233 protein-coding genes and 1 riboswitch (2 of these 234 only partly in view) are annotated in these 230,686 nt (G+C 45.9%); of the genes, 36 read left to right on the forward strand and 197 right to left on the reverse strand.

What is annotated here, in order from left to right:
* The 74 genes from dapG to smc all read right to left on the reverse strand — a co-directional run.
* Positions 1 to 544: the beginning of an aspartate kinase gene (gene dapG / locus AAV35_RS06925; protein ID WP_008587806.1), read on the reverse strand. It extends 677 nt beyond the left edge of the window; the window shows 544 of its 1,221 coding nt (coding positions 1–544); its start codon is at positions 542 to 544; its stop codon lies off the left edge, out of view.
* A 25-nt stretch (positions 545 to 569) separates the two neighbouring features.
* Positions 570 to 1,616 carry an aspartate-semialdehyde dehydrogenase gene (gene asd, locus AAV35_RS06930; protein ID WP_008587808.1) on the reverse strand — a complete coding sequence of 349 codons (1,047 nt, stop codon included), beginning with the start codon at positions 1,614 to 1,616 and terminating at the stop codon, positions 570 to 572.
* Positions 1,617 to 2,029: 413 nt separating this feature from the next.
* A complete protein-coding gene (gene pnp, locus AAV35_RS06935; protein WP_008587810.1) occupies positions 2,030 to 4,162 on the reverse strand; it encodes a polyribonucleotide nucleotidyltransferase in 2,133 nt (710 codons plus the stop codon).
* 112 nt (positions 4,163 to 4,274) lie between these two features.
* Positions 4,275 to 4,544, reverse strand: a complete 270-nt coding sequence (gene rpsO, locus AAV35_RS06940; RefSeq protein ID WP_008587812.1) for a 30S ribosomal protein S15 — start codon at positions 4,542 to 4,544, stop codon at positions 4,275 to 4,277.
* Between the two features lie 124 nt (positions 4,545 to 4,668).
* Positions 4,669 to 5,439, reverse strand: a complete 771-nt coding sequence (locus tag AAV35_RS06945; RefSeq protein ID WP_008587815.1) for an FAD synthetase family protein — start codon at positions 5,437 to 5,439, stop codon at positions 4,669 to 4,671.
* Positions 5,440 to 5,461: 22 nt separating this feature from the next.
* The gene (gene truB, locus AAV35_RS06950) at positions 5,462 to 6,337 is read right to left on the reverse strand and encodes a tRNA pseudouridine(55) synthase TruB (protein WP_008587817.1); all 876 of its coding nucleotides are present in this window, start codon (positions 6,335 to 6,337) and stop codon (positions 5,462 to 5,464) included.
* Between the two features lie 53 nt (positions 6,338 to 6,390).
* Positions 6,391 to 6,744 (reverse strand): 30S ribosome-binding factor RbfA, encoded by a 354-nt coding sequence (gene rbfA, locus AAV35_RS06955; protein ID WP_008587819.1) that lies wholly within the window; start codon positions 6,742 to 6,744, stop codon positions 6,391 to 6,393.
* Between the two features lie 18 nt (positions 6,745 to 6,762).
* The gene (locus AAV35_RS06960) at positions 6,763 to 7,041 is read right to left on the reverse strand and encodes a DUF503 domain-containing protein (protein WP_008587821.1); all 279 of its coding nucleotides are present in this window, start codon (positions 7,039 to 7,041) and stop codon (positions 6,763 to 6,765) included.
* Complete coding sequence (gene infB, locus AAV35_RS06965) at positions 7,038 to 9,095, reverse strand: translation initiation factor IF-2 (protein WP_008587823.1); 2,058 nt, start codon at positions 9,093 to 9,095, stop codon at positions 7,038 to 7,040. The genes AAV35_RS06960 and infB overlap by 4 nt, the downstream gene beginning before the upstream one ends.
* Positions 9,096 to 9,099: 4 nt before the next feature.
* Positions 9,100 to 9,417, reverse strand: a complete 318-nt coding sequence (locus tag AAV35_RS06970; protein WP_008587825.1) for a YlxQ family RNA-binding protein — start codon at positions 9,415 to 9,417, stop codon at positions 9,100 to 9,102.
* A complete protein-coding gene (gene rnpM / locus AAV35_RS06975; protein WP_008587827.1) occupies positions 9,410 to 9,685 on the reverse strand; it encodes an RNase P modulator RnpM in 276 nt (91 codons plus the stop codon). Before rnpM ends, AAV35_RS06970 begins: the two co-directional genes overlap by 8 nt.
* 21 nt (positions 9,686 to 9,706) lie before the next feature.
* Entirely contained in the window at positions 9,707 to 10,813 is a 1,107-nt protein-coding gene (gene nusA, locus AAV35_RS06980; RefSeq protein ID WP_040609073.1) for a transcription termination factor NusA, read from the reverse strand.
* A gap of 17 nt (positions 10,814 to 10,830) precedes the next feature.
* Positions 10,831 to 11,304, reverse strand: a complete 474-nt coding sequence (gene rimP / locus AAV35_RS06985; protein WP_008587831.1) for a ribosome maturation factor RimP — start codon at positions 11,302 to 11,304, stop codon at positions 10,831 to 10,833.
* A 200-nt stretch (positions 11,305 to 11,504) separates the two neighbouring features.
* Positions 11,505 to 15,794 (reverse strand): PolC-type DNA polymerase III, encoded by a 4,290-nt coding sequence (locus AAV35_RS06990; RefSeq protein WP_040609105.1) that lies wholly within the window; start codon positions 15,792 to 15,794, stop codon positions 11,505 to 11,507.
* 57 nt (positions 15,795 to 15,851) lie between these two features.
* Positions 15,852 to 17,552 (reverse strand): proline--tRNA ligase, encoded by a 1,701-nt coding sequence (locus AAV35_RS06995; protein ID WP_008587835.1) that lies wholly within the window; start codon positions 17,550 to 17,552, stop codon positions 15,852 to 15,854.
* Between the two features lie 90 nt (positions 17,553 to 17,642).
* The gene (gene rseP, locus AAV35_RS07000; protein ID WP_008587836.1) at positions 17,643 to 18,899 is read right to left on the reverse strand and encodes an RIP metalloprotease RseP; all 1,257 of its coding nucleotides are present in this window, start codon (positions 18,897 to 18,899) and stop codon (positions 17,643 to 17,645) included.
* 15 nt (positions 18,900 to 18,914) lie between these two features.
* A complete protein-coding gene (dxr, locus tag AAV35_RS07005) occupies positions 18,915 to 20,060 on the reverse strand; it encodes a 1-deoxy-D-xylulose-5-phosphate reductoisomerase (RefSeq protein ID WP_008587838.1) in 1,146 nt (381 codons plus the stop codon).
* Between the two features lie 14 nt (positions 20,061 to 20,074).
* Entirely contained in the window at positions 20,075 to 20,866 is a 792-nt protein-coding gene (locus AAV35_RS07010) for a phosphatidate cytidylyltransferase (protein WP_008587839.1), read from the reverse strand.
* Positions 20,867 to 20,877: 11 nt separating this feature from the next.
* Complete coding sequence (locus tag AAV35_RS07015; protein ID WP_008587841.1) at positions 20,878 to 21,645, reverse strand: undecaprenyl pyrophosphate synthase; 768 nt, start codon at positions 21,643 to 21,645, stop codon at positions 20,878 to 20,880.
* A 133-nt stretch (positions 21,646 to 21,778) separates the two neighbouring features.
* Positions 21,779 to 22,336, reverse strand: coding sequence for a ribosome recycling factor (frr, locus tag AAV35_RS07020; RefSeq protein WP_008587843.1), 558 nt, complete (start codon positions 22,334 to 22,336; stop codon positions 21,779 to 21,781).
* 1 nt (position 22,337) lies between these two features.
* A complete protein-coding gene (pyrH, locus tag AAV35_RS07025) occupies positions 22,338 to 23,060 on the reverse strand; it encodes a UMP kinase (RefSeq protein WP_008587846.1) in 723 nt (240 codons plus the stop codon).
* An 83-nt stretch (positions 23,061 to 23,143) separates the two neighbouring features.
* A complete protein-coding gene (gene tsf, locus AAV35_RS07030) occupies positions 23,144 to 24,028 on the reverse strand; it encodes a translation elongation factor Ts (RefSeq protein ID WP_008587848.1) in 885 nt (294 codons plus the stop codon).
* Between the two features lie 95 nt (positions 24,029 to 24,123).
* Complete coding sequence (gene rpsB, locus AAV35_RS07035; RefSeq protein WP_008587850.1) at positions 24,124 to 24,879, reverse strand: 30S ribosomal protein S2; 756 nt, start codon at positions 24,877 to 24,879, stop codon at positions 24,124 to 24,126.
* A gap of 160 nt (positions 24,880 to 25,039) precedes the next feature.
* Positions 25,040 to 25,486 (reverse strand): hypothetical protein, encoded by a 447-nt coding sequence (locus AAV35_RS07040; protein WP_008587852.1) that lies wholly within the window; start codon positions 25,484 to 25,486, stop codon positions 25,040 to 25,042.
* Positions 25,487 to 25,559: 73 nt separating this feature from the next.
* Positions 25,560 to 26,333, reverse strand: coding sequence for a FliA/WhiG family RNA polymerase sigma factor (locus AAV35_RS07045; RefSeq protein WP_008587854.1), 774 nt, complete (start codon positions 26,331 to 26,333; stop codon positions 25,560 to 25,562).
* A gap of 31 nt (positions 26,334 to 26,364) precedes the next feature.
* On the reverse strand, positions 26,365 to 27,084 hold the full coding sequence (locus AAV35_RS07050; RefSeq protein WP_008587856.1) for a P-loop NTPase family protein: 720 nt from the start codon (positions 27,082 to 27,084) through the stop codon (positions 26,365 to 26,367).
* Positions 27,077 to 28,132 carry a flagellar biosynthesis protein FlhF gene (locus AAV35_RS07055; protein ID WP_008587859.1) on the reverse strand — a complete coding sequence of 352 codons (1,056 nt, stop codon included), beginning with the start codon at positions 28,130 to 28,132 and terminating at the stop codon, positions 27,077 to 27,079. Before AAV35_RS07055 ends, AAV35_RS07050 begins: the two co-directional genes overlap by 8 nt.
* Entirely contained in the window at positions 28,129 to 30,159 is a 2,031-nt protein-coding gene (gene flhA / locus AAV35_RS07060; protein ID WP_008587861.1) for a flagellar biosynthesis protein FlhA, read from the reverse strand. The genes AAV35_RS07055 and flhA overlap by 4 nt, the downstream gene beginning before the upstream one ends.
* 21 nt (positions 30,160 to 30,180) lie before the next feature.
* Positions 30,181 to 31,263 carry a flagellar biosynthesis protein FlhB gene (gene flhB / locus AAV35_RS07065; RefSeq protein WP_008587863.1) on the reverse strand — a complete coding sequence of 361 codons (1,083 nt, stop codon included), beginning with the start codon at positions 31,261 to 31,263 and terminating at the stop codon, positions 30,181 to 30,183.
* A gap of 4 nt (positions 31,264 to 31,267) precedes the next feature.
* Positions 31,268 to 32,047 carry a flagellar biosynthetic protein FliR gene (gene fliR, locus AAV35_RS07070; RefSeq protein WP_040609076.1) on the reverse strand — a complete coding sequence of 260 codons (780 nt, stop codon included), beginning with the start codon at positions 32,045 to 32,047 and terminating at the stop codon, positions 31,268 to 31,270.
* A gap of 4 nt (positions 32,048 to 32,051) precedes the next feature.
* Complete coding sequence (fliQ, locus tag AAV35_RS07075; protein ID WP_008587867.1) at positions 32,052 to 32,321, reverse strand: flagellar biosynthesis protein FliQ; 270 nt, start codon at positions 32,319 to 32,321, stop codon at positions 32,052 to 32,054.
* A 10-nt stretch (positions 32,322 to 32,331) separates the two neighbouring features.
* On the reverse strand, positions 32,332 to 32,997 hold the full coding sequence (gene fliP, locus AAV35_RS07080; RefSeq protein WP_008587869.1) for a flagellar type III secretion system pore protein FliP: 666 nt from the start codon (positions 32,995 to 32,997) through the stop codon (positions 32,332 to 32,334).
* Positions 32,990 to 33,565 carry a flagellar biosynthetic protein FliO gene (locus AAV35_RS07085; RefSeq protein ID WP_008587871.1) on the reverse strand — a complete coding sequence of 192 codons (576 nt, stop codon included), beginning with the start codon at positions 33,563 to 33,565 and terminating at the stop codon, positions 32,990 to 32,992. Before AAV35_RS07085 ends, fliP begins: the two co-directional genes overlap by 8 nt.
* Before the next feature lie 5 nt (positions 33,566 to 33,570).
* Positions 33,571 to 33,933, reverse strand: coding sequence for a response regulator (locus AAV35_RS07090; RefSeq protein ID WP_008587872.1), 363 nt, complete (start codon positions 33,931 to 33,933; stop codon positions 33,571 to 33,573).
* A gap of 21 nt (positions 33,934 to 33,954) precedes the next feature.
* On the reverse strand, positions 33,955 to 35,121 hold the full coding sequence (gene fliY / locus AAV35_RS07095; RefSeq protein WP_008587874.1) for a flagellar motor switch phosphatase FliY: 1,167 nt from the start codon (positions 35,119 to 35,121) through the stop codon (positions 33,955 to 33,957).
* The gene (fliM, locus tag AAV35_RS07100; RefSeq protein ID WP_008587876.1) at positions 35,111 to 36,115 is read right to left on the reverse strand and encodes a flagellar motor switch protein FliM; all 1,005 of its coding nucleotides are present in this window, start codon (positions 36,113 to 36,115) and stop codon (positions 35,111 to 35,113) included. Before fliM ends, fliY begins: the two co-directional genes overlap by 11 nt.
* 27 nt (positions 36,116 to 36,142) lie before the next feature.
* The gene (fliL, locus tag AAV35_RS07105; protein WP_008587879.1) at positions 36,143 to 36,559 is read right to left on the reverse strand and encodes a flagellar basal body-associated protein FliL; all 417 of its coding nucleotides are present in this window, start codon (positions 36,557 to 36,559) and stop codon (positions 36,143 to 36,145) included.
* Positions 36,559 to 36,771, reverse strand: a complete 213-nt coding sequence (locus AAV35_RS07110) for a flagellar FlbD family protein (protein WP_008587881.1) — start codon at positions 36,769 to 36,771, stop codon at positions 36,559 to 36,561. The genes fliL and AAV35_RS07110 overlap by 1 nt, the downstream gene beginning before the upstream one ends.
* 50 nt (positions 36,772 to 36,821) lie before the next feature.
* Complete coding sequence (flgG, locus tag AAV35_RS07115) at positions 36,822 to 37,727, reverse strand: flagellar basal body rod protein FlgG (RefSeq protein ID WP_040609078.1); 906 nt, start codon at positions 37,725 to 37,727, stop codon at positions 36,822 to 36,824.
* Between the two features lie 78 nt (positions 37,728 to 37,805).
* Complete coding sequence (locus AAV35_RS07120; RefSeq protein WP_008587885.1) at positions 37,806 to 38,165, reverse strand: TIGR02530 family flagellar biosynthesis protein; 360 nt, start codon at positions 38,163 to 38,165, stop codon at positions 37,806 to 37,808.
* The gene (flgD, locus tag AAV35_RS07125; protein WP_008587887.1) at positions 38,155 to 38,625 is read right to left on the reverse strand and encodes a flagellar hook assembly protein FlgD; all 471 of its coding nucleotides are present in this window, start codon (positions 38,623 to 38,625) and stop codon (positions 38,155 to 38,157) included. Before flgD ends, AAV35_RS07120 begins: the two co-directional genes overlap by 11 nt.
* Positions 38,626 to 40,041 carry a flagellar hook-length control protein FliK gene (locus tag AAV35_RS07130; protein WP_156874361.1) on the reverse strand — a complete coding sequence of 472 codons (1,416 nt, stop codon included), beginning with the start codon at positions 40,039 to 40,041 and terminating at the stop codon, positions 38,626 to 38,628. It abuts the gene before it with no gap.
* A gap of 17 nt (positions 40,042 to 40,058) precedes the next feature.
* Positions 40,059 to 40,634 carry a MotE family protein gene (locus tag AAV35_RS07135; RefSeq protein ID WP_008587891.1) on the reverse strand — a complete coding sequence of 192 codons (576 nt, stop codon included), beginning with the start codon at positions 40,632 to 40,634 and terminating at the stop codon, positions 40,059 to 40,061.
* Positions 40,635 to 40,638: 4 nt separating this feature from the next.
* Positions 40,639 to 41,085 carry a flagellar export protein FliJ gene (gene fliJ / locus AAV35_RS07140; protein WP_008587892.1) on the reverse strand — a complete coding sequence of 149 codons (447 nt, stop codon included), beginning with the start codon at positions 41,083 to 41,085 and terminating at the stop codon, positions 40,639 to 40,641.
* Positions 41,086 to 41,139: 54 nt separating this feature from the next.
* On the reverse strand, positions 41,140 to 42,456 hold the full coding sequence (gene fliI, locus AAV35_RS07145; RefSeq protein WP_008587894.1) for a flagellar protein export ATPase FliI: 1,317 nt from the start codon (positions 42,454 to 42,456) through the stop codon (positions 41,140 to 41,142).
* Position 42,457: 1 nt separating this feature from the next.
* Positions 42,458 to 43,186: a flagellar assembly protein FliH gene (fliH, locus tag AAV35_RS07150; RefSeq protein ID WP_008587897.1), complete on the reverse strand. Its 729-nt coding sequence runs from the start codon at positions 43,184 to 43,186 to the stop codon at positions 42,458 to 42,460.
* The gene (gene fliG, locus AAV35_RS07155; protein WP_008587899.1) at positions 43,179 to 44,186 is read right to left on the reverse strand and encodes a flagellar motor switch protein FliG; all 1,008 of its coding nucleotides are present in this window, start codon (positions 44,184 to 44,186) and stop codon (positions 43,179 to 43,181) included. Before fliG ends, fliH begins: the two co-directional genes overlap by 8 nt.
* A 12-nt stretch (positions 44,187 to 44,198) precedes the next feature.
* Positions 44,199 to 45,794, reverse strand: a complete 1,596-nt coding sequence (fliF, locus tag AAV35_RS07160) for a flagellar basal-body MS-ring/collar protein FliF (protein ID WP_008587901.1) — start codon at positions 45,792 to 45,794, stop codon at positions 44,199 to 44,201.
* 49 nt (positions 45,795 to 45,843) lie between these two features.
* Entirely contained in the window at positions 45,844 to 46,137 is a 294-nt protein-coding gene (gene fliE / locus AAV35_RS07165) for a flagellar hook-basal body complex protein FliE (RefSeq protein ID WP_008587903.1), read from the reverse strand.
* Positions 46,138 to 46,148: 11 nt separating this feature from the next.
* Complete coding sequence (flgC, locus tag AAV35_RS07170; RefSeq protein ID WP_008587905.1) at positions 46,149 to 46,604, reverse strand: flagellar basal body rod protein FlgC; 456 nt, start codon at positions 46,602 to 46,604, stop codon at positions 46,149 to 46,151.
* Positions 46,604 to 46,990, reverse strand: a complete 387-nt coding sequence (flgB, locus tag AAV35_RS07175; RefSeq protein WP_008587908.1) for a flagellar basal body rod protein FlgB — start codon at positions 46,988 to 46,990, stop codon at positions 46,604 to 46,606. The genes flgC and flgB overlap by 1 nt, the downstream gene beginning before the upstream one ends.
* A gap of 362 nt (positions 46,991 to 47,352) precedes the next feature.
* Positions 47,353 to 48,132, reverse strand: coding sequence for a GTP-sensing pleiotropic transcriptional regulator CodY (gene codY / locus AAV35_RS07180; RefSeq protein ID WP_008587910.1), 780 nt, complete (start codon positions 48,130 to 48,132; stop codon positions 47,353 to 47,355).
* 16 nt (positions 48,133 to 48,148) lie between these two features.
* Positions 48,149 to 49,543: an ATP-dependent protease ATPase subunit HslU gene (gene hslU / locus AAV35_RS07185; RefSeq protein ID WP_008587912.1), complete on the reverse strand. Its 1,395-nt coding sequence runs from the start codon at positions 49,541 to 49,543 to the stop codon at positions 48,149 to 48,151.
* A gap of 13 nt (positions 49,544 to 49,556) precedes the next feature.
* Positions 49,557 to 50,102, reverse strand: coding sequence for an ATP-dependent protease subunit HslV (hslV, locus tag AAV35_RS07190; RefSeq protein ID WP_008587914.1), 546 nt, complete (start codon positions 50,100 to 50,102; stop codon positions 49,557 to 49,559).
* 11 nt (positions 50,103 to 50,113) lie between these two features.
* A complete protein-coding gene (xerC, locus tag AAV35_RS07195) occupies positions 50,114 to 51,022 on the reverse strand; it encodes a tyrosine recombinase XerC (protein ID WP_008587917.1) in 909 nt (302 codons plus the stop codon).
* Positions 51,023 to 51,346: 324 nt separating this feature from the next.
* Positions 51,347 to 53,431 (reverse strand): type I DNA topoisomerase, encoded by a 2,085-nt coding sequence (topA, locus tag AAV35_RS07200; protein ID WP_008587919.1) that lies wholly within the window; start codon positions 53,429 to 53,431, stop codon positions 51,347 to 51,349.
* Between the two features lie 97 nt (positions 53,432 to 53,528).
* Positions 53,529 to 54,389, reverse strand: a complete 861-nt coding sequence (gene dprA, locus AAV35_RS07205; protein ID WP_008587920.1) for a DNA-processing protein DprA — start codon at positions 54,387 to 54,389, stop codon at positions 53,529 to 53,531.
* 84 nt (positions 54,390 to 54,473) lie between these two features.
* Positions 54,474 to 55,376 carry a succinate--CoA ligase subunit alpha gene (gene sucD, locus AAV35_RS07210; RefSeq protein ID WP_008587922.1) on the reverse strand — a complete coding sequence of 301 codons (903 nt, stop codon included), beginning with the start codon at positions 55,374 to 55,376 and terminating at the stop codon, positions 54,474 to 54,476.
* A gap of 15 nt (positions 55,377 to 55,391) precedes the next feature.
* Positions 55,392 to 56,552, reverse strand: a complete 1,161-nt coding sequence (gene sucC, locus AAV35_RS07215; protein WP_008587924.1) for an ADP-forming succinate--CoA ligase subunit beta — start codon at positions 56,550 to 56,552, stop codon at positions 55,392 to 55,394.
* 241 nt (positions 56,553 to 56,793) lie between these two features.
* Positions 56,794 to 57,084 (reverse strand): EscU/YscU/HrcU family type III secretion system export apparatus switch protein, encoded by a 291-nt coding sequence (locus AAV35_RS07220; RefSeq protein WP_008587926.1) that lies wholly within the window; start codon positions 57,082 to 57,084, stop codon positions 56,794 to 56,796.
* Complete coding sequence (locus AAV35_RS07225; protein ID WP_008587927.1) at positions 57,081 to 59,039, reverse strand: hypothetical protein; 1,959 nt, start codon at positions 59,037 to 59,039, stop codon at positions 57,081 to 57,083. Before AAV35_RS07225 ends, AAV35_RS07220 begins: the two co-directional genes overlap by 4 nt.
* Positions 59,040 to 59,054: 15 nt before the next feature.
* Positions 59,055 to 59,813 (reverse strand): ribonuclease HII, encoded by a 759-nt coding sequence (locus AAV35_RS07230; RefSeq protein ID WP_008587929.1) that lies wholly within the window; start codon positions 59,811 to 59,813, stop codon positions 59,055 to 59,057.
* A 106-nt stretch (positions 59,814 to 59,919) separates the two neighbouring features.
* The gene (ylqF, locus tag AAV35_RS07235) at positions 59,920 to 60,759 is read right to left on the reverse strand and encodes a ribosome biogenesis GTPase YlqF (RefSeq protein ID WP_008587931.1); all 840 of its coding nucleotides are present in this window, start codon (positions 60,757 to 60,759) and stop codon (positions 59,920 to 59,922) included.
* A 13-nt stretch (positions 60,760 to 60,772) separates the two neighbouring features.
* The gene (gene lepB / locus AAV35_RS07240; protein WP_008587932.1) at positions 60,773 to 61,321 is read right to left on the reverse strand and encodes a signal peptidase I; all 549 of its coding nucleotides are present in this window, start codon (positions 61,319 to 61,321) and stop codon (positions 60,773 to 60,775) included.
* A 151-nt stretch (positions 61,322 to 61,472) separates the two neighbouring features.
* Complete coding sequence (gene rplS, locus AAV35_RS07245; protein ID WP_008587934.1) at positions 61,473 to 61,817, reverse strand: 50S ribosomal protein L19; 345 nt, start codon at positions 61,815 to 61,817, stop codon at positions 61,473 to 61,475.
* A gap of 129 nt (positions 61,818 to 61,946) precedes the next feature.
* Positions 61,947 to 62,672 (reverse strand): tRNA (guanosine(37)-N1)-methyltransferase TrmD, encoded by a 726-nt coding sequence (trmD, locus tag AAV35_RS07250; RefSeq protein ID WP_008587937.1) that lies wholly within the window; start codon positions 62,670 to 62,672, stop codon positions 61,947 to 61,949.
* Positions 62,672 to 63,190, reverse strand: coding sequence for a ribosome maturation factor RimM (rimM, locus tag AAV35_RS07255; protein ID WP_008587939.1), 519 nt, complete (start codon positions 63,188 to 63,190; stop codon positions 62,672 to 62,674). Before rimM ends, trmD begins: the two co-directional genes overlap by 1 nt.
* Positions 63,191 to 63,580 carry a YlqD family protein gene (locus AAV35_RS07260; RefSeq protein WP_065757368.1) on the reverse strand — a complete coding sequence of 130 codons (390 nt, stop codon included), beginning with the start codon at positions 63,578 to 63,580 and terminating at the stop codon, positions 63,191 to 63,193.
* 58 nt (positions 63,581 to 63,638) lie between these two features.
* Positions 63,639 to 63,866: a KH domain-containing protein gene (locus tag AAV35_RS07265; protein WP_008587942.1), complete on the reverse strand. Its 228-nt coding sequence runs from the start codon at positions 63,864 to 63,866 to the stop codon at positions 63,639 to 63,641.
* A gap of 15 nt (positions 63,867 to 63,881) precedes the next feature.
* A complete protein-coding gene (gene rpsP, locus AAV35_RS07270) occupies positions 63,882 to 64,154 on the reverse strand; it encodes a 30S ribosomal protein S16 (RefSeq protein ID WP_008587945.1) in 273 nt (90 codons plus the stop codon).
* An 84-nt stretch (positions 64,155 to 64,238) separates the two neighbouring features.
* Positions 64,239 to 65,579: a signal recognition particle protein gene (gene ffh / locus AAV35_RS07275; protein WP_008587947.1), complete on the reverse strand. Its 1,341-nt coding sequence runs from the start codon at positions 65,577 to 65,579 to the stop codon at positions 64,239 to 64,241.
* Between the two features lie 13 nt (positions 65,580 to 65,592).
* Positions 65,593 to 65,913, reverse strand: a complete 321-nt coding sequence (locus AAV35_RS07280) for a putative DNA-binding protein (RefSeq protein ID WP_008587949.1) — start codon at positions 65,911 to 65,913, stop codon at positions 65,593 to 65,595.
* A 75-nt stretch (positions 65,914 to 65,988) separates the two neighbouring features.
* Complete coding sequence (gene ftsY / locus AAV35_RS07285) at positions 65,989 to 67,386, reverse strand: signal recognition particle-docking protein FtsY (RefSeq protein ID WP_008587951.1); 1,398 nt, start codon at positions 67,384 to 67,386, stop codon at positions 65,989 to 65,991.
* Between the two features lie 15 nt (positions 67,387 to 67,401).
* Positions 67,402 to 70,962, reverse strand: a complete 3,561-nt coding sequence (gene smc / locus AAV35_RS07290) for a chromosome segregation protein SMC (RefSeq protein WP_008587953.1) — start codon at positions 70,960 to 70,962, stop codon at positions 67,402 to 67,404.
* Positions 70,963 to 71,108: 146 nt separating this feature from the next.
* Here smc and AAV35_RS07295 point away from each other — a divergent pair, with 146 nt between their 5' ends.
* Positions 71,109 to 71,336, forward strand: a complete 228-nt coding sequence (locus AAV35_RS07295; RefSeq protein ID WP_008587955.1) for a DUF1128 domain-containing protein — start codon at positions 71,109 to 71,111, stop codon at positions 71,334 to 71,336.
* Positions 71,337 to 71,506: 170 nt separating this feature from the next.
* Here AAV35_RS07295 and rnc read toward each other — a convergent pair whose 3' ends face one another.
* The 9 genes from rnc to sdaAB all read right to left on the reverse strand — a co-directional run bounded on the left by rnc (position 71,507) and on the right by sdaAB (position 79,537).
* Positions 71,507 to 72,190 carry a ribonuclease III gene (rnc, locus tag AAV35_RS07300; protein ID WP_008587957.1) on the reverse strand — a complete coding sequence of 228 codons (684 nt, stop codon included), beginning with the start codon at positions 72,188 to 72,190 and terminating at the stop codon, positions 71,507 to 71,509.
* Between the two features lie 83 nt (positions 72,191 to 72,273).
* Entirely contained in the window at positions 72,274 to 72,507 is a 234-nt protein-coding gene (gene acpP / locus AAV35_RS07305; RefSeq protein WP_008587958.1) for an acyl carrier protein, read from the reverse strand.
* A 100-nt stretch (positions 72,508 to 72,607) separates the two neighbouring features.
* Positions 72,608 to 73,348 carry a 3-oxoacyl-[acyl-carrier-protein] reductase gene (fabG, locus tag AAV35_RS07310; protein WP_008587960.1) on the reverse strand — a complete coding sequence of 247 codons (741 nt, stop codon included), beginning with the start codon at positions 73,346 to 73,348 and terminating at the stop codon, positions 72,608 to 72,610.
* Complete coding sequence (gene fabD / locus AAV35_RS07315; protein ID WP_008587961.1) at positions 73,345 to 74,280, reverse strand: ACP S-malonyltransferase; 936 nt, start codon at positions 74,278 to 74,280, stop codon at positions 73,345 to 73,347. Before fabD ends, fabG begins: the two co-directional genes overlap by 4 nt.
* Positions 74,277 to 75,275: a phosphate acyltransferase PlsX gene (gene plsX, locus AAV35_RS07320; RefSeq protein WP_008587964.1), complete on the reverse strand. Its 999-nt coding sequence runs from the start codon at positions 75,273 to 75,275 to the stop codon at positions 74,277 to 74,279. Before plsX ends, fabD begins: the two co-directional genes overlap by 4 nt.
* A 15-nt stretch (positions 75,276 to 75,290) precedes the next feature.
* Positions 75,291 to 75,851, reverse strand: coding sequence for a transcription factor FapR (gene fapR, locus AAV35_RS07325; RefSeq protein WP_008587967.1), 561 nt, complete (start codon positions 75,849 to 75,851; stop codon positions 75,291 to 75,293).
* 82 nt (positions 75,852 to 75,933) lie between these two features.
* Complete coding sequence (gene recG / locus AAV35_RS07330; protein ID WP_008587969.1) at positions 75,934 to 77,970, reverse strand: ATP-dependent DNA helicase RecG; 2,037 nt, start codon at positions 77,968 to 77,970, stop codon at positions 75,934 to 75,936.
* Between the two features lie 21 nt (positions 77,971 to 77,991).
* Positions 77,992 to 78,861 carry an L-serine ammonia-lyase, iron-sulfur-dependent, subunit alpha gene (gene sdaAA / locus AAV35_RS07335; protein ID WP_008587971.1) on the reverse strand — a complete coding sequence of 290 codons (870 nt, stop codon included), beginning with the start codon at positions 78,859 to 78,861 and terminating at the stop codon, positions 77,992 to 77,994.
* 13 nt (positions 78,862 to 78,874) lie between these two features.
* Entirely contained in the window at positions 78,875 to 79,537 is a 663-nt protein-coding gene (sdaAB, locus tag AAV35_RS07340; RefSeq protein ID WP_008587974.1) for an L-serine ammonia-lyase, iron-sulfur-dependent subunit beta, read from the reverse strand.
* Positions 79,538 to 79,751: 214 nt separating this feature from the next.
* Here sdaAB and AAV35_RS07345 point away from each other — a divergent pair, with 214 nt between their 5' ends.
* Positions 79,752 to 81,026, forward strand: a complete 1,275-nt coding sequence (locus AAV35_RS07345) for an NCS2 family permease (RefSeq protein ID WP_008587975.1) — start codon at positions 79,752 to 79,754, stop codon at positions 81,024 to 81,026.
* 67 nt (positions 81,027 to 81,093) lie between these two features.
* Here the strand turns inward: AAV35_RS07345 and AAV35_RS07350 are convergent, their stop codons facing one another.
* Positions 81,094 to 82,749, reverse strand: a complete 1,656-nt coding sequence (locus tag AAV35_RS07350) for a DAK2 domain-containing protein (protein ID WP_008587977.1) — start codon at positions 82,747 to 82,749, stop codon at positions 81,094 to 81,096.
* A 36-nt stretch (positions 82,750 to 82,785) separates the two neighbouring features.
* Positions 82,786 to 83,151, reverse strand: a complete 366-nt coding sequence (locus AAV35_RS07355) for an Asp23/Gls24 family envelope stress response protein (protein WP_008587979.1) — start codon at positions 83,149 to 83,151, stop codon at positions 82,786 to 82,788.
* Between the two features lie 187 nt (positions 83,152 to 83,338).
* On the opposite strand from AAV35_RS07355, the gene rpmB reads away from it, so the two are divergent.
* Positions 83,339 to 83,527, forward strand: coding sequence for a 50S ribosomal protein L28 (rpmB, locus tag AAV35_RS07360; RefSeq protein WP_008587981.1), 189 nt, complete (start codon positions 83,339 to 83,341; stop codon positions 83,525 to 83,527).
* A gap of 223 nt (positions 83,528 to 83,750) precedes the next feature.
* Here the strand turns inward: rpmB and AAV35_RS07370 are convergent, their stop codons facing one another.
* The 13 genes from AAV35_RS07370 to remA form a co-directional block, all read right to left on the reverse strand.
* The gene (locus tag AAV35_RS07370; protein WP_065757349.1) at positions 83,751 to 85,106 is read right to left on the reverse strand and encodes an IS1182 family transposase; all 1,356 of its coding nucleotides are present in this window, start codon (positions 85,104 to 85,106) and stop codon (positions 83,751 to 83,753) included.
* Between the two features lie 131 nt (positions 85,107 to 85,237).
* Positions 85,238 to 85,897 carry a thiamine diphosphokinase gene (locus AAV35_RS07375; protein WP_008589821.1) on the reverse strand — a complete coding sequence of 220 codons (660 nt, stop codon included), beginning with the start codon at positions 85,895 to 85,897 and terminating at the stop codon, positions 85,238 to 85,240.
* A 12-nt stretch (positions 85,898 to 85,909) separates the two neighbouring features.
* Positions 85,910 to 86,560: a ribulose-phosphate 3-epimerase gene (rpe, locus tag AAV35_RS07380; RefSeq protein WP_008589819.1), complete on the reverse strand. Its 651-nt coding sequence runs from the start codon at positions 86,558 to 86,560 to the stop codon at positions 85,910 to 85,912.
* A gap of 3 nt (positions 86,561 to 86,563) precedes the next feature.
* The gene (gene rsgA / locus AAV35_RS07385) at positions 86,564 to 87,430 is read right to left on the reverse strand and encodes a ribosome small subunit-dependent GTPase A (RefSeq protein WP_008589818.1); all 867 of its coding nucleotides are present in this window, start codon (positions 87,428 to 87,430) and stop codon (positions 86,564 to 86,566) included.
* A gap of 12 nt (positions 87,431 to 87,442) precedes the next feature.
* The gene (gene pknB, locus AAV35_RS07390) at positions 87,443 to 89,350 is read right to left on the reverse strand and encodes a Stk1 family PASTA domain-containing Ser/Thr kinase (RefSeq protein ID WP_008589816.1); all 1,908 of its coding nucleotides are present in this window, start codon (positions 89,348 to 89,350) and stop codon (positions 87,443 to 87,445) included.
* On the reverse strand, positions 89,350 to 90,111 hold the full coding sequence (locus AAV35_RS07395; protein ID WP_008589814.1) for a Stp1/IreP family PP2C-type Ser/Thr phosphatase: 762 nt from the start codon (positions 90,109 to 90,111) through the stop codon (positions 89,350 to 89,352). The genes pknB and AAV35_RS07395 overlap by 1 nt, the downstream gene beginning before the upstream one ends.
* A gap of 9 nt (positions 90,112 to 90,120) precedes the next feature.
* Positions 90,121 to 91,464: a 16S rRNA (cytosine(967)-C(5))-methyltransferase RsmB gene (gene rsmB / locus AAV35_RS07400; protein ID WP_040609328.1), complete on the reverse strand. Its 1,344-nt coding sequence runs from the start codon at positions 91,462 to 91,464 to the stop codon at positions 90,121 to 90,123.
* Positions 91,457 to 92,404, reverse strand: coding sequence for a methionyl-tRNA formyltransferase (fmt, locus tag AAV35_RS07405; RefSeq protein WP_008589810.1), 948 nt, complete (start codon positions 92,402 to 92,404; stop codon positions 91,457 to 91,459). Before fmt ends, rsmB begins: the two co-directional genes overlap by 8 nt.
* A 16-nt stretch (positions 92,405 to 92,420) precedes the next feature.
* Positions 92,421 to 94,826, reverse strand: coding sequence for a primosomal protein N' (gene priA / locus AAV35_RS07410; protein ID WP_008589809.1), 2,406 nt, complete (start codon positions 94,824 to 94,826; stop codon positions 92,421 to 92,423).
* On the reverse strand, positions 94,823 to 96,019 hold the full coding sequence (gene coaBC / locus AAV35_RS07415) for a bifunctional phosphopantothenoylcysteine decarboxylase/phosphopantothenate--cysteine ligase CoaBC (RefSeq protein WP_008589807.1): 1,197 nt from the start codon (positions 96,017 to 96,019) through the stop codon (positions 94,823 to 94,825). The genes priA and coaBC overlap by 4 nt, the downstream gene beginning before the upstream one ends.
* A 77-nt stretch (positions 96,020 to 96,096) precedes the next feature.
* The gene (rpoZ, locus tag AAV35_RS07420) at positions 96,097 to 96,324 is read right to left on the reverse strand and encodes a DNA-directed RNA polymerase subunit omega (protein WP_008589805.1); all 228 of its coding nucleotides are present in this window, start codon (positions 96,322 to 96,324) and stop codon (positions 96,097 to 96,099) included.
* Positions 96,321 to 96,941, reverse strand: a complete 621-nt coding sequence (gene gmk, locus AAV35_RS07425) for a guanylate kinase (RefSeq protein ID WP_008589803.1) — start codon at positions 96,939 to 96,941, stop codon at positions 96,321 to 96,323. The genes rpoZ and gmk overlap by 4 nt, the downstream gene beginning before the upstream one ends.
* 13 nt (positions 96,942 to 96,954) lie before the next feature.
* Entirely contained in the window at positions 96,955 to 97,218 is a 264-nt protein-coding gene (remA, locus tag AAV35_RS07430; RefSeq protein WP_008589801.1) for an extracellular matrix/biofilm regulator RemA, read from the reverse strand.
* Positions 97,219 to 97,434: 216 nt separating this feature from the next.
* Here remA and AAV35_RS07435 point away from each other — a divergent pair, with 216 nt between their 5' ends.
* Positions 97,435 to 99,174, forward strand: coding sequence for an Rqc2 family fibronectin-binding protein (locus AAV35_RS07435; protein ID WP_008589800.1), 1,740 nt, complete (start codon positions 97,435 to 97,437; stop codon positions 99,172 to 99,174).
* Positions 99,175 to 99,283: 109 nt separating this feature from the next.
* Here the strand turns inward: AAV35_RS07435 and pyrE are convergent, their stop codons facing one another.
* The 30 genes from pyrE to AAV35_RS07585 all read right to left on the reverse strand — a co-directional run bounded on the left by pyrE (position 99,284) and on the right by AAV35_RS07585 (position 131,087).
* Positions 99,284 to 99,892 (reverse strand): orotate phosphoribosyltransferase, encoded by a 609-nt coding sequence (gene pyrE / locus AAV35_RS07440; RefSeq protein WP_008589797.1) that lies wholly within the window; start codon positions 99,890 to 99,892, stop codon positions 99,284 to 99,286.
* Between the two features lies 1 nt (position 99,893).
* The gene (gene pyrF, locus AAV35_RS07445) at positions 99,894 to 100,580 is read right to left on the reverse strand and encodes an orotidine-5'-phosphate decarboxylase (protein WP_008589794.1); all 687 of its coding nucleotides are present in this window, start codon (positions 100,578 to 100,580) and stop codon (positions 99,894 to 99,896) included.
* On the reverse strand, positions 100,577 to 101,479 hold the full coding sequence (locus AAV35_RS07450; RefSeq protein ID WP_008589792.1) for a dihydroorotate dehydrogenase: 903 nt from the start codon (positions 101,477 to 101,479) through the stop codon (positions 100,577 to 100,579). Before AAV35_RS07450 ends, pyrF begins: the two co-directional genes overlap by 4 nt.
* Positions 101,476 to 102,192 (reverse strand): dihydroorotate dehydrogenase electron transfer subunit, encoded by a 717-nt coding sequence (locus AAV35_RS07455; protein ID WP_040609327.1) that lies wholly within the window; start codon positions 102,190 to 102,192, stop codon positions 101,476 to 101,478. The genes AAV35_RS07450 and AAV35_RS07455 overlap by 4 nt, the downstream gene beginning before the upstream one ends.
* A gap of 1 nt (position 102,193) precedes the next feature.
* Complete coding sequence (carB, locus tag AAV35_RS07460; protein WP_008589789.1) at positions 102,194 to 105,397, reverse strand: carbamoyl-phosphate synthase large subunit; 3,204 nt, start codon at positions 105,395 to 105,397, stop codon at positions 102,194 to 102,196.
* Complete coding sequence (gene carA / locus AAV35_RS07465; protein WP_008589788.1) at positions 105,384 to 106,472, reverse strand: glutamine-hydrolyzing carbamoyl-phosphate synthase small subunit; 1,089 nt, start codon at positions 106,470 to 106,472, stop codon at positions 105,384 to 105,386. Before carA ends, carB begins: the two co-directional genes overlap by 14 nt.
* Positions 106,472 to 107,746 carry a dihydroorotase gene (locus AAV35_RS07470; RefSeq protein WP_008589786.1) on the reverse strand — a complete coding sequence of 425 codons (1,275 nt, stop codon included), beginning with the start codon at positions 107,744 to 107,746 and terminating at the stop codon, positions 106,472 to 106,474. Before AAV35_RS07470 ends, carA begins: the two co-directional genes overlap by 1 nt.
* A complete protein-coding gene (locus AAV35_RS07475) occupies positions 107,694 to 108,614 on the reverse strand; it encodes an aspartate carbamoyltransferase catalytic subunit (protein WP_008589785.1) in 921 nt (306 codons plus the stop codon). Before AAV35_RS07475 ends, AAV35_RS07470 begins: the two co-directional genes overlap by 53 nt.
* Positions 108,615 to 108,624: 10 nt before the next feature.
* Positions 108,625 to 109,986 carry a uracil-xanthine permease family protein gene (locus tag AAV35_RS07480; protein WP_008589783.1) on the reverse strand — a complete coding sequence of 454 codons (1,362 nt, stop codon included), beginning with the start codon at positions 109,984 to 109,986 and terminating at the stop codon, positions 108,625 to 108,627.
* 141 nt (positions 109,987 to 110,127) lie between these two features.
* Positions 110,128 to 110,670 (reverse strand): bifunctional pyr operon transcriptional regulator/uracil phosphoribosyltransferase PyrR, encoded by a 543-nt coding sequence (gene pyrR, locus AAV35_RS07485; protein WP_008589781.1) that lies wholly within the window; start codon positions 110,668 to 110,670, stop codon positions 110,128 to 110,130.
* 143 nt (positions 110,671 to 110,813) lie between these two features.
* Positions 110,814 to 111,722, reverse strand: coding sequence for an RluA family pseudouridine synthase (locus AAV35_RS07490; RefSeq protein WP_008589779.1), 909 nt, complete (start codon positions 111,720 to 111,722; stop codon positions 110,814 to 110,816).
* Between the two features lie 17 nt (positions 111,723 to 111,739).
* Complete coding sequence (gene lspA / locus AAV35_RS07495; protein WP_008589776.1) at positions 111,740 to 112,192, reverse strand: signal peptidase II; 453 nt, start codon at positions 112,190 to 112,192, stop codon at positions 111,740 to 111,742.
* A 114-nt stretch (positions 112,193 to 112,306) separates the two neighbouring features.
* The gene (locus AAV35_RS07500) at positions 112,307 to 113,074 is read right to left on the reverse strand and encodes a YlmH family RNA-binding protein (RefSeq protein WP_008589774.1); all 768 of its coding nucleotides are present in this window, start codon (positions 113,072 to 113,074) and stop codon (positions 112,307 to 112,309) included.
* 95 nt (positions 113,075 to 113,169) lie between these two features.
* Positions 113,170 to 113,439 (reverse strand): YggT family protein, encoded by a 270-nt coding sequence (locus AAV35_RS07505; protein ID WP_008589772.1) that lies wholly within the window; start codon positions 113,437 to 113,439, stop codon positions 113,170 to 113,172.
* 6 nt (positions 113,440 to 113,445) lie between these two features.
* Positions 113,446 to 113,886 carry a cell division protein SepF gene (locus AAV35_RS07510; RefSeq protein WP_008589770.1) on the reverse strand — a complete coding sequence of 147 codons (441 nt, stop codon included), beginning with the start codon at positions 113,884 to 113,886 and terminating at the stop codon, positions 113,446 to 113,448.
* 2 nt (positions 113,887 to 113,888) lie between these two features.
* On the reverse strand, positions 113,889 to 114,578 hold the full coding sequence (locus AAV35_RS07515) for a YggS family pyridoxal phosphate-dependent enzyme (protein WP_008589768.1): 690 nt from the start codon (positions 114,576 to 114,578) through the stop codon (positions 113,889 to 113,891).
* A 14-nt stretch (positions 114,579 to 114,592) separates the two neighbouring features.
* Positions 114,593 to 115,387 (reverse strand): peptidoglycan editing factor PgeF, encoded by a 795-nt coding sequence (gene pgeF / locus AAV35_RS07520; RefSeq protein ID WP_008589765.1) that lies wholly within the window; start codon positions 115,385 to 115,387, stop codon positions 114,593 to 114,595.
* A gap of 284 nt (positions 115,388 to 115,671) precedes the next feature.
* Positions 115,672 to 116,817 carry a cell division protein FtsZ gene (gene ftsZ, locus AAV35_RS07525; RefSeq protein WP_008589762.1) on the reverse strand — a complete coding sequence of 382 codons (1,146 nt, stop codon included), beginning with the start codon at positions 116,815 to 116,817 and terminating at the stop codon, positions 115,672 to 115,674.
* A gap of 39 nt (positions 116,818 to 116,856) precedes the next feature.
* Positions 116,857 to 118,164, reverse strand: a complete 1,308-nt coding sequence (ftsA, locus tag AAV35_RS07530) for a cell division protein FtsA (RefSeq protein WP_008589760.1) — start codon at positions 118,162 to 118,164, stop codon at positions 116,857 to 116,859.
* A 198-nt stretch (positions 118,165 to 118,362) separates the two neighbouring features.
* Positions 118,363 to 119,196, reverse strand: coding sequence for a cell division protein FtsQ/DivIB (locus tag AAV35_RS07535; protein ID WP_008589758.1), 834 nt, complete (start codon positions 119,194 to 119,196; stop codon positions 118,363 to 118,365).
* A 259-nt stretch (positions 119,197 to 119,455) separates the two neighbouring features.
* On the reverse strand, positions 119,456 to 120,796 hold the full coding sequence (gene murD, locus AAV35_RS07540) for a UDP-N-acetylmuramoyl-L-alanine--D-glutamate ligase (protein WP_008589757.1): 1,341 nt from the start codon (positions 120,794 to 120,796) through the stop codon (positions 119,456 to 119,458).
* Complete coding sequence (gene mraY, locus AAV35_RS07545) at positions 120,793 to 121,779, reverse strand: phospho-N-acetylmuramoyl-pentapeptide-transferase (protein ID WP_008589755.1); 987 nt, start codon at positions 121,777 to 121,779, stop codon at positions 120,793 to 120,795. Before mraY ends, murD begins: the two co-directional genes overlap by 4 nt.
* Positions 121,780 to 121,815: 36 nt before the next feature.
* On the reverse strand, positions 121,816 to 123,165 hold the full coding sequence (locus AAV35_RS07550; protein ID WP_008589753.1) for a UDP-N-acetylmuramoyl-tripeptide--D-alanyl-D-alanine ligase: 1,350 nt from the start codon (positions 123,163 to 123,165) through the stop codon (positions 121,816 to 121,818).
* A gap of 1 nt (position 123,166) precedes the next feature.
* Positions 123,167 to 124,630, reverse strand: coding sequence for a UDP-N-acetylmuramoyl-L-alanyl-D-glutamate--2,6-diaminopimelate ligase (locus tag AAV35_RS07555; protein ID WP_008589749.1), 1,464 nt, complete (start codon positions 124,628 to 124,630; stop codon positions 123,167 to 123,169).
* Positions 124,631 to 124,775: 145 nt separating this feature from the next.
* The gene (locus tag AAV35_RS07560; protein ID WP_008589747.1) at positions 124,776 to 126,917 is read right to left on the reverse strand and encodes a penicillin-binding protein; all 2,142 of its coding nucleotides are present in this window, start codon (positions 126,915 to 126,917) and stop codon (positions 124,776 to 124,778) included.
* Positions 126,918 to 126,936: 19 nt separating this feature from the next.
* The gene (ftsL, locus tag AAV35_RS07565; RefSeq protein WP_008589745.1) at positions 126,937 to 127,305 is read right to left on the reverse strand and encodes a cell division protein FtsL; all 369 of its coding nucleotides are present in this window, start codon (positions 127,303 to 127,305) and stop codon (positions 126,937 to 126,939) included.
* The gene (gene rsmH / locus AAV35_RS07570) at positions 127,302 to 128,279 is read right to left on the reverse strand and encodes a 16S rRNA (cytosine(1402)-N(4))-methyltransferase RsmH (protein ID WP_008589743.1); all 978 of its coding nucleotides are present in this window, start codon (positions 128,277 to 128,279) and stop codon (positions 127,302 to 127,304) included. The genes ftsL and rsmH overlap by 4 nt, the downstream gene beginning before the upstream one ends.
* Positions 128,280 to 128,300: 21 nt before the next feature.
* Positions 128,301 to 128,732 carry a division/cell wall cluster transcriptional repressor MraZ gene (gene mraZ, locus AAV35_RS07575; protein ID WP_008589742.1) on the reverse strand — a complete coding sequence of 144 codons (432 nt, stop codon included), beginning with the start codon at positions 128,730 to 128,732 and terminating at the stop codon, positions 128,301 to 128,303.
* 218 nt (positions 128,733 to 128,950) lie between these two features.
* Positions 128,951 to 130,570 carry a bacillithiol biosynthesis cysteine-adding enzyme BshC gene (gene bshC / locus AAV35_RS07580; RefSeq protein WP_008589740.1) on the reverse strand — a complete coding sequence of 540 codons (1,620 nt, stop codon included), beginning with the start codon at positions 130,568 to 130,570 and terminating at the stop codon, positions 128,951 to 128,953.
* A 133-nt stretch (positions 130,571 to 130,703) separates the two neighbouring features.
* On the reverse strand, positions 130,704 to 131,087 hold the full coding sequence (locus AAV35_RS07585) for a DUF3397 family protein (RefSeq protein ID WP_008589738.1): 384 nt from the start codon (positions 131,085 to 131,087) through the stop codon (positions 130,704 to 130,706).
* A gap of 147 nt (positions 131,088 to 131,234) precedes the next feature.
* On the opposite strand from AAV35_RS07585, the gene AAV35_RS07590 reads away from it, so the two are divergent.
* Positions 131,235 to 131,723: an N-acetyltransferase gene (locus AAV35_RS07590; protein ID WP_008589736.1), complete on the forward strand. Its 489-nt coding sequence runs from the start codon at positions 131,235 to 131,237 to the stop codon at positions 131,721 to 131,723.
* A 60-nt stretch (positions 131,724 to 131,783) separates the two neighbouring features.
* On the opposite strand, the gene AAV35_RS07595 is transcribed toward AAV35_RS07590, so the two are convergent.
* The 3 genes from AAV35_RS07595 to AAV35_RS07605 all read right to left on the reverse strand — a co-directional run bounded on the left by AAV35_RS07595 (position 131,784) and on the right by AAV35_RS07605 (position 133,392).
* Entirely contained in the window at positions 131,784 to 132,527 is a 744-nt protein-coding gene (locus AAV35_RS07595; RefSeq protein WP_008589735.1) for an enoyl-CoA hydratase/isomerase family protein, read from the reverse strand.
* 126 nt (positions 132,528 to 132,653) lie between these two features.
* Positions 132,654 to 132,827 carry a 50S ribosomal protein L32 gene (rpmF, locus tag AAV35_RS07600; protein WP_008589733.1) on the reverse strand — a complete coding sequence of 58 codons (174 nt, stop codon included), beginning with the start codon at positions 132,825 to 132,827 and terminating at the stop codon, positions 132,654 to 132,656.
* Positions 132,828 to 132,876: 49 nt separating this feature from the next.
* Entirely contained in the window at positions 132,877 to 133,392 is a 516-nt protein-coding gene (locus AAV35_RS07605) for a YceD family protein (protein ID WP_008589731.1), read from the reverse strand.
* 143 nt (positions 133,393 to 133,535) lie between these two features.
* On the opposite strand from AAV35_RS07605, the gene AAV35_RS07610 reads away from it, so the two are divergent.
* Complete coding sequence (locus AAV35_RS07610) at positions 133,536 to 134,735, forward strand: nucleotidyltransferase (RefSeq protein ID WP_008589729.1); 1,200 nt, start codon at positions 133,536 to 133,538, stop codon at positions 134,733 to 134,735.
* Positions 134,736 to 134,855: 120 nt separating this feature from the next.
* On the opposite strand, the gene AAV35_RS07615 is transcribed toward AAV35_RS07610, so the two are convergent.
* The 3 genes from AAV35_RS07615 to rsmD form a co-directional block, all read right to left on the reverse strand.
* Positions 134,856 to 135,872, reverse strand: coding sequence for a SepM family pheromone-processing serine protease (locus tag AAV35_RS07615; protein WP_008589727.1), 1,017 nt, complete (start codon positions 135,870 to 135,872; stop codon positions 134,856 to 134,858).
* A 201-nt stretch (positions 135,873 to 136,073) separates the two neighbouring features.
* The gene (coaD, locus tag AAV35_RS07620) at positions 136,074 to 136,556 is read right to left on the reverse strand and encodes a pantetheine-phosphate adenylyltransferase (protein WP_008589725.1); all 483 of its coding nucleotides are present in this window, start codon (positions 136,554 to 136,556) and stop codon (positions 136,074 to 136,076) included.
* A gap of 1 nt (position 136,557) precedes the next feature.
* The gene (rsmD, locus tag AAV35_RS07625) at positions 136,558 to 137,115 is read right to left on the reverse strand and encodes a 16S rRNA (guanine(966)-N(2))-methyltransferase RsmD (RefSeq protein WP_008589724.1); all 558 of its coding nucleotides are present in this window, start codon (positions 137,113 to 137,115) and stop codon (positions 136,558 to 136,560) included.
* 214 nt (positions 137,116 to 137,329) lie between these two features.
* Between rsmD and AAV35_RS07630 the strand changes: the two genes are divergently transcribed.
* A complete protein-coding gene (locus AAV35_RS07630) occupies positions 137,330 to 137,713 on the forward strand; it encodes a DUF7147 family protein (protein WP_008589722.1) in 384 nt (127 codons plus the stop codon).
* 80 nt (positions 137,714 to 137,793) lie between these two features.
* Here AAV35_RS07630 and AAV35_RS07635 read toward each other — a convergent pair whose 3' ends face one another.
* Both AAV35_RS07635 and AAV35_RS07640 read right to left on the reverse strand, forming a co-directional pair.
* A complete protein-coding gene (locus tag AAV35_RS07635) occupies positions 137,794 to 138,069 on the reverse strand; it encodes a YlbG family protein (protein ID WP_008589720.1) in 276 nt (91 codons plus the stop codon).
* Positions 138,070 to 138,085: 16 nt separating this feature from the next.
* The gene (locus AAV35_RS07640) at positions 138,086 to 138,520 is read right to left on the reverse strand and encodes a YlbF/YmcA family competence regulator (RefSeq protein ID WP_008589718.1); all 435 of its coding nucleotides are present in this window, start codon (positions 138,518 to 138,520) and stop codon (positions 138,086 to 138,088) included.
* A 183-nt stretch (positions 138,521 to 138,703) separates the two neighbouring features.
* Here AAV35_RS07640 and AAV35_RS07645 point away from each other — a divergent pair, with 183 nt between their 5' ends.
* Together AAV35_RS07645 and ytvI are read left to right on the forward strand one after the other, a co-directional pair.
* Positions 138,704 to 139,075, forward strand: a complete 372-nt coding sequence (locus AAV35_RS07645; RefSeq protein WP_008589716.1) for a YugN family protein — start codon at positions 138,704 to 138,706, stop codon at positions 139,073 to 139,075.
* An 82-nt stretch (positions 139,076 to 139,157) separates the two neighbouring features.
* Positions 139,158 to 140,216 (forward strand): sporulation integral membrane protein YtvI, encoded by a 1,059-nt coding sequence (gene ytvI / locus AAV35_RS07650; protein WP_008589714.1) that lies wholly within the window; start codon positions 139,158 to 139,160, stop codon positions 140,214 to 140,216.
* A gap of 157 nt (positions 140,217 to 140,373) precedes the next feature.
* Here the strand turns inward: ytvI and AAV35_RS07655 are convergent, their stop codons facing one another.
* The 10 genes from AAV35_RS07655 to AAV35_RS07700 all read right to left on the reverse strand — a co-directional run bounded on the left by AAV35_RS07655 (position 140,374) and on the right by AAV35_RS07700 (position 152,188).
* Positions 140,374 to 140,829, reverse strand: a complete 456-nt coding sequence (locus AAV35_RS07655) for a DUF420 domain-containing protein (RefSeq protein ID WP_008589712.1) — start codon at positions 140,827 to 140,829, stop codon at positions 140,374 to 140,376.
* Between the two features lie 2 nt (positions 140,830 to 140,831).
* A complete protein-coding gene (gene ctaG, locus AAV35_RS07660) occupies positions 140,832 to 141,749 on the reverse strand; it encodes a cytochrome c oxidase assembly factor CtaG (RefSeq protein ID WP_008589710.1) in 918 nt (305 codons plus the stop codon).
* A 254-nt stretch (positions 141,750 to 142,003) separates the two neighbouring features.
* Positions 142,004 to 142,330, reverse strand: coding sequence for a cytochrome c oxidase subunit IVB (gene ctaF, locus AAV35_RS07665; RefSeq protein WP_008589709.1), 327 nt, complete (start codon positions 142,328 to 142,330; stop codon positions 142,004 to 142,006).
* A 3-nt stretch (positions 142,331 to 142,333) separates the two neighbouring features.
* Entirely contained in the window at positions 142,334 to 142,957 is a 624-nt protein-coding gene (locus AAV35_RS07670; protein WP_008589707.1) for a cytochrome (ubi)quinol oxidase subunit III, read from the reverse strand.
* Positions 142,954 to 144,777 (reverse strand): cytochrome c oxidase subunit I, encoded by a 1,824-nt coding sequence (ctaD, locus tag AAV35_RS07675; protein WP_143023809.1) that lies wholly within the window; start codon positions 144,775 to 144,777, stop codon positions 142,954 to 142,956. Before ctaD ends, AAV35_RS07670 begins: the two co-directional genes overlap by 4 nt.
* 62 nt (positions 144,778 to 144,839) lie before the next feature.
* Positions 144,840 to 145,907 carry a cytochrome c oxidase subunit II gene (gene coxB / locus AAV35_RS07680; RefSeq protein WP_008589703.1) on the reverse strand — a complete coding sequence of 356 codons (1,068 nt, stop codon included), beginning with the start codon at positions 145,905 to 145,907 and terminating at the stop codon, positions 144,840 to 144,842.
* A 67-nt stretch (positions 145,908 to 145,974) separates the two neighbouring features.
* Entirely contained in the window at positions 145,975 to 146,916 is a 942-nt protein-coding gene (cyoE, locus tag AAV35_RS07685) for a heme o synthase (protein ID WP_008589701.1), read from the reverse strand.
* A gap of 271 nt (positions 146,917 to 147,187) precedes the next feature.
* Positions 147,188 to 150,631 (reverse strand): pyruvate carboxylase, encoded by a 3,444-nt coding sequence (pyc, locus tag AAV35_RS07690; protein WP_008589699.1) that lies wholly within the window; start codon positions 150,629 to 150,631, stop codon positions 147,188 to 147,190.
* Positions 150,619 to 151,809 carry a putative lipid II flippase FtsW gene (ftsW, locus tag AAV35_RS07695; protein ID WP_008589697.1) on the reverse strand — a complete coding sequence of 397 codons (1,191 nt, stop codon included), beginning with the start codon at positions 151,807 to 151,809 and terminating at the stop codon, positions 150,619 to 150,621. The genes pyc and ftsW overlap by 13 nt, the downstream gene beginning before the upstream one ends.
* Before the next feature lie 97 nt (positions 151,810 to 151,906).
* Positions 151,907 to 152,188: an Fpa/YlaN family protein gene (locus AAV35_RS07700; protein WP_008589694.1), complete on the reverse strand. Its 282-nt coding sequence runs from the start codon at positions 152,186 to 152,188 to the stop codon at positions 151,907 to 151,909.
* 199 nt (positions 152,189 to 152,387) lie between these two features.
* Here AAV35_RS07700 and AAV35_RS07705 point away from each other — a divergent pair, with 199 nt between their 5' ends.
* A complete protein-coding gene (locus tag AAV35_RS07705; RefSeq protein ID WP_008589692.1) occupies positions 152,388 to 152,882 on the forward strand; it encodes a hypothetical protein in 495 nt (164 codons plus the stop codon).
* A gap of 83 nt (positions 152,883 to 152,965) precedes the next feature.
* Here AAV35_RS07705 and AAV35_RS07710 read toward each other — a convergent pair whose 3' ends face one another.
* Positions 152,966 to 153,256: a hypothetical protein gene (locus AAV35_RS07710; RefSeq protein ID WP_008589690.1), complete on the reverse strand. Its 291-nt coding sequence runs from the start codon at positions 153,254 to 153,256 to the stop codon at positions 152,966 to 152,968.
* 132 nt (positions 153,257 to 153,388) lie between these two features.
* Here AAV35_RS07710 and AAV35_RS07715 point away from each other — a divergent pair, with 132 nt between their 5' ends.
* A complete protein-coding gene (locus AAV35_RS07715; protein ID WP_008589688.1) occupies positions 153,389 to 153,592 on the forward strand; it encodes a YlaI family protein in 204 nt (67 codons plus the stop codon).
* Positions 153,593 to 153,633: 41 nt separating this feature from the next.
* On the opposite strand, the gene AAV35_RS07720 is transcribed toward AAV35_RS07715, so the two are convergent.
* The gene (locus AAV35_RS07720; protein ID WP_008589685.1) at positions 153,634 to 154,002 is read right to left on the reverse strand and encodes a YlaH-like family protein; all 369 of its coding nucleotides are present in this window, start codon (positions 154,000 to 154,002) and stop codon (positions 153,634 to 153,636) included.
* 115 nt (positions 154,003 to 154,117) lie between these two features.
* On the opposite strand from AAV35_RS07720, the gene AAV35_RS14355 reads away from it, so the two are divergent.
* Positions 154,118 to 154,276, forward strand: a complete 159-nt coding sequence (locus AAV35_RS14355; RefSeq protein ID WP_158221308.1) for a hypothetical protein — start codon at positions 154,118 to 154,120, stop codon at positions 154,274 to 154,276.
* 131 nt (positions 154,277 to 154,407) lie between these two features.
* Here the strand turns inward: AAV35_RS14355 and AAV35_RS07725 are convergent, their stop codons facing one another.
* Positions 154,408 to 155,208: an inositol monophosphatase family protein gene (locus AAV35_RS07725; RefSeq protein WP_008589683.1), complete on the reverse strand. Its 801-nt coding sequence runs from the start codon at positions 155,206 to 155,208 to the stop codon at positions 154,408 to 154,410.
* 222 nt (positions 155,209 to 155,430) lie between these two features.
* On the opposite strand from AAV35_RS07725, the gene AAV35_RS07730 reads away from it, so the two are divergent.
* On the forward strand, positions 155,431 to 156,054 hold the full coding sequence (locus AAV35_RS07730; protein WP_008589681.1) for a YktB family protein: 624 nt from the start codon (positions 155,431 to 155,433) through the stop codon (positions 156,052 to 156,054).
* 29 nt (positions 156,055 to 156,083) lie between these two features.
* Here the strand turns inward: AAV35_RS07730 and AAV35_RS07735 are convergent, their stop codons facing one another.
* The 4 genes from AAV35_RS07735 to AAV35_RS07750 all read right to left on the reverse strand — a co-directional run bounded on the left by AAV35_RS07735 (position 156,084) and on the right by AAV35_RS07750 (position 158,623).
* Entirely contained in the window at positions 156,084 to 156,353 is a 270-nt protein-coding gene (locus AAV35_RS07735; RefSeq protein WP_008589679.1) for a UPF0223 family protein, read from the reverse strand.
* 6 nt (positions 156,354 to 156,359) lie between these two features.
* Entirely contained in the window at positions 156,360 to 157,316 is a 957-nt protein-coding gene (locus AAV35_RS07740; protein WP_008589677.1) for an NAD(P)H-dependent flavin oxidoreductase, read from the reverse strand.
* Between the two features lie 109 nt (positions 157,317 to 157,425).
* The gene (locus AAV35_RS07745; protein ID WP_073991988.1) at positions 157,426 to 157,530 is read right to left on the reverse strand and encodes a GapA-binding peptide SR1P; all 105 of its coding nucleotides are present in this window, start codon (positions 157,528 to 157,530) and stop codon (positions 157,426 to 157,428) included.
* A gap of 244 nt (positions 157,531 to 157,774) precedes the next feature.
* Positions 157,775 to 158,623 (reverse strand): polysaccharide deacetylase family protein, encoded by an 849-nt coding sequence (locus AAV35_RS07750; protein ID WP_008589675.1) that lies wholly within the window; start codon positions 158,621 to 158,623, stop codon positions 157,775 to 157,777.
* A 140-nt stretch (positions 158,624 to 158,763) separates the two neighbouring features.
* Here AAV35_RS07750 and AAV35_RS07755 point away from each other — a divergent pair, with 140 nt between their 5' ends.
* The 3 genes from AAV35_RS07755 to AAV35_RS07765 all read left to right on the forward strand — a co-directional run bounded on the left by AAV35_RS07755 (position 158,764) and on the right by AAV35_RS07765 (position 161,964).
* Positions 158,764 to 159,828, forward strand: coding sequence for an FUSC family protein (locus AAV35_RS07755; RefSeq protein ID WP_008589671.1), 1,065 nt, complete (start codon positions 158,764 to 158,766; stop codon positions 159,826 to 159,828).
* Between the two features lie 23 nt (positions 159,829 to 159,851).
* The gene (locus tag AAV35_RS07760) at positions 159,852 to 161,384 is read left to right on the forward strand and encodes a glycine betaine uptake BCCT transporter (protein WP_008589669.1); all 1,533 of its coding nucleotides are present in this window, start codon (positions 159,852 to 159,854) and stop codon (positions 161,382 to 161,384) included.
* 223 nt (positions 161,385 to 161,607) lie between these two features.
* Complete coding sequence (locus AAV35_RS07765; RefSeq protein ID WP_008589667.1) at positions 161,608 to 161,964, forward strand: hypothetical protein; 357 nt, start codon at positions 161,608 to 161,610, stop codon at positions 161,962 to 161,964.
* Positions 161,965 to 162,079: 115 nt separating this feature from the next.
* Here AAV35_RS07765 and lpdA read toward each other — a convergent pair whose 3' ends face one another.
* From lpdA to AAV35_RS07790, 5 genes are all read right to left on the reverse strand, one after another.
* Complete coding sequence (gene lpdA, locus AAV35_RS07770; RefSeq protein WP_008589665.1) at positions 162,080 to 163,486, reverse strand: dihydrolipoyl dehydrogenase; 1,407 nt, start codon at positions 163,484 to 163,486, stop codon at positions 162,080 to 162,082.
* 3 nt (positions 163,487 to 163,489) lie between these two features.
* Positions 163,490 to 164,797, reverse strand: coding sequence for a dihydrolipoamide acetyltransferase family protein (locus AAV35_RS07775; RefSeq protein WP_008589664.1), 1,308 nt, complete (start codon positions 164,795 to 164,797; stop codon positions 163,490 to 163,492).
* A gap of 25 nt (positions 164,798 to 164,822) precedes the next feature.
* Complete coding sequence (locus tag AAV35_RS07780; RefSeq protein WP_008589662.1) at positions 164,823 to 165,800, reverse strand: alpha-ketoacid dehydrogenase subunit beta; 978 nt, start codon at positions 165,798 to 165,800, stop codon at positions 164,823 to 164,825.
* 3 nt (positions 165,801 to 165,803) lie between these two features.
* Positions 165,804 to 166,886 (reverse strand): pyruvate dehydrogenase (acetyl-transferring) E1 component subunit alpha, encoded by a 1,083-nt coding sequence (gene pdhA, locus AAV35_RS07785; protein WP_008589659.1) that lies wholly within the window; start codon positions 166,884 to 166,886, stop codon positions 165,804 to 165,806.
* A 415-nt stretch (positions 166,887 to 167,301) separates the two neighbouring features.
* Positions 167,302 to 167,970, reverse strand: coding sequence for a YkyA family protein (locus AAV35_RS07790; protein ID WP_008589657.1), 669 nt, complete (start codon positions 167,968 to 167,970; stop codon positions 167,302 to 167,304).
* A gap of 128 nt (positions 167,971 to 168,098) precedes the next feature.
* Here AAV35_RS07790 and def point away from each other — a divergent pair, with 128 nt between their 5' ends.
* Complete coding sequence (gene def / locus AAV35_RS07795) at positions 168,099 to 168,650, forward strand: peptide deformylase (protein ID WP_008589656.1); 552 nt, start codon at positions 168,099 to 168,101, stop codon at positions 168,648 to 168,650.
* Positions 168,651 to 168,709: 59 nt separating this feature from the next.
* On the opposite strand, the gene AAV35_RS07800 is transcribed toward def, so the two are convergent.
* Positions 168,710 to 169,483 (reverse strand): Cof-type HAD-IIB family hydrolase, encoded by a 774-nt coding sequence (locus tag AAV35_RS07800; protein ID WP_008589652.1) that lies wholly within the window; start codon positions 169,481 to 169,483, stop codon positions 168,710 to 168,712.
* Positions 169,484 to 169,864: 381 nt separating this feature from the next.
* On the opposite strand from AAV35_RS07800, the gene AAV35_RS07805 reads away from it, so the two are divergent.
* Both AAV35_RS07805 and rnjA read left to right on the forward strand, forming a co-directional pair.
* The gene (locus AAV35_RS07805) at positions 169,865 to 170,074 is read left to right on the forward strand and encodes a DNA-dependent RNA polymerase subunit epsilon (protein WP_008589650.1); all 210 of its coding nucleotides are present in this window, start codon (positions 169,865 to 169,867) and stop codon (positions 170,072 to 170,074) included.
* A 2-nt stretch (positions 170,075 to 170,076) separates the two neighbouring features.
* Positions 170,077 to 171,744, forward strand: coding sequence for a ribonuclease J1 (gene rnjA / locus AAV35_RS07810; protein WP_008589648.1), 1,668 nt, complete (start codon positions 170,077 to 170,079; stop codon positions 171,742 to 171,744).
* Positions 171,745 to 171,837: 93 nt separating this feature from the next.
* Here the strand turns inward: rnjA and AAV35_RS07815 are convergent, their stop codons facing one another.
* The 5 genes from AAV35_RS07815 to AAV35_RS07835 form a co-directional block, all read right to left on the reverse strand.
* Entirely contained in the window at positions 171,838 to 172,506 is a 669-nt protein-coding gene (locus AAV35_RS07815) for a potassium channel family protein (protein WP_008589645.1), read from the reverse strand.
* A 65-nt stretch (positions 172,507 to 172,571) separates the two neighbouring features.
* The gene (locus AAV35_RS07820) at positions 172,572 to 173,585 is read right to left on the reverse strand and encodes a cytochrome d ubiquinol oxidase subunit II (protein WP_008589644.1); all 1,014 of its coding nucleotides are present in this window, start codon (positions 173,583 to 173,585) and stop codon (positions 172,572 to 172,574) included.
* The gene (locus AAV35_RS07825; RefSeq protein WP_008589642.1) at positions 173,585 to 174,937 is read right to left on the reverse strand and encodes a cytochrome ubiquinol oxidase subunit I; all 1,353 of its coding nucleotides are present in this window, start codon (positions 174,935 to 174,937) and stop codon (positions 173,585 to 173,587) included. The genes AAV35_RS07820 and AAV35_RS07825 overlap by 1 nt, the downstream gene beginning before the upstream one ends.
* A 278-nt stretch (positions 174,938 to 175,215) precedes the next feature.
* Entirely contained in the window at positions 175,216 to 177,027 is a 1,812-nt protein-coding gene (locus AAV35_RS07830) for an ABC transporter ATP-binding protein (protein ID WP_008589640.1), read from the reverse strand.
* 15 nt (positions 177,028 to 177,042) lie between these two features.
* Positions 177,043 to 178,794: an ABC transporter ATP-binding protein gene (locus AAV35_RS07835; RefSeq protein ID WP_008589638.1), complete on the reverse strand. Its 1,752-nt coding sequence runs from the start codon at positions 178,792 to 178,794 to the stop codon at positions 177,043 to 177,045.
* 165 nt (positions 178,795 to 178,959) lie between these two features.
* On the opposite strand from AAV35_RS07835, the gene AAV35_RS07840 reads away from it, so the two are divergent.
* On the forward strand, positions 178,960 to 179,826 hold the full coding sequence (locus tag AAV35_RS07840; RefSeq protein WP_008589635.1) for a mechanosensitive ion channel family protein: 867 nt from the start codon (positions 178,960 to 178,962) through the stop codon (positions 179,824 to 179,826).
* Positions 179,827 to 180,035: 209 nt separating this feature from the next.
* On the opposite strand, the gene AAV35_RS07845 is transcribed toward AAV35_RS07840, so the two are convergent.
* The 3 genes from AAV35_RS07845 to cbpB all read right to left on the reverse strand — a co-directional run bounded on the left by AAV35_RS07845 (position 180,036) and on the right by cbpB (position 182,447).
* The gene (locus AAV35_RS07845) at positions 180,036 to 181,142 is read right to left on the reverse strand and encodes an N-acetyldiaminopimelate deacetylase (protein WP_008589632.1); all 1,107 of its coding nucleotides are present in this window, start codon (positions 181,140 to 181,142) and stop codon (positions 180,036 to 180,038) included.
* A gap of 59 nt (positions 181,143 to 181,201) precedes the next feature.
* Positions 181,202 to 181,918 (reverse strand): 2,3,4,5-tetrahydropyridine-2,6-dicarboxylate N-acetyltransferase, encoded by a 717-nt coding sequence (gene dapD, locus AAV35_RS07850; RefSeq protein ID WP_008589630.1) that lies wholly within the window; start codon positions 181,916 to 181,918, stop codon positions 181,202 to 181,204.
* Positions 181,919 to 182,000: 82 nt separating this feature from the next.
* Entirely contained in the window at positions 182,001 to 182,447 is a 447-nt protein-coding gene (cbpB, locus tag AAV35_RS07855) for a cyclic-di-AMP-binding protein CbpB (RefSeq protein ID WP_008589628.1), read from the reverse strand.
* Between the two features lie 190 nt (positions 182,448 to 182,637).
* On the opposite strand from cbpB, the gene trhA reads away from it, so the two are divergent.
* Entirely contained in the window at positions 182,638 to 183,273 is a 636-nt protein-coding gene (gene trhA / locus AAV35_RS07860) for a PAQR family membrane homeostasis protein TrhA (protein WP_008589626.1), read from the forward strand.
* A gap of 98 nt (positions 183,274 to 183,371) precedes the next feature.
* On the opposite strand, the gene fadH is transcribed toward trhA, so the two are convergent.
* Positions 183,372 to 184,133 (reverse strand): 2,4-dienoyl-CoA reductase, encoded by a 762-nt coding sequence (gene fadH, locus AAV35_RS07865; RefSeq protein ID WP_008589623.1) that lies wholly within the window; start codon positions 184,131 to 184,133, stop codon positions 183,372 to 183,374.
* A 140-nt stretch (positions 184,134 to 184,273) separates the two neighbouring features.
* Between fadH and AAV35_RS07870 the strand changes: the two genes are divergently transcribed.
* The 8 genes from AAV35_RS07870 (at position 184,274) to AAV35_RS07905 (ending at position 191,552) form a co-directional block, all read left to right on the forward strand.
* A complete protein-coding gene (locus tag AAV35_RS07870; RefSeq protein WP_008589622.1) occupies positions 184,274 to 184,852 on the forward strand; it encodes an SCO family protein in 579 nt (192 codons plus the stop codon).
* 64 nt (positions 184,853 to 184,916) lie between these two features.
* Complete coding sequence (locus AAV35_RS07875; protein WP_008589620.1) at positions 184,917 to 185,369, forward strand: YkyB family protein; 453 nt, start codon at positions 184,917 to 184,919, stop codon at positions 185,367 to 185,369.
* A 234-nt stretch (positions 185,370 to 185,603) separates the two neighbouring features.
* The gene (locus AAV35_RS07880) at positions 185,604 to 186,755 is read left to right on the forward strand and encodes an aminotransferase class I/II-fold pyridoxal phosphate-dependent enzyme (RefSeq protein WP_008589618.1); all 1,152 of its coding nucleotides are present in this window, start codon (positions 185,604 to 185,606) and stop codon (positions 186,753 to 186,755) included.
* Positions 186,756 to 186,820: 65 nt separating this feature from the next.
* Positions 186,821 to 187,342, forward strand: coding sequence for a signal peptidase I (gene lepB / locus AAV35_RS07885; protein ID WP_008589616.1), 522 nt, complete (start codon positions 186,821 to 186,823; stop codon positions 187,340 to 187,342).
* A 243-nt stretch (positions 187,343 to 187,585) separates the two neighbouring features.
* Positions 187,586 to 188,332 (forward strand): carotenoid biosynthesis protein, encoded by a 747-nt coding sequence (locus AAV35_RS07890; RefSeq protein ID WP_008589614.1) that lies wholly within the window; start codon positions 187,586 to 187,588, stop codon positions 188,330 to 188,332.
* A complete protein-coding gene (locus AAV35_RS07895) occupies positions 188,316 to 188,954 on the forward strand; it encodes a lysophospholipid acyltransferase family protein (RefSeq protein WP_008589613.1) in 639 nt (212 codons plus the stop codon). The genes AAV35_RS07890 and AAV35_RS07895 overlap by 17 nt, the downstream gene beginning before the upstream one ends.
* Positions 188,955 to 189,045: 91 nt before the next feature.
* Complete coding sequence (locus AAV35_RS07900) at positions 189,046 to 190,134, forward strand: glycosyltransferase family 2 protein (protein WP_008589611.1); 1,089 nt, start codon at positions 189,046 to 189,048, stop codon at positions 190,132 to 190,134.
* Positions 190,131 to 191,552 (forward strand): phytoene desaturase family protein, encoded by a 1,422-nt coding sequence (locus tag AAV35_RS07905; RefSeq protein WP_052034748.1) that lies wholly within the window; start codon positions 190,131 to 190,133, stop codon positions 191,550 to 191,552. Before AAV35_RS07900 ends, AAV35_RS07905 begins: the two co-directional genes overlap by 4 nt.
* A gap of 18 nt (positions 191,553 to 191,570) precedes the next feature.
* Here AAV35_RS07905 and AAV35_RS07910 read toward each other — a convergent pair whose 3' ends face one another.
* From AAV35_RS07910 to corA, 16 genes are all read right to left on the reverse strand, one after another.
* Positions 191,571 to 192,404, reverse strand: coding sequence for a phytoene/squalene synthase family protein (locus AAV35_RS07910; protein ID WP_040609322.1), 834 nt, complete (start codon positions 192,402 to 192,404; stop codon positions 191,571 to 191,573).
* A gap of 10 nt (positions 192,405 to 192,414) precedes the next feature.
* Positions 192,415 to 193,872 (reverse strand): phytoene desaturase family protein, encoded by a 1,458-nt coding sequence (locus tag AAV35_RS07915; RefSeq protein ID WP_008589607.1) that lies wholly within the window; start codon positions 193,870 to 193,872, stop codon positions 192,415 to 192,417.
* Positions 193,869 to 195,338, reverse strand: coding sequence for a phytoene desaturase family protein (locus AAV35_RS07920; RefSeq protein ID WP_008589605.1), 1,470 nt, complete (start codon positions 195,336 to 195,338; stop codon positions 193,869 to 193,871). Before AAV35_RS07920 ends, AAV35_RS07915 begins: the two co-directional genes overlap by 4 nt.
* 227 nt (positions 195,339 to 195,565) lie before the next feature.
* Positions 195,566 to 196,918 carry a TrkH family potassium uptake protein gene (locus AAV35_RS07925; protein WP_008589604.1) on the reverse strand — a complete coding sequence of 451 codons (1,353 nt, stop codon included), beginning with the start codon at positions 196,916 to 196,918 and terminating at the stop codon, positions 195,566 to 195,568.
* A 66-nt stretch (positions 196,919 to 196,984) separates the two neighbouring features.
* A complete protein-coding gene (locus AAV35_RS07930; protein WP_008589599.1) occupies positions 196,985 to 197,410 on the reverse strand; it encodes a YwpF family protein in 426 nt (141 codons plus the stop codon).
* 176 nt (positions 197,411 to 197,586) lie between these two features.
* Positions 197,587 to 199,035 (reverse strand): aldehyde dehydrogenase family protein, encoded by a 1,449-nt coding sequence (locus AAV35_RS07935; protein WP_008589596.1) that lies wholly within the window; start codon positions 199,033 to 199,035, stop codon positions 197,587 to 197,589.
* 12 nt (positions 199,036 to 199,047) lie between these two features.
* A complete protein-coding gene (locus AAV35_RS07940) occupies positions 199,048 to 200,100 on the reverse strand; it encodes a homoserine dehydrogenase (RefSeq protein ID WP_008589595.1) in 1,053 nt (350 codons plus the stop codon).
* Between the two features lies 1 nt (position 200,101).
* The gene (locus AAV35_RS07945) at positions 200,102 to 201,259 is read right to left on the reverse strand and encodes a M20 metallopeptidase family protein (RefSeq protein WP_008589593.1); all 1,158 of its coding nucleotides are present in this window, start codon (positions 201,257 to 201,259) and stop codon (positions 200,102 to 200,104) included.
* An 11-nt stretch (positions 201,260 to 201,270) separates the two neighbouring features.
* Entirely contained in the window at positions 201,271 to 202,470 is a 1,200-nt protein-coding gene (locus AAV35_RS07950; protein ID WP_008589591.1) for a cystathionine gamma-synthase family protein, read from the reverse strand.
* Positions 202,471 to 202,475: 5 nt separating this feature from the next.
* On the reverse strand, positions 202,476 to 203,423 hold the full coding sequence (locus AAV35_RS07955) for a cyclodeaminase (protein WP_040609295.1): 948 nt from the start codon (positions 203,421 to 203,423) through the stop codon (positions 202,476 to 202,478).
* 14 nt (positions 203,424 to 203,437) lie between these two features.
* On the reverse strand, positions 203,438 to 204,646 hold the full coding sequence (locus AAV35_RS07960) for a M24 family metallopeptidase (RefSeq protein WP_008589588.1): 1,209 nt from the start codon (positions 204,644 to 204,646) through the stop codon (positions 203,438 to 203,440).
* Between the two features lie 219 nt (positions 204,647 to 204,865).
* Positions 204,866 to 206,524 (reverse strand): PucR family transcriptional regulator, encoded by a 1,659-nt coding sequence (locus AAV35_RS07965; RefSeq protein WP_237757026.1) that lies wholly within the window; start codon positions 206,522 to 206,524, stop codon positions 204,866 to 204,868.
* Positions 206,525 to 206,553: 29 nt separating this feature from the next.
* Positions 206,554 to 207,489: a pyridoxal-phosphate dependent enzyme gene (locus tag AAV35_RS07970; protein WP_008589584.1), complete on the reverse strand. Its 936-nt coding sequence runs from the start codon at positions 207,487 to 207,489 to the stop codon at positions 206,554 to 206,556.
* A gap of 139 nt (positions 207,490 to 207,628) precedes the next feature.
* The gene (locus AAV35_RS07975) at positions 207,629 to 208,156 is read right to left on the reverse strand and encodes an HD domain-containing protein (protein WP_008589582.1); all 528 of its coding nucleotides are present in this window, start codon (positions 208,154 to 208,156) and stop codon (positions 207,629 to 207,631) included.
* A 70-nt stretch (positions 208,157 to 208,226) separates the two neighbouring features.
* Positions 208,227 to 208,391, reverse strand: coding sequence for a hypothetical protein (locus AAV35_RS14360; protein WP_156330868.1), 165 nt, complete (start codon positions 208,389 to 208,391; stop codon positions 208,227 to 208,229).
* Positions 208,392 to 208,412: 21 nt separating this feature from the next.
* The gene (gene corA, locus AAV35_RS07980) at positions 208,413 to 209,354 is read right to left on the reverse strand and encodes a magnesium/cobalt transporter CorA (RefSeq protein ID WP_040609292.1); all 942 of its coding nucleotides are present in this window, start codon (positions 209,352 to 209,354) and stop codon (positions 208,413 to 208,415) included.
* A gap of 97 nt (positions 209,355 to 209,451) precedes the next feature.
* On the opposite strand from corA, the gene AAV35_RS07985 reads away from it, so the two are divergent.
* Complete coding sequence (locus tag AAV35_RS07985; RefSeq protein WP_008589578.1) at positions 209,452 to 210,039, forward strand: GNAT family N-acetyltransferase; 588 nt, start codon at positions 209,452 to 209,454, stop codon at positions 210,037 to 210,039.
* Between the two features lie 51 nt (positions 210,040 to 210,090).
* Here the strand turns inward: AAV35_RS07985 and AAV35_RS07990 are convergent, their stop codons facing one another.
* The gene (locus AAV35_RS07990) at positions 210,091 to 211,017 is read right to left on the reverse strand and encodes a manganese-dependent inorganic pyrophosphatase (protein WP_008589576.1); all 927 of its coding nucleotides are present in this window, start codon (positions 211,015 to 211,017) and stop codon (positions 210,091 to 210,093) included.
* Between the two features lie 144 nt (positions 211,018 to 211,161).
* Here AAV35_RS07990 and AAV35_RS07995 point away from each other — a divergent pair, with 144 nt between their 5' ends.
* From AAV35_RS07995 to AAV35_RS08005, 3 genes are all read left to right on the forward strand, one after another.
* Positions 211,162 to 211,425 (forward strand): hypothetical protein, encoded by a 264-nt coding sequence (locus AAV35_RS07995; protein ID WP_008589575.1) that lies wholly within the window; start codon positions 211,162 to 211,164, stop codon positions 211,423 to 211,425.
* A 128-nt stretch (positions 211,426 to 211,553) separates the two neighbouring features.
* On the forward strand, positions 211,554 to 212,291 hold the full coding sequence (gene nfsA / locus AAV35_RS08000; protein WP_008589572.1) for an oxygen-insensitive NADPH nitroreductase: 738 nt from the start codon (positions 211,554 to 211,556) through the stop codon (positions 212,289 to 212,291).
* An 11-nt stretch (positions 212,292 to 212,302) separates the two neighbouring features.
* A complete protein-coding gene (locus tag AAV35_RS08005; protein WP_008589570.1) occupies positions 212,303 to 213,007 on the forward strand; it encodes an NAD-dependent protein deacylase in 705 nt (234 codons plus the stop codon).
* 72 nt (positions 213,008 to 213,079) lie between these two features.
* Here the strand turns inward: AAV35_RS08005 and AAV35_RS08010 are convergent, their stop codons facing one another.
* Positions 213,080 to 215,425: a penicillin acylase family protein gene (locus AAV35_RS08010; RefSeq protein WP_008589568.1), complete on the reverse strand. Its 2,346-nt coding sequence runs from the start codon at positions 215,423 to 215,425 to the stop codon at positions 213,080 to 213,082.
* 112 nt (positions 215,426 to 215,537) lie between these two features.
* On the opposite strand from AAV35_RS08010, the gene AAV35_RS08015 reads away from it, so the two are divergent.
* On the forward strand, positions 215,538 to 216,014 hold the full coding sequence (locus AAV35_RS08015; protein ID WP_008589566.1) for a DUF456 domain-containing protein: 477 nt from the start codon (positions 215,538 to 215,540) through the stop codon (positions 216,012 to 216,014).
* Positions 216,015 to 216,071: 57 nt separating this feature from the next.
* On the opposite strand, the gene thiT is transcribed toward AAV35_RS08015, so the two are convergent.
* The 3 genes from thiT to AAV35_RS08030 form a co-directional block, all read right to left on the reverse strand.
* A complete protein-coding gene (gene thiT / locus AAV35_RS08020) occupies positions 216,072 to 216,638 on the reverse strand; it encodes an energy-coupled thiamine transporter ThiT (RefSeq protein WP_008589564.1) in 567 nt (188 codons plus the stop codon).
* Between the two features lie 86 nt (positions 216,639 to 216,724).
* A riboswitch (TPP riboswitch) is annotated at positions 216,725 to 216,824 on the reverse strand.
* Between the two features lie 55 nt (positions 216,825 to 216,879).
* Positions 216,880 to 217,626 (reverse strand): alpha/beta hydrolase, encoded by a 747-nt coding sequence (locus AAV35_RS08025; protein WP_008589562.1) that lies wholly within the window; start codon positions 217,624 to 217,626, stop codon positions 216,880 to 216,882.
* Positions 217,627 to 217,738: 112 nt separating this feature from the next.
* On the reverse strand, positions 217,739 to 217,981 hold the full coding sequence (locus AAV35_RS08030) for a hypothetical protein (RefSeq protein WP_008589560.1): 243 nt from the start codon (positions 217,979 to 217,981) through the stop codon (positions 217,739 to 217,741).
* Positions 217,982 to 218,222: 241 nt separating this feature from the next.
* On the opposite strand from AAV35_RS08030, the gene AAV35_RS08035 reads away from it, so the two are divergent.
* The gene (locus tag AAV35_RS08035; RefSeq protein ID WP_008589558.1) at positions 218,223 to 220,376 is read left to right on the forward strand and encodes a malate synthase G; all 2,154 of its coding nucleotides are present in this window, start codon (positions 218,223 to 218,225) and stop codon (positions 220,374 to 220,376) included.
* Positions 220,377 to 220,600: 224 nt separating this feature from the next.
* Positions 220,601 to 221,884 (forward strand): isocitrate lyase, encoded by a 1,284-nt coding sequence (aceA, locus tag AAV35_RS08040; protein WP_008589556.1) that lies wholly within the window; start codon positions 220,601 to 220,603, stop codon positions 221,882 to 221,884.
* Between the two features lie 86 nt (positions 221,885 to 221,970).
* On the opposite strand, the gene AAV35_RS08045 is transcribed toward aceA, so the two are convergent.
* From AAV35_RS08045 to AAV35_RS08080, 8 genes are all read right to left on the reverse strand, one after another.
* Positions 221,971 to 222,372 carry a secondary thiamine-phosphate synthase enzyme YjbQ gene (locus AAV35_RS08045; protein WP_008589553.1) on the reverse strand — a complete coding sequence of 134 codons (402 nt, stop codon included), beginning with the start codon at positions 222,370 to 222,372 and terminating at the stop codon, positions 221,971 to 221,973.
* A gap of 2 nt (positions 222,373 to 222,374) precedes the next feature.
* Entirely contained in the window at positions 222,375 to 223,340 is a 966-nt protein-coding gene (gene dapF / locus AAV35_RS08050; protein WP_008589551.1) for a diaminopimelate epimerase, read from the reverse strand.
* A gap of 39 nt (positions 223,341 to 223,379) precedes the next feature.
* On the reverse strand, positions 223,380 to 225,401 hold the full coding sequence (locus AAV35_RS08055) for an iron ABC transporter permease (protein WP_008589549.1): 2,022 nt from the start codon (positions 225,399 to 225,401) through the stop codon (positions 223,380 to 223,382).
* Between the two features lie 63 nt (positions 225,402 to 225,464).
* Positions 225,465 to 226,490 carry an ABC transporter substrate-binding protein gene (locus tag AAV35_RS08060; protein ID WP_008589548.1) on the reverse strand — a complete coding sequence of 342 codons (1,026 nt, stop codon included), beginning with the start codon at positions 226,488 to 226,490 and terminating at the stop codon, positions 225,465 to 225,467.
* 241 nt (positions 226,491 to 226,731) lie between these two features.
* Positions 226,732 to 227,316: a 3-isopropylmalate dehydratase small subunit gene (gene leuD, locus AAV35_RS08065; protein WP_008589546.1), complete on the reverse strand. Its 585-nt coding sequence runs from the start codon at positions 227,314 to 227,316 to the stop codon at positions 226,732 to 226,734.
* A complete protein-coding gene (gene leuC / locus AAV35_RS08070; RefSeq protein ID WP_008589544.1) occupies positions 227,316 to 228,734 on the reverse strand; it encodes a 3-isopropylmalate dehydratase large subunit in 1,419 nt (472 codons plus the stop codon). The genes leuD and leuC overlap by 1 nt, the downstream gene beginning before the upstream one ends.
* A gap of 18 nt (positions 228,735 to 228,752) precedes the next feature.
* Positions 228,753 to 229,859: a 3-isopropylmalate dehydrogenase gene (leuB, locus tag AAV35_RS08075; protein ID WP_008589542.1), complete on the reverse strand. Its 1,107-nt coding sequence runs from the start codon at positions 229,857 to 229,859 to the stop codon at positions 228,753 to 228,755.
* Positions 229,860 to 229,877: 18 nt separating this feature from the next.
* On the reverse strand, positions 229,878 to 230,686 hold the 3' portion of the coding sequence (locus AAV35_RS08080) for a 2-isopropylmalate synthase (RefSeq protein WP_008589540.1). 733 nt of this gene lie beyond the right edge of the window; only the last 809 of its 1,542 coding nucleotides appear in the window; its start codon lies off the right edge, out of view; the stop codon is at positions 229,878 to 229,880.

Consider the following 230,686-nt stretch of genomic DNA (forward strand, 5'->3'; position numbering starts at 1 on the left):
CTTCGACGTCCGTAAAGATATCCACGTATTCTGCATTTAAAGCTGCACCGAGTGCGGCAGCAGTCGTATCACTGCCTCCGCGTCCGAACGTCGTGACATCCCCCTCTTCGGTTTTCCCCTGAAAGCCTGCCACTACTACTACATCTAAATCTTTGAGTTCCTGCAATATTCTGTCCGGTTTCATATCGACTATTTTAGCTTTGGTGAAATCACTGTTAGTGAAGAACCCTGCCTGAGCTCCGGTCAGAGCTGTCGATGAAACACCGGCCTTCGATAATTCATCCGAAAACACGACGGATGATATCACTTCTCCGCAGGACATGAGCAGATCCTGTTCCCTCGAAGACAAAGTTGTATTCGGATGATCCACGAGACTTAACAGAGTATCTGTCGCATAAGGTTCACCTTTTCTCCCCATCGCGGAAACCGCTACTACTACTTTGTATCCTTCTTTCACTGCTTTCTCAATGTGGGACATGGCCCGGGCACGGCTTTCTTCGTCCCGGACCGATGTTCCTCCAAATTTCTGAACTACGATATCCATTCCTTACACCTCTATAGTCATTGGATTACAACCAGTTATTTGTCACGACTCTTTCTGCTATCTGTATGGAGTTCCAGGCCGCGCCTTTGAGTAGATTATCCGAGACGACCCACATGTGAAAACCGTAATCGACATCCGGGTCTTTACGTATCCTTCCGACAAATACATCTTTTTTGCCGGCTGCCGACAGCGGCGTAGGATAATCCTGCTCGGACGGATTGTCCTGAAGTGTCAGACCTTCTCCATTACTGATGACTTTTCTGAAATCACTTACGCTTACTGCTTCTTTATCGATTTCGACATATACACTCTCCGCATGGGAAACCGCAAACGGTAGGCGTACACACGTCGCTGAAACGGGAAGTTTGTCCATATGCATAATCTTCTTCGTTTCGTTGATCATTTTCTTTTCTTCGAAGGTATAGCCGTCTTCTTCGAATACGTCGATTTGCGGCAGAGCGTTAAAAGCTATCGGAAAATGTTTTTCGTCTCCTTTGACAGGAAGTATATTTGTTTCGTACTCTTTCCCGTCGAGCATCGCTCTCGACTGTTCATTCATCTCATCAACCGCATCGTTTCCGGCTCCGGAAACTGCCTGATAAGTAGATACAAGGACCCGTTTCAGTCCATACTTGTCATCAATCGGCTTAAGAGCAGCGACCATTTGAATTGTGGAACAGTTAGGATTCGCTATTATCCCTTTGTTTTCTTTAATATCTTCTTCATTCACTTCCGGTACTACGAGAGGGACTTCCGGGTCCATCCTGTACGCGCTTGTATTATCAATAACAAGAGCACCGCGTTTCACCGCTTCCGGCGCAAGTTTTTTGGAAATCGATCCTCCTGCGGAGAACAATGCGATATCTACATTTTCAAAGCTTTCCGGTTTTGCTTCTTCCACTGTATATTCTTCACCTTTGAAAGAAATTTTTGAACCTGCAGAACGGCTTGAAGACAACAGCTTCAGTTCTTTAACAGGAAAGTCTCTATCTTCCAGTGTTTCGATCATTTTCTGTCCGACCGCTCCGGTAGCACCGAGAACGGCTACATTAACTTTTTTCTGCTCGCTCATAATTATCTTCCTTTCCCTGTAATTGATTTTGAAAATTAATTACAGTCTCACTATTTTGTTATTTTATCACATTCCCTGCTTTCCGTCATAAGGAACAATACTCATTATACCCGGAACAGCAGTGCCGGTCAGCCCTGAAGAAAGTATGGTGACTGCGCGCGAACTGCCGGTAAACCACACATGTAAACTCACACTACCCAATCGTAACCTAATACTTCGCCGGAATGCTAATACAATAGATGAGCCGATTCGGTAACTAACCTTCTCAATGGAGAACTAAGTATATCCTGGAGGCATATTCTCCGATTTCCTCCCGAAAGTTCTGAACTGCTTCGAAAACATGGGAAAAAGCCCGATTGTGCTATAGATTTTTAATTAAAAAAAGGAACTGGAATTATCCAGTTCGCTTTTCTTTACTCCGTCTGCTGTCCTTCTTCACTCTGCTCTTTTTCTTTCTGTTCCACAAGGATCGCTTTTCTGGAAAGGTTTATCCGTCCCTGTCTGTCGATCTCTTTCACTTTTACTGTCAGCGTATCCCCTACATTGGCTACGTCTTCAGTTTTTTTAATGTGTTCTTCCGCCAGCTCGGAGATGTGTACGAGGCCTTCTTTGCCTTTGAACAGTTCCACGAAGGCTCCGAATTTCTCCACCCGTTTCACTGTACCATCATATACTTCTCCCACTTCTACGTCACGAACGATATCTTCGATCACTTTTTTGGCGTTTTCATTCATTTCACTGTTTTGAGAGGAAATGAAAACAGTTCCATCCTGCTCAATATCGATTTTCACTCCTGTTTCTTCGATGATTTTATTGATCTGTTTACCGCTCGGACCAATGACATCACGAATTTTATCAGGGTTGATCGACATTTTCATAATTTTAGGAGCGTAGGAGGACAGTTCACTGCGTGTGGAAGGCATTACTTCAAGCATGTGACCGAGTATGTCCATTCTTCCTTTTTTCGCCTGTTCCAGCGCCTCTTTCAAAATATCTCTTGAAAGACCTTCAATCTTAATGTCCATCTGCAGGGCAGTGACACCCTTTTCGGTACCGGCTACTTTAAAATCCATATCTCCGAGAAAGTCTTCCATTCCCTGAATATCTGTCAGAATCGTATAATCGTCCCCTGATTTCACAAGGCCCATGGCGATACCGGCTACGGGTGCTTTGATCGGCACACCGGCATCCATCATTGCAAGAGTACTGGCACATATACTGGCCTGGGAAGTGGAACCGTTGGATTCAAGCACTTCGGAAACGAGCCGTATAGTGTACGGAAATTCCTCTTCGGATGGAATGACCACTTCAAGCGCTCTTTCCCCCAAAGCTCCGTGGCCGATTTCACGACGGCCCGGACCGCGTATCGGTCCTGTTTCACCGACGGAGAAGTTCGGAAAATTGTAATGGTGCATGAAGCGTTTTGATTCTTCCAGGTCCAGGCCATCCAGAATCTGGACTTCACCCAGTGCCCCAAGTGTACATACGCTGAGCGCCTGGGTCTGACCACGGGTGAACATCCCCGACCCGTGTGTACGTGGCAGCACATCCACTCTTGAGGTAAGAGGTCGGATTTCACGCGGACTTCTGCCGTCAGGTCTTATTTTCTCTTTTGTAATCAGCCTGCGTACCTCGGCTTTTACAATATCGTCAAGGATGGACTTGATCTGACTAATCTCTTCTTCTTCCAATTCCTCTTCGGCGACTTTATCCAGGTAGTCGTTCTTAGCCTTATCGATCGCTTCTTCCCGCGCTTTTTTATCATTAATCTGGATAGCTTCGACTATGGAAGCCGTAGCTTCCCTTTCCGTCTTCTGTTGAAGCTGTTCATCATTTGAAAGAAGTTGCACTTCCATTTTTTCTTTTCCGGCAGCTTTAATGATCTCTTCCTGAAATTCCACCAGGCGTTTAATCTCTTCATGCCCGAACATTATCGCTTCAAGCATATCCGCTTCCGGAACTTCAAGTGCTCCTGCCTCTACCATGTTGACAGCGTCTTTCGTTCCGGCCACTGTTAAATCGATGTCACTCGCTTTCTGCTGTTCGACGGTCGGGTTGATGACGAATTTTCCGTCCACCCGTCCGACGATAACCCCGGCGATCGGTCCCGCGAACGGGAGATCGGAGACACTGAGTGCAATAGAAGAACCTATCATCGCTGCGATTTCGGAGGAACAGTCCTGATCTACACTCATCACAGTGTTGATAACCTGGATATCGTTCCGGAATCCGTCCGGGAACAGCGGTCTGATCGGGCGATCAATCAAACGAGCAGTCAAAACCGCTTTGTCGCTCGGACGCCCTTCGCGCTTAATGAAACCGCCCGGTATTTTCCCTACGGCATATAGACGTTCTTCATAGTTAATAGTCAACGGGAAAAACGGAAGGTCTTTCGGCTCTTTGGAACCGGTCGCTGTGGAAAGAACCGATGTATCACCATAGCTGATCATCGCTGCTCCATTCGCCTGCTTTGCCATTTCACCTATTTCCACCGACAGCTTCTGACCGCCGATATCAATAGAAAACACTTGTTTATTATCTGTCATAGAAGATTGTACTCCTCTCTAATTTGCAATACCGATCAGTGTCACTAAACTTATACTTATAAATATGTAAACATACAGAAAAAGCGGGATCCCTCCCGCTTTTACCTGTACGTTAGCGACGCAGACCAAGACTTTGGATCAACTCACGGTAACGTTTAATATCATTATTACGTAGATAGCTCAACAGATTACGACGTCTACCGACCATTTTCAACAGTCCGCGACGGGAATGATGATCATGTTTATGATAACGCAAATGGTTGTTCAGTGTAGTGATTTGCTCTGTTAAAACTGCGATTTGAACTTCCGAAGACCCTGTATCATTTTCGTGAGTCTTGTACTGTTCGATAATTTCGTTTTTACGTTCCTTAGTTAAAGCCATTACAGCTCCACCTCCTAAAATTAATTCATTCCCTTGCCCCAAGCGATCGTCGGTGAGTCGAAGCGCCTAGCGAAGGTTCAATTTAAATCATACAAAACTGAAAGAAAAAATGCAACCTTTTGGGTCATTTTCGCAATTCTTTAAGAAAACGGACAGGCACATCCCCATTGCTCTTGTTACGTCCGTCTTTCCATTCAATTCTGCTTCCTTTCACCATTACCTTCCCTCTCTCACCATCAACCTCTGCTTCATATTCTCCGTCTTCGGGATGATGATAATAGAGGGGTATCTCCAGTTCCCCTGCCCCGGCCGGCTTTGCGTATATTACGTAGCTGCGACCGAGAAGTTCATTGGCCGCAATCACCTCTCCTTCGTCCAGCAGTTTTCTTATCCGGGTGGAACTGACCTTTTCGCTATCTTCCTGGAATTCCTCGACGGTGGAAGATATAAATCGGCCATCAGCCAGCTGATCGATGATTTTCATATTACCTTTTCCTTTATGCCCGAATGAAAAATCGAATCCTGCTACTACATGAGCGATACATAGTCCTGCAAAATACTCATCCACAAACGTTTGCGGACTCAAAGATGCCAGTTCCTTCGTAAATGGTACAATGAACAGGTAATCGGCTCCCAATTCTTCTATTAGCTTTTCTTTCACCGGCAAAGGGGTTAAGTATTGGGCATTTTCCACTCCCTTCAATACTACTGAAGGGTGAGGATCGAAAGTCATCACTCCCCACTTCCTGCCTTCTTTCTCTGCTATTCCTTTCGCTTTCATCATTACTTTACGGTGACCTGTATGCACACCATCGAAAAAACCGACAGCTGTTACGCTGGTCTCCACCTGTTCTTTCACACTACTGGTACGGTTATCCAATCGAAACACTTTCATACTTTCTCACCTGCTTCATTTATTACTGTTTAAGTACGCGGATCGGCTTTATCAGGCCCGGTTTATCAGGGTGGTCATGATACAGAGCAAGCAGCTCTCCCTTATGAACAGCGACGTGAATTTCTCCTGCACTCCAGTTGGCCGGGCGATCAAATCTCTGACCATTTCGGATAAGAGATGCCTCTTCTTCCGTGACCTCCCACTCAGGCAAATGAGGGACGGCTTTCTTCATCGGAAGCAGCCCATTGTTCAGTTTATCTCTGTCCAGATCTTCGAGTCTTACACAGTCGATTTCGGTAAAATCCCCGGTACCGGTCCTCGTTAATTCCTTCATGTGTGCAGGCAGCCCGAGAGCTTTTCCTATATCCACGCAAAGCGTTCTTATGTAAGTTCCCTTGGAGCAGACCACTTTCACTCTGAACGATTCCCTGCTCACTCTCTCCATCCAATGCAGTTCGTGAATCGTCACCTGCCGTTCAGGTCTTTCCACTTCCATACCTTCCCTCGCATATTCGTACAATCGCCTGCCATTTATTTTAACCGCCGAATACATGGGGGGCACCTGCGTAATGTCTCCCTGAAAATCCTTCAGAACCTTCTGTATATAGTGATCGGAAATATCGGGTACTTCAGCCGTGTCGATCACTTCTCCCCAGGCATCTTCTGTCTCCGTAGCCGTGCCGAGAGAAATAACTGCCTCGTAAGTTTTTTCTGTATCAGTAAGAAAAGGAACGAGCTTAGTCGCTTTGCCGATACACAGCGGTAATACCCCTTCGACTTCAGGGTCCAGCGTACCGGTGTGACCGATTTTTTTCGTTCCGGCTACTTTTCTTACCTTCACTACACAGTCATGGGAAGTTAACCCTTTGGGTTTCCATAATGGAAAAATACCATCCATATTCCTGTTCCCCTCCAATTATAAATGTAACCCCGGTTTTTGAGAACCCGGGGTTACGTGTTATTCGTGTCGTTCAGATTGTTCAACAGGGACTCGATGCGGTTTCCGCGTTCTACTGCTTCGTCAATTTCGAAAGTAATTTCCGGTGTTTTCCTCAAACGGATTCTCTTTCCAATTTCAGAGCGTATGAACCCTCTGGCTTTGCCCAGTCCTGCAAGCGTATCCTGAAGTTCAGGTTCACCACCGAGCACGGTAATGTATACAGTTGCCTGCTGCAGGTCTCCGGTTACTTCCGCATCTGTCACAGTCACAAAACCTATACGCGGGTCTTTTATCTTTTTACTGATAATGTCCCCGAGTTCTTTTTTGATCTGCTCTGCTACACGATTCGCTCTCATTTCACTCATCTTTCTTCACCCGCTTTCCTAAAGACGTTCCAGAAAGGTATCCATTCGTTCAAATCCCGGAAAAGAATCAATAAAGTGTAACACTTTCTGAATGGTCTGTTCCGCTTTTTTATAATCGTACGAGATGGTGACAACTCCAATTTTGGTCCGTTGCCAGAGATTCTGGTGATCGATTTCGCTCACAGAGACGTTAAATTCGTTTTGAATCCTGGATTGCACACGGCGCAGAACCGCTCTTTTTTCTTTGAGCGATTGGGCACCGTGTATCATTCCATCAATCTCTGCACTTACAATCACGTTCGTTCTACTTCTTCCATGACGAATGGTTCAATGATATCTCCGACTTTTATATCGTTGAAGTTTTTGACGGTTATACCACATTCATAACCCTGCACTACTTCTTTAGCATCATCTTTGTACCGTTTCAGCTGGTCAATTTCACCTTCGAAGATTACGACACCGTCACGGATGACGCGTACGCCAGCGTTCCGGTTGATTTTACCGTCCGTAACATAAGAACCTGCGATGGTACCGATTTTTGAAACTTTAAAGATTTCGCGGACTTCCACCTGACCGATTATTTTTTCTTCGAATTCAGGATCGAGCATTCCCTTCATAGCGGCCTCAATTTCTTCAATAGCTTTGTAAATTACATTATGGAGTCTGATTTCAACGTTTTCGCCTTCGGCAGCCTTCCTTGCGTTACCGTCCGGTCGAACGTTGAATCCGATAATAACTCCGCTGGAGGCGGCAGCGAGGGAAACATCAGACTCTGTGATGGCTCCTACTCCGGTATGGATGATGTTAACTTTCACATCCTCAACTTCAATCTTTTCAAGAGAACCGGCCAGAGCTTCGACCGATCCCTGAACATCGGCTTTAAGGATAAGATTGATCTCTTTCAACTCACCTTGCTGGATCTGTTCAAAAAGATCGTCGAGACTGACTTTCTGGGTTGATCGTCTTTCTTCTTCAATTTTTTGCTGTTTACGTGCCTCACCGATAGACTTGGCTCTCTTTTCATCTTCAAAGACGAGGAAACGATCTCCTGCATGAGGTACGTCATTAAGTCCCGTCACTTCCACTGGTGTAGAAGGAGCAGCTTCTTTCACCCGGCGGCCGATATCGTTGACCATGGCACGCACGCGGCCGTAAGTGTTACCTACAACTACGGAATCTCCGACGTTGAGAGTTCCATTCTGTACAAGAAGTGTTGCGACAGGTCCTCTCCCTTTATCAAGTTCGGCTTCGATGACCGTTCCGAACGCAGGCCGCGCGGGATTGGCTTTAAGTTCTTCCATTTCGGAAACTAATGTAATCATTTCCAGAAGCTCATCAATTCCTTCTCCTGCAAGAGCGGACATCTTCACAAAAATCGTGTCCCCGCCGTAATCCTCGGCAACCAGTTCGAACTGCATTAGTTCCTGCATGATACGATCAGGATTCGCACCTTCCACATCCATTTTGTTAACGGCAACGATGATCGGTACTTCAGCTGCTTTAGCATGTGAAATTGCTTCTCTCGTCTGCGGCATTACGCCGTCATCAGCTGCAACGACAAGAATCGCTATGTCCGTTACCTGCGCACCACGGGAACGCATACTTGTAAATGCCGCGTGTCCAGGCGTATCTAGAAATGTAACTTTTTTATCGTTTTCTTCGATCTGGTACGCTCCGATATGCTGCGTAATTCCCCCTGCTTCTCCTGCAGTGACCTTCGTATTACGGATCGAATCAAGGAGAGTAGTCTTCCCGTGATCAACGTGACCCATTATGGTTACAACGGCAGGACGTTCTTCAAGGTCTTCCGGGTTATCTTCGAAGGTGAGGTTTTCGATATCGGTTTCGTCCACCGCTTCTTTTTCTTCGACCTCCACACCGAACTCGTCACCGATCAGTTCAATCGTATCGCTGTCGAGAGTCTGGTTCTTATTGGCCATAACTCCCATAAGGAGAAGTTTCTTCAATATTTCGGAAGAATCCTTGTTCAGCTTCTCCGCAAGTTCGCTCACCGTAAGTGTGCCTTCGTAAAATACTTTTGAAGGGGTCTCGTTTTTACTTTTTGGTTTTCTCTCCTGCTGTTTGTGAGCTTCCTGCTTATTTTTCGCTTTTTTATTATTGCTTTTCTTTTTCTTAGGCTTTTTCTCTGTGCTTTTCTGTTTATTCTCAGCAGGCTTTTCTTCCTGACCGGAAGAAGGGTTGAACGTTTTATCCAGTTGCTGCTGCGTTTCTTCCGTTATGGCAACCATGTGGTTCGTAACGTCCATCCCCATTTCATTAAGTGTTTCGATCACTTTTTTATTTTCTACATTGTTCTTTTTGGCGTATTCGTAAATTCTCATTTTACTCATACTTTCACCCCCGATTAATTTCCTCGAGTAACGACTGCATTTTTTTGGCGAAACCTTTCTCCGTAACTGCGATCGCAACTCGTCCCGATTTCCCTATTGCCTGCGAGATCGTCTGACGATCGTCCACTTCGAAAATCGGGATTTGATAATAGCTGCATTTGTCATTCAGCTTTTTCTTTGTCTGTTTCCCGGTATCTGCGGCAACTAATACTAGTTTCGCACGTTTCGACTGGATGTCTTTTACGATGGATTCTTCCCCCACCGTTATTTTACCGGCTCTCATTGCCAGTCCGAGAAAATCCAGATAGGTACCTTTACTCAATTTCGGTCACTTGTGTTCTTAACTGTTCGAACACCTCGGAATCGATGCCCGTGTTCAAATGCCTTGCGAGCATTCCCTGTTCTTCTGCGGTATTGATTACAGACAGATCTTTAGAAATGTAGGCACCTCTGCCATTCTTTTTACCGGTCGGGTCTACAAAGACCTCTCCCTCTTTATTGCGAACTACGCGAATCAACTGCTGTTTCGGCTTCATTTCCTGGGTTACTACACACTTTCGTAAAGGTGTCTTCTTTTTTTGTTTAGGCATGAATATTCCCCTTTCTCCTTATCACTCTTCCAAAGGATCAGGATTATCCGCCGCCTCTTCCTCCAGGTCGCTGTCATCATCAAGAAGGCCGTTTTCGAGAGCTTCCGATTCACTTTTAATGTCAATCTTCCACCCGGTTAATTTAGCCGCCAGTCTGGCGTTCTGACCTCTTTTACCTATAGCAAGCGAGAGCTGATAATCCGGCACGATCACCGTCGTTGCCTGTTCCTCTTCATTGACGATGACTTTACGTACTTTGGAAGGACTGAGTGCATTAGTGACATATACAACCGGATCTTCCGACCACTGTACAATGTCTATTTTTTCGCCTTTAAGCTCATCCACTATAGTCTGTACGCGCTGACCGCCCTGACCGACACAGGAGCCGACCGGATCGATTTCCGGATCTTCCGCATATACGGAAATTTTAGAGCGGTCTCCGGCTTCACGTGCCACAGACGTCACTTCTACTGTCCCGTCGTATATTTCCGGCACTTCCATTTCAAAGAGACGCTTCAGTAAATTCGGATGCGTTCTCGAAACATAAACGTGTGGACCCTTATTATTGTTTTCCACTTTTGTAACATAAACTTTAAGACGTTCATGGACGTTGTACGTTTCTTTCGGCATCTGTTCTCCCTCGGGAAGCCGGGCTTCCACTTTACCGAGATTTACGTAGACGAACCGGTTGTCTTTCCTTTGGATAATACCGTTCATAATATCTTCTTCGCGATCGACATACTCTCCGTAAATAATTCCGCGTTCCGCTTCCCTGACTCGCTGGGTCACTACCTGTTTGGCAGCCTGAGCGGCTATTCTTCCGAAATCTGCGGGAGTCACTTCCACTTCCACAACATCTTCGGCTTCATAGTTAGGGTTGATTTCCTTTGCTTCTTCAGTGGAAATTTCCTGCTGGTTATCTTCCACTTCATCCACTACTGTTTTTTGAGCAAAAACTTTCATAGCGCCTTCTTCTTCATTTATACTTACGCGAACGTTTGTAGCGGCATTAAAATTCTTTTTATATGCTGAAATCAAAGCAGCTTCCAACGCCTCGAGCAGAAAATCCTTATCGATGCCTTTTTCTTTTTCCAAATAATTCATGGCATCAAACAATTGCTGACTCACCTGAATCCACCCCTTTATTAATTAAACGTAACTGCCAGTCGTGCTTTGGCTATCTTATTAAACGGCACTTCCAGCGTCTTTCTTCTCGTTTTTATTCTTATTTCAATCTCAGCAACTTCATCATGGAAACTTCTGAGTGTTCCTTCAAATTCTTTTTCCCCTTCTACGGGCTCATAAAGCTTCATGTAGACGTATTCTCCGACATACTTCTCGAAATCCTCTTTCTTCTTAAGCGGTCTTTCTGCACCAGGAGAAGAAACATCGAGGAAGTAAGGGGAATCAACAGGGTCTTCTTCATCAAGTTTTTCACTCAACTTCTCGGAGACGATCCCGCATTCTTCAATATCAATACCATTTTCTTTATCAATAAAAACGCGTAGAAACCAGTTCTTTCCTTCTTTTTCAAATACTACATCGACTAATTCTGCATTAAGATCCTGTAAGATCGGCATGACTAATTGTTCTGTTACTTTAATTACGTCCTGACTCAACCACACGACCTCCTTACGCTATATTTTCTTTTTCTCATGAGAAACCGCTATGATCATTATCATAGCGGCAGCAATAAGCAGGGAGAAGCTCATAAAAAATAGAAACAAAAGAGTGGGCGTATCCCCACTCTTTTCCCTGCTTGCTATCACGTTTCCAACCATAATTAATATATCATAATTGGCTCCGGTACGCAACTTGCCTAGAACAGAGAGAGCTGGTTCTCATCAGGCATGTCTGATAAGCATCCATGATCGTCCAAATACTCAAGTACCGTTTTGGAGATACGGCTCCTTTCCCTCAAATCCTGTTTCGATAAAAATTCACCGTCTTCTCTGGCTTTCACAATATTGATCGCCGCGTTTGTTCCAAGACCGTCGACCGCATTAAACGGAGGAACGAGGGTGTTCCCGTCGACGATGAATTCCGAAGCGGTGGAGCGGTAGAGATCCACACTCCCGAAGTTGTAACCACGTTCACACATCTCAAGTGAAATTTCGAGAACTGTCATAAGGTTCTTTTCTTTAGGAGTCGCATCCAGCCCTTTCTGCTGAATGTCTTCTATACGGCTCCGGATAGCTCCGGAACCTTTAACCATTGTATCCAGTTCAAAATCACTCGCTCTCACTGTGAAATAAGCAGCGTAGAAATAAACGGGATAATGCACTTTGAAGTATGCGATACGAACTGCCATCAATACGTAGGCAGCAGCGTGTGCTTTCGGGAACATGTACTTGATCTTCTTACAGGACTCGATATACCAGTCCGGCACGCCGTGCTTCTTCATTTCCTGGATCCATTCATCTTCAAGACCCCGACCCTTACGTACGAACTCCATAATCTTGAACGCAAGACCCGGTTCAAGACCTTTGTGCATAAGATAGACCATTATATCATCACGGCAGCCGATCACTTCCGGAAGTGTGCATATGCCGTCGCTGATCAGCTGTTCAGCGTTCCCGAGCCAAACATCAGTGCCATGGGAAAGTCCTGAGATGATAACAAGTTCCGCAAATGTTTTCGGTTTTGTATCTTCAAGCATCTGACGTACGAATTTCGTTCCGAACTCCGGCACGCCAAGAGTCCCCGTTTTACAGTTGATCTGCTCGGAAGTGACACCTAAAACATCAGGACCGCTGAAAATTTTCATCACTTCTTCATCATCCACCGGTATATCGTTCGGGTCGATGCCTGATAGATCCTGAAGCATACGTATAACGGTCGGATCATCGTGACCGAGGATATCGAGTTTCAACAGGTTATCGTGAATAGAGTGAAAGTCGAAATGAGTGGTACGCCAATTAGAATCGGTATCATCCGCCGGGAACTGGATTGGTGAAAAATCATAAATATCCTTGTCATCAGGAACCACTATTATACCTCCGGGGTGCTGTCCGGTAGTTCTCTTCACACCTGTACATCCCTGAACGAGTCTGTCGACTTCGGCATTTTTATACTGCAACTGATGATCCGACGCGTACCCCTTCACAAATCCGTAAGCCGTTTTTTCAGCTACCGTGCCGATAGTACCGGCCCGGTATACTTTCTCCTCCCCGAACAGTTCTTTCGTGTAATCGTGAGCTCTCGGCTGATACTCCCCGGAAAAGTTCAGATCAATGTCGGGAACTTTATCGCCTTTAAAACCGAGGAACGTTTCGAAAGGTATGTCCTGACCGTCTTTGACGTATGGAGTTCCGCATTCGGGACAGGCTTTGTCCTCAAGGTCAAAACCACTGCCGACACTGCCGTCCGAGAAGAATTCATGGTGTCTGCAGGACGGACAGACGTAATGGGGAGGGAGCGGATTGACCTCCGTAATATCTGTCATGGTAGCCACGAATGACGAACCGACAGACCCCCTCGACCCTACGAGGTAACCGTCGCTGAGTGATTTAGTCACCAGCTTTTGAGAGATAAGGTAAATTACGGCAAATCCGTTTCCGATAATACTTTCGAGTTCCCTTTCCAGTCGGTTTACGACAAGTTCGGGCAGCTCATCTCCGTAAATACTTCGAGCCTTATTGTAGGACATATCCCGGATTTCCTGATCTGCCCCTTCAATATTAGGTGTGTACAAATCTTCTTTCACAGGGTGGACTTCTTCCATGAGCCCCGCTATTTTGTTCGTATTGGTAACGACAACTTCTTTCGCTTTCTCTTCACCCAGAAAAGAAAATTCTTCAAGCATTTCATTCGTCGTTCTGAAATGCACCTCAGGAAGCGTCTGCCTGCTCAGTGGGTTCCCGCTTTGGGAAGAGATGAGAACCTGTCTGTAAATTTTATCGCGCTCATTAATATAATGGGTATTTCCGGTAGCCGCTACGGGTTTATTCAGTTTTTCACCGAGGGCGGTAAGCTTTTTCAGAATGTCGTACACCTGAGCTTCCGTCTGAAGAATATCTTTTTCTATGAGATGGGCGTAATTACCCACCGGCTGAATTTCTATGTAATCATAAAATTCAGCCACCTTCTCGGCCTCCTCTTCGGATTTCTGCATCATCGTTTCAAAAAGTTCGCCTTTGTCGCATCCGGAACCTACAATAAGGCCTTCCCGGTGCATAGTAAGCCGGGAACGGGGGATGCGGGGGACTCTGTAAAAATAATCGATATGCGATTCCGATATGAGACGGTAAAGATTCTTCAGTCCGGTATCATTTTTAGCAAGTATGATGCAGTGGCTCGGTCTCGAACGCTGATAAGCTTTCCCTTCCCCCATATAGTCGTTTAAATTTTTGTGGTTATATATTTCTTTTTCGTCCATCGTCTTTTTAACCAGCTTCCACAACAGGTATCCTGTTGCTTCCGCATCATAAATAGCCCGGTGATGCTGGGTGAGTTCAATATCAAACTTTTTGCACAACGTATTCAGCCGATGGTTCTTAAGATCCGGGAGCAGGAATCTGGCCAGCTCGAGCGTGTCGATGACCGGGTTCTGAGATTTACTGATCCCCACCGATTCGTATCCCGTATTCAAAAATCCCATATCGAAACTTGCATTGTGAGCAACGAGAATATCTTCTCCGGCCCACTCTTTGAAATCATTAAGTACTTTTTCAATTTCAGGAGCATCGTTTACCATATCGTCGGTAATCCCGGTCAGTTCCACAGTGGTCTCCGACAATGGCTGATGCGGGTTGGCGAATGATTCGAACCGATCCACAATCTCGCCTTCCTCGATTTTCACAGCAGCAAGTTCAATGATTTTATCGTAAACGGCTGAAAGCCCCGTAGTTTCCACGTCGAACACCACATATACCGAATCCTTCAACGGACGGTCCCTGGGCTCATAAGCAATGGGGATCCCGTCATTAACGAGATTCGCTTCCAGCCCATAAATGACCTGGATATCGTTCTTCTCCCCGGCAGCGTGCGCTTCAGGAAAAGCCTGGACTACGGCGTGATCCGTAATGGCAACCGCTTCATGACCCCAGTCTGCCGCCTGCTTAATGAGTGCGGAAGGAGAAACAGGGGCGTCCATTTGACTCATCGTCGTGTGAGCGTGCAGTTCCACCCTTTTTTCTCCTTCAGGGGCTGTATCTTCACGTTCCTTCACTTTGATCTGAATGATGTCGTTCGCCATCATAGTAAGTTCGTTTGTAAAGTTGTCAGTCTGGATCCCCCCGCGCATTTTCACCCACATTCCGGCTTTCACCTGTTTGAAGATTACAGCCTGGTCGTCTCCGCGGGAAAACATTTTCACAGAAAATGAATCGGTGTAATCTGTCACTTTCAGAAGAAGAAGATGACGGCCAGACCGCAATTCTTTTACTTCAGCGTCAAAAATATATCCCTGAAGCACAATACGGCGCTCCTCTTCTTCAATGGAAGACATCGGTACGGCCTCTTCCTGTATTTTATAACCGATTTCCACCGGACCTTTGGGACCCTCCGACTCTTTGACTTTCTCTTTCTCCTCTTTTTCTTTAACAGCTTTCTGGACGAGCAGCTGATCTTCCTGCTTTCGCTCTTCTTTAAATTTCGTTACCGCTTCTCCCTGCTCTTCGAGACGAACGCTGATCTGACACGAAGGGAGGCCTGCCTCTTTACAGTACTCCTGAAACGCTTCCTGAAGTTTCTTCTTCATCGCTTCCCCTTCTGCTTCATTTCTGCATGTTAACATAATTCTGTTACCGTTGATTTCCGGTTTTTGTTCGCATACATAGTCTTTATAAGCAGGAGAAAGCTTCGTCATTTTATTCGTGAATAATTTCCAGTAGTCAAGGATGGTCTCCTCATCGAAAGAGGCTTCCACCTGTGTTTCCCAGCTTACATGAGCCAGTGAACTGAACGTCGATTGAAGAGTTGAAGTGAATAAATCATATACTGTCGCAGGCAACGGGGTCGGAAAGTGAAAGTGGAAATGCCAGCGCTTTTCTTTTCTGTAGACAGAAAGTTTCACCAGTTCACTATCCCTGAAATAACTCCGTATATCCTCCGGCAGCTGCAGCTGTTCGATCAGGTAATGCATTTTCTCCTGATTATTGACGCTCAAATTTTCTTCCTCCCTCACGGCAACAATACCCCTGCCTGATGAGCAGGGGTATTCATTTTATGCCAGCAGATTTTTAATTTCATCCATAAGCGAGGAACGGGCAATTTCCGTTTTGCTTTCCTCATTTCTCATTTTCACTTCCACGATTTCTTCACCTGCCCGTTTCCCTACAATAATTCTCAGGGGAATACCGATAAGGTCACTGTCTGCAAATTTTACTCCGGCTCTTTCCGGACGATCATCGTACAGTACCTCGATCCCCTCATCAAGAAGATCTGCGTAAATATTGTCGGCAAGCACGCGCTGTTCTTCTTTTTTAGGATTGAGGGACAGGATATGAACCAGGTATGGAGCTGCCTGTTTCGGCCATACGATGCCTTTGTCGTCGTGGAATTGTTCCACCATGGCAGCCAGCGTTCTGGATACGCCGATTCCGTAGGAACCCATCACCATCGTCCGGGACTTTCCGCTGTTATCCAGGAAAGTGGCGCCCATGTTCTCGGCGTAAAAGGAGCCCAACTTGAACACATGACCGACTTCAATACCGCGGGCGAACTTGATTACCCCTTCCCCGTCAGGAGAGGGATCACCTTCCTCGACAAAACGCATATCAGCATACTCATCCGGCACGAAATCTTTCCCGGGAGTTACATTTTTATAATGGTACCCTTCTTCATTCGCACCACAACTAACGTTTACAAGAGGTTCCACTGCATAATCCGCAACCACTTTCACTTCTTTCGGAGCACCGACGGGACCGAGGGAACCGAAACCTGTTCCCATAAGCCGGACCGTATCTTCTTCCGTAGCCAAATCTACCACTTTCGCATCCATGAAGTTTTTCACTTTAACGTCATTTACTTCATGATCCCCCCGGGTGACTACGAGAACATACTCGTCATCCACTTTAAACATAATGGACTTCAATCCCCGCTCCAGTTCATGACCGAGATAATCAGCTACTTCCTGCATCGTTTTCCTGTCAGGTGTAGAAACCTTTTCCATTTCTCCGGTAGTTTCCGCAGATTTTTCATACTCATTCGTTACCGGAGCCATTTCTACGTTAGCGGCGTATTTGGAAGTATCCGAATAGGCTATAACGTCCTCTCCCACTTCAGAAAGAACCATAAATTCGTGAGTCTCTTTTCCGCCCATGGCCCCCGAATCGGCTATTACTGCCCGGTAGTTCAATCCAAGCCGTTCGAAAATACGGCAGTAGGCATCATACATGTTCTGATAACTCTGATCCAGGCTCTCAAAGGACTCATTGAATGAATAGGCATCTTTCATTAAAAATTCACGACCGCGTAACAGTCCGAATCTTGGTCGCTTTTCATCCCTGAATTTATTCTGAATCTGATACAAAGTCATCGGAAGTTTTTTGTAAGTGCCCACCTCATTACGTAAGATGCTTGTCATCGCTTCTTCATGAGTTGCACCAAGGGCAAATTCCCGGTCATGACGATCTTTCATTCTCATCAATTCAGATCCGTACGTATACCATCTCCCGCTTTCCTGCCAAAGTTCGGCGGGCTGTAAAGCGGAAAGCAGCATTTCCTGGGCCCCTGCGCGATCCATTTCTTGCCTTATGACAGTCTCTATTTTCGTCAACACGCGTTTACCTAAGGGTAAAAGCGTATAAATGCCCGAGGCCAGCTGCCTTATGTAACCTGCTCTTACCAGAAGCTGGTGACTTGCTATGTCAGCTTCAGCCGGATTTTCTTTTAACGTGGGAACTAGCATTTTACTCTGTCTCATTCCTGACACCTCTCCTCTTTTTAAAAAGGGAAAAGGCGCGAACGCCCTTTTCCCGCTTCTTTTATGTGATTACTGCCTAATATCCGATACTTACAGAAACAGGCGCTGAATATCGTTCCACGTCACCACAATCATAAGCAGAAGCAGTAAAGCGAAACCGAAAAATGTGATTGCTCCTTCTTTCTGAGGGTCCACCGGTTTACCGCGGATCAGTTCCACGCCGACGAACAACAGCCGCCCTCCGTCGAGCGCCGGGATAGGCATAAGGTTTACAATCCCGAGGTTTACACTCAATACAGCTGTCCACATAACGAAATTCGTAAGCCCGGTCTGCACAACCCGGTCTGTAGCATCATAGATTCCGACTGGACCGGACAGCATATCTATAGAGAACTGGCCAGTAATCAGTTTCCCGAGGTTCGTCAGTATGAGCGTGGACCATTCGTACGTCTGCGTAAATCCGAAGGTCGCTTTCTTCGCAATAGAATCTTCGAAGGCTCTCGTCACTCCAACCTGACCAATTTCTCTTTCCTGAGCTTTTACGGATCTCGGGGTCACTTCTACCTCTTCTGTTGTACCGTTCCTCGTAAGCGTAACGGCCATCGTTTCTTCCGGATGTTCCTGTACAATTTTTGTGAAATCTTCCCAGGACTCCACCTGCTGCCCTTCGGCCTGGATAACTTCATCCCCGGCCCGGAAACCTGCTTCACTTGCAGGAGAATTGTCCTGTATCTCCCCGAAACGTGCTTCATCTGATGGGATACCCTGGACGAATCCCAGTATCGTAAATAAAATAAGTGCAAGCACAAAATTCATCATGGGTCCGGCGAAAAGCTGCATAGCTCTTTTTCTTTTCGGTTTCGAAGCGAACTGCCGATCATACGGGGCAATCTGGGTTTCTTTTTCGTCCATTACGAACATCGCTTCCGGATGTACATTAAATGACAGTTTCTCTTCTTCCCCGGGTTCATACCCATTTATGGTAAGAGTGTGATCGAGGTCTGCGTGCTCCACTTCGACAATGCGGGCATCGGGATGCCTCGATTTATTGTTTACAACTATTTTATTGACGAGACCGGATTCATCGAACTCGAGACCGATGTGGTGTCCCGGCTTAAGATCTATGATTTCCGGGTCCTCCCCGGCGACTCTTACATATCCCCCGGCAGGTATAAGCCGAATCGTATACAGCGTTTCATTTTTGGTAAACGAAAACACTTTTGGCCCGAACCCGATAGCAAATTCACGAGCAAGCATACCTGCACGCTTTGCAAAGATCAAATGCCCCCACTCATGCACAAACACCAGGAGACCGAACATGAGTATAAACGCAATAACCGTCGTCACATGAAGCACCTTCCTTTATTTAACGTAACGTTCCACACGTTTTCTCGTTTCTTTATCAATCTCTATTATATCTGATAATGAAGGTTCAGAAACAGAATTATGCTCTGTAAGCGCCCGTTCGACAAAAGCTTCTATATCCAGAAAAGAGATCTGTTCATTCAGAAACATAGCCACTGCCTGTTCATTGGCAGCGTTCAATACTGCCGGCATGGACCCTCCCTGCCGGCCGGCCTGAAAGGCGAATTTCAGGCAGCGGAACCGTTCCATGTCCATCTTCTGGAAATGAAGTTCAGCTAAATCCTCAAGTTCCAGTGATTCGCTGCCACTGAGAGGAATTCTCTCCGGATAACTGAGGGCGTACTGGATAGGCACTTTCATATCCGGAGACCCCAGTTGGGCCATGACGCTGCGATCCTGAAACTCCACGAGCGAGTGGATGACGCTTTCTCTGTGAAGCAGGACGTGTATCTTGTCATACGGCATATTGAAAAGCCAGTGGGCTTCAATTACTTCCAGCCCTTTATTCATCATCGAAGCGGAATCCACGGTAATTTTAGCTCCCATGTTCCAGTTCGGGTGATTCAGAGCATCTTTTACATTGACCCCCTGAAGTTCTTCCCTCGTTTTATCGCGGAAACTGCCTCCCGAAGCGGTTATAATCAGTCTGCGTACATCTTCATTTCTTTCCCCATTCAGCGCCTGAAAAATTGCCGAATGTTCACTGTCCACCGGAAGGAGAGGAGTATCATACTTTCTTGATTCTGCCATAACGAGATGGCCGGCTGTAACGAGCGTCTCTTTATTCGCGATAGCTATCCGTTTCCTTGACCGAATAGCTTCAAGGGTAGCCGGAAGGCCGATACTTCCCATCACCGCATTGACGAACACATCGGCACCGGGATCTTTCGCAACCGCAACCATGCCTTCTGAACCGACCATGATGTTTTTGTGGGTAGTAGCTTCGAACACCTTCTGCCGTGTTTCTTCGTCCGCGGTCACCACCGCTTCGGGTTCGAACTCCCTTATCATAGGAATCGCTTTACCGGCATTCGTTCCAAAAGCTAAAGCGAAAACGGAAAACTTATCTTTGTGCTGCCGGATCACTTCCAGTGTCTGTTCTCCTATTGACCCGGTGGCTCCTAAAAGTGCAATATTTTTCATAACAACGCTCCTAATTATGGTATAAAGTTAATCAGATGCAAAACCGGAAGCATAAAGATGAGGCTGTCGAAACGATCCAGCACTCCTCCGTGGCCCGGCAGAATATTCCCCGAATCTTTGACTAAGTAATGACGTTTGAAAGCTGATTCCACCAGGTCGCCGATCTGACCGGCTACAGAAATGAGAATCGTTACGGCGATAAGTACAAACATGGATGAATGGAGTGGATGGAAGATCTGAAAAATGACTGCAGTGATGCAGGCAAGTGCTACTCCTCCAAGAGCGCCCTCCACCGTTTTTTTCGGACTGATCTTGGGCCATAACTTCCTTTTTCCGAACATACGTCCGAATACGTATGCCCCGGTATCAGTAGCCCAAACGACAAACAGGGCATAAAATACGTAATCAAGTCCTCCCTCGATTCTCGTCTCGATCAGGTAATAAAATCCCATTCCGACATAGACGGCGGAAATAAGAAGAAACCCTGCATCATCGAATGTAAATTTATTATTTACAAGGACGGTGTAACTCAAAAGAAGCAGGACCGTCACCAGCGATAGCTCAGCCTTCGTTACAAAAGAGCTCAGTTCATAGGAGTTTATTTCCGGTAACATAAGTGCCCACATAAATAGCAGTATAATGAGCGAAGATACGGAATACCTTGCAATTTTCTTCATTCTCATAAGTTCGAATATAGCTATGCTTGCCAGTAAATATACAAACAAAGTAAATAAAGTTCCGCCAAGCAGAACGATAGGTATAAATATCAAACCTGCAATAATCGCTGTTACAGTACGCTGTTTCATTTAATCACACCTTACACGCCGCCGTACCGACGCTTTCGATTTTGATAATTGATAATGGCTTCGTTCAACGTATATTCTGTGAACGAAGGCCAGTAAACCTCCGTGAACCAGAACTCCGCATAAGCCAGCTGCCACAGCAGAAAATTACTTAACCGCTGTTCCCCGCTCGTCCGGATGAGCAGATCGGGCTCACAGAGATGGGAGGTGTATAGATAGGAGTTGAACGTTTCTTCAGTGATGCTGTCGGCCGCAAGTTCCCCTTCCTCCACTTTGGACGCAAGCATCCGCGTCACTTCCACGATTTCATTTCTGCTCCCGTAATTCAACGCGAAGTTAAGCACCATGCCTGAATTGTTTTCCGTGCGATGAATAGCTTCATCGACAGCTTTTTGAGTATGTTTCGGAAGAAGATCTTTTGTGCCGATCGTCTGGACCCGTATGTTATTTTCAACCAGTTCCGGAAGATACGTCTGTAAAAAATCGACCGGAAGTTTCATAAGAAAATCGACTTCTTTTTTCGGCCGCTTCCAGTTCTCCGTGGAAAATGCATAAAGGGTCAATACTTCGACGCCAAGATCCGAAGCATGCCGAACCACTTTCTTAACAACGTCCATACCTTCTTTATGACCGGCAATTCTCGGCAACCCTTTATCCTTTGCCCAGCGGCCATTTCCATCCATTATAATTGCTATATGTTTTGGTATATTTGTCGTATCGATTTCTGTTTCTGCTTCCGGCTTCGGATCTCTCCGATTTATAAATGGAAGATTTAGTGGCATGGATACCATCCTTTTCTTAATTCACTATATGTAATTCGGATAAGCGCTATCCCTTCCTAACAAAACTACCACATATGATAGCAAAACAAAAGCCGTACTGCCAAACAAATACAGCACGGCTTCCCCTTTAATTTTATACTTCCAGCATCTCTTCTTCTTTCTGTTTCGACAGGTCATCTATTTCTTTTACGTACTCATCTGTAAGTTTCTGTACGTCATCCTGATAAGAACGGAGGTCATCTTCCGTAAGTTCCCCGTCTTTCTCATTCTTCTTAAGAGCGTCGTTCGTTTCACGACGGATGTTTCTGATCTGCACTTTTGCTTCTTCTGTATATTTCTTGACGAGTTTTGTCAGGTCTTTACGTCTCTCCTGCGTAAGTGCAGGGATATTGATACGGACCACGTTACCATCACTCGAAGGGGACAGGCCGAGGTCGGCTTTCTGAATAGCTTTTTCCACTTCCGAAATAGCTGATTTATCGTAAGGTGTGATCACAAGGAGTCTCGGCTCCGGAGCTGAAACCTGGGCCAGCTGCTGAAGCGGAGTGGAAGCTCCGTAGTAATCGACATATACCGGGTCGAGAATCGACGGGTTTGCACGTCCCGCCCGCACGGTAGCCAATTGTTTCGAAAAAGCCTGGGTAGCTTTTTTCATCTGTTCCTTCGTTTCTTTGATAAGTTTGTCAGACATGTTATTTCCCCCTCACTAACGTTCCAATATCCTCACCGAGGACTGCTTTTTTAATATTTCCTTCTTCCATAATCGAGAATACCAGTAAATCGATATCGTTGTCCATACATAATGATGAAGCAGTAGAATCCATCACTCCAAGACCTTCATTCAATACTTCCATGTAAGAAAGACGATCATACTTACGTGCATCGTCATTCAGTTTCGGATCGGATGTATATACCCCGTCGACGTTATTTTTAGCCATAAGGATAACGTCCGCTTCCACTTCGGCAGCGCGGAGAGCAGCTGTTGTATCTGTGGAGAAATAAGGGTTACCGGTTCCGGCTGCGAAAATCACTACCCGTTTTTTCTCCAGATGGCGCATGGCCTTCCTGCGAATATAAGGTTCTGCCACCTGGCGCATTTCGATGGATGTCTGTACACGTGTAGGAATACCGATGTTCTCAAGACTGTCCTGGAGAGCAAGGGAATTCATAACCGTTGCCAGCATCCCCATGTAGTCGGCGTTTGCACGGTCCATGCCCATCTGGCTTCCTACTTTCCCGCGCCAGATATTACCGCCTCCCACAACTACTGCAACTTCCACTCCCAGTTCAGCCACATCTTTGATCTGCTGTGCGACCGACTGGATGATACTCGGTTCTATTCCAAATCCTTCTTCCCCACTTAATGCTTCCCCACTTAATTTCAGCACGATTCTGTTATATCGGGTTTTATTCATAATAACCTCCATGGCAGTATTCAACTAAAGTTTCACTTTTAAAATAGGGAACACAGCGTGTCCCCTATTTTAAGTGAATGTTATTATTTTTTAACCTGACTCATCACTTCGTCAGCGAAGTTCTCTTCACGTTTTTCCATACCTTCACCAACGCCGAAACGTGTGAATTCGTTGATTTTTCCACCCTTGGATTCCACGAACTGTTTCACTTTCTGATCCGGGTCTTTAACGAAGTCCTGTTCAAGCAGGCAGATTTCCTGTAGAAACTTGTTCAGGCGGCCTTCCACCATTTTCTCAACGATATTTTCAGGCTTTCCTTCATTCAGCGCCTGAGTTTTCAATGTTTCACGCTCTGTATTAAGTTCTTCTTCAGGTACCTGCTCACGGGAAGTGTAGCGGGGATTAACGGCTGCGATATGCATAGCTACATCTTTTGCAGCAGCTTCATCCGTAGAACCTTCAAGTACTGTCAAAGCACCGATGGAACCGCCCATGTGAAGATAAGAACCGAAAGCGTCGTTATCTGTTTTTTCTTTCACGACGAAACGGCGAAGAGAGATTTTCTCACCAATCTTCGCGATGACATCAGTGATGTAATCGCCGACCTTCTGTCCTTCGCCGTGAAGCGGCTGTTCCAGTGCAGTTTCTACATCGGAAGGGTTCTCGGAAAGAATGTGGTTCCCAAGTTCCTGAAGGAGGTGCTGGAACTGCTCATTCTTAACTACGAAGTCTGTTTCGCAGTTCACTTCGATCATAGCTGCTGTATTTCCGGAAGTAACGATATGAGCGGAACCTTCCGCTGCAATTCTGTCAGCTTTCTTGGCTGCTTTCGAAATTCCTTTTTCGCGAAGCCAGTTCTGAGCTTCTTCCATATCACCATTTGTTTCTGTAAGAGCTTTTTTACAATCCATCATTCCTGCACCTGTAATTTCGCGCAGTTCTTTAACCATTTTTGCATTAATAGCCATGTAATTTTCCTCCTTGGGATTAAGTTTGGACGAAGCGCCCTCCTCTGTAAAAAAGGTGATAAAAGGTTTCCCTCTTATCACCCCCTGAAACCTGCCTACTCTTCTACAGTTTCCGTCTCTTCTTCTGTCTCGCCGGATTCTTCTTCACCGGCTGCTTCAGCTTCCTCTTCACCTTGTTTAGCTTCAAGGATGGCGTCAGCCATTTTTCCTGTAAGAAGTTTAACGGCACGAATAGCATCGTCGTTTGCAGGAATTACATAATCAATTTCATCCGGATCACAGTTGGTATCCACCATACCGACGATCGGAATATCCAATTTATGAGCTTCCGCAATCGCGATACGCTCTTTACGAGGGTCGATTACGAAAAGTGCATCCGGCAGGCTCTCCATATTACGGATACCGCCGAGGAATCTTTCGAGTTTTTCTCTTTCTTTATTCAGTTCCATAACTTCTTTCTTAGGAAGAACATCGAAGGTTCCGTCTTCTTCCATACGCTCGATTTCTTTCAAACGACCGATACGTTTACGGATTGTTTTAAAGTTAGTTAGTGTACCACCCAACCAGCGCTGGTTGATGTAATACATACCGGCACGGTTCGCTTCTTCACGAACTGTGTCCTGTGCCTGTTTTTTAGTACCTACAAATAGTACTGTACCGCCGTCTGCAGCAAGATCACGTACATAGTTGAACGCTTCATCGACTTTCTTTACAGTTTTCTGAAGGTCAATGATGTAAATACCATTACGCTCCGTGAAAATGTACTTCTTCATTTTAGGGTTCCAGCGACGTGTCTGGTGACCGAAATGAACTCCTGCTTCGAGCAGCTGCTTCATTGAAATAGCTGACATAATAAAATCCTCCTGTTTGGTTTATTTAGTATCCTCCATCCCCTTCCTTTTTCATTGCAAACTCCCTGTCTAATAGGAAGCAACCTACAACGAAATCCGGAGACGTGTGTATTGACACCGGAGGTTACTATACCATACATGAGAAAAATTAGCAACCTCCTTATTGCTGTCTTCGAATCAATTTCATCATCATCTCCACTTCTGTTTTTCCCGTACCCAGCAGTTTTGCCATTTCCTCCAGGCTTTTCCCCTCTTCTGCCATCTTTTTCACTTTCAGTTCTTCCGAAAATTCCACTTTTTCTCTGCTTTCAGTAACCGGCGGTTGAAACTCTATAGGGTCTTCCGACTTCGTCCGCCTGTTTCCGGACACTTCTTCTTTCTTTTCGGTGAGAGAATCTGACCTTCGGGAGACGGTATTCTGTTCAAATTTCCTGTTCTCCTCTCTGATTTCCTCCAGGTAGGATTGGAAGGTTCCTTCTATTTCTCTTGCTATCTGCTTTTGTTTCTGCATTTCCTCCCTGGAAGGGTCTTTCATAAACAACAGGAACATCCCGATAAGGATGATCCCGTCCACGATAAAATTGATTATCAGCAAGTACATCGTCATTTCGTTTTCACCAACTTAATTCTCTGCTTCATAAGCCTGTGCAACTTCAGTCCGCCCCCCGGCAATTCACAGATCAATTCCGATACTTCCCGAGCGCTTCGCGCAGTTTGAATATTGCACGTCCATGAATCTGGGATATTCTCGAAGTAGTTAGATTCATCACTTCTCCTATCTCGGTGAGGGAGAGTTCCTCTTCATAAAACAGACTCAACACCAGTCGTTCCTTTTCATTGAGCATTTTAATCTCTTCAGTAAGCTCCCGGATATTTTCACCTTTGACTGCCTGTTCATCCGGAGAATTTTCCAAATCCTCAGGAACCAGATATCCTGCCCCCTCTTTGTAATCGCCGCCGTCGTCATGTGGTTTTTCTTCCACAGAGAGTACATTTGAGAAATAGACGTCCCTTGTCGTTTCTTCTACTTCTTCGGGTCTCATATTTAAAACTTCGGCAATTTCCTCCGGTGCCGGTTGTCTGCCGAAATTCTGTTCCAGCTGCTCCGCGGTCTTTTCGATCTTTTTTGCCTTATCCCTGACTGTACGGGGAAGCCAATCTTCTTTTCTGAGTCCGTCAATAATACTGCCCTTGATTCTGAAGGAAGCATACGTGACGAATTTCAAATTACGGGACAGTTCGAACTTCTTCAGTGCGTCGTAAAGCCCGAAATATGCTAAACTCCTTATTTCTTCCCTGCTTACACTTTGAGGCAGGTGCTGGGATACACGCTGGACCTGATAATTGATGAGATACTCATATTGAGCTACCAGTTCATTGGCAGCATTTTTATCGTTATGTTCGATCCACCTGTGCCACAATTTCTTTTCTTCGGGAGAAATTGGATTAGACATAGTAGCCCTCCTTTAGTACTGATGGTTCTTTTCAGATTTCTGCCATTAATTTTTTCAGCCTGATCAGAAACGAATCCCCGGTTCTCCTTTCCTTTTTAAGCTCGTTTACAGAAGCGGAAAATACGGATTGACTTCCGCCCGTGCCAGGGAGTGGAACCGGCAGATTCACCTCTTTGCCGAGAAAATCGGCCGTCACCTTTTTGACCCTTTCGAGAGCTTTTCTATCATTACGTTCATCCGAAATCCTGTTAGGCAATAGAGAAATGCGCTGTTCTCGAGAAGCGGAGTGTAACTTCTTTATCATTGCATACGCTTTTTTAAGGGAAACATCACTATTTTCCATTATAATGAACGTTTCGTCGGCACATGCGGCTAATCCGGCTTCTTCCCGTAATATTCCACTTCCCAAATCGAGGAATATATAGTCATGTTTGAACAGCATCTTTTCGAAATCCGGAAAAGAATAGGGAAATGAAGTCGTTTCCACCTGATACGGAGCTTCTTTATACACTCCGGAAGCTGTATGAATGGCTGCCTCTTCCGATAAAATCCCTGATGATGTACGTCTTTCTCTGCCTCTTCCGATGATGAGAACTTCCGAACCGGTCAAGCTTAATTCCATCGCAAAATCTGCAGCTATATCAGTACGCTTCTCCGTGCTTTCGGCATTGAGGATAGAAATGACTCCCGCTTTGGTCGTAACGTGCCGAGCCTCCAATTTTCTTCTGAGATTTTCGGCCTGGTCACTCACTCGTTTCTATCTCCTTCAGCATTTGCTCCGTGAGTTCCGACAATGGGAGTGTAGTTATATCATCAGGAACATTCTGACCGGTAGTAACGAAGGAAACAGTTTTTTTATATTTAACAGCTAAGCTTACCGCTGCACCGAAGCTTCCGGATTCATCCATCTTTGTGAAAATCAATGAGTGAAGAGGCACTTCTGAAAATCGTTTATACACTGCCTCTATATCTTTAAATTTACTTGTCATCGAAAGGACAAGGATGGTATCTGCCTCTTCATCGAAGTCAATTATCTTCTGCAGCTCGCTTACGTAGGAAGAATCTTTGTAATTTCTTCCTGCCGTATCAACGATTACAAGATCTTTATCTTTCATTTCCTCCCTCGCTTTCCTGTAATCCTCCAGATTGTAAACAACCTCCATCGGGATGTTCAAAAGCCTGGCGTAGGTACGCAGCTGCTCGATAGCTGCTATCCGGTACGTGTCTGTGGTAATGAAACCTACCGACAAATTATCATCCAATATTGCATTGGCGGCCAGTTTAGCAGCCGTAGTCGTCTTGCCGACCCCTGTAGGTCCAATAAGATGGATGTATTTATTATTCCCCGGACGGGAGGTGGCCGGGATTTCTGTGATTCCTTTGTGTAAATGATCTCTCACCCTTCCCCAGAAGGGATCCGTACCATTTTTTTCTCGTCTGATTTCCTGAAGGATCTCCGGATTAAGCTCGTGTTCTAAAAATGCGGAAATTTCCGTCTGTTCTTTTGCAGCCTTCGCTGAAGCTGAAGAGAGGGGCCGGACTGTTTCTTTACGCTGCTGTCCCCCCGCTTCGGGGGAAGTGCGTGGGGGAACGTCTTTCTCACTGACTGTATGACCAGTTTCCGGAGGTTCGGATTCTATAGCAGCCGTTATTTCTATCCGAATCTTTTTGAACAGCCCGAAGACCCCTTTCGTTTTCTTTTTCCTGGAATTTAGAATAATCGCCTGGACACCCATCTCTTCTTTAACTTTTTTCATGACCAGAGGCATCGTTTCCGCCTCAAACTTCTTTACGATCATCCCAGACTCACCGCCCCGACGCTCTGCACTTCTACATTCGGGTCGATTTCATTGTAGGAAAGAACGATTACCTGAGGTAAGAAACGGTTGAGTAATTGTTTCACGTACATTCGTATTGCTGGTGAGCAGAGAATGATGGCGTTTTCTTCCTGCAGGGATAACTTTTCCACCTTATTCGCCACACTCTCCGTAATCTGCTGCTGTCTTTCCGGATCAAGGGCGAGGAAACTCCCATGTTCCGTCTGCTGAACATGATCTGCAATTAATTTTTCTACCTGCCCTGAAATCGTAACCACTTTAATTACACCTTCTTCTTTTTTGTACTGATTCGTTATTTGTGTAGCCAGCGACTGACGTACATATTCGGCCAGAAGATCCGTGTCGCTCGTCATTTTGGCAAAATCGGCGAGAGTTTCGAAAATGACCGGCAGGTTTTTGATTGACACATTTTCCTGCAGCAGTTTAGCCAACACTTTCTGCACCTCTCCAATCGCCATCGGCTCCGGTGTAACTTCTCCGGCAAGCACCGGGTATGATCCCTTCAGGTGATCGATCAGTTGCTGGGTCTCCTGATGTCCAAGAAGTTCGTGAGCATGCCGTTTAATCGTTTCAGTTACGTGAGTGGAAACGACCGAAGGAGGGTCGACGACTGTATAGCCCAGTAACTCGGCTTCGTCTTTCATATCTTCCTCCACCCACTTGGCCGGCAATCCGAAAGCAGGCTCCACCGTATCTATACCTTCCACCATTCCGTCGTCCTCCCCTGGTGTCATCGCCAGATAATGATCCAGCAGAAGTTCTCCTTTCGCCACTTCGTTCCCTTTTATTTTCAGCCGATATTCATTCGGATTAAGCTGAATATTATCCCTTATTCTCACTACGGGTATGACAATTCCAAGTTCGATCGCAATCTGCCTGCGTATCATGACTATTCTGTCCAGCAGATCCCCTCCCTGATTTGCATCAGCGATAGGAATGAGCGCATAACCGAATTCAAATTCAATCGGATCCATACTGATGAGATCCACTACATTTTCCGGAGCCTTCATCTGCTCACTCTCGTTTCTCTCTTCATCCTCCTCTTCGATATCAAGCTCGCCCGTTTCTCTCGACAGCCAATATCCTCCGAATATCATAACTGAGGAGATTAACATTGTAAGTGTAAACGGGATGGGAGTGAGACCGAGCAGAAAAATCGCTCCGCCGGCCACGTACAGGAGTTTCGGAAAACGAAATAATTGATCAGTCAAATCGTTACCCAGGTTCCCTTTGGAAGCTACTCTTGTAACCACTACACCCGTTGCCGTGGAAAGGAGAAGGGCGGGGATCTGACTTACAAGCCCGTCTCCGACCGTAAGTCTCATATATGTATCAATTGCTTCCTGAAACCCGAGCCCCATCTGAACCATTCCTATGATAAGCCCGAATATGATGTTCATTAAAACGATGATGATTCCGGCAATAGCGTCTCCTTTTACAAACTTACTAGCCCCATCCATCGCTCCATAAAAATCAGCTTCCTGCTCCACTTTATCTCTACGTTCTTTCGCCTGATGCTCATTGATCATACCCGCATTCAAATCAGCATCGATACTCATCTGTTTCCCGGGCATGGCATCGAGAGTGAAACGGGCAGCAACTTCCGATACCCGCTCCGCCCCTTTCGTGATGACGAGAAATTGAATGATTACCAGGATGATGAAGACGACGAAACCGACCAGAGGATTTCCCCCGATGACAAATGTACCGAAAGTTTCGATCACCTCTCCCGCTCTGGCTTCAGAAAGGATGGACCGGGTCGTCGACACGTTCAAACCGAGCCGGAAAAGAGTCATTAGTAAAAGAAGAGTGGGGAAAACCGCAAACTGCAGCACGTCATCCATATTCATCGAAACGAGAATAACAAGAAGAGCCAGAGTGATGTTCACCATGATCAAAAAACTCAATAACCACCCGGGAAGAGGTATAACCAACATGACTATAATTAATATAATTCCTAATAATACAGATAAGTCCCTCGCTGACATCTTCGTCTCTCCTTAATGAATTCAAACTTTTTTCTGCAATTTATATACATAAGCCAGAACTTCGGCCACCGCCTGAAAAAATTCTTCTTCAATCGGTTCATTGATTTCCGTACGACTGTAAAGCCCTCGGGCGAGCGGGCGATTCTCAACTGTGATAACGTCATGCGCCCTGGCTGTTTCCTTAATTTTAAGAGCGATGAAATCGACTCCTTTCGCCACCACAAATGGAGCGTCCGATTTCTGTTCGTTATACTTGAGAGCCACGGCGTAGTGGGTCGGGTTAGTAATAATTACATCCGCTTCCGGAACTTCACTCATCATTCGTGCAGCAGACATCTGCCGCTGTTTTTCCTTGATTTTAGCCCGGATCTGAGGGTCACCCTCCATATTTTTATATTCATCTTTTATATCTTTTTTGGACATTCGAATATTTTTTTCGTGATCATACTTCTGATAGGTGTAATCGATCACGGAAAGAAGCAGCAGGGCCATAGCCGAAGCAAGTCCCATTATCATAGTCGTATTTCCGAAAAAAGAGAGAGCCGCATCCAGGGATTTCTGAGCCGACATGATCATATCGTTTTTATTGGTCCAGATGACCGAAAAGGTTATGACACCGATCACAGTTATTTTCAACAGTGACTTCACCAGTTCCACCAGTGCCCTCGCGGAAAAAATACGTTTAAAACCCTGGATGGGGTTCAATTTCTTCGGGTCGACTTTCAAAGGTTCTGCCGTAAACATCACCCCGACCTGGATAAGGTTGGAAGTCAGCCCGGCCACGATCGCTATCCCCATGACAGGGGCCAGTACCTTGGAAATCTCGAGCGACATTTTGTTGAGTACGTGACTTACAGTCTGTTCGGTTATGTCCAGATGTATGTATTCCGTAAAGGATTGTTCGTACATCGTCAGCAGCGTGTCTTTGAGCATGGGACCGATAAGGTAAAGAGTACTGAACGTAAGCAGCAGAAGAAATCCGGTGTTCACATCCTGACTCTTTGCCACCTGCCCCTTTTTACGGGAATCCTGTTTCTTCTTGGGCGTAGCTTTTTCCGTTTTCTCATCAGCAGCGAAGTATTGCAGATCAAGTTTCAGTCGCATTCCTCTAAGACCTCCCCAGCACATCGATAAAGCCGCGCATAGTTTCAAGAACGAGATCGAAAATCTCTTCGATCAGAAGCACATAAAAGCCCATTACGATTGTTAAAACTGCCAACGCTACAAATATTTTCAGAGGCAGCCCCACTACAAATACGTTCAGCTGCGGTACGGTACGGGCGATAATCCCAAGTGCCACATCCACGAGAAACAGACAGCCGACCAGTGGAAGAGCCATAAGAAAAGCTGAGATGAACATTTCATTGAATGTATAAATGACGAATTCTATCCAGGACTCGTTTTGAAACTGCAGGAACTGATCGATCTCTATGGCTTGATAGCTGTAAAAGATACCGTCAATCATTAAATGATGGCCGTCCGTTACGAGAATGAACAGAAGAGTCACCGTATATAAATACTGACCGATCAAAGGGCTTTGGGCACCCGTCTGGGGATCGACGACGTTCGCTATGGCAAAGCCCATCTGGAAGTCGATGAATCCCCCGGCCACCTGGACTGCAGTAATGGCAACGTATGCCAGTAATCCTATGAAAAGACCCGTAATCGCTTCTTTCAACATCAGCATAAAAAACATTTCATCCAGCGAGAATTGAGGAGGTTCAATAGAAATATATAATATTAGTGCAAGAAAAAATGAGAAACCCACTTTATATTGTGCAGGAATTGTCCGATATGAGAATAGTGGGAGAGTCGCAAAAAAAGCGGTGATTCTTATAAAAACCAGTAAAAATGCGGGGACGTTTGCAAGTGTAGCCCATTCCGCCACGGGGTTACCCTACCAGCATGTTCAAATTCCTGAACACTGAAGCCGTAAATTCCACCATATTGGTCAACATCCATGGACCAAAAAACACAAGACCGATCAGAACCGCTACAATCTTCGGGACGAAAGCGAGCGTCTGTTCCTGAATTTGAGTAGTAGCCTGAAAAATACTCACAATTAACCCGACTGCCAGAGCGAGAATCAGCAAAGGACCTGTCACGATCAAAACAGTATACACCCCATCTTTGGCAAACTGTATAACCATTTCACTATTCATTTTTTTCCTCCTAGAAACCTTCCAGTAAAGAATGTGTAATCAAATACCAGCCGTCCACAAGAACGAACAATAAAATTTTGAACGGAAGAGAAATCATAACCGGTGGAAGCATCATCATCCCCATAGACATAAGTACACTGGCGACAGCCATATCAATGACAAGAAAAGGTACAAAGATCATGAAGCCCATCTGAAAAGCAGTTTTCAATTCACTGATGGCATAGGCCGGCACGAGAGTAGTCATCGGAATTTCCTGTACAGTTTCCGGAGCTTCGGCACCGGAGTAGTTAAGGAACAGTTCCAGATCTTTCTGTCGTGTATGGGAAGACATAAATTCTTTCATCGGTTCGCTCGCGTTCGTATAGGCTTCTTCGAGTGATATCTCTTCTTCGAGGAGTGGTGTCAGAGCATTCTCATTCACCTCATTGAAGGTAGGCGCCATTATAAAGAACGTAAGAAACAGCGCCAGACCGATCAAAACCTGATTGGGAGGCATCTGTTGGGTGGCCAGTGAAGTCCGGACAAATGAGAGTACAATGATGATCCTCGCAAAACTTGTCATTAAAATGAGAATACCCGGAGCTATCGACAATATTGTCAAAAGCAGAAGTAGCTGAACGGAAGTCGATATACTTTCAGGGTCAGCCCCCGAAAACAGGTCTACAAATTCACTCATCTGTATGATCCTTTCCGCGGCCGTTTCTCATCCTGTTCTCTTTCATAAGAGAAAGCTGCTTATCAAAGAGCTGGTGAAACTGCTTGCCGGAATTTTCATTGTCGCCCGAAAGATCGGACTCACCGTTTAATAACTGTTTCCTCGTTTCCTCATCGGTGATTTCCGTTAGCATCTCCACTGTGTCTCCCACTCCGATAATATAGACGTGTCCCCCGATTTTCACTGCCTGTACGGAGCGATTCTGACCGAGAGGTACTCCGCCGAGATTGTGCATCTGTCGCGTATTGGAAAAGAGATTATTCTTTTTCTGTATGAACTTCAGCACACCATATATCAGTCCGAGTACGAACACTAAAGCGAGAATCAGCTTGGTTGCACTCCACCATAAAGGTTCGGCAGCAGGCTGCTCTTCATTTTCCTCTTTGCTTTCCCCTCCTTCTTCGCTGCATCCGTCGATTCCCGGATTCTTCGCACATTCACTCACGCTGGGGCTTGAACTGTAAGCGACTGCCGGACTCAGACACAGAAAAGAAAACATGATAATAATAAGGGTTATGAACTTTTTCATAAAACCTATTTCAGAGCTTTTTGGATCGCTTCGATCATACGATCCGCCTGGAATGGTTTTACAACGAAATCCTTTGCCCCTGCCTGTATGGCCTCCACGACCATCGCCTGCTGCCCCATAGCAGAACAAATCACTACCCGGGCTTCCGGATCCGACTGCCTTATCTCTTTCAGAGCCTGTATCCCGTCTTTCTCCGGCATTGTTATGTCCATCGTTACGAGGTCAGGTTTGTATTCGTGATACATATCTACAGCCATCTGCCCGTTTTCTGCTTCCGCTTCCACTTCGTATCCATTCTTCGCTACAATATCCCGGATCATCTTCCTCATAAATGCAGCATCATCCACGATCATTATTCGCTCGCTCATTCTTACAGTCACTCCCTGGTTCTACCTTAATTTTTTCAGTCTGTCCTGCTGGCTTAAAATGTCGGTCACTCTTACTCCGAAGTTTTCATCAATCACTACTACTTCTCCAGTGGCCATCAGCTTTTCATTTACGAATATTTCTACCGGTTCCCCCGCAAGTTTATCAAGTTCCAAAATCGACCCGGAACTCAGATCAAGTATTTCTCTGATGGATCTTTTCGTCCGTCCCAGCTCGACCGTAACGTTCAGCGGGATGTCCAGCAGCATATCAAGATTATTCCGACCGGAAGGAGCGGCATGGTGGTTGTGGAAATTTTCAAACTCTACCGATTCTGCATGACTTTCTCCGGTCGAGTGCCTGCCGAGCATTTGAGGTTTTCCGTTTTCGGCAGAAGAAAAAGAGGCAGTTTCCTCCGGGTTCTGTTCGTGTGCCGCCGGCTTTTTGACGTCCGAATATTTCGCTGTACTATTCGAACGATTTTCATTCCTTTGTTCTTGTTCATTCTCAGGACTCATCAGCTGCTCTACAAGCCCCTTCGAGAAATCAACGGGAAGCAGCTGCATAATTTCGGAATCGACTACCTCTCCGATTTTAAGGCGAAAAGATATTTTCGTCAGCAGATCCTCCGTGGGGATGTAATCAACACCTATTTTATTATCAATATCGAGCATCGTTATTTCCGGCGGGGATATATCAATTCTCGTGCGGAACATCGAAGACATGCTTGTGGCGGCGGAACCCATCATCTGGTTCATCGCTTCCTGAACGGCACTTAAATGAATGTCTCCAAGCTCCTCTTTCGGAGAAGTTCCATCCCCACCGAGCATAAGATCGGCTATAATTGCAGCGTCTTTCACCTTCAGGACGAGCAGATTGTCACCGGAAATACCGCTCGTATATGTAACCAGAACCGCCACGTAAGGTTCGGTTAAGGTATCCTCCAGTTCTTTACGTAAAATCGTAGTCGTCTCGGGCGTAGTGATTTGAACTTTCTGATTTAAGAGTGCAGAAAGCGCCGTTGTGGAATTGCCGAAAGAAATATTACCTATTTCCCCGAGCGTATCTTTCTCGACTTCGGAAAGTCCCGGCTGTTCCTCGTCATTCACAACGTTTTCCGCTACTTCTTCATCATCACTCTCATTTAATAGTGCATCGATTTCATCTTGAGACAGCATATCATCCTTCATCGTCTTTCTCCTCCCTTTCCAGGGTTTCTAAAACCTGTACAGCTATTTTATTTTTCACTTTACCGGGCTGCACCAGGAACTTGTCCTCTCTTCCCACTTTCAGCTGCAGCGGTTTGTCCACCGGCTGGTTCAGCTGGATCGTATCTCCCTTTTTCAAATGCAGAAACTCATCTATACTGATGTCTGTATTACCGAGTTCAGCACTTACTTCGACCTTCGTCTTTTCCACCGTTTTCGTCAGTGCCTGATACTCTTTCGGGTCTCTTTCCTTCAATTGTTTCTGCTGCATCCAGTAGTGGACGGACAAATTAGGAACGATCGGTTCAAGTACTACCTGAGGAATGCATATATTCAGCATCCCGCTTGTCTCCCCTATCGTTGTATTCAGTGAAACGACAACTACAGTCTCATTGGGAGAGACCATCTGAAGAAATTGTGTATTCACTTCAAACTCTTCGAGAACCGGTTCGATTTCCATTATGGAGCCCCATGCTTCCTGATAGTTTCCGAGCGCACGTTCGAACAGTTTAGACATAAGAGTGGTTTCTATCTCTGTCAGATTCTCCACTTTGTTTACACTTTCCCCACGGCCGCCGAGGACCCGGTCAAGCATGGCGTATGCTATATTCGGGTTCGCTTCGAGCAGGATACGTGACTCGAGCGGCTGCACACTGAATATATTGAGTATAGTCATGGAGGGAATGGAACGGATGAACTCTTCGTAGGGCAGCTGATCGACAGAAGCTACACTGATATTCACATACGCTCTCAGTTGAGCGGAAAAATAAGTCGTCAGAAGTCTCGCGAAGTTTTCATGTATCCGTGCGAGTGACCGGATCTGATCCTTGGAAAAACGGAGGGCTCTTTTAAAATCATATACCCTCACTCTTTTTTTCTCTTTATCGTTCCTTAACTCCTCTGCATCCATTTCTCCGGTGGAGATGGCCGATAGTAAGGAGTCGATTTCACTTTGTGATAATATATCTTCCGCCACTGTTCCGCCTCCTTCTGCCAATCTGCTTTACTGCAGAACTTTACTGATTGTATACACCTTTGTGACTTTCCCCTTCTTCATAACCTCATTAAGTTTTGAACTTATGGAATCTTCAAGGGTGGTTAAATCAGCTTTGAAATCCTCTTCTTTCATCCGGGCCAGCTGTTTGAGGATTACGTTCTTCATTTGAAAATCACGTTTCTCAAGTTCTTTTAATGAATCTTTACTATCCGTTACAATACGGAAGCTGATACGGACAAAACCTCCATCTTTAAGATCCGTCGTCATCTCTTCTGTCTCCAGAGAAGCATTCCTTATGTCGTCGATACTTCTTTCTCCATCAGCTTTTGTGTCGTTCATGTTGAGTACGAGAACTATCGCTCCTACCCCCAGTACTGTTAATACGGAAAGTATGATAAGTGTAGTTTTCATCAATTTCGACATTATTCTTCACCTGCTTTACTGACTACCTGCCACAGACCGATCTCCCTGTAGAAACGTTTTATTTTTCCTACGACTTCTTTCTTCTCCTCTTTCACTACAAACGTTTTCCCCCTGGTAGTCGTAATGGTCGTATCCGGCGTCGATTGAACCTGCTCAATGTAAATAGCATTGAAAACAAACTGTTCTCCGTTAAATCTTGTCAGCTCAATCATAGTATGTATGGAGGGCGATACGCCCTCCTTCTCCTTCCTGTTGATGATAATTAACGCTTAAGATTGATCAGTTCATTCAAAATCTCATCCGACGTAGTAATGATTCTCGTATTAGCCTGAAATCCTCTTTGTGCCGTTATCATTTCCGTAAATTCTTCAGCCAGATCAACGTTCGACATTTCAAGAGTACCTGATACGAGCTGACCGGCTCCGTCCTCGCCGGCTATACTCAAGTTATCGATACCAAGAGGCCCGCCTGCCGGACCGTTCACCCATCCGGCGTTGGCCGTTTCCTGAAATTCATTGTTACCGATTTTCCTGAGTCCGGACGGGTTGGAGAAATTCGCCAGCATCACACGTCCCGCTACCTCTGTTTCCCCCTCCGGGTTCACGTAGTTAATGGTTCCGTCACTTTGTACACTGAAACTCTGGGCGTCAGAAGGAATGGTCAGCGCACCTGCCCGGCCCGTCAATCCGGTTCCATTCCCCTGATCTCCGATGATATACTTACCATCTCCATTCACAAGGACACCGTCACTGTCGAGGTAAAAATTTCCGGCTCTTGAAAAAGTGACATTCTCATTCCCCTGCAGGCCTCCACCCGTAGCTGTTCCATCCCCGCTTTCATACATAGCGAACATCCCGTCCCCTTCTATGGAAAGGTCCAGAGGCCGGTTAGTTGTTTGTCTGTTTCCCTGGGTGTGCAGGTTATCGATGGTGCCTACTTTGGAACCGAGACCGACCTGTTTAGCATTCACTCCGCCGAGCGTACGCCCGGGGCCGCCCCCAAGCGGGCCCTGAGCATCCTGCATCGTCTGACTCATCATCCCCTGGAACGTCGTTCTTCCTTTTTTGAAACCGAAAGTATTTACGTTGGCAATGTTATTTCCTATCGTATCAAGCTTCGTCTGAAAACCTTTCATTCCTGAAATTCCCGAGTACATGGATCGTAGCATGTTATTCATCCTCTCTTTAATTCAATCGCTTCTGTCCATCCGCGATTGGAAGGCTTCCTTTATAAGGTCCGGCCTTTGTTACATAATTATCGTCCCGTCGATGTTGGTGAAAAGACGGCTGTTCGCCGATTGTTTATCCATCGCGGTGACTACGGTATTGCTGTTCGTGTTTACCACCAGCACAGCTTCCTTCGTAAGTACAAGCGAGTCACGTACGCCTTTTCGTTTCGCTTCGGTCAATTTCTCCCCGATTTTATTCCACTGTTCGGAGGGTATTTCTATATTTCTTTCTTCCAGTCTCTGTCTGGCATGTTTACTTAACGTAAGCTGCTGACCCAGCACTTCCTGAAAGGAGCGGTCCGTTTCTTTCGGTTTCGACCTTTCACGATTCACATCCAGTGGCATCGGGTGATAGGACCTGTGGATTTTAGGTTCCATGTTGGTCGCCATCCCTGTTATTTCTCACTTCCTGGATGCTGCTCACGGGTACACGGGCTCCATCATCTAATTTAAGGAAAACCTCTCCTTCTTTCAGACTCACGGCTTCCACAACTCCGCTTTTCAGTTCCCCCCGGTCCCCTTCACTTTGCTCTTCCGGGAAATACGCAATCTCTTTAGCAATCATGTGACTGTATTCGGCTACGGAACCTTCTGATTTATCAAAATACTTTTCGAATGTATTACTCATATTCGTCATCTGTTCCAGCTGAGTAAATTGTGCCATTTGAGCAACGAAATCCTTGTCTTTCATCGGATCAAGCGGACTCTGATTCTGCAGCTGACTCATAAGTATTTTCAGGAAATCATCTTTTCCGAGAGTGCCGGCTTCCTGATTATCTCTTTTTTTTATGTGGTTCTCGAGATAATACGTAGAATCGATTGTGTTCAATTCGACCACCTAAACTTTCTCATTTAGTATTTCGGAAAAAGAGAGTTCTTCCGTTTTCAATTCTTCGTCTGTCTCTTCTTCAAAAGTCGGGGTGCGAGCTTCTTCTTCCCTCTCTTCTCTTCCATCCGGAGAGTCTCTTTCGTAAAGGAACTGCTGATTAACGTTCGGTTCGACTTTTTCAACGACTACCTGATGGGGAGCGAAGATGGAACGTAGTTGATGCATGTTGCTTTCGAGTGTTTCCTTCGCCGCCTGCGTACTCACTATCATCCTGACAGTGGTCTCACCGCCTGATTGGGAGAATTTCAGAATCATTTCACCGAGAGACGACGGTTTCAACTTAATCAGCATACGCTGATTCCCCGCTTCATCATGAAAAATCCGGCTGGTAGTAATCATTTCCTGGATCTGGTTAAGGAATTTCTGTCGTCCCGGGTTTTGCGAATCCGTGGAAACGTTTTGGACCGTCATCTGCTCCGCTTTACTCATGGGCATAAAAAAACCGGGGAGGACATTTTTCTCTGTTTTCACTTCCGATACTGCAACGGGATGGTTGGAGCGACTTGAAACAGCTTGCGTTCCCCATTTTTCCGTTTCTTTTACGGGTAACTTCCCTCTCTCCCGTATTGGAGCAGGCAGAGATGTTTCCTCTTTTATAATGTTCACCAGTTTCCTGAACAGCTTTTTCTCTTCTTCAGAACCTGTTGTTTCAGCTGCCGGAACGGTGCCGGTCCGACCTTCCGGAGTTGCGATGAATTTTTCAAGCAGACTTTTAAGAACTTTCACATCTTCTTTATTTACTCTTCCGGCTGCTTTTAGCGTGTGCAGAAGAGTCCGGAAGGTCTGAAACGTATTTTCTTTTTCCTCTCCGGAAGCGCGCTCGCCTCCTTTACTTTGTGGCGGCGGTTCTGAAGCTAAAAGGTTCATAAGCAAAGTGAAAACAGTAGATGTCTCACCGGAAGGTACTCTGTTCAGCAGGTCCGTCAATTCACCGATCGTCGTTCCGTCACTTTCGTGCGTTGCTTGCAACGGCGATTCAGGGATGACCGTATTCTCTTCAATCGTTTTCAAGACTTTGTTTATCATTTCGATTTCCGCGGATAAATTTCCGCTTACCGCTTCTTCACTTAAAAACAGCCCTGGTTCCACTTCCGCCTCTGTCGCCTTTATATAAAACATATCTGTAACTGCCTCTCCGTTTGTCCGCGAAGGCTCGGGCAAGAGCACATACTCTTCAATCGCTTTCATGATTTTGCTAATTATTTTATTTTCCGAGGATGCTTCCATTCCATCATTGGCTGATTTCATGTTCAAAATCAACTCGGCAAACCCGCCTGAAGCCGACTGCGATACGGCTTTTTCTGTGAAGGGAACGGATTTCTCCGATAAATTAACGGCTGGCAAAGGTCCCATTATTTTCAACACTTTCACCTCCTTTCCATTCAGTCAGACGCCAGAAGCTCCGCTACAGTTGCTCCGGTTTCCGGCTCCATTGCGGCAAGTATTTCTCCTCTGGCTTCACTTTCCGTTTCTCTCAGTACTTCTACAACAATAGCCAACTCCATATTTTCGGATATCGAAGCAGCTTTCTCAGGATCCATTTCTTCAAAGGAACCCGCCAATTCTGTAACATTCGTATTTTGTTCATTTTCTTCCTTATCTTCTTTATCGGTTGCACTGCTTTCCAATGTAGCTATTTCCTGTTTCATATCTTCAATTTTACTGTCTTTGGCTTTAACGGTACCTTTAAGCTCCTCGATTTCTTTTTTATAGTTTTCCACATTTGATTCGAGCTCGGCACTTTTCCGCTCGTTCCGCTTTTCTTCTTCCGCATTATCCGTTTCAGTGAATCCCGGAATTTTCCGGCCAACTTCAGCAGCTTCCTCCATTACGTTCATCCCCATCATCTTCATTACAACAATAGTAAAAATGCCTACAAAAATGAGGGGGACTACTATAACGAAAAAGAACCATTGTAATTTTCCGGCCTTCTGTTCCTCATTGTTTTTCCTGCTCATCTCATCACCTGTTCACTCTGTTTGAGTATTGCTGTAGAGATATCTCGTCCATTTCCCGGGCTTCCTCTTTTTTCAGCCAGCTGCTGTGTTCCTCTATTTTCAGCTCAATCAACTTCTCATATTTTTTCACTTGTTTAAACGCTTCATTACGCTGATCTTCCAGCTCATTCATTTTGAATCTTGCTTCCTGCACCCGGGGATGGAGCTGTTTCACTTCATCTTCTACCATTTGCACCGCATACTGATGATGCTGGATGGACGAAAGGTCCACCATCCCCCCGGAAAGATTATCATCAATTTTCATCTCCAGTTCCTCCTTTTCTTTCAGGAGGTTGTACAGAGACGTCGCTTTTTCTTCAAAAGTATCAACGGCTGCCTGATAGTTCTTCTGCATCTGATCTTTTTCCCGTTCCTTGAATTTCTTCAAATTCAGAAAAGCATTTATGTTCACTATTATTCCACCTTCTACAGACGCTTCTTTTATCTGTGGGCTATGTCTTTGAAATTATCCATCTGTCAGAAACAATTCTTCAAGCTCTGCTACTGTCAGCTCGTAAGGTGCTTTTTCCATAGTTTCCTGCGAAAGGAAATTAATCAGTTCCGGGTACTTGCCGATGGCCGCATCAATACTTTTGCTGCTCCCTTTTTTATAAGCGCCGATCTGGATTAATTCTTTATTCTCTTCGTACGTCGACAGCAGGGAGCGGAACTGCTTCGCTGTCTGCAGATGGCGTTCGGTGACAATCTGATTCATAACTCTGCTTACTGAACTGAGTACGTCCAGTGCAGGATATCTCCCCTGCTCCGCTATTTTACGGTTAAGGATAAAATGGCCGTCCAGTATGCCCCGGACAGTGTCCGATATAGGTTCGTTGAAGTCGTCTCCGTCCACGAGTACAGTGTAAAAAGCAGTGATAGTACCCTCTGCACTGCTCCCGGTCCGTTCCAGCAGCTTTGGAAGCATAGCGAATACGGAAGGGGTATACCCTTTAGTGGTCGGCGGCTCTCCTGTAGCGAGGCCGATTTCCCGCTGAGCCATTGCGACCCTGGTCACCGAATCCATCATTAAATTTACGTCGTACCCGAGAGATCTGAAATATTCACTGATGGCTGTGGCCGTATACGCTCCCTTTTGCCTGAGCAGAGCCGGCTGATCCGAGGTAGCCACGACAACGATTGAACGTTCAAGCCCTTCTTCTCCGAGATCGTTCTCCAAAAATTCCCTTACTTCTCTTCCCCGCTCCCCTATAAGGGCTATGACGTTAATATCTGCCGAGCTGTTACGCGCTATCATACCGAGCAGCGTACTTTTCCCGACGCCACTCCCAGCAAAAATACCTATTCTCTGCCCTTTCCCGACGGTCAACAGGCTGTCTATGGCCCTTACCCCGAGTTCAATCGGCTCTCTGATTCTCGGACGGGAAAGAGGGTTCGGAGGAGACTGGTTCGTTTCGAATTTATCGAGTCCGAGAGGGTGGGCGCCTCCATCCATCGGCTCTCCGAGCGCGTTCAGTACCGAACCGATGAGGCCCCTGCCGACTTTAATATTCAAGGGGCTGTGGGTAGCTTCCACAAGACTTCCCGGTCTGATTTCAACCATCTCCTGATAGGGCATCAACAGTATATTTTCTCCCTGAAATCCCACAACTTCCGACAGGATCATCCCGTTTTCCGCTTTCGGACAATGGATATAGCACACATCACCTATGGAAGCTTCCGGTCCTTTCGATTCCACCATCAGTCCTACCACTCTGTGAATCCTCCCATAATGCTTATACCTTTGCACCTGAGATATTTCTTCGGTGACTGCCGTTATATCCATTTCATTCTCCTTCCTTCACAAGCTCAATGACCGCTTTTCTGATCAGATCCAGCTGACTGTCGACACTTGCATCTATTCTTCCGAAAGGTGATTCGACATAGCAATCCAGTGGATCGTCAAAATGCTTAACATAGACGGAGACACGGGCTTCGGAATTAATCGTTTTTCTGAGCTCCTCCCGGTATACAGCTACCTGTTCATAAAAATCGGGATGCACATAAATAGAAACAGCCGGCTGATCGGCCACTTCTTTCACGGCTTCAGCGACCAGATGCTGGAACTGTTCAGGATGGTCCTGAAGTGATTGCCCGAGTATGTTTTTGGCTGCGTTCATGGCAATATGCAGCACATCCATTTCGGCACTTTTAATTTTATCCATCCGCTCTTTTTCTGCCTGATTGATAAGATTGTTCAGTTTTGCAATTAATGAGTCGTACCTTGCTTCGGCCTGCTGCATCCCTTCGGTGTAACCTGACTCGTATGCCTCTTCTCTGGCTGCTGCAAAAACGATCTCCCTTTCTTCCTCAAGGGCCTTTCTTTCTTTTTCTGCCCTGGCCTTCGCACCGTTCAGCAGCTTCTCTGCCTGCTGTTTTCTTTGTTCAAAAAAAGACTCTGCTTCCTCTTCTCTCTGCATGATTTCTTCGTTTTTTGCCGGCAGCCGCTCTTCACTTCCGCGTGAGTGTCCTTCACCCGCAGAGAAAGAGCGGATGGGTATGATACGTTTAGACAATGATGTCATCTCCTCCTCCGCGGGCGATGACAATCTCACCTATCTCTTCAAGTTGTCTGATAGTGCCCACCACTCTCGTCTGGGCTTCTTCGACATCTCTCAGGCGGACAGGGCCCATAATTTCCATTTCTTCTCTGAAATTCTCAACCATTCTTTCCGACATGTTTTCAAACACCACTTCCTGTACTTCGTCACTCGCAACTTTGAGAGACAGCTGTAAATCTTCGCCGTTAACCTCTCTGATCACCCGTTGTATCCCACGGTTATCGAGCGTTACTATGTCTTCGAAGACAAACATCCGTTTCTTAATTTCTTCTGCAAGTTCAGGGTCCCGGGCTTCAAGTGCATCCAGAATTGTTTTCTCCGAACTTCGATCCACCCCGTTCAGCACTTCCACTACAGCCTCTATACCGCCGGTTTCGGTATAGTTATTCGTTAACGTAGCCGACAGCTTATTTTCAAGTATCTGTTCCACTTCATAAATAACTTCCGGCGAAGTGGAATCCATCGTGGCGATTCTGCGCGCAATGTCCGCCTGTACTTCCTGCGGTAGCTCGGATAGAATCTGACCGGCCTGAGATGCATCCAGATATGAGAGAACTAAAGCTATAGTCTGAGGGTGTTCATTCTGGATGAAGTTGAGTACCTGGGCAGGTTCCGCTTTTCTGGCAAAGTCAAAAGGTTTTACCTGAAGGGAGGAAGTAAGTCGGCTCAGGATATTCGAGGCCTCGTCAGTCCCCACGGCTTTTTCCAGAACTTCTTTCGCATAAGAAATCCCGCCCTGTGAAATATAGTCCTGGGCGAGGGCGATCTGGTGAAATTGTTCGACTATCTCTTCTTTCTGAGTGCTGTCCACTTTCTGTACGGAAGAGATCTCAAGCGTCAGCTGTTCCATTTCTTCTTCACTCAGGTGTTTGTAAACCTGGGCGGCTACGTCCGGACCGAGCGATATAAGTAAGGCAGCCGCCTTCTGTTTACCCGAGAGTTTTTTCTGCGGCATTCAGCCACCTCCTTAATCTTCCGAAATCCAGGTTCGCAATAACTTAGCAAAATCTTCCGGATTTTCTTTTGCCATGAGTTCAAGCTGCTTTTTCCTTCTGGCTGCTTCATCATCCCGATCTTCCATGTCTGGTAACGGTTCGGAAACGGTCGTTGCTGGTGCTGTTTCTTCATAATATTCTTCTTCGGTTCTGCGATTGCGGATAATTCTGAATACTAAGAAGATAAGACCAAGGATAAGCAGACCTCCGACGATGTATATCCACAACGGAATCTTCTTCGATTCTTCTTCTGTGAAAGAAGCACCCTGGAATTCCTGGAAAACGATGGACACACTGTCTTCCGGATTTACGTTCTCTTCATATTGAGTATTTATTGAAGTATTGATCATCGAGTTAAGCAGGGTATCGATTTCCCCGGAAACCTCTTCCTGTTCGGCTTCCGTCAAATATTCGAGTTCCCCGTTTTCATTCTGGCCGCTGGCAGTATCCACCGCTACCTGTATACCGAGATCCCGGATTTTGAAGGGACTTTCCTCTATATCCTTATAAATGCGATTGAACTCATTATTAACCGTTTCTTTCGTCATTTCATAATCACCCGGTCCCTCTCCGTCTTCTCCGGGGTAATTCTGCACGTCTTCATCGCCTGATCCTGCCACGCCCCCGGGGGCTCCTCCTCCGGTATAGGCTTCTTCGATCTTTTCTATACTGACAGGAAGCCCTTCCATTTCATCCGGATTTACGGATTCGACAAGTTCTTCCTTACGCTTTTCCTGAGTGAAGTCGATATCCGCAGTGACACTGGTCACCGCTTTCCCGGGACCCATCATGGCTCCGAGCATTTTCTGCACACGCTGCTGTATGTCCCGTTCTATCTGCTTTTTAGTTTCCTGCTGCTGAGTATAATCTGCAGCTCCGGCTACTGCATCAGAACTTTCGGGATCATAATATTCGAAATTCTGATCCATAATAGCTATATTTTCATTAGTAAGATTGGGTACGGATTTCGATGCCAGGTTATACAATGCTTCGACCTGTCCTGCCTCAAGGCGGTACCCGGGTTCCGTGTTCACTACAATGGAAGCCGACGTCTGCTGCTGATCGTCCGAGACGAATACTTCTTCTTCCGGAATGTTGATCATCACTTTTGCATCATTGATCCCCTCGATGCTGCTCATGAGGGCGGCGAGTTCCGTCTGCATGGAGTCGACACGTATCATATCGAATTCATTATCCGTCATCCCCCAGGATACGTTGTTACTGAAGAAACTGTAATCGATGTTTCCGCTTTCCGGGATCCCGGCCGCTGCCAGGTCCACAAGAAGAGACTCTGCGTTCTCGGCGGGTACGCTGATGGTAGTACCCCCGTCCGTTATCTCATATTCTATTCCCCGGGCTTCAAGTTCCCCTTTCACCTGCCCGACTTCCGACTGGGAAAGCTCCTGATAGAGTGGGACCATATTCGTTCTGGAAGCAAAAATACTAATAACTACTATAATGAACAAAAGAGCAAAAACTGATCCGACCATCAGTCTTTTTTGCCCTTCTGACCTATCTTTCCAGTAAGCAGTCGCTTTATTTTTAAAATCGTTAAATTTCTCGTTCATATTAGCCCCCACAAAAAACAACCATATATTCGTATTTGTTTGTCAGAATCTACACTTGCATTCTCATCACTTCTTTATAGGCCTCAATCACTTTGGACTGAACTTCCGTGGCAGTAGACATCATGATACTTGCTTTCTGAGAAGTGATCATTACGTTGTGCAAATCGTCCACCTCACCGCGGGCCAGCGCTTTAGTCATTTCATTGGATTCAACCTGCGCATTATTTACTCCGTCGATAGCGTTCTTCAAACTATCCCCGAACTTCGAGTGGACCTCGGAAGCTGACGGTCCGGAATTATCACGTACTGCTATCTGGGGCAATCCGTTAATCGGGTTCACCATATCTCCCCCTCCTATCTTCCTATTTCAAGAGCTTTCATCAGCATGCTTTTCGACGCGTTCATGGAAGTGACGTTAGCCTCGTATGACCTCGTAGCACTCATAAGTTCCGTCATTTCCCTTAAAGGATCGACGTTGGGCATCTGTACATACCCGTCCCCGTCTGCATCCGGGTGCTCCGGCCGATATACGTTTTTGAAAGGTTCATCATCTTCCGTTATTTTTGTGGCACGCACGCCCGTTCCCTGCCCTGGAGTTTTCCCCGAGGCGTGATTCAGGTAAGACCGGAAAGATTGTTGACCTGGTTCAAGGACGGCCATTTTACGACGATACGGCTCCCATTCCCCCTGTTCATTGAGGGTCGCCCGTGTAGAATCGGCGTTCGCTATGTTGGAAGAAGCCAGATCCATCCGCAGCCTCTGCGCCGTCAGACCACTGGCACTGTTATTGATGGAATGGAATATACTCATCAGGCGCCTCCTCCTTTGATAACATTTTCAAGGGAGCGGAATTTACCGCTCATCCGATCGACAAGCGCCTGGTAATAAATTTGATTATTTGCAAGCTCCGTCATTTCCTTATCTATGTCCACATTATTCCCATTATGGTTATATGTAGTGCCGGATCGTTCGAATTTGTGATAGCCTGCTTTTTGTCCTTCGCTGAACGAAAGATGTCTCGCATTGGTACGCTCGGCTTCAAGTGCTCCATTCAGAACATTTCCAAATGAAACATCCTTTGATTTATACCCGGGCGTATCCACATTGGATATATTGTTTGAAATTGCCCGGTTTTTTGCCGTGGCGTAATTCAATGAATTTTCTAATACGTTGAAAGTATTATTGAATAACTGCAATTTTTCACCCCACTCAATTTTATCAGCCCCATTCACCGCCGTTATTTTTAAAACCGGGGCAAGAGACTTTTTAACCGTATGATTTCAAACATGACCGAATTATTTCGCTTAGTTAAGACCTCATCTTAAAAGCAAACCTTCCTTATCGTCATTTTCCCACAATTATTAATAATAATAAACGTTTTTTTGTAATTTTTTTTCAAAATAGCTTAAATTAGCAATTTTCATCGGTTATTTTATTTCTAAAAACAGGCATGGAAGCTGCTTTATATACAAAAAAAGCCACAAAACAGATGTTAACGTCTGCTTTGTGGCATTCAGTGGAATGAATCGTCTTTAATTGTTCGACCGTAGTATATCTATCAGTCGGTTTTAAGTCTTTGCAGTTCGAGCAGGAAATTATCATTCAGCACTTTAATATAAGTACCCTTCATTCCGAGAGAGCGTGACTCGATTACCCCGGCACTCTCAAGTTTACGGAGGGCATTTACGATAACGGAACGGGTAATACCGACCCGGTCTGCAATTTTACTGGCAACGAGCAGGCCTTCTTTCCCTTCAAGTTCTTCGAAGATGTGCTCAATTGCTTCAAGTTCACTATAGGAAAGAGAGCTTACAGCCATCTGGACGACGGCTTTGTTCCTGGCATCTTCCTCTATTTCTTCCGTTTTTTCGTGCAGAATCTCCATGCCCACTACGGTGGATCCATATTCAGCGAGCAACAGATCGTCTTCATTGAAGCTCTGATCAAGTCTGCTGAGAATCAACGTTCCCAGACGCTGGCCGCCGCCGATAATCGGACAAATGGTCGTCAAACCTTCTTCGAACAGATCTTTGTTCTCCTCCGGAAAAGCTGTGTAGCGGCTTTCGATATCCAGGTTCGACGTAGTCTCCTGGATATTGAAGAGGCTGTCCGTATAGTCCGCAGGGAACTGACGGTTGGAAAGCATGGAATTCATGCGTTCGTTTTCGATTTCCTGTTTGATTGCAAAACCGAGCAGCTTTCCTCTCCGGCTTACCACGAAAATATTAGCTCCGATTACGTCTCTGAGCGTAGCGGACATATCGTTGAAGTCCACTGATTTCCCTGTAGTAGTTTGCAGCATAGCGTTTATTTTTCTCGTACGTTCTAGCAAGTTCATTTTCATTCCTCCAGTCCTAAAGTATAAATCTGCTTAAATCTTTGTCATCTACAATCGCAGACAGTTTGCTGTCTACGTACTGCGGTGTGATTTCAATGGTTTCCATCGTTACTTCGGGAGCTTCAAAGGATAGATCCTCGAGAAGCTTTTCCAGAATAGTGTGGAGCCGGCGGGCCCCTATATTATCTGTGTCCCTGTTAACAGTAGCCGCAATCTCCGCGAGTCTCGTAATCGCTTCGGGAGTAAAGTTGATTTCGATACCTTCCGTCGAAAGAAGTGCTTTATACTGCTTTAACAGTGCGTTCTGCGGTTCCTTCAGAATATTCTCGAAATCCTCGACGCTCAGTTTGTGCAGTTCCACGCGAATCGGGAAGCGTCCCTGTAATTCCGGTATCAGATCCGACGGCTTCGACATATGAAAAGCACCGGCAGCGATAAACAGTATATGATCGGTGGAAACCGCTCCGTGCTTGGTCATAATTGTGGAGCCTTCGACTATCGGAAGGATATCTCTCTGTACACCTTCCCGGGAAACATTACCCTGGGATTCTCCCTTTGCAGCCACTTTATCTATTTCGTCTATGAAGATCATTCCGGACTGCTCCACCCTGTTCACAGCTTCCTGATTCACTTCATCCATGTCGATCATTTTCTGGGCTTCTTCCTGGGCAAGCACCTTTCTGGCATCCTTTACTGCCAGCTTACGCTTTTTCTTTTTGTTTGGCATGAACTGACTGAAAGCATCCTGCATATTCATTCCCATCTGGTCCATACCCGAACCTTGGAACATGTCAAACGCCCCCGCCTGGGACTCTTCCACTTCAATAGTAACCATTTCATCTTCCAGTTCGCCGTTTTTCAGTTGTCTTTCAACGGTCTGACGCTTGTTTTTCGTATCATGGGCTTCGTCTTCTTCTTTCTCTTCCTCTTCACTGTCCTGATTGAAGAGCATTTCAAACGGATTTTTCATCGATGGTCCCTGCTTCTCCGAAGAAGAAGGAACAAGAAGTTTTACGAGACGCTTGTCTGCCTGTTTTTCAGCTTTCTTCTGCACGCCTTCTGTCTTCTCTTCTTTCACGACCCGGATGGAGGCTTCTACGAGATCTCTGACCATCGATTCCACATCCCGGCCTACGTAGCCCACTTCCGTAAACTTTGTAGCCTCCACCTTGATGAACGGGGCGTTCGTCAATTTGGCCAGACGTCTTGCCACTTCGGTTTTCCCGACCCCGGTCGGTCCAATCATGAGGATATTTTTCGGGACTATCTCTTTGCGCATATCTTCATCCAGCTGCATTCTCCGGTATCTGTTTCTCAGCGCAATCGCCACGGATTTCTTTGCTTCTTTCTGACCGATGATATACTGATCCAGTTTTTCTACGATCTTCTGTGGTGTCAAGTCTACAGACATATTCTGGCCTCCTTTATTCAAGTACTTCCAGCGTCAGCTGGTCGTTAGTGAACACACATACTTCACCGGCGATTGTGAGTGCAGCTTCAGCGATTTCTGCAGCCTGTTTTTCCGGCGCATATCTCATCAGCGCACGACCCGCACTCAGGGCGAAGTTTCCGCCGGACCCGATAGCCAGAATGTTGTCATCCGGCTCGATGACTTCGCCGGTACCTGATAAAAGGAACATTTTTTTATCGTCCATCACGATGAGCATAGCTTCAAGTTTGCGGAGCATGCGGTCGCCCCTCCACTCTTTAGCCAGCTCAACGGATGCACGCGCCAGGTTACCGTCAAAAGCTTCAAGTTTAGCTTCGAACTTTTCGAATAGAGTGAATGCATCGGCTACGGAACCTGCAAAACCGGCAAGCACCCGGCCTCCGTACAATTTTCTTACCTTCGTCGCTTTATGCTTCATGACTACCTGGTTCCCCATTGTAACCTGACCGTCTCCACACATGGCACTTTTCCCATTATGCCGGACGGCAAATATAGTTGTTGCGTGGAATGTATTTTCCATTGCTCTGACCCTCACTTTCTGGCTCTCGGATGACTGTTTCTGTATACATCCTTCAGTCTGTCTTTTGAAACATGGGTATATATTTGAGTGCTTGATAAATGATCATGACCGAGCAATTCCTGAACGGAACGTAAGTCCGCCCCTTCATTCAGCAAATGCGTAGCAAACGTATGCCTTATTTTATGGGGATGGATGTCAATTGTCATAGCAGCATCTTTGACGAGTTTGTCCAGTACTACTCTGATCCCCCTCGGGGTTATCGGATGCCCCCGGTTGTTAAGAAATACTTTGGAGGAGGCGGTGCCACTTTTATTCAGCAGCTGTACACGTCCCTCATTCAAGTATCGTTCGAGAGCGTTTTTGGCATATTCACCGAAGGGAACATATCTTTCCTTCCGCCCTTTCCCTGTGACCAGAATCGTCGACAGAGAAAAATCTATTCGATCCACATCCAGACCAGCACATTCACTCACCCGTATACCGGTACCATACAGCAATTCGAGAATTGCCATATTCCTCTGTCCAAGCGGTGTTGAAGTCTCCGCTGCTTTGAATAATTCATTTATTTCCTCTTCATAAAAGAACTGAGGAATGTATTTGTTTTCTTTGGGCAGGTGCATTTCCATTACAGGGTTCTTTTCAATCCCGCCTTCTCTTTCTATGAATCGGAAGAATCCCCGTAAAGAGGAAAGCTTTCGGGATACCGACCTTCTTGAGAGACTGTTGTCATATAATTGCGACAAATATAAACGCACAAGCCCCATATCGATATGTACGATGCTCTGGATGACTTCCTGTTGAAGAAATTGTTCAAATTCCTCAAGATCTCTTTTATACATTTGTATGGTGTTAGATGAAGCATTTTTTTCAATCTGCAAATATTCCATATACTGACGCAACCACTCTTCGTATCCCGTCATTCACTTCACCTCACAAAACGAATAAATGATATCATTGAAAACAAGTAATTACAACATATTTAACAAAATTGTAACAAAATTCAGAATTGTCGCCGACATCAAACATTTTACCACAAGCGCTTATTATATAGAAGCGTTTTGCTACTGTCAACGATTAGCTTCCGCAGAGAATGAAACGGAAACAAAATTGAACAGACCCGGCAAAACCGCACAGTGATATACGGGTTCGCCGGGTCTGTTATTTATGGAACAATCGTGGAAGAACATGGTACCGAATTGAACATCCGGTTTTTGTCCTTTCGTCATCAGCTTCGTTTCACATACTCATTTTTCCTGAAGTTCCTCTTTGTAATCACATTCCGTACACTGTATCTGATTACCCTTTTTCAGTCTTTTCTCTACGAGAAGGGACTCACATTTCGGACATGGCCTGCTGATCGGTTTGTCCCAGGAAATGAAATCACAATCAGGGTATCGTTCACAGCCATAAAATTTCCTGTTCTTCTTACTTTTTCTTTCTACAATCTCTCCCTTTTCACACTTAGGGCAAGTGACATCTATTTTCTTCAGAATAGGCTTTGTATTTCTGCAGTCAGGGAAGTTGGAACAGGCGAGGAACTGACCGTATCTCCCCATCTTGTAGACCATTTCGTGACCGCATTTTTCACAGGCGCTCCCTGCCGGTTCATCTTTTATCTCGATTTCTTCCATTTCTTTCTCAGCAGTAGTCAGTCTGGGTTCGAATCCTTTGTAGAACTCCCGGAGAACGCGTATCCAGTCTTCCTCCCCGTCTTCAATACTGTCCAGATCATCCTCCATCTTCTTCGTGAATTCCACATCGAGGATTTCCGGAAAATATGCGAGCAGCTGCTCCAGCACTATTTCTCCAAGCTCTGTAGGAATAAACCGTTTATTGTCGAGAGACACGTAGCCTCTTCGCTGTATCGTATCCAGCGTAGGAGCAAAAGTGGACGGACGGCCTATACCGAGTTCCTCAAGCGTACGTACGAGCCTTGCCTCCGTATACCTCGGAGGCGGTTGTGTAAAATGCTGGCTGGGTTCGACAGTTTCTGCTTCGACCGTCATCCCTTCCTCGAGGTGAGGCAGCTGTTTATTCTTATCTTTACTGCTATCATCTTCTCCCTCTACGTACACTTTCATGAAACCTTTAAATTTAATATCCGATCCCGTTGCTCTGAATTCCACTCCTTCATTATACAAATGAACCGTCATCGTATCCATGACAGCAGGGGCCATCTGGCTGGCTACGAAACGTTCCCAGATCAGTTTATATAATCGGTACTGATCTCTCGAAAGGATCTTTTTAAGAGAAGAAGGTTCTTTCAGCGTGGAAGTGGGACGAATAGCTTCGTGAGCGTCCTGGGCTCCTTCTTTTTTCTTTTCCTTCTTTTTCTCTGATGCGCTGAACTCCTCCCCGAATTCTTCCACAATGTAATCGAGCGCTTCCGATTTGGCCGTTTCGGAAATACGGGTGGAGTCGGTACGCATATACGTAATAAGACCTGCCGTCCCCTGTTTTCCTCCAAGGTCGACACCTTCATAGAGCTGCTGGGCAAGCATCATCGTTTTCTTCGCCCGGAAATTGAGTTTCCTTGCAGCTTCCTGCTGAAGTGATGACGTAGTGAACGGGGAGGCCGGATTTTTTCTTCTTTCCCTTTTATTCACTTTCTGTACTTCGAATTTGTCTCCCTGAAGACGCTTCGTAATGGCTGTGACGTCTTCTTCGGAATTTAAATTCTGTTTTTTGCCATCTAATCCGTAAAAGGAACCTTCGAACGATTCTTTACCTTTTTTGAAGTTCCCTTCAATGGACCAGTATTCTTCGGGTGTGAAATTATTTATTTCTTTTTCCCGGTCGATGATCAGTTTCACAGCAACCGACTGCACCCGTCCGGCACTGAGACCTTTTTTAACTTTCTTCCATAAAATCGGACTGATGTTGTAACCGACGAGACGGTCAAGAATACGACGCGCCTGTTGTGCTTTTACAAGATCTTCGTTGATGGTCCTCGGATTTTTGAAAGATTCCTTGACGGCATCTTTCGTGATCTCATTAAACACAACCCGGCACTCACTTCCCCCGTCTATATTAAGAGCGTGGGCCAAGTGCCAGGCGATCGCCTCTCCTTCACGGTCGGGGTCGGCAGCCAGATATACTTTTTTCGCTTTTTTTGCAGCAGTTTTAAGTTCTTTCAATACGGGTCCTTTGCCGCGTATCGTTATATATTTCGGGCTGAAATCTTCCGCTTCCACATCTACCCCCATCTGACTCTTCGGCAGATCACGGACGTGTCCGAGAGATGCTTTCACTTTATATTTCTTGCCCAGATACCTTTCAATTGTTTTAGCTTTAGCAGGTGATTCGACGATTACCAGATAGTCTGCCATGTACAAGCCTCCCATAGAGGTTTTTATAAATTAAATCTTACTCATTATTGAATAGATACAATCACTTTGTCAAACCGGTTAAACTTTTTTCTTCCATTTAAGGGTTCAGGATATCCCGATGAGTATGGACTATTTTCGCTCCCTGGTCAATGATGGCGTGACAGCCTTCGCTCGTTTTGCTGCCTACCGGTCCCGGGAACGCATAGACATCTTTTCCCTGCTCGAGAGCCTGATCCACCGTAATCATCGTACCGCTCCTCATCCGGGCTTCCACTACTACAGTAGCCTCACTTAATCCTGAAATGATCCGGTTCCTTTCCGGGAAATGAAATTTTCGGGGCGTGACGTGAGGTGCATACTCCGTTATGACGAGCTCTTTATTCATCAATTCCTGATAAAGAGCAAGATCGTTCACCGGATAGACATTGTCCAGACCGGAGCCGAGAACAGCGACAGTCCTCCCCCCGTTCCGGAGAGCAAGCCGGTGAGCATATTGATCAACTCCTGCAGCCATTCCACTTACGAAACAGATGTCTTCTTTGATCAGGGGGAGAAGAACTTTCTTCATAGCCGGCAGAGCGTATGAGGAAGGCTTTCTCGTACCGATTACGCTTATACTCCGTTTATGACCGAGAAGGGCGGTGTCTCCGGATGCGTAAAGTACAAGCGGCGGATCGGGTATACATTTCAGCTGTTCCGGATAAACGGTATCTGAAATGATAATGGCGTGGTACCTGTTCAGAGCTTTCTCGAGGGACTTATTGGTGTGGGGGAGAGAGACGTGTCTGCTTATTTTTCTTGCACGTTCCAGAGGAATATTAAGCTGTAGATACCAGCGTTCGGGGGGAAGGTGAATATATGTAGTAAGATCAGGGTCCCGGGCAATCATTTTTCTTAGCAGATTCCGGGTTACGTTCGGAGAACTTTGCAACAGTAACAAATTCCATTTATCGTCCATTTTACACCTCATCCGATCTATTCGGTTTTTTGTTTTTTATAAAGATAGAGAAGGAGGCGGACCTCCTTCTCTATCTGAAAATGATTAATGTGTTTTACATTTGTCGTAAAGATCGCTTGATTTCAGTACGTTAATAAGAGTTTCGCCCATTACAGAAGGCGTTTCAGCAACTTCAATACCACATTCGTTCATGACGCGGATTTTTTCGTCTGCTGTACCTTTTCCGCCGGAAATGATGGCTCCTGCGTGACCCATTCTCTTGCCTGGAGGTGCCGTACGCCCTCCGATAAAGCCGACGACAGGTTTGCTCATATTGGCTTTCACCCATTCTGCAGCTTCTTCTTCTGCCGTACCGCCGATTTCACCGATCATAATAACAGCTTCCGTATCTTCATCTTCTTCGAATGCTTTTAGTACATCGATAAAGTCCGTACCGTTAACCGGGTCTCCTCCGATTCCTACAGCTGTGGACTGTCCAAGACCTGCTTCTGACAGTTGATGAACAGCTTCATAAGTCAGTGTACCGGAACGGGAAACAACGCCGACGTGGCCTTTTTTGTGGATATAACCGGGCATGATACCGATTTTACATTCATCCGGAGTAATGACACCCGGGCAGTTCGGACCTACGAGACGTGTCTTCTTACCTTCCATGTACCGTTTAACCTTGACCATATCCAGTACCGGAATGTGCTCTGTGATACAGATGGCCAGATCCAGTTCAGCGTCCGTCGCCTCCATAATTGCATCAGCTGCGAAAGGAGCCGGAACATAAATGACAGAAGCGTTCGCTCCTGTAGCTTTTACAGCTTCCTCAACAGTATTATATACCGAAATACCTTCAACTTCCGTACCACCTTTTCCAGGAGTTACTCCGCCCACAATCTGTGTCCCGTATTCAAGCATCTGTTTAGCGTGGAACAATGCTGTGGAACCGGTGATCCCCTGGACAATTACTTTTGTATTCTTATCAACATATACACTCATCCTATTCCCGCCTTTCTACTTCACAAATTCTACGATTTTTTGTGCACCGTCAGCCATGGAGTCTGCTGCTGTAATATTCAATCCGGACTCGTCGAGAATCCTCTTACCTTCTTTTACGTTCGTACCTTCAAGACGGACAACGAGAGGCAATTCGAGGCCGATTTCTTTGGATGCTGCTACAATTCCTTCTGCAATTACGTCACACTTCATGATTCCTCCGAAAATGTTCACGAAGATTCCATTAACGTTTTCGTCGGAAAGAATCAGTTTGAAAGCTCCGGTAACTTTTTCTTTGCTGGCCCCTCCCCCTACGTCAAGGAAGTTAGCGGGCTCTCCGCCGTAGTGTTTGATGGTGTCCATAGTTGCCATGGCAAGGCCTGCGCCGTTGACCATACAACCGATGTTTCCATCAAGTGCAATATAGCTCAGATCATATTTGGAAGCTTCGATTTCTTTCGGATCCTCTTCATCTAGGTCTCTGAGATCAGCGATATCCTTTTGACGGAAAAGAGCGTTGTCATCGAAGTTCAATTTGGAATCAAGTGCAAGAACTTCTCCCTCTCCTGTCGTTACCAGCGGGTTGATTTCCGCAATGGAGCAGTCTTTTTTCATAAATACGTCATACAGCCCAAGCATGAACTTGACCGCTTTTGAAAGAGACTCTTTCGGAATATTGATATTAAAAGCCAGACGGCGTGCCTGAAAAGGTGTGAGGCCGACAACCGGATCGATGACTTCTTTGAAAATCTTCTCCGGTGTTTCTTCAGCTACCTGCTCGATTTCTGTTCCACCTTCTTCAGAGGCCATCATAGTGACCCGGCTCGTATTTCTGTCAAGCACAAGACCTACGTAATATTCATTTTTAATATCGCAGCCTTCTTCGATCAGTAAGCGCTTAACTTCTTTCCCTTCTGAACCGGTCTGATGCGTTACCAGAGTTTTCCCCAGCAGTTCCTCCGCATATGTACGTACGTCATCCAGACTTTTGGCGATTTTTACACCGCCGGCGTTTCCGCGTCCGCCTGCATGAATCTGCGCTTTGACGACGGTTACGTCAGTACCGAGTTTTTCTGCTGCTTCTACTGCCTCATCGACATTATATGCAACGTGTCCATTCGGTACGGCTACGCCGAAATCACGCATGATCTGTTTTCCCTGATACTCATGAATGTTCATGTTTCATCCTCCCATCAATTTCTACTGCATGTCTTATTGTATAAAAGTTTAACTCCCATTGTCCACCGTTATACAAGCAATGACAAAAAAATTCAGACCACCGGCCTCTGCAGAAAGAAAGCGCATCCCTCCTCTTCCGGTGTTTTTGTACGATGAAATCAAAAAGCGCAGTTACTTTCCGCATAAGAAAAAAGAGCGGTTCAGTACCATTACTGTAACACATGAAGCTCAATGACTTCTCCTACATGGAGTCTTTTCTATTTTTCATTTCCTTGTCAGACCGGTAAATGAATGCAAATACTTCCGCAACTGCCAGATATAACTCTTCAGGTATTTCTTCGTTGATATTTATTTCGGACAAAAGGCTGAGCAACGTAGGGTCTTCCTGCACCGGCACCCCTGCCTCCTGCGCATTTTCCAGAATCCTCTCGGCAATATACCCCTGCCCTTTTGCGGTGACGCGGGGAGCTCCACTCTCTTCTGAATCATAGCGGAGCGCCAGCGCTTCTTTTTTAATTTTATTTTCACTCATATACGAAAATCCACTCCCTTTTCCTTCTTATGAAAGGAATTCGACTCTGCCGCGTCGTTCTGGCCACGATCCTGCTTTATCTGCAGATCACCGAGTGAGTATCCGGCTTTATCCATTCCTTCCCTAAGGTCGTTCTTCAGCTCTTCGGCAATCCGGGGAAGCGCTTCTTCGCCGTTGTAAACGGTAACATATACTTTCCGATTTTGTACCTGCATGTCTATTACGGTCTCATTCAAGGACTGAAGGTCGAGATAGAAAAGAATGTGACAATTATCAGGGCTGATCGCCCCTGTTTCTGTTTTTTCACTTTCCAGAAGCACGTGTGCATCTTCGCGGGCACCCAAAAGTTGACCCGGGAATTGCAGGGTAAGCTGAAGAGAGAGTGCACTGTCCTGTAAGGAGGTGAGCTGCATGGAATTGAACATCTGCAATAAATTTCTCGCTGTCTCTGCACGCTGCCCTCCGCTTTCCGTTATCAACCGGACCAGGCTCGATTTAAGGGAGATGTCCGATGTGTTCCGGCTCTGGTTCAGAGTTGCTTCATCGTCCATTCCGCTCAGTTGCTGAAAAGCTTTCATCTGAAGGAGAATCCTTTCCTGAAGAGGTAAAGGTAGCTCCTTTTGGGATAAGATAGTCCATTCGCTCAACAGTTTCGCGAAATGGGGGGGCACCTGTCTGCTTGCAGAACGCTCTACTGTCCTGATGGCTTCATTCATCACTGAAGACCGGTACTGCTCAGAAACGCTGCCGGGTCGCTTCTCCAGCAAATTAGCCACCTCACCTGGAATTTGTTGGATTATCCTTCGGAAAGATGACTCTTCCTCTCCTGAAAGCTTTCCTGTCACCTTTTGGAAAACCCCCGCTGTTTCAAGTTTCCGGTGATTGGTGACGAAAGCTTCCAGCAGAGCCCGGGACGGAGGTTCTTCCGAATGGACTATTTTATTAAGCTGTTCTTTCCACCCCTTCATCTGCTGGAATTGCTTCGAAGAAACGTGAAGCTGTCCGTTGAACAGCTCCTGAATTTTACCGGCATTCTTCCCTGAAACCACTTCATGATTCCCGGAAGCATGGACGGCTGATAAAGAATTTTTTCCTGAAATGGGAAGGAGTCTGTTCATGTCGCTGACGATGTGGCGGGGAATCTGTTTCCCCGTCCCTGAGGCTATCGTACTTTTTCCGTCAGGCCCTCCCATTACGGAAAGCAGCACCTTCTTTTTAAACTGAGCGTATGTTTCAGTTTCCGGAAGGATTCCGGCCTGTTTAAAAAGCTGGAACGATTGCCGGCTGTTGCTTTGAACTTCCTGAAGCAGTTTCACCTGTGCGGCTTTCTCGAAACTGGCGTCTGCAGCGGGAGGCGTTATGGAATTTACCAGCAGGGAGGCCCGGGACCCGGGTGAAAAAGGTGCACCTCCTTCTCCAAGGGCACGGAAGAGTTCACTGAGCTGGTGCTGTTTCCCTGCAGCTAAAGCTTGAAAAACCGGGGTTCTTATCGGAAGCTGTTTTTCAAACATATCTTCAATGACTGACATAGCCGGACCGGATTTTCCGTTTTGAAGAATGGTGACGGCCTGTCTCAGTTCCTGGGGAGTGAAAGGAATCTGTTTGTTTAACAGCGTTTTTATAAGCGCCATCGTTTGCCTGTTCGTCTTTATCCCCCGCTCATTCATCCACGTTTGCAAAGGGGTGTCCTTCCCTGCCCCTGTCTGTTCCGATACAACTTTCAATCGGACGGGGGTAGTGCGGGCATCCACCTGAAAAAGATACCTTCCTCCTTTGGTGAGAGAAGTTTCCAGACGGGCGTTTATCTGTTTTCGTCCAATGTCCACTACGGCACGATTTCCGGGTAAAAGGTCGATCACCCTCCCGTTAATCACTTTCCCGTTGTTCAGGGAGAGCGGGGCCTGTTTATGTATTTTTTGAATCGATTGGAACAAATTATCCATGATAGAACTCATCCCGTCTCTCCTCTCTCATTTTATACCGTCAGGAACAAAGCTTTTTCTGTGATAAGGGGTAATACCTTTTTCTTTTATAGCTTCCATATGTTCTTTCGTTCCGTATCCTTTGTTCTTCAGAAAGTTATATCCCGGGTACTTTTTATCCACTTCTTTCATAAAGCGGTCTCTCGTAACTTTAGCTATTACACTTGCAGCTGCAATCGATACGCTCCTTTCGTCTCCTTTGACGAACGACTCCTGTTTGATCGGCACCGGTACTTCCATTGCGTCCACTAATAGATGATCCGGTGTTTCCCGCATATTCAAAACAGCACGTTTCATTGCGAGCTTCGTCGCCCTGTATATATTCCATTCATCTATTTCTTCGGCACTGGCCGCTCCGACACCCACATCAGCACGGGCCATAATTTCATTATAGAAGTGATCTTTGTCTCTCTCGGACAATTTTTTCGAGTCATCCAGTCCATAAAGTACAAAGGATTCCGGCAGACACACAGCTCCAGCCATTACGGGGCCTGCTATCGGTCCGCGGCCCGCTTCATCTATTCCTGCAACGTATGCGTGCCCGCGGTCCTTCGCATCTTCTTCGAGCCCGTTCATCCGGTCCCATTTGTCTTTTAACTTAAGCTTTTTCTCTTCCTTTGTTCTTATCCGTTTCACGATTTGCTGGACACCTTTGCGCTCATCTCCATACAGTTCATGAAGATTTGCAAGGGTGAGCAGCCCTGTCTGTTCTTCTTCTTTTAACTTCTGAATAGACTTTTTTTCCATGACATTATCCCTTCCTTTCTTTTGTATCGGATGACCGGTATCTTTATAAACTACGCCTTCTTTCGATCCCCATAAAAAAACGCGTCACGGACTGAATCCATGCGCGTTACGGTCGTTCGAAGCTGATTCTGCCTATGCGGTTACTTCTCAGGTCCTGAATTATGATTTCAGCCACTTTTTCATAATCGACTACACCCCCGGCTTCAAGTGCTCCTCTTTTCTTTCCAATTTTATCGAACGCCTCTACCACATCTTCGAAGTCCGAAAATCCGAACCTCTCTTCAAGCTGTTCCGGGTAACGTTCTTTTAAATGATTCAAAATAAAGATGGCTACTTCATCCTGGGGCAGAACCTGATCTTTGATGGTGCCGATGGCGGCTAGACGGAAGCCGGTCACTTCCTCTTCGAATTTCGGCCAGAGAATACCCGGGGTATCCAGCAGTTCAAACTCGTTCTTGACTTTAATCCACTGCTGTTTTTTAGTAACTCCCGGCTTATCTCCGGTTTCCGCTTTTTTCTTATGAGCCAGGCGGTTAATGAGGGAAGATTTACCTACGTTCGGTATACCTACGATCATCGCCCTGGGATTCCTAGGATTGACCCCTTTGGCCCTTTGTTTCTCCAGTTTTTCTTCGGTTATCTGCCTTGAAGCTTCAGCGATTTTTTGTATATTTTTAGGATTGTTTACATCTACAGCCACAGCATGGGAAAACGTTGAATCGAAGTAGTCGATCCATTCCTTCGTCACGCCGGGATCGGCCAGATCCTGCTTCATCATTACGACAAGTTTCGGTTTATCCTGGATTTCTTCCTGCAACATGGGATTCTGCGATGAAAGAGGGGCTCTTGCATCCACCAGTTCGATGACGAAATCCACAAGTTTGAGGTTCTCCTTCACTTCACGTCTGGCTTTGGCCATGTGACCCGGATACCACTGTATACTCATTTGTCTGCCTCCTTTAGTCCAGCCACTGAATACGCCCGGGAGGCCAGTAAGAAATGACCGCTTCTCCTACGACTTTGTCCAGGGAGAGCATGCCGAATGCACGGCTGTCCGTAGAGTTTTGCCTGTTGTCTCCGAGAACGAGTACGGAATCTTCCGGCACTTCTTCAAAATTCCCTTCGAGCTGCTCCAGTGTGAAGTCCCTTGTATAGTTCATGTTGTCCCCCATGGACGCCACCTCGTTTTCAAGAAACGGTTCTTTAACCGGTTCCCCGTCTATCAGAAGCTGATCATCTTCTACCGCTACGTGTTCTCCCGGGAGCCCGATAACCCTTTTAATATAATCACGTTCTTCGGTGGCATGGAAAACTATAATATCAAAACGATGCGGTGAGCCGATGGTATAGTTCAGTTTGCTCACTATCAGATGATCCCCATTATGTAAATTAGGAAGCATGGAAGGTCCTTCCACAATTACCGGAGTAAACAGAAAGAAGCGCACAAAAATAGCAAGTAAAGCTGCGACCGTTAAAGCTTTTACCCAATCAATAATCTGTTTTTTCATTTCAGACACCTTCTTCAAAAATCTATAATGCATGGCAAAGTCCTGGCAGGTATCCAGCCGGGAATTCTTCCAAGTTCACAGGTAGGGGTAATCGAATGGTTTCTGTCCAGTTAGAAAAAAGGAGCTTGACGGTGCAAGCTCCTTTTCCCTATTAGATGATTTCTTTAATACGCGCTGCTTTCCCGCGTAGATTACGTAGATAATAAAGCTTAGCCTGACGTACTTTACCACGACGGGTACGTTCGATTTTTGCGACTCTAGGGCTATGAAGCGGGAAGGTACGTTCCACGCCTACACCGTAGGAAACTTTACGTACAGTGAATGTTTCACTGATTCCTCCGTTTTGACGCTTAATGACGACCCCTTCGAATACCTGGATACGCTCACGAGTCCCCTCAACAACTTTCACGTGTACTTTAAGAGTATCTCCTGCACGGAAAGTCGGATGATCGGTACGAAGCTGATCTTTAGTGATTTCATGAAGTAGTTCCTGCATTGTTTTCACTCTCCTTTTAACTAATGCTCTTCCCTCTATGAGTGAGCGGAACATCGTTTCTTTGCTTAAACCGAATGTTTAAACACAACGTTTAATATAGCATAATTCCTCTTGAGGTACAAGGGTTTATTAACTATTTTTCCATTTGTCTATCTGCTTTTTATCGCCTTTGGACAGCTCGATCTTTTCAAGAAGATCAGGACGTCTCAGGGCCGTCCGTTTCAGAGACTCTTTGTGGCGCCACTCCTCGATTTTTGCGTGATTACCCGAGGTAAGGACCTCCGGCACTTCCATCCCCCGGAAATCCTGGGGTCTCGTGTAATGAGGATGCTCCAGCAGCCCATCCGAAAAAGAATCTTTGGGGGCCGATTCCTCGTTCCCGAGAACTCCGGGCACCAGTCTTATGACTGCATCCATCGTTACCATAGCCGGCAACTCTCCTCCGGTCAGCACGTAATCTCCGATCGAAATTTCATCTGTCACGAGATACTCTCTTATCCGCTCATCATAACCTTCGTAATGCCCACACAAAAAAACGAGATGCTCTTCTTCGGAAAGTTCTTCCGCCTTAGCCTGAGTGAACGGTTCTCCCTGTGGACACATGAGTATCACTCTGGCTTTTTTTTCAGAGTTAATCGACTCCATAGCATCAAACATCGGTTGAGGAGTGAGGACAAGCCCTGCCCCTCCTCCATAAGGATAATCATCCACCTTATTGTGTTTGTTCGTTGAATAATCACGGAAATTAATGAATCTGTGTGTGAATGCCCCGCTATCCTGAGCTCTTTTCAGTATGGAAGAGTTCAGTACACCTTCGAACATTTCCGGAAAAAGGGTGAGAATATCGATATGCATCAGTCCAACAGCCCTTCCATCGGTTCAATTATGATCGTTTTTTTCGACACGTCCACCTGTACCACTACCTCTTCGATATAAGGGATGAGTGCATCTCCTTCTTCTTTCCTGTCGATCACCCATACGTCATTGGCCCCCGGGGTCATAATCTCTTTCACTTCCCCGACATAATGCCCTGCGGTCGTGTATACGTGACAGCCGATGATTTCATGAAAATAGTATTCCTCCGCTCCGAGAGGGGTCGTATCTTCTTTATGAATCATCAGTATACCGTTTTTTAACGGCTCCACTTCATTGATAGTAGGGTAGCCCTGGAACTTCAGCAGGTCGAATCCCTTGTGAATACGGTGGGCTTCCACTGTCAATCTGGTCACCTCTCCGGTTCCTCCTGGGGACCAGTAAAGAATGTTTCCTTCCCGGAAACGTTCCTCAAAATCCGTGATTCTTTTTATTTTCACTTCCCCTTTAATTCCGTGTGTATTAATAATCCGCCCTACATTAAGATACTCTGTCTCCATTTATTCATCCCTCACTCGCTTTACATGTCCGTCTTCGATTACAATTTCCCTCTCCTTCACCGTCTGCCACTTCATTCCTTCTAAGACCTCCACTACGCTCTCGACCTCATCAATCGTCAGCTCGTAGAATTCGGGCAGAAGCTGTATCTGTTCCATGTGATAGTGAATACCCTCTATTTCGGCTTTTCTCTTTCTTATCTCTTTATTGAGGCGGTCATCGATGTTGGAAGGAAGGGATCCATGCTTCTTTTCCATTTTCTTCCGCTCAAAATGGAACTGTTCGACTTCTCTTTCCAAATCACTTTCTCTTGTCTCCCATTTTTTTATCTGGGCTTCTCTTTCTTTCTCCGTAAGAACCACTTTAACCGGAACTTTCTTAATGATTTTCAAGGAAGCACCTCTTTTCGGATGCAAAAAGAGGGAAAGGCCTATGTCCCTCTCCCTCTTCTTACATAATATCAACATAAACCTTCCTGGTTTTGTCTCTATTAGCCGCATATACGACTGTACGGATCGATTTTGCTACACGTCCGTTTTTACCGATTACACGCCCCACGTCATCCTGATGTACTATAACGTGATAGACTGCCTTGTCCGGCTCTTCTTTCACATCAATGTTCAGATATTCAGGATATTTAATGAGTGGGGTGATCATCGTTTCAAGTAATTCTTTCATGTAATCACACTACTTTTACTTTTGGTTTTTTTTCTCGTGGAACTGTTTCATAATACCTTCTTTGGAGAAAAGGTTACGAACCGTGTCGCTCGGCTGAGCACCGTCACTCATCCACTTAATAGCTTTCTCCGCGTCGATGTGGACTTCGCTCGGGTTAGCTACAGGATTGTACGTTCCGATCTGCTCAATGATACGACCGTCACGTGGAGCACGGGCGTCAGCTACTACTACACGATAGAAAGGGTTACGTTTTGCACCCATACGTTTCATACGAATTTTTACTGCCATATTGTTGCACCTCCGAATTAATTTAATGACTCACACAGATAGAAATTGTAGCAGAAGTTATAAACTGTGTAAAGTATTTTTCCATTACATAAAAGGAAAATTCATTCCTTTTCCTTTCTTGCCTTTCTGGTTACTGAACTGTTTCATCATTTTTTTCATTTCGTTGAACTGCTTTAAGAGCCTGTTCACTTCCGATACGGAAGTCCCGGAACCTTTCGCAATACGCTTTTTACGGCTCGCATTCATTACGGAAGGGTCATTTCGCTCCTTCTTCGTCATCGACTGGATGATCGCTTCTACGTGTACGATCTGCTTATCATCGAAGGATGCGTTTTTCAGGCCTTTCATTTTACTGGCCCCGGGTATCATTTCGATGATTTCATCGAGCGGCCCCATGTTTTTCACCTGGGCCATCTGTTCAAGAAAATCATCGAACGTAAACGAAGCATTTCTCATTTTGGCTTCAAGTTCTTTCGCCTGCTTTTCATCCACCTGAGTTTCGGCCTTTTCGATAAGGGAAAGCATATCCCCCATACCGAGGATACGGGAAGCCATACGTTCGGGGTGGAATACTTCAAGTGCATCGAGTTTTTCCCCCATACCGACGAACTTAATAGGTTTACCGGTTACGGCTTTGATGGATAACGCAGCACCACCCCGGGTGTCTCCGTCAAGTTTCGTGAGGAGCACACCGGAGATATCCAGCTGTTCATCGAAACTCTCGGCAACGTTTACTGCATCCTGTCCCGTCATGGCGTCCACAACGAGAAAAATCTCATCCGGGTTGACTGCTTCTTTCACGCGACCAAGTTCTCCCATCAATTCGCCGTCGATGTGAAGACGTCCGGCCGTATCTATGATGAGATAGTCATGGTTTTGTTCCTTCGCTTCTTCCACTGCCTGTCTGGCTATATCAACCGGATCTGCATCCGTTCCTTCGGAGTAAACCGGGAAATCAAGTTGCTTTCCGATCGTCTCCAGCTGATCGATTGCTGCCGGACGGTACACATCGGCTGCAGCCAGCATCGGTTTACGGTTGTAGCTCTTTCTTAAAAGATTTGCAAGTTTACCGGCTGTAGTCGTTTTACCGGCACCCTGAAGACCTACCATCATGATGACGGTAGGAGGCTTTTTAGCTACGGCTATCCTGCTTTCATCCCCGCCCATCAATTCAGACAGTTCCTCTTTGACAATCTTAATTACCTGCTGACCTGGTGTCAGACTCTCCATTACTTCCTGGCCGACCGCCCGTTCACGGATTTTTTTTATGAAATCCTTGACGACTTTGAAGTTTACGTCTGCCTCAAGCAATGCCAGACGGACTTCCCTCGTCATTTCCTTTACGTCCTGTTCGTTGACTTTCCCTTTACCTTTGATCTTCTGAATCGTTCCCTGTAAACGGTCCGAAAGCCCTTCAAAAGCCATCTCCAAGACCCCCTTATTCTAGTTCCCGCAACTCATCAATATATGACCTGAACGGGTCGCTCTCTTCAAGCGATTGTGACATCATTTCCAGCAGCTTCTGCCGCTTACTGAATTTATAGTATAAAAGTAATTTTTTTTCGTATTCTTCAAGCATCATTTCTGTACGCCGGATGTTGTCATAGACAGCCTGCCGGGATACATCGAATGTCTCCGATATTTCACCGAGGGAATAATCTTCCAGAAAATAGAGCTCCATATAATTCCTCTGTTTCGGAGTTAAAAGAGACTGGTAAAAATCAAATAAAAAATTAACTCTCGTAGTTTTCTCTAGCATCCTTAAAACTCCTTGTTAAGTGAAATGCCTTTACAAAATTCAATACTAACGGAGATATTTCTGTACTGTCAAGGATTATTCCTTTTCCTCCGGCTCCTCATATTCATCAATCATGTCCGCAAACAGTCCGTAGACGAAGGCGTGAGCATCGAATGGTTCCAGATCATCGACACTTTCCCCGAGCCCCACCAGCTTCACGGGAATCTCCAGCTCTTTTCGTATGGCAAGAATGATACCGCCTTTGGCAGTTCCGTCCAATTTCGTCAGAACAATCCCGGTAACATCCGTAGCTTCAGCAAACGTTTTAGCCTGGCTCATCGCGTTCTGGCCGGTAGTGGCATCCAGAGTCAACAGAACTTCATGAGGTGCTTCAGGTATTTCTCTCGTTATCACTTTTTTCACTTTAGAGAGTTCATTCATCAGATTGACTTTATTTTGAAGTCTGCCGGCAGTATCACATATGAGGACGTCCGCCTTCCTCGACTTAGCGGCTTTGATGCCATCATATACTACTGCCGCCGGGTCGCTTCCCGCACTATGTTTCACAACATCTACACCGACTCTGCTTCCCCAGGCATCAAGCTGTTCGATAGCACCGGCCCGAAATGTATCTGCAGCGGCCAAAATCACTTTTTTGCCATCCTGTTTCAACTGATGAGCCAGTTTACCAATAGACGTCGTTTTTCCGACGCCGTTCACTCCGACGAAGAGATAGACAGTCAGCCCGTCTTCCACTTCCTTCAGACCTTCCACTTCTTCTTCGTCTTCATCCCCGTAATAAAGCTCCACGAGTTTCTCTGAGATTACTTCCCGCACTTCCTTCGTATCTTTTATATTGCGGCGCTTCACTTCCGCTTCAAGTTCCTCAATCAGATCCATAACGGCATGGACCCCGACATCGGCTGAGATCAGTACTTCTTCAAGCTCCTCGAAAAAGTCTTCGTCGACTTCCCGATATTTTGCTACGAGTTCGTTGATTCTCGTCGAAAATGAATTACGGGTTTTGGTGAGCCCCATTTTGAATTTTTCTGCAAGGGAGACCCGCTTCTGTTCTTCCGTGAGTCCCTCCTCGGGCTCTGAAGTTTCCGTTTCTTCCGGCTCCAGCAGAGGCAGGGCTTCCCCGGTTTCAGATTCAGGGGCTTCGAGTTCCTGCTCGGGTTCCGTAACTTCCGGTGGCTCCAGCTCTGCCTGATCCGGTTCTTCCGTCTCTTCCGGTTCCCGGTTTTCAGTAACCGGGTCCGTCTGCTCTTCTTCCGTTTCTGCCGGCTCTTCAGCAGGCTCCTCACTTACTTCTCCGGCTTCTTTCGCCCGTTCTTCTTCCCCGGTCTTTTCTTCCGGCACAGCTTCCGACCGTTCAGCTTCCTGATGATCTCCTTCACTCTCCCCCGTATCGGCGACCTTATCGTCATGATCTACAGGTTCTTCCACTTCAATAGGTGTGAACTTTTCCTTCAATTTCTTAAAAAATCCCATATAATCTTCCTCTCTTTACACTTCTAGTAGTGATTCCGATTCCTCCAGCCTGACCGAAACTACGCTCGAGACGCCGGACTCCTGCATCGTGACTCCGTAAAGAACATCAGCATGTTCCATCGTGCCTTTGCGGTGGGTAATTACGATAAACTGTGTATCGGTACTGAACTCCGTAAGGAACCTTGCAAATCGGTCCACATTGGCTTCATCCAGAGCCGCTTCCACTTCGTCGAGTACACAGAACGGAACGGGGCGAATTTTCAAAATGGAAAAAAGCAGGGTAATGGCCGTTAATGCACGTTCTCCCCCGGAGAGAAGGCTCATATTCTGAAGTTTCTTACCCGGAGGCTGGGCGATGATCTCCACCCCGGTCTCCAGCATATCATCAGGGTCGGTAAGTTTCAGATCGGCTTTCCCTCCACCGAAGAGCTGATTGAACACTCCATTGAACTCTCCCCGTATCTGTACAAATGTCTCTTCGAACTTGCGTTTCATTTCGTCATCCATTTCGTTCATTACGTTACGTAAGGTTTCTTTAGCGGATATGAGATCCTCTTCCTGGTCTTTGAGGAAATCAAAACGTTCTTTCACTTCCTCATATTCATCAATAGCCGAAAGATTCACATTTCCGAGTTCATCGATCCCGCGTTTGATAAGTTTTACTCTCGTAACAGCTTCATCTGTGTTGTCTACGCGATGATAGATGCTTTTCGCTTTCTCAAACGTCATTACGTATTCTTTTTCTAAATACCGCAGTGAATTTTCGAGTTCCACATCAAGACGATTCGCCTTCACTTCTTTGTCCTGAAGATTCTGCAGATAATTCGAATGGATTCTGTGATCCTCCCGCAACTGTGTATCGAGTTCTTCCATTTCCTCCTGGTAGGAACGACGCTTTTCTTTCAGGTTGTTGAGAGTGTCTGACAGTGTTTTCTCCTGTTCTTTCTTAACAGTGATCTTCTTTTCTATCTCTTCTTTCGTCTCTTTGTTATCAAAAAATTCCATGAGCTCCGTGTGATTCTTCTCGACTTCTTTGAGAGCATTCTGCTTCTCTTCGTATGCTGAAGTAACCTGAGCATAGTGATCTTCCGCATTTTCCGCTTCTGCTTTCTGAGTGGCAAGAGCAACTTTCAGCTCCTGTTCCTTCGCAACGAGCGTTTCCCTGTTCTCTTCCTTCTCCTTTTTCACGAGAGTGAGGCGATCCACTTCCTCACTCGTACGGCTGATTTTGTCTTCCAGATCTTTTAATTCCAGTTCAATTTTTTTTCCGTCTTCTTCCGTTCTGACCTGCTCCTCTTTCTGCTGGGAGTATTCCTTATCCAGGAAAGAAAGGCGCTCTTCATAATTAGAGAGGGATAATTGCAGCTCTTTTTCTTTTTCCCGGCATCTGCGTGCCTGCTCTTTGATGGAGTCATTTTCCTCTTCCAGCTCACGAAGGGATTTTTCTTTTTCATTCATACTTTCCTTGAGGTTTTTCACTTTTTTCTCGGCATTTTGCATCTTCCGGTCGTAATCCGCCACCTTTTTCCGGAGTTCTTTAAGCTCCTGTTCCTGAGTGAAAAGAGAAGAGGATTTCCCTGATTTCGCCCCTCCGGACATCGATCCTCCCGGGTTCACTACGTCTCCTTCAAGCGTTACAGCCTTGAATTTTCTTCCGGTAGCCTTTGCAATAGCGTTTGCGCTCTGAAGATCCCGGGCAATTATTATATGGCCGAGCAGATGGTCAGGAATGACGCTGTGTTTCTCCTCGGCCTCAACAAGAGCGCTCGCCACTCCTATGAAGCCGTCGAGAGTCCGGAGGTTCTCGATCGTCCTTTCCGGAACGAAACGTTCTTTCACAGCATCGAGCGGCAGAAAAGTAGCCCGTCCCTGATTGGTTTTTTTCAACCATTCGATAGCATTGCGGGCAGATTTTTCATTTTCGGTTATTACGTGCTGAGCCTGAGCGCCGAGAGCCGTTTCGATAGCCGTCATATACTCCTCGGGTATAGACAGAGCTTCAAGCACAGAAGCTTCTATTCCGCTTATCTTTCTTTCTTCACGCGCTTTCAGCACGGCTTTCACGCCCTGAAAATAACCGGCGAATGATTCTTTCATCTCCTCAAGAGCGTTTTTACGGGACTTGAAACTTTCCATATGCTGATAACCCTGGTAAAGCTTCTGACGCCATTCTTCATAGGAGTCCTTCGTCTCTGTCCACTCTTTCGACTTCACGTCACAGGCGTCCTTGAGCCGTTGCTCCTCTTCTTCCAGAGGGCGCAGTTTCTCAGAAACCTCCTTAAGCTGATTCTTCACATCTTCGAGTTCTTCCCGAAGTTTTTTCGTTCTGGTATCGGAGTGAGCGGTATCTAGCTGATGAAGACGTTTGTTCAAATGCTGTTTCTCATTTCGTTTTGCAGCCTGCTCGTTAAGCAAATCGATATAATCGGCTTTCAGGCTTTCAATCGTTTCATCGATGGTTTCGATTTCTTCGTAGAGCACACTTGCCGTCGTCTTAAGTTCGGCTTTCGTGTTCTGCACTTTCTGTTTTTTCTCCGTCCTGGTCTGTTCCGCTTCCCGGGAAAGGTCCTCAAGCTCTTTCAGTTCTTCACGTAATTTACTCTGATTATGCTCAAGGGCTCCTTTTTTCTCTTCATAATGTTTCTTCTTCTCCTGGAACAGTTCGCGCTTCCCGGTAAGACTTTCCAGTTCTTTTGTACATTGAAGCAGCTGCCCGTGCGTCTCTTCAATGGAGTTATCCGTATACGAGGATTTCTCGCGGATTTCAGCGATTTTCTGTTCCTGTCCGGCAACTTTTTCAGCAAGTTTCCGCTCCTGCTGACGCTGGTTTTCAATCGTTTCTTCCAACGTCTTCCATTCTTCATCCATGTCTTCAATCTGCGTTACTAATAAAGCCACTTCTTCTTTCTTCAGATCTTCTTTTTTCTCAAGATAGTCGGAAGCTATCGAGGCCTGCCTTTTTAAAGGTTCGACTCTTCCTTCGATCTCAGAAAGAATGTCTTTCACTCTGTGTAGATTGGCTTCCGTTTCTTCAAGTTTCCCTTCCGCCTTCTGCTTACGCTGTTTATATTTCAACACGCCGGCAGCTTCTTCAAAAATAACACGGCGATCTTTCGGTTTGGAGTTCAGAATCTCCTCAACCTTTCCCTGACTGATGATGGAAAACGTTTCTTTACCAAGCCCCGAATCCATAAACAACTCCACAATGTCTTTAAGTCTGCATGGTTCTTTGTTTATCAGAAATTCACTTTCCCCCGTACGGTACACTTTTCGACTCACCTGAACCTCATCATATTCGAGCGGCAGTGTTTTATCTCGGTTATCCAGGGTGAGACTGACTTCAGCATAACCCTGGGAACGCCTCGTCTCGCTGCCGGCGAATATCACATCTTCCATTTTGCTTCCTCTCAGTGAGCGTGCCGACTGTTCTCCGAGCACCCAGCGAATGGCATCCGTAATATTACTCTTTCCACTTCCGTTCGGCCCTACCACTGCTGTGACCCCGGGCACGAACTGTACATCTATTTTATCAGCGAAGGATTTGAATCCTACAGTTTCCAAGTTTTTGAGGAACATTTATTAATCCTCCTGTATGTGAATACTTACTCTAACCCGTACATTTTATCATACAACAAAGACGTCGCGCACCTGTCATTTGGGGGTTTTAAAATCGTGGATAATCCTCTATCATGGACATTAGTAAAATTAAAGGGAGAGAGACTATGAATCTTGAGGAAGCAAACAGAGAGAATCTGGATTACATGATTGAGACACTCGCAGATAAACTACAGCTCGTCAACCGGAGTATGCTTAAGTCGGAAGATTTCGACATGGATCATTACTATGATATCAAAGAGCTGTACGATGTCGCCGAAATGAAAGGCCAGCTCAGCGTGCCTGAAATCCAGGCTTTCGTCTCCGAAATGTCGCAGTACAGAAAAGCACAATAAATCCGCAATTCCCGCCCCTCCCGGTTTACAGAACCGGTCTGAGAGGAACCGAAAATTGACCACTAATAAAAAGACCCTTTGCACCGCTGCATCCGGAAGCAGGATTTCTTTTTTGAAATCCGTCCAGGTATAGCGTGTGCCGGGTCTTTTTTCGTTGATTGTGACTTATATTACTGTAATTTGTCCAGAGCTTCTTCAGCAGCTCTCTGTTCTGCCTCTTTCTTCGTTCTTCCTACTCCGATGCCCGCAGTATCCCCGTGAATATGGACGTGAGCGACAAACTCCCTGTTGTGGGCCGGCCCTCGCTCATCCACTATTTCATAGTCAATGTCCGCCTGTTTTTCACGCTGGATATGTTCCTGCAGCTGACTTTTATAATCCATCGCATGAGAAAAAGCACCACGCTTGATTTTAGGGTAAATATAGTAGCCTAAATAAGATAATACCCGGTCAAACCCCTGATCCAGATAAAGAGCGCCGATGAATGCTTCGAACACATCAGCCAAGAGAGCCGGTCTGTGACGTCCGCCGGTCATCTCCTCCCCTTTACCGAGGAGTACGTATTCCTGGAAATTGAGATCATTGGCAAAGTCTACGAGTGATGCTTCACATACGATAGAAGCCCGCAGCTTGGTCAAATCTCCTTCTTCCATGTTCGGGTATTTTCTGTATAAGTACTGGGATACCCCGAGCTCAAGTACGGCATCTCCGAGAAATTCGAGACGCTCATTGTCCTTGCGCTCCGTGTGCCGATGCTCATTCACATAAGATGAATGGGTGAAAGCCTGTTCAAGAAGCTTTACATCAGAAAATCGGACGTTCATTTGTTTCTGAAGTTTGTTAAAATCCCCCATGACTCACCCGTCCCTTTACTTTGTTCTTGTACTAACCTGTTCTTTACAGGAAAGGCTGCCTGTGGTTCAGGCAGCTCTCTGTTTTAAGACTGACTGTCTATGTAATTGACAGCGTCTCCCACTTTATTGATTTTTTCAGCTTCTTCATCGGAAATTTCCATATCAAACTCGTCTTCAAGTTCCATTACAAGTTCGACTACGTCAAGTGAATCAGCTTCCAGGTCTTCCTTGAAAGACGCTTCCATCGTTACTTTGGATTCTTCAACATCCAGACGATCTACAATGATTTCTTTCACTTTTTCAAATGTCTCTGCCATTGGAGCTCACCTCCCTTCAGATATTATAGTAAATTTTCCCCTAAAAAACCATATGTTTAAGATCTATTTATAAATTTTTCTTAAACATTCGTCTTTCCGGCTACATAACCATACCGCCATCCACATGGAGGGTCTGTCCGGTCATATAGTCGGAGTCCGAATCCAGAAGAAAACGGACGACTCTGGCTACTTCTTCTCCGCTTCCAAGACGATTAAGGGGAACGAGAGAAAGCATCTGTGCTTTTTGTTCGTCCGTCAGTTCGTCCGTCATATCAGTTGCTATATAGCCGGGTGCTACGGCATTGACACGGACGTTTTTAGCAGCCAGTTCTTTAGCATTTGATTTCGTAAGACCGATAACCCCTGATTTTGCAGCTACGTAGTTAGCCTGACCCGGATTCCCGGACACTCCCACTATCGAGGAGACATTCACAATACGTCCGAATTTCTGACGCATCATTTGTCTTGTCACTGCTTTTGTAGTTAAAAATACACCTTTCAGATTCGTATCGATAACCGCTTCAAAATCTTCTTCTTTCATTCTCATCAGCAGATTATCCTTAGTGATCCCGGCATTATTCACGAGCAATTCCAGACTGCCGAAGGTATCCACCACTTCTTTAATCATCGCCTGCACATCTTCCCCGTTTGAGACATCCGCCCTGATCTTAATTGCTTCCCCACCTGAGGATTGGATCTCTTCGACGACTTCTTGAGCTTTCTGTTCGTTTCCGGCATAGTTCACCGCAACTTTTGCGCCGTGTGAGGCGAGCTCGAGGGCTATCGCTCTGCCGATTCCGCGGGATGCCCCTGTTACGAGTGCAGTTTGTCCATTTATCATTTTTCTCCCTCCCTGTACCAGTTGATGAATGTTTCAAGGCTTTCTTCATTATTGATCTGGAAAGTTTTCATTCTTCGGGCCACTTTACGGACAAGCCCTGACAATACTTTCCCTTCCCCGATTTCCACTACTGCATCCACACCTTCGTTCACAAAAGCTTCAACCGTCTCCTGAAACCGTACCGGAGAATACAGCTGCTCTATGAGAAGGCGGCTTATTTCGTCTTTTTCCGTGACAGGAGCAGCAGTCACGTTCGCGTATACCGGAATCTCTGCATCCCTCACAGTAGCTTTGTGCAGATGATCCTCGAAGTCATCCGCAGCCGGTTTCATAAGATCGGAGTGAAACGGTCCGCTTACATTCAGAGGCATCACCCGTTTCGCTTTGTCCTGCAATATCTCACCGGCACTCTGTACCGCAGGTTTATCACCGGAAATCACTATCTGTCCGGGACAGTTGATATTCGCCACGTTCACAACTCCATCGACTTGCTCCAGCTTCTCCTGTATTTCTTCAACGGAAAGACCAAGTACAGCACTCATGGCGCCTTTACCTGAAGGATACGCTTCTTCCATAAGCTTTCCGCGGTTATGTACCAGACGAAGAGCTTCAAGACTTCCGAGAGAGCCGGAAGAAACGAGAGCACTATACTCCCCAAGACTGTGCCCTGCAGTCATAGCCGGTCTGATTCCTTCTTCCTTCAGCAGCTGATCTATAGCCACACTCACGAGCAGCAGTGCAGGCTGCGCATTTTCCGTCTTTGTAAGCTCCTCTTCCGGCCCTTCGAACATAAGCGATGTAAGCGAGTAGCCGAGAGCTTCATCAGCTTCGTCGAATAACTTTCTTACCGGGGCAGAGGAATCATACATCTCTTTCCCCATACCCACTTTTTGAGATCCCTGACCGGGAAAAACAAATGCAACTTTTTTCATTCTTCTTCGCCTCCTTTTTGTTCAAGAGTAGTTTTGATCGTTTCGGAAACATTATTCTCCACCATGTCGCGGGCCTGCCGTACAGCGTTGACCACCGCTGTACGATTCGAAGAACCGTGTGCTTTGATAACAGGGGCGGAAAGTCCAAGCAGGCCTGCCCCGCCGTACTCGGAATAGTCCATCTTATTTTTCAGCCCTCTCATGTCATTCTTCACGAGCGAAGCGGCGATTTTCGTTTTGGCATTCGACATGAACGTTTCCTTTATCATCGAAAACAGGTTCATGGCTGTACCTTCGATGGTCTTAAGTGCTATATTTCCAGTGAAACCATCCGTTACCACCACGTCCGCAGCACTGCTCAAAAGATCCCTGGCTTCCACATTGCCGATAAAATTGACAGGGGCCTCCTGTAAGAGCGAGAAAGCCTGTTTCGTCAGTTCACTGCCTTTACCGTCTTCCGTACCGACGTTCAGAAGTCCTACTCTCGGGTTTGCGATGTCCCTGACCTTTTCGGCATAAATGGAGCCGATGATTCCGTATTGAAGGAGGTGTGCCGCTTTTGCATCGGTGTTGGCACCGACATCAAGCATGAGGAATCCGCGGCCATCCAGTGTCGGCAGAGTTGGACTGAGCGCCGGACGGTCCACCCCTTTGATCCTGCCGATGACAAAAAGCCCCGCGCTCATGAGCGCTCCTGTATTACCCGCTGATATGAAAGCCTGCGCTCTCCCCTGCTTCACTTCTTCTGCAGAAAGGACGAGGGAGGACTGTTTCTTCCTTCTTACCGCCCTTACAGGTTCATCTTCATTCGTTATCACTTCCGGCGCATGAAGGACCTGCAAACGGTTGTGAGGAGATAAAAATCTGTTTATTTCCTTCTCATCCCCGACAAGTGTAATCTCCACGTCTTCGTATGTATTGACGGCTTCCATTGCTCCATACACCATCTCTTCCGGAGCGTGGTCTCCGCCCATAGCATCCAGTACAATCTTCATCCTGTCTCTCTCCTTCTACTCCTCAGAACGATACATATAAAAAGTACCCTGAAACACTTTTTCCTGACCTACATAACTGTCCACTTCGACTATCGTTCTGTTTTTATCGTCTGTACCACCTACGCGTGCTTTTGCTACCACCCGTTCCCCGCGCTTTACCTGTCTTGTGAATTTAAGGGTGGAGCGGGCTGTAAGCGCCAGTTCGTCATTTATAACTGCAACAGCAAGTGAGTTGGCCTGAGCAAACAAGTGGTGCCCGCGGGCGATATCATTTCTCGAAAATACGTGTTCTTCCCTGATGTCCATAACGGAAATAGCTTTGGAATCAAGTTCAAGGTCGATCACTTCTCCGATTACATCGTCTATAGCAAGCGCCTTAACCGTTTCCGTCCACTCGTTAGTCGCAACGGACTTGATCCGTTCGCGGACCTCAGGTATTTGAAGTTCCATTCTGTCGAGCCGTATCGTCTGAATACTCACTGAAAATTTTTTCGCGAGTTCGTCGTCCGTTACGAACGGGGTGGCCTCGATCGTCTCCTGGAGCTCCTGCTGTCTTATCTGTTTTCTTTTTTTCATCTTATCTTATCCACCGTCCATTTTATGACTAGGTACTAACAGTAATATATTATAGTACGGGCTTAAACGCAACAATTGAGTGCTAATCGAGTGATTCGTCCAGTTTCTCCATATCTCTTCTCAGCATTTCTTTCAACGGCTCAAAACTCTGATTCCGGTCGAGCCAGCCGTTTTCAATGATTTCGGCGGCATCTTTTCTCGCCGTCTCGAGCGCCCTGTAATCGTGTACCATATCTGCAACTTTGAATTCCGGCAGACCGCTCTGTTTCTTTCCGAAAAAATCACCCGGTCCCCTTATTTTCAGATCCTCTTCCGAAAGACGGAAACCATCCGTCGTTTCGGTCATGATTTTCATTCTCTCTTTCCCGGTCTCCCCTTTGGGATCGGCCAGTAAAATACAGTGGCTCTGCCGTTCCCCTCTTCCGACGCGACCGCGAAGCTGGTGAAGCTGCGAAAGGCCGAAACGATCGGCATCATAGATAACCATAAGGCTGGCGTTAGGAACATCCACTCCTACTTCCACCACTGTCGTGGACACAAGGATTTGTATCCGGTTATCAGAGAAACGGTGCATTATTTCCTCTTTCTCTTCATTGGACAATTTCCCATGCATTAAACCGACAGTAATGTCCGGGTGGTATACTTCCCTGAGCTGTTCGAAGAGCTCTACGGCATTCTGGATATCGAGTTTGTCCGACTCCTCGATCAAAGGACAAATAACATATGCCTGTCCTCCGTCCTCCACTTCCTTACGAATAAATCCCAGTACCCGCTCCGTCATTTTACCTTTTACCCAGTAGGTTTCTATTTCTTTTCGGCCCGAGGGCATCTGATCGATGGAGGATACGTCCATGTCCCCGAATGCAGTAATCGCCAGCGTACGCGGAATCGGAGTCGCCGTCATAAATAAAACGTCAGGTTTCATCCCTTTCTCGCGGAGCGTTCGTCTTTGTTCGACCCCGAACCTGTGCTGTTCATCAATAACAATAAATCCGAGGGAGTTGAATTTCACTTCTTCCTGAATAAGGGCATGGGTACCTACGAGTACATCAATCGTACCGTTCTCCATTTCCTCCATGATGTCTCTTCTCCGCTTCCCTTTTACGGACCCGGTCAGCAGAGCGATAGTCAGTCTTTCTCCGAACATCCGGCGGAGAGATGCCGCATGCTGTTCAGCAAGAATTTCCGTAGGGACCATCAGTGCAGCCTGTTTTCCAGACGTTACTGCTCCATACATACTGATAGCTGCAACTACCGTTTTTCCTGAACCCACATCTCCCTGCAGGAGGCGGTTCATCCGGTGCGGTGACTTCATATCTTTCAATATTTCTGCCAGAGATCTCTTTTGTGCTTCCGTAAGCGTAAACGGCAGTGATTGCACGAATTCCGTCAAAAGTCCGTTATCGTAGTGGAGTGACGTGCCGGAGGTCGCTTCCTTGTACTTCTTCCGCAACAGTTGCATACGCAGTTGAAAAACGAGGAATTCCTCATACGTAAACCTTCGCCGGGCATGTTTCAGCAAAATACGCGATTCCGGAAAGTGCATATGACGGACCGCTTTTGACCGCGCCGGCAATTTATACATGTCGAGATAATCCGGAGGGAGCACCTCCTCAATTTCCGATCCATATTCTTCCACCGCCTGTTTCATCACTTTCCGCAGTGCGGCTATTTTCACATTTTCATTTACGGAATAGACCGGCTGTATAGGTTCTTCGGATTTCGCTTCTCCCTTTTTAAAGTGGGTAGCCGTCAGCTGCAGACGGTGCATGTCAAATTTACCGGTGACAGTTACAACATCTCCGGTTTCCAGGTTCTTCTTGGCAAATGCCCTGTTAAACATGACGACTTTAACCGCAAACTCCCCCACCTGCATCGTAAACGTCAAACGTGACTTTTTCTTTCCATAATAAGCAAGGGAAGGCTGCGTGGCTACCTTCCCCTCCAGTGTGGCTGTTTCATTGTGTACGAGCTCCGTCAGCGGTTTCACTTCAAACTCATCATATCGGAACGGAAAATAAAACAGCAGATCACTTATCGTATATATTCCCAGTTCATTCAAATAAGAGGCCAGTTTCTCACCGACACCTTTTATTTGCTGTACCGATTGCTCCAACAATTCTTCTCACTCTTTCCCGGTTCAAGACCCATAAATTTTCTTCTCCAGTGCTTTGCCGGTAGGTGTTGCTGCAAGACCTCCTTCAGCTGTTTCACGAAAAGCCGAAGGCATGCGCTGGCCGACCTTGAACATAGCATCTATCACTTCATCGCACGGAATTCTGCTGGTAACTCCTGCAAGAGCCATGTCCGCAGAGACTATAGCCTGAGATGCCCCCATCGCATTTCTTTTAACGCACGGAACTTCAACCAGTCCGGCCACGGGATCACAAATTAATCCTAGCATATTTTTAAGAGTGATAGCCATAGCTTCCGCTGTCTGTTCAGGAGTCCCTCCGGCCATCTCGACGATAGCTGCAGACGCCATACCGGCAGCCGAACCGACTTCAGCCTGACATCCTCCTGCCGCCCCGGAAATGGAAGCATTGTTTGCAACGACGAATCCGTAAGCACCTGAAGTGAATAAATAGCGGAGCATATCCTCCCGGGAGGCGTTAAGTCTGTCTTTCACTGCGAAAAGAGTCCCCGGGACACATCCGGCGCTTCCCGCCGTCGGAGTAGCACAGATCCTTCCCATCGCAGCGTTCACTTCGTTCGTCGCCACCGCCTTACTTACTGCATCAAGAAGAAGATCTCCCGATAACGGCTGTTTTTCTTTCATGTACTTCTGAATAAGTACAGCGTCCCCGCCTGTGAGTCCACTGTGGGATTGTACTCCTTTGATCCCTTCTTCCACCGCTTCCTCCATTACAGTAAGGTTCTCTTCCATCTGGGTCATCACCTTATCCCGGCTCAGTTCTTTCGCTTCCATCTCCTGTCTGATCATCACTTCGGACACAGGGATATTATCTTCTTTTGCTTTTTCAATCAATTCTGCAACATTACGAAACATGCCGTTCTCCCCTTTATTCTGAAATACGTGCAGCTCTCGAGATATGATCGGCTTCCTGAAGTTCTTCCATAACCGAATCCGTCAGGTTCTGATCCACTTCGATAATCATTAAAGCCTTAGCACCTTCTGCTTTCCGTGAAACTTCCATTCTTCCTATGTTTATCTTTTCTTTAGCCAGTATGGCGGTAGCCGAAGCTATTGCACCGTAGCGGTCATCATGCAAAAGAACGACTGCGGGATGTTCGCCTGTGAGATGAAGAGGGAAACCGTTCAGTTCGGTGATTTCAATTTTTCCTCCCCCGATGGATATACCTGTAAGTTCAAGCTCTTCAGTACCGCTTTTCAGGCGCAGCCTGGCAGTGTTCGGATGTTCCGGTTCAGCTTGTTCTTCGTGTATAAGTACTTTAATCCCTTCTTTTTCCGCAGTTTCAAGAGACGTTTTAATCCGGTCATCGAACGTCTCGTACCCGAGCACACCTCCGACAATCGCCACATCTGTCCCGTGACCTTTAAACGTAGACTTGAAAGAACCGTAAAAATGTATATCGATTTCTTCCGGTGTCCTTCCGAATAAATCTCTGGCCGCTCTTCCAATACGTGCGGCTCCAGCCGTATGAGAACTTGACGGACCTATCATAACCGGACCAATTATGTCGAACACAGACCTGTACTTCATCCTACCCTTCCTCTCTCCATAAATCATCTATTGTCATTTTATCACAAAAATCTCATTTCCCCTACTTTCATCCGTTAATGTAATGCTGATATGACAGCATAGATAGCGCTTACAAATTCCCTGTTTGCTATATTATCCCGTAACGGGTACAATAATAAGCTGTGGGTTCCTACGAAACCGGGCGGGAGAGGGACAATTTCATAAGGAGATCGAAATGCTGAATAAAAACGGAAAGCAAAATTCCTGGAAACAGGAACTGATCGCCGGATTTATCGGTTATTTCACGACCGTATACATCGTTGCCGTTAACAGTCAAATACTCTCTGATGCAGGCCTTCCCCTGGAAACAGGAATGGTGGCCACCATAGCAGCAAGTGCACTCGGGTGTCTTCTTATCGCCCTGTATGCCAATGCTCCTATGGTACTCATACCGGGTATGGGGATTAACGCACTATTTGCTTACTCCATTGTCGAGGGTGCGGGATTCACTTATGAACAGGGTCTGGCTGTCGTTGTCGTCGCCTCCCTGGTCTTCCTGATTACTGCTTTCACTTCTCTTGGAGCCTGGCTGAGCAGGGCACTGCCTGTATCGCTTATACATGCGATTACGGTGGGTATCGGATTTTTCCTTGCTCTTCTCGGTCTTGAAAAAGGCGGTATAGTAGTGAAAGGAGAACAGTCGCTCATTGCTCTCGGGGAACTGTCTTCGCCGGTCGTTCTTACCAGTGTTGCGACACTGTTTATTGCGATTTTTCTCTTTGCGAAGAATGTTCCGGGCAACTTCCTGATCACCCTTGCAGTCGGCACAGGGATAGCCTATTTTGCCGGAATATTGGGCGAACCCCAGCCTTCCCTTAATTTCAGGGAACAGCAGTGGGTTTTCGCGCCTGATTTTTCCGTGGCCACTGAGTTCGGCTTCTGGATGGGAGTCTTCCCATTAGCTCTTGTGCTTATATTCGAAAATATGGGACTGATACACAGTCAGCTGGATATGGTCGGAAATAAAACCGATACGAAATTCCATAAATCCTACCAGGCTACCGCTTTTTCTTCTTTTACCAGCGGATTTCTCGGCACATCCCCTACCGTCTCTTCGGCAGAAAGTGCAGCAGTAATTGCAGCTGGCGGGAAGACCTGGCGCGCCTCTTTAACAATGGCGATACTTTTCATCGCCACACTGTTTCTTATTCCGTGGATATCTATTGTTCCGTCCACCGCCATCAGCCCGATTCTCATTATCGTCGGTTCCCTGATGGTTCAGGAAATCAAGCACATTCCTTTCGATGACTTATCAGAAGCACTCCCGGCATTTCTTATGATAGCAATGATCCCTTTCACTTACTCCATTCCCGATGGGTTGGCATTCGGATTTATCGCCTATCTTCTCGTTAAAATAGCGATGGGAAAACAGAAAGAGCTGACCGTGCCGATAATTCTTATCGCCTCGGCCTTTCTCATAGAATTACTGCTCAGGGCTCTATCTCTGTAGTATAAGAATGATTAAACTGTTATATTTTTCCATAATAAAAAGCGCACCTTTTGTGGTGCGCTTTTTATTATTCAACAGAGAATATATAAGAGTAGATGGGCTGACCGCCTTCATGCACCTCTATTTCCACATCTTCGAATTCCGCTTCAATAAATGATTTCAGATCGGTCAGTTCCTTCTCTGACACTTCCTCTCCGTATATCACCGTCAGAATTTCGTCTTCCTCAGCAATCATATCGGAAAGCAGTACCTTGGCCGTCTGCAGACGGTCAGAATCCGAAACCGCTATATCACCGTCATGGATCCCCATGAAATGATCTTTCTCTATCGAGACTCCTTCTATTTTTGTATCCCGTACTGCATAAGTTACCTGGCCGGTCTTGACTTCTCCAAGCAGCCCGTCCATCGCTTCCTTATTTTCCTCAAGACTCAATTCAGAGGAGAATCCAAGCATAGCGCTCATCCCCTGGGGTATGCTTTTGCTCGGAACTACAGCCACCTCTTCTTCTGCAAGATCGGCTGCCTGTTCTGCAGACATTATAATATTCTTATTGTTAGGGAGAATAAGTATGTGTTTCGCATGAGCTTTTTTGATAGCTTCCGATATATCTTTCGTAGACGGATTCATCGTCTGTCCGCCTTCGATAACTACCGATACGCCGAGGCTTTCAAAAAGTTTCTTCACCCCGTCACCCATAGCAACTGTTACGATGCCTAATTCGCTTTTCTCACGGGGACGGGACGCTTTGTCACCTACAATAGACGTGTGCTGTTCCCTCATATTTTCTATTTTAATATTCGTCAGACTTCCGTATCGCTGACCAAGACTCAGGGCTTTGCCCGGGTCTTCCACATGAACGTGGACTTTGATAAGCTCTTCATCCGATACTACGAGAAGAGAGTCGCCGAATTCACTTAAATCTTCGCGAAAAGCATCTTCATCATAAGCGGTTTCTTCAAGCTTTGCTTCTTCGAACTTCACCATGAACTCCGTGCAATATCCATAGTGGATATCTTCCGTATTCATAAAATCCTGGTTCAATTTATGGTGTTCGGCACTGACCATGTCTTCCATATCAATTGAAGTATCTTCTTCCTGCACCTCTTCTCCTTTGAGATTGGCAAGAAACCCTTCATAAATAGTCAGAAAACCCTGGCCCCCGCTGTCGACGACTCCTACTTCCTTCAATACAGGAAGCAGTTCGGGTGTGTTTTCCAGAGACTTTTTCGCAGCTGTTACTACCCGTTCGAGAAACGGGATGAACTCTTTTTCCTCTTCCGCGGCCTTCTGAGCTTCTTCACTTGCCTCGCGGGCCACCGTAAGAACCGTGCCCTCCACCGGTTTCATAACTGCTTTGTAAGCCGTTTCCACCCCTCGGGCCATGGCGGTGGCATAGTCTGTGGTCGTTACTGTCCGTTTCGTTTCCATCGATTTTGAAAATCCGCGGAACAGTTGGGACAAAATGACACCCGAGTTGCCCCGTGCTCCCATCAGCAACCCTTTGGCTAAAGCTTTGGAAACCTCTCCGGTATGATCACTCGTAATACTTTTAACTTCTTCCTGACCTGAAGTCATGGAAAGGTTCATGTTTGTACCCGTATCCCCATCAGGAACGGGAAACACGTTCAGAGCATCAATCATTTGAGCATTCTTCGACAAGTAGCGGGAACCCTGAAGCACCATCGCTGCGAAGGTCCGCCCATCCAACTCCTGTAAACTCACGCTTCTTCCTCCTTTAGCTGACTTTCTCAGTTTGATCTAATCGTCACTCGTCACTCGTACGCCCTGTATATAGATGTTAACGGAGCTTACCGTGAGTCCGATCGTTTTGCCTAAAGTATATTTAACCTGAGATTGTACGTTGTGGGCTATCTCGGAAATTTTCGTACCATAACTCACAATGATGTACATATCAATATGTACTTCTTCCTCTTCCTGACGCACTACCACTCCCCGGGAGAAGTTCTCTTTCTTCAACATTTCCGACAGTCCGTCTCTCAGCTGGTTTTTCGAAGCCATGCCTACTATACCGTAGCATTCTACTGCAGCCCCACCGGCGACTGTGGAAATAACTTCGGTGCTTATTGTAATTTGACCATTATTTGTATTCATTTCTACCGACATTCGGATCCTCCTTTAACATGTTCTCCATGCCCAGCAATTATAACACAGGACGACCTTCTTCCCTATAATACTCTGTAACAATTGAATCGTTCTGTCAAGAGGAAATTCTTGATATAATGGATTGCATTACGTTTTTGACTATGATAGAGTAATTAAGTATCTAAATTGTAAATTGGAGGGATTCGATATGGCACGTCGTTGTGTCGTTTCTGGACGTAAAACCCGGAGCGGGAACAATCGTTCTCACGCTATGAACGCAAATAAACGTAAATTTAAAGCTAACGTACAAAAGGTTCGCATCCTCGTTGATGGAAAACCGAAAAAAGTTTACGTTTCTGCCCGCGAGCTGAAATCAGGCAAAGTAACTCGCGTATGATGCTAAAAAGCACCCCTCGGGGTGCTCAGCTTGTAGAGAAACCCCGTGTTTTTCTGCAAGCTTTTTTTGTGCAGTTCGTGCGGGCGAATACCACTCGCTTTCCGCGGACGAACGCCCGAGCCTCCCTCGTGAAAACCCACACTGCGGGGTCTCGGGTCGCCCGTTTTTCCGCAGGAGTCTCCTGGTATTCGCCCTCCCCTCACCGAAAAAGACTCTCCTTCACCTATCTCACCCTGGATAGGTGGAGGGCAATCTTTTTCATGTTTTGGCAGGCCGCCGTCAGTAACGCTTGTTCGCATACATTCTCTTTTCCGCGCAAGCGACAATAACGCAGCCCGTGCAGTTCTTTTGAATCTGCGAAGCTACGTTCAACTTTCTCTTTTCTCATGCGATAGATCCACTTGCCTTCATTAGAAAGCCGGTTCAACCGAACCTTCTCCTTCGAGCTTTCCCATACATGGCGAGTGATCGTTTTTTGATACTTCTTATTTTGGGTACACTTCGCTAGAAGAGGGCAATCTGCACAATTTTCAGGGTTTGATTTGTAATGCCGATACCCCTCACGATCGGTGGTCGAATAGCTTAAAACTTCACCCTGGGGGCACACATATTCATCCCGCTCTTCATCATATGCATATTTCCATTTCGGAAGAAGCCCTTTCTTTGACTGGTACCTTCGATGAGCAATAACTCCAAATATTCCTCTTTCCATTATAAGCCCATGACATATAGGGTTCGTCAGATAGCCGGCATCTAGACCTACAGCTTCCACCTCAAAGCCAAATCGTTCGATTTGGCGATCCAAACGTTGTAAGTAAGGTCTGGAATCATGAATATTTCCTGGCGTTACATGAACATCAGTAATGATGTTATGCTTTAAATCTGTGGTACGGTGATCAAGATAAAAGAAGCCTTCCGGCTTATTCTCCCGGTAAAGATAACCACTCTCGCTATCCGTGTCGCTAACCTTAATTTCCTTTGTCTTTTTTACCCCCTCCTTTTCCTTCAGAGGCTTTTTTTCATGATCTTCACGATCTTTTCTTACGGCTTCTTCCAAATCTTCGAGGTAGTCTACCGTTTCTACTTCAACTTCTTGTTTTGAGAATTTCTTCTTATTAGCGTTGGCTTTCAAGTGCGTGGAATCTGTGAATAATACACGGCCGGAGACCATACGGTGGTTCATCGCTTGGAGCACGATTTCATCAAAAACTTCTTGAAAGATATCCGTGTCTTTGAAACGAGTGCGGCGGTTCCAACTAATAGTGGAATGATGGGGGACTTTGTCTGTAAGATTCAACCCTAAGAACCAACGATAAGCAACATTCGTTTGAATTTGTCGCTCCAATTCGCGTTCGGAACGAACGCCATAAATATAACCAATGAACATCATTTTGAATAAAACAAGAGGATCCAAAGAGGGACGACCATTATCTTCTGAATAGTAAGGACGGACTTTTTCAGGAATGAAAGAAAAATCTATGTATTGGTCAATTTTGCGTAGGAGATGATCTTCAGGGACAAGCTCTTCAATGGTAACCATTTCGATTTCATTTTGTCGTTCAGTTTTAGATTGAAACATCCAATCACCTTTCGTTGATAAGTTACAGCTATTATAACAAATTAACGCGGTGATCTATTAAAAAAACAGAAAAAATAAAAGCTGCCGAGACTTTCTCGACAGCCTGAGCACCCCTCGGGGTGCTTTTTTTATTATTCAGGAATGTATGGAGCTGCATCTCTGCTTTTGATCGTCAGCACGATCCCCTCTTCAAAGGAATAAGTTCCAGTTTCCTTTTCCAGTTCGTTGGAAAGGCACAACGTGGAGCCGATAGGCAGATCCTCCGCTTCCAGATGATACTTGAACCCCTGCAGGGACAAGCTCTTCACCTTAAGGGAAAGGGGGATGAAAGACACGTAAGGGTAATCGTCACTATATTCAACGGTATGCACCCCCGGAAGTTTCACTTCGATTTCGTTTTGACGGTCCACAATCGTCCCTTTAAGATTTTGCTGAATCATGGGGTACAGAAGTTGAATGTTAGCCAGCGTGTGATCCATCCTTCCGCCTGTAACCCCGTAAAACAGAATGTGATCCGCTCCTTTCGAAATGGCTTCCTGTACTGCCAGTTCAAGGTCTGTCTCATCTTTTTCACGGGAGTAAACCTTCGTTTCGTAAGCTTCTTCTTTGATTTTTCGAAGCGTGTCGGAAGTGACCGAGTCAAAGTCACCGATTGCCAGATCCACACGCATCCCTCTTTCCAAAAGCACCTGCGCTCCACCGTCTGCTCCTATCCAGAAAGATACATCCTCGTAAAAGTTCTCCGGTATATACTGCGACGGTCCCCCGCCTACAATTGCAATTAAGCTCATATCTGAAAGCCCCTAACTGTCCCGAATTTCTGATACAGCTTTTTCCCGGTCCCGGTCGTTGAATATCGCACTTCCGGCCACGAGCACATCAGCTCCTGCCTGTTTGCATAAGCCGGAGGTTTCTTTATTGACTCCTCCGTCCACTTCAATTTCGTAGGAATAATTGTTCATTTCTTTTCTCCACGTATAAAGTTTCTCCACTTTCTCCATGACCTCCGGAATAAACTTCTGACCTCCAAAACCGGGGTTTACGGACATCACCAGTACAAGCTCCACTTCATGCAGAATCGGTTTTAGCATTTCGACAGGGGTTGCCGGATTAATAACCACGCCGGCTTTTGTCCCGCTGTTTTTTATCAGCTGAATGGTTCGGTGCAGGTGAGATGTAGCCTCCTGATGAACAGTAATTATGGATGCGCCCGCTTCGGCAAATGCCTCCACATAATTTTCCGGGTCACTGATCATCAGATGAACGTCCAGCGGCAGATCAGTTACCGGACGAATAGCTTTTACGACAGGTATACCTATAGAAATATTAGGTACGAATTTTCCATCCATAACATCAACATGGATATAATCCGCTCCTGCCTGTTCCACTTCCTTAATTTCCGATTCCAGGTTGGCAAAATCTGAAGCAAGAATAGATGGGGCTAATTTGGTCATAATTCAATACCTCGGCTTTCTGTTTTGTATTTCGTGTAAAAATTCAATGTAATGGTCGTACCTGAACTCATGGATATTCCCATCCTCGACTGCCTGTTTCACAGCACACTTTGGTTCCCTGTCATGTATACATCCCCTGAATTTACAATCGGGAGCGTACTCTCTGATTTCCGGAAAGCACTCTGCCAGACTCACAGATGTTACCGGATCAAAATCGAGAGAGCTGAACCCGGGGGTGTCCGCCACCAGACCTCCATTGATTGAAAACAGCTCGACTCTCCTCGTCGTGTGTTTTCCTCTGCCAAGACTGCGGGATATTTCTCCCGTCTCGAGAAAAAGAGAGGACTGCAGAGCATTCAGCAGAGTGGACTTCCCTACCCCCGATTGTCCTGCTATCACAGTTGTTTTGCTTTTGAAAAGATCTTTGACCCGGATGAGTGCCTCTTCGTTTCCGGGATCAGTCAAAATGACCTCGTATCCTGCCTGCTCGTAAATCCTGCGGTACTTTGCTATATCTTCCGAAGCGGTAACCCGGTCCTGTTTTGAAATGACAATTACAGGATTTATCATTTTAGCCTCTATTAAAACTAAGAACCTGTCGAGCAGTCGGGAGTTGAACTTAGGTTCCACTGCAGAGACTACCACGATTGCCTGATCAATATTGGCAATAGGAGGACGAATGAGTTCATTCGATCTTTCTTCCACAGAAAGAAGGTACCGTTGTTCAGGGTCGAATTGAACGACATCCCCGACAAGCGGGCTGATTTTTTTGTTTCTGAACAATCCACGACCTCTACAACGGTAAACTTCCTCACCCATCAACACATCGTAAAACCCGCTCAGTGATTGGATAATGATACCACGAGCCATCCCATTCCTCCTCTAATATTTCGCCTTACCTTCTTTCACAATTTCCCCGTGCTTCTCCACACGGTATACAGCTTCCTCTCCCTCTCTTATCTGTACATCTATTTCCACAGTTTTCTCTTCCGTAATGACTTTTTCCAGGAAAACTTCCTCATCCTTCGTGTTAGCATCCTTCAAAAATATCTGATACGTCTCCTCTTCCCCATTCTCACCGGTGTAGGGGAGATCGAAAGTCAACGTCTTTTCTTTCATCGGTTTCTCCTTCTGGCCCAGCGAGAGACTTACCGTGACCTTGGTACCTCTCTCGATTTCCGAGAAAGCGTCCGGAGACTGGGATACTATTTTTCCGGCCTCCACCTCCCCCGAAAACTGTTCTTCGACTTTCACCTTCATCCCCTCTCCTTCCAGATATGCCCGGGCTTTGTCCTCACCCATGCCCCTCAGGGGTCTGAGCAGAACTTTCGGAGGACCGGAGCTTACTCTGAACAATACACTGGTCTCGCCGGGGATCACTTTACGATCGGCAGCCGGCTGCAGTTGTTCAAGAATTTCACCCGCGGGACGTTCCGAACTGTTATGGATGGAAAATACGGAAGTGAACCCTTTTTCTTCAAGTGCTTTTTTCGCGCCCCCGAAGTCTTCCCCTGTGTAATCCGATATCTTCACAGTCCTTTTCCCCCTGCTGGAGACAACTGTGACTTCCGTTTCTTCAGGGACCATGCTTCCCGGAGAAGGGCTTATCTGAATTACGTTGCCCTCCTCCACGTCATCGGAATAGGCGCTTCCCCTTTCCACCTGCAGACTGGAATCACGAAGAGTACTGTAGGCATCTTCATATTCCATTCCGGTAACATCAGCCACTTCGACTTCTTTCGGTCCAAGAACCATCGGTACTGCTACAGCCGCCCCTCCACCTAAAAACAGAAAAATGATAAAGGCGATAATCCAGACTCTGCCCTTTTTCCTTTTTTTCTTCTCCGGAGGTTTGTCGCCTGTGTGTAGTAAAGTCTCTTCCGCGCCCCCGGAACGGTAGTCTTCCGTCACCACAGGAATCGCCTTCGTTTCTTCGCCTTCTTCCTCCGGGAGTTCAAAAGGAGCAGGGTTTCTTTCCATCAGACATCTGCTTAGATCTTCATCCATTTCTTCAACTTCAGAGTAGCGGTGCAGAGGATTTTTGGCAGTGGCTTTCAATACGATATTTTCCATGCTTTGCGGGACTTCTGTATATTTGGATATGGAAGGTGTATCATGCTGGAGATGTTTCAGTGCGACAGATACCGGAGACTCCCCGGAAAAAGGGAGGCGACCGGTCAATAGTTCGAACAGGACGATACCGAGAGAATAAATATCCGATCTTCTGGTCGCTGTACCGCCTCTGGCCTGCTCAGGCGATAAATAATGGACGGAACCGAGTACCGCGTTCGTCTGGGTAAGTGCAGTGGAGGAAAGCGCCATGGCTATACCGAAGTCGGTCACTTTCACTGCACCCTGAGGACTGATAAGAATGTTCTGAGGTTTAATATCCCGGTGAATCAGACCGTTGGCGTGAGCATAATCCATAGCTTCGGTGATCTGTCTCATAATGCCGACAGCTTCAGCAGGGTCGACCGGAGAATGGTACTGTATGTATTTTTTCAGCGTCATCCCTTCTATGAACTCCATTACCATGTAATAGATACCCTGTTCTTCCCCCACGTCAAATATATTTACGATATTAGGGTGGTTAAGACTTATGGAAGCCTGGGCTTCACGATGGAATCTGGCGATGAACTCTTCATCTTCCCCGTACTCCATGCGAAGTACTTTAACGGCCACTTCCCGCTCGCTGACAGTGTCAAAAGCTAAATAAACATACGCCATCCCTCCGCCGCCGATCATTTCCTTTACAAGATAGCGGTCATTTAGCCATTGATTTTCAAGCATTATCTTTCACCTTCTTTATCAGTAAAAGCAGGTCTTTTAATGACAGCAAGAGAAATATTGTCTTCTCCCCCGCGCTCATTTGCAAGGTCGATCCAATGTTGGACGAGCCCTTCGTCCTGCTCGCTGAAGTCCTGAAGTTTTGAAAGTTCCGGATCCGACACTTTATCTGTCAGCCCGTCGGAACAAAGCAGAATTCGTGTGTCTCCTTCTGTTGAAGGAAAGTACAGATCAGGTGAAATGTTCTTCTCTGTTCCGATAGCCTGAGTAAGAATATTTTTTCTCGGGTGGTCTTCCGCTTCCTTCTCGGAAATCCGGCCGGCACGTACCAGCTCATTAACGAGGGAATGATCGCTGGTAGCCTGACGGAATCCGTTAACGTCAGCTATGTAACAGCGACTGTCACCGACGTTCACTATGCCGATCATATACGGTGTACACACGGCAGCTACAACCGTCGTGCCCATCCCCTGGTACTCCCTGTGCAGAGAGCCCAGACGGAGGACTTCTCCGTTGATTTCATGAATTATTTCTTCGAACCAGCTTTTTATATCTTTGGAATCTTCAAAAGACTCCTTTTCGTTAAAAGACGCCTCCATACGATCTACGGCAATTTTACTTGCTACATCTCCCGCCCGGTGTCCGCCCATACCATCGGCAACGACGGCCAGCCAGACGTTTCCGGAGGGATGTTTACTGACAGAACCCGAATCTTCATTGTGAGGTCTTACTTTACCTTTATCTGTGCGAAAAAGTCCTTCCACACTCTCACCTCATTTCGATTTTTTTCTGAGCAGAGTAACAAAAAATCCGTCGGAGTCCGCATCCTGAGGAAAAATCTGGAGGCCGATCCCGGTAATGACGCGATGCTGTAAGTCTTCCGGTACTCTGTCGACGAAATCTTCCATCTCAAATGCAGGGTGGCGCTTCAGAAAATCCCGTACTGCTTCGTCATTTTCATGCCGGTCTACCGTACAGGTGCTGTACACCAGCAGACCATTCTCTTTCAATAGTGGTGCCACGTGATCCAGAATATGATCCTGAACTTCCCTCAACCTGTAAATGTCTTCTTCTTTTTTACTGTATTTAATATCGGGTTTGCTTCGTATAACTCCAAAACCTGAACACGGGGCATCTACCAGCACGTGGTCGAACGTTTCATTTTCATGCTTATCCTGAAGTTTTCTGGCATCGTAATTCTCCGCGTGAATATTCGTCAACCGGAGGATATTCGCCTTTTCTCTAATAAGAGCCGCTTTCTTCTTATGGAGATCGTAGGCGTAAACGGTACCCTCGTTCTTCATCTTTTCGCTTATGTGAGTGGTTTTTCCTCCCGGGGCGGCACAGGCATCAAGTACTGTCTGTCCCGGCTCGGGATTCATCAGTTCGGCCACAAGCATGGAACTCTGATCCTGAATAGTCACAAGTCCCTCCCGGAAAAGGCGATGTTTAATGATATTCCCCTCATGTAAAATGATTCCCTGGGAGGAAAAGCGGGACTCTTCGACCTCAAACCCGTCCCGTTCAAGCTCTGTTACGGCCTCTCCCCTGCTCAAAAGCAAAGGCTGTACCCTTATGCTTTCCGGCATACGAAGCTGGTTCGTCATGCACATACTTTCTGTAGTCTCATACCCGTACTGATCGATCCAGCGGTTGACCAGCCAGTGAGGATGACTCGTTCGTACGGCGAGTCTTTCGGCAGAGTCTTCGATTTCGTCTGCAGAACGGACTCCTTCCCTTTGTACAGAACGCAGAACCGCGTTCGTAAACGAGGCTGTCCCCTTGTGACCTTTTCGTTTGGAGATGGATACAGCCTCATTCAACACAGCATGATCCGGGATCCGGTCAAGCATTTCCATTTGATACACGGACATATAAAGGAGCCACTTCACCCAGGGAGTGATTTTCTTCTGCTTTTTCATAAAGGGCTCCAGCCAGTAATCCAGCAGATCTCTGTGCTGAAGCGTTCCATATACGAGTTCGGTGAGAAGACCGGAATCCTGAGAGGAGAATTGGCCATTTTCAATTTCCCGATTGACGAGAACGTGGCTGAACCCGCCTTCTTCCCCGACACGAGTCAAAAGATATAGAGCTGATTCCCGCACTGTATTACTCATCGTTTTCACCCAGCACTTCTCCGATTTCCATCGTCTGGCCGATACCATTGATAAAAGAAGTTCCATCCATCCGTTTTTTACCGGAAGGCTGCAGTTCTGTAATAACAACGCTGTTTCCGTCCCCGCAGACGACGACTATTCCCTCTTTTGTTTTATCTATCACTGTACCGGGAGCCTGGCTCCCGGTCTGGTCGTATTTTTGTGCAGCCCATAACTTCAGCGGTTTCCCGCCCCAGTAAGTATAGGCGACCGGCCACGGGCTCATTCCGCGTATATGCCCCCACACCACGTCACGGGGACGGCTGAAATCGACGAGTTCTTCCCCTCTTTTAATGGTAGGAGCGAAAGTAGCTTTGGAAGCATCCTGCTCCTCTGCCTCAATGGTGCCATTTATAAGAGATGGTAAGGTTTCCGACAGCAATTCAGCGCCGGTCTGCGCCAGTTTATCATGCAGACTGCCTACATCATCTTCTTCATTCACATTTATCCTTTTCGCGGAAAGCATATCTCCTGCATCGAGTTCCGGAACCATATACATAATGGTTACACCGGTCTCTTTCCTGCCATCCATCAGCGCATAGTGGATAGGAGCCGCTCCCCGATATTCGGGAAGAAGGGACGCATGAACATTTATCGCTCCAAGTCGCGGGTAATCGAGAAGGCCTTTCGGTAAAATCTGCCCGTACGCCGCAGTGATTATCAGATCCGGGTCATACTCCAATATTTTCTGATATTCTTTCTTCACTTTTTCGGGCTGAAACACCGGGATACCCGATGCTTCCGCCGCTTCTTTCAACGGTGGAGGGGTTAAAATCTTCTTTCTCCCTTTCGGCCTGTCCGGCTGTGTTACTACAAGTGAGATGTTGTATCCTTCTTCTATAAGTCTATTCAAAACCGGAACAGAAAAATCCGGTGTTCCCATAAGTACAATGTTCGTCATAAAAGTATCCTTCCCTTTACATAAGCTGGTACGGTTGAAAATCAACGATAATCTGTAAACCGTTCTGCTCTTTCATTTCGCTTTCATAGTAATTCATTATTCTCTGAACATACTTCTGCTGGTCCGGTTCTGATTTGTATTTTACCATTGTTTGATAGCGATATCTATTATTGATCCGTTCAAGCGGGGAAGGAGTCGGCCCCAGCACCTCGGCAGTCTCCGAGAGATTCTGCTTCAGATATTGAGCGATTTTTCTGGTGACTTCCTGCGCCTGAAATGTATTGGGGTGCGAAACAGTGAGCAGCGTCAGGTAATAAAAAGGAGGGTAATGGAACATTTTTCTGTACTTCATCTCCTCCTCGTAGAACCGGTTGAAGTCATACGTACTGGCCAGCTGGATGCTGTAATGATCGGGAGTATACGTCTGAACGACCACCTCGCCCTCTTTCTCGTGACGTCCCGCTCGACCGCTCACCTGGGTTAACAGCTGAAACGTCTTCTCGGACGCACGGAAATCCGGGAGATTTAACAGGGAGTCTGCAGCAAGTACTCCTACAAGCGTGACGTTCCCGAAATCAAGGCCTTTGGCTATCATTTGAGTGCCGAGCAGAATGTCCGCTTCATTGTTTCCGAATTTTGTGAGCAGCTTCTCATGTGCCCCTTTTCGCCTCGTAGTATCTACGTCCATCCGAATTATTCTGGCTTCGGGGATCAGCTGTTGAAGATGCTCTTCCACTTTCTGCGTTCCCGTACCAAAATACCGGATCGTTTTACTTTCACATTCCGGACACTTCGAGGGCATCGGTTTTTCAAAAGAACAGTAGTGGCATTTCAGACGTTCCTGATTCCTGTGATACGTCATGGAAATATCACAGTACGGACATTCGACGACGTGCCCGCAGTCCCTGCACATAACGAAAGTGGAGTAACCCCTCCGGTTCAGGAACAATACGGACTGTTCACCCTTTTGGAGACGCTCTTCAAGTTTTGCTTTCAACGACTGGGAAAACATGGACCTGTTCCCTTCGTGCAGTTCATCTCTCATGTCGACCAGTTCCACTGTCGGCATAGCCTGTTCATTCATACGTTCAGGCAGTTCAAGAAGCCGGTAATTTCCTTTTTGTGCTCTGGCGAAGCTTTCAAGGGAAGGAGTCGCCGACCCGAGCACTACCGGGCAGCCATGTTCCGAAGCCCGCTTCAGAGCTACGTCCCTTGCATGGTATCTCGTCCGGTCTTCCTGTTTATAACTCGTTTCATGTTCCTCATCGATGATGATGAGACCGAGGTTTCTGAAAGGGGCGAAAATCGCCGAACGGGCTCCTACTACAACCTGAACGTCCCGCCGCTGGATTTTTCGCCATTCGTCGTACTTTTCCCCGGCGGAAAGCGCACTGTGTAATACTGCCACTTTAGATCCGAATCTACCTTTGAATCGTTCCACCATCTGCGGAGTAAGTGCTATTTCCGGCACCAGCATAATCGCTTCTTCCCCACGTGCCAAAACTTCCTGGATGGACTGCATGTAAACTTCCGTCTTTCCACTTCCGGTCACACCATGCAGCAAATACACATCAGGCTTTTCATTCTTCACCGAATCCACAATCTCATCCATAGCCTGCTGCTGATATCGGGTGAGCGGGGGAGGGCTCGTACTCGTAAAGGTATGGCCTTCATAAGGGTCCCTTAAAATTTCCTGGCTGTAGGATTGCAAATACCCCTTCTTAAGGAGGGGGTTCAGTGAAGCATCCGTCGTCTTTACGAAGTTCAGTAAATCTTTTTTCGGAATAGGATCAGGGTAGTCCACAAAAAAGTCGATCAGAGCCCGCTGTTTTTTAGCCTGTGCAGGTATCTCTGCAATCAGTTCCTCTAATCTCACCGGCTCCGCTCCCGGTTCAATTACAGTGATTTTCCGTTTAGTTTCTTTACTTTTCACTTCATAACGTACATCGAGATAGCCATCATCCACCCACTTCTTTAAGTGATGATATTTGAAAGAAGATGCTTCCCATTCTTCGCTCGTAAGCACGTCACTCCCCTGGAACAGATTTTCAAGCTCTTCGGGAAGGTGTTCTTCTATTCTCCAGATTTCTTTTTTATATTTTGCTTTCAACACCTGTGGAAGCATTACCTGGAGACAGGAAATATAGAAGCTTAGCGTCCGGGAGGCAAGCCATTTCCCCAAACGCAGAAGCTCAGGGGTAAGGACAGGAGTAACATCCAGCACTTCCTCCAGAGATTTGACTTTCTCCACGTCGGTCCTCTCTTCAAATCCTACAACGTACCCGAGTATTTTCCTCGGACCAAATGGTACAATCACCCGCATACCTATGTCGATAACATGAGTGAATTCTTCAGGGATTAAATAGTCAAAAGGCCGGTTCGTCTGGTTCGTCGGAACGTCGACGATCACTTTAGCGATCATACACCCTTCATCTCCTCGGCGATTCTGTAAAGGATCTCTTTCGCCGTTTCCTGTTTATCAAGAAGAGGGAGGGTCTCCTCATTCCTTTTGCTCATCCAGATAACCCGGTTTGTGTCTGCGGCGAATCCCGATCCTTCTTCGGAAACATCGTTAATTACGACAGCATCCAGGTTTTTGCTTTCCAATTTCTGTCTTCCATACTCTTTCACCTGCTGCGTTTCTGCTGCAAATCCGACAAGGAACTGGGTTTCTTTCCGCCTCCCGAGCTCTTTTAAAATATCGGTCGTACGTTCCATGCTTACTCCTAACGCTTCGTCTTTTTTCTTCATCTTGTGTTCGTAAGTTACGGAAGGCCGGTAATCCGCTACAGCAGCCGTTTTGATCGTCACGTCCTGCCCCGGGAAATGTTCGATTACCGATTCAAACATATCGGAGGCGGAAGTGATATCAATTCTGTTCACACCCGGAGGAGTCTCCAGGTTTACGGGCCCGCTTATAAGGGTCACTTCAGCTCCCATCTCGGCGGCCTGCCCTGCAAGAGCGAAGCCCATCTTCCCGGTGGAGGGATTGGAAAAGAAACGTACCGGATCGATTTTTTCCCTTGTTGGTCCTGCTGTAATAAGAATTCTCTTTCCCTGTAATACTTTCGTCCTTTTCATTTCATTCTCGAGTACGGCTATGATCGTTTCAGGCTCCTCAAGTCTCCCTTTACCTACGTATCCGCAGGCGAGATACCCGTCCCCCGGTTCTATAAATTTGAATCCGAAGCTGTTCAGCTTCTTAAGGTTGGAGATGACCGAGGGATGCTGGTACATGTGCACGTTCATGGCCGGGGCTATATAAACTGGAGCTTCCGTTGCCAGTAAAGTCGTCGTGAGCATATCATCAGCGATGCCGTTCGCAAGTTTTCCGATAAGATTGGCAGTAGCAGGAGCCAGCATAAACAGGTCAGCCCAGTCGGCCAGATCTACGTGCTGCACTCCCTCCGGATCCTGTTCATCAAAAGTGTCGTCGTACACAGGCTGTCTTGATAACGCCTGGAAAGTGGAGGCACCGACAAAGTTTTTAGCGTGATCCGTCATGATCACTTTCACGACTGCCCCCTGCTGCGTTAGCTTACTTGTAAGCGAAGCTGCTTTGTAGGCGGCGATTCCGCCTGAAACCCCAAGTACTATCTTCTTATTCTCAAGCATAAACGGTCCCTCCTCAGGTAAAATCCTCTGCTATAAACAAGAGCCGCGCTGTCCACGCGGCTCTTTCTCTCTTACTATTAATCTTTTTCCGTACGCGTGTGCACTTTATCCGAATATGAATAGGAAAGTTCCCCTTCTTCGATTTCCTGCAGTGCGACACCGACAGACTGTGGTGACTTCGTCTTTTCAACGAGCGGTTCTGCTCCCTGCTTCAGTTCTCTCGCCCGGCGGGCAGAGAGAGCTACGAGGGTGTATTTTGAACTGATCTGCTTTTGCAGAGAGTCGATGGACGGTTCAAGCATCATGTTAAATCCTCCTCCAGTGCCTGTTTATATTGTTTTGCAACACGGCTTCTTTTGCAATGTTCACTTAGTACGACGGACTGTACTTTAGAGACGGCATGGTCCACGTTATCATTGACGATGACATAATCATAATTATCCATCATATCGATTTCGTCTCTTGCAGCTTCCAGTCTCGCCTTAATTTTCTCTTCCGTTTCCGTACCCCTGTTCACGATTCTGTCTTTCAGTTCTTCAAGGGAAGGAGGAATGAGGAAAACGAATACTCCCTCCGGAAAGTTTTCGCGAACCTGCAACGCCCCATTCACTTCGATTTCCAGAAATACGTCCTTACCTTCTTCGAGAGTCTGCTGCACATACGCTTTCGGTGTGCCGTAATAGTTATTCGCATACTCCGCGTACTCTATCAGTTCGCCCTCGGAGATCAGTTTTTCGAATTCGTTTCTCGTTTTGAAGAAATAATCCACTCCATCTTTCTCACCTTCACGTGGTGCTCTCGTAGTCATGGAGATCGAATATCTGAGGTCAGTATCCTGTTCAAAAAGAGCTTTGCGGACCGTCCCCTTTCCGACACCGGATGGGCCGGATAATACAAATAAAATACCTTTTTCTTTTATCACACCGCTTTTCCTCCTAGTTATCGTCAGAAATTTCTTCGTGACTCAGCACGCGTTGTCCTACTGTCTCCGGCTGTACTGCGGACAGGACTACATGATCGGAATCTGTTACGATCACGGCACGTGTGCGCCTTCCATATGTAGCATCGACCAGCTTGTTGTTATCTCTTGCAATAGTAATAATCCGTTTGATAGGGGCTGACTCAGGGCTCACAATTGAAATGATGCGATTCGCTGAAACGACATTTCCGAAACCTATGTTGATTAGTTTTAAACTCAAATCCGTATCCTCCCAACAACTTTTGACTAACACTATATTACCCTTATTATAGGCGATTCCAAGCGTTTTCCTCAAGTGATACGCCGGATAATTTAGATGCTTTTCATTTTGTATTCCACAACCATGCAGTATAGTGTAACAAAATTTTTCGGTTTGTGCGATACTTGAACGTACGTTTGTGTTCCGTGCTATACTGTGACAAGAGGTGAAGACATTATGGCATTCGACGGAATCGTAACACGCGCAACGGTTCATGAACTGAACGAAACACTAGAGACAGGAAGAATCACTAAAATATATCAGCCTACGGAAACAGAACTCGTATTTCAGGTGAGAAAAGACAGGACTAACCATTCGTTACTCGTTTCCGCCCACTCTGTTTACTCGAGGTTCCATTTGACGGAAGATTCGTACGACAACCCTAAGCAGCCCCCTATGTTCTGTATGCTCCTGAGAAAGCATCTTGTGGGAGGTTTTCTTGAACGGGTCGAACAGATAGAGAACGAACGGATCGTACACATGCAAGTTCGTACGAAAAACGAAATAGGCGACGAGACGCTTAAAACGGTAATTATAGAAATCATGGGCAAACATTCGAACGTAATGCTCGTGGACCGGGAAGGCGGACACATTCTTGACAGTATCAAGCACCTGCCGCCGGCCCAGAATACGTACAGGACCATTATGCCCGGGCAACCCTACATCGCACCACCCGGTCAGGGAAAAATTTCCCCACTGGATCTCGATGGAGAGGATATCGTGCGTAAACTGGATTTCAATTCAGGGAAGATGGACCGGCAGCTTCTGAATATCGTTATGGGTTTCTCTCCTGTAATTACGAAGGAACTCGTTTACAGAGCCGGTCTCGGAGACGTATCCGGGTTCAGTGAAGCTTACGATTCATTAAAAGAACTGATCACGTCCCATTCCTATACACCTGCTGTTTATGAGGGGGAGAAAGAGACTTTTCACGTTCTGCCACTTGAACACCTGAATGCCGACCGCACGGTTTATACCTCTGTCAGCAAAATGCTGGATGCTTATTATTCCGGAAAAGCGGAACGGGACCGGGTGAAGCAGCAGGCAGGGGACCTGCACAGATTCCTTAAAAATGAAATCGACAAAAACCACCGCAAAATCAAAAAGCATAAAGAAACGTTGAAAAAATCAGAGGCTGCCGAGGATTATCAGAAACTGGGAGAACTTCTTACAGCTCACATGCACATGGTCAAAAACGGAGACGCCGAGGTGACGGTAACGGACTATTACAAAGAAGACCAGCCCGATCTCGTCATCGACCTGAACCCTAACAAGACGGCGAGTCAAAACGCGCAGAACTTTTTCCAGACTTATCAGAAACTGAAAAACTCAAAAATATACGTCGAAAAGGAAATCAGGAAAACTGAAGGGGAAATCGAGTACCTGGAAAGACTTCTTCAACAGGTGGAATCCGCAAGAACCCAGGACGTGGAAGAAATCAGGGAAGAATTGCGGGACGAAGGATACATGAAAAAACGTGCGAACACCGGAAAAAGAAAAAACAAAAAACAGAAACCTTCGCCGGAGAAGTACACTGCTTCCGATGGCACAGAACTGTACGTAGGGCGAAACAACCTGCAAAATGAGTACGTAACCAGCAGACTCGCTAATAAAGAAGATATCTGGCTGCACGCAAAAGATATCCCCGGGTCTCACGTCGTCATTAAAGACAACGACCCTGCAGAGGAAACTCTTACGGAAGCAGCTCAGCTGGCAGCCTACTTCAGTAAGTACTCGGCTTCTTCTTCGGTCCCTGTCGATTACACGAAAATCAAATATGTGAAAAAACCTTCCGGGGCTAAGCCGGGATTTGTGACGTATGATCGGCAGAAAACCCTTTTCGTCACTCCGGAAGAAAAATCAATCAGACAACTGCGACGTAACGCTGAAACCGGGAACCGGCCATCCGGACAGTAAGGAGATAAGATTCCCATAAGCGAAAAACTCATTCAGGCCCGGCAGGCCAGGAGACATTCTCCTTTTCTGCCGGGCCTTTTCTGTCATTGCAAAGAGCAGCTTCCGGAACTTACTTGCCCTTTTTCTCCTTCATCGAGCTCCGCCAATTTTCCAGAACTCTTTTATTCTCTTCATTCAAGTTCAAAGTATCGATCAGTTCCGAATAAGTGAGTAAAGAGCTGTAAGAAAGATCCGCCTCACGGAATACATCTGCTGATTGTGGCAGTTCGTATGTAAATATACTTAAAACTTCCTTCACGTGCGCCCCGGTATCCTTCAGTGCTGCTGCAGCCTGCACAGCCGAACCTCCGGTGGAAATGAGATCCTCGATAACGACGACCCTCTGTCCCGCGGTAATTTCTCCTTCAATAAGATTCTCTTTTCCATGCTTCTTTTTGGACCCTCGCACATAGACCATCGGCAGCCCGAGTTCTTCAGACAACCACGCTGCGTGAGGGATGCCTGCCGTTGCACATCCTGCGATCACGTCCACTTCCCCGGGCAGCTCTTTGATTCTGGCTGCAAACTGCCTGCATATTTCCTTTCTGACGGACGGGTAAGAAATGGTAAGACGGTTATCACAATATATCGGGGATTCAATACCGGAGGTCCACGTGAAAAATTCAGCGGTGTTAATTTGAATAGCCCCGATTTCCATTAATGCCTCTGCTAACTTCACTTTATCCAATCTCCCTTCGTATCGCTTCATATATTTCTTTCGGATTATCCGCTTCCGTAACGGCTCTCCCCACTACAATGGCGGTCGCCCCCTCCCGCTTCGCTTCCTCCGGAGTAGCTGCACGTTTTTGATCGTGCTTACTTTCCGTTTCCAGACGTATACCGGGAGTGAGAGTGAAAAATTCTCTTTTTACACGGGTGTTTATCATCTTCGCCTCGTGCACGGAGCACACCACCCCGTCCATGCCGGATTCCTGTGCCTGCAGAGCGAGATTCATTACATTCTCCTTCAGACTCGAAGGAATGCCAAGCTCTCTATTCAGCATCTCCTCCGTAACGGAAGTCAGTTGAGTAACTGCCAGTATCACCGTATCACCCGCAGCCCGCCCGGCACGCTTCATCATCTCTTTTCCGCCCTGGGCATGGACGGTGAGCACTTCTACATCCAGAGAGACAAGACTTTTCACTGCCCCCTCGGCCGTAGCCGGAATATCGTGAACCTTTACATCAAGGAATACCGGATGCCCCCTCTTCCTCAATTCACGCACAATAGCAGGCCCTTCTTTATAGAACAGCTGCATTCCTACCTTAACAGGAACTTTTTCGAGATTGTGCGCTTCCAGAAACTCGAGCGCTTCCTTTTTCCCGGGGAAATCAAGAGCTATATAAAGCGGACGTAACGTTTTCAATAGTGAGCCCCTCCAATCGCTTCTTCCGCAGAAGAAAAACCGTATTCCCGGAGCACTCCGGGTAAGTCAGCAATTATTTCGGGCATGACGAACGGATTGTGGAAATTCGCTGTACCCACGGCCACAGCGGATGCTCCGGCCAGTAAGAACTCCAATACATCTTCAGCAGACCCGATGCCTCCCATGCCTATAATAGGGACGGAGACGTACGGATAAACTTCGTGGATCATACTGATAGCTACAGGTTTGATTGCAGGCCCTGATAAACCGCCTGTCTGATTATGAAGCAGGGGACGTCTCCTCTCTTTCAAAATCTGCATTCCCGTAATGGTATTGATCATGGACAATCCGTCCGCTCCTGCCTGTTCGCAGGCTACTGCCATCCCCCTTATATCTGTCACGTTCGGAGAGAGTTTTACATAAACCGGTACTTCCGATACTTTTTTTACCTGTCCAACCACGTTCGAAGCGAGGTCAGGATCGGTTCCGAACTGGATTCCTCCTTCTTTCACGTTCGGACAGGAGATATTCAACTCAAGCGCCTGTACATGTGGAGACATTTTCTTTGCTGTTTCTGCATATTCTTCAGGGGAGGACCCTGCTATATTCGCGATTTTCGGAAGTGCATATTCGTTCAGAAACGGCATTTCTTCGCTTATTATTTTATCGACACCCGGGTTCTGTAATCCGATAGCATTCAGCATACCGCTTGAAGTTTCGGCGACTCTCGGTGTTTTGTTACCCAACCGGGGCTCTTTCGTAGCAGCCTTCATAATTACTGCTCCAAGAGTATCGAGATCATAGAACTGCGCATATTCTTTACCGAAACTGAAGCATCCGGAAGCAGGCATGACGGGATTTTTCAATTCCAGTCCGGGTAAATGTACATGCAAACTCATGGCAGTTTCACCCTCCCCTTCGGAAAAACAGGCCCGTCCTTACATACGTTGACGTAACCGCCATCCTTGGTTTCGACAGTACAGGCGAAGCAGGCCCCGATAGCACAGCCCATCCTCTCTTCCATGGAATTATAGCCGGGGATGGTAAGTTGTGCTTCCAGAGCTTTCAGCATGGGGTTCGGCCCGCACGCATAATAAACATCAGCTTCCGGATCCAGCCACTTCGTAACCAGTCCTTTTTCACCGGAAGAACCATCGTCTGTAACTACCGTCACTTCCGCATACTCCTCCATTTTTCTTCTGTAAAAAACTTGATTTACAGATTTGAAACCTAATACAGCACTGACTTTTTTGCCATTCTTATGCAGCTCTTTTGCAAGCCAGAGTAACGGGGGTACACCGACCCCTCCTCCTACAAGCATCACCTTTTTCTGCTCGGGCAGGGTGAACCCGTTTCCAAGGGGACCGAGAACGTTAACCGTCTCCCCCCTCTTTTTGTTCGCGAGGGTTCGTGTACCTTCTCCGAACGTCTTATAGACCACGGTGATTTCCCTTCCGGAGGAAGAAGCAAGTGATAACGGACGTCTGAGCTGATGGGGAGGATCTACAAGGATGTGCACAAACTGACCGGGCTCTGCAGGGAAAAAAACATCAGTCTGTAATGTTATTTCGTACGTACACTCGGCAATTTCTCTATGGTTCACGACTTTCATATCATACGTCTGCACTTGTTACCAACCCCCTTCGATTTGATAACGGCCTTGAGGTAAGGCTCATGGATTTCAATACATCCACAGCTGCAGACGCAGTATCCACGCTAGTAAAGCATGCTTTCCCGTATTCTACAGCTTCCCGCCGGATACGGAACCCGTCCGTATGCGCCTTCCTCTTCCTGTTCAACGTATTAATCACCATCTGCACCTTCTGTTCCCGGATAACTGCCAGGACGCCTTCGTCCTCATCCACTTTTCCTACAGTTGTAACCGGAAGATTTCTTTCTTTTAAAAACCTTGCCGTTCCAGCCGTGGCAATTAAATGAAAACCCAGATCGACGAGCGTGGCTGCCAGCGGTTCCACTTCCTTTTTATCTTTATCCGCTACGGTCAACAGAACGCTTCCGTGTTCCGGAATCTTCATACCTGCTGCCATCATACCTTTGTAGAGCGCTCTTTCCAGATCTTCATCGTATCCGATCACTTCTCCCGTCGATTTCATTTCGGGTCCGAGGGTAGTGTCGACACTTCGTAATTTTTCAAAGGAAAACACAGGTACCTTTACATATATGCCTTCTCTTTCAGTCACAATCCCGGTAGAGTAGCCTTCGTCCGTAAGTCTCAGACCCGTCATCACTTTCGTAGCCAGTCCGGCCATCTGTATTCCGGTGATTTTGCTCAGGAATGGAACCGTACGGCTGGCACGCGGGTTGACTTCGAGTACGTAAACTTTCTCTTCCTGGACTACAAACTGAATATTGATCAGTCCTTTTAAAGGCAGGTTTTTCGCTATCTTTATCGTTGCTTCTTCCAGTTGTCTGATCACTTCCTGCGAAAGGTTTCGAGGAGGATATACCGCCATCGAGTCACCCGAATGGACGCCCGCCCGTTCAATGTGCTCCATAATACCCGGTATAACCACATCTTTCCCGTCCGTAATCGCGTCAACTTCCACTTCCTTACCGGAAAGATATTTATCTATTAATACCGGATGACCATTGGAGACGAACTTCGATAAGTAATGAGTCAGCTCCTCCTCCGAATAGACGATTTCCATAGCCCTGCCCCCAAGGACATACGAAGGACGTACGAGTACCGGATATCCGACAGCCTGCGCCACGCGGTAGGCATCCTCTTTTTCATCCACGCTTTCCCCTCCGGGATGACTTACCCCGAGATTATTCAGCAATTGTTCGAAGGAGCTCCGATCTTCCGTCTTCCTGATGGAGTCGATGGTCGTTCCGAGAATCGTCACGCCTCTTTCCTCCAGCCCGTCCGCCAGATTCACCGAAGTCTGACCGCCGAACTGCAAAATCACCCCTTCCGGCTGTTCGAGATCCACAACGTTCATGACATCCTCTACAGTAAGCGGTTCAAAGTAAAGTTTGTCGGACACACTGAAATCCGTTGAGACAGTTTCAGGGTTATTGTTGATGATGATCGCTTCATACCCTAACTCTTTTAATGCAAGGACCGAGTGGACCGTAGCATAATCGAACTCCACGCCCTGGCCGATACGGATGGGTCCGGACCCGACAACAAGAACTTTCTTTCTCTTTGTTACATCTGATTCGTTGAAAGTTTCATAAGTGGAGTAGTAGTAAGGGGTCGCCGACTCAAATTCCCCTGCACACGTATCCACCATCTTGTAGACAGGAGTGATACCTTCTGAACGTCTCTTTTCACTGACGTCTGCTGCGGTGGTTTTCAGCACGCGTGCAAGATGACGGTCGGCAAAACCCTTCTCCTTGGCCCGGCTGATCAGTTCGGTATTCCAGCCTTTCTCCCCGATCTCTTTCTCCAGAAGAAGAATAGAGTCGATTTTCCGGAGAAAAAAACGGTCTATCCTCGTTTTTTCGTGAATAACTTCGAGACCGATTCCTCTTCTCATCGCTTCCGAGAGGATGAACAGACGCCTGTCATCCGCTCTGTGCATCTGTTCAAGCAGTTCTTCGTCCGGGAGACCGATGAAGTCGGGATCATAGAAGTCACCGTCATTCTGTTCAAGAGAGCGGACCCCTTTCAGAAAAGCCTCCTCAAATGTACGCCCCATTGCCATCACCTCACCGGTCGCCTTCATCTGTGTACCGAGTATACGGTTACCGTCTTCGAATTTGTCAAAAGGCCAGCGGGGGATTTTACACACGACGTAGTCGAGAGAAGGCTCGAAACAGGCAGTAGTCGTTCCTGTAACCGGATTACGGATTTCATCAAGACTCATACCTACGGCGATTTTGGCTGCGATCTTGGCAATCGGGTACCCGGTAGCTTTTGATGCGAGAGCGGAGGAGCGGCTGACCCTTGGGTTCACTTCAATGACGTAGTAATCGAAGCTCTCCGGGTCCATTGCAAGCTGAACGTTACATCCCCCCTCGATTCCCAGTGAACGGATAATTTCTGTGGAGGCATTCCTCATTATCTGGTAATCCCGGTCACTCAGCGTCTGTGTCGGAGCTACTACAATCGAATCCCCCGTATGGATCCCTACCGGATCGACATTTTCCATAGAACAGACGACGATACAGTTATCCTTTTTGTCGCGCATCACTTCCATTTCTATTTCTTTGAAGCCGGCAATGTTCTTCTCTATGAGGCACTGATGCACCGGCGAAAGATCAAGGCCATTCCTTACAACTTCCGTGAGTTCTTCTTCGTTTCTGCAAATGCCTCCTCCGGCTCCCCCCATCGTATAAGCCGGACGTACAATCACCGGGTAACCGATATGTACTGCGGAAGTTAAAGCCTCTTTTGTCGTTGATACGATATCACTTTCGGGGACAGGCTGCCCGATTTCTCTCATAAGAGACCGGAAAAGTTCTCTGTCTTCCGCTTTCTGGATTGCATGAAGAGAAGAACCGAGAAGTTCAACGTTCATCTCTTTAAGGACTCCTGACTCGTCCAGCTCCACGGCCAGGTTCAGCCCGGTCTGCCCTCCGAGTGTCGGCAGCAGAGCATCGGGACGTTCTTTACGGATGATTTTAGACAGAAAGTCCACCGTCAGGGGTTCCATGTAAACCTGGTCGGCGAACGTGTAATCAGTCATGATCGTTGCCGGGTTGGAATTGGCAAGGATGACTTCATATCCTTCTTCTTTCAGCGACTGACAGGCCTGAGTGCCTGAATAATCGAATTCCGCAGCCTGACCTATAATAATAGGTCCGGAGCCTATAACGAGGATTTTTTTTATATTCTTATGTTCGGACATACGTCTCCTCCTTCCAATTGCGTACGATACTTAAAAATCGATCAAATAAGTGGCCGGTGTCTTCAGGACCCGGGGTACTCTCGGGATGGTACTGAACGGAAAACACAGGATATCTCGCATGTTCCAAAGCTTCCACCGTATCATCATTCAGGGAGTACTGAGTGACTTTCAAATCAGTTGACATAATTGAATTATAATCAACTGAATAACCGTGATTCTGGGACGTCATATAAGTCCGGTTGTTGACTTTGTCAAATACAGGCTGGTTTACCCCGCGATGGCCGAAAGGAAGTTTTTCCGTCCTTGCTCCGCAAGCTCTGGCAATAACCTGATGCCCCATACAGACACCGAAGACAGGTACCTTGCCGATCAGCTTTCTTACTGTCTCTGTCGCCTCCGGTATGTGCGCAGGATTACCGGGGCCATTTGAAAGAAACACTCCATCCGGTTTCTGCCTCATTATTTCTTCAGCGGAAATATTATAAGGCACTACCGTAATGTGACAATCTCTCTCTGTAAAGGCTCGCAGCAGACCATTTTTCATACCGTAATCGACGACTACAATCCTTTCTCCCCGATGAGGGATGACGTAAGGTTTATCAGTCGAGACGCTCGCCACCTGATCCGTCGGAAGCTCATACTCCCTCATCTCTTCCAGTACTTCCCGTACATTCCTCTCACTGCTTGTGATTACTGCCTTCATCGTCCCGGTTTCTCTTATGATTTTTGTGAGCTCTCTCGTATCGATTCCGCTGATTCCGGGAATCCCTCTTGCTTTCAGAAAAGAATCCAGCGTCTCTTCATTCCTGAAATTAGACGGGTATTCACAATGTTCCTTAACCACCACTCCCGATAAAGATGGAAAGATAGTTTCAAAATCATCCCTGTTCACTCCATAGTTTCCAATCGATGGATATGTAAAAGTTATTATCTGTCCGTAATACGAAGGATCGGACATTACTTCCTGATAACCGGTCATACCGGTCTGAAAGACGATTTCTCCTATTACATCCTTTTCGCTTCCGAATCCGTTGCCGCTGAACACCGTGCCATCTTCAAGAACGAGTCGCTTCATCATTTATTCCACCCTTCCCAGGCGATGTGCCCTTCTATCATTGTGCATTTTGGAATACCGCTCACTTTCGCCCCGTGGAACGGGGTATTTTTTCCTTTGGACAGGAACCGATGTCTGTCGATTTCCTCTTCCGTATACAGGTCAACGAATGTGAGCGTTGCAGGCTGTCCAGGTTCCAAAGTTCTCTGACTCATTGAAAAGACTTTTCTCGGTTTTGCCGTCAGCCATTCTATAAGCTGCCCGGTCGTCCAATTGCCGTTTCTGACAAAAGAGGTGTACAGCAGAGGGAAGGCCGTTTCAAGTCCGGTGATTCCGAAGGGGGCTTTCCTCATGCTCTGCTGTTTTTCATCCTCGGAATGAGGAGCATGATCGGTAGCTATAAAATCAATGGTTCCTTCTTCCAGACCCTGGATAAGCGCCTGACGATCTTCCTCGGAACGTAAGGGAGGATTCATTTTGTACATGGCGTCATCTTTATGTATATCACTTTCATTGAGAAGCAGATGATGCGGTGTAACTTCAGCTGTAATGTTGATCCCTGCATTTTTCGCTTCCCGTATCACTCTGACCGAGGACGCTGATGATACGTGACAGACGTGGTAGTGACATCCGGTTTCACCGGCAAGAATGGCATCTCTTGCTATGTGAACAGATTCTGCACTCGACGGGATCCCCGGCAGCTCCAGTCGTTCGGACACCTCGCCTTCGTGTACGACTCCGGAACCTGCGAGCCCATTATCTTCACAGTGAGCGACGATCGACATCCCGAGAACGGCAGCATTCTGCATCGCTTTTTTCATGAACGAAGCCTCCTGAACCCCCACTCCGTCATCGGTGAATGCAAATGCTCCGGCTTCTTTCAAAGCTTTCATGTCAGTGAGACTTTCTCCTTTCTGCCCAAGAGAAATGGAGGCGTAAGGCAACACTTCCACTACTGCATCATTTTTTATTCTACTCATGAGATTTTTCAGATTTTCTTTCGTATCGGGCACTGGAGAGGTATTCGGCATCGGGCAGACGGTTGTAAACCCTCCTTTGAGAGCAGCTCCCGTACCGGAGGCGATCGTTTCTTTATATTCCGCTCCGGGCTCTCTTAAGTGGATGTGTACATCAGTGAAGCCGGGTGCCACAAGGGCACCCCTGGCATCAAAAACCTCTTCCCCGCTAACCTCTTCCATTTGATTTTTAATCTCTGCAATCATTCCGTCTTTTACACGGATTTCACATGGTTGCAAAGAGTTCTCTTTCCATCGGAACGCATTTGTTATTTTCATTGTGCTTCCCCCCCATTAATTCGTCTATTATCGCCATTCTCATGTAGACCCCGTTGTTCATTTGCGTAAATATACGAGATTTTTGACATTCCACTAGAGCGGAATCGATTTCCACGCCACGGTTAACCGGAGCAGGATGGAGAATGATGGAGTGACTCTTCATCCGCCTTTCTCTTTCTTTCGTCAAACCGTAATCCGTAAGGTAGTCGGGGATATCCCCTTCCCAGTCGTGGCGCTCTTTCTGTATTCTGAGCAGCATAAGAACATCGCTCGAGGCGACGGCCTCATCCATCGTTACGTACGTCTTCCCCGGCTCCTTCCATTCGTCGGGAGAAGAAAATTGAACCTCTGCACCAAGCTGCTTCAGAGCGTATGCGTTCGACCTCGCTACTCTGCTGTGTTTAATATCACCCGCAATAGTGACTGTCAGACCTTTAAAACAGCCGAACTCCTCATAAATGGTGAACAGATCCAGCAGACTTTGCGTCGGGTGTTCCCCCGTACCGTCCCCTGCGTTAATAATCGAGATTCCTTTGCATTCTGAAAGTTCCTGAAGAGAATCGCGCTCGGACTGCCTGATAACCAGAATATCGGTTCCTATCGCCTCCAGAGTACGGACTGAATCATACAGCGATTCACCTTTGAGAAGACTCGACTGCTCCGCTTCCATTTCCAGCACTTCCATCTGCATCCGTCTCTCTGCAACGTGAAAGCTTTGTCTCGTCCTTGTGCTCGGTTCAAGGAAAAGATTCGCTGCGAACCTTCCTTTCCACGTTTTCTGCTCGCCTCTTTTCATGCGTCCGGCATTTTCGAGAAGTGAATAAATCATTCTGTTACTTAATTGATCCATAGTTAATAAGTGATTCATGGAATCCCTCCTATGCTATTTCTTCATCCTTTTCGAACACTGATTTCTGCTGCTTCTCTTCTTCAGACCGGGGAATAATGAGGTTCAGTACGATTCCCGTCACAGCCGCAAGTGCCATCCCTCCGAGCTCTACCTGCGGAGACAGCCGGATGAAAGCACCACCCACTCCGATTACGAGAATGACTGACGTGATCACCAGATTCCGGTTATCCCCGAGGTTTACGTTATGATCGATCATCATACGAAGTCCGCTCGCCGCTATGACTCCGAACAAAAGAATGCTGACGCCGCCCATGACTGCCTGGGGGATCGAACTTATTAGAACCGTAACCATTCCTATCCACCCGAATACAATAGCCATAACCGCTGCAAGGCCTATTACGAATACGCTGAAAACCCTTGTTACGGCCAGCACTCCTATATTCTCACCATAGGTTGTGTTCGGCGGTCCCCCGAGCATGCTCGCAATCATTGTCGCCGCTCCGTCACCGAGAATCGTTTTATCGAGTCCGGGATTCTTAAGAAAATTCCTGCCCGTCACTTTTGATAACACCATCTGGTCACCCGTATGTTCCGCGAGTGTAACGAGAGCAAAAGGCATCATAACCATGGCGATATCCAGACTGAGAACACTGAAAGGTGAATAATCGATAAAGGGAAGGAGGAAGTCCGGCGTCCGGAAGAAAGCCTGCAGAAAGCCCGTAAATGACTCGGCACCGGTCCAGTTTTCCCACTCCGTCTGAATTCCTGATGTGTCTACCACTCCGTTCACCAGTGCAAAAGTATAGCCGGTCGTAATTCCGATTAAGATCGGTATAAGGCGGAATATCCCCCGCAGGAATACCATGGCTATAATTGTAGCTCCGAGTGTGACGAGAGCGGTGGTGATGTGGATAGTACTGTAAACCTTGTCGCTTCCCGGTTCGTACATAGCCATGTCTACAGCAGTGGAAGCAAGCCCGAGGCCGATCACCATAATGACCGGTCCCACTACGACCGGCGGAAGCAGTTTAGTAAGCCACTTTACACCGAAAATCATGATGAGCAGGGAGGCAGCACCGTACACAAGCCCCGCAAGAAAGCTGCCGACCATGGCTCCCGCGACTCCGGAAGATTCGGAGATCTGGGTAATCGGATAAATAAAAGCAAAACTTGATCCTAAGTATGCCGGAACTTTCCCCCGTGTTATCAGGAGATAAGCAAGCGTTCCTGTTCCACTGGCTACGAGAGCTACTGAGGGAGATAGGCCGGTCAGAAAAGGAACCAGTATCGTAGCTCCGAACATGGCGAACAGATGCTGAAGGCTCAGGGCGAGCCATTTCGCCGGAGCCGGCTTCTCTTCAACGTCGTATACAATCTCTCTATCATTCATTCGAATTCCTCCTCTTTTTGTGCATAAAAAAATCTCTTTGCTTCAATAAGCAAAGAGATCACAGCATCGGTACATAGGTATACCCGTGCCTTACTCCTTACCTTTGAAGCCTCTCGGGACATTCATTAAAGGTACCTTTATTCATTTTTCGTAAATGACGACTTCCTCCTGCTGATCGGTCTCCTCGAGACGTACAGTCACTACTTCTTCCTTCGAAGTCGGGATATTTTTACCGACGTAATCTGCTCGTATCGGTAATTCTCTGTGACCCCGATCCACAAGCACTGCCAGCTGAATGGAGGATGGACGTCCGAGATCCACGAGCGCGTCCATTGCGGCACGCACTGTCCGACCTGTATAAAGGACATCGTCTACGAGTATTACTTTCTTATCGCTGATATCGACCGGAAGTTTAGAATCTTTCAGTTCCGGTTCATGTTTGTCTGTCACTTCCTTCAGATCATCGCGATACAGGGTGATGTCAAGCTCCCCCTGAGGAAGGGACGCCACTTCAATATCTTCGATTTTACTTTTGATTCTCGTGGCAAGAGGAACTCCCCGCGTCTTCACCCCGATAAGCACAAGATCTTCGATGCCTTTATTTTTCTCTACGATTTCATGCGAAAGCCTTGTAAGAGTTCGCCTGATCGCTGCATCATCGAGTACAGTCGCCTTTTTATTCATAATGCATCCTCCTACACAAAAAACCTTTTCTGCACACGTGGGCAGAAAAGGTCAAAAATCCGGTTCCTTCTCAGCCTCACGGGACTGTCGTTAAAGGTCTCTTATTAACTTGTTCACTATTATTACAAAAGCCCGGGTTTTTGTCAACTCGTTTCTTCCAGTTCACGCAGAGCTTTTTGGAAGTGTTCGGGCGCAGGAGCAGTAAACTTCATTCTTTCCCCGCTTACCGGGTGAGTGAAGGAAAGGGTTCTGGCATGCAGAGCCTGACCTGGAAGAGCGAGTGTTTTCCTGGGTCCGTATTTGTGGTCCCCTGCCAGCGGATGTTCGATATATCTCATGTGTGCCCGTATCTGATGGGTCCGTCCCGTTTCCAGTTTACAGGTAAGATGGGTGAACTCTTCAAAACGACGTTCTACGGTAAAATGAGTTACCGCATCTTTCCCCTCTTCCGTCACGGCCATGCGCTGACGTTCTTTAGGGTCACGGCCGATGGGAGCATCGATCGTACCGTGATCGTGGGCGATAACCCCGTGAGCAATCGCTTCATATTCCCTTTCCACAGTTTTTTCCTGCAGTTGATCCGCTAGATGCTGATGAGCCTTATCGTGCTTGGCTACCATCAGTAAACCGCTCGTATCTTTATCAATTCGGTGTACAATACCCGGACGCTCCACTCCGTTAATACCGGAAAGATCATCACAATGGTATAAAAGGCCGTTTACCAGCGTTCCGCTGTAATGGCCAGCTGAAGGATGAACCACCATCCCCACCGGCTTATTCACTACAAGCACGTCTTCATCTTCGTAAACGATAGTAAGAGGGATATTTTCTTTTTCAATGGCAGCCGGTTTCACTTCCGGCACTGACCACGCAACAAGATCCCCTTCCTGTATTTTATAATTGCTTTTCACGTGTCGATCATTCACAGAGACGTGGTGTTCCCTTATCCACTGCTGAACCTGAGCACGCGATACATCTTCAAGATGATCACTGAGCCACTTATCTATTCTCTTAGAAGCATCCGCTGCTTCCACTTTTAATTGTTCACTCATGACTGTTCTGTCTCCTTTTATCTCTTGTCTTCGATAAATGTCGCTATAAGGAATAGTATAACGCCGATAGTCAAAGAAGCATCAGCAACGTTAAAAATCGGGTAATTGTAGCTGCCGATGTACACATCTACGAAATCCACTACTTCTTTTCTGAACAGGCGATCGATGAAATTCCCTATTGCTCCTGCAAGAAGAAGAGCTAAAGCCACAGCACTCCATCTACTATTTTTTCCCTGTGTCTGCATGTAGTAAATCAAAAATCCCACAATCAGAACTGTAATAATATAAAAGAAAAGCATCTGACCCTGTAATATCCCCCATGCCGCCCCTTGGTTCCTGTGAGAGGTAAGCAGAAGAAAGGAATCTATGACGGGTATTCTCTCTCCTATTTCCATATATTTAGTTACCAGCCATTTGCTGATTTGATCTATTGCAATTATCAATAATGAAAGTCCATAAAACCGAAACATTCAAATCCTCCATCCCCTGCGAGTCCTTATTATTATATCATTTATCTATGTGAAGCCAATAGTTATGTATAGAGCAGCGCTCTATGCCAGGGGAGAACCATCACGAAATAGTGATTACGACAACACCGAAAAAGTAATGCGCCATTTATCTTTCTTCGTCTGTCCCATCACTTCAGTCAGTTCGCTCCTCCCTTTTCCCCGCAAGGAGATAAGGTCTCCTTCTTCAAGCAGAAAAGAGGGGTCATCCACCGTGCGGAAGTTGACTTTCACCTGACCTCCCTTAATATACATTACCGACTTTTTCCGCGGCATATTGTAAATCTCTTTCAGAACTACGTCTATCCGCAGCGACGAAACCGTAGCAGAAGATTCTTTCCACTCTTCTTCCGATGTCATCCTCGAACCCATCTCTATTTCCTTCCACCTCACCGAAGCTTTATTAATCTGCTGCAGCTGCATCTTAATAAAATCACTGATTTCGGCAGCTGCGATAATATGTATAAACCCGTCTTTGACTATGAGATCTCCGAGTTTTTCACGCTTGATACCGAGAGACATGAATGCCCCTAATACATCCCTGTGTTCCAGGCTTACAAATTTCGCCGGGTAAGAGGCTTCCAGAAGTGTCAACTGAAAATCCTCCTCTTCAATCAACTCGTATTCCGGAGCTATAATCATGCGGCGTCTTTCTTCATCATCTTCTCCGGAAAATTCCACCTGAAGGTCCGTATTACGTAACAGGGAGGTGGCAATTTGCCGTTCTCTCGGGTTGAGAAAATCCGTGAGTTTTCGCTGAAACCTCATTTCGACATCTTTCCGCCAGGCTTCCACCTGATCGATGAATGGTCTTTCTTCCTTTCTGAAGTGCTGATATATTTCCATAGTGTCCTCCTTTTCCCTTACCCCCCGTCAAAAACGAGGCACAAGACAGTAACCAATAAAGAAAAAAGAACAGAAACTTCAGCTTCTGTTCTTTCTTATGCGACCATTAACATAATATATAACTGCTGAATCCCTCTTGAAGCGAAATTCAAAGTTAAAATCGCAACTATCGGAGAAATATCAATCATGCCGAGTGGCGGGATAAATCTGCGGAATTGCTCCAGAAATGGTTCCGTCACTCTGGCCAGTCCCTGCCCGAAACTGGAGTCTCTTGCTCCCGGGAACCAGGACATCAGTATATAGATGATCAGCAGCCAGCTGTATATCTGGATTGCCTTGATCAAAAGAGAAAATATCAAACCCACAAAGCATTACCACCTTCTGTTAAATTCGTCCTCGTTCTGCATTATTTCGGAGATGGAACCTGAAATTTCAACGTTCTCCGGCACACAGAGGAATGTCTGGGATCCAAGCTTCTGAATATCTCCTCCAATAGCGTAAACTGTTCCACTCAAAAAGTCCACTATCCGTTTCGCCTGGTCCCGCTCCACGCGCTGGAGATTTATGACTACTGCGCGATGACTTACAAGTTCATCCGCAATATCCTGCGCTTCGCTGTAATTTCTCGGTTCGTGTAAAACCATTTTAGAAGATCGATGGGCACTTTTCAAACTGACGACGTTCTGCTGTTTATTACTTCTGCTATTCTCTTCCGGCTGCCCGGTTTCGTTTTCTTCATAAGCGTCTTCTTCGACGTATTCATAATCTTCATCCAGTGTGAAAAAAGATTTGAATCTATTCTTCATATTCATGATCACTCACCTCCATAAGTTTCGTTGCCTACAAGACTTGTACCGATCCGTATGTGGGTGGCCCCTTCTTCGATTGCAATAGTATAATCGTTACTCATACCCATGGAAAGATACTCACAGGGAGCGTGCGCCATATTCTCATTCCTCACCTTATCCCGGAGGGCGCGTAACTGTCTGAATGTTGCCCGCAGTTTTTCTTCATCTTCTACATGAGGGGCCATGGTCATGAGCCCGATCACTCTCACTTTCGGATAATCCTCAAGCATTTGTATAAATGGAAGAACATTTTCCGCTTCCAACCCGTGCTTCGAATCCTCTCCGCTTATATTCACCTGAACAAAACAGGACACAGCAGTCTCTGCCCGTTTATCGATTTCTTTAGCTAAAGACTTGCGATCCAGAGAATGGAGGACGTCTATCTGTCCTATCACATCTTTCACTTTCTTCGACTGAAGCGATCCGATAAAGTGCCACTTGGCCTCGTCTTTGATCTGGGAATACTTTTCAAGAAAACCTTCTTTCCGGTTCTCTCCAAGATTTACAATTCCCGCTTCAATAGCCTCTTTGGCTCTTTCTGTGCTTACGTACTTTGTTACTGCTATCGTTGTCACTTCGTCCGGATTCCGTTCAACTTTAGAACAGGCCCGTTCAATAGAATCTTCAATAATAGCTGCATTTTCTTTTACGTTCACTGTCATTGCTCCTTTCAACAGCGAGACTTGACAATATACCCGAGCATTCTCCCTGTATTGCCCCGGTCCCGGCGATGTGAAAAAAACAGCTCCTCATCTGAATATGTACAATGATCAGTGCTGTACACTCTATCTTCGCCAAGACCATGCTCTAAAGCGATTAATCTGTTCATCCGCTTAAGATCTAATTTCCATGTATTCGTATCTACAAGCTGAAGTACGTCATTTCTGTATTTCTCCGAGACTTGTTGAGCCACATGATTATCCACGATATAGTTACTTTTGGAGATACAAGGGCCGATCACCATCTCGATCGATTCCCTTTCCGCCCCTTCCGTAACCAGGGCTTCAATCATTTCTCCCGCCATGTGATTCACTGTCCCTTTCCAGCCGGCATGAGCAAGTCCTATCCAGCCGGTCTGTTTATCGCTGAAATAAAGCGGAACACAGTCGGCGTAAAAACCGGCGAGAAGTGTGTTTTCATTTTTCGTAATCAACCCGTCTGCTCCCTGCACAGCTGATTCCAGATCTTTTACACCTTTTCCCCGGTCCTCTGCGGTCACCGTCTGTACTTTCGTACCATGTACCTGCTCTGGAAAAACCCATCTTTCCAAAGGTACCTCTATCTCTTCCGCTACTACTTCCCGGTTTTTGACCACGCATTCCGGGTCATCACCAATATGCAGACCAAGATTCAACGATCCCTCGGGGTAGGGAGAGTACCCGCCTTTACGTTTTGTGAACCCGGCAGACACTTCCGGGCTCTTCCAGTTGAATGTCAGTAATTTCTCTGATGACGAAACAAACATAACGCAACACCTCTATTGATTCCCATTTTACCACATGTTAGCCACGTATGCTTTACCAACGCCAATATTCCCTACAGGATTCTGTAGCCTGTGAAGAATGATATACAATTTATCCCAAAAGGCAGCTTCATATATTACTCTATAATTTATTCCCTATTTCACTTACTTAAATACATGTCATATTCCTAAAGGTTTACAAACACACCGGCAATCGGTCACGCTGCGCGCTTTTTCCGATAATAAGAAAAAACTTCCGCCCTTAGAGGGACGGAAGTCAGGATTAATTATCTTCTTCTGTTTCTGTTACGAAGGAAGGTTGGTATATCCAGTGTATCTTCTTCCTGAGACGGCTGCTCTTCATTTTGAGGTTCTCTCGTCTCACGTCTCGGAGATTCCTCTCTATGACGGGGCTCGGATGATGTCTGCTGCTGATTGATGTTACGCTGTCTCGGCTTGTTCTGCCCTTCTTTCATTTGAGCTTCATCAAAACCGGTAGCAATTACTGTAACTACGATTTCATCTTTAAGATTTTCGTTAATCACAGATCCGAAGATGACGTTAACTTCCTGATCAGCTGCAGAAGTAACGATATCTGCTGCTTCCTGAACTTCATACAGGCTGAGGTTCGTACCTCCGCTGATGTTCATCAGTACCCCGTGGGCACCATCGATGGAAGTTTCCAGAAGTGGAGAGGAAATAGCTTTTTTGGCTGCTTCTGCAGCTCTGTCTTCTCCAGTAGCAATACCAATCCCCATTAACGCGGACCCTTTGTCCACCATGATCGTTTTCACATCAGCAAAGTCGACGTTAATCAGTCCAGGTACCGCAATGAGATCCGAAATACCCTGCACACCCTGACGAAGTACGTTATCTGCTTCACGGAACGCTTCAAGCATAGGGGTATTCTTGTCTACGATTTCAAGCAATCTGTCGTTCGGAATGACGATAAGTGTATCAACACTCCCTTTGAAACTGTCGATTCCTCCGGTTGCCTGCGTCGAACGTTTTCTTCCTTCGAAACTGAACGGTCTCGTCACGACACCGACGGTAAGAGCTCCGACTTCTTTAGCCACCTGAGCAATGACTGGTGCTGCTCCGGTACCTGTTCCTCCGCCCATTCCGGCGGTAACGAACACCATGTCAGCCCCCTGAAGCGCTTCTTCGAGCTGTTCCTTGCTTTCTTCTGCTGCTTTTCTTCCTACTTCAGGGTTTGCTCCTGCGCCAAGACCTCGGGTCAACTTGTTGCCTATCTGCATTTTCACTTCTGCTTTCGACATATTCAGAGCCTGAGCATCCGTGTTTACTGCGATGAACTCAACACCCTGAACCCCATGTTCTATCATACGGTTGACAGCGTTTGAACCACCGCCCCCAACTCCAATGACTTTAATGGTTGCTAACTGATCCATGCTCGTATCAAAATCTAACATCATTCGTTCCTCCTAACCGACTTATCACATTCTTTTATTTTAATCAAAAAATGCTTTAATAAATTTAGAAAAACCTGTTTCTTCTTTTTCTTTTGATGATTGTTGCTTTTGTGTTTGGGATTTCTGTTTTGGTTTTTGAGCTTTCGGCTGTTTCGGTGCAGTTTTAGCAGGTTCCCCTATATTCTGCACACTCGGGAAGATATCTTTCCCTTGTATTTTCGCATTGCGGTAAGCAAATTGCAAGGTACCGACCCCACTCGTATATTTAGGGTCACGTACGCCCAAGTAATCAGGAACTGCAAGTCTTAAATTTGCACTGAAAACGTCCTGAGCCAGCTCGAGAACTCCCGGCATGTTCATAGATCCTCCTGTAAGCACGAAACCGCCCGGAAGATCCTGAACTCCCATGCGCTGTAATTCTTTTGCCACCATAACATATACTTCTTCCATTCTGGCTTCAATCATATCAGAGATATCTACCTGATTGTAAGTTTCCTGCTGGTTGCTTCCGATAATGTTTACTGAAAATGTCTCCTGTTCGTTCGCATCCTCATAAAACGCATGGCCATGTTCCACTTTGATACTTTCAGCTTCTTCTGTGGAGGTCCGCAGGCCTACTGACAAATCCTTAGTAATATTGTCGCCTCCCACGGGGATCATAGCTGTGCCGACGAGGTGTCCTTCTTTGAACACCGAGATGGTCGTAGATCCTCCTCCTACATCCATAAGCGCTATCCCGAGGTGTTTCTCATCCTCCGACAGTGCAGCAGTGCCTGTTGCCAGAGGCTGGAGACAAACATCAATCACCTCGAGCCCGGCTCTTTCCACGCAGCGCAATGTATTATGCAACACTGTTTTAGTACATGTGATGATCGTTCCTTCCATCTCGAGCCGGACGCCTATCATTCCCCGTGGATCCGTTATTTCATCCTGTCCATCCACGATGAATTCTTTCGGGATTACATCTATGATTTCTCTTTCCGGCGGGACCGAGACGACTTGTGCCGCATCTATAACCCTGGCGATATCTTCATCTTCGATTTCACGATCTTCACTCGACACGGCGACGACCCCATGACAGTTTTGCAACTGTACGTGGTTGCCATTCACTCCTACGACTACGCGGTCGATTTTCATATCCACCATACGTTCGGCCTGATCCACTGCAGAATGGATAGACTGGACAGTCTTGTCAATATCTACAATGGCACCTTTTTTCATTCCGAGAGAAGGAGCCGTTCCTACCCCTATTACGTTCAGGGAATCATTGGCTACCTCCCCGATTATTGCTTTTATCTCGCTCGTGCCTACATCCAGGCTCACGAGTATTTCTTTTTCATTATTCAATCTGGCGCACCTCCTGTAAACGACCATAAAAAATATTCCATCCAGTATAAGGATAACATTTTTCAGAACCGGTTGATTTAATCAACTGTAATGAATAATTTCTTTTTGAATACTGTTTTTTTCAACTGCCCGGTGTGTTCACTGTCTCAATATAAAGCCGCATCCGGTCTTTCACTGGTTTACAACTTCGGCAGAACGTCAGCCTTCTTCCTCCCGCTCCTGCGGACTTTCTTCTGACGGGATATTTCCCTGCTCCTCTTCCGTTTCCAGTTGTTCTTTGTCACCACCGGCGTATGACTCAAAGTACGTCCCTACACCTACATGGATAACCCCTTCCGCATCCGGATCCAATTGGGAAACGATGGAAGGATAACTGGGCATCTTTTCGGAAAATTGCCGGACAGATGCTATTACCGTGTACCCATCACTCATGTACAACCGTACTCTGTCCCTTTCGTCTTCGTCCATCCAGTGGATTTCGGAAATCAAGTTCGAAACGCTGGCGGGTAAGGAATTCAGTTCTTTAGCCAATTTCGTTAAATGTTTATTATCCGGGAAGCCGTAGAAGATAGGAGCATCTCCTCCCGGGTTTTCGACGAGGGCGTCCCCGAGTATCGTTCCGTCCTCAAGAATCGGAGCAAACTGTTCCTCCACCTTAACGTAGGCGATTCTGCGTTTCTCTTCCAGTGAAATTTCGATACCTCCGGTCAGGGTACGTCTAACTTCCGTACTGCTGACCTCCGGAAGCCCTTTTATTTTATCGGAAACAGCTGCCGGATCTATTCCCCATAAATTACTCGTCCCGGTTATACCACTAACTTCTTTGACTTCACTCTTAGTCAGGTCTTCATCCCCTTTGACTTCTACATACCTTACGTGACTAAGTGGAGATTGAAGATATATTACAATCCCTATCAGCAGAGAGAGGAGAATCAGGTAAAAAATCAGCTGGCGGGCAGCTTTCTTTTTTCTTCGTTCTTTCAACTGAGGCATGCGCTCTTCAATTGAAACGACATTCTTTTCTTTCTTCATCTCAGGCTCTCCTTATGTACGTACAGGTATAACGCCTGAACGGTACAGTTGCAATCCCTTTTATTGTATCACACATAAAAGCTTCTACGTAGTCGATAATTGAAGGAAAATCAAAAAAATTAGACTATTGTTTCGGTCCGGGTCTTCCTGCGGCCATGCCGTTTAAAAACCCGGGGCAGAAGGTGCCGAAAATGAAAGAGACCTTCTTCAACAAAACCCCATTCCCTGAAGAGGAGGTGGGGCCTGTTGCATTTCATATTCAGAGGTTCCCCACAGCTTCTACAAATTTATTACCCCGTTCCTCAAAGGTACGATACTGATCCCAGCTTGCACACGCCGGGGAGAGCAGAATGACATCATTCTCTTTTGAATTCCGGTATGCTCTGGCCACAGCTTCTTCCATGGAATCCACCGGAGTACAGGGGATGTCCAGCTGTCCGGCCACTTCTGCAAGTTTGGCACTTGTTTCCCCGAACACAACTAAGTGTTTCACGTTTTTAAGGTAAGGGGCGAGTCCGTCAAAAGAGTTTCCGCGATCCAGTCCTCCGGCCAGTAATATAACAGGGTTTTCAAACGCTTCAAGTGCATAACGCGTAGCCCGGATATTTGTAGCCTTGGAGTCGTTATAGAAATAGCGCTTCTTTTTTTCCTCTACGTACTGCAGGCGATGTTCCACCCCCTGAAAGCTGTAAAGAACTGCCTGAATAGCCTCATTGGTCACCCCTGCGCTCTTACAGGCTGCAACGGCAGCCAGACAATTCTGCAGGTTATGTTCCCCGACGAGCACGATTTTCTTTCGTTCTGCGACGATCTCCCCGTCGAAATATACGTGGTTCTCATCGGCACTCGCCCCACGACCGTTCTCCTCCAGCGTAAAAGGTACCGCTGCAGCCACAGATTTTTCACGGAAAGTGGAAACGATGCTGTCGTCGTTGTTGAATATAAAGGAATCCTCTTCCAATTGATTTTTCATGATCCTCGACTTGGCTTCGATGTAGTTGTCTCTTGTTTTATGATAATCCAGGTGGCTGTCGAAAATATTAAGCCACACAGCTGTGTGGAGACGTAATTTGTCGATACCGAGAAGCTGGAAAGACGAAAGCTCAATAACCATCGTGTCCTCCGGCCCTGTCCTTCGTGCCACCTCACACGCTACCTCCCCGATATTCCCGGCGACGCGCACGTTTCTTCTGTCTTCTTCAAGCATGCGGTGGACAAGAGTAGTGGTGGTCGTTTTACCATTCGATCCCGTAATGCCTATAATGGGACCGTCATGCAGATAAGTTACCAGTTCCACTTCCGTAATGACAGGAATATTCCGCCTTAAAGCTTCCATGACCATTTCATTTTCATATGGTATGCCCGGATTTTTTATGACGACCTCTCTATCCTCAAGGAGTTCGAAAGGATGGCTTCCTGTAATTAACGGGATGCCTGCAGCTGCGAGTTTCACAGCCTGTTCGCCTGTAGAATCCGCGTTCAGGTCATTGACTTTCACGTCAATTCCACTGGTATGCAGAAGGTCTGCAGCTGCAAATCCGCTTTTGGCAAGACCTACCACCAAAGCTTTTTTATAAGGAAAACCTTTTAAGTGTTTCATCCTGCCATCACCTCCATCGATAATCCGAGAGCAGCAAAAAGCAATCCGGCTATCCAGAAAGCAGTGACTACCTTCCACTCTGACCAGCCTTTCAGTTCGTAATGGTGATGAAGAGGGCTCATCCTGAACACTCTTTTACCGGTAAGTTTGAAAGAAGCTACCTGGATAATTACAGACAGGGTCTCCAGTACAAACACACCTCCGACAATAACGAGCAGAAGTTCCATTTTCAAAATTATGGCGATCATAGCTATCGCAGCTCCGAGAGCAAGAGACCCCGTGTCCCCCATAAAAACTTTTGCGGGGTGAGCGTTAAATACAAGGAAGCCAAGAAGCGCCCCTACAATGGAAATGGAGAACAGAGCAGTTTCCACGTCCCCGGCAACTGTCCACGCTAAAATGGCAAAAGCACCAAAAGCGATAGATGCTGTACCTGCGAGCAGTCCATCAAGTCCGTCAGTCAAATTAACAGCATTGGAGCCCCCGACGAGCATCAGGAGAAGCAGAATGCCATATCCTGCCCCCAAATCGACAGACAGATCGGTCGCAGGGATGCTGATTGTCGTACTGAAATCCCCCGTCAGCAGAATAATATAAACTACTGCAGCAATTACCAACTGCATAAGCATTTTCTGTTTTGAAGTCAGTCCCAGGTTTCTTTTCAGAGCCACTTTAATGTAATCATCGAGAAAACCTATAAGTCCGTACCCCAGGAGAACAATTAAAAGAAGGGCCGTTTTCCTCCCTATCCCGTCTCCGAGTATGAACGGAAGAAACAGCAGAGTCGTGATTGCGACTGCAAACAGTACCATGACTCCTCCCATGGTCGGTGTGCCGCTTTTTTTCTGATGGGAAGAAGGGCCTTCTTCCCGTATTTCCTGGCCGAATTTCAATCTTCTTAAAAAAGGGATGACGACCGGAAAAAGGGCTACTGTAATTAAAAAAGCTATTCCGGCTGTCATCAATAATAATAAATCGTTCATTTTCTGAATATCCTCCTTAAACCTTCACGACCGGCACTACTCATTTGTTATGGATTGCACAATCCGTTCCAGTTTCATCCCCCTGGAAGCTTTAATGAGTACGATACTGTCTTCAGTCATCAATTCTTTCAGTTGCCCGGCAAGAAGTTCCGGGTCTTTGAAATGCCGGGTTGTAATGGATGAAAACTTGCCCGCTACTTTATCGCTGATGGCTTTCGAGTCTCCGCCAATTGTAAATACTGCATTGATCTGAGGATTGATCGCCTCGGCCACCTGAGCGTGTAGTTCATTGGAATGCATACCGAGCTCGAACATATCACCGAGCACCAGAATTTTATGTTTTTTCGTATTGTACATCCGTACAAATTCGATTACAGCCTTCATAGATGTAGGAGAAGCGTTGTAAGTGTCATTGAAGACGTGGGCACCGTTCAACCCCGTAAGTTTCTCAAGCCGCATGCCGGTCATGGATAACCGTCTCAAACCGAGCTGGATTTCTTCCCTGTCCATTCCCAGTTTCTGCGCAAGTGTCACTACATACAAAGCGTTTTTAACATTGTGCTTCCCTACTAAAGGTACTTCGTATTGCTCCCCATTCACCTCGAAACGGCTTCCTTCGTCATGCAGGAAGATACCTTTCGCCCTCTGATCGACGTGATCTCTGAATCCGCAGGCGGTCCCTTCCACTCCTCGAAGTAAAGGTTCATCTCCATCAAAAATAAGACTGCTGCCCTCATGGAAACCTTTTGTAATTTCCATTTTTGCTCCTGCGATATTTTGCCTGCTGCCGAGCTGCTCAATATGAGACTCCCCGATATTGGTGATAATCGCGTAATCAGGGCGGGCGATATTGCTCAGCACTTCGATCTCTCCAGCATTGTTCATCCCCATCTCGATTACAGCGACTTCGGTATCCTCAGGCATGGAAAAAATAGTGAGCGGAACTCCGATATGGTTATTCAGATTCCCTTCCGTATGATGGGTTTTGAACTTCTGGGCAAGTACAGAAGCGGCAATATCCTTAGTGGTCGTTTTGCCGTTCGACCCTGTAACAGCCACAACGGCAGGTCCGACGTTCTTGATATAGTTTTGCGCAAGAGTCTGCATCGCTTTTACAGTATCCTCGACAAAGAAAACGGGAAAGTTTTCCGGCACATCTTCCGGAAGTTCTTTCTCTTTCTCCCACAGTGTCGCCACCGCGCCGTTTTCGACAGCTTTATTCAAAAAAGAATGAGCATCAAAATTTTCTCCGGCTATCGGAATGAACAGGCTCTGCTTCTGCGGGGATCTCGTATCGGTCATAACGTGCTCTATTGTTGAATCTTCCCCGGTTTCCCCTCTGTAATCCTCAAAAATAGAGGTAAGTGCTTCAGTCGTTGTTATCATATTACATCCTCCCTTGTTTAACGGATTGTTCGGCTATTTTACGATCATCGAAATCTATTTTCTCCCCGTTGATTTCCTGGTATGTTTCATGCCCTTTTCCGGCGATAAGCAGAATATCTTTACTCCTGCAGGATGTAACGGCTCTTCTTATCGCTTCTTTACGATCAGTGATCCGCCGGTATTCTCCGGAGAGGTGGTCAGTCATATCGTTCAATATCGATTCGGGATCTTCGGATCTCGGATTATCCGAAGTGAAGTAAACGTCGTCTGCAAACGTCATAGCTATGTCTGCCATTGCAGGACGCTTTCCTGTATCTCTTTCTCCGCCGCAACCGATCACTACACGGAGGTCGCCTTCACATACGCCTTTCAACGTCTTCAGAACATTCTCAAGTGAATCGGGAGTATGAGCGTAATCGACTACGATGCCGTAGGATTGTCCTGCAGATACAGGTTCCAGCCTTCCCGGAACTCCTTTTGTCCTGGCAAAAGCGGAAGCGATCGTTTCAAGACCTACCCCCCGGGCAATAGCTGCCCCTGCTGCAGCAAGCATATTATACACACTGAATGTTCCAATCAGGCTGCTTGAAACTTCCACATTACCAGCCGGGGTGACCATTGTAAACGATATTCCCGTTTCGCTCGTGCGAATATCCAGTGCGTGGATATCCCCCTGTTCCAGCCCGTAAGTCAATACCGGCTGCGCTGAGGACTTGATCAGAATGTCCGCAGCAGCATCATCCCTGTTAATTACGGCAAACTTCTTTTTCCCGTTATCGTAGTGATTGCCGAGCTGGGAAAAAAGCAGGGACTTGGCCCGCAGGTAGTCATCCATATCTTTGTGATAGTCCAGATGATCCTGGCTGAGATTAGTAAAGACAGCGACATCAAAATCAAGGCCGTACACTCTCCCCTGGTCAAGGGCATGGGAGGATACTTCCATCATTGCCACATCGACGTCTTCCTCCGTCATTTTGTGAAAAAAGCGATTGAGGCTGACCGCGTCCGGAGTAGTGTTCGATACGTCATACGTCTGTTCGCTGATTTTAGTCTGAATTGTACCGATTACTCCGGTGGACTTCCGATCCTCGGTAAAGATCTCATCCAGCAGGTAGGTAACAGTCGTTTTTCCGTTTGTTCCCGTAACTCCTATCAAATCCAGTCCTGATGTCGGATCGGAATAGAAACAGGAAGCTATCTGAGCCATGGCCCTCTTCGTATCCGATACCACTACGAGCGGAGTGTCTTCAAGTTCAGTATATTCCATCGCTACTATCGCGGCCGCGCCCTGCTCGATAGCCTTAGATATATATTGATGTCCGTCTGTTTTGAACCCTCTGATACATATGAACAGATCTCCAGGACCCACTTCCCGGGAGTCCATAGTTACTCCAGTTATTGTTACGTCGTTTTCGCCATACTTCCTGTAAAAAGAAAGACAGGCGATCAGTTCATTTAACTTCATCCCATTCATCCTAACTTTCTTTGTAGATTACACATTCCTGTATATTATATCAAAAACCTATGTACTTTTGGGTCAAAAAAACATCCGCCTTAAAAGCGGATGTCTTTACCTTAATCGTTCTGTTCATAAAAACGCAAACGTGACGTTATCCTTCCTCGGGAGGTTCAAGTTGCACTTCCACCTGTTTAACCTTCGTCAAATCGGAACCTTCTTCGATACTTTGTTCCTTAATATAGCCGTTCCCTTTCATCTCAAAGGGGATATCGAAGTAATCGGTCAGTCGCTGCGCTTCCCTTTGGGACCAGCCTTCCATATCAGGCATTTCCGGTTGACCTGTAATAACGAAAATATGCTCGCTGCTCACGACATCCTTTTCGCTTTCAGGCAGAACCGCTTCTACTCTGGCACCTTCCCCTATAACAGTAACTTCTTTAAAGCCGCTCAACGCGGTCTTCGCCTTCTCGACAGAAGCTCCCTGCAGGTCAGGTATATCCATCATTTTCACTTTTGATTTCTCCTTCTGTTCCGGAGAAATATTAAGATAGTGAAGACTGTTTTGCATTACTGTTTTAAATACGTGAGATACAGCATCCGAACCGACTTCGGAATTCTCAAGCTGAGGCTGGCGGACTGCTACATACATGACCAGTTCAGGGTCATCGGCAGGAGCCATGCCGAGAAATGAGAATGTGTAATTGTTTCTGCCGGAGAGATATCCACCTTCGGATATGTTGGCTGTTCCTGTTTTCCCGGCCACTTTAAAATCCTCCAGTGCAAAAGGTTTACCTGTACCTTTTTCATCACTGACCACTTTACGAAGCAGTTTCCTCATTTTTTCTGCCGTTTCTTCAGAGATCGGCTTTCCAAGTACGGAAGATTCGTTTTCTGTGATTTTATCACTGGAGTTAGCCTCCCTGATTGAATCAAAAACATAAGGCTTCATCATTTTTCCGTCATTCGCAATGGCAGTTGCCGCTGTCAGCAGCTGCAACGGTGTCATTGTCGAGCCCTGCCCATAAGCTGTGGTCACTGTCTCGATGGGACGGTCGTTCAGAATAGTACCCGTCTTCTCTCCCGGCAGATCGATGCCGGTTTTTGCATTGAGGTTGAATTTGCTGATATATTTTTCGAAACGATCCGGCCCAAGCTTTTCGTAACCCAGCTTCGCCGCCGCAACGTTGGAGGATCTGATTAGTCCTTCGTCATATGAGATTGACCCCCACCCGGTTCTGTTGTGATCGGAAATCGTGGAGCCATCTACGGAATACGCTCCGGACTTGAATTTTTCGGAGCCGTCGTAGACTCCTGCCTCCATAGCAGACGCCCATGTGAACATCTTCATGGTCGAGCCTACTTCAAACGGGTAGGCAATCATATCGTTGTACCAATTCTCCACATTGCTTCTGTCATTGGGATCATAGGCGGGGCGATTCCCCATAGCCAGAATTTCCCCTGTATCAGGGTCCATGACACCCGCCATTATCTTACTTGGTTCATACTTCTCTTCCACTTCCGTAAGAGCGTCTTCAAGGAATGTCTGGATTTTCTGGTCTATCGTCAGATACACATCTTCTCCGTCCTCCGGAGGATGTAATACTTCTTCCGGATTCAAAAGTTCCGTACCGTACTTATCACGTTTGTAGGAGATTTTACCGTCTTCCCCTTCCAGGTATTTTTCCATGGATTTCTCCACTCCGGTTACACCCTCTACCCCTTCGTCCGTAGACTTGGCAAACCCGAGTACGTGAGAAGCAAAAGTACCATTCGGATAATACCTCTCCGTTTCCTCAGCAAACGTTACGCCGGAAACAGACTTCTCTTTTAAAGCTTCTTCTATCACTTCTTTATCATCTTTTGCAATATCCCGGCCTTTGCTTCCGAATTCCACCTGAAATTTCCCGCTTTTTTTAGCTTCTTTAATACGCTTTACTACTTCTTCTTTTTCCAGATTCAAATGTCCGGACACCACTTCCCCCACGTCTTCAGGGGAGGTTACGTGTTTAGGTTCGGGAAGATTTTCGGAGTAGGAAGGGTCTACGATCGCCTGCAGGCGATAGGTAGGTCGATCGTAAGCGAGAACCATCCCGTTTTTGCCGTAGATTTCTCCCCGTTCCGAAGGGAGAGTATAGGAGCTTGTTCTTTTTTTCTCGGCCCATTTTTCTAAATCGACTCCCTGAACACTACCGGTAGTCTGTATGTAAAGAAACCTTCCTGCTATCAGAAGGAAGGCGATACTGAAAATGATCAGGAGTAGAGAAGCGCCACGTGATGTGTTTCTGTGCTTCATGATGCGAGCCTCCTGAGTGTTATTTCGAAGAAACGGCAGTCGCCTGTTTCACCTGGGACTGTTCAATATCCAGTCCATGTTTTTTAGCAACATTCAGAATTCTCTCCGGATTTCTGAGTTGCTCTACATCGTAAGTTAACGAATTGTTTACAGACTGCTGCTGTTCAACTTTCCCTTCAAGACTTTCAATATCTCTGTTAAGCGTATCCGTAGCACTCGAAAAACTGATTACGTAGGCACAAGCACACAGTACTGTGCCGCTGATAATGGAATAAAGGTATTTTTCTCCCTTGCTTATCCATTTATTCTTTTTTACTCTGACTTTCACCTGTCTTTTTGCAGGTTCTCTTTCGGGCTGATGATAAGGTTTTATTTTTTCTATACTCACGTCATTTTCCACCCTTTCTCAAAGTGAAATTCTTCTGACCAGGGCCTCACTTTCTCAACTACTCTCAGTTTAGCCGAGCGCGACCTGCGGTTTTCTTCCAGTTCTTCTTCTACTGCTTCTATCGGTTTTCTCGTAATCAAAGTGAAAGGAGGCTGTTTCTCCTCAGGAATGACAGGAAAATTTTTCGGAAGAGGAGGTATTGTACTCCAATGTTTGAATGCCTGTTTGCAAATCCGGTCCTCCAGGGAATGAAAGGTGATAACTGCTATCCTTCCCTCGAGAGATATGTATCGTGCTGCCTGATCAAGCGAGGAAAGAAAAGCCCCCAGTTCATCGTTTACAGCAATACGTATAGCCTGAAACACACGTTTGGCAGGATGACCGCCTTTTCTGCGGGCTGCTGCCGGTATACCTTCTTTAATCAATTCAACCAGTTCTCCTGTAGAGGTTATAGGTGCTTTTTCTCTTTGTTTCTCTATTTTTCGGGCTATCTGTTTCGAAAATTTTTCTTCCCCATACCTGAAAAATATGCGTACAAGGTCTTCATAAGCCCACTCGTTAATTACTTCATACGCACTGACGGTATCCGTCTGATTCATGCGCATATCTAGCGGGGCGTCCTGCTGATAACTGAAGCCCCGTTCTTTTACGTCCAGCTGCGGACTTGATACTCCAAGATCGTAAAGGATGCCATCCACTTCTTCTACTCCCCGCGCCTGAAGTTCTTCTTCCAAGTGTCGGAAATTCGAAGGTATGAACGTAATGTTGGATGCATAGTCAGCAAGGTAGTCTCTCGCAGATTCCATTGCGTTTACATCCTGATCGAACACGTAAAGATGACCGCTCGTCAACTGTCTGGCAAACTCTTTACTGTGACCTCCACCCCCGAGTGTGCAGTCAACGTACACCCCGTCAGGCCGGATATTCAATTTTTCAATCGTCTCTGTCTTTAATACGCTGTAATGGTCAAACATGCACTCACTCGTTTCTGTTATTCATAAATCAAGATCAAGCAAATTTTCGGAAAAGGATTCTAGTGATTGGCGCGAATCTTCCATGTAGCTGTCCCACTTATCTTCTGCCCACACTTCCAGTCTCGTGGAGACGCCGACGATAACGCATGCCTTTTCAAGATCAGCATGCTCTCTGAGCGGCAGCGGGATATGAATACGCCCCTGATTATCCAGGGTGCTTTCCATGGCGCCCGATAAGAAAAAACGCGTGAAGGCCCGGGCATCTTTTTTAGTCAGGGGGAGGGATTGTAATTTCCTCTCAAGTTTCCCCCACTCTTCAGGAGGATAAATGAACAGGCAATTATCCAGTCCTCGTGTAACTACAAAGGACTCACCCAGGGAATGCCGTAATCTGCTCGGGATTATTAAACGTCCTTTGGAATCCATATTATGTCGATGTTCCCCCATCAGCATATAAATGACCCCACCTTCTTTATTTAGCGTACCACACTACACCACTTTGTACCACAGTAAACTAACGGAAAACGAAAAAAATCTTTCAATAGAATTAATCCCTTTCCACACTTCAAACGTATAAAGAAAACAGCATAGTAAAAAGTACAAAAAACCTCCCGGAGCAAGTATCGCCGAACACTGGCGACATACCCCGGGAGGCCTTTCCCTATATATATTTAACTGTAAATCAAATAATGCTGCTGCCGGAAGTCCCATTCATATTCCGGGATCTTCGAAAAGAAATCCCAGCCGAATTCATTGAGGAACGGCAGCGGGTTCCATATCCTCTCCTGAAGCCCACCTTTAGGACGGATTACATCTTCAAGACGACTATAAAAAGCAAGGACGTTTTCATATTTTTTGCGATGCTCTTTGGATATACGGTCTCCCATATCGTCGATAAGCGACTCCATATATTCAAGGTTTTTTTCCGCATAACCTAAGACATCGGGTCCCGTCCTTTCCGCTTCCCTGCGGAAGGGGGCGTGGAGACGCGAGATCTGCTCTTTCATTTCTCTCTTCATTTCCTCCAAAGGAACTACAGAGTGGGACGAGAGGAAGTTGATTTTCTCCTCACTTAATCCGTTACGCAGAACCTCGTAAAGATCGATACCTTCCGTTCTTGCTCTGTTTTTGATCCTGTCGCTGACAAAGGTGAAACTGAGTCTTGGAAGTGTCGGAGGCATCTTTATCGATAACTCCGAGAAAGCAGGTCTAAGCACCGACCAGTAGCTTATTTCTCCCGGTCCTCCTACAAAGCCCAGACAGGGAAGCAGCAGATCCTGCATCAGCGGACGTGTGACGACATTGTTACTCAGCCTTTCGGGCGTTTCCTCGGCTATCATCAATAATTCATCCTCACTGAATTCCACTTCCCCCTGCTTACCCACAAAACGGGATCCTTCCCGCATAAGGAGAACACGCTGCTTTCCATCGTGGTAGAACAGATGGGCATCACTTACTTCTGCATCTATAGTAACAGGATAGCCCTGCCTTTTATTTTCCTGTTCCTGTGCATATACTCCAGAAGCTATAGCTTCATTATGCTCGATCATCTGAATAAAGTAGTCGCTTTCGAGCTTACGTATGGAAGGAGCGTGAGCGTCCAGTACGATCAGCCCCTGATGTTTGAAAAGGCTGGTGAGGAGTTTCGCAAAAAAATCTGAATACGTTCTGGCCCCATCCAGTGCATGATGAACGTGCCGGTAAACATCCTTCGTATGCATAGACTCGGGCAGATGTCTGAAACACGCTTCTACGAATTCGTTTGCAGCTTCGCTGTCCAGATCGACGTCGGAAACTGAAGTTTTTCCATCTGTCGTCTGAGAGATTTTTTGTTTTTTCAGACCGTCCTGTTCGAGATAAACATGATTGATTTCTTCAAAGTCATGATCTTCTCCTGCTACCCAGAATACCGGGAGCACAGGTTTACCAAGCATTTTTTCTTTCTGTTTAGCCGCTTCAATGACTGAAATAGCTTTATTGACGGTATACATGGGACCAGTGAGCAAACCAGCCTGCTGACCGGCGATCATCACTGTAGAGTCTTTCTCGTACAAACGCTCAATATGGGCTAATGTTTCAGCTCCCGCTCCGTAATATTCGTTCATTTTTTTCAGAATTTCCACTGTTTCCCCTCTTTTGAAGTCGCGGTTTTGAAGTTCATGTAACCGCTCCTCCCATGAACGTTCCACGAAAGGGAAGTAATCGAATTTATTTGCCAATTTCTCGAAATTGTAACGGTAATCTTTCATCAAAGTATTCGTTTCTCCGAACTGTACCGGATCTATTCTCATCACACATTCTCCTTTATACGCACCTATGTATCTTACATCCTCATAACATTGTACATAATAATCAACCTGCATTCATCTAATCTGTTTACATACGCGGAACGTGAATAAGCAGCAATTAAAATCAGGTCAAATCTTAAACGTTCAGCGCTCCTGCAGCGACTGTACTTAGCAAAAGCATAATATATAGTATGACAAACACAAAGAAAGTAAGTCTCAGAAAACTGGTAAGAGTTTTACGTAACTTCATTTCTCCAGCTGTTCTATACTGAATATACAGCGAAACACCGACCAGGACGAGCAACGAGACGATAACCCAGCCTGAATTGTTCCCTCCAAGCAGCAGGTTCATAAGTTCGCGCACAGCAAAAACCAGAAAAGGAGTACTTATATATACGGCTCCCCGCAGTGCTTTTCCTTTCCTTGCCGTCCACTTCAAAAACAACATATATAACACAACAAAGATTATAGGAGTTATTATTATAAGCAGCCACGAGACCGAAAGGTCGTTTTCAGGCATCTGTCCCACCTTCTTCCTGCATTTTTCAAACTCTATTGTAGCAAACTTGTAACAGATATAGCAGGTAAAAGTAGTCCATTTGATTCTGAAAATTTTTATACTATAATGTAGTTGGAAGCAAGATTGCCGAAAGGAGCGTCACGGTCGATGAGTATCAGTACAGAAGTGCAGCCTTTACTAATCAACTATAAAACACTCGAGGAGTTTAAACGTTTCAAAGAGTATGGTCTTCAGGAACTTACTATGCTCGAAGATTTACAGAGTAACATCGTGGAAAATAACAGCGAATCTCCTTTTTTCGGGATTTATATCGGTAATGCCATGATTGCAAGAATGAGTCTCTATAGAATTTCCGCTAAATATGATAATTATTTCAATCCCCCTCAGGATTATCTCGAACTATGGAAACTGGAAGTACTTAAAGACTATCAGGGCAAAGGTTACGGGAAACAGCTGGTGGACTTCGCCAAAAGCTACCATTTGCCTATTAAAACGAATCCGCGCATTAACTCTCATGGGTTCTGGGAACGTCTCGGTTTCCAGAAAGCTACTTATAACATGGAAAGAGACCGCGGGGAGAACCCTCTCTTATGGTTGCCTGAGGGAGTGGACGAACAACCGAAAGAAGACAGCTGATATCCAGGAAAGAGCCGTTCAGTGAGAACGGCTCTTTTTTAGCGATAAGCCGTCAGACTTTTATTGATTTTTGCGGCTGAAAAACGCATTCACTGCTTTTTTATGAGCTTCGGACGGCCATAAAGCCGCTGACTGCCGCGTTTCCTCTTCCATCTTTCTGTAAAGTACTGAAGTGTCTATATTTTCCATAAGCTGTTTTTTCCAGAACCTGAGCTGTTCCTTGGAACGATTGGTGAATATACCGAGATCCAGTTCGTTTGCCAACCCCTGGAGCCACCCGAGCTGCTTCGCTTCTTCTGCGTCAATAACCTCACTTGCAGTCAACCAGTGGAAAGCCTGGACCGGAGAAATTCTCTCATAAAGAAGCGCTCCGCCTCCCCATCCGGGTACGATACCAAGTTTTCCCTGAACAAAGCCGAACCTGCTTCCTTCTTTTCCTATTCGTATATCACATGCGGTAGCAAGTTCGCACCCCCCTCCCCTCGCTTCTCCGTTCAAATAAGCGAGCGTCGGCACCGGCAGCGTCGCTATTTCATAAAGTAATTCCTTCATCGGAGAAAGAACCGTATACGCTTCCTCCTCCGACAAATCTCCATGCAGCTCTTTCAGATCTCCTCCCGAACAAAAGGCACGTTCTCCTCTGGAGGTAAGTACAAGTGCTTTCACCTGTTCATTCGCTTTAATTTCTTCAGTAATCTGCCTGAGTTCCATCGTCATTTGTCTGCTGACTGCATTTCTTTTATCTTCCCGGTTCAACGTAACCACAGCCACGTCCTCTTCATAAGTGACATATACCGTTTCCACTGCATCAACTCCCCTTGGTGAGATTAAAAGTCTCTGCTTTCATTCTACATCTTTTTCTGCACATGAAAAGATCGGCGAACAAGACAAAAAAGCATAAAAAAAAAGCCTGCGGTCACAGGCTTTTCTTTATGCTTCGACTACTTGCTTGCCATTGTACTGGCCGCAAGAGCTGCACACACGGTGTGGCTTCGTCATCTCTCCGCAATTTTGACATGCCACCAATTTAGGAGCACTCAATTTTTTATGCGTACGACGTTGATTTTTCACCTTTTTGGACGTTCTGCGCTTAGGTACTGCCATTGCTGTCCACCTCCTTTATAAGTAAAGAGAAGAGCGGTCGATGCCCTCTCTATTTCTCTTTTTCATCTAATAATGATTCCAGTTTAGCTAATCGAGGATCTATTTTGCTTTCAGAGTCCGGTTTCTCGTCCACGACTTCCCAGCCATCTCCTTCTTTCGGAGGGACGACGTCAGGATCATCCGAAAAGACACGATAGGGAACCTCCAATAGCACATTCTCCTTTATATAAGGAGTCAAGTCAAGCAGTTCTCCATGCAGCGGGTGTACTTCCGAGTCATCCTCCTCCTCATAATAAGGAGAAAGATTGAAGTATTCCGTAGCCTGAATATTAAATACGAAAGGAACATCCACCAGCGTTCTGGCACAAGGAAGAATCATATCTCCTTCAATGGTCATCGATACTGATATGTTTTCTCCTTTCATTTCTGCCTGACCGGTTACCGAAACAGGAGAAATTTCCCGGATATCATTTTTGGCATCCTCCAAAGAGGAAAGGTCCACATCCCCTTCAAAATGATAAGGGTTGTCCCCTGCCTGTTTTACTTTTTGTATTGGAAATTTCACGGTCATCACCTCATGACAACAAGAGTAATTTTAAAACCAAATAAACGTTTTGTCAACATTTTTTCTTTACACCATCGCTTATCTTTATCTAATGTTAAGATAGAAAGGAAAGGAATGCAAATATAGCAGGAAAGGAAGATCCTATGCAAGCTTCAGGTATTATCGTGGAATACAACCCGTTCCATCTCGGCCATGACTTTCATGTAACACAGGCGAGGAAACAAACCGGCGCTGACTGTATCATCGCTGTCATGAGCGGACCTTTTCTACAGCGTGGAGAGCCGGCTATAATGGATAAATGGGAAAGAGCGAGATCCGCCCTTCTGCAGTCCGTAGATCTGGTGGTTGAACTGCCTCATTTGTTTGCGGTTCAGCACGGGGACTATTTCAGCAAAGGGGCTGTTGAGACTCTGGACAGGTTGAACGTCTCTTCCATCTGTTTCGGCAGTGAAGAGGGAAACATTGCTCCTTTCGTCAACTCCCACAGTAAATGGAAAGACAACCAGGGGAAATTTGACGAACATTTAACCTCTTTTCTGGATGAGGGGATGTCCTATCCGGAAGCATCACGCCTGGCTTACCGGGCTATCGGCGTCGATGAACTTGATTTATCGCAGCCGAACAACATTCTCGGTTACAGCTACGTAAAAGCAATAAAGCAATTTGCTCCTCATATAAAACCGGAGACGATTACGCGTATTGAGAGTGAATATCACGATGAAATAATCAAAGGGAAAATCGCCAGCGCTACAAGCATTCGCAGAGAGATACATACAAAGGGAGAAATCACGGAAGGAGTAAAACAGGCTCTTCCGGATTCTACAGTACAATCCCTCCATAATTACATAAAAGATAAAGGGAAGTTTCATCAGTTCGAAGACTATTTCCCTCTCATTCAACATCTGCTGTGGACATCCTCCCCCGAAGAATTAAGGCAGATCCACGGAATCGAAGAAGGACTGGAACACCGTCTGTTATCAAGCATCAACAGAAGCAGTTCGTTCCAGGAAATGATGGAGTCCGTCAAAACGAAGAGATACACCTGGACGAGACTGCAGCGCATATTCGTTCATTTAATAACGAATACAAGAAAAAAAGACAGCTATCTTCTGAACGAATCTGTACCATACGTCCGAATACTCGGTATGAATAAACGGGGGAGACAATACCTTTCCGAACAGAAAAAATATATAGAAGTTCCATTAGTGACTCAGCTTAAACAAATCGATCATCCGCTCTTCGACATTGATCTGAAAGCTCAAAGGACCTACCTTTACCCTCTTTCGGGAAATCAAAGAGTAGAAAGTTACCACCGGGAAAAACTCCCCCCTTTATTCGTTTAAACTCCGAATATCTTAGCTTAAACATATTCGATAAAACACCGGCTCTCCCGGATTCCCGTAATGAAGGAAATCCGGAAGAGCCGGTGAAAACTGAACAGGCTTTTAAACGAAGTAAAGCTTTTATTTATTCTTCTTCAAATAGTCAACCGCTTCCTGGAACGTATCCACCGGAACGATCTCCATATCTGTACCGATGTCCTCGGCAGTCTGTGCGGCTATTTTATAGTTGGAATCCTCCGCTCCTTCTTCATTAGGTGCAAAGAAAACAGAAGCCCCTTCTTCATCAGCTGCAACTACCTTTTTGTCGATACCACCGATCTTCCCGACTTCACCATCATAATTTATTTCTCCTGTACCGGCTATTTCTTTGCCGGATGTTAAATCATATTCCGTCAACTGGTCGTAAATCTCAAGTGAAAACATCAGTCCGGCGCTTGGTCCGCCAATTTCTCCGCTTTCGACACTTACTTCCGGATCCACCTCTACAGATCGGTCGGTTACAAGGGATATACCTATCCCCACTTTCTCTTCATTGTCAGGAAAAGGAGCCAGTTCGACTTCCCTTGTCAGCGTCCCTTTCTCTCTCTCGATGAGAAGGGAGACGCTTTCCCCGGCTTTTTTGTTTTCCACGTAGTTAATAAGGTCGCTGGACTCTTTTACTTCCTGACCGTCAACTTCCACTATACGATCACCGGACTGCAGACGATCTGCGGCTGGCATACCTTTTACCAGCTGCATCACGTAAACACCGTCATACTGGATATCGATCTGCTTTCCGGCAGCTTCGTATGCCACCACCTGGGCTGCTTCCTGGGAGGTTTCCATCATCTGCAGTTGCGCGTGGAAGTATTCCTGTTCGGATACACCCTCCGGCCTGACTTCATCAAGCGGCATCAACTCATAATAGGGTCTGAATTGAGCAAGCAGCCACTGAACTGCAGTCGCCTGACCTCCACGGATTGTAACGAGATGCATATCGCCTTCACTTGCGTACCCTCCATCCACTTCTATAACCGGATCAAGAGCCTCGGCGGTACCGGGCTTGTAAACATAGTATGGTAACTGATAAGAAAATAACACAGCAGTTATCAGTGCAGTAATAACAATAGCTATAATCGTTTTTCTGTTCGGACTCATACCCTTACTCCTTCCTTACCTGTACAGAACGTCTGAAGCAGGTCTGCTTTACTGAAACACAAATATATTTTACATCCCGTCGTTTAGGAAGTACAGCAATCCCTGTCACGTAAATAAAAATACGTGAACCCTTATATTTCACACTCCGGGTTCACGTTTACATACTTTTTGATCACCTTTCCTGTCAGGACAGGTGGACGCTCATCTTTTGAAACGTTCCTGCAGAGCCTTTTCCACGACTTCCGGGACAAGCCCGGTAATCTCTCCCTGATATTTCGCTATCTCCTTGACGATGCTTGAACTGAGGAACGAATACTGATTATTCGTCATTACGAAAAACGTTTCAATCTCTTCATTTAATTTACGATTCATTGAAGTGATCTGCATCTCGTATTCAAAATCACTGATTGCTCTCAAGCCTCGTATAATCGCCTCAGCCCCGGCTTCTTCGGCGTACTTCATAAGTAGTCCGCCGTAACTCTCCACCGTCACGTTGCTTATCCCGGCCGTAGACTCCCTAATCAATTTTTTTCTTTCCTCCACAGAAAAAAGCGGAGATTTACTTTGATTATTAAAAACTACGACCCGTACTTCGTCAAACACTCTGGCAGCCCGTTCTATGATATCAAGATGTCCGTATGTAATCGGATCGAAACTCCCAGGGCAAATCGCTAAACCGGCCATATTATCCCTCCTTCTTATAAAACGCCACTCCGATATTAGAGCCGTACTCTTCCTGCTTGAACATAAATACAGAACCTACCTGCTGAGGCAGCGATTCTGACACATCGTGTTCGCACACTATTATAGCTTTTTCCTCGAGAAGTTGATACTCCTGAAGGTTTTTCAGTAATTCTTCATAAGAAAATTTCTTATAGGGGGGATCAAGGAATACGTAAGAAAAAGTGAGCCCCCTCTTTCCGGCTGCTTTCATAGCTCTGTATGCATCGGTTTTAAAGACTTCAGAGCGTTCCTCGAGCTTCAGAGATTTGAGGTTGTCCCATATCGTTTTAATAGCTGCGGGTTCTTTATCTATGAAAACTGCCTCCTCTGCTCCTCTGCTGAGACATTCGATCCCGAGGCCTCCGCTTCCTGCAAAGCAGTCGAAAACTTTGCCCCCGTCAAAGTAAGGACCAATGATCTGGAATATAGCTTCTTTAACTTTATCAGTCGTAGGCCTTGTGTTGTGTGTGGGTACAGAATAGAGACGTTGCCCTTTGTGACTGCCGCTTATTACTCTCATGCTGATCACCTCCTGTTACAAGGTTTTTCTTAATGCTACCATAAAACGTCCTGCAGAAAAATCATCATTCACCGGAACCATGTATTTTTATTTATCGATGCTCCACTCGGTCGTCATTAGTGAAAGGGCTGACCACTGTTTTATATAAACGGTTTATTACAAAGAGCTGGCGTGCTAGAGTAATAATGATGCAGGGAAGAAAGGAGAAATATTTATGAGACAGAAATTCATTGAACTGGGGGAAGGTTACACGGATATCTATGAACTTGTTGAACTGGGGAAACGTATGCCCGCCCGTGTTGAAGCCGCCCTTGCTTTTCACAGCGAAATTGACGGAAAACCGAAAACGTCTCTCGCCTTAATAATGAAGCCGGCCGAAAAGTTTCAGCCCATATATATATGCAGGGAAGGAATACCAAATCCTCATGAGATTCCGAACACCAGGTTCGATCTGTTCAAAGAAATGACGGACGAAATCGGAGTGGAAATTCAGGAATATACGCTAAAACCATCTACGATGTTTCCTGAAACTGATTTATACTATCAGTATCTGATAGGAATATTAAGAAGTAACAAGGCCCTGGCAAGGCTTACGTGATCGTTCATAACTAAATAACCCCGACCAGGTCATTTGTGCCCGGTCAGGGTTAATATATCTATAAGAATGCGTGATCGTAACTATATACCGAACTTATAGTCATATTCTTTAGCTTTATCGGGCTTGGCGTTTTCAAAATCCGTTTCTACCTGCGGTTTCCAGGAAGGTTCCACGCGGAGTACATAAGATAATTTATTCAGTGTCTCCATCTTTTCCTCAAGTTCTTCCCGGTTCACGTAAATAACCGCATATTTCCGTTTTTTGGAAGCGTGAATCAAATGCCCGTATTTCTTCAGGTGACGAACATTTTTCATCTGCTGAAAATAAACGATAATCCCCTGTCTTTTAACTCTCATATTTCACACATCCTTCTTAAGAACAGCCACAGCCGCCGCCACTGCCGCATGAACAGCCGGTGTCTGTGAACACCATCCCGTTCCGTGGGACTTTAATCTGTTCACTTACGCTGAAAGCCACGTCCTGGCTGATATCATCGAGCAGCTTCTGAAGTTCACGTTCAGCACGCTTGTAGCGGGCGACGCTCGGGTGCATATCCATTTCTCTTTTCACACTTCGGATACTTTTCATAATTTTACTGTAATCGGGATGATATCTTCCGAAACGCTGCACTTCTTCATATTGATCTTTCATTTTATTAAAATTACGTATGAGAGTCTGAGCTTCTTCATCTTTGGCAAGGTCGGATTTCGCCTCATAGAACTCTTCCATAACGTCTGATTTCATTATTATCTGGCCTATCTCTTCCGATCTATCCAACAAGTCTACAATTTCCATAGTAGCTAGCATAAAAGGGATTCACCTCCTCCTTTATCATATCAGACTAATACACATAAGAAAATCGTTCTTGAGAAATTCCCCTTTCGCGTGAAAAAGACTAAAATTAACGATAAACCCTTCCGGTTTAATTGCAACTTTCTTCTTTTCATAATAAAATGTTAACTATACATAATTTGTTGTGAGGTGGAGAGTATGAAATTAGAAAACACTGGTATCGAAGATTTAGTACTCGACGTGAAGACGTTGACACGTATCATGGAATCAAACGGGTTTATGCTCGGCGGATCCTGGGACTATGAAAGGGTTACATACGATCATAAAATCGAATCCCCTGAAACGAACATCACTTATTACGTAAGAATCCAGGGGTATGCTCTCAGTGGAGACGTAGATAAAGGAAATGCCGTTATGAAACTTATGACTCCGCTGCTCGGAAAGCATTATTATCCTCATGGAGTCGAGTATGGTGAGGAAGAAGGATTCTCCAAAGATTTAATCGATAAGTCTCATTATTTGATAAGCAAAGTACAGGCTCCGGCAAAAGCGAACCAGACAGACGAGTAATGGATTGGGAGTCGCGCATCGTGAATGATGGGCGACTCTTTTTTCGAACGATTTCTTAAGGGAAAGGAGACACGGCCCCGCGTTGTTTAAACAAATAACTAAACGTCAATGGACATTGATCTTTCTTACAATTATCGGGCTCGCAGCAGCTTATTTCATACTGCCTGTAGCAGTTCCCCTCATAATCGCCTTCATCACCGCCCTATTTCTGAACCCGTCGGTACGCTGGTTTCAGTATAGGTTCCATATAGGCCGGCAATTTGCCGTGTCTATCGTATTTCTCTTGTTTCTTTTACTTCTAGGGCTCGTAGGTACATTCGCCGTAACAAGAGCTGTAGCTCAAATCATACATCTGATTGATAACGCCCCTCTTTATATTTCCCAGCTGAACCAGGTAGTCATCGATTTAAAAGATAATATGAACAACCTTACAGAAATGCTGCCTAAGGAGTTCATTGACGAGACTTCCGATCGTATCGAAGAGAGTTTGGAAAGGTCCACCGAAAGACTTACCGATACATTAAACATAGAAAATGTAACTGCACTGGCAGCTAAAATACCTAATCTGATAGTAAGTCTGCTCGTGTACCTGATCGCTCTCTTTCTGTTTATGCTGGAACTGCCAAGGCTGAAAACGAAAATGCATTCCTACTTGACCGAAGAAACTTCCGAAAAGGTTCAGTTCATGAATGCACGTCTCAGCTATGTCGTATTCGGTTTTCTGAAAGCACAGTTCCAGGTCAGTATCATTATATTTGTAGTTACGCTGGTGGCACTTCTCTTCATTTCACCCGAAGTCGCTATTCTTATGGCTCTGATCACCTGGGCAGTAGATTTCATTCCGATTATCGGTTCCATCGCCATTATAGGCCCCTGGTCCGTTTACATGTACGCTACCGGAGATGTTGCGACCGGAACTCAACTTATGGTGCTAGCTATCGTCCTGCTGGCCATACGACGTACGGTCGAACCCAAAGTCATGGGAACACAGATTGGCCTGTCCCCGCTCGCTACTCTTGTAGCAATGTATATAGGTCTGAAACTGATAGGGGTACTTGGATTTTTCGTAGGTCCTCTCGTCATCATAGCCTTCAATTCCGCTAAAGAAGCCGGGCTGATCAAGTTGAATGTAAGACTTTAATATACCTGTTTCTCACATTAATCTTCACTCGTGAGGAATTTCAGTAAAATGACGTAAATAAATATAATATTCCTCATAAAAAGCGGTCTGCTTGGGGCTTTCCCCCGTACAGACCGCTTTTTGTAATTTTTCCTGAATTTTCTATTTACGCTACCGATCATGTACCCAGAATCGCTTTAATGACGCTGGTCGTGTCTCCCCCGTCATATATAATATATAGCAGAAGATAGACGGCCACTCCGGTTATCGCAGTAAAAAACCATATGATACTGGTGACCGGTCCGATCTTGCGATGCTTTTTAATATTCCGTTTAAGCGCAAGGATGATCGTGATAATACCGAACACCGCTCCGGTTGTCGCAAGCGTTATATGGAAAATCAGAAATACCGTATAATAAATCTTGTATTCCTCAGGTCCTCCAAAGCTTGTATTTCCGACGAAGACGGTCCGGCTTACGTAAATTATGAAAAATATCAGAGCGCTGAGTGCAGCTGCAAGCATAACTTTCTTATGAGCTGATCTTTTATCATTAGCTATGAGAATCCAGCCGATCCCCACCAGAACAGCACTTAGTACAATAAAAGTTGTACTAATTGTCGGCAATAAGGGCATTGTTATCTCTCCTGTACATATTCATTTTGTTCCATCGTTACTTCCGGTATAGGATCGATTGTATTTCGTTCCTTGTTGAACCATGAGAAAAAGATGTGCCCGATGATAGCCGCAAAAATAACTTCCTGCATTATTTTCATGATGATCCCGCCAAGCTGCTGATCCTGCAGCAGAGGCATGGACGTAAAGAATTCCGGCCCGTTCAGTGAACCTGCCAGCCCTTCAAGAACTCCGGTAGGTACACATAGACTGAGAGCGTCCATCCAGGCACCGGACTGCGTATATGTCGCATACAGCGGAGCATCAGAGAAAATAATCAGAGCACATGCAGGGGTCAGTAAAACACCACTTCCGAAAATGATGCCTATCTTCAGTAAAGGTCCGAGTCTGTCTACTCCTTCCGTAGGAGGGAAGACGGATACCCACATACAAAAAGCGAAGAAAAGGATAGTGGTGGAAAAACCGGCGTGGACGATTTCGTTCGATTTGGCGAAATCAAAAACTGCAGGCACGTGGTACATGGAAAAGAAACCGCTAAACAGTAATAGTGACAACAACGGTTTTGTAATGAACTTCAGAAACGGCCGTATTACCGGACGGTCAAAAATTCTTCTCCAAACCTCACCCGGCACTCCATTAATGATCAGAAAAGGAAACACGAGATAGTACAGAGCCATCTGGGTCATATGAGCGGCAAACATGATGTGCGCCATTAGATCTATGGGAGACCCTTTAACTATGTAAAGGAGCACTAAACCTGAGAAAAACGTGATCTGTTGGAAACCTGTCGCTTTCTCCTTATCATTACGCCGGCCCGGCCCTGTCAGATAAAAGTATACCAAAGCAAGTACGGCAACGAAAATCATATAGAAAGGGCTCCACAATGCCCGGAATCCGAATATTTGTAATTCTAACCACATCTATCTCACCCCTTAAAATAACTTGCTACCTGTTATTTTAAATCACAACGTTCGAAAATAATAGATATATACCCTATTGTTTTCTAAAATGTCAAATTTGCTTAGTTGAAGTTCTTTCTCTGCACATCTTTCAATTCCTTTCTTCTCCCCAAATATTATGTCAGTCTTCTCAGGAATTTAGCTGAAGGAAAAACGGATGTGGAATTTATATACTTTTACACGAAAAAACCGGAGGAGAGCCCCCGGTTTTTGTTTTACCACCAAATGATTGTAGTAAAAGCAATAATAGTTGCAAGTGCAATTGTCATTCCGCCGAACATGATGATGGTCGGCATGAAATGCCCTTTGTTCTTCATATGCATAAAATAGAACAACTGGAATGCTACCTGAACTCCAGCTAGTAAAAGAAGTGTCGGTTTTATGAAATAAGAACTGATGTCCAGGATTACCATACTAAAAGCAATAAGGGTAAACAGGATCATGAGCGCAAAAGTAATGACCTGCTGCACCATTTCTTCTTTGTTCTCATCTTTCCGTACATTCAATTTGTGCCTTGATACGTTCTCCGTACGTTCCGACATCGCTTACCCCACCTTTCCTAGTAGGTATACTACGGTGAAAATGAAGACCCACACTACGTCAATGAAGTGCCAGTAAAGACTGGATATATAGAATTTAGGTGCGTTATACAAATTCAAACCGCGTTTCTGGTTCCGGATCATCAATGAAGTTATCCAGAAAAGACCAAATAGAACGTGTCCTCCGTGGAAACCGACCAATGTATAAAACCCGGATCCGAAGGCAGAAGAACGGAACGTGAATCCGTATTCGTGGATATAGTGGTAAAATTCATAAATTTCGCATCCAAGAAAACCAAGTCCCAGAAGTACTGTAACTCCCAACCAGAGCTGCATTTTTTTGAAATTGTGGTTCTTCATATGGTACATAGCATACACGCTGGTCAAAGAACTTGTCAGCAGCAGCATAGTCATTATGAAAACAAGCTCTAGCCCAAACAGGTTTTCGGGAGTGTTGTCGCCGGATGTAGATCCGGACAGAGCCAGATATGTTCCGAAGAGAGAGGCGAAAAGTACCGTCTCTCCTCCGAGGAACATCCAGAAACCGACAAATTTATTTTTTCCTTCAAGGGTGGCTTTTTCCGGATCATGGGGCATATGTTTTGGATTTAAAACGTCGTCATGACTCATTCTTTGCCATCCCCCTTTTCAATAAGATCTTCTTTATGAATATGATAACCGAGATCATCTTTGAACGATCTGGTGAACATGGAAGCGAAGAAAAGTCCCATGCCGACAGCAACTGCTATAAACCACAGTTTGTTGTCTACCTGATAAATAAATCCGAAGCCTGCAATAAACAGACCCATTGACATCAGGAATGGAAGTATAGAGCCATTAGGCATGTGAATATCACCAAGCGGTTCCGCAGGAGTAATACCTTTTCTTCCTTCCATCTTCTCGATCCATAATGGATCCAGTCCACGTACGAGTGGAGTCTGTTTAAAGTTATAAAATGGAGGTGCAGACGGCAGGGACCATTCGAGAGTACGACCGTCCCAAGGATCTGCAGAAGCTTTAGGTTCCTTAATTGCTGTATAAATTACGTTATACAGGAATATCAGAGTTCCGATAGCCATCAGGAAGGCACCTATTGTACTGATCAGGTTACCGGTTGCAAGACCCTGACCTTCGAAATATGTCCAGTAACGTCTAGGCATTCCCATCAGTCCCAGGAAGTGCTGGATAAAGAATGTCAAATGGAAACCGATGAAAAATGGCCAGAAACCTAAGTGACCCAGTTTCTCGTTCAGTACTTTTCCGAACATCTTCGGCCACCAGTAGTGCATAGCCGCAAATAGACCAAATACTGTACCACCGACAATAACGTAGTGGAAGTGGGCAACCACGAAGTATGTATCGTGATACTGGTAGTCGGCTGCTGCTGAACCGAGCATTACCCCAGTCATACCTCCTATTGTAAATGTAGGTATGAATCCGAGTGCCCAGAGCATAGCGACACTTAGTTTAATACTTCCGCCCCACATGGTAAACAGCCAGTTAAAGATCTTGATTCCTGTAGGTACGGCGATCGCCATAGTAGAAACTGCGAAAATAGAGTTTGCAATCGGACCGAGTCCTACTGTAAACATGTGGTGGGCCCAAACCATGAACCCTAGAAAACCGATCAGCACTGTTGCAAATACCATTGCCGAGTAACCGAAAAGTCTCTTCTTAGAAAATGTAGAGAAAATATCACTGAATGCCCCGAACACAGGAAGAATCAGAATATAAACTTCCGGGTGCCCGAATATCCAGAATAAGTGTTCCCAAATGATTGCGTTTCCTCCGGCAGTTACGTCGAAGAAGGCAGAGCCAAACATACGATCGAACATCATAAGGAATAGACCTACTGTAAGAGCCGGGAACGCGAAAAGAATCAGGACGCTGGTAATGAATGTTGTCCAGGTGAATAGCGGCATACGCATATAAGTCATACCAGGTGCTCTCATGTTAATGATCGTTACCAGGAAGTTAATACCACCGATCAGTGTTCCTGCCCCCGCTATCTGAAGTCCCATTACGTAATAATCCACTCCGTGGCCCGGAGATGTCGAGGATAACGGTGCATAGTTAGTCCAGCCCGCATCCGGCGCTCCTCCAGTGAACCAGGAAACGTTCAGTAATAGACCTCCAAATAAAAACAGCCAGAAACCAAGGGAGTTAAGGAAAGGAAACGCTACGTCCCTCGCTCCTATCTGCAATGGTACTACGGCGTTCATCAATGCAAATATAAGTGGCATGGCAGCCAGGAATATCATCGTAGTACCGTGCATCGTAATCATTTCGTTGTAAAGACCTGCTGAAATAAAGTTACTGTCCGGCTGCATCAGCTGGATACGTATTATCAGCGCTTCGAGGCCGCCGATCAGGAAGAATAGACCTCCGGCGACCAGGTAAAGGTGCGCAATTTTTTTGTGGTCAACCGTTGTAATATAGTCCCAAATCATAGCACCAATGCCGCGCTGTTGTACAATCGCATTACTCACACTATAACCTCCTTTTTAATTATTTACTTCTTGCCGGAAGAGCCATTAACAGAATCAGGAGTTACTTCTGAATGGTCTAACTGCATTAAGTAGTCAGCTATTTGTTGTGCTTCTTTTTCAGATACGTTGTAGCCTTCCATTTTGTTGCCAGGTTTGAACTGATCCGGATCCATTATCCAGTCTACAAGGTTTTCTTTGTTGTGATCCAGAATACCGGCAATTTTCGTACGGTTTCCGAAGTTGCTGAGGTTTGGCCCCACACCTGCCGGAGAGTTACCTATGGCGTGACAGCCCATACAGCTGTTTTCGAAAGCTTTTTTTCCATCTTTAGCTGAAGCGGTTTCAGGTGTCGCTTCCGGGTCAATGTTCTGCATATCGGAAACCCACTGATCATACTCTTCGGAACTTACTGCGACTACTCTGAAGTCCATTAACGAGTGCGACTGACCACAAAGTTCGGCACAGTGTCCCCAGTATACCCCTTCTTCATAAGCTTCTAAGTACATAGTGTTTTCGTTATCACCAGGGTTTGTGTCCATTTTACCCGCGATGGAAGGCACCCAGAATGAGTGGATAACGTCACTTGATTTCATATCTAAGTATACGCGCTCTCCTGTCGGAATATACAGATCCTGACTGGTCGATATTTCCTGATCAGGATAGTTAAAGTGCCACCAGTACTGGTTACCGGTTACTTCCACAGTAATCAAACCGTCTTCCTCACGCGGTTTTTCGTCTGCAAGGTCGAAAGTGGCCTGTACAGTCGGCACTGCCAGAATAAGGAGAAGCAGTACCGGTATAACGGTCCAGATAATCTCCAGCGATTTGTTACCCTCTGTCTGTTTAGGGATATAGTTCTCCTCACCCTTTTTACGACGGTAACGAATAAGTACGAAAATATAAATAGCCATGACGACCACGAATACGAAAGTCATAATCGCAAGACTGATCACCATAAGATCAAGTAATAGATCTGCCCCGTACCCTTTGGGCTTGAGTGCACTCAGGTTCTCTTCCCCGCACCCGGCAAGGAAAAGTACCAGCACACTAAAAATGAATACCGGACGAAGCTTGCCCATCCAACCTCTCATGTGTAATACCTCTCTTTCTTTTTTGTATTTGAAAGTATATTAATGTGAACTAGGTTTTCACCTAATTTCAAACGTAAGGAAATGGCATAGTTACCAGCACCATTGTAAGGAATAGAATTGTAAGATAATTAAGGGAGTACACAAACATCCATGTAGCCCATTTCTTATCATCTTTCATCACAAAACCGGCTAATGCCAATACGAGCCAACCTACAGATAATATATAAGCGACTGTCAGGAAGACTCCGCCTAAAGAAGCAAGATATAAAGGTAAAGGCAGAAGACAGGCGACATATACGACTATCTGTCTTTTTGTCATCTCAAATCCTTTGACTACTGGAAGCATCGGAACTCCTGCTCTCTCATAATCATCTTTCTTTTTCATAGCAAGTGCCAGAAAATGGGGCGTCTGCCATAAGAACATGATAAGAAACAGCATCCACGCTTCCATACGAAGACCCGGCTCAATAGCAGCCCAGCCTATCAGCGGGGGGACGGCTCCGGAGAAACTACCTATAACCGTGTTCAAAGTATATCTTCTTTTGGACCACATCGTATAAAGGATTACGTAAACGATCCATCCGAACACTCCCCAAAGTGCTGCCTGCCAGGAAGCGAGTGTCAAAACGAGAAAACCGGCTGCTGAGGTGACCAGCCCTCCGATTAAAACAGACTGTAACGACATCGTCCCTGTTACGGTAGGTCTGTTTTGCGTACGATCCATAATCGGATCGATGTCCCTGTCATACCAGTTGTTCAGAATACATCCGCCTGCAATAACAAGCGCAGTACCAAGGAGTGTCCACAGAAGCGTGACCCATTCTGTCACAATACTTGCCCCGGTGTAGTACAAAGCGAGCCAGAAACCCGCAAAAGTAGTGATCAGGTTCGAATTGATGATTCCGACCTTTATTAAACTTTTAATATCTTTTACCAGGGAAGTCTCCCGGTTCGCTTCTTCTTCCATAACGTGAGCAGACGTAGAATCGACTGTCCTCGGATTGTCCATCACTTGATATTCCTCCTCCTGCCTTTTGCTCAGTACACAAAAGTTACAGAAATATTAACCATTGCCACAAAAAACGTCAAATTAATTGTATCACGGAACCATATTTCTATCTATTCAATTACTATAAATTTATACAAATGTGACGTAGTTGTGAAAAAAGTATGTAAAACCTATGTAAATGTGAGGACATATTCATTTTTACCATTACACGACTATTTTTGCAAGGAGACTTTTCATAAATACAGCCCGGCACCTGAAGCCGGGCTGTATTCTATTCAAATTCGATAAGTAGATCTCCCACGTGAATAGTTGCATTATCTGTTACGTGAACGGCTTTAATCGTTCCGTCAAAAGGAGCCTGTACAGTCGTTTCCATTTTCATAGCCTCTGTCACCATCAAATGGTCCCCTTTAGTGACCTTTTCACCTGCTGCAGCCATAACTTTTACAGCAGTACCGGGCATACTGGCTCCGATATGCTTTTCATCTGATTTGTCCGCCTGTGGTCGCACGGCTGTAGTGGCAGTAATGCTATTGTCTTTTACAACTACTTCCCTCGGCTGTCCGTTAAGCTCAAAAAATGCAGTTCTGGTTCCGTCTTCCTGCGCTTCACTTATGGACACCAGTTTCACTATCAAAGTTTTCCCTTTTTCGATGTCTACTGCAATTTCTTCGCCCAGTCTCATTCCGTAAAAAAAAGTGGGAGTGTTCAGCATCGACATGTCCCCGTACTGATCAAGGAATTTCTGATAATCCATGTAAACTTTAGGATAAAGTGCATAGCTTATCATATCGAAGCTTGTTACTTGACGGTCCAGCTTATGGAACAGCGTCTCTTTCAATTCTTTGAAGTTAACAGGGTCTAAAAATTTCCCCGGCCGATCTTGAAGAGGCGTTTTTCCTTTCAGAACGAGGTGCTGGAGTTCGGCAGGGAATCCCTGGTAGGGCTGGCCCAGATACCCTTGGAAAAATTCGATGACACTGTCCGGGAAATCAATCGTTTCCCCTTTATTATACACGTCATCTTCGTTCAGATCATTTTGCACCATGAACAAAGCCATGTCCCCCACAACCTTTGAAGAAGGGGTCACTTTAACGATATCCCCGAACATGTTATTCACCCGTCTATACATTCTTTTGACTTCATCCCACCGGTCACCAAGGCCTACGGCTTTAGCCTGCTGCTGAAGATTCGAATACTGCCCGCCCGGCATCTCATGTTCATACACTTCAGTATGAGGGGCACGCAGACCGCTTTCAAACTCTTCATAATAATCCCTTATATCTTCCCAGTAATGTCCGAGTTTCTCATAAGCTTGTATATCCAGTCCGGGCCTTCTGTCACTGCCTTCGAGAGCATAGTACAAACTGTTGGCACTCGGCTGGGAAGTCATTCCTGCCATTGAACCTGCAGCAACATCCACTACGTCAACTCCAGCCTCAACTGCTTTTGCATACGTGAAAATACCATTCCCGCTTGTGTCGTGGGTGTGGAGGTGCACAGGAATGGAGACTTTCTTCTTCAACGCACTTATCAGCTGGTATGCAGCTTCAGGTTTAAGGAGTCCTGCCATATCTTTTATCCCTAAGATATGAGCACCCGCCTCTTCAAGTTCGCCTGCCAGTTCAACATAATAATCCAGGTCGTATTTAGAACGGTCCGGATCGAGAATATCCCCGGTATAACACATGGCGGCTTCCGCTATTTTACCTGTCTTTCTGACGGCTTCGATGGCAGGTTTCATACCTTCCACCCAGTTTAGACTGTCGAAAATCCGGAAGACGTCTATTCCTGCATTCGCACTTTTCTCTACGAATTCTTCAATCAGGTTATCCGGGTAGTTTTTATATCCTACAGCATTGGAGGCACGGAGCAGCATCTGGAAAAGAACATTCGGAGCTTTTTCCCGTAAGTTAAGCAGCCGGGACCACGGATCTTCGTTCAAAAAGCGGTAAGACACATCAAACGTAGCTCCTCCCCACATTTCTAAGGAAAAAAGTTCGGGCAGAAGACGTGCCGTAGGTTCTGCTATCGTTTCGAGGTCTTTTGTTCTCACCCTGGTGGCAAGCAGCGACTGATGAGCATCCCTGAACGTCGTATCAGTAAGAAGTACTTCTTTTCGTTCTTTCAGCCAATTCATCAGTGCTTCCGGCCCTTCTTCATCCAGAATCTGTTTGGTACCTTTCGGAAATTCATCAGTGCGCGGAAGTTCCGGGACCCGCGGATCTGGATAGTCAGGTTTCTTTCTGCCGCCTTCTCCATCATATCCGTTCACCGTTTTATCAGCTATGTGCTGCAGCATTTTGGTGCCGCGGTCTTTTCTTTTCGGAAACACGAATAGTTCAGGAGAATTGTCAATAAATGTGGTGCTGTATTCGCCCTTGATAAACTGCGGATGTTGAATAACATTTTGCAGAAAAGGAATGTTTGTTTTGATACCACGAATTCGGAACTCTTTTAAATTTCTGACCATTTTTTGTGCAGCCTGTTCAAATGTAAGGGCCCAGGTAGACACTTTTACAAGTAAGGAATCGTAGAACGGGGAAATCACCGCACCCTGAAATCCGTTACCTGCATCCAGACGTACTCCGAACCCTCCTCCGGTACGGTAGGCCATGATTTTTCCGGTGTCAGGCATGAAGTTATTCAGCGGGTCTTCCGTCGTAACTCTTGATTGAATAGCGTAGCCGCTCGTAACTAAGTTTTCCTGGGATGGTATCCCTATGTAACTTTCAAACAATGGATGGCCTTCCGCCACTTTGATTTGAGTCTGAACGATATCAATTCCTGTTATCATTTCAGTGATTGTATGTTCCACCTGTACCCGCGGATTGACTTCAATAAAGAAAAATTCTCCATCGGCAACCAGAAATTCCACAGTTCCGGCATTCACATATCCAACATTCCGCATCAGCTTGACAGCTGCGTCACAAATATTCTCCCGCAGTGTGCCGGCCAAGGACATACTCGGCGCCATCTCAACCACTTTCTGATGCCGTCGCTGCACGGAACAGTCGCGTTCATAAAGATGTACCACATTTCCATCTTCATCACCGATGATCTGGACTTCGATATGTTTAGGATTTTCAATTAGTTTTTCGACGTAGACTTCTTCACTGCCAAACGCCGCTTTCGCTTCTCCTCTGGCTCTCTCGAAAGCTTCCTCGAGCTCTCCGGAAGTCCGGACAATTCTCATGCCGCGGCCTCCGCCTCCCATAGAAGCTTTGATTATAATCGGATATCCGTGTTCTTCGCCGAATTTTTGTACTTCTTCCACTCCGGCTACGGGTTTGTCGGTACCCGGAATCAGTGGAATATCAGCTTTTTGCGCCTGCTCTCTCGCCTTCACCTTGTCACCGAACATTTCAAGCTGCCTGCTCCCGGGGCCTATGAATTTGATATCTTCCTCTTCACAGCGTGTTGCGAAATGGATGTTTTCAGACAAAAAGCCATAGCCCGGGTGAATGGCATCCACCCCTACTTCCTTGGCCACTTCTATGATATTTTCGATATCGAGGTAAGCGTCGATCGGTTTCTTTCCTTTCCCGATCAAATAAGCTTCATCCGCTTTATATCTGTGATAAGAGCCTGTGTCTTCCTGAGAATAAACCGCCACTGTTCTAATATCGAGCTCAGTACATGCACGAAATACCCGGATAGCAATTTCCCCGCGGTTAGCGACGAGTACTTTTTCGATCTTCCTTAATTCTGCCATGATTTCACTCCTCGATTTTTATTGATGGTTCTCCCCTTGAACTGGCCGGGTTCTTTTTCCCTCACTTCTTTCTCTTCATTGAAGCGAACCCCTCTGGCTACACTGTTCAGCATCCCTGCGGCGAGCATGAATATCAGCAGAGCCGACCCGCCATAACTTACAAAAGGAAGAGGGACCCCTGTTATAGGAAGCAATCCGCTCATAGCACCTAAATTAATTATCGCCTGTATAGCGACCATGGAAGATATCCCTATGGCCAGTAAAGAACCGAAAGGATCTTCGCACTTCTTAGCTATATAAAGCCCCCGTAACACGAAGAGAGCCAGAAGACCAAGAGTGATCACCACTCCAATGAATCCCAGTTCCTCGGCAATGACCGCCATAATGAAATCTGTATGAGGTTCAGGCAGGTAACCCAACTTCTGGACGCCCTGCCCCAGTCCTTCTCCTGTCAGACCGCCACTGCCAATAGCTATATAAGACTGGATCAGATGATAACCGTCCGCATCCGGAGTCTCAAACGGCTGGTAGGCGCCCGTAAACCTGGAGGCCCGCTCATCCGTTATCATCTGCTGGCTGGCAAGTACCGTGACCAGCACTATACCGCTCACTAAAATCATTACGTGCTTCATTCTGATCCCGGAAGAAATTACGACGCTTGCAGCTATCATTGCTATAACAGCGGCTGTTCCTATATCAGGCTGCATGATGATTAAGCCGAGCAGCAGCGAAGTCAAATACAAAGGTGGAAGAACCCCTTGAGTGAAATTATCTATGTAGGGCTGCTTTTTTGCGTATACAGACGCTAAATAAAGTACCAGTCCGACTTTCACAAATTCGGCGGGCTGGACACTGAACCCCCCGAATACATACCACGACGTTGCGTTGTTCCTCGTCTCTCCGAAAATGAAAACTCCTACCAGTGACAGTACCATAATAAGTACGGTAAGTTTAACGAACCTACGGTACTGCCTGTACGGGATGAACGCCGCTACCAGAAAGACTGCCAGTCCGATCACCGCCCACTGCAGCTGTTTAAGCAGGAAGTGGTTCGGTTCTACTTCGAATTTAACAGGTGCATCCACCATGCTCGCACTATAGATCATCACTGTGCCGAATCCTATAAGTACCAGTGGTGCGAACATTAAAGTGAAATCTAATGATTTCCATATTTTCATATATCTCATCCCTTAACTAAAGCCTTTTAATATTCTGAAAACGTATATGTAATAAAAAACTCAAATTACAACTGAAGGTCGCAATTTGAGCCTTTACTTATGACCGTTGAGATGCTTCATGTAAAACATTCAGCTGTTTTTCCAGGTTGTCGAGAAGCTCTTTGCCCTCTTCTTCGGTTATAAGATTCAACCTTGTCGCAAAATTGATTTCCCGCGACAATCCGAACATCTGGGTATCCAGTACCTCTTCATATAACGGGCACTGGGGCATAGTCAAATTATCTATTTGTACTTTAATTAATTGAAGAATTTTATCTGCGTCCGCTTTAAGAAGGGCATATGCTTTCTCCCGCTGATCAACTGCTACATCAGACAACATTCAACTCCCCCCTCTTCTGTATTCTTTCATTTAATATTATCGTTTATCAGGGTGAAATGCAACATAACGATCACTGAATCCTTACCTATTATAGCAAAAAAATAAAAATTCAGCGACAGCGGGGTCCAATTTAATGAAATACCGGGGGAATTCTGCTATCATGTGAAATAAATTGTTTAAGGAAAGGCGGCTATCATCCATGATTGTACAAATTACCGGTAAGGTTACTTACCCTATTACCCTGGATCCCACCGTTTGGATTTTTGACGACCGTAAACTTACGTTTTCCGAAATTTTTGAAGACGGAATCACTTCCGAGGAGGAAAGGGAGATTGATGAATTGCGCGAACAGGCGGAACGCTTCAATAGAGCCATGTATCAGCAGAAAGTTACTCCCCCTGTCAACAAAAGCGTAAACCGCTATGAAAAAGAGCGGGCTGTAAAAGGAACATTTTTAATGCCTCTGTTGCCTTTTTTACATACAAGCGACATTCATGATGAGGCAAAAACAGCAATTCTTGAAACTTCAGAAGGAGAAAAATCAGTCACCGCAGAAGAAATTCGTGACGCCTACGCCCTATTCGCCGAAAAAGGAAAGCCTTTGAAGGATGACGGCCCTATCCATCTCTACATGGGAGACGGCTCCAACAAAGACGAACCTATTACGGGGATTAAAAAAATCAGGTTCGAATAGTCAGTGTTCATACCGAATGTACTGAAACATCGTAAACAACAGAAAGAACCCCCGTTCACCTTTGTGAAACGGGGGTTCTTACATCAATCCTGCTCTCGGCTTTTTTCAAGAATTTCTCTCTCTTTTTCGGTCAGCTCATTGTAATACTGGACTCCGAACTGGGACCCCTCCGATACCATTTTCGAGTTTTGGAGATTGTCCGCTTCCGGTTCGCCGGCTTCTCTTATCGGCATATCACTAAGATCGTTTGATTTTTTGCTTAACTGACTCACTTTAGAAGTCATTTGAGTTCTCCGCTCTTCATCATACATGAGATATGCAGCAGCTCCACCTGTGATAGCTCCTGCCAGTGCCAGCTTCCATCGCTTTCTCATCTTACCACCCTTTCCTTTAGTGCTACATGTAGTCTTACCCTATTATACACCATTCAAACTTTAAAAGAATAGCTTCTTTTTGAAGGGAAAATATTCAACTGCTGTGATACAATCAGGGAAGAGGTGAGTAGTATGAGAGTACAATGTGTTATATGTGACCATATAGAATCAATCAACAGTAAAAGTCTTCAGGCTAAAAGACTCCGCAATCGCAGGAATTCCACATACATGTGCCAGACGTGTCATGACCGCATCGCAGACAATACTGCCAAACGGGTCAATTCAGGGAACTTCATTTTTCGTCGCGAGATAAAAAACGAACACTATCTCTCCTGATTCCCGTAAAAAAGCCCTCTCCCGCTTGGGGAAGGCTTTTTCTATGCCTGTTTCCCATTTCTCTCTCTGGAGAGCCTCAGTCTGTAAAGACCCAGAACCACTGCAGTTACAATCAGACTTTCCGCCAGTGGTAAGTTCAACCCGAGCATAAGCGTCAACAGAAAAGTACCGATCACAAGAACCGTGTAGACCACAACGTTTTTAAGTAATGGCAGCTTCTTAGCGAAACCGAGCTTGAAAGTGATTACAGTCAATATGACTGTAGTAAGGTATAACCAGAAGAAGCTTTGGAATAAAGATGCAGCTTCGCCTGCATTGTTAAGGTTTATCTCAGGACCGAGACCTCTGAAAAAGAAATCGGCCACCGGCCATAAATCTTCAGGAACTGTCAGTGTTGGTGATGCCTGCATGTTGCTTCCCCCTCAAAGTTATCTTCACTCATCATACTAAATATTTGCAGCTGTGCCAATTGTTTAAGTTACGATTAATTTGTTTTATACTAATATTGGAATCGAGGTGAGAACATTGAGGAATATCTTATTGGCGACTGCTGTAATTCTGTGTTTCGTATTTACGGGCTTTTCGATAGCTATAGAACTTTTCTGGCTGGCTGCTCTGTTTTTCGTTGCAGGAGGCGGAATTATGGGTTACGGAATTAAAATCAACAAAAATGAGAATACATAATCTTCATCCTTGGCGTTGACCGGCCCCGGAAGCGCCGATGTCTCAAAAACGCTCTTTCCGGACTGCCGTTTCATCAAATATAAAAGGGCCGGCCAAGTTATGGCCGCCCTTGATATGTTGAAGGTTTTTTATTATTTCTTAAGGTTGATATAGTTCTCCACTGTCTCCTCGTGGATGTTCCTTCTTGCAGCACAAACACTCGTACGATCCATCATGGACAGGGGACTGTTATCTCCTGTTGTAACTACTCCCCCTACTTCTTCAACGAGCACTTTGCCTGCAGCTATATCCCACGGCATAAGGCTCATAGTCACGTACCCGTCAAGAACTCCTTCAGCAAGAAAGGCAAATTCCAGAGCCGCTGACCCGTAGGATCTCGTACTTCTGAGACTTTTCACCAGTTCCCGTATACCTGAAGCTTCCACAAGCCTGTTCTCTTCTAAAAGCCACGTAGTATTCAATGAAAATATAGAACGCTTCAAAGGTTCTGTAGTCGACAGCAGAGGAAGACGATCACCGTTCTTGTAAGCTCCTTCTCCTTTTACGGCACTGTAAAGCACATCATTCATTACATCATAAATCAAACCGATTTCACCCGTGCCGTCTTCATACACCCCTATCGAAATCGCAAAGTTTCTCTGCTGATGGACGAAATTCATAGTTCCGTCGATAGGGTCTACAATCCATACAACCCCTTCAAGGTCGGAGATGTCGTCGCCCATCCCCTCTTCACTGAATATTCTGTGGTCCGGAAACTGATTCCTGATTTTATCGGCAAAAAACTTTTCAGTCTGCTGATCCATATGGGTTACAAGATCATCCGGTGTTGATTTCGTATCTATTTGCAGAGGTTCGTTAATATTTGTCCTGATTTCTTCTCCTGCTTCGAGAACCCAGGATCTGGCGTACTGCAGTATTTGTTTAGTGTCCATTAAATGAGCTCCTTTTACACCTGTGTTGTCTTCAATGTTATCAAAAGCCGCTGATCTTTACACGGATTTCAGTTGCATTACGTGATGACGCCCTTTCTTATAGCGGAAAGTGGGCTTCAGACACAGTACCCCGGAATTCTTTCAAATAATCTTACCCTCCATTAATTTTTCACCTTTATCTGTGTTAAACTTTGGATTGTTACTATTAAACGAGGTGATAATATGAACGGGTTCAGCGGTTTTTCCGAAAAAGATTTTGACGTCTTTTCTATTGAAGGTCTGGAGAACAGGATGGAAGCGCTCCGATTCCGGCTTTCTCCGAAACTGGAAGAAATCGCCCATGAACTTCAACCGGCGATTTCTGCTGAAACAGGAGAGGAAATGTACGTCCACGTAGCGAAACATGCCCGGAGAAGCAAAAATCCTCCAAATGACACATGGGCCGCGATCGCTAATAATAAACGCGGGTACAAGAAACTTCCCCATTTCCAGATCGGTCTCTGGGGAGACAACGTTTTTCTTTGGCTGGCATTTATTTACGAGCTGCCTGACAAAGAAAGAATAGCGGAAGCATTTCTGGAAGATTCCGATCTCCTGAAGTCCGGAATCCCTGATCATTATGTACTATCCAAAGATCACACAAAGAATGAGGCTCTCGTATACAATGAAGAGAACTTATCAGAAACTCTTCACCGTTTCCGGGATGTGAAAAAAGGAGAGTTTCTCGTAGGTCGCCGCTTTTCATCAGACGATGATTTATTAAAGGACGGCGATGCTTTTATCAATGAGGCTCAAAAAACGTTCGAGACTCTTCTGCCACTGTACAAAAAAGCAATGAATGTCTAATAAATGTGAAGGGGCCAAAAGGGGTCCCTTCACATTTTAATATAATTGATATCGTCCCGCCCGGACTCTTTGACTACATGGTACGGAGAATATTCCGAAACTTGTTCAAATTGCCTGAACAAAGTTTTTTCTTCGCTTTTTGAAGGCACTATCTGTTTAAAACGCGCATAAGCGTGTTTAAAATCTTCTTTCTTTACACCTTCTTCATAAGCTTTCTCAACCAGACTGTAAAAATTCACGACATCTATAATTTCTTCCTTCGACCAGTACTCCTCATCAATAGGGTAAGTATAGCCCATTAGAACTCACCTCCACTTCTCGCTTATGTATTCCGCTTCTGAAATAATTTCATTGAATAATTCCCGGACACTTACCACCTCACTGATTCTTGCTGAAACCTGGCCGGCCCATCCGAAGCCTTCCTGCTCGAGTCCTTCGTAAATGTACTTCTTATTAGCCTCCCCTGAAATATAATCTTTCATTTTTTCGTAATCGGCTCCTTCTTCTTCCAGTGAAAGAATCCGGTCGGTCCATGTATTTGCAAGCGCCCGTGCCGGAGAGCCGAGAGACCTTTTGATAACTGCAGTATCATCTGTACCTGCGCTCACTATTTTGTCCTTATAAGCCTCGTGAGCGTGCACACATTCTTCCGTAGCAATAAACCTTGTACCCATCTCGATACCTTCTGCTCCAAGAGCGAGAGCTGCCATCAGGCCGCGACCGTCCGAAATGCCTCCGGAGGAAATTACAGGTATGGAGACTGCATCCACAACTTCCGGAGTCAATACAAATGTTCCTGTATCTGAACGCCCTATATGACCTCCACCTTCCTGACCGACAACCATAACGGCGTCAGCACCAAGTTCTTCGGCTTTTACGGCCTGACGTTTTGCAGCTACAAGTACTATTTTTTTGATCGCAGTACCTTTGAGCAATTCCAGAACCCCTTTTGGATTACCACCTGTTACTGAAACGACGGGTACTTCTTCTTCCACTGCCACTTTAACCATATCCTCATACGGGCGGCCATGATTACCGATGGCAAAGTTTACACCGAATGGAAAAACTGTTTTTTCTCTCGTTTTTTCTATTTCTTCCCTCAGCTCTTCAGGAGATCCCAGGCTCATCGCGGTGATCTGTCCGAGACCTCCGGCATTGGAAACGGCAGAAGCGAGTTCCGAATAAGCCAGGTAAGCAAGTCCTCCCTGGATGATCGGATATCGTATGCCCAATAAATCTGTAACTTTCGTATTCCAGTCCATATTATCCCTCCCTGCTTCAAGTGTAGCATAAACTGACCGCAGGTATTACCGCTCTGCAATCCTGCAAATAAAAAACCGCCGGGCAGCCCGGCGGTTTCTGGAAGATAGATTATTTCGAGTTGCAAGTAGGACAAGTACCGTAAAGAGTCGAAACCTTTTCGTCCTCGTAGTGCTCGATGACTCTCTGACAATCCTGGCAAACAATTGTACCCATTTCTCATCCATCCTTTCTAATTTTGGTATCGCTTTCAATGTAATTTTATTATATGGGTAAATACTGCTTTCGTCAACAGTATAGTATAACTTTTTTATAAAAATGTCATACTAATAAAAGCGGTTAATATATTCTATTTGCAAAAAGATTTTTAAGGAGAAATTCCATAAAAAAACTTCCGCCGTTTATCAGTGATAAATCGGCGGAAGCAATCCCTGAAAACTGAATTCCAGTACTTTCCCTCTTAAGGTCGTTTAATCCGGGCGGGGTCAAGTAATGTATAACCTTTCTCTCTTAAACCTGAAATGATATCGTTCAAAGCTTTGTTCGTCCATTCGCGATCGTGCATTAACAAATTAGCCCCGTCACGCAGCAACGGCGTATTGACCATAATATCAGCAAGGCTTGAGGCATCTGTATATTCTTCGTTCCAGTCGTAGCCATATGTCCAGTTCATAAGGAGCATCCCCTCTTCCTTAACGAGCTGCTCGGAGTACTCTGTATTCTGTCCGAATGGAGCGCGAAAGAAATCAGGGCGCTTTCCAATGATTTCCTCGATTTTATCACTTACTCCTACAATTTGTTCGTACTGTTCTTCTTCTGTAAGGTCCTGCAAAGAAGTGTGGGTTTCCGTGTGGTTACCGATAGGAAAACCCAGGTCATGGATCTTTTTAAGTGTGTTCTTTTCTTCCTCAGTATTCAGAAAATGGCCGTTAACAAAAAAGATGGCGGGAGCTTTTTTATCTTTCAGTTTTTTGGCCATTTCCAGTGCGTACTCATCCGGAGCATCATCGATTGTGAGAAGCGCTACTTTACTCTCGCCTTCCCCCGCCGGAGCGAATGACCAGTCTTCCTGGAGAACATATTCAGTACCGGGAGCTTTTTCTTTATCCTCCTGACTTTCATCATCTTTCTTCTTTTTCTTTTCAGCTTTATCTTTCTCTTCAGCTTCTCCTTCTTTCTCTTCAGCTTCACTTTCTTCCTGTTCCTGGTCATTCATTTTCGGGCTTTCTTCGGTGCCTGACGTAGCATCACCAGTGCTGCTGCAGGCTGAAAGTAATAGAAAAATCGCCACCATTAACCATTTTTTCATTTTGAATCCTCCTGTCTAAATATGTAATATCCTATAATTATAGTACAGTTTCCCCATATTCACTATTAATATAAGAAGATTTGTATTATAATATGGAATCGTGACTTATCGAGACGCTATCTGAAGGTGGTCTTTTTCAAATGATGCAGTTTTTGAAGCGGTTTAACTTGTTTGGAGGGCGTACGGTAAAAACCGGGATATCGGTGTTTATTACGGCACTAATCTGTTCTTTTTTCGATCTGCCTGTCGTTTTTGCCGTCATTACTGCTGTAGTGACTATTGAACATACAGTTGTCGCCTCTATCCGGAAAGCGGCTGTGCGCTTTCCGGCCGCTGCAATAGGGGCACTGATTGCGGTAATGATGTATTCGATGTTCGACAAAGGAGCCCTTGCTTATGGGCTCGCAGCAATGTTAACGATTGGGATATGTCATAAGCTGAAACTCGATGACGGTATTACTGTTGCAACGATTACTGCAATAGCCATGATCCCTGATTTCGGGGACAACGAAATTGTTTCGTTTATAGTAAGGTTGGGTACTACCTCTATTGGTATCGTCGTTTCTACTCTTGTGAATTTCTTTCTACTCCCTCCCAACTATACAACTACGATCCTGAAAAATCTTTACATGATGAACAGAACCGCCAGCCAGCTGCTTCGTAAAATCCTGCTCGATATTACGGACGAATCCAGGCAGAAGACTTCCTTCCTGAGGCGGTTGCACCGTCAGCTTACAACCAGACTCGAGCGAACGGAAGTTCTTTTGAATTTCCAACGTGAAGAATGGAAGTATCACAGGCACTCAAGGGGCGATCTAAAACAGCTTGTGTATGTGAAAGAACACTTATCGTTGATGCACCAGATTGTGTATCAGCTCGGTAATATGCTTTATGCCCGTGAGACTACACCTTCATTTGATGAAAACGAAAAAGAATTGATTTTGTACCTCGGGAAACTTTATGCCCAGGTGATTACAGACAAAACTCACAAAATAAGTGAGGAGCAATTCAAACTCGTGGAAGACCTCGATCAGCGTCTCTGGGAATGGAGAGAACATCACATTGAGCAGAGGTATGGATATCGTCATCATTTCGTCGCGGAAGTAGTGCTTATTTATGAATTATTGTCTTTTCATGACGTGCTCGAAGAAATGCACCTGTTGACGAAAAAGCACGAAGACCATATCATCACTTATGATGATTAAAAACAGGAAAGGATGAAAGCTTGATGAATCAAGTAACAAAAGTATTCTATATTTCAGTAGTTATTGCGTTCTTATTTATCGCATGGGGAGTGATTCCGGAGAGTGTCTTACCTAACGCTAACCTCTCCAACGTCACATCACAGATCCAGGGGTTTCTGACCGATAAGTTTGGCTGGTTCTATCTGCTCTCTACTACAGGTTTTGTCATTTTTGCTATATACCTGGTTTTCTCTAAATACGGAAAACTGAAACTCGGAAAACCGGAAGATGAACCGGAGTACCCGTACATTACCTGGTTTGCCATGCTTTTCAGTGCAGGTATGGGTATCGGGCTCGTTTTCTGGGGAGCGGCAGAACCGTTGTCCCACTTCCACACTCCTGCTGTAGAGGGACAGGAAGGACAGACGCCGGACGCCGCTTATTCTGCCATGAAATATACTTTCTTCCACTGGGGCATACACCCTTGGGCCGTTTATGCCACATTGGCGCTCGCCCTTGCGTTTTTCAAATTCAGAAAAAACGCTCCCGGAGTTATAAGTACGGCACTCGTACCTTTGCTAGGTGAAAAGAGAATTCAGGGTCCTATAGGGATCACCATCGATTCCATAGCAGTATTTGCTACAATTTTCGGTGTCGCTACTTCTCTCGGTTTGGGTGCACTGCAGATCTCCAGTGGTCTTTCGTTTACTATACCGGGTCTGGAAGATACATTCTTCCTTCAACTTATCATTATCGTTATAGTAACCTTCCTGTTTATGATTTCTGCTATGACAGGATTGAACAAAGGAATCAAGTATTTAAGTAACACCAACATCGTTTTGGCGATCTTACTGCTTATTTTCGTTATTTTCGCCGGACCTACAAACTTCATCATGGATTTCTTCACCACTTCCTTCGGCGGTTACATCAGAGACTTACCGTACATGAGTTTCCGTCTTACACCGTTCTCTCAGGATAATACCTGGATAGAGGACTGGACGATCTTCTACTGGGCATGGTGGATTTCCTGGGCACCTTTCGTAGGTACGTTTATCGCCCGTGTATCGAGAGGACGTACCATCCGTGAGTTCGTTCTGGGTGTCATGCTCGTACCGACTGTATTCGGCGCTCTGTGGTTCTCCGCTTTTGGTGGTACTACAATTGGCCTTGAGTATTTTGACGGTATAGATGTATTTTCCGACATGTCGGAACTGGGTACGGAAGTAGCCTTGTTCTCAGCTCTTGAACACCTCCCTCTCGGAGGTATCATGTCTGCTGTAGGATTGTTGCTGATCAGTACTTTCTTCATTACGTCAGCCGACTCTGCAACATTTGTACTCGGTATGCAGACGACAAACGGAAGCCTGAACCCGAGTCGTAAAGTCAAGTTCACTTGGGGTATCATCCAGGCCGGTGCCGCTGCTGTACTGCTTTGGCAAGGTGGTTTAGGTGCCCTTCAGACGGCAGCCATCATTTCTGCCTTCCCGTTTGCTTTCATCCTGATACTAATCTGTTTCTCACTCATGAAAGCATTCAAAGAAGAAGAAAAACTTGTCGATTTAAGAAAGAAAAAATAATTTTTAAAGCACCCGAGGCTAATTAGCCCGGGTGCTATTTTTATGAAATATACGGAATCTCCTGACGCTTATCAGGAGAAGCAACGACCTGAAAATTTCGAGGACATGACCGGAGTCTACAAACGGGTGTCTTTTTCATAACATTTCAATTACATCCCCGGGGTAATCTTTTTTGTTTGTTATTGTTAATGGAAGAGTTACAAGCGAAGGAGATGGTCAGACTGTGAAGTACTCTTTCCTATTCATTTATATAGTATTGTTTACCCTTACCCTGCATTTAACTACTCCGACTGTGGATGTCATTTATGCTGATGGAAATGACTATGACCTTATAGTCGTTTCTGATGAAGATAACCGGACTCCGAAGTCCTATATGAACGCATTGCTCGAATTCAAGGCCTCTGCTCCCTATTCCTTCAATTTCTCCAAAGAGAAAGTTAATGAACGGGAACTCTCCCGCCCGTTAACGGACGAGCCTGCTATAATCATTATGAAAGATGGTAAGACTGTCGGGAAAGTCTCAGGAAACGATTTGAGCACGAATAAAATCATTAGTGAACTTAACAGCATACTATCCTGAAAAAGCCGTGAGCATGCACTCATGGCTTTTTAATGGCGTGGAACCTGTTTGTACAACTGTCTATATTTCAAAAAAACCCTGCAGAAGGAATTCCTTCTGCAGGGATGCTGATCTATTACATAGTGTGGATCGGACGACCCATTGCCACTTCAGCTGCTTCCATACTTATTTCACCTAAAGTAGGGTGAGCATGAATAGTGAGTGACAGATCTTCTGCTGTCATACCTGTTTCGATAGCAAGACCGATTTCGGCAATCATGTCACTAGCATTGGCACCAGAGATATGTCCACCGATAATCAGGCCATCTTCTTTTCTTGTAATAAGCTTAAGAAAGCCTTCTGTACTATTAAGTGACAGCGCGCGTCCATTTGCCTGGAACGGGAACTTGGACTCTTTTACTTCATAGCCGGCTTCTTCAGCTGTTTCTTTCGTGTAGCCTACAGAAGCGATTTCCGGATCGGAGAACGCGACTAGAGGAATAGCCATGTAATCCACTTCCGCTTTCTCTCCGGCAATAACTTCTGCTGCGATTTTACCTTCATAAGAAGCTTTATGGGCCAGAGGAGGTCCAGGAACTATGTCACCAATAGCATAAATGTTTTCGAAGTTCGTACGACTGTGTTTATCCACCTGGATATAACCCTTGTCGTCCATGTCCATGTCCATTTCTTCGAGACCCATTTCATCCGTGTTCGGTTTACGGCCGACGGTAACCAGTACATAGTCTGCTTCTGCCGTTTTTTCTTCGCCGTTCACCTCATACGTAACCTTGACACCGTCCTCAGTTTCTTCCACGCCCTGGGCCATGGCGTTAGTTACTACTTCGACCCCTTTATTCTTCAGGTTCTTCTTAACCGGCTGAACAAGATCTTTTTCAAATCCGTTCAGTATACGATCCATTCCTTCAAGAATAGTAACTTCCGTATCGAAGTTTGCATAGGCAGTACCGAGTTCTGTACCTATATATCCGCCTCCGATGACAATCAGTTTCTTCGGAATTTCTTTCAGCTCCAGCGCACCTGTAGAATCAAGAACGCGTTCAGAGAATTTGAAATTAGGAATTTCGATAGGACGGGAACCGGTTGCGATAATGCAATCTTTGAACTTGTAAGTCTGTGACTTCTTTTCATCCATAATCTTCACTGTATTCTGATCGACAAAATAAGCTTCGCCTTTTACAACGTCTACTTTGTTACCTTTCAGAAGACTTTGTACGCCGCCGGTAAGTTTCTGGACGACGCCGCCTTTCCAGCTTTGTACTTTAGAGAAATCTACAGTGGTGTTTTCGGATGAAATACCCATATCCTCGTCACCTTTTGCTTTCTCGAAGTTGTGAGCTGCTTCAATAAGAGCCTTGGAAGGAACACAACCCACGTTCAGGCATACTCCTCCAAGATTTCCTTTTTCAGCGATAGTAACTTTTTGACCTGTTTGAGCAGCACGGATGGCAGCTACATAGCCGCCAGGTCCTGCTCCTATTACTAATGTGTCTACTTCAATTGGGAAATCTCCTACTACCATACTTTACGCCTCCATCATAATTAGTTGTGGATCGTTCAGTAAACGCTTGATGTGATTCATTGCCTGCTGTGCAGTTACACCATCGATAATTCTGTGGTCGAAGCTTAGAGAGATTGCCAGTACCGGAGCTACTACAATTTCTCCGTCTCTTACTACAGGTTTCTCATCAATTCTTCCGATACCCAGTATCGCAACTTCCGGATGGTTAATAACAGGTGTGAACCACTGACCACCGGCAGAGCCGATATTTGTAACAGTAGTGGAAGCACCTTTCATTTCTTCTCCGGTAAGTTTACCATCGCGAGCTTTAACAGCAAGCTGGTTCACCTCATCAGAGATAGTGAACATCGCTTTGCGATCAGCTTCTTTCACTACAGGTACAAGCAGTCCTCTATCCGTATCCGCCGCTATTCCGATGTTGTAATAATGCTTCTGGATAATTTCATTTGTTTCATCGTCCAGAGACGTATTCAATACCGGATATTTCTTAAGCGTTGATACAAGAGCTTTCACCACATATGGAAGATAAGTCAGTTTAATGTCCTGTTCAGCAGCAACTTCTTTGAACTTCTTACGGTGAGCTACAAGTTCCGTCACGTCCACTTCATCCATAAGTGTAACATGCGGCGCTGTATGCTTCGAGTTCACCATTGCTTTAGCAATTGCTTTACGCATACCGCTCATTTTCTCGCGAGTTTCAGGATAGGCTTCGCCTGATGGAACCTGCTGTTTACCGGCAGACTCTTCCTGAGTCTCTTCTTCTGCAGAAGCCTGAGCTTCCGACTGTTCTCCGTTCGCATAGGCTTCGATATCCTCTTTCAGAATACGTCCGTTTTTACCACTACCCTGAACTTTCTGGATATTAACATCTTTTTCACGCGCAAACTTCCGTACCGAAGGCATGGCTATCACTCTTGAACCATCATCCTCTTCGTTTTCGGAAGAAGCGGAGGCAGCCGGCTTTTCATCACTTTGCTCCTGCTCGGATTCCTGTTTCGAATCCTCTTTGGACTCTTCTTTTGCTTCTTCTTCCGATTCTCCGCTTTCCTCTTCGGAGGACCCGTCATCGTAACCTTCTGCATCGAACGTAATAATAACTGTACCTACAGTTGTAGTTACACCTTCGTCTACATGGATCTTTTTGACAGTTCCTTCTACAGGAGAAGGGATTTCTACTACGGCTTTATCGTTTTGTACTTCACAAAGGACATCATCTTCCGCAATTTCCTGCCCTTCCTCTACAAACCACTTTGCAATTTCACCTTCGTGGATACCTTCACCGATATCCGGCAATTTAAATTCATATGCCATCAGGGATTACCTCCTACTTGGTTTATTAAAAATTCATTACACTTTCAACTTTTTCGATGATTGAAGTGTGATCAGGGAGCCACACGCTTTCCGCCTGGGTAAACGGATAGAGTGTATCCGGGGCAGTAACACGCAACACTGGAGCTTCGAGATGAAGAATAGCTCTCTCCTGAATCTCGGCTACAACGTTGGAAGCGATACCTGCCTGTTTTTGAGCTTCCTGCAGTACTACTGCACGGTTCGTCTTCTTCACGGATTCGATGATAGTATCATAATCAACCGGGCTCACTGTCCGGAGGTCGATAACTTCAGCCGAAACTCCCTTCTCTTCGAGCTGTTCCGCCGCTTTCAGCGCTGTGTGGACGATAGCACCGTAACCGATAAGGGTAACGTCAGAACCTTCTCTCTTAACTGATGCTTTACCGAGTTCCACCGTATAGTCTTCTTCCGGAACTTCTTCACGGAAAGAACGATAAAGTTTCATGTGTTCGAGAAAGATAACAGGATCGTTATCGCGTATGGATTGGATCAGAAGCCCTTTCGCGTCATACGGGTTGGACGGAATCACAACTTTAAGTCCAGGCATTTGAGCCATAGTCCCCTCAAGGCTGTCCGCGTGCAACTCAGGTGTGTTGACTCCTCCTCCGAAAGGAGAACGTATCGTAATCGGCATCGACTGAGTACCACCGGAACGATAACGGTAGCGTGCCATCTGGCCGGCAATTGCATCCATCGTTTCGAACACAAAGCCGAAGAACTGTATTTCAGGGACAGGACGATATCCTGTCAGAGCAAGTCCTATCGCCATACCATTTATACCTGATTCGGCAAGAGGGGTGTCAAACACGCGATCTTCGCCAAATTCATCCTGCAGCCCTTCCGTTGCACGGAAGACCCCGCCATAGTAACCAACGTCTTCACCGAAGACCAGCACATTTTCATCATTGCCGAGTTCTGTGCGCATTGCATCCGTGATGGCTTGAATCATTGTCATTTGTGCCATGATTTATTTCGACTCCTTTTCAGCGTATTCTTCCCGTTGTTCCTGTAGATTCTGCGGAAGTTCTTCATACATAATATCCATCAGGTCAGTAACCTTCTGTTTGGCAGTGTTATCCGCTTCCTTGATGGCGGCTTTAATTTCTTCTTTCGCTTTTTCAATCACTTCGTTTTCTTCTTCCTCACTCCATAGATCTTTGCTTTCAAGATACTTACGGAAACGAACGATCGGATCTTTTCGTTCCCATTCGTTATCAGTGTCTTCAGTACGGTAACGTGTCGGATCGTCCCCGGCCATAGTGTGAGGTCCGTAACGATACGTAAGTGTTTCAATCAGAGTAGGACCTTCACCGTTAATAGCTCTTTCACGGGCTTCTTTCGTTGCTGCATAAACAGCGAGAACGTCCATACCGTCTACCTGTATACCTTCAATACCTGCAGCAACTGCCTTCTGAGCAATCGTCTGAGCAGCAGTCTGCTTTTCGGAAGGTACGGAAATAGCATACTGGTTGTTCTGTACGACAAATACCGTTTGAGCACCGAAGGCACCCGCAAAGTTCACACCTTCATAGAAGTCACCCTGAGACGCGCCTCCGTCTCCTGTGTAAGTTATCGCAATTGTCTTTTCACCGCGCTTTTTGAAGCCGAGTCCTACACCGGCCGCCTGGGTGATCTGAGCACCTATTATGATCTGAGGGCTTACTGCCTTCACCTCTTCAGGCATCTGGTTACCGATATAATGGCCTTTAGAGAACAAGTAGGCTTTGTATAGCGGCAGACCCTGCCAAATCAGCTGAGGAACGTCACGGTAGCCCGGAAGAATAAAGTCATCCTGTTCCAGTGCATAGTGACTCCCCAGCTGTGAGGCTTCCTGTCCTGCTGTAGGAGCGTAAAAACCGAGACGCCCCTGTCTGTTGAGAGCGATGGAACGCTGATCCAAAATTCTTGTGTATACCATACGACGCATAATTTCTTTCAGATCGTCGTCCGAAAGCTCCGGCATAGCCTCTTCGTTTACTATTTCGCCTTGCTCATTCAGAATTTGAAACGTTTCGAACTGTTTTTCAATATTTTCTAGAGTTCGTTTCAATGTCTGTCACCTCTTCCTTTCCATTTGAAATGTAAGTATCACCCTGAAAAAAACTGACTTAACTCCCGCCTGCATTCAGCCAAAGAAAACATTCCGCACCTCTTACCCGCAATACCCGGAGAGGCGTGATATTAATCATCTAATTCGTCCCTCGTAACTGTTACAGGAACGAATCCGTTTTTGACTGGTACAATTGCTCTACCACTAAACAGTCTAGCCTAACAAAAACAAATCCGTCAATACACAGGCCTCCAGTTAGATTAAATACTTCAGTAACTTGCAAAGTCGCCGACGCTGAGGAAATTCAGGGGATCCTTAGGCTGTAATCTGTATTACTCACTTTTACTTTCTGTTACAATTGTAGACGATAATGTTCCCAGTTGCAAAAGAAAAAGACCGTAATTTCTCTACGGCCTTACCCTTTGTTGTTATTATAATTCACGTTCAGGTCGGAAGCTTCATAATATTTCTTTTTCAACTCATTAAACTGTTCAGTCTTTTCATTGAAAGTTTCATTTACTTCCGTGATTTCTGTAAACTTATCATTTACGGAGGTTATTTGCGCACGCAGTTCTTCTTCTGCGACATCCTCTTTTTTCAGCATTGCGTAGAGTTCTTCATCCATCTTCAGCAGTTCTTCGTATAGGGAGTGCATATCTTCATAGGCGTTATAACGTTTGTTCATGGCAGCTACCATATTTCCGGCAGCGGACCCAGCCTCTTCGTTTTCCTCAATGTTACTGATAGAGGATTCTACTTCTTCGAATTCATCCCTTGCTGACTGAATACTTTCATTTTCTGAATCCAGCTTATCTTTTCTTTCCTCGACATTTTCAAGAGCTTTATCGGAAAGCTTCTCGATTTTGTCCATCTCACTTTCTTTTGCTGCAATAATTTCTTTATATAACTCCCGTTCTTCATTTTCCAGGTCATTGATCTGTTTCTGATATTTCTCGAACGGTTCTTCCAATGATACAGTTTCTTCGAGGTGGTCATATATTTCTTCCTGAGCCGTCTGACTGGAACAGCCTGCAAATAAAAATGAACAGCCTGCAATAATGAACAAAACGCTCTTTCTCTTCACCAATCGCTTCCCCCTTAATCAATCAAAAACTTTTATTGTTTTTCATTTCTATCTACAATAGTATAATAGTTGAAATAAAATGAAAAGATGATTTTCCCCGTGGAACCAGGAAAGAAAGGATGAGAACGATGATTACGATGGAAGATATCGTCAGGGAAGGACACCCTGCCTTAAGAAAAACTGCTGAAAATGTAGATCTTCCTCCGAGCTCGGAAGACCGGAAGACGTTGGAGGACATGCTGCAGTTCATCAAAAACAGTCAGGATGAAGAGATGTGTGACCGTTACGGACTTCGCCCCGGAGTAGGGCTCGCCGCTCCGCAAATAGACATCAATAAACGTATGATGGCTGTGCATTTTACGGATACAAAAGATAAAGAATACAGCTACGGACTTTTCAACCCGAAAATCATCAGCCATTCGGTAGAATACACCTATCTTTCTACCGGGGAAGGCTGTTTATCCGTGGACAGAGAGGTGCCCGGATATGTCCCGCGATACCGCAGGATAACTCTGAAAGCTACGACACTTGGCGGGGAAGAAGTGAAACTCAGACTCAAAGACTTCGCCGCAATAGTATTTCAACATGAACTTGATCATCTGAACGGCATCATGTTTTATGATCATATAAATAAAGATCAGCCGTATGCCTTACCGGAAAATGCTACTCCGGCCGATTGAGTGGAACCTTCCGATAAAAAAATCCTGCCGCACTTAAACGAGTGCAGCAGGATTTTTTATTATAGCAGACCAACTTCATATACAGCTTTTGTCAGTCCGTCTTTGGAAACATCATCTGTTACATAGTCGCTCACAGTTTTCACCTGGGGCACGGCATTCCCCATAGCAATACCCGTTCCTACATCACGGATCATTTCCACATCATTCGGGCCATCTCCAAAAGCGTAGACGTTCTCCATCGCTACGTCTGCAGACTCGATAAGCTTTCTGATCCCTTCTGATTTCGATCCTCCACTCGGAATAATATCACAGGAATATTTATGCCATCGTATATAATCGAAAGCTCTATGTGTCTGCCGGTAACTCTCAATTTCCTCCCCTTCACAAAATAGGAGGGACTGATACATCTCCCTTTTCTCGTAATAACGGTCATCAACCTCAGGATATTCGAAACGGAGGGAACCGAGCGCCTGTTCAATACGCCAGCTTCCAGGTCTCGTAGCCATCATATTCTCGTCACTCATGAAGATCACAGGATGATTATTGCTGATCGCTTTCTTATGGAGAGATGCAAGTTCTTCGTAATTCAGAGGATTTTTATATACAGGTTCTCCTTCCAGTACTGCATATTGTCCATTAAAACTGATAAAAGAACTGATACCAAGCTGCTCTCTGATCTCTTTGTACATAAATGGGGCTCTCCCGGTCGCAATCGCACAGTAAACCCCTGTATCCTGAAGTTTTCTGATCGTGTCTATCGTAGATTGCGGTAACTTTTTATCGTGGTCCAAAAGTGTTCCGTCTATATCAAAAAAGGCTAATTTTTTCGTCATCTTCCTTCCTCCCCGGACTGGATATTCTTTAATGGATATACTTTAGCATGAGTGCAATTTTTTTGAAAGGAACTGGTCTCCCCTCTTTCTTGTATTACACGAAAAACAAAAAACTTTACCCTTATAATTAAGTTAGTTGTTTCATTATAAGGAAAACCGTATTATACTATAAGTAACAGGGATTGGGCGGTCATACGTTTTGGTAACAGTTTTCTTCCATTAGCCTGAAGGGAGATGGACGCTATGATGAAGCGTTTAAAAAGAAAGCTAAAAAAACGTTGGAAACGAATACTCGAGCGAAAGATGTATGCGTGAAGCTTATTTGAATTCCGGGAGAACGTGTAAAGTATGTATTTTTTTAATAAAGGAGAGATAAATGTAATGATTTACAAAGTTTATTACCAGGAACTTCCGAATGAAGTGCCTGTAAGAGAACGTACAGATTCTATGTACGTAGAAGCAGAAATAGAACGCGAGGTACGTGAAAAATTAGCCGATAAGAACGTAAATATTGAGTATATTGAAGGTTTAAGTGAGGAACACCTTCAGTATGAGCAGCAGGACGAAGATTTCAAAATGGAGTCGTTTTAATAATGAAATTCGTTAAAAACGACCAGACTGCCGTCTTTGCTTTAGGCGGCCTTGGAGAAATCGGTAAAAATACGTATGGCGTCCAATTTCAAGACGAAATTATCCTCATTGACGCCGGTATCAAATTCCCTGAAGACGAACTTCTGGGCATTGACTACGTTATCCCTGACTACACGTACCTTATCCAGAACCAGGATAAAATCAAAGGATTATTCATCACTCACGGACACGAAGACCATATCGGCGGTATTCCTTATCTGTTGCGTGAAATTAACATCCCTGTCTACGCCGGGAAACTGGCAGCAGGCCTTTTGAAAAATAAACTCAGCGAGCATGGATTAACAAGAAGCACCAAGCTTCATGAAATCCAGGAAGATGATGTAATTAAATTCCGCAAGACCTCTGTGTCTTTCTTCCGCACGACTCACAGTATTCCTGATTCCTTCGGTATTGTGGTCAAAACACCTCCCGGTAACATCGTGCACACGGGTGATTTTAAATTTGATTTCACCCCGGTCGGAGAACCGGCAAATATCGCGCGTATGGCTGAAATCGGGAAAGAAGGTGTTCTTGCACTGCTTTCGGACAGTACGAACGCTGAAGTACCGGGCTTCACTAAATCAGAGAGAGTCGTTGGCGAAAATATTCAGAACGTCTTCTCCCGCGCTAAAGGACGCCTGATTTTTGCAACTTTCGCTTCTAACATTTACCGTCTGCAGCAGATGGTGGAAGGTGCTGTGAAGCACAATAGAAAAGTGGCCGTTTTCGGTAGAAGTATGGAATCTTCCATACGTATCGGTCAGGAACTCGGATACATCAACGCTCCCAAAGGTACATTCATAGATGCTCATGAAATTAACCGTCTCCCGGCTCATGAAGTAGCTATTCTGTGTACCGGTTCGCAAGGAGAGCCTATGGCCGCGCTTTCCAGAATTGCAAACGGTACACACCGTCAGATCCAGATCATCCCGAATGACACTGTTGTATTCTCATCATCCCCAATCCCTGGTAATACTATCAGTGTCAGTCGTACCATCAACAAACTTTATCGTGCGGGTGCCGAAGTGATTCACGGACCCCTCAGTGACATCCACACTTCCGGACACGGAAGTCAGGAAGAAATGAAGCTGATGCTCCGTCTGATCCAGCCTAAATTCTTCATGCCGATTCACGGAGAGTACCGCATGCTCAAGGAACATGCCAAACTAAGCGAAGACTGTGATGTGGAACCTGACAATACATTCGTCATGGATAACGGTGATGTTCTTGCGTTAGGCAAAGACGAAGCGATGGTAGCAGGTAAAATCCCATCCGGATCTGTTTATGTGGACGGCAGCGGCATCGGCGATATAGGTAATATAGTTCTTCGGGACCGCCGTATTTTATCCGAGGAAGGTCTTGTGATTGTAGTCGTAAGCATTAATATGAAAGAATTCAAGATTGCTTCCGGCCCTGACATCATCTCCCGAGGATTCGTTTACATGAGAGAATCCGAAGACTTGATCAAAGATGCACAGAAGCTTGTTACTAAGCATGTAAATAAAGTCATGGAACGTCGGACAACCCAGTGGTCGGAAATCAAGAACGAAATCACTGATACGATTGCTCCGTTCCTTTTCGAAAAGACAAAACGCCGTCCGATGATTCTTCCTATCATTATGGAAGTATGATTCCATCAGTTTAATAATTATTAAAGCGCGCCCCCCCCCGGAAGACATTTTTCCCGGAGGGCGCGCTTTTTTATTTGTTCCGTAAGTATCTGTCTAATCTTCTTCCACGACGAGATGTTTTTCAAAGCGGCTGATATCTATATCAGCACCGATCACTATCAGTACGTCACTTTCTTTTATATTTTCTGTAGCTCTCGGTGAAACGATTATGTCCCTGTTTCTTTTGATAGCAACTACGTTACAACCATACTGGGCACGAATATCCAGATCGATGAGTGATTTCCCCCGCATCTTGCTTCCGGCTTTTACCTCCACGACGCTATGGTCATCAGACAGCTCAATGTAGTCAAGGATATTGTTGGAGATGATATTGTGAGCTATTCTTCTACCCATATCCCTCTCCGGATGCACTACGTGATCAGCACCAATTTTATTCAGTACCTTCTCATGGTAGTCATTCTGTGCTTTTACAGTCAGGGTTTTAGTACCCAGTTCCTTCAGTATAAGTGTAGCAAGTATACTTGCGTGAATATTATCCCCTATTGCCACGATCACATGATCAATGTTCCTAATTCCAAGCTCTTTCAATGCATTTTCATCGGTAGCATCAGCAATAACAGCATGAGAAGCTATATCTTTGAATTCGTTCACCTTATCTTCATCCGTATCGATTGCGAGGACATCCATCCCCTCTTCGCTCAATTCCCGGCAGATACTACCGCCGAATCTGCCCAGGCCTATTACAGCAAATTCTCTTTTCATCACTAATTCCACCCTTCCTACGCGTATATTATCTCAAAAATAGCCGGAGAGGAAGACCTCTCCAGCTATTTATTACCTTTAATATAATCTGCATCAAACAGGAACATTCTCATCAGCATCACCAGAGAAGGGATAAGTAACAGCAGCCCGCCTATAAATGCGACTACCAGAGCCAATCCCATAGCATCAGGCGTTACACTTTCGGAAATCGTAACGTGCGGGTAAAGCAGATACGGCAATTTCGAAACACCATATCCGAAGAAAGCGAAGAAGAACTGTAGCATTACGGCGATAAAGGCAAAGCCGTACAGTTTTTCACTGTAGACGAGAAATACAGCTATCAGATAAAACAACACACTGAGCCCAAACACCCACCAGTAATCGAACAGCTTGTCAAAGTGCTCGGGGTTGTGCTGACTCATAGCTATAAACACCGTCATACTGGCGATAATCGTAGGAATACTCCAAAACAGAGCGTACTTTCTTAACAACGATAAAGCGTCTTTATCTCCCGCCTTATGGGCATAATATGACAGAAACATCGAACTGATGTAAAGCACCGAGACGATTGCAAGTAAGACTACACTCCAGGAGTACGGACTGAGCAGCAGTTCAGTAATCTGCAGTCTTACCCCGTCGTCCGTTACGTTAAGGAAGCCTCCTTCCGAAATAGTAAGAGCCGTAGAAAGTGAAGCAGGTATCAATAACCCCGTAGCTCCATAGAGAAACATGAAAACAGAGTTATTTTTTGAGCCGTAGCTTTCAAACGCATAAAAGGAACCTCGGATAGCCATCAGCACAATCGCAATACTTCCGGGTATTAAAAGAGCCTGACCGAAATAGTAAGCCATATCCGGGAAGAAGCCGACGAGTCCTACAAAGAAAAACACGAAGAATACGTTCGTTACTTCCCAGACAGGTGATAGATACCTGGAAATCAATTTATTCATAATATGATCTTTGTTCGTTCTTCTTGCGTAATAAGCAAAAAATCCTGCTCCGAAATCAACGGAAGCTACAATCAGATATCCGTAGAGAAACACCCATAAAACTGTGATACCTATATATTCGTATCCCATTATCGCTCCCCTCCTTTACCAACTTCCGTGTAAAGATGTTCAAGCTCCACTTCCGCAGGGTGATCTTTGAACATTTTACGCAGAACTACAAGAGTACCGATGCCAAGAACAAAATACAGAAGGAAAAACAGTAGGAACATAGCTCCCACGTTCGGAGATGTAGTAGCTCCCTCGGCCACTTTCATAAACCCTCTCATAATCCAAGGATGTCTTCCGATTTCGGCGTACACCCAGCCAAATTCAATAGCAAGCATGGATAAAGGACCGATGGTAGTCAGCGCCCAGAGCATCAGCTTATTATGCGGGTTCCATTTCTTGACGTAGGTCATCAGTACATACAACCCGGACACCAGAAGTACAAACATTCCTATCGATACCATCAGGTCGAAGAAATAGTGAATAAACAACGGCGGTTCTTCGTCATCAGGAATTTTATCAAGTCCCGTCACTTCCGCATCGAAATTTCCGTAAGCCAGAAAGCTCAAGGCTTTCGGTAATCTTATCTCTCCGGTAATTTCATTATCATCATTCAGGGTCCCGAAAAGCACGAGGTCCGCACCTTCTTCAGTTTCAAAGTGCCACTCCCCTGCCGCGAGTTTCTCCGGCTGGTGTTCTGCCAGGAATTTTGCAGATAAATCTCCGGCCACAGCCGTGGAGATGGAGAAAACAAGTGTGGCTGTAACTGTCAGCTTCAGCGCGCGCTTCGCATATTCCTGATCCCGTTTCACGAGATACGTTACAGCAGCTATCGTCGCAAGAATCGCCGCAGAAGTCATGTAAGCTGAGGACACCATGTGAAAGACCTTCGTTGGAGTCGCAGGGTTGAACATTGCTGCCAACGGGTTAATCGCGTTGATTACTCCATCCTCCACATCGAACCCTGCAGGTGTATTCATAAAGGCGTTCACTGTCGTAATGAAGAATGCGGACAATGTTCCGCCAATTATAATGGGAATAGAGAGCCACCAGTGAGTCATAGGGTTCTTAAAGCGGTCCCACGTATAGAGATATGCCCCGAGGAAAATGGCTTCAAAGAAGAAAGCGAAAGTTTCCATAAACAGCGGCAGAGCAATCACCTTACCGGCCAGCTGCATAAAACTCGGCCACAGCAGAGAAAGCTGCAGACCTATAGCCGTACCGGTAACCACGCCTACTGCCACGATTATCGTGAAGCCCCTCGCCCATCTTTTCGCCATTAACGAATAATATTTATCTTTTTTCTTTATTCCGATGAGTTCGGCTATGGAGATCATGACCGGAACTCCTACGCCTACTGTAGCGAAAATAATGTGAAAAATCAGCGTCATAGCCGTAAGCATACGGCTCAGCATGACGGAATCCAATTCAATCATTTTATTTCCTCCTCTTATGATAACTGAGTACAGTTTAATCCTTATCAGGTTTTGACAAATTTGTGACTTATTTCACAATATCCTGTTACCAACTATAATACCTTACCCTGAGGAAACGTGTCTACTCATAGACCTGTGTCATTTAAGTGAAAAAGAACTTTGTTAACATTTAGTGACCGGAACTCTCCAGTAGAGTAAAAGCAGTAGCGGATAGCAGAGGGAAGGACTGCACTTTTTAAGTTTTACTTAGTCAAAAGACCTGCCGGAATAACGGCAGGTCAGATAGCATCAAGCATTTGAAACTGTGATTTTACCAGCTCATAATATTCCCCTTCTCTTTCCATCAGTTCCTCATGCGATCCGTGCTCCAGAACTTTTCCATTCTCCAGTACAAAGATTTTATCGGCTTCCCTGATAGTAGACAGGCGATGAGCTATCATAATAGCTGTACGATTCTTTAAAAGTCTGTTCAGTGCTTCCTGGATTTTCATTTCGGTTTCCGTGTCGATACTTGACGTAGCTTCATCAAGAATGAGAATACTCGGATCGGCAAGGAGAGCTCTGGCGAATGAAAGCAGCTGTCTCTCCCCGGCCGATAAAATATTGCCCCGCTCTTCTACTTCCGTCCTGTATCCGTTAGGCAGCCGATCAATGAACTCATCCGCTCCCACCACCCGGGCAGCCTCTTTCACTTCTTCATCACTTGCCTCCGGCCTTCCGAACCTGATATTTTCCATAATATCCCCCGAGAAAATGAAGGTGTCCTGAAGTACAACACTGATCCGGGAGCGGATGCTGTCGATTTTCGCATCACGCAGATCGATTCCGTCTATTCTCACTTCTCCTTCAGTAGGATCATAAAATCTGCTGATCAGATTCGCGATTGTGGACTTACCGGAACCGGTGTGTCCTACGAGAGCAACCGTCTCACCCTGTTTTATCTCAAGAGATAAGTCAGGAATGGCTATCCTCTCGGCATCATAGGCGAATTTTACGCGGTCAAACTCTATGTGACCATTCATGCTTTTCAACTCGATCGCATCTTCCTTTTCTTTTACGTTCGGCTGTTCATCCAGGAACTCGAATATCCTCTCTGACGCTGCCATTGCCATCAGCAACTGATTGTACATCTGACCGAGTCTTGATATAGGTTCCCAGAACATACCGAGATAGATAGAGAAGGTTACAAACGTACCTACCGTGACATCCCCCTCGAGAATTAAGTAAGCACCGTATGCGAGCAGTATAACCGTTCCGATGGCATTACTCATTTCAACGAATGGACGGAACATGGCACTCTTCCTCGAAGCTTCTTTCCAGGCATTGAAGTTACTTGTATTTATCCCTTCAAAGTATTCGGCATTTTCATCTTCCTGAGCAAACGCCTGCGTTATCCTCATTCCCTGCAGACTTTCATTTAAATGCGAGTTCAGCTTGGACTGTTCGATTCTGACCGTCTGCCAGGACCTGCGTATGTTCCTTCTCAGTTTCGTGGAAATATAAAACATGAGCGGAAGCACAATGAGAATTGCTATAGCAAGTTTAGGACTCAACGCGAATAAAAGCACCACAATGCCTGTAAGCAGAACGATATCCATCAGTACGTTTATGATACCGTTCGTAAACAACTCCTGCAGCGAATTAATATCATTCATAATCCTGACAAGAATCGACCCGGCCGATTTTGTGTCGAAGAATCGATGAGAAAGCCGCTGCACGTGAGTGAATAAGTGTCTCCTCAAATCATAGATGACGTTTTGTCCCAGTATATTCACGTATTTTATACGAAGATTATTCCCGGCATAACTGATCAGATACATAAGAGAAATACCGATAACGAGCCATGTCAAAAAAGGGACATCCTTATCCGCTATAGCGCTGTCAATGGCTACACTACCGATAAGAACAGGTACGAACATCCGGACTAACGTGGAGACGAGCATAGCCGTAATTGCTATAGGCAGCAGTTTTTTCGTATAAGGACGCAAGTACTTCAGAAGACGCAGCAGTTGTTTCCAATTAAACGGTTTCTCTATAGCCTGGTCCTGGGTGTACTGAAATCTTTCCAGGTGTTTTTTATTACGTGCCATTTGACCCCTCCTTTCTTACTGCCGATGAGCTTTAAATATTTTATCCCTGTCTTTATACTGGATATCATAGATTCTCCGGTATGTTCCGTTGTTTACAAGCAGGTCTTCATGTCCCCCTCTTTCCACTACTCTGCCCCTGTCGAGCAACAGAATTTCGTCAGCATGCTTAATAGAGGAAATCCGATGAGCAATAATAAATGTCGTCCTCCCTTTCATTACTTCCCTTAAAGCCTTCTGAATTTTGAATTCCGTTTCCATATCCACAGCAGAAGTGGCATCATCCAGAATCAATACGGCAGGATCGATAAGTATGGCCCGAGCTATGGCAATCCGTTGTTTCTGTCCTCCAGACAGCCCCATACCTCTCTCGCCGAGTAGCGTGTCATACCCTTTCGGAGTTTCCATAATAAAATCGTGGGCCTGTGCTCTTTTAGCAGCACTGACGATGTCTTCTTCAGTAGCCAGCGGATTTCCGTAGGCAATGTTTTCTTTAATCGTTGTGGAGAACAGAAAGGATTCCTGCAGAACGACCCCTACGTTCCTTCTTAAATGCTGCAAATCATAATCTTTCACAGGTTTTCCATCCACATAAACTCTTCCTGACTCCGGCTCATAGAATCTCGTCAGGACCTGAGTAACACTCGTTTTTCCTGAACCCGTAGCTCCGATGAGACCGATCGTTGTACCGGCCGGAGCGTGGAGCGTTACGTTACGCAAAGCCTTATCCTCTTCCCCCGGGTAAGTCAGAGTTACGTCTTCAAATACTACAGAGCCGCGAATTGATGCATGATCCACAGCCGGGTCATTTATAATATCTTCATCTTCCTCAAGTATACTCAGCAGTCTCTCTCCGGAGGCTTTGGACTGTGAAAACAGGTTGATTACGAACCCGAAATTCATAAGCGGACCGAGCACGAGCCACACGAGGTTAAAGAATGCGACGAGTTCTCCAAGCTGAAGTTCCCCGTTCATTACGAGATACCCCCCATAAGCGAGAAGCACTACGACGCTTACGTTTCCGATGAATTCCATAAGAGGAAAATATCTGGCCCATATGTTTGAAGTATTAATGTATGTCTGGCGATAATCTCCGCTTCTGTCTAAAAATCTGTTAACTTCGAAATCCTCGCGGGACAGTGATTTTACTGTATTCATGCCGCTTATATTTTCCTGTACCCGCGTATTGAGATTACCGTAGGACTTCCTTATTCTTCTGAAAGCCGGGTGTACAATCCGGTCGAAGCGGAAGACGACCACCGCTAAAAAAGGCATAACGGCCATAGTTATAAGAGCCAGAGGTATAGAGTAGTAAAACATGACTCCGAGACTTGCCGTCATCAATAGTATAATGCGTACAAACTCCGAAAACCCGAAAGATAAGAAAAAACGGAATCCATCCACATCGGCGGTGAGCTTCGACATAATGTCCCCCGTTTTCGCGTTATCGTAATAACGGAAAGAAAGACGCTGCAGCTTTTCGTAAAGTGCTTCCCGCAAAGAGAAAACAGAGCGGATGCCAAAATAGTCACCGAAATACTGATCGATGTAAGTAGCTATCGCTTTAATTCCCATGAGGGCAATGAAGATCAGACTGATATAAGGTATCCAGGAGTATTTTTCTCCCCGGATCACTTCATCTATAGTAATCTGTAATACAATCGGATATACGACAGTAATAGCAGTTACGAATATTAGCGCGATGATCGACCCTAAAAGCCACATTTTATAAGGCCAGTAATACTGTTTCAGTTTTTTGAATATGTCCATCATTTCACCCCGTTTCCAGTAATCTTAATATATCGGTTTTCGAAATAATTTGCCAGCATTTTGACAGATTTTTTTAAATTTATTGAAAAATATACGGATAATAAGTTCAGGTTGATTTCTTACACTATTTTTCTTATTATTTTTTTATAAAGAGGAGGGAACAGTATGGAAATATTCGGAATTGAATTTGATCTTGCCGGTATAATAAGTACGGTCTTACCGGTTTTAATTGAAATTGTAATTTTACTTGTCGCTTTCTCCATTATTAATCCATTGGGATCAAAAGCCATTGCCAAAACGATGGAAACGATGGGAAAGAAAAGAAAACTGGCCCCGGGGCGTATGAAGACCCTGGAAAAACTCAGTGTTAACATATTTTCCTACACTCTTCTTTTCATATTGGTCGTCATGTTACTCGGTGCAGTAAATATAAATATCGGGCCGCTCCTGGCAGGTGCGGGAATTATCGGTCTCGCCGTGGCGTTCGGAGCGCAGAACCTTGTAGCTGACGTAATGACAGGCTTCTTCCTTCTGCTGGAGCGGCAGGCTGAAGTGGATGATTATGTTACAGTAGGCGGTTATGACGGAATCGTGGAAGAAATTGGGATACGCACAACCAAAGTACGCGGTTTTGATGGTACACTTCATTTTATTCCGAACCGGCTGATCGAGGGTGTAAGCAACCATTCAAGAGGCAATATGCGCGCTCTTGTGGACATTCAGATTTCCTATTACGACAATATTGATGAAGCTTTGCACATTTTGCAGGGAGTAGCTGACCGGTTCAGGGATGATGCTCGTTTTAAAGAAGGCCCTGACGTATTAGGGGTCCAGAGCATCGGCAATTCAGAAGTAGTTCTCCGCCTGTTAGGCCATACTGAAAATATGGAGCAGTGGGGAGCAGAACGTGATTTGCTTAAAGCTATAAAAGAATCATTCGATGCAGCAGGCATTGAAATTCCGTTCCCTCATCAGGTCAATATTTTCAAAGACAGGTCAGAAGCCAAAAAGGAAGAGTACAGCTACAATTAATTAGTCAAGAAGCTGAACAGTTTGTTAAGATTTTCCGGAGAGTATCTCGGGGGATTCTGCTTTATCATATAATTGGAAAGTTATGCAGGGGAAGAGTAAATCGCTTATCTTATCATATAAATAACAGAGAGAACGGGAACCGGAGGCTGTCGACCGGTCCCCGTTCTCTCTGTTTAACTTTGTACGGATGCTTCTGAATAAATGAACTTCTAAAGATGATATAAAGTATCTTTGACTATGGATACTCCATACTCCAATGCTTCTTCTTTGGGTTTTAGAGAGGACTGGTGCAGACCTGCTTGTGAATCCACCCCGAGCCAGAACATGAACCCCGGTATTTCCTTCAGCATGTAACCGAAATCTTCCCCGGTCATAGCTCTGTCGGCTTCCCTGCAATCATATCCCATCTCTTTCATAAGAGCAGTGAATTTTTCGGTCACTTCCTCTTCATTATATACCTGATAGTAATTAGCACCGTAATCGATGGTTATATTGCAGTCATTGGAGATTTCCATACCACGGGCTAACTTCTCTATTTCCCCTTTCACATCTTTCATAACAATGCCGGACGTTGTACGGATCGTCCCTTCCAGCCTTGATGTTTCAGCAATAATATTCTGCACCCTTCCCGCCTGTATCTTACCGATGGTAACTACTGCACTGTCCAGGGGGTCTATCCTCCTTGCGACTATTTGCTGAAGCTGGGTCACAAAATAACTCGCTGCTACTGTCATATCGAAAGCTTTGTGCGGATAAGCCGCGTGCCCCCCCACACCTTTGAAATCAATGTAAAGCTCACTCGTGTTCGCAAACAGGAGGCCCGGTCTGGTTGAAATAGTGCGCACAGGAAGTTCGGGTGCAACATGAAGAGCAAAAATGGTATCCGGTTTCCACTTCTTCATCGGCTCGGATCTTAACATGGGTTCTGCTCCCCCGGGCCCTTCCTCCGCAGGCTGGAATATAAACAGAACGTTATTCCGCGGGGGTTCAGCAGCCATGTATTCAAGAGCCCCAAGTGCGATTGTCATGTGGAAGTCGTGACCGCACGCGTGCATTCTTCCGGGGTGTTCGGAAGAAAAAGAATATCCCGTGTTTTCTTCCAGAGGAAGACCGTCGATATCTGTCCGGTACCCGATCGTTTTTGTCGGGGATGTCCCCCGTACGAACACGAATATCCCTGTCCTCCACGTCTCTACTGTGAGATTGTCTCCGGGCATCGTATCGATCATATCCAGAAGCAACTGCTGTGTCTTCACTTCTTCGAATCCGAGTTCCGGTATTTTATGAAGAGCTCTTCTCGTTTTAACGTAATCCATTTTTTCGCCTCCTTACCAGAAAAGCTGCCCTTCAGAAAGGACAGCTTCATGATTTAAGATTACTTCAGTTTACGAAGTTCCTGTTTGATTTCAGTCTTCGCTTTCGTCTGGTCATCAATGTCTTTCAGTTTGCGTGCCGGAGACCCTGCCACGAGGGTATTCGGTTCTACATCTTCCGTTACTATAGCGCCTGCAGCAACCACAGCACCTTCTCCTACGGTCACGCCTTCAAGGATAACAGCGTTCGCACCGACTACTACACCATCTTCCACGACTACAGGTTTAGCAGATGGCGGTTCGATGACGCCTGCGAGTACTGCCCCGGCACCAATATGACAATTCTTTCCTACAGTGGCGCGACCACCCAGTACTACGTTCATATCGATCATTGTACCTTCACCGATCACCGATCCGATATTGATGGAAGATCCATACATAATAACGGCTCCGTCTCCGATTTCCACCTGGTCACGGATAATGGCGCCCGGTTCAATTCGTGCGTTGACGTCTTTCAGGTCCATGAGAGGGATAGCAGAATGACGACGGTCATTTTCCACTTCGTAGTCTTCGATGTCTTTTTCATTAGCATCGAGAACGGCTTTAACCGCGTCCCATTCACCGAAAAGGACTCCGGAAGTACCGGAAACAAAGTCCCGCACTTCTTTACCGAAATCAATGTTCGAGAGATTTTCACCTTTTACGTATACTTTCACCGGCGTGGATTTCTCACTGTTAGATATGAAACTGATAATTTCATTTGCATCCATTTGATTCATGTCGTTACCTCCTTATGTATCTCTTTTCTCATCTACTTTACCAAAGCACTTGTGCCGTGACAAGAATAAGCGAGGGGGTTCCTCACTTATTCTTGGATTCGTGATAACTTTTACTGACGTTCTTCAGTATTTCTCTTCTGGTTACAATTCCGTCAAACTCATCATTATCCCCGATAACACATATAAACGGATGGTCGATCAATTTATGAAGTGCGTCGATAAACGTATGGTTTTTCTTCAGGCATGGGACGTCCGGATCCATGACCTCCCGTACGCTTATATCCCCCAGCCTGTTCATTTCAAACTGTTCAAGTCCGAGCGATTCTTCCAGTATTTTCGTTTTACTGATAATTCCTTCGAACTGAAACCGGGAATTCAGAACCGGCACCGATGAATAGCCTGTTTTAATAAGAACAAGCAAGGCGTGTTCGAGCGGGTTGCCGGACTGGACGTGTGCTACTTTTTCGGAAGAAATCATAAGATCTTTCACCAGTAACGTTTCGTTCTTTTCACTTTCCAATTGCAACATTATCTTCACTCCTCATTCTTTTCACATTACAGGAGCACCTCTTTTATGATACCATAATCCCGCTTCAAAAACGACCGGCTGCAATATCCCGTGTTATTTATCTTTATATAACCGGATAGTAAACCTTATTTTCTTTTCTCTGCACGTTGGCTTATAATAAACTCAATAGATTCTGCCTGGAGATGATCAATTGGAAACACATATTTTTTCAAAAAAAGAAGAATTGGCCAATGCCATTACGCACGGCATAGGAGCTGTTTTAAGTATAGCCATGCTCGTCCTTCTCGTAACTTTCTCAAGTTTCGACGGTAACGTATGGACGATTACGTCCTCTGCTGTTTATGGAGCTACAATGCTTCTCCTGTTCCTGTCTTCCACTCTCGTACACAGCTTCCCTCAGGGGAAAATCAAAGATCTGTTCGAAATTTTCGACCATGCTTCCATTTACCTTTTCATAGCAGGAACGTACACCCCCATCCTTCTTATAGCACTTGGCGGTAAGCTCGGTTGGACCCTTTTCGGCATCGTCTGGGGAGCTGCTGTAGTGGGTGTCGTATTCAAAATATTTTTCGTTAAGAAATTCGTAGTGCTCTCCACACTGATTTATGTACTTATGGGGTGGATGATTGTTATCGCGTGGGACGCCCTGACAGCTTCCCTGGCCCCGGGCGGCGTCATCTTTCTCGTCGCGGGCGGACTCGCATATACGGTGGGGGCTCTGTTCTACGTATGGAGAGGTTTCACTCATCACCATATGATATGGCATCTTTTCGTACTTGCAGGGGCTATCCTTCATTTTGTCACTGTATTCTTTTATATAATTTAAACGATTTTCGAAATCGGGCATTTCTTTACGTCGATACGAAAAAAAATCTTCAAAAATAAGAAGGCTTGAGAGGTTTTCCTCCCGAGCCTTCTTCCTTTTTAAAAAGGAAACTGGTTCAACCATTGTCCGCCATCAAGAGTTACCACTTCTCCGTTCATATAGGAAGCATCCTCCGATAAGATAAACCCTGCCAATTTCGCAATTTCCTCTGGAGTTCCGACCCGTCCAAGAGGTACAGAACCAAGAGTACGCTTATAAGCATCTTCCGACTGGAATAATTTCTCCGCTCCCCCGGTCCGTTCAATCGGGCCCGGGGCAATGGCGTTGACTCTCACCCCGTACCTGCGTCCCCATTCTACGGCCAGCGTTCTTGTCATAGTCAGGACCCCTGCTTTTGCAGATGCCGAATGCACTACTCCCGCTCCCGCATTCCAGGCGTACGTGGCCACCATATTAAGTATGCTCCCTTTGGTTTTGTTCGCGATCCAGTAGTTCATAACCTCCCGGCTGCAGTAAAAAGTCCCGTTCAGAACTATATCGATGACTGATTTCCATCCATTCGGAGACATTTCTTCCGCTTTTTGGATGAAATTTCCTGCTGCATTATTTACTAAATGGTCAATCCTGCCAAATGTATCGTGTGTCTTTTCCACCATCTTTTTCACATCTTCCGGTTCTCTTACATCCATTACTACCCTTAGAATTCTTTCCTGTCCCTCTGCATTGCTCAGGGCTTCATTCAGTTTATCTTCGTTTCTTCCCGTGACGACAACATTTGCACCGTTTTCAAGAAAATGAGTGGCCATTGCCAGACCCATCCCGCTTGATCCACCTGTAATTATCACTGTTTCTTTCTTCACTTTATCAGCTCCTTATATTAAAAACAGTTCGCCATAAAAAAATGAATACCTGCTCATTTTTCGTTTTTCGACATTTTTGTGAAAAGAATGGGACGTATAATCTTTCATGATACAATGTATACGTCAGAAAGGAGTAAACAATGAAAAAACTTTTTATATTGCTCTCATTATTATTCATCAGTGCCTGTGGCAGTACTGCAGAAATAGATTCAAACATGTCCCGTGACATAGTCGATCTTTCGGCTAAAAATCAGCACGGAGAACAAGTGGATGTTAAAGAAGAAATGAAAGGCGACTATTGGGTAGCCAACATGATTTTTACGAGCTGTACCACCGTGTGCCCCCCTATGACGAGCAATATGTCTCGCCTGCAAAACCAGATTGAAAAAGAAGGGCTGGATATCAGACTGGCTTCCTTTTCTATAGACCCGTCTACAGATGATGTAAAAACACTGAAACAGTTCGCGGATAAATACAACCCCGATTACGGGAACTGGAGTTTCTACACCGGTTATCCTTTCGAAGAAATCAAGGAACTTTCTATTAAATCATTCCAGTCTCCGGTTCAAAAACTTGAGAACTCCGATCAGTATGCCCATGCCACCGGATTCTTTCTCGTAACACCCGACGGTAAAGTCATCAAAAACTATGAAGGAACGAACAGCGAGGCTATGGAGACGATTATGAGCGATCTGAAGAAGATCAAGGGCGCTTCATAATTACTTTGCATTATATGCGTCCCCCCTATACAATAGAAGAAGCACGGGTAGAAAGGAGAAAATTATGAACGAAAAGCCGTTTTCCCCGCGGGAAATTGCGGAATCTTTATATGTGGTCAACCGCCATGCCAAGACCGCCCCTGATCCGAGACAGCTGTACGAATTGAAAAAAGAAGTGGTTGCCAAGCTTCTCAAAGAAGGCAAAGCCAAAAGAATCGGCCTGCATTATTCCGACCGTCCCAGATTGAGCAAACAGCATTCCACCTTACTGATAGAAGTCTCCGGGTATTATTTTCACATTCCTGCTCAGAAGAAAGATTTTCAGGAATTAAAACATTTAGGGAGAGTCGATACCAGCTTCCGGAACCCCAAAGCAAGAACTTCTCTTTCTAAATCCAGGCGTACTCTTCAGCAATATTTAGGTAAACAACTCAAAAAACCTTCACCTGTATCCTCTTACGGAAGTATGCTCGGCAATCAGAGCGTGGTCCCCTGGAATCAGCGGGTCCGACGTTAATCGACGTAAACCTTTCTTGAATATTTGTTCCGAGGTAAAGACGCTGTAATTTAGCGTCTTTTCTATTTTTATCAAAGCAATGTAACCTTTTCCCTTCTACCCTTCGGAAAGGAAAATGATTTATGGTACTATCAGTGGGTAAGTTTATGTATGAAACAGCATCTGTATTCTTTGTATCGTCGCAAATATCGGGCGACTATCGTTTATCAATGTGAAACAAAAGGTGGTTATAAAGTGGAACACTTATTGAATGCACAAGTAAAACAACTTCAAATCTCGGGGATCCGACAGTTTTTTAACATGGTCGGAGACTATGAGGACGTCGTCTCCCTTACTATTGGACAGCCTGATTTCCAAACGCCGGAGCGTGTAAAAAGTGCCGCGATCACTTCTATTGAAGAAAATAAAACTGCATATACCATGAACGCCGGAATTCCGGAGTTAAGACAGGCCATAGCGGAGGATGTGAAAAAATATGGGTTGCACTACGATGCGGATTCAGAAATCATCGTTACTGTAGGGGCATCCGAAGCTATAGATATCAGCCTTAGAACTATATTGAGTCCCGGTGATGAAGTGCTTCTTCCATCCCCGGTATATCCCGGATACGAGCCTCTCATAAAAATGGCCGGGGCCAGCCCTGTCCATGTGGATATTGCTCCGTATGATTTTGTATTGACGAAAGATGCGATAGAATCTCACATCACGGACCGAACGAAAGCGGTCATCATGCCTTACCCGTCGAACCCGACCGGGGTCTCCCCTTCTTTCGGACAGCTCGAGGAAATTGCCCGATTTATGCAAAACAAAGAAATGTTTGTCATAGCGGACGAAATCTACAGTGAGCTGGTTTATAAGAATCCTCACACCTCCCTTGCGTCATTCCTGGGTTTGAAGGATAAGGTGGTAGTCATAAACGGGGTGAGTAAATCCTTTTCTATGACCGGCTTCAGAATCGGGTATGTTCTTGCACCGGACTGGATGCGGCAGCATATGTTGAAAGTCCATCAGTATAATGTTTCCTGCGCCTCTTCTGTGAGTCAACACGCCGCTCTGGAAGCGCTGAAGAACAATCAGACTGAAATAGAACGGATGAGAGCCACTTACGAAAAACGGAGAGCTTTCGTTCTGGAGAAATTAAAAGACATCGGCCTCTCCTTCGTAGAGCCGGACGGGGCATTTTACGTCTTTATCCAGTTTCCTTCCGCCAAAAGCACTTTCGAGACCGCTGTAGGTTTAGTCGAGAAATCCGGGATAGCTTTAGTGCCAGGCAGCGCCTTTTCCGAGGGGGGCGAAGGTTACATGCGCCTCTCTTACGCTTATGACCTTCCGACTCTCGAAAAAGGGCTTGAAAGACTCCGCGACTATGTAGAGCATCATCTATAGGTTCGGATACTCCTTCTATGCTATAATAGGAGTAGTATTTGTAATTACAGGAAGGAAGATTCTAATTGGCTGCAAAACAAAAAAATGAATGGCTGGAATGGGGTAAAGCGATTCTGGTCGCTGTAGTTTTGGCTTTTATCATTCGTAATTTCCTCTTCGCCACCTCTATTGTGGAAGGGGCCAGCATGGACCCTACCCTTGAAAACGGGGAGCGGGTAGTGTTCAATAAAGTGGTATATCATCTGGATGAGCCCGAGTTCAACGACATAGTCATTATCGAGCGCCCTGAGAAGAGTTATGTGAAACGTGTCATCGGTGAACCCGGAGATACAGTGGAAGTGAAAAATCATGAATTGTTCGTTAATGGAGAGAAACAGAAGCAGAACTATCTGGACCAAAGCTCTATTCAGGCGACAAGGGATTATGGGCCGATAAAGGTGCCGGACGGAAAATACTTTGTCATGGGCGACAATAGAGCTGTCAGTAAGGATAGCCGAAATGGACTGGGTATGATTGAGGAAGAAGAAATCATCGGACGGACCGAACTTGTAATTTTCCCCTTTGGAGAAGCAGAGAGAACGGAATAATCAAAAGAAATGAAAGAGGGAAGCTGCCGGTAATGGCAGCTTCCCTCTTATGCATTTTCAGCCGTTATCAAGAACAATAAATCCGATGAGTGCGATAAGGACAAATAAAAGGATCAAAAACATTGTGATTTCCATGGAGACCTTCACCTCCTAGTGTATGTATATTTCATGTTATAGTAGACAGGTAAACCTTAAACTACATCTATTCTAACCGTTTTTGATTTCAAATGAAAGAGGTGGACCATGGGAGACAGGATATTTTATTTTTTCACCGGCTGGTTTATAGTGGGTTTTATTCTGGTGCCGCTAGATCTTGTCCCTCCCTGGCTGGAGTGGGCAAACAGCGTTTTCCTGATCGCAGCCGGTGTAGTCGCCGTAACCTATTTTATACATATTTATAAGAAAAAAGCAGGTCTGTTTTACAGTGCACTTGTTTTCACAGTGAGTATTTCTGTAGAACAATTCGGCGTGCAGAGCGGCTTTCTGTTCGGCAGTTATGAATATACGGCACGTTTCGGCATCAAAATTCTCGACACCCCCATAACTATAGGCTTTGCGTGGTTACTTGTAATGGGATGCGCCGACGTTATCGCCCGGGGGATAGTCCGCCATTCCCGTTTCCTTCTTGCAACAGTCGGAGCGCTTGTTGCGGTAACAATGGACCTTATTCTTGATCCTGTAGCTTTTCAGGTCAAGGAATACTGGATCTGGGGAGAAGGCGGTTTGTACTATGACATACCTTCTCAGAACTTTTTAGGCTGGTTTATCCTCGCTTTTCTTTTCCAGTCGGTTCTCGGTCTCTTTTCCCATCATCCTGTTTCCGTCTGGCAGACGCGTATGAGTCTGGTTTTCCTCGGCATGATCGCTATGTTCAGCGTAACTGCCTTCGCGGGAGGTCTTTTGTTAGCTCCGATACTCGTTCTTGTTCTGGGGGCTTTCTGGTATACTTTGTTCAAAAGAAAGAAGGCTCGTCATGAAATACCCGAATAAAAACAGATGGATTGAAAGCGGCTTCCGAAGAGTGAGCCGCACACTCATCCGTCGTCAATTCCATAATGTTTATATTGCCAAAGACTCCGGGACTTCTCCTTCCTACGGGTTGTTTCTGATCAACCACTCCAGCTGGTGGGATGGGCTGATTCTCCATTTACTCAATGATAAAGTGTTGCGGACAGACAGTCATATTATGATTGATGAGGAGGGAATGGAGCGCTTCCCGGTGTTTTCCCGGGTCGGTGGCTTCTCAGTAGATCATAACTCTCTCTCTCATACCAGACAGGCACTCCTTTACACCGAAAAGCTGTTAAAAGAGAAAAAAGGAGTCTTTCTGTTCCCCCAGGGCGGGGAGAAACATCAGGAAATCCGTCCTCTCCGCTTCCGGAAAGGGGCAGGTTTCATTATTAGAAGATGTCTTTCGGAACCGGTGACTCCGGTCGTTATTTATTATTCATTCGGTCATAACAGGAAACCGGAAGCTTACATTCAAATCGGTCCCGCACGAAAAGGGAACGTTTCTATCACTGACTGGGAAAAAATTATGGAGCAACAGCTCGATGCACTGAAGCAAAAGGTGATGCAGGAAGATTCCGATTCGTTCAAAGAACTTCTTTGATATTCTTTCTCCTTCATGAGTCCATGCGGAGAAGGGCGCGGTATCGGAAGCAAAACGTGAATTTGTACAGGTACCTGGAGGAGGGAGAGTAATGGTTACTATTTTTTTGATATTAGCAGGGGTGCTTTTTCTTTGGACTATATTCAATTCTATGTTCATGCCGGGTTTAAAATCGAATAATCTGCGCCGGATCGCTCCGGTTTCAATTCTCATCCCCCTTAGAAATGAAGAGTTTAACGCAGGCCCACTCGTAGAATCATTGAAAAAAATCACCTATCCCGATCTGGAAATTCTTCTGTTGGACGATCATTCGGAGGACCGGACTTTCGCCCTTCTTTCGGAAGCAACCGCTGATGATCCGCGGTTCCGGCTTTTCAAAGGGGAACCTCTCAAAAAAGGATGGACCGGTAAAGTATTTGCCTGTCACCAGCTTTCCCGTCTGGCCCGGGGAGAGTATATGCTTTTTCTCGACGCAGATGTCCGGGTCTCGCCCGATATCGTCACAAAACTGCTCGCTCTCACCGGACAGAAACAGGCCTCTTTTATTTCAGGCTTCCCTTCCTTTACAGACCGGAGTCTGCTCGGACGGCTCCTTGTACCGATGCAGCATTTTGTCATTCACATGCACCTTCCTCTCTTCATGGCTAACAAGACAGAAATCCCTATGTTCACTGCAGCTTTTGGAGGATGTCTGTTTATCGAAATAGAAGCTTATGAAGAGATAGGAGGGCACACGGAGGTATTCGATTCCCTGGTGGAAGACGTACATCTCGCGAAAAAGATGAAGGAAAACAAAAAACGTACCATACTCGCTAATGTAACGTCAGACGTATCCTGCCGGATGTATGAAAGAAACGCGGATGTCTGGAAGGGGTTCCAGAAGAACATTTTCCCCGGTCTCGGCCGCTCTTTACCACTGGCTCTTCTGCTTGTACTGCTTTATACAGGGCTCTTCCTCTTCCCTTTTGCAGCTGCTTTAATTACAGTAGGAAGCTGGTGGGGTGTCTGTCTTCTGCTCGTTGCTGTTAAAATGTTCGTTGATGTCCGTACAGGTCATCCGTGGTGGATTTCTTTGCTCCTCCCTGTGTCCGCTATTTCAGTGATTCTTGTTCTCTTTTCCTCCATAAAAGTCGATCGTCAGAAGAAACAATATGAATGGAAGGGGCGTACGTATTCATGAAAACGATTATTGTGGGCGGAGGTCTTGCGGGATTATCCGCAGCTGTAACCCTCGCCTCTGAAGGAGTGGAAACTGTTCTTTATGAAAAAAGTTCCCATTTCGGAGGAAAAATGAAAAGTGTCGATATGGAAGGATTCCATTTCGACTTCGGCCCCAACACTATCACCATGCCCTACGTATTCGAAAATGTGTTAAGAAAAGGAGGTATGGGAGGATCGTTAAGCTATCAGAAACTTTCCACTCATACACGGAACCAGTTCCCTGATGGTACCGTTTTTGACCTTTCTTCCGACCGTGACGTAATGATCAGACAGCTCAACAGGATAGATGAGAAAGGAGCCAGGCGTTACGACCGGTTCTCCGAGGCCATTTCGAAACTTTTCGACACCTCTTATTCTTCTTTTCTCACACGCGTCTTCACCGGTAAAAACGATTATTTCTCCGCATCGCTTCTCACAAGTACGATGCAGGTACGGCCGATGCAAAGTATGAGCAGCTTTTACCGCCGATATTTCTCCTCCCCTCATGTACTTGACGCTCTGAACAGGTACGCCACTTACGTCGGGTCGGATCCTTATCGCGCCCCGGCAACGTTTGCGATGATCGCTTATCTGGAACTTATGGAGGGAGTGTATTACGTCCGGGGTGGCAATACCAAAATTGCCGAAACTATGGTCCAGGCAGCCGAGAATTGTGGTGCCTCGCTTCACAAAAACCGTGAAGTCGTTTCTTTGCTGAAAAAAGGGAAAAGAATTGAAGGCGTAGTGCTGGAGGACGGAGAAAAGGTAAAAGCTGACAACATTATAATCAACGGAGATCTTGCGCATACACTTCCTTCTCTGCTTGAAGAAGAGCAGCCTGAATACGACCCTTCGATCTCTGCCTTTGTTATTCTTGCCGGAATCGACGGTACACTTCCGCTGCACCACCATCACCTATTCTTTTCGGCAGACTATAAGAAGGAATTCAGCGAACTCCGCTCCGGTAAATATCCCGAAGACCCGACGATTTATATAGCAACATCCCGCAAATCCGATCCTTCGATATCCCCGGGCGGGGACAATTGCTTTATTATGGTAAATGCTCCTCCAGGCAAATCTGCAGACAAAGAAGAATATAAACAGGTGATATATAATAAACTGGAAAATAGCGGAATTCACCTATCCGAGAAGATTCTATTCGAACAGATCTGGACATCTTTTGATATTGAAAAAGAATTCTCCAGTTTCCAGGGCGCTCTTTATGGCCCGAGTGTCAATAACCGAAAACAGGCTTTCCTCCGGCCACGGAACAAATCCGACCGATTTGATAATCTGTATTTTGCCGGCGGCAGCACACATCCGGGAGGAGGTTCACCGATCGTAACTCTCAGCGGACAAAATGTAGCGAACTATCTTTTAAATAAAATAGTGAACTGAATAACGATTAAAAAAAGATCATTGCAGCCTGGCAATGATCTTTTTCTTTTGCTCGTCACTTATATATACTCTCTTATTGAACACGTCGTAATTCTCCTGTCTTACAGCTTTAAGAATATTCATATATAATAGCGCGGCCCCTTTCACCGGGAGCCTAGAAGTTACAGGGTATTCGTTAAGAGAAGTCATAGCCTTTTCATAGTAGCTCTCTGCTTTTTCGGCAAGTGATTCCCATGCCATAATGAATTCCGCAGACTTTGTCTTACTGATCAATTCTTCCCTTGTATAGCCGAAAGCCTCATAGTGCTCTCTCGGTATATAAATTCTTTCCCGCGCCAGGTCTTCTCCTACGTCACGCAGTATGTTCGTCAGCTGCATAGCGTACCCTAAATAGATGGCATCCTGTTTCAATACTTCACACTTTCCGGGTGCCAGGATAGGAAGAAGCATCAATCCTACGGTACTCGCCACATTATAGCTGTAGGTCAGCAGTTCATCCATCGTAATCATTTCAACATCCTCAAGATCCGTTTCCTGCCCCCTGATCATATCGTGAAAAGGAGCAAGATCCAGATCGAATTTCCTTCTGACATCATCGAGAGCTATCCAGAAATGACGTTGTGGCACCTCTCCCCGTCTCTCGAATCTTATCAACTCCTCCTTTACTTCAGCCAGCTCCCGTACCGGGTTTTCCCCTTCATCCACGACATCATCCACGTGACGGCAGAAACCGTAAACGGCCCACACCGCGCGTTTACGATCCCGCGGCAAGTAGGAGAAAGCTTTAGCGAAAGTTTTTGAATGATTTTTAATGACAGTATGACATTTCGCATATGCCTGTTCAATTTCCACGACATTCACCTCAATTATAAATAACCTCTCCCATTAGTTCTCCCGCAAGCAGCTTCGCTCCCTGCATAACTATCGGTACTCCGCCTCCGGGATGGATGGAAGCTCCTACCGCGTATAATCCATCGATCGGGTAAGGACGGAACTGCGGTCGAAATACGCCGGACTGTCCGAGAGTAGGTCCAATACCAAAACTACCGCCTTTATAGAGACCGGAAAGTTCCGCTTCTTTAGGGGTTCTCATCCGGAACCATTCCATATGATCACGAAGTCCGGGGAAGGCTTCTTCTTCGAGAGTATCTATAGCGTATTCTACCAGACTTTCCTCTTTCCCGTAATCAATGGATGCATCGGCCGGGACCGGGATGAGAACGTACAGCACCCCTTTACCCGGAGGAGCGAGGGTGTCGTCGACAACGGATGGATGAAACGCATATATAGACGGGTTGGCAGGAACTTTTTTCTCTTCAAATACTTCTTTCATGTGCGCACTGAAATTATTCGTCATAAAAAATTGGTGGACCGGCTGCTCTTCATATATTTTATCTGTACCAATATAAAGCAGCACACAACCTGAGGAAGGAGTGTAAGACTTGTTCAGCTGGTAACTTTTTGGCATAAGGGCGTCCATCGATGGAAAATCTCCATTGTAGATGACTTCGTCCGCAGCCTCTTCCCGGCCATCCGCGCATCGGACTCCGGTCGCCTTCCGCCCGTTGAGAAGAACAGCCTGCACCTCACAGTTTGTAACAATATCCACGCCCCGGACCTTGAGCTCTTCGGTGAGGATATCTATTACCGTAGCGTATCCACCTTTTACGTACCATATCCCTTCCACGTGTTCACTGAGAGAAATGAACGAGTAAATAGAAGGAGACCTGGAAGGGTTGCCGCCTATATAGAGAGACTGGAGACTGTAAATATCGAGAAGACGTTCCGAAACAAAATATCTGCTCATAAAAGACCGGATCGATTTATGTGCTTTCATTTCCCACAATAATTTCAAAATATCGGGATGAAGAAATTTTTTTCTGTTCTGAAACGTCTGTCCGAGTATTTGCGCCTTTCCTTTTTCAAACCAGGGCTCCATCTCTTTCAGGAACTTCAGATAACCTTCCTTTTCCTCCGGGAAAACTTCGGAAAACTCTCTCAGCTGCTTCTCTTTATTCTGAAATTTACGGAATTTTGTCCCATCCGGAAAAGTCACCTGATACATCGGCTCCATCGGCATAAGAGGTATCCGTTCTTTCTCGATACCGCCTTCCTTCATCAGGTCAAGCAGCATTTCAGGAAGAAGTACAATCGTCGGCCCCTGATCAATCCGGCTTTCTCCGTGCTTTTCAAAGACCATCCTGCCTCCCGGTTCCCCTGCTTTTTCTAACACTGTCACTTTCCTCTGCTTATCCCGCGATAAATACAAAGCGGTCATCAGTCCTCCGATGCCTGAACCGATTATTGTCGTTTTTTTCATGATTTACCAATCCAATCGCTCGTTATTTTTGCGGATTCCAAAATAGTCGGCAGACCGCTTCCGGGATGGGTCCCTCCCCCTACGAGCCAGGTATTATCAAGTTCCTCGAAGCGGTTATGGGGTCTGAAATACATCATTTGTGAGAGCTGGTGTCCAAGACTGAATGTGGCCCCTTCATAGACTTCAAAAGTCCTCTCCCAGTCTTTTGGAGTAATGATTTTCTTAACAGTGATGTGATCTCTCAAGTTTTCGTACCCTGTCTCTTTCTCAATACGATCCAGCACCACCTGTTCCACTTCTTCCTTTTTCCTGTCCCAGTCGATGCCGGAAAGGTTATTCGGTACCGGGGCAAGAATGTACAGGGCGGAATGCCCTTCCGGAGCTAGAGTGCTGTCAGTCACACTCGGATTCTGTATATAGATGGAGGGCTCATCGGAAACTTCCAGCGTACTCGTCAATTCCTCCACGTTCTTTTTGTAATCCGAAGAAAAAAGAATGGAATGATGAGGCATATCGTAAACTTTATCCACCCCTGCATAAATCATAAACGTGGAACAGCTGAGTTTTTTCTTTTTGATATTTTCTTCTTTGTATTTTTTCAATGAATCCTGATCAACCAGTTTGGTCATCGCCTGGGCGAAATCAGCATTGATTACGATTTCATCGGATTCGACACGTTCACCGGATTCAAGTTCCAGCGCTGTGGCTCTGTTGTTCTCCGTTTCAATTCGGGTAACTTTTTCCCCGAAGTGGATACGTCCCCCCCATTCTTCAAAAACCTCAGCCATAGCTTTGGAGAGTCGATTCACTCCTCCAATCGGGTGGAACACTCCGTATTCATGTTCCATATACGACAAAATGGAGAAAGCACCCGGGCATTCCCACGGGGACATTCCCAGATATTTGGCCTGGAACGAAAATGCCACTTTCAGTTTTTCATTATCGAAATAGCGGGATAACACATCGTAAACGGATTTACCTAACGTCAGCTCCGGCAGTGCTTTCAGAACGCGGGGCGACAGATAATCGAGCATACGATTGTGTTTATGCTGAAGAATCGGAGTCAGTCTGTCCATTTTTTTCTTATTTTCTCTCATAAATCTTAAGTATCCTCTTTCATTACCCGGGAAATGCTCTGTGATCGACTGAAGCATCTTATCCTGCTGATGATACATCGGCACCCGGGTACCGTTGAACAATAGCTCGTACATGGGAGTGAGCTGTCTCATATCCATGTAATCTTCCATATTCCGCCCCGATTTCTGAAATAATTCCTCCACGAGATGAGGCATACTGAGAAACGTCGGGCCTATATCGAACGTGTAACCGTCCAGCTGCCATGACCCGTTCCTGCCACCGACCCTGTTGTGCTTTTCGTATATGTGAACATCATTTCCTTCGGCTGCCAGAATCATTGCAGATGCAAGACCTCCAGGGCCGGCTCCAATGATTGATACTTTCTTCATGCCGTCACCTTCTCTCTATTTATATTATGCACAGTACCCGTTTTATTAACTCTCTAGTCTTATTTTTCGACCGCTCTGAATCTCACGCACAGAACCTTTCTATTGCAGGCATCATCTTCTCCCGTTCGTCACTTACCACAAAAAAGCGGGAAACCGAATTGTCCGGTCTCCCGCTTTTTCATTTCTGTGTGGGATGATACAGCCTGTTTTAAAATCAGTAACAGCCCTTATCCGATAATAACTCTCTCTTTCGGATAATGATAATTCCCTGTTTTCCTTTTTTCATTAAAGGAAAACAGGAATGTCAGTATCCCTATCCTTCCAATGAACATTAATCCGATCAGTAATAATTTCGTAAAGGAAGTCAATTCCGGAGTAATTCCTAGCGACAGCCCCACTGTTCCGAACGCAGAACATACTTCAAACAGTATCTCGGAGAGAGAGAATGGCTCTACCACGGAGATTACGAGCACAGAGATGAATACGGTAAGAACGGCCATAATAGTGACGACCACAGCCCGGTTCAAATCCTCCGTATACACTTCTCTTCTGAAGATACGTATACTCTGTTTCCCTCTTGCGAACGTTAAAATGTAAATGACGACAAGAGCAAAGGTGGTTGTCCGGATCCCGCCGCCGAAACTGCTTGGAGAAGCTCCGACGAACATGAGGGAGGACATGAACAGATGCGTCTGTTCCGTAAATTGGCTTATATCCATCGTGGTGAGTCCGCCACTTCTGCTGGTTACCGACTGGAACAGTGCATAAAACAGAATTTCGTGCCAGGATCGGCCACTTAAGAAGTGATTGAATTCAAGTACTACAATCATTACAGCTCCCAGTAAAATAAGAGCAAAAAAAGTGATTGTCGTCAGTTTCGTGAACAGGGAGAATCTGGTCCGTTCCCCGCTCTCGAATAGATATTGTTTCAATTCAATCAGTACCGGAAAACCGATTGCGCCTGCGATGATCAGCATCATATTGATAAATTGAACAAAGTAGTCGTCCCGAAAAGGAATTAGGGAAGCTCCCGTTATATCAAACCCGCCGTTGGTCATCGCACTCACAGCGCCAAAAAATCCCTGTAAATAAGCTTCTCCGGGTTCAAAGTACTGGAGATAATATGTACCGAGGATGAGGAAGCCTATAAACTCGATTAAGAGAACGATAAAAACGATCTGAAGAACAAGGCGGACGATCCCCGAGAAGTCCGACTGATTCTGGTCCGTCATTATAAGTCTCCGTTCCCTCAGACCGATTTTCTTACGCAGCAGTATCCAGATGATCGTGCCGAAAGTCATGATACCTATTCCACCCAGTTGCAGCATCAGTGCGATCATAAAATAACCTACTGTACTGAAGGTCTCCGGTATCGATACAGTCGCAAGACCTGTCACGCTTACGGCACTTACTGCGATGAACAGCGTATCAATGAACGCTATATCCACGCCCGGCGCATAAGCGATGGGTAACGACAGAAGAAGGGTCGCTACCGTAACTGCAAATAAATAAAATATTGCAATCACCTGAAAAGGTGAAAGTGTCCGTACCCAGTCGAATTTCCTCTTAGCTATAGCCATCCGTTTAACTCCTTACTCACATCAATTCCCTTCATTATATAGAAAATCAAAAGCGTTGTATAGACGTTACTCGGAAGTGGAAGAAGTCCGACGCTTAAACTCTTCGAGCAGCTTCTCTCCCTGGTATCCTTCTTCGAGTATCACCTGAAGAAGTTTCTCCACCTGCTCCTGTTTTTTATCCACTATGGTTCCCATAAAAAGTACGTTTATCGCTTTTTCAAAATCGTTGACTTCGAGCGGATAAACAAGGAACGTGGCGGGAGAATTACTTCTTTTCGTGATTATCACCTGAATCATCACTTTTTCATTATTTTCTACGAAAGCGCGAAAATAATTTTCATGGTCCTTATCGAGAAATGCCTCTATCAGCCAGCGTCCGTGATCATCTTCCCTGTTGATAATGAGTCCGTCTTTCAATTCTATGGATCGGAGGGTTATATCCTCCTCCTGTTCTTCGATTATATCAAGTGATACAAGCTTGAATGTTTTCATATCTCTCTCCCCCTTCCCTGCACCTGTGTACATTATAGAATAGGTCACCCAAAAGCGAAAGCCGCTGGAGATCCTTAGTAACGGACGCAGTATTTTTCCCTGCGCTTCTCGAGCAGATCTTTTCCCTTGAAGTTACAAAAAAACCGCCCTCGGTCCGGGCGGTTTTGTAACTAAATTCAGAAAGGGCTGCTCAGTTTAAAACTTACAACTTTCTTTTCTGTGAGGGTGTCTATAGCGAATTTCACTCCTTCTCTGCCTATACCCGAGTCTTTCGTCCCGCCAAAAGGCATGGCATCGATTCTGAAATCACTACTGTCATTGACCATAACTCCACCGACCTGCAGGTTCTGCACCGCATAGAACGCACGATTTACGCCTCTCGTAAAAATCCCTGCCTGGAGGCCGTATTCAACATCATTGGATTTATCTACAGCTTCTTTAAGGTTCTGCACCGGCTCCACGAGGACCACAGGTCCAAATATTTCCTCTTTGGCGATTGTAGAATCCGGAGGAACATTAGTGAGTATGGCCGGTTCCACATAAGCTCCGCTTCTTACGCCCCCGGTTTCAATCCTTGCTCCCCCTGCTTTTGCTTCATGAATCCATTGTTCTACACGTTTTGCTTCTTTTTCTGAAATCAGGGGACCGACATCCGTGTCCTCGGTGAATTTATCCCCCATCTTCAGTTTTTTCGTTTCTTTAATAAATTCCTCAAGGAAAAGCGGGTAGGAGTCCTGTTCCACATAGACTCGCTGTACACTGATGCAATTCTGCCCGGCCGCACTGAATCCTCCGTCTGTACAGGCTGCGACGGCATCTTTTAAATCAGCGTCGTTCAGAACGATGACCGGAGAGTTTGAACCCAGTTCCATGTTAACGTGTCTGGTACCGGTCTTCTCGGTGATTTTTTTTCCGGCATCCGTACCGCCTGTGAACGAGAGCGCCTTGATATACGGGTGATTCACCAGCTCTTCACCAATTTCCCTTCCCGGACCGGTCACTACCGACAACATTCCCTCCGGCAGACCGGCTTCCGTAAAAGCTTCGGCCAGTTTAAGAGCGCTCAAAGGGGTCTCAGAAGCCGGTTTTAGAACGACTGCGTTACCACCGGCAATGGCGGGACCCAGTTTGTGGGCGACCAGATTCAGAGGATCATTGAAGGGGGTGATAGCACCTACTACTCCTACCGGGAAGTGATAGTAATAACCGACTTTATTTTCGTTTCCTTCCACCTGGTCGAAGTTTACTGTTTCCCCCTGGATCCGTCTAGTCTCTTCTGCGGCAATTTCGAGCGTCTGAGCGGAGCGCGCAACTTCTCCTCTGGCTTCATTTATCGTTTTACTGCTTTCTGAGGCAATCGTTCTGGCAAATGATTCGGCATTATCCGATACATACCGGCTTACGTATTTCAATATACGGATCCTTTCATGGACAGGCCACGATTCGAGGGAACTGAATTTCTTATGGGCAGACTCAATAGCATACTTCATATCTTCTTTCGATGCTCTCGGCACCGTCGCAATACACTCGTTATTCTGAGGATTTATTACGCTGATGGTTTCTTCCCGTTGCACCCATTCTCCTGCTAACAGCATTTTCACTTCCTCGGTTCTTGTTGTCTTCATACCTTCCCTCCTCTACAGCTTTTCAGGCTTTCGTTCCTTATGATAATGAATCAGGTCTATGAGCAGCGAAAAACCCGTTTCTTTTCTTCCGGCCCCTGCTCCCGTCAATAACACCGGACCCAGAAGGTCACACTCATACAGTATGGCATTAGTCGCCCCGCTTACCCCGGCGAGGGGGTGATCCTCTTTTATTTTCTCAGGAGCTACACTTCCGGTGACCGAGCCGTCTCCGTTTCTTTCCACTTTTCCGATGAGTCGCCATTTTTCCCCGTTAGCCATGGCGTTTTCCACATCTTCCATTCTCATTTCCGTTATACCTTTGCATTCGATATCCTTATAATCGAGTGGCTGGTTCATCAGATAGTTCGATAAGATCGATACTTTATACCTTGCATCATAACCTTCCACATCATTGGTCGGGTCGGCTTCGGCGTAACCGTTGGCTTTCGCCTGTTCGAGGGATTCATCATAAGTTTTTCCTTTTTCCATTTCCGTCAGAATATAATTGGTGGTGCCGTTCAGTATACCGCTGATTCTGTTAATGTCATTCCCGGCCAGAGTTTCTTCAGGCATCCGGAGGGCCGGTGTACCACTCATGACCGTGCCTTCGAACCCGAAAAACACCCCGTGATCTCTGGCCATCTCTTTCAGTTCATTGTATGCGAGGGCTACCGGACCTTTGTTCGTAGTAATTACGCTTTTTTTACCGGCAAACGCTTTCCTGCAATGGGTGATCGCCGGTTCTCCTGTATTGACATCCGTAAACGTCACTTCCACAATTACATCCGCATTTGTCGTTTCTATCGTTTCGATACTGGAGAGGCCCTTTATGACCCCCGGCTGTTCCGGATAATTTTCGACAGAGCCGTCTTTTCTTATACACTCGAGCAGCTGCTGCACGTCGAGACCTTTTTCCTGATATACGGAGCCTTTCATCAGATCCGATACGGCTACGATTTTCGTTTCAAGTCCATATCGCTCATGCAAGTTCTCCGCTTTCTCTTCAAGTATTTCGACGAGGGCCTGACCTACGCCGCCGAAACCGATCATTGCAATATTCGTCATTCTATCCCTCCTGGTTCTTCCAGTAGGATTGTAAGATTCCTACCATAATATCAAGGCCTTTCTGAAGGGCCTGCTCATCTATATCGAAGTCCGGTTGGTGAAGCATCCTTTCCTTTTCCAACCCGCAACCGAGGAAAAACATCGTGCCTTTCAAGCGGTTGACCATGTGGCTGAAATCTTCACTTCCCATGCCGAAGGGCTCGTTGTATATTTCAAAGTTCGCCGCTGCCTTTCTTACTACTTCATTAAGATCTTCGTCATTAATGAGAGCCGGCTCCCCTTTCTGGATCTTCCACTGGTACTGGCCTCCGAGTGAATGGATCATATTAATCTTTTCGAGCAATTCTTTTTCCAGCTGATACCGGACCTGGTCCGTGTATGACCTCATCGTTCCGTAAATATCCACTCGGTCAGGGATAATATTACTCGCGGTCCCGGCATGAATTTGTCCTACACTAATCGTGCCTATTTCCAGCGGATGCATTCTCCGCCCCGTCATGCTATAGACTGTCTGCAGAAACTGTGTGGTCATCCATATTGGATCCGCGCCCTGATGAGGATAGCCGGCATGTGCTCCTTCACCGAAAATCGTGATATGAAATTCATCATTGTTAGCCATGCTCGGTCCGTCGTTCACCTGAATTTCTCCCGTGCGCAACCACGGGCACATATGCAGAGCGTATATAGCATCTATATCTTCAAGAAGCGGGGAGCGGATCATTTTCTCGGCACCCGTCTCCCCTTCTTCATCCGCCGTCTCTTCGGCTGGCTGAAAGATGAGCTTGATCGTCCCTGTGATCGTTTCTCTGTGTTCCTTCACCCAGTGAGCTACGCCGAGAAGGATGGCACAGTGAGCATCATGACCGCAGGCGTGCATCACCCCTTCATTCACTGACGCATATCCGGCGGAGGACTGCTCAGTGATGGGGAGTGCGTCCATATCTGCACGCACACCGACAACCGGCCCTTCTCCGTTCGAAATGACGGCCACAATACCGTAGCCTCCTACCTGTTCGTGAACTTCGAAGCATTCAAGCTTTTTTAATTTTTCCGCTATATACGCACTTGTCTCTTTTTCCTCGAAACTGAGCTCCGGATGCTGATGCAAATGGCGCCGCCATTCCACCATGTGGTCAGATAAAGTTTCCGGTCCATACATCTCCATTCCTCCTAGCTTTTCGGAGAAACCTTCTGCTCGACTTTTTCGAAAGCCTGCTTCAGATCAGCTTTCAGATCTTCTATATCTTCAATCCCGGCAGAGTAACGGATCAGTCCTTCCGGTATGCCCATTGCTGCCCTTTCTTCCGGTGTACATTCCACATGGGAAGTTGTACGTGAAGGTCCTACGATCGTTTCTACGGCTCCCAGGTTCGCGGCCTTATTGGCAAATTGTAAAGCCGGAATGAATTCACGCACCGTCTCTACTCCTCCTTTTACGGAGAAACTGAGCATACCTCCGAAACCATGCATCTGTTTTTTAGCGATATCATAGTTCACATGCTCCTCAAGTCCCGGATAAAATACGTCTTCCACAATATCAAATGTCTTCAGATATTCGGCGATGTCGTGAGCGTTTTTATTCTGCTGGTCTATGCGCAGTTTCAACGTCTTCATTCCTCTGAGCAACAGGTAGGCCGACATAGGATCCAGTGTGGCCCCGTTGATTTCTCTATAATGATACACCTGTTCCACCAGTTCCCTGGAGCCCACAAGCGCGCCGCCAAGAGCATCTGCGTGGCCCCCCAGAAATTTGGTGGCACTGTGGATAACCAGATCGACACCAAGATCCAGCGGGTTCTGATTTACAGGGGTGGCGAACGTATTGTCGACGATTACGATAGCCCCGTTGGCTTTCCCCACTTTGGCCATGCGTTCGATATCGGTGATCTTCACCGTGGGGTTCGTAGGTGTCTCAAGATACAGGATTTTACATCCTTTCTCCACTTCGGCTTCGAGTACCTCATGATTGGCTGTTTCGCATAATTCCACATCCACGTTCATTTTCGGAAGAAACTCGGTGAAAATCTTATTCGTCCCGCCATAAGTGTCCTTAATGGAAACAATTCTGTCCCCCGGAGTGAGGAAGGTGGTCAGCGTGTTACTGATAGCAGCCATCCCGGTGGAAAAACTGGTGGCAGCCTCTCCTCCTTCGAGATTTTTGATCTTATCTTCGAATGCTTCCACGGTCGGGTTCGTATTTCTTCCGTAAATGTGACCTTTCTTCTTGCCTGTGGCTACTTCATACCACTCATCCATATCCTCATAACCGAAGGAAACGCTATGAACCACGGGTACCTGCGTCGCGCCAAAAGCCAGCTGATCTTTCTCTCCTGCCCAAATGGATCTTGTACTGAATTTACCTTGTGTCATGATCATCATCCTCCTATAATTTGATTAGCGTATCTTGCGATGGCCGTATCCTGGGCTCCCGTGCCAGAAAGGTCGGTCACTGTTATCTGTTCTTCATTTCTTCTGGCGACGACCCCTTTGCCGGTAATCTCGCCCAGTTCGATCGTATTCTCTATTATATTGTTGTCGTTACAGGCACGAAGTTCCCCGAGCCTTCTGGACTGCAGCAGGGAATCACATGTAACGACGTCCGCTGTCGCCAAAACTTCTTCAGAAAGTTCCTGTTTATGCTCGGCGTCCGAGCCCATGGCTGTTATATGAAGACCCAGGTGCAGCCACTCTGCCTGCACAATCGGTTCACTGGCAGGAGTCGTGGTGACGACTATATCGCTTTTTCTCACAACTTCTTCAGCAGTCGCCGTGACAGTAACAGGAAGTCCAAGTTTCTCTTCCATTTCCTCCTTGAATTTCTCAGCCTTCTCCAGTGATCGCCCCCACACCCGAACATTTTTTAATGAACGAACGATGGTAAGCGCTTCCAATTGATATCTCGCTTGAGAGCCGGTCCCGATAATTCCGGCAGATACACTATTTTCCTTGCTTACATGTTTTGCGGCTACAGCTCCGGCTGCGGCGGTCCTTAAATCAGTTAAGAGACCCTGATCTACAAAAATTTTACGGATTTCCCCAGTCTCACTGTCTATCAGAATCATCATTCCATTCGAAGTCGGCAATCCTTTTTTCGGGTTATCAAAGAATCCGGTGGATAGCTTCACGCAAAAGCTTTCATACCCCGGGATATAAGCCGATTTAATATCAACCTCACCATTAAACTCAGAGATATCTATTCGCATAATTTCAGGCATAATCACCTGTCTGCTCGCCAGTGCGGTGAAAGCTTCTTCGATCACAGATACCAGTTCTTCGGTCAGTAAAAGCTTTTCTTCCAGTGTGCTGCGGTCAATTACTTCAATAGCAGTCCCCCCCTTTACGAGCTTATTGAATCAGTATTGAAGCCGAAACTCTCTTTTCTGATCAGCTCCAGCGGATGAGTCGTGAAGAGTTCATACCCTGTTTCTGTAACACGGAACGTCGTGGAAATTTCTATTCCGTCATTTTCGAACCACAAAGCCGGAATAATGTGAAACGTCATGTTCGGTTCGAGCACCGTATGGTCGTCCTTTCTTATACTTACCGTATGCTCGCCCCAGTCCGGCGGGTAGGATAAACCTGTCGAATACCCGAGCCTTGCTTCTTTTTCAAAACCGTACTGCTTAATAGAGTTGCGCCATGCGGCCTCCAGATCACTGCATCTGGCTCCCGGCCTTATCACCTCCAGGGTGTTCCTTATCCCCTCTTCCACAACGGAGGCGACGTAATTGAGCCTTTCTCCCGGCTCACCGAGAGAGATGGTTCTGGCCATCGGAACGTGGTAACGTTTGTAGCAGCCTGCCGTCTCGATAACTACCGGAGAGTTTTCCTGAAATGGCTGGTCGGACCAGGTAAGGTGGGGCATGGAGGTATGGTCCCCCGTCGGCATCATCGGAACAATCGCCGGGTAGTCGCCCCCATATTCGGGGGTGCCGCTTATCAGGTGATAATATAACTTCGCAACTGCATCATTCTCCCTGACACCGGGCTGGATATAGTCAATAGTTTTACGCATCGCTTCGTCTACGATAATTCCGGCTCTTCTCATATACTCGATTTCCTGTTCGGACTTAATGAGCCTTACATAACCTACAAGGTTCGACGCATCGGAGAAAACAGCATCAGGAAGGGCAGCCTGCAGTCGTTGAAAAGACTTTGCCGTAAAATAGAACTGTTCCAATTCCACTCCGGTCCGTCTGTTTCCCTGTCCGATTTCTCTTAAAATTTCTCCGATGAAATCCATCGGGTGATATACATCTGAATGAACGTAGTAATCAGGATAGGCGATGACATTGTCATTGTATATCCATGTAGTCGCCTTAGCTCCGTTGGCATCCATCGTACGCCCAATCCACAGGGGCTGAGGCTCGTCTATGATTACAATCAGCATCTGGTGAACATAAAATGACCATGCATCATACCCCGTTAAATAATTCATGTTTGACGGGTTCGTTATACACAAGACTTCCAACCCGTTCTCCTCCATACGCTTCTTCGTTTTATCCAGCCTATTCTGATATTCCGTAATGTCGAACGGAAGCACCATGGTTATCCCCTCCTTTACCTTTGATCTTTGCAACTTTCTATATCTTATTTTACGTTATAAAAGGTTCGAATATAATGTTCTAATTGTATGAATATTCATTTATTTCTTTCGTACAAATGTGTCATACTTTTGCGTGTAGCATTCCTTCCCTTTCTTTATATGGAGCACAAAAAAACGGAAGACTTCAGAATGAATTCCAAAGCCTTCCGTATATTCTGCTTATTCTTTGATTAACATCCACATCCTCACACTTAATTCCAGCAAAAAGAAATCGTCTGCTTCGAGCAGGGATAGGCCGGTCAGACGTTCAATATTTCTCAGTCTGTGAAGCAGCGACTGACGGTGAAGATTCATGGCCCGGGCAGTCTGACTTACGTTTGAATTGTACTTGTTGTATACCATGAAGGTGTGCAGGAGGTCCGCCTGTCTCTTTTCATCGTACTCTATAAGGTCTTTTAAAGTATACGTGACGAGGTCGACCACTTCTTCGTTTTTTGAAATGGAAAGCAATAAACGGTTAACCTTCGTATCAGCAAAAAAAGTACGAAATCCCGCTTCTTCACGCCTGTACCCGAATCTGAGTGCCGTAACAGCTTCCTGATAGCTTTCGTAAAAGGCTTTTATCCCGTCCCCATGAAAAGAAATTCCCCACGAAACGGTAATACCTGCAAGTAATTCATGCAGCCGCCTCTCTACGAGATCAAGAAACTGATGGGTCGTCTCCATATAAGATTCTTTATCAGCCTCCAGAAATATAATTACCCGACCATCTTCAAAAGCGGTCATCCGTTCCCTTTTTATCTGGTCGGCCGCATGCTGGATCTCCGACTGGACGTAATAGTTTCTGCTGTGCATGGAGGAAGAAGCCACGTTACTGTCGATGGAGGTTACGTGCGTCTGAATTTCCTTGGAGAACTGTATGTCCCCTGCAATACAAACGTAAGGTTTCTCAAGATTATATCCGAGCAGATGCCCTTTTTCCATTAAACCGTCACTGATTTCTTTATTCTCCCGTGCAAGATCGAGCAGAAAATTATCTCTCAACCTGATTTCCGTCATTTCGATGGCGTTCTCCTTCACAAAGAAAAGAGCACAGGCAGTAACGGCATGCTCAAGTATAGTGAGATCCGAGGCACTGAACGCCCCTTTCCCTTCTTTGAAAAGGAGATATCCCTGCTTTTTATGGTTGGATAGAATAGTTAACTGATAACATTCTCCACTGTCGAATTCATACTTCTCTATCGGGTAGTGATGTTCAAGATAAGAAGTTTGAGTAAAAGGTACGGAACGGTACGCCCCTGCCTCATTTTGATTCAAAATGTCTATCATTTTCCTGTCAAAATAATGATTGGCACGTACGTTGCGATCTTTATCACTTATAGCGACGGGGATGGAAGTGTGTTCGTATACCAGTGACGAAATTTCCTTCAAACCTTCTCCGTTCAGCACACAATCCACCATTTCCTGACGGATATGTTCCACAAATCGCTGTTCTTCTCTTTTTTCTTCAGAAATTGCCTGCAGAACTTCCTGCATAATATCTCCGAACCTGACCTCCCAGGGAACTTCCAGAAGCACGACCCCATTCCTCTTGCATTCTTCTACAATTGTATCGGGAATAGTGAAAATATACCGTCCCGTAGCAAAACCGATAGCAGACGCTCCTGAATCGATAACGTCTCTCGTATACTGTTCCAGACACTTCGGGTCATTGCTGCATCCCATTCCGGTCGAAAGCACGAACTCCTTCTGTTTGACGAAGTCCTCCACCGGCGTTTCGATAACACTGATCCACTCCACCATCTGTCTGTGAAGTAAAGAAGAGGGAGTGAGAAGTGTCGATTTTTCCATTACAGGCAATTCCATTATATCGCTCATAAGCAGCCCCATTACGTATCACCCGGCCTCTACAGTTGTTTCAGTATTTCCGCCCCGATATTATTCCCAGTTATTAAAATGACTACATTCTCTCCCTTTGGCAGCCGCTCTTCCAGTATCCATCCGACCCCGGAAGCAGCCGCACCTTCTACCAGCATTTTATGTCTGTCCAGCATGAATTTGATCCCATTTCCAATCTGTCTCTCCCCGACAAGTACGCTTTCATCCATTACCTGTTTCGTCATTTCATAAGTTAACGTATTCTCCTTCCCGAGCCCGCCGAGAAGGCTGTCAGCAAGCGTATCCTTTTCGGGAAGTGTAACCGGACCTCCCCTTTCGATACTTTCATGCATGACGGCACCTCCTTCCACGGAGACACCGGTAACCTTGATGGCTCCGTTGATCTTTTTGAGGCACGTGCCCACCCCCGACATCAGTCCTCCTCCGGAAAGAGGAACTAACACGTGATCCACAGAAGGGCACTGCTCTATTATTTCAAGTCCGATCGTCCCCTGCCCTGCAATTACTGCTTCATCATCAAACGGGGGGACTACTGTCACATCCGGAAGGGAATAACAGTATCTCTCAGCTTCGTCCTGACTTGTGCCGGTAACGACGACCCGGGCGCCAAGCTCCTCCAGACGTTTCTTCTTTACATCGGGGACTCTTTCAGAGATACATATAGTCGCAGGTATGCCTTCCTCCCGTGCCACATAGGCGACAGCAATGCCGTGGTTGCCTGTTGAAAACACGGCCACCCCTTTTGCCTTCTCCAACTCAGTGAGCCCTTTTATTTTATTGGCAGCTCCTCTCAGTTTAAATGCCCCCGTAGGCTGTTCCGTCTCCAGTTTGAGATATACGTTCGCTCCCGTCTTTTTTGACAGAGCGTCCGAATATATACAGCGGGTTTTTTCTATCAGGGAGTCGATCCGCTGTTTCGCCCTGTAAAACTGCTGCAGCTGCATAACACTCCTCCTTTCGGATTTTTCTGATAAGTAATTATAGTATACATGAAAAAAGGTGCGCGCTTAAAGCGCACACCCTGTTTTATAACGAAAATCGACTATGAGGTTCTCCCCTGCTTAACCGTACGGACGACGTTTCTCAAACGCTTCCTGCATGAGGGTTTTCTACTGGGAAAATCTGTTCATCCAACTTCTGCAGCCTGCGGACAGCTTCTTTCCTCTCCATATTTCTGTAATGATGGCGTCCGTGCTCCTCTTCATTCAGCGTGTCCGCTTCCCATACCGCATTCTGCAACGGCGACCGCTGTGACCCGAGAGCGAAAGGAAGATAGCTGTCCGTATGAAGCAGTACACAGAGGGAGACTTCTTTGGCCGTTTCCCGGTCTTCCCCGAGCCGGATCAGAAGTTTGTGAGCCCGTTCCGCACCTTTGATTGCGTGTATATCGTGTTTACGGTATTCATCGTAATTCCATTTTCCATCTGTATACCATTCGTAATGACCGATGTCATGCAAAAGAGCAGCTTTCGCAGCAATTTCTTCGTTAAGGTCACGTTCACGTGCAAGAGAAAAAGCGGTCTCAGCAACCGTTATCGCATGATAGATGCCTGAGCGTTGAAGGTATTTTTCTGTTATCCAATGAGAAAAAATGTTCTCTAACGTTACCATTCCCCTCGTCTCCTCTCCGAATTTTTACTGTTTAATATAGCATTATTCCCCTTTATGAGCAAATTTAAAACTATTCTTCCGAACCTTTACCTGTTCCGTTATAAACAGAGACGAACTGCTGCCTGAACAACCGCAGACTCCCATTGTTTCCCGGGGTCTCTTGTGAAACAATGGCTGAACAGGCGAGCAGAAGAAAATAGCAGTCGACTCTCTTCTTGAGAGCCGGCTGCTGCATAAATACGCCTGCCGGAAGCTTTTAATCAAACCATCCTTTTTTCCTGAAAAACACTATCATAGCAAACGCCATAATAATCATTAACGCCCAGACGATGAAATAGCTGTACTGGTATTGAAGCTCAGGCATATAGGCAAAGTTCATTCCATACACACCTGCTATAAACGTCAGCGGCAGGAAGATCATCGATACCACCGTCAGAAACTGCATTGTTTTGTTCTGTCTGTGCGATGTCATAGACAAATTACTGTCCCTTATATCCTGAGTCATTTCGCGGTTTGAGGCGATCATATCGGAAACTTTCAGTAAGTGATCATAAATATCCCGGAAATACTCCTTATGTTCGTATACATTTTCGAGATCATGCGTATAAAGCATACGATACACCATGTCTCTCATCGAATGTATCGTCTGACGCATCCGGAGCAGTTCCGAACGCCGGTCGAACAGTTCTTCCAGCATATCCTCCATCGATAAATCGTTGGTGTTATCTTCGAGATCGTTAATCTGATCCTCAATGGAATAAATGATCGGGAAGTAGGCATCCACCACCTGATCAAGAATTTTGTGAAGTATAACTGCTTCATCATAACGCTCGGGTCTTTGCTTTACCTGTTCCTTCACTTTTTCGATAACTGACGAAGGCTTCTTATGATAGGTGACGAGCACTCCCTCTTTTAAGAATACGTCGATCTCCCCTTTTTCAAGTGTATGGGGATCAAGCGTATGCAACACAAAAAAAGTGTGATCCCCATACCCGTCCAGTTTGGGGCGCTGCAGATCCTGGAAACAGTCTTCCACCGCAAGAGGGTGAAAGGAAAAATCACTTTCAAGCACTTTTTTCTCATCTTCGGCCGGACTGTCGAAGTCCACCCATTTCCACTCGTAAGATGCAGTTTTCCGGTTTACGTATTCACCGGTCTGCAGTCCGCTTTGAGATTCGTATACTAAGCTATGTAACATAATTTCACCTCTTTCGTCCCTGTTCATATTCCCACATTAGCCCCTGCATAATCTGATATACTTAATGAAAAATGAAAAAGGAAGGTATAATATAACTATGGTCAGAGAAATCAACTTACAAAAAAACGACATCACTCTCAGAAGCATCAGGGACGAGGATCTTCCTCTCCTGTACCAGCTGATTCACGGAGAAAAGGAACCGCTCTGGAAAAAGTACGAAGCCCCTTTTTACTCACTGGAACCTCACACATTGGAAAGTTACACAAACAGAGAAAATGCCCGGAAACAGCGGTTATCCGAAAACGAAGTCGATTCGAGACTTGTGATAGAAACGAACGGGGAAATCGTCGGTACCGTCGTCTATTACTGGGAAGAAAAACTGTCCTATTGGCTTGAAGTCGGGATCGGCATTTACAATCCGGCCTACTGGGGGAAGGGGATAGGAACCAGAGCCCTTAACATGTGGATCGACTATCTGTTCAGAGCCATGCCTCTCGTAAGAATCGGTATAAGAACCTGGTCCAAAAACGACCGGATGCTTCAGCTTGCTTCCAAACTGGGAATGAAAGAAGAGGCCAGAATAAGAAAGGCCCACCTTTACCGTGATTCCTATTACGATTCCGTACGCTTCGGCGTATTGCGGGAAGAGTGGTACCTCCCCGAAGAAGACCTGCATAACGGATAAAAAAATGCTGCCCGTCCAGACTTTCGGGGCAGCATTTTTAATGGTGATAGTTCAGCCGAATACTTTGTTAAGTGGTGGCACGACCTGTTTTTTACGTGAAACTACACCTTCAAGTACAGCCTGGTCATCTTCGAGCTTAACGTCAAAAGCTTTCTCCACCGACTCTTTCTCAGTTCCTACTGTAAGTACTGTGGAGTCACTGTCGAGGATATCGGTAATCAGTAAAACAAAGAGATCATAATTGTTCTCGTCTACTTCTTTTTGCATAGCGTTTTCAAGTTCCGCTTTCCGCGTCAGCACATCCGAAGTGTCTACCGTATTCACCTGGGCTATCCTTACATTTTTCTCACCCATATCAAATGCTTTTGCATCCAGGGAGATGAGTTCTTCCGCGGACTTGTCACTGATATCCGTTCCGGCTTTCAGCATTTCAAGTCCATACTCTTCAAGATTAATGTCTGCTTTCTCTGCAAGTTCCCTGGCAGCTTTCTCATCTTCATCTGTACAGGTCGGTGATTTAAAAAGAAGCGAATCGGATATAATGGAGGAAGCCATAAGTCCGGCCATCGTCTCCGAGACCTCCACATCGTTTTCTTTATATAGTTTATTTAAGATTGTAGCTGTACAGCCTACGGGCTCTGCACGGTAATAAAGCGGACTTTTCGTTTCGAAGTTGGCTATCCGATGGTGATCGATGACCTCCTTGATCTCGACTTGATCGATATCATCCGCACTTTGCTGAAACTCATTGTGATCCACAAGAATGACTTCATCCGTTTCGTCCGCTACTGTTTCCACAAGACGCGGAGCTTCCTGATTGAAATGATTCAACGCATATTCCGTTTCCCCGTTCAATTCTCCGAGACGGACCGGCTCCACGTCGATCCCGAGTTTCTTTTTCAGATCGGCATATACGATAGCTGAACAGATCGTATCCGTATCAGGACTTTTATGTCCAAAAATCAAAGTTTTTGTCATGTTTATACCCCTTTCCTTTACTATTACGTACCCTAACCGATTATAGAATAAATAAACGGTAACGTCTATCCTTCTATCGCCCTTGACATTATCCTCATCTGTGTTATTATTAAAAGAATACAATCTTATAAAGGAGGTTTGCCAATGTCGATTCTATTTGCCAATGAGCTGATAAAGTGGATACTTTTCCTTGTATTTCTGGGAACAAGTTACATGTCTTATCAGTCTTATAAAGATGGAGTGACCGGACGTCAATTTACGCTTGGACTTCTTCATCTGTTTATCAGTCCTTTTTTTGCCTATTCAATTGGACCACTTATTCTTGGTTTGGGTCTGATTCAAATTTACATGAGTACTATACAGTGGAAAAACAAAAAAGCCGCAAGACTTTTCAGTCGCATACACTAATCTGACCTCTATGTAATTCTTCCAGCCGGCCGCCTCCTCTTCGGCCACCGACCTTCTATTCGTGCGAATCATTTTCTCTTTATGCTAAACTTTTAAAGAGAAGATTTGCACAATAGGAGGTTTTTTTAATGAATTCAACAATAGAAACAATTTTGAATCACCGCTCTATACGTTCGTTCGAAGATACTCCCCTGGAAGATAAAACTATACGGACACTTATCGAATCCGCCCAGCAGGCTTCGACCTCAAGCTATATGATGGCGTACTCCATCATCGGGGTGACCGATGAAAACAAAAAACAGGCTTTACAGGAGATATCGGGGCACCCGCATGTAACAAATAATGGACATCTGTTCATCATGTGTGCGGATTACAGAAGGATCACTTATGGAATGGATGAAGAAGTCAGGGACGATGTTGAAAAAAATCTGGAAAATACCGAACATCTCATGACTGCCGCTATTGATGCCGCCCTTGCCGCTCAAAACATGGCTATAGCCGCAGAATCAATGGGGCTTGGAATGTGTTACCTCGGAAGTCTGAGAAACGATATTACAAAAACTGATGAAATCCTTAACCTGCCCGGTCACGTCGCTCCGCTGTTCGGCATCGCTGTCGGTGTTCCGGCCGAACAGCCCGAGAAGAAACCGAGACTACCAATGGAAGCTGTGTATTTTGAAAATGAATATAAAGAGCATAAAGATATTATTGAAGAGTTTAATCAAAATATCAGTGATTACTATGCATCGAGGTCCTCCAATCAACGTCGTGACACATGGACTCTTCAGATGCAGCGCAGATTTAAGAAACCGGTCCGCATGGATGTCACAGACTTTTTAAAAAGTAAGGGATTCAACAAACGATAAAGGGTGAGAGTATGATCCAGCAAATAAAGTCTCTTATCAACAATTCCGATAGTATTGCCGTATTAACAGGTGCGGGGGTATCGACAGCAAGCGGTATCCCTGACTTCCGTTCGAGTGAAGGACTGTGGACGGAAGACAAATCCAGAGAAGAGCTTATGTCTGCAGACTATTTTTACGAAAATCCGGAACGGTTCTGGCAATTTTACAAGTCGATATTCCGACTGAAACTGCTTCAGAATTACGGCCCGAACCAGGTGCATCATTACCTGAAAAGCCTTGAAGATGAAGGCAGAGAAGTAAATATCATTACTCAAAACGTGGATGGTCTGCATGCAGAAGCGGGAAACGAAAATGTTACGGAATACCACGGTACTCTGAAAACAGCTACCTGTCCGGACTGCCATACGACGTATCCTTTCGAAAAGGTACTGGCTGAAGATGTGCCCGTTTGCACGTGCGGAACCGTGCTGAAACCGGATGTCGTTCTATTCGGAGATATGATCCATTCACACGAAAAAGCTGAAACGATGGTCAAACAGGCGGATATGCTTCTCGTTCTCGGTACGTCCCTTAGCGTCATGCCTTTCAATATGCTTCCTCTGGCAGCAACCGGTCCCAAAGTGCTGATCAATAATCATCCTACGTCGATGGACTATATGTTCGATTACCATATTCATGATGATTTATCCAGAGTTATAGAACAACTGAAAAAATAATGCACTTCAAAACCCCGGACATTTCTATGTCCGGGGGTTTTGATATGACAGGAACGTTTTGCCGCCTGATTTTTATTCAGGCGAAAGTATCAGCTTCTCTCCCTCGTCTTCGTCCAGTAGTGTACCATGATAGTCTCCATCCACCCAGTCACTATATTGATTGTGATACCATTTACTGTTAAAACGCTCCGACTGTCCGGGCCCTACTATGTGATAGCCTTTATCCATTTCGTCCGTATCAAGGATAAAGCGCCAGGAAGCTCCGTGATCCACTTTCCCGTTGCCATTATATCCTGCCGCTCTCACCGTAACCCGGCTGCCACTCACGGGCAACGGTTCTTTCCGGTTATAAAACTTATCAAGGAAAGCTATATTTGAAAGAGGGTGTGTGAATTCCACCTGGTGATAATCTCCCCACGCCCACTCCTCCGGATTCTTCCCGTAATCCTCCTGAAGCTTATTGAATGAGTCCCGGAAGGCCTGCGTAATCACTTCCCCGCTTCCACCTGCTTCCTCCATCCATGCGGATTCTTTTCCTTCTCTTTCCATACGGAAAATTTCGTCCGTCGTCTGTGCTTTCCCGTGAAATAACGAATCGATATCATCAGGAATACTTGCGTAAAGACGATCCTCTATTTCATTTAACCAGTGATGGAAAAGCAAGGGCTGTGGAGCTTCTTTGTTATCCTCATAGTTCCATTCCTTAAGCAATTCCAGAGCTTCCTCTTCTTCCGCCGTCAGATTATTCTCATTCATTTCTTCCACGAAGAATGGAACAAATTCCTCAGCCTGCAGATTTTTAACATCCATCTGCATTTTCTTCACATCCTCCACAGTTACGGCGTCATCTTCCTCCAGCATTTCAGCTATCCGTTCATATCTGTAAGGCTGCGCCCAATTATTCGTAATATGGTAAGGGTACTCTTCTGTCGTGATTTTATTGTTCGCTGTAGCGATCCATCCCCTGTCCGGATTGACAACTGTCGGTAATTCATCGAAAGGAATGAAACCTTTCCACTGATCCTCTTCTTTCCATCCCCTTAAAGGAAGGCCGGCATCGTCCGGGTTATCGTAAACAGGGATCTTTCCATTCGCCTTATATGCTATAGTACCGTTACTTGAAGCGAACACAAAGTTCTGAGCAGGAGTATGAAAGTCTTCGAGTCCTTTTTCAAATTCTTCCCAGTTCGAAGCCTGATTAATGTTGAGTATGGCTTCCAGTTCTTTTGAGGGGTCATGTGCCGTCCAGCGCATGGATAAAGCTTCCCCCTCCCCGGCTCCTTCTGCGAATTCATTAATGATCGGCCCGTTTCTCGTTTCGACCACTTCATATTCTATCGTTTCCCCGCCACTTACTTTTATCGGTTCCTGATGCACCACAGCATCCTCCCACTTTCCTTCGAACAGAAATTGTTCACGGTTTTCCGGATTTCTTTTCTCGACGTACAGCTGTTGCACATCAGGACCGACGTTTGTCACGCCCCAGGCTACGTCATCATTATGACCAAGAATGATTCCCGGTACCCCTGCAAAAATAACACCGCTCACGTTGTGGGAAGGAGCACTCAGTTTCATCTGATACCAGATCGAAGGACTGGCGATTCCGAGGTGAGGATCATCAGCAAGCAGAGGTTTCCCGGACTCCGTTCTCTCTCCGTTTACCACCCAGTTGTTGCTGCCATTAAAAGGGTTAGGCATGACCGCTTCAGTAAAGTCTCCCGCTATATCAAGATTTACATCATCGAGCACAGCCGGTTTATTCTCCGGGTAATGGGCCATCACTTCGTAGGCCTTCTCTTCAGAAAAATTATTCATCGCGTAATACTGAAAAGCCTGGCGTTCCCAGTGCCCTCCAAGGTCATGTGCCATAAATTTTCCTATTGTCAGAGAATCCACCGGTGTCCACTTCTCAGGTTTCGCCTGCAGAAGTGTAAATGCCGGGGGCAGCCGGTTTTCGGCATCCGCTTTATCAATGTATGCATTCACTCCCGAAGCGAATGCCTCCAGAGCCGCCTTTCCTTCTTCGGAATATTCTTTTAAAGATGCTTCGGCAGCTCTCCGTAATCCGAGCGCACGAAAAAACTTGTCCTGCTCCACTGTGGAGGACCCGATCAGCTCACTCAGTTCGCCGGAAGCCTGACGACGGGAAAGTTCCATTTGCAGCAGGCGGTCCTGAGCCTGCACGTATCCTTGAGCCATATATAAATCTTCGACGGACTCCGCTTCTATGTGAGGAACGCCTTCCTCGTCCCTCAGAACAGTAACTTCGGAAGATAGCGCTTCCAATTTAAGCTCTCCTTCCGTATCAGGAAGCGTTCGCTGGATAAATACTATAATAAACAGAGCTGCCGCCAGAATTAATACACCTGCAATGACGGCTGTTCGAGTCAATATTCTCTTCCAACCCGGTTTTTTCATTTTTTTCTTCCCCCTTTTACTACATTATAGTCAGTGTTCTTACAAAAGAACAGAATATTTTGGACCTTCACACCTTTGAGGAGTACAATGACAGTCAAAAGGAGGCGCATTTATGGAGTTTGTTCTATGGTCGCTTATTATCGTATTGTTTCTCAGCAGCTTTGTAAGTCTCATTTTCCCCATAATACCCGGACCGCTCGTATTGTGGGCCGGTTTCCTCCTGAGTATCTGGCTGGAAGGTCGGCTGTCCGTCTGGTTCTGGGTGGGTGCAGTAATTCTTACGGTTTTACTAATCGTATCTGATATGGTGGCAAACAGTATTTCCGTCAAGAAATACGGGGGAAGCAAATGGGGAGAAGCCGGAGCAGTCGCAGGTGTCATCGCCGGTTCGTTCGTCATACCTCCTTTCGGAATACTGATCGTTCCTTTTGTTCTGGTTTTCGTTATCGAACTGGGCATCGAAAAAAATACCCGTTTCGCCTTCCGCGCAGCTGTCGGAACGCTTATCGGTTTTCTCAGTGGAACTGCAGCCAAGTTTATAATTCAGATGCTTATGATCGGGTGGTTCATCTTTTCATATTTCAACTGACACAAATCATTTAATACATAAAAAATTCCGGTCCCGAACGTATCAGGACCGGAAATCTTATAATCGCAATAACAATTTATGCCGCCTGGACATTAACAGACTGATTACGACGGCACTCGCTATAAAGGAAGGGAGCATATACCCGCCGTTATAAAGCAGAGAATAAATCCATACCGGCTGACCTTCAGCCAGGTAGCCGAAAAATATCATCCCTGCCGCGAAATGAGTAAGGAAGCGCAAGGCACTCCCGATGAATGTTCCGACAATCACATACACAAGAACAAATTTTACGTTGTTGTTCTTCGCGCTTGCTTTCAGTTGGGAAGACACCACTCCTGCGACCCCGATAATGGCGAAAGCTACAACGTAGTCGAGAAAAGCCTGGACGGGGTGTACGATAAATGCGCCCGTAAAAAACTGAAAGAAACCGAACAATAAACCTGTGATCATACCACCCGAGACGCCCCAACGGAAGGCCATCAGAATAACCGGTATCATAGCGAATGAGATGGATCCTCCCTGAAACCAAAGCTTAATGGATAAAAAAGGAAGAACATCAAGCAATAGAGCAATTGCTGCAAATATTGCACCTTCCACAAGAAAAAGTACGCGCTGTTGTTGCATTGTATATCCCCTTTCTGAATACACAAAAGAAGCAATGCCTCAAAGGGAAGCTTTCTGATGAAGGCTCCCACCTCTTAAGCATTGCTCATCAAAAAAGCCACCATTCCTGCGCCAGTGCTAACTGACAGGTTCGAAGGGTCTGAACTTGCGTCCACTCTCAGCCGTTAGGCTCCCCTTGAAGGCTCTATTCTCCGTGTTTTGTTACTTTCTATCATAACGTACTGATAAGAAAAGTACAAATTCAATTTTCCTTGGCATTGAAATACTTTTCAAAAAACTCCAGAGTTCTTTCGATGATCAATTCCTGGTCATTATCAAGAGTTGCCACGTGGTAACTGTCTTCCAGAGGAACCAGTTCTTTTCCTTCCGAAAAAACCATGTCGAATATCGTCTGACTGTTCTCCGGAGGAACTACGTGATCTTCTTCGGAAGTGAAAACTAAAAGAGGAGCCGACACTTCGCTTAACTGCTCGTGTACTTTAGCCATAATGTTGGTCAGATGGTTAAGGGAACGGACGGGTGTTTTGTCATAGGCGAGTTCAGTAGCTCCTTCTTTTTTGATATCAGAACCTATTGCATCAATGAAACGGGATTCAGAATCCGCCAAGCTGCTCATGTCAGGTACATCGATAGCCGGATTGATAACCGCGACTCCATCCACCTCTCTCGTAGAAGCCAGATAAAGACTTAATGTTCCCCCAAGAGACAAGCCGGTGACGAATACACAGTCACATCGGTTCTTTACCCATTCAAAAGCCTCTTCTGCCGAGCGAATCCAGTCTTCTGCAGTGGATCCTTCCATATCATAAGGAGTGGTTCCATGCCCCTTAAGTCTCGGACATGCCATCGTATACCCATGTGCTGTATAGGCATCCACAAGAGGCTTCATGCTCTGAACTGTTCCGGTAAAGCCATGTAATACTACGATTCCTATTTCATTCCCTTCGTTAAAAACAGCTTCTGCACCCTCCATTACGTTCTGATTCATCCCTTCCATCCTCCCTGTCTATTATAGAAATACTATTTCTTTACTCCCGAACATTAATGTCCCCGGATATACTGGACATCCGGGGGTAGATCTCGTACATGTTTTAAGTTTGTCATTTAATATTAAACTGTGTCACTGTAGCCTGACCTTCCAAGTAGAATGCCTCCACCGAATTCGTATAAACGGCGACGCCACTTTCGAGAAACCACCATCTGTCACGTTCCAGCTGCTTGGTTATAAATTCAGTAGCTTCCCGTTTGGTCATTTCCTCACTGATTTCCAGTTCATGTTTCACTTCACGTCGACTATCCAGTAATAACACCATATGCCAATTCTTTTTAGCTTCTTCGGCCATTGTTACATCCACTCCTTCATATGTAGGTTTCCAATCATTATACCCCTAATACGTACAAATTAATCATAAAATATTAAATTTCTGTACCGCCGACACCGCCGACTTTTCAATTAAAAATAATTTTCTAAATTTTTAACAAAATGTATTGACATACTTTCCTGTTGTTATATAATACGAATTAAGAAATAAAACTGTTATGAAACAGAAGAACATTATACATAACAGTAAGGAGGCTTATTCTTTGGAAAACTATCAATCCATCGGTACTTATCAAGTCGACACTGTATTATATCAGTTTATTGAACAGGAAGTGTTACCCGGTCTCCCCCTCTCTTCGAAGGAAGTGTGGGGAGGGCTCACAAAAATTCTTGATGAATTCAGCTCTGAAAACAGCAGACTTTTGCAGACCAGAAACCAATTACAACAGAAAATCGATGAATACCACAAATCAGCTTCCAATGAAGATTATCTTTCTTTTTTAAAGTCCATCGGTTATCTGGAAGAGAAAAAACCCGACTTCAAAATCAGCACGACCAACGTAGATTCTGAAATGAAGGAACAGGCCGGTCCCCAGCTCGTCGTGCCACTGACAAACGAAAGATATTCCCTCAATGCAGCTAACGCACGCTGGGGCAGTATGTATGACGCTTATTACGGTACAGATCTGATCGCTGAAGAACCCGGTATCGAAAAAGGTTCTTCCTACAATCCCGAGAGAGGTAAAGAAGTAATCAGACAGGGACGGATTCGACTGGACGAGTGGTTCCCTTTGGCAGAAGGAAGTCACCAGGACGCAGTGAGATATGCGGTAGTGAACGGGGAATTGTGTGTGGAACTTACTGACCGTTCCCGAAAGAAACTTAAAAACCCTTTTTCCTTCCTTGGCTGTCAGGGGGACTGCCGCAAACCGCAGGCAATACTGCTTAAACATAACGACCTTCACGTTGAACTGCAGTTCGATCGTAATCACCCGGTCGGCCAGATAGACGATGCAGGAATTAAGGACATCCAACTGGAATCCGCCATCACAAGTATTATGGACTGCGAGGACTCCGTCGCATGCGTCGATGCCGAAGATAAAATCAAAGCTTATCGTAACTGGCTCGGGCTGCTTAAAGGAGACCTTACGACCACGTTCGATAAAAAAGGAGAAACCATTAAACGCTCTCTTCATAAAGATCGGAAATATCGCACTGCGGAAGACGAAGAGCTTCACTTGAAAGGCAGAGCACTTATGCTTGTCAGAAACGTAGGTCACTTAATGACAAACCCGGCAGTTATCGACAATAACAACAATCCGGTGTATGAGGGCCTGCTCGACGGTTTCTTCACCAGCCTGATCGGTATGCACGACCTGAACCTGAGACAAAATTCAACGGAAGGTTCTATTTACATCGTCAAACCGAAAATGCACGGATCGGAAGAAACGGCTTTTACCAATAACCTGTTCAATAAAATAGAAGATGTTCTGCAATTACCGAGGTATACCCTGAAAGTCGGGGTAATGGACGAGGAACGAAGAACTTCCCTGAATCTTCACAACTGTATTTTTGAAGTGCGCAACCGGGTGGTGTTCATCAATACCGGCTTCCTGGATCGTACGGGGGATGAAATCCATACGTCCATGGAAAAAGGACCTATGATTCCTAAAGGAGAAATGAAAGGAAGTGAATGGCTCAGCGCTTACGAAGCAGCCAACGTACGTACCGGTATAAGAGCAGGGTTCATCAAAAACGCTCAAATAGGTAAAGGGATGTGGGCTAAACCCGCAGAGATGAAAGCTATGCTTGCAGAAAAAATCAACCACCTGAAAGCAGGAGGAAATACAGCATGGGTGCCGTCCCCGACTGCAGCCACCATTCATGCGATGCATTATCATGAAGCATACGTCCCTGATATTCAGAATGATATCCCGAGGGATGACCCTTCCGAAATGATGCTTACTATCCCGGTGGCTACTCCCCCGGAAGATAAAGAAGTTGTACTGAATGAAGTCAGAAATAATGCTCAGGGGATTCTCGGATATGTCGTGCGCTGGGTGGAACAGGGTATCGGCTGTTCAACTGTACCTGATATCCATGACACCGGCCTTATGGAAGATCGTGCAACATTGCGCATTTCGAGTCAGCACATAGCGAACTGGATCAGACACGGTGTAGTCTCTGAAGAGGAGGTAAAACAGATAATGAAACAAATGGCAGAAGTGGTCGACAGACAAAACGAGGGCGATCCGAATTACAGGAAAATGAGCCCGGATTTTGAACAATCTATCGCTTTTCAAGCCGCTTCCGACCTTGTGTTTCTCGGTACAGATCAGCCAAACGGTTACACTGAACCGATTCTTCACAGACGCCGCCTTCAATTTAAAGCCAGCCAATTTACCAAAACTGTATAAGGAGGAGATAAAAAATGGAAAAATACCAGACCTTCACTAATTCGTGCCACAGATGCGGTGTCGATCACAGCAGTCATAAAGAAGCAGTTGAATGCTGCACCAACGCAGACGGAAACTCCTGAATTCAGCCTGAGTAAAGGAGGGCTCCGGGTTCGACGCCCTCCCTCATATTAGTTTTTCTGTTGTATAACAATACTAATTATATATTAAAGGAGAGATTTTAAATGAACAGAGAAGAACAGATCAGACAGTTGGAAAATCAATGGGCAAGCGAACGTTTTCAGGGAGTGGAACGTCCTTACAGCGCAGAAGAAGTATTGAAACTTCGCGGTTCTGTCGTAGTAGAACAGACGCTGGCTCGCATGGGCGCTGACCGCCTTTGGAATTTGCTACATAAACGTGACTACGTAGCCGCACTCGGGGCTTTAACCGGTAACCAGGCTATGCAGCAAGTTAAAGCCGGTCTCGAAGCTATTTATCTGAGTGGCTGGCAGGTAGCTGCCGACGCCAACCTTTCCGGTCAAATGTATCCCGATCAAAGTCTTTATCCTGCTAACAGTGTACCGCAGGTTGTGAGAAGAATTAACCAGACATTTCAACGCGCCGATCAGGTGGAACACGCGGAAGGAAAAGGCGATAAAAACTGGTTCGCTCCGATTGTAGCGGATATGGAAGCCGGGTTCGGTGGCCCGCTGAACGTATTTGAACTGACTAAAGGCATGATTGAAGCCGGAGCTGCCGGTGTGCATCTCGAAGATCAGCTCGCCTCCGAAAAGAAATGTGGTCACCTGGGCGGGAAAGTTCTTCAGCCTACTCAGACCGCTGTAAAACATCTCATTTCTGCTCGACTGGCTGCTGACGTTATGGACGTCCCGACCGTCATCATAGCAAGAACAGACGCCAACGCTGCCAACCTGATTACGAGCGATGCCGATCCGTACGACCATGAATTCATTACAGGAGAGAGAACAGCCGACGGATTTTATCGTACCACTCCGGGAATCGACCAGGCCATTTCCCGCGGGCTCGCTTACGCTCCTTACGCAGACTTGATCTGGTGTGAGACTTCGGAACCTAACCTGGAAGAAGCACAAAAATTCGCAGACGCTATACACGAGAAGTACCCGGGCAAAATGCTGGCTTACAACTGTTCCCCATCGTTTAACTGGGAGAAAAAGCTTGACCAGGAAACGATCGGTAAATTCCAGGTGGAGCTCGGTAAAATGGGATACAAATTCCAGTTCGTCACTCTAGCAGGGTTCCATGCATTGAACCACAGCATGTTCGAACTGGCCCGCAAATATAAAACCGAGGGGATGGGTGCCTACTCCGAACTGCAACAGGCTGAATTCGCTTCGGAAGAAAATGGTTATACAGCTACAAGACACCAGCGGGAGGTCGGAACCGGTTACTTCGATGAAGTGTCGATGGCAATTTCCGGAGGGACGTCTTCCACTACAGCTTTGGCCGGATCAACAGAAAGTGAACAATTCGTGACTAATAAATAGGCACTGCAAAAACCCCCGGATACTGGTATCCGGGGGTTTCCTTTAATATGATTCGCTGACAACTCCTGCGTTATTTCGCCTGTTGTTCAGCCTTCCATTATTTTGATGGCTACTTTCCTGGACCTTGGGCCGTCGAATTCGCAGAAATAGACTCCCTGCCAGGTACCGAGCACAAGTTTTCCGTCGTCTACGAGTAACGTCTGGGAGTGGCCGAGGGTACTTGTTTTTAAATGAGAAGCAGTATTGCCCTCTGCGTGCAGATCTTTACGGTGCGTCCATGGATACACTTCATCCAGACGCATCAGCATATCTTTTTTGACATCCGGATCTGCATTTTCATTTACGGTAATACTGGCTGTCGTATGCATGGATTGAACAATCACTATACCGTTCCGGAGATTGCTTTTTTGTAATTGCTCTTCTATCTGCTCCGTGATGTCCACCATTTCACTGTGGGAAGAGGTAGTTACAGAAATCGTTTCAAGCATGCTTACAGTCCTCCTTCTGTCTTAGCGAACTCTCTCAGCTCACTATATCGCTCATTTTCTTCCGTGTGTACATGATGCGGAGATTCTTCAAAAGACTGAGTAGAGATATCCACCCTTACTTCCGCTTCGTATACATAAGTAGCATTACCCTGAAGCTCCACTTTGTATTCCTCATTATCATGCACGATACATTGAACCATTCCGCCTTTGTTCATAACCGTAACAGGGAGGTCAGGATTATTTCCTGCAACTATGACCGAAACGATGCTCGAAGCTGACATGGCCGTACCGCAGGCATTCGTGAGTCCCACCCCGCGTTCGTAAGTCTGTACAAAGATTTTGTTGTCATCAATTTTTCTAACAAAACTGACGTTTACACCATTCGGAAACAGGTGAGGCGAATTATTCGCTTTTTTTCCGATGTTTTCAAGAACTTCTTCATCCAGCTCCGTAACCACAGATACTATATGAGGATTTGGTACACTAAGGGCGGTGAACGTCTGATCTTCTGTCAGGTCACGGAGGACAGTGTCCACGACCTGTTCCGACTCCGTTTCCATTGGGAGGGAAGACGCAGAAAATGAAACAGGTTCAATTGCGACGGAGAAAGTCGCTATCCCTTCATAAATGTCACTCACCCGCTCTACCGGGAGTACAGCTTTCGCCGTTTCTATATGCACTTTCTCTTTTCCGGTTTCCTCTGTAATATAACGGGCTACACAACGGAGACCGTTTCCGCACATCTCCGCTTCACTGCCATCCGAGTTGAACATACGCATACACGCTTCAGCCTTACTGCTTGAAAGTACATAGAGGATACCATCCGAACCGATGCCTTCAAGCCGGTCACTGAGAAGGAGAGCCACTTCCTTTCTGTCCTCATCTGTTAAACTTTCTTCTAATTTCCTTTCATCTATCATAATAAAATCGTTGTCCGAACCATGACATTTAATATACGGTATATCCACAAATATTCCTCCTGTTTTTGTCTTTCATCATATCATATATCAGGCAGATCTTCGCTTCATCAGCCAGAGGAAGTAAGGAGCGCCGAGAACAGCTACGAGAATACCGGATGGTATCTCAGCCGGAGCCAAAAGAGTCCGGCTGAACAGATCAGCCACCACCAGAAGAAGTCCCCCTATCATCATCGCTACCGGAAGCAGCCGCTGATTAACTGTACCTACAAAGAGACGTGCCGCATGGGGGGCGATCAGACCGATAAATCCGATGGCTCCGACAGCTGCAACGCTGCTCGCAGCCAGTAGCGTCGCTATTAGTGCCATTTGAAAACGGACTGAACGCACATCCAGACCAAGCCCTTTCGCAGTGTCATCCCCGAGAGCCAGAACGTCCAGCTTCCTGATGTAGAAGAAAAGGACAGGAATCAAAAGCAATACCGGCCATAACAAGTAACTGAGCAATTCACCGTATCCTGTTGCATACGTCGTGCCGGAGAGCCATGTCAATGCCGAGGCAACACCCATATCGGCACGGACCACCAGAATCTGGATGATCGCCTGACCGAAAGCACTTACTCCGATACCGAGAAGTGCAAGCATCGTCGGCTGGAACTCCATTTTAGCCCCGAGAGCCATGACGATAATAAAGAATACGATCGCTCCTGCCATAGCCCCAAGCGGTATCCAGGCAGCGGAGACGGAAAAGACGTACATGGTTAACAGCGCCCCGACTCCGGCCCCGGAAGTGATACCAATCACCGAAGGATCCGCCAGCGGGTTCCTGAGTACGCCCTGAAAAATCAGTCCGCTGACAGCAAGTATAGCCCCGCTCGTAAATGCCACAATCGCCCGTGGCAGCCTGAGTTCCAAAATGTAATTACGGATAAATGATTCCGCTTCTCCCTGGAAAACTGCTATCGTCTGGGCAGGATTGAACCCGTAATTACCGGTCGACATACTGACGAACAGAACCAGTAAAACAAGTATCGAAAAAATCGGCAATAACACCCGAAGCCTCATCTGAACAAGGGAAGACCCGGCCATCACGGATCCTCCATCCGTGTTGCCACTGCGCTTCATCCGAAGCACCAGCCAAATCAACCACGGGGCACCGATCAGCGCAGTGATCGCTCCAACCGGAAGTTCCGAAAAGGAAGGATCGATATATCTTGCGAGGACGTCTGCCATCAGCAGTACGACCGCCCCCCATAAGAACGAACCGAGCAGAAGAGGGACGTGAGAACGAAAACCGATCAGTTTAATTATATGCGGGGCCACGAGCCCCACGAAACCGATAGGTCCTACGACGCTCACTGTTACCGAGGTAAGCAGTACACTTAATATGATAGTCACAAATTTTACGGCTTTCACATTCTGACCGAGAGCAGTAGCCACCTCATCCCCGAGCTTCAGCGTATCCAGTTTCCGGGCAGCACCGAGTAAAAGCAGAAAAGCCGCCGTGACTACAGGAAGAGCGAACCGGACCCCGTCCCAGCTGTTCTGCACAAGAGTCCCCGATCCCCATAGAAACAATCCCTGCGTTTCATTTTCATAAAATATCTGCAGGACGCTCGTCAGAGAAGAAAACAGGAATGTCACTATCATACCGGCAAGAACCATCCGCACCGGGGTGGCATCACCTCCGCCGGATAGTATATAAACGATTAAAAACGTAACTACTCCTCCGATGAAAGCGGTAATAATACCGTTCATTATCATAGCAAACGGGAAGAAAATGGTAGTCACTATCACGGCGAAATATGTTCCCGAATGAATACCGAGTGTACTGGCGGAGGAGAGAGGGTTCTTCGTTACAGTTTGTAAAACTGCTCCCGAAACAGCCAGGGCCCCACCGGCTACAATACCCATGACAGCTCTCGGCAGTCTCAGAACTCTGATGGTATGGTGTTCCAAAGTGTCTTCGGGAGAAAAAACGGCTTCGAACACCGTCCATACGGGTATGGAAATATTCCCCTGATTAATATGTATCCAGGTCAGCAGTATCAGTAAAAATAAGCCTCCGCCGAAAACCAGAAAAGTTTTCAAGGCCATTGCCCGATTTATCATAACCAATCCTTCTTTCCTTATACAGCAGAAAGACGCGCATCATTTACTGCGCGCCTTTTCCGTTTATTTCTTATTTCCTTCGATTGTAGCATCTGCAACCTGTGTTGCAAGTTTCTCAGCCGAAATCGGACCGCCGAACGTCCATGTATCCCCCGGCATCTTATACATACGATCCTGCTTCACGAATTCAAGCTCTTCCCAGACCGGGTTACCGGCCAACTGATCAGAAAAGATATTGTCGTCTTCCTGAACAATGTAGTAGAAGTGGGAGTCCTGATAATTTTGCAACGTTTCTACTGTCGTTTCCGTATAACCGTAAATTTCGAGCTCTTCCGAGGAATGGGAGTTTTCGAGCCCCAGTTCGCCCATCACCTGAGCTACCATCGAATTGTCCGTAAATAGTCTCAGCGTAGGAGTATTCTGAGCAGTGAACGCCTGAGTCATTACGTAGTTGATGTCACCGACTCCGGCTTCCTCAAGACGCTTCGCTTGTTTTTCAAAATGACTGTTCATCTCGTCCAGTCTTTTACTGGCAGCTTCTTCTTTCCCCAGAATTTTACCCATCGTTTTCAAATCGGACTTCATGGAAGCCATTTGGTTTTCTGCATTTTCTTTAGAATAAGGAGAAAACATTACAGTCGGAGCGATTTCTTCCAGCTGTTTTTGGATGCCTTCGTGGCGGAACTTGACTCCTACGATAAGATCGGGATCAAGACGGGAGATAGCCTCCAGGTTCGGCTCCTGTCTCGTTCCTACATCCTCGACATTTTCACCGAGTTCTTTGCCGGTATCCACCCATTTACCGAATCCTTCTTTGTCCGCAACTCCTGCCGGCTCTGTGTCAAGTGCCTGCATATGTTCCGCATAACTCCATTCGAGAACGACGACTTTTTCCGGAGTTCCTTCTATTGTTTTCTCTCCGTTCGCATCTTCTATCGTCACACTGCGGGAGTCGTCCTTGCTTTCTTCTTTACCGGATTGCTCATCGTTTTCTTTATTACTATCCCCTGACTTCTCTTCGTTTCCTCCACAAGCTGCCAGCACAACAGCCAGGAAAGAAAGGACTGTGATCATCCAAATCTTTTTCATGGGTCCCTCTCCTCTACATATGTAATTGAGATATATTCTCATCTACACGTAAGGTTATATAAAAACAATGAAAAAGTCAACGATATTTATTCTCAATTAGGTTCCATATTTACAGAGATGTCCCTGCTTAGAAGATGACATGTCGCACATCATTGAGGAAGGAATACAGAAGGTTTCAGAGCAATTGTCCGTTATAAAAAGAAAAAACCGAACGTCGGAGTTCGGTTTTACACATGCTATTTTAGCTCTGCTGATTTTCAAAAGCTGAAATCGCGTCATCATACGTCAACGTAACAGATATTTCATCCCATCCATTAAGCAGCATATTTTTGTGGTATTCGTCAATTTCGAATGTTGCCGACCACCCTGTACCATCAAATACTATCTGATCGACAAGGTCAATGCTGAGATAACACTCACCGCCCTCGGCACGGTCCATAATCTGCGATACCTCTTCTCCCTTCAGCTGAACTGGCAGAATACCATTCTTAAAACAGTTACTGTAGAAGATATCAGCGAAACTCGGCGCAATGACAACGCGGAAGCCGTAATCCTGAATTGCCCATGGAGCGTGTTCCCGTGAAGAACCGCAGCCGAAATTTTCACCGGCGACAAGAACGGAAGCGTCCTGATACTCCGGATAGTTCAGGGAAAAATCGTCACGAAGATTTCCGTCATCATCGTAGCGCCAGTTGTAGAAAAGAAATTTCCCGAAGCCTTTCCGTTCAATACGTTTCAGAAACTGTTTGGGTATTATCTGATCCGTGTCTATATTAGCCCGGTTCAGCGGATAAACAAGACCCGAATGTCTCACAAAAGCTTCCATCAAATCACCCTTTCAGCAGCCGAAGTATAGTTACGCACATCTACGAAATGACCCTCTACAGCTGCGACAGCTGCCATTTCAGGGCTGACCAGATGCGTTCTGGCTCCATTTCCCTGACGGCCTTCAAAGTTACGGTTCGAGGTGGAAGCACAGTGTTCACCGGGAGGGACGATATCATCGTTCATACCGAGACACATACTGCACCCGGCAGATCTCCACTCAAAACCGGCTTCCGTAAAAATCCGATCGAGACCCTCTGTTTCCGCTTCCTGTTTTACAGCAAACGAACCGGGCACTACCATAGCTCTTATCCCCTCGTGAACTTTTCGACCCTCGATCATCCTGGCCGCTTTTCTTAAGTCGGCGAGACGGGCGTTCGTACAGGAACCGATGAATACATGCTGCAGTTCAATGGATTCAATCGGCTGATTCGGTTCAAGCCCCATATACTCAAGGGCTCTTCTTACACCATCTTCGTCGTCCGTAACTGTCTCCGGATCGGGAACCGAAGCGGACACCGGAACACACTGGGAAGGGTTCGTCCCCCAGGACACCTGTGGTTCGATTTCATCTGCGTTGATTTCCACTGTAGAATCATAAACGGCTCCTTCGTCCGTAGCCAGAGCCAGCCATTCTTTCTTAGCCTTCTCAAACTCTTCACCTTTCGGAGCATGTCTCCTGCCTTCCACAAACTGGACGGTTTTTTCATCAGGGCTGATAAGACCGGCACGGGCTCCTGCCTCAATGGACATATTACAGACTGTCATGCGTTCTTCCATAGACATTTCCCTGATCGCTTCCCCGGTATATTCCATGATGTACCCGGAACCGAAGCGGACGCCGAATTTTGCTATAATAGCAAGGATGAGATCTTTCGCGGTCACCCCGGTTCCCAGGTTTCCATTCACTTTCACCTGCATTGTTTTGGGAGGAGCCTGCCACAGGGTCTGTGTGGAAAGCACATGCTCCACTTCGCTCGTCCCGATCCCGAAAGCGATGGCCCCGAAAGCTCCGTGTGTCGAGGTGTGGCTGTCTCCGCATACGATCGTTTTGCCGGGCTGGGTCAACCCGAGCTCAGGGCCGATAATGTGAACGATCCCCTGGTCCGGGTGATGAATGTCAGCAAGGGAGACACCGAACTCCTCACAGTTCTCTTCCAAAGTTTCCATCTGTTTTTTCGAAACGGCATCTTTGATGACGTTACGATGAATAGTAGGAACATTATGATCCATCGTAGCAAACGTCAGATCCGGTCTTCTTACTTTACGGCTGTTCATCCGCAGACCTTCAAAGGCCTGGGGTGATGTCACTTCGTGTACCAGGTGGAGGTCGATGTACAGGAGATCCGGCTTCCCCTCCTCCTGGTGTACGACATGTTTATTCCAGATTTTCTCTATGATAGTTTCAGGTTGACTCATACCGGTTTCTCCTTTCCATCAGGCATAACAGCGCATAATGTTGACCGTTGTATCCTCTGAGGTAATTTGTTCGATAACTTTTCTTGTAAGATCCGTACATCCAAGTTCCGTGCCGTTCACAACGGAAAGATCAGCCGTATGATAACCGGCATCGAGAACTTCCTGGACCGCTTTCTCAACATGTTCCGCTTCTTTCTCCATATGGAAAGAGTGTTTGAGCATCATTGCGGCTGATAAAATCATCGCTAGCGGATTGGCTTTATCTTCTCCTGCGATATCAGGAGCTGAACCGTGGACGGGTTCATAAAGACCGGTGCCGTCCTCCCTGAGACTGGCGGAAGGCAGAAGGCCTAGAGATCCGGTCAGTACACTTGCTTCATCACTTAAAATATCACCGAACATGTTTTCCGTTACGACTACGTCGAAATAAGTCGGGTCTGTCACCAGCTTCATTGCCGCTGCATCGACGAGCATGTGATCGACTTTCACATCGGGGTAGTCCGCCCTTTTCTCCTCTACTATTTCTCGCCACATACGACTGGATTCAAGCACGTTCGCTTTATCCACCGAAGTCAGCTGCTTGCGCCGCTTCCGGGCACTTTCAAATCCCTGTTCCACAATCCGCTCGATTTCTTTTCTTGAGTAGGAAAGGGTATCGACCACCCCTTCTCCGTCTTCACTTCTTTCCTGTGGTTCGCCGAAGTACAGCCCCCCTGTAAGTTCACGTACAATCAGAAGGTCGCTGCCTTCCACCACTTCTTTTTTCAGTGGTGACGCGTGCAGCAGCTGTCTGAATCCTTTCACGGGACGAAGGTTCGCGAATAAACCGAGTTGTTTTCTAATACCGAGAAGTCCCTGTTCCGGCCGTCCGGAACCGGGCAGGTGGTCCCAGGAAGGGCCGCCGACAGCCCCGAGAAGAACGGCGTCGGCTTTCTCTGCAGCCTCCACTGTTTCCCGGGGTAATGGGTCCCCCATCTCATCAATCGCCGCCCCTCCGATGAGCTTCTCCTCGAACGTAAAGTGATGGCCATTCCTTTCTGCCACAGCTTCCAGAACAAGGCGGGCCGACTCCATCACTTCTTTTCCTATTCCGTCTCCCGGCAACAATACAACATGTTTATTCATTGACCTCTCCTCCTTATATTATGCTTCTTTCACAGGAACACGTTCGTGTTTATACAAGGTACGGTTTACAGCATTCAGAAACGCATTAGCCGAAGCTTCGAGAACATCCTGTGCGGATCCTCTGCCGGATGTTTTCTCTCCGTTCACCGTCATCTGCACATGCACTTCCGCTAAAGCATCACGGCCCCGACCTATGGAACTGAGCTGATAGTCTTCGAGATGGATCGCCTCGTCAACGAGTTCGTCGATTGTGTTATAAAGAGCTTCGACACTTCCCTCTCCCGTATGAGCTTTCTCGGTATCTTCGCCATCCGGGCGAGTCAGCATGACCGTGGCGGTAGGGCGGCTCATATTTCCGTAATGAACCTGGAACGCATGCATTTTGTATTGAGGCATGTGGCCCATTTCGGTTTGTTTATCTGTAAGAATTGCGAAAATATCTTCGTCTGTCACTTCTTTCTTCTTCCCGGTGAGATCTTTGAAAGTCATAAAGGCATCTTTCAATTTCTCTTCCGGGAGATTAAGAAAACCGAGTTCTTCCGCTTTTCCGGCAAAAGCGTGCCGGCCCGAATGTTTTCCAAGTACCAGGCTATTGGAATCGATTCCTACCATTGAAGGGGTGATGATTTCATACGTGGAAGCTTCTTTCAGTACACCATCCTGATGAATGCCCGACTCATGAGCGAAAGCGTTCCGGCCGACGACCGCTTTGTTTCCGGGTACGGCCATCCCCGTAAGTCTGGAGACGAGGTCACTCGTGCGTTTCGTCTCTTTCAAATTGATGTTGATAGATTTTTTGTAAAAATCTTTCCTTATCTCGAGAGCGA

This window comes from Salimicrobium jeotgali (genome assembly GCF_001685435.2).
GTDB classification, from domain to species: domain Bacteria; phylum Bacillota; class Bacilli; order Bacillales; family Halobacillaceae; genus Salimicrobium; species Salimicrobium album.

Coding starts and splice junctions, on each gene's coding strand:
- AAV35_RS07925 (WP_008589604.1), bottom strand. CDS start 196,918: ATGGCTATAGCTAAGAGGAAATTCGACTGGGTACGGACACTTTCACCT.
- cyoE (WP_008589701.1), bottom strand. CDS start 146,916: ATGGACAATCCGAGGACAGTCGATTCTACGTCTGCTCACGTTATGGAA.
- sucD (WP_008587922.1), bottom strand. CDS start 55,376: ATGAGTGTATATGTTGATAAGAATACAAAAGTAATTGTCCAGGGGATC.
- aceA (WP_008589556.1), top strand. CDS start 220,601: ATGAACAGAGAAGAACAGATCAGACAGTTGGAAAATCAATGGGCAAGC.
- AAV35_RS07815 (WP_008589645.1), bottom strand. CDS start 172,506: ATGAAAAGAGAATTTGCTGTAATAGGCCTGGGCAGATTCGGCGGTAGT.
- pnp (WP_008587810.1), bottom strand. CDS start 4,162: ATGACAGATAATAAACAAGTGTTTTCTATTGATATCGGCGGTCAGAAG.
- AAV35_RS07930 (WP_008589599.1), bottom strand. CDS start 197,410: ATGAAAACATTCAAGCTTGTATCACTTGATATAATCGAAGAACAGGAG.
- dprA (WP_008587920.1), bottom strand. CDS start 54,389: ATGGACGATAAATGGAATTTGTTACTGTTGCAAAGTTCTCCGAACGTA.
- AAV35_RS07745 (WP_073991988.1), bottom strand. CDS start 157,530: ATGGGTACAATTGTTTGCCAGGATTGTCAGAGAGTCATCGAGCACTAC.
- rpe (WP_008589819.1), bottom strand. CDS start 86,560: ATGACCAAATTAGCCCCATCTATTCTTGCTTCAGATTTTGCCAACCTG.
- AAV35_RS07995 (WP_008589575.1), top strand. CDS start 211,162: ATGTCGATTCTATTTGCCAATGAGCTGATAAAGTGGATACTTTTCCTT.
- fapR (WP_008587967.1), bottom strand. CDS start 75,851: ATGAAAAAAAGAAAACAGATAAGACAGCAGGAGCTCCAGGAGACGATC.
- rplS (WP_008587934.1), bottom strand. CDS start 61,817: ATGCAGGAACTACTTCATGAAATCACTAAAGATCAGCTTCGTACCGAT.
- rnc (WP_008587957.1), bottom strand. CDS start 72,190: ATGGGGGATTTTAACAAACTTCAGAAACAAATGAACGTCCGATTTTCT.
- def (WP_008589656.1), top strand. CDS start 168,099: ATGATTACGATGGAAGATATCGTCAGGGAAGGACACCCTGCCTTAAGA.
- nfsA (WP_008589572.1), top strand. CDS start 211,554: ATGAATTCAACAATAGAAACAATTTTGAATCACCGCTCTATACGTTCG.
- AAV35_RS07630 (WP_008589722.1), top strand. CDS start 137,330: ATGAGACAGAAATTCATTGAACTGGGGGAAGGTTACACGGATATCTAT.
- AAV35_RS07090 (WP_008587872.1), bottom strand. CDS start 33,933: ATGAGCGAGCGAATAATGATCGTGGATGATGCTGCATTTATGAGGAAG.
- rpmB (WP_008587981.1), top strand. CDS start 83,339: ATGGCACGTCGTTGTGTCGTTTCTGGACGTAAAACCCGGAGCGGGAAC.
- rpmF (WP_008589733.1), bottom strand. CDS start 132,827: ATGGCAGTACCTAAGCGCAGAACGTCCAAAAAGGTGAAAAATCAACGT.
- infB (WP_008587823.1), bottom strand. CDS start 9,095: ATGAGTAAAATGAGAATTTACGAATACGCCAAAAAGAACAATGTAGAA.
- leuD (WP_008589546.1), bottom strand. CDS start 227,316: ATGGAAGCTTTTGTGAGACATTCGGGTCTTGTTTATCCGCTGAACCGG.
- fliG (WP_008587899.1), bottom strand. CDS start 44,186: ATGCCGCAGAAAAAACTCTCGGGTAAACAGAAGGCGGCTGCCTTACTT.
- AAV35_RS07490 (WP_008589779.1), bottom strand. CDS start 111,722: ATGAGTGAACAATTAAAAGTGGAAGCAGCGGATGCTTCTAAGAGAATA.
- AAV35_RS07475 (WP_008589785.1), bottom strand. CDS start 108,614: ATGAATCACTTATTAACTATGGATCAATTAAGTAACAGAATGATTTAT.
- AAV35_RS07840 (WP_008589635.1), top strand. CDS start 178,960: ATGGAAATATTCGGAATTGAATTTGATCTTGCCGGTATAATAAGTACG.
- corA (WP_040609292.1), bottom strand. CDS start 209,354: ATGTTACATAGCTTAGTATACGAATCTCAAAGCGGACTGCAGACCGGT.
- AAV35_RS07750 (WP_008589675.1), bottom strand. CDS start 158,623: ATGAAAAAATGGTTAATGGTGGCGATTTTTCTATTACTTTCAGCCTGC.
- fliI (WP_008587894.1), bottom strand. CDS start 42,456: ATGGATATAACGGCAGTCACCGAAGAAATATCTCAGGTGCAAAGGTAT.
- flhB (WP_008587863.1), bottom strand. CDS start 31,263: ATGCGACTGAAACTTGATCTGCAATACTTCGCTGCTGATGAGAAAACG.
- AAV35_RS07970 (WP_008589584.1), bottom strand. CDS start 207,489: ATGCAGCTGCAGCAGTTTTACAGGGCGAAACAGCGGATCGACTCCCTG.
- AAV35_RS07640 (WP_008589718.1), bottom strand. CDS start 138,520: ATGCTAGCTACTATGGAAATTGTAGACTTGTTGGATAGATCGGAAGAG.
- AAV35_RS07010 (WP_008587839.1), bottom strand. CDS start 20,866: ATGAAACAGCGTACTGTAACAGCGATTATTGCAGGTTTGATATTTATA.
- AAV35_RS07230 (WP_008587929.1), bottom strand. CDS start 59,813: ATGGAAAAAAAGTCTATTCAGAAGTTAAAAGAAGAAGAACAGACAGGG.
- rsmD (WP_008589724.1), bottom strand. CDS start 137,115: ATGAGAGTAATAAGCGGCAGTCACAAAGGGCAACGTCTCTATTCTGTA.
- ylqF (WP_008587931.1), bottom strand. CDS start 60,759: ATGAGTATACAGTGGTATCCGGGTCACATGGCCAAAGCCAGACGTGAA.
- asd (WP_008587808.1), bottom strand. CDS start 1,616: ATGAGCGAGCAGAAAAAAGTTAATGTAGCCGTTCTCGGTGCTACCGGA.
- AAV35_RS06945 (WP_008587815.1), bottom strand. CDS start 5,439: ATGAAAGTGTTTCGATTGGATAACCGTACCAGTAGTGTGAAAGAACAG.
- AAV35_RS07900 (WP_008589611.1), top strand. CDS start 189,046: ATGGTTACTATTTTTTTGATATTAGCAGGGGTGCTTTTTCTTTGGACT.
- fliL (WP_008587879.1), bottom strand. CDS start 36,559: ATGTCGAAATTGATGAAAACTACACTTATCATACTTTCCGTATTAACA.
- AAV35_RS07715 (WP_008589688.1), top strand. CDS start 153,389: ATGAGAGTACAATGTGTTATATGTGACCATATAGAATCAATCAACAGT.
- fliP (WP_008587869.1), bottom strand. CDS start 32,997: ATGAGTGAATTTGTAGACCTGTTTTCGGGGGCTGACCCTGAAAGTATA.
- AAV35_RS07920 (WP_008589605.1), bottom strand. CDS start 195,338: ATGAAGAAAGTATCAATCATTGGAGCCGGCCCTGGAGGTCTTGCATCT.
- AAV35_RS08025 (WP_008589562.1), bottom strand. CDS start 217,626: ATGAATCAGAACGTAATGGAGGGTGCAGAAGCTGTTTTTAACGAAGGG.
- AAV35_RS07370 (WP_065757349.1), bottom strand. CDS start 85,106: ATGTTTCAATCTAAAACTGAACGACAAAATGAAATCGAAATGGTTACC.
- rpsO (WP_008587812.1), bottom strand. CDS start 4,544: ATGGCTTTAACTAAGGAACGTAAAAACGAAATTATCGAACAGTACAAG.
- AAV35_RS07915 (WP_008589607.1), bottom strand. CDS start 193,872: ATGAAAAAAACGACAATAATCGGTTCAGGCATCGGAGGACTGATGACC.
- AAV35_RS07950 (WP_008589591.1), bottom strand. CDS start 202,470: ATGACACAAGGTAAATTCAGTACAAGATCCATTTGGGCAGGAGAGAAA.
- hslV (WP_008587914.1), bottom strand. CDS start 50,102: ATGGAAAATACATTCCACGCAACAACTATATTTGCCGTCCGGCATAAT.
- carA (WP_008589788.1), bottom strand. CDS start 106,472: ATGAAGCGACTCGTTCTTGAAGATGGCACGGTGTTCAGCGGCAACGGA.
- fabG (WP_008587960.1), bottom strand. CDS start 73,348: ATGATAAATGGACAAACTGCACTCGTAACAGGGGCATCCCGCGGAATC.
- truB (WP_008587817.1), bottom strand. CDS start 6,337: ATGGATGGTATTTTTCCATTATGGAAACCCAAAGGGTTAACTTCCCAT.
- mraY (WP_008589755.1), bottom strand. CDS start 121,779: ATGAACGATTTATTATTATTGATGACAGCCGGAATAGCTTTTTTAATT.
- rpsB (WP_008587850.1), bottom strand. CDS start 24,879: ATGTCAGCTATTTCAATGAAGCAGCTGCTCGAAGCAGGAGTTCATTTC.
- AAV35_RS07120 (WP_008587885.1), bottom strand. CDS start 38,165: ATGGAACCTAAAATCCACAGGTCCTATCACCCGATGCCACTGGATGTG.
- trmD (WP_008587937.1), bottom strand. CDS start 62,672: ATGCATATCGATATTCTCACCCTTTTTCCGGAAATGTTCGAAGGTGTA.
- AAV35_RS08010 (WP_008589568.1), bottom strand. CDS start 215,425: ATGAAAAAACCGGGTTGGAAGAGAATATTGACTCGAACAGCCGTCATT.
- rnpM (WP_008587827.1), bottom strand. CDS start 9,685: ATGCCTAAACAAAAAAAGAAGACACCTTTACGAAAGTGTGTAGTAACC.
- AAV35_RS07730 (WP_008589681.1), top strand. CDS start 155,431: ATGAACGGGTTCAGCGGTTTTTCCGAAAAAGATTTTGACGTCTTTTCT.
- topA (WP_008587919.1), bottom strand. CDS start 53,431: ATGGCAGACTATCTGGTAATCGTCGAATCACCTGCTAAAGCTAAAACA.
- pknB (WP_008589816.1), bottom strand. CDS start 89,350: ATGCTTGAAAATCAATGGCTAAATGACCGCTATCTTGTAAAGGAAATG.
- AAV35_RS07450 (WP_008589792.1), bottom strand. CDS start 101,479: ATGAGTTTGCATGTACATTTACCCGGACTGGAATTGAAAAATCCCGTC.
- fliE (WP_008587903.1), bottom strand. CDS start 46,137: ATGGTGAACCCGATTAACGGATTGCCCCAGATAGCAGTACGTGATAAT.
- rbfA (WP_008587819.1), bottom strand. CDS start 6,744: ATGAGTGAAATGAGAGCGAATCGTGTAGCAGAGCAGATCAAAAAAGAA.
- priA (WP_008589809.1), bottom strand. CDS start 94,826: ATGATCGCTAAAGTGATCGTCGACGTTCCGACGAACCAGACGAACCGG.
- AAV35_RS07535 (WP_008589758.1), bottom strand. CDS start 119,196: ATGAAGAAAGAAAAGAATGTCGTTTCAATTGAAGAGCGCATGCCTCAG.
- AAV35_RS08005 (WP_008589570.1), top strand. CDS start 212,303: ATGATCCAGCAAATAAAGTCTCTTATCAACAATTCCGATAGTATTGCC.
- AAV35_RS07375 (WP_008589821.1), bottom strand. CDS start 85,897: ATGAGCTTAATTGCAATTGTAGGCGGGGGACCGTCGCAGTATATACCG.
- ftsY (WP_008587951.1), bottom strand. CDS start 67,386: ATGGGATTTTTTAAGAAATTGAAGGAAAAGTTCACACCTATTGAAGTG.
- pyrR (WP_008589781.1), bottom strand. CDS start 110,670: ATGAATAAAAAGGCGACTGTACTCGATGATGCAGCGATCAGGCGAACT.
- AAV35_RS07720 (WP_008589685.1), bottom strand. CDS start 154,002: ATGCAGGCATCACCAACACTGACAGTTCCTGAAGATTTATGGCCGGTG.
- AAV35_RS08055 (WP_008589549.1), bottom strand. CDS start 225,401: ATGATAAATCGGGCAATGGCCTTGAAAACTTTTCTGGTTTTCGGCGGA.
- fabD (WP_008587961.1), bottom strand. CDS start 74,280: ATGAAAAAAGTTGCATTTGTTTTTCCCGGTCAGGGATCTCAAAAAGTG.
- lpdA (WP_008589665.1), bottom strand. CDS start 163,486: ATGGTAGTAGGAGATTTCCCAATTGAAGTAGACACATTAGTAATAGGA.
- sdaAB (WP_008587974.1), bottom strand. CDS start 79,537: ATGAAGTACAGGTCTGTGTTCGACATAATTGGTCCGGTTATGATAGGT.
- AAV35_RS08030 (WP_008589560.1), bottom strand. CDS start 217,981: ATGGCCGAAGAAGCTAAAAAGAATTGGCATATGGTGTTATTACTGGAT.
- AAV35_RS07940 (WP_008589595.1), bottom strand. CDS start 200,100: ATGACGAATATTGCAATGATCGGTTTCGGCGGCGTAGGTCAGGCCCTC.
- hslU (WP_008587912.1), bottom strand. CDS start 49,543: ATGTCTGTAGACTTGACACCACAGAAGATCGTAGAAAAACTGGATCAG.
- mraZ (WP_008589742.1), bottom strand. CDS start 128,732: ATGCTGATGGGGGAACATCGACATAATATGGATTCCAAAGGACGTTTA.
- AAV35_RS07510 (WP_008589770.1), bottom strand. CDS start 113,886: ATGAATATGAAGAATAGATTCAAATCTTTTTTCACACTGGATGAAGAT.
- sucC (WP_008587924.1), bottom strand. CDS start 56,552: ATGAACATTCATGAGTATCAGGGAAAACAGATCATGCGTGATTTCGGC.
- plsX (WP_008587964.1), bottom strand. CDS start 75,275: ATGAAGATTGTACTGGATGCTATGGGCGGAGACCACGCTCCGGAAGAG.
- AAV35_RS07645 (WP_008589716.1), top strand. CDS start 138,704: ATGAAATTAGAAAACACTGGTATCGAAGATTTAGTACTCGACGTGAAG.
- pgeF (WP_008589765.1), bottom strand. CDS start 115,387: ATGTTTGTTTCGTCATCAGAGAAATTACTGACATTCAACTGGAAGAGC.
- AAV35_RS07960 (WP_008589588.1), bottom strand. CDS start 204,646: ATGGTGCTTCCGTTCGACATTACGGAATATCAGAATAGGCTGGATAAA.
- AAV35_RS07740 (WP_008589677.1), bottom strand. CDS start 157,316: ATGGACTGGAATACGAAAGTTACAGATTTATTGGGCATACGATATCCG.
- sdaAA (WP_008587971.1), bottom strand. CDS start 78,861: ATGTTTCGTAATGTTGCAGAATTGATTGAAAAAGCAAAAGAAGATAAT.
- AAV35_RS07725 (WP_008589683.1), bottom strand. CDS start 155,208: ATGGACACTAAACAAATACTGCAGTACGCCAGATCCTGGGTTCTCGAA.
- AAV35_RS06995 (WP_008587835.1), bottom strand. CDS start 17,552: ATGAGACAGAGTAAAATGCTAGTTCCCACGTTAAAAGAAAATCCGGCT.
- AAV35_RS07755 (WP_008589671.1), top strand. CDS start 158,764: ATGATGCAGTTTTTGAAGCGGTTTAACTTGTTTGGAGGGCGTACGGTA.
- AAV35_RS07550 (WP_008589753.1), bottom strand. CDS start 123,165: ATGATAACAACGACTGAAGCACTTACCTCTATTTTTGAGGATTACAGA.
- AAV35_RS07610 (WP_008589729.1), top strand. CDS start 133,536: ATGCAAGCTTCAGGTATTATCGTGGAATACAACCCGTTCCATCTCGGC.
- bshC (WP_008589740.1), bottom strand. CDS start 130,570: ATGAGAATAGATCCGGTACAGTTCGGAGAAACGAATACTTTGATGAAA.
- fliF (WP_008587901.1), bottom strand. CDS start 45,794: ATGAACGAGAAATTTAACGATTTTAAAAATAAAGCGACTGCTTACTGG.
- AAV35_RS07045 (WP_008587854.1), bottom strand. CDS start 26,333: ATGTCTAATCCAATTTCTCCCGAAGAAAAGAAATTGTGGCACAGGTGG.
- dapD (WP_008589630.1), bottom strand. CDS start 181,918: ATGAATCAAATGGATGCAAATGAAATTATCAGTTTCATATCTAACAGT.
- AAV35_RS07835 (WP_008589638.1), bottom strand. CDS start 178,794: ATGGACATATTCAAAAAACTGAAACAGTATTACTGGCCTTATAAAATG.
- AAV35_RS07500 (WP_008589774.1), bottom strand. CDS start 113,074: ATGGAAATATATCAGCACTTCAGAAAGGAAGAAAGACCATTCATCGAT.
- AAV35_RS07670 (WP_008589707.1), bottom strand. CDS start 142,957: ATGAGTCATGACGACGTTTTAAATCCAAAACATATGCCCCATGATCCG.
- fliQ (WP_008587867.1), bottom strand. CDS start 32,321: ATGAATAGTGAAATGGTTATACAGTTTGCCAAAGATGGGGTGTATACT.
- flgG (WP_040609078.1), bottom strand. CDS start 37,727: ATGCTACGATCCATGTACTCGGGAATTTCAGGAATGAAAGGTTTTCAG.
- AAV35_RS07905 (WP_052034748.1), top strand. CDS start 190,131: ATGAAAACGATTATTGTGGGCGGAGGTCTTGCGGGATTATCCGCAGCT.
- AAV35_RS07735 (WP_008589679.1), bottom strand. CDS start 156,353: ATGGGCTATACTTACCCTATTGATGAGGAGTACTGGTCGAAGGAAGAA.
- AAV35_RS07590 (WP_008589736.1), top strand. CDS start 131,235: ATGAGTATCAGTACAGAAGTGCAGCCTTTACTAATCAACTATAAAACA.
- AAV35_RS07700 (WP_008589694.1), bottom strand. CDS start 152,188: ATGTTGTCTGATGTAGCAGTTGATCAGCGGGAGAAAGCATATGCCCTT.
- coaBC (WP_008589807.1), bottom strand. CDS start 96,019: ATGCTTGAGAATAAGAAGATAGTACTTGGGGTTTCAGGCGGAATCGCC.
- rsmB (WP_040609328.1), bottom strand. CDS start 91,464: ATGAGTAATACAGTGCGGGAATCAGCTCTATATCTTTTGACTCGTGTC.
- AAV35_RS08060 (WP_008589548.1), bottom strand. CDS start 226,490: ATGAAAAAGATTTGGATGATCACAGTCCTTTCTTTCCTGGCTGTTGTG.
- acpP (WP_008587958.1), bottom strand. CDS start 72,507: ATGGCAGAGACATTTGAAAAAGTGAAAGAAATCATTGTAGATCGTCTG.
- fliY (WP_008587874.1), bottom strand. CDS start 35,121: ATGAAGGATGATATGCTGTCTCAAGATGAAATCGATGCACTATTAAAT.
- AAV35_RS07455 (WP_040609327.1), bottom strand. CDS start 102,192: ATGAAAGTCGTGAACCATAGAGAAATTGCCGAGTGTACGTACGAAATA.
- frr (WP_008587843.1), bottom strand. CDS start 22,336: ATGTCTGACAAACTTATCAAAGAAACGAAGGAACAGATGAAAAAAGCT.
- rsgA (WP_008589818.1), bottom strand. CDS start 87,430: ATGGCTCGTGGTATCATTATCCAATCACTGAGCGGGTTTTACGATGTG.
- ffh (WP_008587947.1), bottom strand. CDS start 65,579: ATGGCTTTTGAAGGGCTTTCGGACCGTTTACAGGGAACGATTCAGAAG.
- AAV35_RS07985 (WP_008589578.1), top strand. CDS start 209,452: ATGGTCAGAGAAATCAACTTACAAAAAAACGACATCACTCTCAGAAGC.
- AAV35_RS07820 (WP_008589644.1), bottom strand. CDS start 173,585: ATGGGATACGAATATATAGGTATCACAGTTTTATGGGTGTTTCTCTAC.
- leuB (WP_008589542.1), bottom strand. CDS start 229,859: ATGAATAAACATGTTGTATTGTTGCCGGGAGACGGAATAGGAAAAGAA.
- AAV35_RS07935 (WP_008589596.1), bottom strand. CDS start 199,035: ATGAAGACAACAAGAACCGAGGAAGTGAAAATGCTGTTAGCAGGAGAA.
- rsmH (WP_008589743.1), bottom strand. CDS start 128,279: ATGTTTGACCATTACAGCGTATTAAAGACAGAGACGATTGAAAAATTG.
- xerC (WP_008587917.1), bottom strand. CDS start 51,022: ATGACGGGATACGAAGAGTGGTTGCGTCAGTATATGGAATATTTGCAG.
- AAV35_RS08015 (WP_008589566.1), top strand. CDS start 215,538: ATGGAGTTTGTTCTATGGTCGCTTATTATCGTATTGTTTCTCAGCAGC.
- AAV35_RS07805 (WP_008589650.1), top strand. CDS start 169,865: ATGATTTACAAAGTTTATTACCAGGAACTTCCGAATGAAGTGCCTGTA.
- smc (WP_008587953.1), bottom strand. CDS start 70,962: ATGTTCCTCAAAAACTTGGAAACTGTAGGATTCAAATCCTTCGCTGAT.
- AAV35_RS07135 (WP_008587891.1), bottom strand. CDS start 40,634: ATGAGCAGGAAAAACAATGAGGAACAGAAGGCCGGAAAATTACAATGG.
- AAV35_RS07110 (WP_008587881.1), bottom strand. CDS start 36,771: ATGATTGAGCTGACAAGATTTAACGGAGAACAGTTTGTTTTCAATGCT.
- AAV35_RS07345 (WP_008587975.1), top strand. CDS start 79,752: ATGCTGAATAAAAACGGAAAGCAAAATTCCTGGAAACAGGAACTGATC.
- AAV35_RS07470 (WP_008589786.1), bottom strand. CDS start 107,746: ATGAAAATAACAAATGCGTTCCGATGGAAAGAGAACTCTTTGCAACCA.
- AAV35_RS07055 (WP_008587859.1), bottom strand. CDS start 28,132: ATGATCGTAAAGAAGTTTGAGGCGGAAACGATGCCTCTGGTCATGAAA.
- AAV35_RS07040 (WP_008587852.1), bottom strand. CDS start 25,486: ATGACGATGTACTTGCTGATAATCAATTTTATCGTGGACGGGATCATC.
- AAV35_RS07870 (WP_008589622.1), top strand. CDS start 184,274: ATGAAAAAACTTTTTATATTGCTCTCATTATTATTCATCAGTGCCTGT.
- AAV35_RS07615 (WP_008589727.1), bottom strand. CDS start 135,872: ATGAGTCCGAACAGAAAAACGATTATAGCTATTGTTATTACTGCACTG.
- ctaG (WP_008589710.1), bottom strand. CDS start 141,749: ATGTGGTTAGAATTACAAATATTCGGATTCCGGGCATTGTGGAGCCCT.
- tsf (WP_008587848.1), bottom strand. CDS start 24,028: ATGGCTATTAATGCAAAAATGGTTAAAGAACTGCGCGAAATTACAGGT.
- AAV35_RS07555 (WP_008589749.1), bottom strand. CDS start 124,630: ATGAAGTTAAATGAACTGATCGCCTGTCTTTCTTTTTACAGGAAGTAT.
- pyrH (WP_008587846.1), bottom strand. CDS start 23,060: ATGAATAAAACCCGATATAACAGAATCGTGCTGAAATTAAGTGGGGAA.
- ctaF (WP_008589709.1), bottom strand. CDS start 142,330: ATGTCGGAACGTACGGAGAACGTATCAAGGCACAAATTGAATGTACGG.
- cbpB (WP_008589628.1), bottom strand. CDS start 182,447: ATGTTGCAATTGGAAAGTGAAAAGAACGAAACGTTACTGGTGAAAGAT.
- AAV35_RS07895 (WP_008589613.1), top strand. CDS start 188,316: ATGAAATACCCGAATAAAAACAGATGGATTGAAAGCGGCTTCCGAAGA.
- AAV35_RS07265 (WP_008587942.1), bottom strand. CDS start 63,866: ATGAAAGAATTACTTGAAACGATGATCACCCCACTCATTAAATATCCT.
- AAV35_RS07280 (WP_008587949.1), bottom strand. CDS start 65,913: ATGCTAGAGAAAACTACGAGAGTTAATTTTTTATTTGATTTTTACCAG.
- AAV35_RS07225 (WP_008587927.1), bottom strand. CDS start 59,039: ATGAGTTCTATCATGGATAATTTGTTCCAATCGATTCAAAAAATACAT.
- AAV35_RS07760 (WP_008589669.1), top strand. CDS start 159,852: ATGAATCAAGTAACAAAAGTATTCTATATTTCAGTAGTTATTGCGTTC.
- leuC (WP_008589544.1), bottom strand. CDS start 228,734: ATGAGTCAACCTGAAACTATCATAGAGAAAATCTGGAATAAACATGTC.
- AAV35_RS07845 (WP_008589632.1), bottom strand. CDS start 181,142: ATGGATTACGTTAAAACGAGAAGAGCTCTTCATAAAATACCGGAACTC.
- AAV35_RS07890 (WP_008589614.1), top strand. CDS start 187,586: ATGGGAGACAGGATATTTTATTTTTTCACCGGCTGGTTTATAGTGGGT.
- murD (WP_008589757.1), bottom strand. CDS start 120,796: ATGAAACACTTAAAAGGTTTTCCTTATAAAAAAGCTTTGGTGGTAGGT.
- AAV35_RS07875 (WP_008589620.1), top strand. CDS start 184,917: ATGAACGAAAAGCCGTTTTCCCCGCGGGAAATTGCGGAATCTTTATAT.
- AAV35_RS07830 (WP_008589640.1), bottom strand. CDS start 177,027: ATGGCACGTAATAAAAAACACCTGGAAAGATTTCAGTACACCCAGGAC.
- AAV35_RS07705 (WP_008589692.1), top strand. CDS start 152,388: ATGATTGTACAAATTACCGGTAAGGTTACTTACCCTATTACCCTGGAT.
- ftsW (WP_008589697.1), bottom strand. CDS start 151,809: ATGAAAATATGGAAATCATTAGATTTCACTTTAATGTTCGCACCACTG.
- AAV35_RS07800 (WP_008589652.1), bottom strand. CDS start 169,483: ATGACGAAAAAATTAGCCTTTTTTGATATAGACGGAACACTTTTGGAC.
- ftsZ (WP_008589762.1), bottom strand. CDS start 116,817: ATGTTAGATTTTGATACGAGCATGGATCAGTTAGCAACCATTAAAGTC.
- AAV35_RS07945 (WP_008589593.1), bottom strand. CDS start 201,259: ATGTATGGACCGGAAACTTTATCTGACCACATGGTGGAATGGCGGCGC.
- AAV35_RS08045 (WP_008589553.1), bottom strand. CDS start 222,372: ATGCTTGAAACGATTTCTGTAACTACCTCTTCCCACAGTGAAATGGTG.
- rpsP (WP_008587945.1), bottom strand. CDS start 64,154: ATGGCAGTAAAAATTCGTATGAAACGTATGGGTGCAAAACGTAACCCT.
- rimM (WP_008587939.1), bottom strand. CDS start 63,190: ATGGAGACAGAGTATCTTAATGTAGGGCGGATTATTAATACACACGGA.
- AAV35_RS07710 (WP_008589690.1), bottom strand. CDS start 153,256: ATGAGAAAGCGATGGAAGCTGGCACTGGCAGGAGCTATCACAGGTGGA.
- coxB (WP_008589703.1), bottom strand. CDS start 145,907: ATGAGAGGTTGGATGGGCAAGCTTCGTCCGGTATTCATTTTTAGTGTG.
- AAV35_RS07990 (WP_008589576.1), bottom strand. CDS start 211,017: ATGACAAAAACTTTGATTTTTGGACATAAAAGTCCTGATACGGATACG.
- pyc (WP_008589699.1), bottom strand. CDS start 150,631: ATGGCAGAATTAAGGAAGATCGAAAAAGTACTCGTCGCTAACCGCGGG.
- flgC (WP_008587905.1), bottom strand. CDS start 46,604: ATGAGTATATTCCATTCCATCAATAACAGTGCCAGTGGTCTGACGGCG.
- rpoZ (WP_008589805.1), bottom strand. CDS start 96,324: ATGATGCTTGAACCGTCCATCGACTCTCTGCAAAAGCAGATCAGTTCA.
- AAV35_RS07355 (WP_008587979.1), bottom strand. CDS start 83,151: ATGTCGGTAGAAATGAATACAAATAATGGTCAAATTACAATAAGCACC.
- AAV35_RS07480 (WP_008589783.1), bottom strand. CDS start 109,986: ATGAATGATAGAGAGATTGTATACGACGTTGAAGAGAAGCCGGCTCCG.
- AAV35_RS07295 (WP_008587955.1), top strand. CDS start 71,109: ATGAATCTTGAGGAAGCAAACAGAGAGAATCTGGATTACATGATTGAG.
- AAV35_RS07965 (WP_237757026.1), bottom strand. CDS start 206,524: ATGAGCGATATAATGGAATTGCCTGTAATGGAAAAATCGACACTTCTC.
- carB (WP_008589789.1), bottom strand. CDS start 105,397: ATGTCCGAACATAAGAATATAAAAAAAATCCTCGTTATAGGCTCCGGA.
- AAV35_RS07635 (WP_008589720.1), bottom strand. CDS start 138,069: ATGAGAGTTAAAAGACAGGGGATTATCGTTTATTTTCAGCAGATGAAA.
- dxr (WP_008587838.1), bottom strand. CDS start 20,060: ATGAAAAATATTGCACTTTTAGGAGCCACCGGGTCAATAGGAGAACAG.
- AAV35_RS07655 (WP_008589712.1), bottom strand. CDS start 140,829: ATGCCCTTATTGCCGACAATTAGTACAACTTTTATTGTACTAAGTGCT.
- AAV35_RS07585 (WP_008589738.1), bottom strand. CDS start 131,087: ATGCCTGAAAACGACCTTTCGGTCTCGTGGCTGCTTATAATAATAACT.
- AAV35_RS07780 (WP_008589662.1), bottom strand. CDS start 165,800: ATGGCACAAATGACAATGATTCAAGCCATCACGGATGCAATGCGCACA.
- lspA (WP_008589776.1), bottom strand. CDS start 112,192: ATGTTTCGGTTTTATGGACTTTCATTATTGATAATTGCAATAGATCAA.
- AAV35_RS07975 (WP_008589582.1), bottom strand. CDS start 208,156: ATGGTAACGTTAGAGAACATTTTTTCTCATTGGATAACAGAAAAATAC.
- lepB (WP_008587932.1), bottom strand. CDS start 61,321: ATGAAAAAACAGATTATTGATTGGGTAAAAGCTTTAACGGTCGCAGCT.
- AAV35_RS07775 (WP_008589664.1), bottom strand. CDS start 164,797: ATGGCATATGAATTTAAATTGCCGGATATCGGTGAAGGTATCCACGAA.
- flhA (WP_008587861.1), bottom strand. CDS start 30,159: ATGTCAGCGAGGGACTTATCTGTATTATTAGGAATTATATTAATTATA.
- AAV35_RS07560 (WP_008589747.1), bottom strand. CDS start 126,917: ATGAAGCACAGAAACACATCACGTGGCGCTTCTCTACTCCTGATCATT.
- fmt (WP_008589810.1), bottom strand. CDS start 92,404: ATGACGAACATTGTACTTATGGGAACACCGGATTTTTCTGTTCCGGTT.
- coaD (WP_008589725.1), bottom strand. CDS start 136,556: ATGGCCGGTTTAGCGATTTGCCCTGGGAGTTTCGATCCGATTACATAC.
- AAV35_RS07015 (WP_008587841.1), bottom strand. CDS start 21,645: ATGCCACTAAATCTTCCATTTATAAATCGGAGAGATCCGAAGCCGGAA.
- thiT (WP_008589564.1), bottom strand. CDS start 216,638: ATGCAACAACAGCGCGTACTTTTTCTTGTGGAAGGTGCAATATTTGCA.
- AAV35_RS14360 (WP_156330868.1), bottom strand. CDS start 208,391: ATGCAGCAGCCGGCTCTCAAGAAGAGAGTCGACTGCTATTTTCTTCTG.
- AAV35_RS07085 (WP_008587871.1), bottom strand. CDS start 33,565: ATGAAAAAGTTCATAACCCTTATTATTATCATGTTTTCTTTTCTGTGT.
- ctaD (WP_143023809.1), bottom strand. CDS start 144,777: ATGATTTGGGACTATATTACAACGGTTGACCACAAAAAAATTGCGCAC.
- AAV35_RS07435 (WP_008589800.1), top strand. CDS start 97,435: ATGGCATTCGACGGAATCGTAACACGCGCAACGGTTCATGAACTGAAC.
- AAV35_RS07825 (WP_008589642.1), bottom strand. CDS start 174,937: ATGATTGAATTGGATTCCGTCATGCTGAGCCGTATGCTTACGGCTATG.
- codY (WP_008587910.1), bottom strand. CDS start 48,132: ATGAACTTGCTAGAACGTACGAGAAAAATAAACGCTATGCTGCAAACT.
- AAV35_RS07220 (WP_008587926.1), bottom strand. CDS start 57,084: ATGAGTGAAAATAAAATTAAAAAAGAAGCGCTGGCGCTCCGCTATGAT.
- rnjA (WP_008589648.1), top strand. CDS start 170,077: ATGAAATTCGTTAAAAACGACCAGACTGCCGTCTTTGCTTTAGGCGGC.